The organism is Streptomyces sp. DH10, assembly GCF_029813805.1.
GTDB classification, from domain to species: Bacteria; Actinomycetota; Actinomycetes; order Streptomycetales; family Streptomycetaceae; genus Streptomyces; species Streptomyces coeruleofuscus.
The window spans coordinates 1-230686 of record NZ_JARVKU010000013.1; the positions used below are offsets into that span (position 1 = coordinate 1).

Annotated in this window: 197 protein-coding genes, 5 pseudogenes and 2 riboswitches (1 of these 204 cut by a window edge); of the genes and pseudogenes, 127 read left to right on the top strand and 75 right to left on the bottom strand. The window is 70.8% G+C overall.

Going from position 1 to position 230686, the window contains the following annotated elements; translation table 11 throughout:
- The 25 genes from QC385_RS25365 to QC385_RS25485 all read left to right on the top strand — a co-directional run.
- Positions 1-476 (top strand): DALR anticodon-binding domain-containing protein (locus tag QC385_RS25365; RefSeq protein WP_279543666.1); only part of this gene is annotated, 476 nt, incomplete at its 5' end.
- 16 nt (positions 477-492) lie between these two features.
- Complete coding sequence (gene lysA / locus QC385_RS25370; protein WP_279543667.1) at positions 493-1884, top strand: diaminopimelate decarboxylase; 1392 nt, start codon at positions 493-495, stop codon at positions 1882-1884.
- Positions 1885-2121: 237 nt separating this feature from the next.
- On the top strand, positions 2122-3414 hold the full coding sequence (locus tag QC385_RS25375; RefSeq protein WP_279543668.1) for a homoserine dehydrogenase: 1293 nt from the start codon (positions 2122-2124) through the stop codon (positions 3412-3414).
- Positions 3415-3420: 6 nt separating this feature from the next.
- On the top strand, positions 3421-4479 hold the full coding sequence (gene thrC, locus QC385_RS25380; protein ID WP_279543669.1) for a threonine synthase: 1059 nt from the start codon (positions 3421-3423) through the stop codon (positions 4477-4479).
- Between the two features lie 294 nt (positions 4480-4773).
- On the top strand, positions 4774-5703 hold the full coding sequence (gene thrB, locus QC385_RS25385) for a homoserine kinase (RefSeq protein ID WP_279543670.1): 930 nt from the start codon (positions 4774-4776) through the stop codon (positions 5701-5703).
- A gap of 402 nt (positions 5704-6105) precedes the next feature.
- A complete protein-coding gene (rho, locus tag QC385_RS25390; RefSeq protein ID WP_279543671.1) occupies positions 6106-8214 on the top strand; it encodes a transcription termination factor Rho in 2109 nt (702 codons plus the stop codon).
- A gap of 124 nt (positions 8215-8338) precedes the next feature.
- Positions 8339-10138, top strand: coding sequence for a trypsin-like serine protease (locus tag QC385_RS25395; RefSeq protein WP_279543873.1), 1800 nt, complete (start codon positions 8339-8341; stop codon positions 10136-10138).
- Between the two features lie 209 nt (positions 10139-10347).
- Positions 10348-11484 carry an LCP family protein gene (locus QC385_RS25400; protein WP_279543672.1) on the top strand — a complete coding sequence of 379 codons (1137 nt, stop codon included), beginning with the start codon at positions 10348-10350 and terminating at the stop codon, positions 11482-11484.
- Between the two features lie 197 nt (positions 11485-11681).
- The gene (rpmE, locus tag QC385_RS25405; RefSeq protein ID WP_010040182.1) at positions 11682-11903 is read left to right on the top strand and encodes a 50S ribosomal protein L31; all 222 of its coding nucleotides are present in this window, start codon (positions 11682-11684) and stop codon (positions 11901-11903) included.
- 106 nt (positions 11904-12009) lie between these two features.
- Positions 12010-13086: a peptide chain release factor 1 gene (gene prfA, locus QC385_RS25410; RefSeq protein WP_279543674.1), complete on the top strand. Its 1077-nt coding sequence runs from the start codon at positions 12010-12012 to the stop codon at positions 13084-13086.
- A 78-nt stretch (positions 13087-13164) separates the two neighbouring features.
- Positions 13165-14004, top strand: coding sequence for a peptide chain release factor N(5)-glutamine methyltransferase (gene prmC, locus QC385_RS25415; RefSeq protein WP_086852636.1), 840 nt, complete (start codon positions 13165-13167; stop codon positions 14002-14004).
- A 61-nt stretch (positions 14005-14065) separates the two neighbouring features.
- Complete coding sequence (locus QC385_RS25420) at positions 14066-14713, top strand: L-threonylcarbamoyladenylate synthase (RefSeq protein ID WP_150483046.1); 648 nt, start codon at positions 14066-14068, stop codon at positions 14711-14713.
- The gene (locus tag QC385_RS25425; protein ID WP_059417218.1) at positions 14710-15390 is read left to right on the top strand and encodes an arsenate reductase/protein-tyrosine-phosphatase family protein; all 681 of its coding nucleotides are present in this window, start codon (positions 14710-14712) and stop codon (positions 15388-15390) included. The genes QC385_RS25420 and QC385_RS25425 overlap by 4 nt, the downstream gene beginning before the upstream one ends.
- 71 nt (positions 15391-15461) lie before the next feature.
- Positions 15462-16700 carry a serine hydroxymethyltransferase gene (glyA, locus tag QC385_RS25430; protein WP_279543675.1) on the top strand — a complete coding sequence of 413 codons (1239 nt, stop codon included), beginning with the start codon at positions 15462-15464 and terminating at the stop codon, positions 16698-16700.
- Positions 16701-16829: 129 nt separating this feature from the next.
- On the top strand, positions 16830-18173 hold the full coding sequence (locus QC385_RS25435; RefSeq protein WP_279543676.1) for an MraY family glycosyltransferase: 1344 nt from the start codon (positions 16830-16832) through the stop codon (positions 18171-18173).
- A gap of 297 nt (positions 18174-18470) precedes the next feature.
- Positions 18471-18908 carry a hypothetical protein gene (locus tag QC385_RS25440; protein ID WP_279543677.1) on the top strand — a complete coding sequence of 146 codons (438 nt, stop codon included), beginning with the start codon at positions 18471-18473 and terminating at the stop codon, positions 18906-18908.
- A gap of 273 nt (positions 18909-19181) precedes the next feature.
- Complete coding sequence (gene atpB / locus QC385_RS25445) at positions 19182-19949, top strand: F0F1 ATP synthase subunit A (protein ID WP_279543874.1); 768 nt, start codon at positions 19182-19184, stop codon at positions 19947-19949.
- A gap of 78 nt (positions 19950-20027) precedes the next feature.
- Positions 20028-20264: a F0F1 ATP synthase subunit C gene (locus QC385_RS25450; RefSeq protein ID WP_279543678.1), complete on the top strand. Its 237-nt coding sequence runs from the start codon at positions 20028-20030 to the stop codon at positions 20262-20264.
- Between the two features lie 39 nt (positions 20265-20303).
- The gene (locus tag QC385_RS25455) at positions 20304-20852 is read left to right on the top strand and encodes a F0F1 ATP synthase subunit B (protein WP_059417214.1); all 549 of its coding nucleotides are present in this window, start codon (positions 20304-20306) and stop codon (positions 20850-20852) included.
- Positions 20849-21664, top strand: coding sequence for a F0F1 ATP synthase subunit delta (locus QC385_RS25460; protein ID WP_279543679.1), 816 nt, complete (start codon positions 20849-20851; stop codon positions 21662-21664). Before QC385_RS25455 ends, QC385_RS25460 begins: the two co-directional genes overlap by 4 nt.
- A gap of 126 nt (positions 21665-21790) precedes the next feature.
- Complete coding sequence (atpA, locus tag QC385_RS25465; protein ID WP_059417212.1) at positions 21791-23380, top strand: F0F1 ATP synthase subunit alpha; 1590 nt, start codon at positions 21791-21793, stop codon at positions 23378-23380.
- 21 nt (positions 23381-23401) lie between these two features.
- Positions 23402-24319 (top strand): F0F1 ATP synthase subunit gamma, encoded by a 918-nt coding sequence (locus tag QC385_RS25470; RefSeq protein ID WP_059417211.1) that lies wholly within the window; start codon positions 23402-23404, stop codon positions 24317-24319.
- The gene (gene atpD / locus QC385_RS25475; protein WP_279543680.1) at positions 24320-25756 is read left to right on the top strand and encodes a F0F1 ATP synthase subunit beta; all 1437 of its coding nucleotides are present in this window, start codon (positions 24320-24322) and stop codon (positions 25754-25756) included.
- Between the two features lie 132 nt (positions 25757-25888).
- Positions 25889-26266, top strand: coding sequence for a F0F1 ATP synthase subunit epsilon (locus tag QC385_RS25480; protein ID WP_053670581.1), 378 nt, complete (start codon positions 25889-25891; stop codon positions 26264-26266).
- Between the two features lie 130 nt (positions 26267-26396).
- Complete coding sequence (locus tag QC385_RS25485) at positions 26397-26843, top strand: DUF2550 domain-containing protein (protein WP_279543681.1); 447 nt, start codon at positions 26397-26399, stop codon at positions 26841-26843.
- A 70-nt stretch (positions 26844-26913) separates the two neighbouring features.
- Here the strand turns inward: QC385_RS25485 and QC385_RS25490 are convergent, their stop codons facing one another.
- The 3 genes from QC385_RS25490 to QC385_RS25500 form a co-directional block, all read right to left on the bottom strand.
- Positions 26914-28737: a glycoside hydrolase family 18 chitinase gene (locus QC385_RS25490; RefSeq protein WP_279543682.1), complete on the bottom strand. Its 1824-nt coding sequence runs from the start codon at positions 28735-28737 to the stop codon at positions 26914-26916.
- A gap of 133 nt (positions 28738-28870) precedes the next feature.
- A complete protein-coding gene (locus QC385_RS25495; RefSeq protein WP_279543683.1) occupies positions 28871-29512 on the bottom strand; it encodes a response regulator transcription factor in 642 nt (213 codons plus the stop codon).
- Complete coding sequence (locus QC385_RS25500) at positions 29509-30702, bottom strand: sensor histidine kinase (protein ID WP_279543684.1); 1194 nt, start codon at positions 30700-30702, stop codon at positions 29509-29511. The genes QC385_RS25495 and QC385_RS25500 overlap by 4 nt, the downstream gene beginning before the upstream one ends.
- Before the next feature lie 152 nt (positions 30703-30854).
- Here QC385_RS25500 and QC385_RS25505 point away from each other — a divergent pair, with 152 nt between their 5' ends.
- Together QC385_RS25505 and QC385_RS25510 are read left to right on the top strand one after the other, a co-directional pair.
- A complete protein-coding gene (locus QC385_RS25505) occupies positions 30855-31433 on the top strand; it encodes a hypothetical protein (protein WP_279543685.1) in 579 nt (192 codons plus the stop codon).
- Positions 31430-31618, top strand: coding sequence for a DUF5708 family protein (locus tag QC385_RS25510; RefSeq protein WP_279543686.1), 189 nt, complete (start codon positions 31430-31432; stop codon positions 31616-31618). Before QC385_RS25505 ends, QC385_RS25510 begins: the two co-directional genes overlap by 4 nt.
- 15 nt (positions 31619-31633) lie before the next feature.
- On the opposite strand, the gene QC385_RS25515 is transcribed toward QC385_RS25510, so the two are convergent.
- Genes QC385_RS25515 through QC385_RS25525 form a run of 3 tightly spaced genes read right to left on the bottom strand, consistent with a single transcriptional unit; the run spans position 31634 to position 33769 of the window.
- The gene (locus tag QC385_RS25515; RefSeq protein ID WP_279543687.1) at positions 31634-32206 is read right to left on the bottom strand and encodes a cob(I)yrinic acid a,c-diamide adenosyltransferase; all 573 of its coding nucleotides are present in this window, start codon (positions 32204-32206) and stop codon (positions 31634-31636) included.
- 13 nt (positions 32207-32219) lie between these two features.
- Positions 32220-32969 (bottom strand): ABC transporter permease, encoded by a 750-nt coding sequence (locus QC385_RS25520; RefSeq protein ID WP_279543688.1) that lies wholly within the window; start codon positions 32967-32969, stop codon positions 32220-32222.
- Positions 32970-32986: 17 nt separating this feature from the next.
- On the bottom strand, positions 32987-33769 hold the full coding sequence (locus QC385_RS25525; protein ID WP_279543689.1) for an ABC transporter ATP-binding protein: 783 nt from the start codon (positions 33767-33769) through the stop codon (positions 32987-32989).
- 80 nt (positions 33770-33849) lie between these two features.
- Between QC385_RS25525 and QC385_RS25530 the strand changes: the two genes are divergently transcribed.
- The 4 genes from QC385_RS25530 (at position 33850) to QC385_RS25545 (ending at position 38703) form a co-directional block, all read left to right on the top strand.
- Complete coding sequence (locus QC385_RS25530) at positions 33850-34491, top strand: TetR/AcrR family transcriptional regulator (protein ID WP_279543690.1); 642 nt, start codon at positions 33850-33852, stop codon at positions 34489-34491.
- 126 nt (positions 34492-34617) lie between these two features.
- Positions 34618-35466 carry a 3-hydroxybutyryl-CoA dehydrogenase gene (locus tag QC385_RS25535; RefSeq protein ID WP_086852600.1) on the top strand — a complete coding sequence of 283 codons (849 nt, stop codon included), beginning with the start codon at positions 34618-34620 and terminating at the stop codon, positions 35464-35466.
- 149 nt (positions 35467-35615) lie between these two features.
- Positions 35616-35939 carry an STAS domain-containing protein gene (locus QC385_RS25540; RefSeq protein ID WP_003993003.1) on the top strand — a complete coding sequence of 108 codons (324 nt, stop codon included), beginning with the start codon at positions 35616-35618 and terminating at the stop codon, positions 35937-35939.
- 268 nt (positions 35940-36207) lie between these two features.
- A complete protein-coding gene (locus QC385_RS25545; protein ID WP_279543691.1) occupies positions 36208-38703 on the top strand; it encodes an ATP-binding protein in 2496 nt (831 codons plus the stop codon).
- A gap of 70 nt (positions 38704-38773) precedes the next feature.
- Here the strand turns inward: QC385_RS25545 and nucS are convergent, their stop codons facing one another.
- Positions 38774-39445 (bottom strand): endonuclease NucS, encoded by a 672-nt coding sequence (gene nucS, locus QC385_RS25550; protein ID WP_059417197.1) that lies wholly within the window; start codon positions 39443-39445, stop codon positions 38774-38776.
- Positions 39446-39701: 256 nt separating this feature from the next.
- On the opposite strand from nucS, the gene QC385_RS25555 reads away from it, so the two are divergent.
- On the top strand, positions 39702-40094 hold the full coding sequence (locus QC385_RS25555; RefSeq protein WP_030246492.1) for an SCO5389 family protein: 393 nt from the start codon (positions 39702-39704) through the stop codon (positions 40092-40094).
- 83 nt (positions 40095-40177) lie between these two features.
- Here the strand turns inward: QC385_RS25555 and QC385_RS25560 are convergent, their stop codons facing one another.
- Positions 40178-41206, bottom strand: coding sequence for an LLM class flavin-dependent oxidoreductase (locus QC385_RS25560; protein WP_279543692.1), 1029 nt, complete (start codon positions 41204-41206; stop codon positions 40178-40180).
- 262 nt (positions 41207-41468) lie between these two features.
- Between QC385_RS25560 and QC385_RS25565 the strand changes: the two genes are divergently transcribed.
- Complete coding sequence (locus QC385_RS25565) at positions 41469-41801, top strand: ATP/GTP-binding protein (protein ID WP_279543693.1); 333 nt, start codon at positions 41469-41471, stop codon at positions 41799-41801.
- A 157-nt stretch (positions 41802-41958) separates the two neighbouring features.
- Here the strand turns inward: QC385_RS25565 and QC385_RS25570 are convergent, their stop codons facing one another.
- From QC385_RS25570 to mce, 7 genes are all read right to left on the bottom strand, one after another.
- Positions 41959-42840, bottom strand: coding sequence for an ABC transporter permease subunit (locus tag QC385_RS25570; protein ID WP_279543694.1), 882 nt, complete (start codon positions 42838-42840; stop codon positions 41959-41961).
- Positions 42837-44243, bottom strand: a complete 1407-nt coding sequence (locus tag QC385_RS25575) for an ABC transporter ATP-binding protein (protein ID WP_279543695.1) — start codon at positions 44241-44243, stop codon at positions 42837-42839. The genes QC385_RS25570 and QC385_RS25575 overlap by 4 nt, the downstream gene beginning before the upstream one ends.
- A gap of 131 nt (positions 44244-44374) precedes the next feature.
- Entirely contained in the window at positions 44375-45145 is a 771-nt protein-coding gene (locus tag QC385_RS25580) for an ABC transporter permease (protein ID WP_279543696.1), read from the bottom strand.
- Positions 45146-45147: 2 nt separating this feature from the next.
- Entirely contained in the window at positions 45148-46107 is a 960-nt protein-coding gene (locus QC385_RS25585) for an ABC transporter ATP-binding protein (protein ID WP_279543697.1), read from the bottom strand.
- A gap of 86 nt (positions 46108-46193) precedes the next feature.
- Complete coding sequence (locus QC385_RS25590; protein ID WP_059417189.1) at positions 46194-47129, bottom strand: cellulose-binding protein; 936 nt, start codon at positions 47127-47129, stop codon at positions 46194-46196.
- A gap of 183 nt (positions 47130-47312) precedes the next feature.
- Complete coding sequence (gene scy / locus QC385_RS25595; RefSeq protein WP_279543698.1) at positions 47313-51260, bottom strand: polarized growth protein Scy; 3948 nt, start codon at positions 51258-51260, stop codon at positions 47313-47315.
- Positions 51261-51492: 232 nt separating this feature from the next.
- Complete coding sequence (mce, locus tag QC385_RS25600) at positions 51493-51933, bottom strand: methylmalonyl-CoA epimerase (protein ID WP_059417187.1); 441 nt, start codon at positions 51931-51933, stop codon at positions 51493-51495.
- 148 nt (positions 51934-52081) lie between these two features.
- Here mce and QC385_RS25605 point away from each other — a divergent pair, with 148 nt between their 5' ends.
- Entirely contained in the window at positions 52082-53281 is a 1200-nt protein-coding gene (locus QC385_RS25605; RefSeq protein ID WP_279543699.1) for an acetyl-CoA C-acetyltransferase, read from the top strand.
- Positions 53282-53332: 51 nt separating this feature from the next.
- Positions 53333-54289, top strand: coding sequence for a methylmalonyl Co-A mutase-associated GTPase MeaB (gene meaB / locus QC385_RS25610; protein WP_086844639.1), 957 nt, complete (start codon positions 53333-53335; stop codon positions 54287-54289).
- A gap of 544 nt (positions 54290-54833) precedes the next feature.
- Here meaB and QC385_RS25615 read toward each other — a convergent pair.
- Positions 54834-55502 (bottom strand): PepSY domain-containing protein, encoded by a 669-nt coding sequence (locus tag QC385_RS25615; RefSeq protein ID WP_279543700.1) that lies wholly within the window; start codon positions 55500-55502, stop codon positions 54834-54836.
- Positions 55503-55618: 116 nt separating this feature from the next.
- Between QC385_RS25615 and QC385_RS25620 the strand changes: the two genes are divergently transcribed.
- Together QC385_RS25620 and QC385_RS25625 are read left to right on the top strand one after the other, a co-directional pair.
- Positions 55619-56287, top strand: a complete 669-nt coding sequence (locus QC385_RS25620; protein ID WP_086844643.1) for a response regulator — start codon at positions 55619-55621, stop codon at positions 56285-56287.
- Complete coding sequence (locus QC385_RS25625; RefSeq protein ID WP_279543701.1) at positions 56284-57687, top strand: sensor histidine kinase; 1404 nt, start codon at positions 56284-56286, stop codon at positions 57685-57687. Before QC385_RS25620 ends, QC385_RS25625 begins: the two co-directional genes overlap by 4 nt.
- A gap of 37 nt (positions 57688-57724) precedes the next feature.
- On the opposite strand, the gene QC385_RS25630 is transcribed toward QC385_RS25625, so the two are convergent.
- The 4 genes from QC385_RS25630 to QC385_RS25645 all read right to left on the bottom strand — a co-directional run bounded on the left by QC385_RS25630 (position 57725) and on the right by QC385_RS25645 (position 60399).
- Positions 57725-58201, bottom strand: a complete 477-nt coding sequence (locus tag QC385_RS25630; protein WP_086844647.1) for a MarR family winged helix-turn-helix transcriptional regulator — start codon at positions 58199-58201, stop codon at positions 57725-57727.
- A gap of 116 nt (positions 58202-58317) precedes the next feature.
- Positions 58318-59118, bottom strand: coding sequence for an AIM24 family protein (locus QC385_RS25635; RefSeq protein ID WP_279543706.1), 801 nt, complete (start codon positions 59116-59118; stop codon positions 58318-58320).
- Positions 59115-59765, bottom strand: a complete 651-nt coding sequence (locus QC385_RS25640) for an AIM24 family protein (RefSeq protein ID WP_279543707.1) — start codon at positions 59763-59765, stop codon at positions 59115-59117. Before QC385_RS25640 ends, QC385_RS25635 begins: the two co-directional genes overlap by 4 nt.
- 1 nt (position 59766) lies before the next feature.
- Entirely contained in the window at positions 59767-60399 is a 633-nt protein-coding gene (locus tag QC385_RS25645) for an AIM24 family protein (protein WP_279543875.1), read from the bottom strand.
- Positions 60400-60802: 403 nt separating this feature from the next.
- On the opposite strand from QC385_RS25645, the gene QC385_RS25650 reads away from it, so the two are divergent.
- The 9 genes from QC385_RS25650 to QC385_RS25690 all read left to right on the top strand — a co-directional run bounded on the left by QC385_RS25650 (position 60803) and on the right by QC385_RS25690 (position 66950).
- A complete protein-coding gene (locus QC385_RS25650; RefSeq protein WP_279543708.1) occupies positions 60803-61147 on the top strand; it encodes a DUF3817 domain-containing protein in 345 nt (114 codons plus the stop codon).
- Complete coding sequence (locus QC385_RS25655) at positions 61144-61437, top strand: MTH1187 family thiamine-binding protein (RefSeq protein WP_279543709.1); 294 nt, start codon at positions 61144-61146, stop codon at positions 61435-61437. Before QC385_RS25650 ends, QC385_RS25655 begins: the two co-directional genes overlap by 4 nt.
- A 214-nt stretch (positions 61438-61651) precedes the next feature.
- Positions 61652-62770, top strand: a complete 1119-nt coding sequence (locus QC385_RS25660; protein ID WP_279543710.1) for a SchA/CurD-like domain-containing protein — start codon at positions 61652-61654, stop codon at positions 62768-62770.
- 61 nt (positions 62771-62831) lie between these two features.
- Positions 62832-63296, top strand: a complete 465-nt coding sequence (locus tag QC385_RS25665; RefSeq protein ID WP_279543711.1) for a cupin domain-containing protein — start codon at positions 62832-62834, stop codon at positions 63294-63296.
- The gene (locus tag QC385_RS25670; RefSeq protein ID WP_279543712.1) at positions 63293-64561 is read left to right on the top strand and encodes a beta-ketoacyl-[acyl-carrier-protein] synthase family protein; all 1269 of its coding nucleotides are present in this window, start codon (positions 63293-63295) and stop codon (positions 64559-64561) included. The genes QC385_RS25665 and QC385_RS25670 overlap by 4 nt, the downstream gene beginning before the upstream one ends.
- Positions 64558-65808 carry a ketosynthase chain-length factor gene (locus tag QC385_RS25675; RefSeq protein WP_279543713.1) on the top strand — a complete coding sequence of 417 codons (1251 nt, stop codon included), beginning with the start codon at positions 64558-64560 and terminating at the stop codon, positions 65806-65808. The genes QC385_RS25670 and QC385_RS25675 overlap by 4 nt, the downstream gene beginning before the upstream one ends.
- Before the next feature lie 35 nt (positions 65809-65843).
- The gene (locus QC385_RS25680; protein WP_279543714.1) at positions 65844-66101 is read left to right on the top strand and encodes an acyl carrier protein; all 258 of its coding nucleotides are present in this window, start codon (positions 65844-65846) and stop codon (positions 66099-66101) included.
- A 1-nt stretch (position 66102) separates the two neighbouring features.
- Positions 66103-66582, top strand: coding sequence for an SRPBCC family protein (locus QC385_RS25685; protein WP_279543715.1), 480 nt, complete (start codon positions 66103-66105; stop codon positions 66580-66582).
- A 26-nt stretch (positions 66583-66608) separates the two neighbouring features.
- Positions 66609-66950, top strand: coding sequence for a TcmI family type II polyketide cyclase (locus QC385_RS25690; protein ID WP_086844669.1), 342 nt, complete (start codon positions 66609-66611; stop codon positions 66948-66950).
- A 73-nt stretch (positions 66951-67023) separates the two neighbouring features.
- Here the strand turns inward: QC385_RS25690 and QC385_RS25695 are convergent, their stop codons facing one another.
- The gene (locus QC385_RS25695; RefSeq protein WP_279543716.1) at positions 67024-68007 is read right to left on the bottom strand and encodes an amidohydrolase family protein; all 984 of its coding nucleotides are present in this window, start codon (positions 68005-68007) and stop codon (positions 67024-67026) included.
- Between the two features lie 35 nt (positions 68008-68042).
- Complete coding sequence (locus tag QC385_RS25700; protein ID WP_279543717.1) at positions 68043-69671, bottom strand: FAD-dependent oxidoreductase; 1629 nt, start codon at positions 69669-69671, stop codon at positions 68043-68045.
- Between the two features lie 245 nt (positions 69672-69916).
- On the opposite strand from QC385_RS25700, the gene QC385_RS25705 reads away from it, so the two are divergent.
- The 5 genes from QC385_RS25705 to QC385_RS25725 all read left to right on the top strand — a co-directional run bounded on the left by QC385_RS25705 (position 69917) and on the right by QC385_RS25725 (position 74223).
- Entirely contained in the window at positions 69917-71179 is a 1263-nt protein-coding gene (locus tag QC385_RS25705) for a cytochrome P450 family protein (RefSeq protein WP_279543718.1), read from the top strand.
- A gap of 32 nt (positions 71180-71211) precedes the next feature.
- On the top strand, positions 71212-71523 hold the full coding sequence (locus QC385_RS25710; protein WP_279543719.1) for an antibiotic biosynthesis monooxygenase family protein: 312 nt from the start codon (positions 71212-71214) through the stop codon (positions 71521-71523).
- Between the two features lie 32 nt (positions 71524-71555).
- The gene (locus QC385_RS25715; RefSeq protein WP_279543720.1) at positions 71556-72065 is read left to right on the top strand and encodes a MarR family winged helix-turn-helix transcriptional regulator; all 510 of its coding nucleotides are present in this window, start codon (positions 71556-71558) and stop codon (positions 72063-72065) included.
- Positions 72066-72108: 43 nt separating this feature from the next.
- Positions 72109-72447: a DUF3817 domain-containing protein gene (locus QC385_RS25720; protein WP_020276088.1), complete on the top strand. Its 339-nt coding sequence runs from the start codon at positions 72109-72111 to the stop codon at positions 72445-72447.
- Between the two features lie 75 nt (positions 72448-72522).
- Positions 72523-74223, top strand: coding sequence for an acyl-CoA mutase large subunit family protein (locus tag QC385_RS25725; protein WP_279543721.1), 1701 nt, complete (start codon positions 72523-72525; stop codon positions 74221-74223).
- Between the two features lie 328 nt (positions 74224-74551).
- Here the strand turns inward: QC385_RS25725 and QC385_RS25730 are convergent, their stop codons facing one another.
- Positions 74552-75187 carry a TetR/AcrR family transcriptional regulator gene (locus QC385_RS25730; RefSeq protein ID WP_279543722.1) on the bottom strand — a complete coding sequence of 212 codons (636 nt, stop codon included), beginning with the start codon at positions 75185-75187 and terminating at the stop codon, positions 74552-74554.
- Positions 75188-75419: 232 nt separating this feature from the next.
- On the opposite strand from QC385_RS25730, the gene QC385_RS25735 reads away from it, so the two are divergent.
- The 4 genes from QC385_RS25735 to QC385_RS25750 all read left to right on the top strand — a co-directional run bounded on the left by QC385_RS25735 (position 75420) and on the right by QC385_RS25750 (position 79803).
- Positions 75420-76397: a tetratricopeptide repeat protein gene (locus QC385_RS25735; RefSeq protein WP_279543723.1), complete on the top strand. Its 978-nt coding sequence runs from the start codon at positions 75420-75422 to the stop codon at positions 76395-76397.
- 622 nt (positions 76398-77019) lie between these two features.
- The gene (locus tag QC385_RS25740; RefSeq protein WP_150483089.1) at positions 77020-77664 is read left to right on the top strand and encodes a DUF6230 family protein; all 645 of its coding nucleotides are present in this window, start codon (positions 77020-77022) and stop codon (positions 77662-77664) included.
- A gap of 188 nt (positions 77665-77852) precedes the next feature.
- Entirely contained in the window at positions 77853-78437 is a 585-nt protein-coding gene (locus QC385_RS25745) for a DUF6114 domain-containing protein (protein WP_279543724.1), read from the top strand.
- Between the two features lie 91 nt (positions 78438-78528).
- Positions 78529-79803, top strand: a complete 1275-nt coding sequence (locus QC385_RS25750) for a hypothetical protein (RefSeq protein ID WP_279543876.1) — start codon at positions 78529-78531, stop codon at positions 79801-79803.
- A 121-nt stretch (positions 79804-79924) separates the two neighbouring features.
- Here QC385_RS25750 and pyk read toward each other — a convergent pair whose 3' ends face one another.
- From pyk to pta, 3 genes are all read right to left on the bottom strand, one after another.
- A complete protein-coding gene (gene pyk, locus QC385_RS25755) occupies positions 79925-81352 on the bottom strand; it encodes a pyruvate kinase (protein WP_279543725.1) in 1428 nt (475 codons plus the stop codon).
- A gap of 73 nt (positions 81353-81425) precedes the next feature.
- Complete coding sequence (locus tag QC385_RS25760; RefSeq protein ID WP_279543726.1) at positions 81426-82640, bottom strand: acetate kinase; 1215 nt, start codon at positions 82638-82640, stop codon at positions 81426-81428.
- Positions 82637-84739 (bottom strand): phosphate acetyltransferase, encoded by a 2103-nt coding sequence (gene pta / locus QC385_RS25765; protein ID WP_279543727.1) that lies wholly within the window; start codon positions 84737-84739, stop codon positions 82637-82639. Before pta ends, QC385_RS25760 begins: the two co-directional genes overlap by 4 nt.
- Before the next feature lie 235 nt (positions 84740-84974).
- On the opposite strand from pta, the gene QC385_RS25770 reads away from it, so the two are divergent.
- A complete protein-coding gene (locus QC385_RS25770; protein WP_086844696.1) occupies positions 84975-86000 on the top strand; it encodes an ATP-dependent 6-phosphofructokinase in 1026 nt (341 codons plus the stop codon).
- Between the two features lie 22 nt (positions 86001-86022).
- Here the strand turns inward: QC385_RS25770 and QC385_RS25775 are convergent, their stop codons facing one another.
- Positions 86023-86769, bottom strand: a complete 747-nt coding sequence (locus tag QC385_RS25775) for a helix-turn-helix domain-containing protein (protein ID WP_443032995.1) — start codon at positions 86767-86769, stop codon at positions 86023-86025.
- A 177-nt stretch (positions 86770-86946) separates the two neighbouring features.
- Between QC385_RS25775 and QC385_RS25780 the strand changes: the two genes are divergently transcribed.
- Entirely contained in the window at positions 86947-87396 is a 450-nt protein-coding gene (locus QC385_RS25780; RefSeq protein ID WP_193502911.1) for a PPOX class F420-dependent oxidoreductase, read from the top strand.
- A gap of 66 nt (positions 87397-87462) precedes the next feature.
- Here QC385_RS25780 and QC385_RS25785 read toward each other — a convergent pair whose 3' ends face one another.
- Positions 87463-87936 carry a hypothetical protein gene (locus tag QC385_RS25785; RefSeq protein WP_279543729.1) on the bottom strand — a complete coding sequence of 158 codons (474 nt, stop codon included), beginning with the start codon at positions 87934-87936 and terminating at the stop codon, positions 87463-87465.
- A gap of 70 nt (positions 87937-88006) precedes the next feature.
- Positions 88007-88795: an IclR family transcriptional regulator gene (locus tag QC385_RS25790; RefSeq protein ID WP_279543730.1), complete on the bottom strand. Its 789-nt coding sequence runs from the start codon at positions 88793-88795 to the stop codon at positions 88007-88009.
- A gap of 135 nt (positions 88796-88930) precedes the next feature.
- Here QC385_RS25790 and QC385_RS25795 point away from each other — a divergent pair, with 135 nt between their 5' ends.
- The gene (locus tag QC385_RS25795) at positions 88931-90268 is read left to right on the top strand and encodes a gluconate:H+ symporter (protein ID WP_279543731.1); all 1338 of its coding nucleotides are present in this window, start codon (positions 88931-88933) and stop codon (positions 90266-90268) included.
- 44 nt (positions 90269-90312) lie between these two features.
- The gene (locus tag QC385_RS25800; protein WP_279543732.1) at positions 90313-91650 is read left to right on the top strand and encodes an enolase C-terminal domain-like protein; all 1338 of its coding nucleotides are present in this window, start codon (positions 90313-90315) and stop codon (positions 91648-91650) included.
- A gap of 456 nt (positions 91651-92106) precedes the next feature.
- On the opposite strand, the gene QC385_RS25805 is transcribed toward QC385_RS25800, so the two are convergent.
- The 5 genes and pseudogenes from QC385_RS25805 to QC385_RS25825 form a co-directional block, all read right to left on the bottom strand.
- Positions 92107-92946 carry a carbohydrate ABC transporter permease gene (locus tag QC385_RS25805; RefSeq protein ID WP_279543733.1) on the bottom strand — a complete coding sequence of 280 codons (840 nt, stop codon included), beginning with the start codon at positions 92944-92946 and terminating at the stop codon, positions 92107-92109.
- Positions 92947-92951: 5 nt separating this feature from the next.
- Positions 92952-93868: pseudogene (locus QC385_RS25810) on the bottom strand (carbohydrate ABC transporter permease).
- Positions 93869-93884: 16 nt separating this feature from the next.
- Positions 93885-95249: an extracellular solute-binding protein gene (locus tag QC385_RS25815; protein ID WP_279543735.1), complete on the bottom strand. Its 1365-nt coding sequence runs from the start codon at positions 95247-95249 to the stop codon at positions 93885-93887.
- A 70-nt stretch (positions 95250-95319) separates the two neighbouring features.
- On the bottom strand, positions 95320-97239 hold the full coding sequence (locus QC385_RS25820; protein ID WP_279543736.1) for a tetratricopeptide repeat protein: 1920 nt from the start codon (positions 97237-97239) through the stop codon (positions 95320-95322).
- 103 nt (positions 97240-97342) lie between these two features.
- Positions 97343-98215: a 5'-methylthioadenosine/S-adenosylhomocysteine nucleosidase gene (locus QC385_RS25825; RefSeq protein ID WP_279543738.1), complete on the bottom strand. Its 873-nt coding sequence runs from the start codon at positions 98213-98215 to the stop codon at positions 97343-97345.
- A gap of 77 nt (positions 98216-98292) precedes the next feature.
- Between QC385_RS25825 and QC385_RS25830 the strand changes: the two genes are divergently transcribed.
- Positions 98293-98847: a hypothetical protein gene (locus QC385_RS25830; protein ID WP_279543739.1), complete on the top strand. Its 555-nt coding sequence runs from the start codon at positions 98293-98295 to the stop codon at positions 98845-98847.
- Between the two features lie 6 nt (positions 98848-98853).
- On the opposite strand, the gene QC385_RS25835 is transcribed toward QC385_RS25830, so the two are convergent.
- Both QC385_RS25835 and QC385_RS25840 read right to left on the bottom strand, forming a co-directional pair.
- Positions 98854-99558: a response regulator gene (locus QC385_RS25835; RefSeq protein ID WP_279543740.1), complete on the bottom strand. Its 705-nt coding sequence runs from the start codon at positions 99556-99558 to the stop codon at positions 98854-98856.
- A complete protein-coding gene (locus QC385_RS25840) occupies positions 99555-101243 on the bottom strand; it encodes a sensor histidine kinase (RefSeq protein WP_279543741.1) in 1689 nt (562 codons plus the stop codon). Before QC385_RS25840 ends, QC385_RS25835 begins: the two co-directional genes overlap by 4 nt.
- A gap of 177 nt (positions 101244-101420) precedes the next feature.
- Between QC385_RS25840 and QC385_RS25845 the strand changes: the two genes are divergently transcribed.
- Complete coding sequence (locus QC385_RS25845; RefSeq protein ID WP_279543742.1) at positions 101421-102815, top strand: cation:dicarboxylate symporter family transporter; 1395 nt, start codon at positions 101421-101423, stop codon at positions 102813-102815.
- Positions 102816-102931: 116 nt separating this feature from the next.
- Here the strand turns inward: QC385_RS25845 and QC385_RS25850 are convergent, their stop codons facing one another.
- Complete coding sequence (locus QC385_RS25850) at positions 102932-103549, bottom strand: TetR/AcrR family transcriptional regulator (protein WP_279543744.1); 618 nt, start codon at positions 103547-103549, stop codon at positions 102932-102934.
- A 109-nt stretch (positions 103550-103658) separates the two neighbouring features.
- Between QC385_RS25850 and QC385_RS25855 the strand changes: the two genes are divergently transcribed.
- Both QC385_RS25855 and QC385_RS25860 read left to right on the top strand, forming a co-directional pair.
- A complete protein-coding gene (locus tag QC385_RS25855; protein WP_279543745.1) occupies positions 103659-105323 on the top strand; it encodes a DHA2 family efflux MFS transporter permease subunit in 1665 nt (554 codons plus the stop codon).
- Positions 105324-105363: 40 nt separating this feature from the next.
- Complete coding sequence (locus QC385_RS25860; RefSeq protein ID WP_279543746.1) at positions 105364-106863, top strand: ATP-binding protein; 1500 nt, start codon at positions 105364-105366, stop codon at positions 106861-106863.
- Between the two features lie 6 nt (positions 106864-106869).
- On the opposite strand, the gene QC385_RS25865 is transcribed toward QC385_RS25860, so the two are convergent.
- Complete coding sequence (locus QC385_RS25865) at positions 106870-107760, bottom strand: aldo/keto reductase (protein WP_279543747.1); 891 nt, start codon at positions 107758-107760, stop codon at positions 106870-106872.
- Between the two features lies 1 nt (position 107761).
- Positions 107762-108676, bottom strand: a complete 915-nt coding sequence (locus QC385_RS25870) for an NAD-dependent epimerase/dehydratase family protein (RefSeq protein ID WP_279543748.1) — start codon at positions 108674-108676, stop codon at positions 107762-107764.
- A gap of 45 nt (positions 108677-108721) precedes the next feature.
- On the opposite strand from QC385_RS25870, the gene QC385_RS25875 reads away from it, so the two are divergent.
- The 4 genes from QC385_RS25875 to QC385_RS25890 all read left to right on the top strand — a co-directional run bounded on the left by QC385_RS25875 (position 108722) and on the right by QC385_RS25890 (position 112389).
- Positions 108722-109231: an Lrp/AsnC family transcriptional regulator gene (locus QC385_RS25875; protein WP_279543749.1), complete on the top strand. Its 510-nt coding sequence runs from the start codon at positions 108722-108724 to the stop codon at positions 109229-109231.
- A 29-nt stretch (positions 109232-109260) separates the two neighbouring features.
- Positions 109261-109674 (top strand): MerR family transcriptional regulator, encoded by a 414-nt coding sequence (locus QC385_RS25880; protein WP_279543750.1) that lies wholly within the window; start codon positions 109261-109263, stop codon positions 109672-109674.
- Positions 109671-109985 carry a thioredoxin family protein gene (locus QC385_RS25885; protein ID WP_279543877.1) on the top strand — a complete coding sequence of 105 codons (315 nt, stop codon included), beginning with the start codon at positions 109671-109673 and terminating at the stop codon, positions 109983-109985. Before QC385_RS25880 ends, QC385_RS25885 begins: the two co-directional genes overlap by 4 nt.
- Positions 109986-110157: 172 nt before the next feature.
- Complete coding sequence (locus QC385_RS25890; protein ID WP_279543878.1) at positions 110158-112389, top strand: HelD family protein; 2232 nt, start codon at positions 110158-110160, stop codon at positions 112387-112389.
- A gap of 18 nt (positions 112390-112407) precedes the next feature.
- Here the strand turns inward: QC385_RS25890 and QC385_RS25895 are convergent, their stop codons facing one another.
- The 7 genes from QC385_RS25895 to QC385_RS25925 all read right to left on the bottom strand — a co-directional run bounded on the left by QC385_RS25895 (position 112408) and on the right by QC385_RS25925 (position 123174).
- Positions 112408-112818, bottom strand: a complete 411-nt coding sequence (locus QC385_RS25895; protein WP_279543752.1) for a hypothetical protein — start codon at positions 112816-112818, stop codon at positions 112408-112410.
- A complete protein-coding gene (locus QC385_RS25900; RefSeq protein WP_279543753.1) occupies positions 112815-113285 on the bottom strand; it encodes a hypothetical protein in 471 nt (156 codons plus the stop codon). The genes QC385_RS25895 and QC385_RS25900 overlap by 4 nt, the downstream gene beginning before the upstream one ends.
- 125 nt (positions 113286-113410) lie before the next feature.
- A complete protein-coding gene (gene glgB, locus QC385_RS25905) occupies positions 113411-116269 on the bottom strand; it encodes a 1,4-alpha-glucan branching enzyme (protein ID WP_279543754.1) in 2859 nt (952 codons plus the stop codon).
- A 36-nt stretch (positions 116270-116305) separates the two neighbouring features.
- Positions 116306-117748, bottom strand: coding sequence for a maltokinase N-terminal cap-like domain-containing protein (locus QC385_RS25910; protein ID WP_279543755.1), 1443 nt, complete (start codon positions 117746-117748; stop codon positions 116306-116308).
- Between the two features lie 190 nt (positions 117749-117938).
- Positions 117939-119639 carry a maltose alpha-D-glucosyltransferase gene (treS, locus tag QC385_RS25915; RefSeq protein WP_279543756.1) on the bottom strand — a complete coding sequence of 567 codons (1701 nt, stop codon included), beginning with the start codon at positions 119637-119639 and terminating at the stop codon, positions 117939-117941.
- Entirely contained in the window at positions 119636-121756 is a 2121-nt protein-coding gene (locus tag QC385_RS25920; RefSeq protein ID WP_279543757.1) for an alpha-1,4-glucan--maltose-1-phosphate maltosyltransferase, read from the bottom strand. Before QC385_RS25920 ends, treS begins: the two co-directional genes overlap by 4 nt.
- 215 nt (positions 121757-121971) lie before the next feature.
- Positions 121972-123174 (bottom strand): S8 family peptidase, encoded by a 1203-nt coding sequence (locus tag QC385_RS25925; protein ID WP_279543758.1) that lies wholly within the window; start codon positions 123172-123174, stop codon positions 121972-121974.
- A 290-nt stretch (positions 123175-123464) separates the two neighbouring features.
- Here QC385_RS25925 and QC385_RS25930 point away from each other — a divergent pair, with 290 nt between their 5' ends.
- The gene (locus tag QC385_RS25930) at positions 123465-126083 is read left to right on the top strand and encodes a glycosyltransferase family 1 protein (RefSeq protein ID WP_279543759.1); all 2619 of its coding nucleotides are present in this window, start codon (positions 123465-123467) and stop codon (positions 126081-126083) included.
- A 275-nt stretch (positions 126084-126358) separates the two neighbouring features.
- On the opposite strand, the gene QC385_RS25935 is transcribed toward QC385_RS25930, so the two are convergent.
- The 7 genes from QC385_RS25935 to QC385_RS25965 form a co-directional block, all read right to left on the bottom strand.
- Entirely contained in the window at positions 126359-126880 is a 522-nt protein-coding gene (locus QC385_RS25935; protein WP_279543760.1) for a DUF1990 domain-containing protein, read from the bottom strand.
- Positions 126881-126948: 68 nt separating this feature from the next.
- Positions 126949-128595 carry a M4 family metallopeptidase gene (locus QC385_RS25940; protein ID WP_279543761.1) on the bottom strand — a complete coding sequence of 549 codons (1647 nt, stop codon included), beginning with the start codon at positions 128593-128595 and terminating at the stop codon, positions 126949-126951.
- A gap of 210 nt (positions 128596-128805) precedes the next feature.
- Positions 128806-130866 carry a M4 family metallopeptidase gene (locus QC385_RS25945; protein ID WP_279543762.1) on the bottom strand — a complete coding sequence of 687 codons (2061 nt, stop codon included), beginning with the start codon at positions 130864-130866 and terminating at the stop codon, positions 128806-128808.
- Positions 130867-131036: 170 nt separating this feature from the next.
- Positions 131037-132809: an ABC transporter ATP-binding protein gene (locus QC385_RS25950; protein ID WP_279543763.1), complete on the bottom strand. Its 1773-nt coding sequence runs from the start codon at positions 132807-132809 to the stop codon at positions 131037-131039.
- A complete protein-coding gene (locus QC385_RS25955; RefSeq protein WP_279543764.1) occupies positions 132806-134581 on the bottom strand; it encodes an ABC transporter ATP-binding protein in 1776 nt (591 codons plus the stop codon). Before QC385_RS25955 ends, QC385_RS25950 begins: the two co-directional genes overlap by 4 nt.
- A 32-nt stretch (positions 134582-134613) precedes the next feature.
- The gene (locus tag QC385_RS25960; RefSeq protein ID WP_279543765.1) at positions 134614-136509 is read right to left on the bottom strand and encodes an ABC transporter ATP-binding protein; all 1896 of its coding nucleotides are present in this window, start codon (positions 136507-136509) and stop codon (positions 134614-134616) included.
- Positions 136506-138335 carry an ABC transporter ATP-binding protein gene (locus QC385_RS25965; protein WP_279543766.1) on the bottom strand — a complete coding sequence of 610 codons (1830 nt, stop codon included), beginning with the start codon at positions 138333-138335 and terminating at the stop codon, positions 136506-136508. The genes QC385_RS25960 and QC385_RS25965 overlap by 4 nt, the downstream gene beginning before the upstream one ends.
- A gap of 183 nt (positions 138336-138518) precedes the next feature.
- On the opposite strand from QC385_RS25965, the pseudogene QC385_RS25970 reads away from it, so the two are divergent.
- Both QC385_RS25970 and QC385_RS25975 read left to right on the top strand, forming a co-directional pair.
- Positions 138519-138887, top strand: a pseudogene (locus tag QC385_RS25970) (ATP-binding cassette domain-containing protein); the annotation flags it as partial.
- 4 nt (positions 138888-138891) lie between these two features.
- A pseudogene (locus QC385_RS25975) lies at positions 138892-139131 on the top strand (response regulator transcription factor); the annotation flags it as partial.
- 22 nt (positions 139132-139153) lie between these two features.
- On the opposite strand, the gene QC385_RS25980 reads toward QC385_RS25975, so the two are convergent.
- On the bottom strand, positions 139154-140614 hold the full coding sequence (locus QC385_RS25980) for an MFS transporter (protein WP_279543768.1): 1461 nt from the start codon (positions 140612-140614) through the stop codon (positions 139154-139156).
- A 243-nt stretch (positions 140615-140857) separates the two neighbouring features.
- Here QC385_RS25980 and QC385_RS25985 point away from each other — a divergent pair, with 243 nt between their 5' ends.
- The gene (locus tag QC385_RS25985; protein ID WP_279543770.1) at positions 140858-141505 is read left to right on the top strand and encodes a TetR/AcrR family transcriptional regulator; all 648 of its coding nucleotides are present in this window, start codon (positions 140858-140860) and stop codon (positions 141503-141505) included.
- A 93-nt stretch (positions 141506-141598) separates the two neighbouring features.
- On the opposite strand, the gene glgX is transcribed toward QC385_RS25985, so the two are convergent.
- Positions 141599-143866 carry a glycogen debranching protein GlgX gene (glgX, locus tag QC385_RS25990; protein WP_279543772.1) on the bottom strand — a complete coding sequence of 756 codons (2268 nt, stop codon included), beginning with the start codon at positions 143864-143866 and terminating at the stop codon, positions 141599-141601.
- A 188-nt stretch (positions 143867-144054) separates the two neighbouring features.
- Between glgX and QC385_RS25995 the strand changes: the two genes are divergently transcribed.
- The 6 genes from QC385_RS25995 (at position 144055) to QC385_RS26020 (ending at position 150329) form a co-directional block, all read left to right on the top strand.
- Positions 144055-145299 carry a L,D-transpeptidase gene (locus QC385_RS25995; RefSeq protein WP_279543773.1) on the top strand — a complete coding sequence of 415 codons (1245 nt, stop codon included), beginning with the start codon at positions 144055-144057 and terminating at the stop codon, positions 145297-145299.
- Positions 145300-145455: 156 nt separating this feature from the next.
- On the top strand, positions 145456-146682 hold the full coding sequence (locus QC385_RS26000; protein ID WP_279543774.1) for a L,D-transpeptidase: 1227 nt from the start codon (positions 145456-145458) through the stop codon (positions 146680-146682).
- Positions 146683-146763: 81 nt separating this feature from the next.
- On the top strand, positions 146764-147531 hold the full coding sequence (locus QC385_RS26005; protein WP_279543775.1) for an enoyl-CoA hydratase/isomerase family protein: 768 nt from the start codon (positions 146764-146766) through the stop codon (positions 147529-147531).
- Positions 147532-147806: 275 nt separating this feature from the next.
- Positions 147807-148310, top strand: coding sequence for an ATP-binding protein (locus tag QC385_RS26010; RefSeq protein ID WP_279543776.1), 504 nt, complete (start codon positions 147807-147809; stop codon positions 148308-148310).
- 111 nt (positions 148311-148421) lie between these two features.
- On the top strand, positions 148422-149600 hold the full coding sequence (locus QC385_RS26015) for a YncE family protein (RefSeq protein ID WP_279543777.1): 1179 nt from the start codon (positions 148422-148424) through the stop codon (positions 149598-149600).
- A 93-nt stretch (positions 149601-149693) separates the two neighbouring features.
- Positions 149694-150329, top strand: a complete 636-nt coding sequence (locus QC385_RS26020; RefSeq protein ID WP_279543778.1) for an ADP-ribosyltransferase — start codon at positions 149694-149696, stop codon at positions 150327-150329.
- Here the strand turns inward: QC385_RS26020 and QC385_RS26025 are convergent.
- Entirely contained in the window at positions 150283-150954 is a 672-nt protein-coding gene (locus tag QC385_RS26025) for a GNAT family N-acetyltransferase (protein WP_279543779.1), read from the bottom strand. The genes QC385_RS26020 and QC385_RS26025 overlap by 47 nt on opposite strands.
- Positions 150955-151001: 47 nt before the next feature.
- On the opposite strand from QC385_RS26025, the gene QC385_RS26030 reads away from it, so the two are divergent.
- From QC385_RS26030 to QC385_RS26040, 3 genes are all read left to right on the top strand, one after another.
- Positions 151002-151916, top strand: a complete 915-nt coding sequence (locus QC385_RS26030) for a MerR family transcriptional regulator (protein WP_279543780.1) — start codon at positions 151002-151004, stop codon at positions 151914-151916.
- 48 nt (positions 151917-151964) lie between these two features.
- On the top strand, positions 151965-152177 hold the full coding sequence (locus tag QC385_RS26035; protein WP_059422708.1) for an EF-hand domain-containing protein: 213 nt from the start codon (positions 151965-151967) through the stop codon (positions 152175-152177).
- 168 nt (positions 152178-152345) lie between these two features.
- A complete protein-coding gene (locus tag QC385_RS26040) occupies positions 152346-153008 on the top strand; it encodes an NADPH-dependent F420 reductase (protein WP_443032998.1) in 663 nt (220 codons plus the stop codon).
- Between the two features lie 10 nt (positions 153009-153018).
- Here the strand turns inward: QC385_RS26040 and QC385_RS26045 are convergent, their stop codons facing one another.
- The 3 genes from QC385_RS26045 to QC385_RS26055 form a co-directional block, all read right to left on the bottom strand.
- Positions 153019-153576: a glycoside hydrolase family 25 protein gene (locus QC385_RS26045; protein ID WP_279543781.1), complete on the bottom strand. Its 558-nt coding sequence runs from the start codon at positions 153574-153576 to the stop codon at positions 153019-153021.
- Positions 153577-153660: 84 nt separating this feature from the next.
- Positions 153661-154920, bottom strand: a complete 1260-nt coding sequence (locus tag QC385_RS26050; RefSeq protein ID WP_279543782.1) for an McrC family protein — start codon at positions 154918-154920, stop codon at positions 153661-153663.
- Positions 154917-157109, bottom strand: coding sequence for an AAA family ATPase (locus QC385_RS26055; RefSeq protein WP_279543783.1), 2193 nt, complete (start codon positions 157107-157109; stop codon positions 154917-154919). The genes QC385_RS26050 and QC385_RS26055 overlap by 4 nt, the downstream gene beginning before the upstream one ends.
- Before the next feature lie 111 nt (positions 157110-157220).
- Between QC385_RS26055 and QC385_RS26060 the strand changes: the two genes are divergently transcribed.
- Positions 157221-158438 (top strand): ATP-grasp domain-containing protein, encoded by a 1218-nt coding sequence (locus tag QC385_RS26060; protein ID WP_279543784.1) that lies wholly within the window; start codon positions 157221-157223, stop codon positions 158436-158438.
- Between the two features lie 150 nt (positions 158439-158588).
- Here QC385_RS26060 and QC385_RS26065 read toward each other — a convergent pair whose 3' ends face one another.
- The 4 genes from QC385_RS26065 to gcvT all read right to left on the bottom strand — a co-directional run bounded on the left by QC385_RS26065 (position 158589) and on the right by gcvT (position 162920).
- Positions 158589-159956: an L-serine ammonia-lyase gene (locus QC385_RS26065; RefSeq protein ID WP_279543785.1), complete on the bottom strand. Its 1368-nt coding sequence runs from the start codon at positions 159954-159956 to the stop codon at positions 158589-158591.
- 83 nt (positions 159957-160039) lie between these two features.
- Positions 160040-161302: a serine hydroxymethyltransferase gene (gene glyA / locus QC385_RS26070; RefSeq protein WP_279543787.1), complete on the bottom strand. Its 1263-nt coding sequence runs from the start codon at positions 161300-161302 to the stop codon at positions 160040-160042.
- 14 nt (positions 161303-161316) lie between these two features.
- On the bottom strand, positions 161317-161694 hold the full coding sequence (gcvH, locus tag QC385_RS26075; protein WP_059422730.1) for a glycine cleavage system protein GcvH: 378 nt from the start codon (positions 161692-161694) through the stop codon (positions 161317-161319).
- A 104-nt stretch (positions 161695-161798) separates the two neighbouring features.
- On the bottom strand, positions 161799-162920 hold the full coding sequence (gene gcvT, locus QC385_RS26080; RefSeq protein ID WP_279543789.1) for a glycine cleavage system aminomethyltransferase GcvT: 1122 nt from the start codon (positions 162918-162920) through the stop codon (positions 161799-161801).
- 76 nt (positions 162921-162996) lie between these two features.
- Positions 162997-163098: riboswitch (glycine riboswitch) on the bottom strand.
- A riboswitch (glycine riboswitch) is annotated at positions 163099-163198 on the bottom strand.
- 181 nt (positions 163199-163379) lie between these two features.
- On the opposite strand from gcvT, the gene QC385_RS26085 reads away from it, so the two are divergent.
- The 9 genes from QC385_RS26085 (at position 163380) to QC385_RS26125 (ending at position 173219) form a co-directional block, all read left to right on the top strand.
- Positions 163380-164048 carry an AAA family ATPase gene (locus QC385_RS26085; RefSeq protein WP_279543790.1) on the top strand — a complete coding sequence of 223 codons (669 nt, stop codon included), beginning with the start codon at positions 163380-163382 and terminating at the stop codon, positions 164046-164048.
- Between the two features lie 66 nt (positions 164049-164114).
- Positions 164115-164909, top strand: a complete 795-nt coding sequence (locus QC385_RS26090; protein ID WP_279543791.1) for an enhanced serine sensitivity protein SseB — start codon at positions 164115-164117, stop codon at positions 164907-164909.
- A gap of 146 nt (positions 164910-165055) precedes the next feature.
- Entirely contained in the window at positions 165056-165856 is an 801-nt protein-coding gene (locus QC385_RS26095) for an enhanced serine sensitivity protein SseB C-terminal domain-containing protein (protein ID WP_279543792.1), read from the top strand.
- A 368-nt stretch (positions 165857-166224) separates the two neighbouring features.
- The gene (locus QC385_RS26100) at positions 166225-167223 is read left to right on the top strand and encodes an ABC transporter permease (RefSeq protein ID WP_279543793.1); all 999 of its coding nucleotides are present in this window, start codon (positions 166225-166227) and stop codon (positions 167221-167223) included.
- A gap of 68 nt (positions 167224-167291) precedes the next feature.
- Positions 167292-169046 (top strand): ABC transporter substrate-binding protein, encoded by a 1755-nt coding sequence (locus tag QC385_RS26105; RefSeq protein ID WP_279543794.1) that lies wholly within the window; start codon positions 167292-167294, stop codon positions 169044-169046.
- 81 nt (positions 169047-169127) lie between these two features.
- Positions 169128-170135 carry an ABC transporter permease gene (locus QC385_RS26110; protein WP_059422738.1) on the top strand — a complete coding sequence of 336 codons (1008 nt, stop codon included), beginning with the start codon at positions 169128-169130 and terminating at the stop codon, positions 170133-170135.
- On the top strand, positions 170132-171223 hold the full coding sequence (locus QC385_RS26115) for an ABC transporter ATP-binding protein (protein ID WP_279543795.1): 1092 nt from the start codon (positions 170132-170134) through the stop codon (positions 171221-171223). Before QC385_RS26110 ends, QC385_RS26115 begins: the two co-directional genes overlap by 4 nt.
- A complete protein-coding gene (locus QC385_RS26120) occupies positions 171220-172473 on the top strand; it encodes an ABC transporter ATP-binding protein (RefSeq protein ID WP_279543796.1) in 1254 nt (417 codons plus the stop codon). Before QC385_RS26115 ends, QC385_RS26120 begins: the two co-directional genes overlap by 4 nt.
- A 71-nt stretch (positions 172474-172544) precedes the next feature.
- Positions 172545-173219, top strand: coding sequence for a trimeric intracellular cation channel family protein (locus tag QC385_RS26125; RefSeq protein ID WP_279543797.1), 675 nt, complete (start codon positions 172545-172547; stop codon positions 173217-173219).
- On the opposite strand, the gene QC385_RS26130 is transcribed toward QC385_RS26125, so the two are convergent.
- A complete protein-coding gene (locus tag QC385_RS26130; protein WP_279543798.1) occupies positions 173110-174345 on the bottom strand; it encodes an alpha/beta hydrolase in 1236 nt (411 codons plus the stop codon). The two genes, QC385_RS26125 and QC385_RS26130, sit on opposite strands and share 110 nt — an antisense overlap.
- 135 nt (positions 174346-174480) lie before the next feature.
- Here QC385_RS26130 and QC385_RS26135 point away from each other — a divergent pair, with 135 nt between their 5' ends.
- Complete coding sequence (locus tag QC385_RS26135) at positions 174481-175341, top strand: thioesterase family protein (RefSeq protein ID WP_279543799.1); 861 nt, start codon at positions 174481-174483, stop codon at positions 175339-175341.
- Here the strand turns inward: QC385_RS26135 and QC385_RS26140 are convergent.
- Positions 175328-175912, bottom strand: a complete 585-nt coding sequence (locus tag QC385_RS26140) for a TIGR03086 family metal-binding protein (protein WP_279543800.1) — start codon at positions 175910-175912, stop codon at positions 175328-175330. The genes QC385_RS26135 and QC385_RS26140 overlap by 14 nt on opposite strands.
- 101 nt (positions 175913-176013) lie before the next feature.
- Between QC385_RS26140 and QC385_RS26145 the strand changes: the two are divergent.
- A pseudogene (locus QC385_RS26145) lies at positions 176014-176967 on the top strand (helix-turn-helix transcriptional regulator); the annotation flags it as partial.
- 49 nt (positions 176968-177016) lie between these two features.
- Here QC385_RS26145 and QC385_RS44115 read toward each other — a convergent pair.
- Positions 177017-177655, bottom strand: a complete 639-nt coding sequence (locus QC385_RS44115) for a TetR family transcriptional regulator (protein WP_336621331.1) — start codon at positions 177653-177655, stop codon at positions 177017-177019.
- A 116-nt stretch (positions 177656-177771) separates the two neighbouring features.
- Between QC385_RS44115 and QC385_RS26155 the strand changes: the two genes are divergently transcribed.
- The 3 genes from QC385_RS26155 (at position 177772) to QC385_RS26165 (ending at position 179580) form a co-directional block, all read left to right on the top strand.
- Positions 177772-177939 carry a hypothetical protein gene (locus QC385_RS26155; protein WP_150483164.1) on the top strand — a complete coding sequence of 56 codons (168 nt, stop codon included), beginning with the start codon at positions 177772-177774 and terminating at the stop codon, positions 177937-177939.
- Positions 177940-177992: 53 nt separating this feature from the next.
- Positions 177993-178259 (top strand): DUF4190 domain-containing protein, encoded by a 267-nt coding sequence (locus QC385_RS26160; protein ID WP_086848976.1) that lies wholly within the window; start codon positions 177993-177995, stop codon positions 178257-178259.
- 151 nt (positions 178260-178410) lie between these two features.
- Complete coding sequence (locus tag QC385_RS26165; protein ID WP_279543802.1) at positions 178411-179580, top strand: cysteine desulfurase family protein; 1170 nt, start codon at positions 178411-178413, stop codon at positions 179578-179580.
- A 28-nt stretch (positions 179581-179608) separates the two neighbouring features.
- On the opposite strand, the gene QC385_RS26170 is transcribed toward QC385_RS26165, so the two are convergent.
- A complete protein-coding gene (locus QC385_RS26170) occupies positions 179609-180274 on the bottom strand; it encodes an N-acetylmuramoyl-L-alanine amidase (RefSeq protein ID WP_279543803.1) in 666 nt (221 codons plus the stop codon).
- Positions 180275-180334: 60 nt separating this feature from the next.
- Between QC385_RS26170 and mnmA the strand changes: the two genes are divergently transcribed.
- The 5 genes from mnmA (at position 180335) to QC385_RS26195 (ending at position 187623) form a co-directional block, all read left to right on the top strand.
- A complete protein-coding gene (gene mnmA, locus QC385_RS26175; RefSeq protein WP_279543804.1) occupies positions 180335-181465 on the top strand; it encodes a tRNA 2-thiouridine(34) synthase MnmA in 1131 nt (376 codons plus the stop codon).
- 275 nt (positions 181466-181740) lie between these two features.
- Positions 181741-182883, top strand: a complete 1143-nt coding sequence (locus QC385_RS26180; protein ID WP_279543805.1) for an AAA family ATPase — start codon at positions 181741-181743, stop codon at positions 182881-182883.
- Between the two features lie 22 nt (positions 182884-182905).
- On the top strand, positions 182906-183673 hold the full coding sequence (locus tag QC385_RS26185) for an RloB family protein (protein WP_279543806.1): 768 nt from the start codon (positions 182906-182908) through the stop codon (positions 183671-183673).
- A gap of 118 nt (positions 183674-183791) precedes the next feature.
- On the top strand, positions 183792-186410 hold the full coding sequence (locus tag QC385_RS26190; protein ID WP_279543807.1) for a type I restriction-modification system subunit M: 2619 nt from the start codon (positions 183792-183794) through the stop codon (positions 186408-186410).
- Between the two features lie 13 nt (positions 186411-186423).
- On the top strand, positions 186424-187623 hold the full coding sequence (locus QC385_RS26195; protein ID WP_279543808.1) for a hypothetical protein: 1200 nt from the start codon (positions 186424-186426) through the stop codon (positions 187621-187623).
- Here the strand turns inward: QC385_RS26195 and QC385_RS26200 are convergent.
- Together QC385_RS26200 and QC385_RS26205 are read right to left on the bottom strand one after the other, a co-directional pair.
- Positions 187592-187789, bottom strand: a complete 198-nt coding sequence (locus QC385_RS26200; RefSeq protein WP_279543809.1) for a DUF397 domain-containing protein — start codon at positions 187787-187789, stop codon at positions 187592-187594. The two genes, QC385_RS26195 and QC385_RS26200, sit on opposite strands and share 32 nt — an antisense overlap.
- An 8-nt stretch (positions 187790-187797) precedes the next feature.
- Positions 187798-188646 carry a helix-turn-helix domain-containing protein gene (locus QC385_RS26205; RefSeq protein ID WP_279543810.1) on the bottom strand — a complete coding sequence of 283 codons (849 nt, stop codon included), beginning with the start codon at positions 188644-188646 and terminating at the stop codon, positions 187798-187800.
- A gap of 386 nt (positions 188647-189032) precedes the next feature.
- On the opposite strand from QC385_RS26205, the gene QC385_RS26210 reads away from it, so the two are divergent.
- From QC385_RS26210 to QC385_RS26225, 4 genes and pseudogenes are all read left to right on the top strand, one after another.
- Entirely contained in the window at positions 189033-189467 is a 435-nt protein-coding gene (locus tag QC385_RS26210; protein ID WP_279543811.1) for an ATP-binding protein, read from the top strand.
- Between the two features lie 101 nt (positions 189468-189568).
- Positions 189569-193222 (top strand): type I restriction endonuclease subunit R, encoded by a 3654-nt coding sequence (locus QC385_RS26215; protein WP_279543812.1) that lies wholly within the window; start codon positions 189569-189571, stop codon positions 193220-193222.
- Positions 193223-193284: 62 nt separating this feature from the next.
- Positions 193285-194037, top strand: coding sequence for a M48 family metallopeptidase (locus QC385_RS26220; protein ID WP_279543813.1), 753 nt, complete (start codon positions 193285-193287; stop codon positions 194035-194037).
- Positions 194038-194099: 62 nt separating this feature from the next.
- Positions 194100-194444, top strand: a pseudogene (locus tag QC385_RS26225) (aminomethyltransferase beta-barrel domain-containing protein); the annotation flags it as partial.
- Positions 194445-194512: 68 nt separating this feature from the next.
- Here QC385_RS26225 and QC385_RS26230 read toward each other — a convergent pair.
- Both QC385_RS26230 and QC385_RS26235 read right to left on the bottom strand, forming a co-directional pair.
- On the bottom strand, positions 194513-195295 hold the full coding sequence (locus QC385_RS26230) for an alpha/beta fold hydrolase (RefSeq protein ID WP_279543814.1): 783 nt from the start codon (positions 195293-195295) through the stop codon (positions 194513-194515).
- A 61-nt stretch (positions 195296-195356) separates the two neighbouring features.
- Entirely contained in the window at positions 195357-195680 is a 324-nt protein-coding gene (locus QC385_RS26235; RefSeq protein ID WP_279543815.1) for a DUF427 domain-containing protein, read from the bottom strand.
- Positions 195681-195761: 81 nt separating this feature from the next.
- Between QC385_RS26235 and QC385_RS26240 the strand changes: the two genes are divergently transcribed.
- From QC385_RS26240 to gatB, 10 genes are all read left to right on the top strand, one after another.
- A complete protein-coding gene (locus QC385_RS26240) occupies positions 195762-196565 on the top strand; it encodes a class I SAM-dependent methyltransferase (RefSeq protein ID WP_279543816.1) in 804 nt (267 codons plus the stop codon).
- Positions 196562-197101, top strand: a complete 540-nt coding sequence (locus tag QC385_RS26245; RefSeq protein WP_279543818.1) for a TIGR00730 family Rossman fold protein — start codon at positions 196562-196564, stop codon at positions 197099-197101. Before QC385_RS26240 ends, QC385_RS26245 begins: the two co-directional genes overlap by 4 nt.
- Positions 197102-197142: 41 nt before the next feature.
- Positions 197143-197841 (top strand): SDR family oxidoreductase, encoded by a 699-nt coding sequence (locus QC385_RS26250; RefSeq protein ID WP_279543820.1) that lies wholly within the window; start codon positions 197143-197145, stop codon positions 197839-197841.
- Between the two features lie 29 nt (positions 197842-197870).
- Positions 197871-198878 carry a methionine synthase gene (locus QC385_RS26255; RefSeq protein ID WP_279543821.1) on the top strand — a complete coding sequence of 336 codons (1008 nt, stop codon included), beginning with the start codon at positions 197871-197873 and terminating at the stop codon, positions 198876-198878.
- A gap of 15 nt (positions 198879-198893) precedes the next feature.
- Positions 198894-201089, top strand: coding sequence for an NAD-dependent DNA ligase LigA (gene ligA, locus QC385_RS26260; RefSeq protein ID WP_279543822.1), 2196 nt, complete (start codon positions 198894-198896; stop codon positions 201087-201089).
- 257 nt (positions 201090-201346) lie between these two features.
- Positions 201347-203644 (top strand): putative bifunctional diguanylate cyclase/phosphodiesterase, encoded by a 2298-nt coding sequence (locus QC385_RS26265; protein ID WP_279543823.1) that lies wholly within the window; start codon positions 201347-201349, stop codon positions 203642-203644.
- 361 nt (positions 203645-204005) lie between these two features.
- A complete protein-coding gene (gatC, locus tag QC385_RS26270) occupies positions 204006-204302 on the top strand; it encodes an Asp-tRNA(Asn)/Glu-tRNA(Gln) amidotransferase subunit GatC (protein ID WP_004925108.1) in 297 nt (98 codons plus the stop codon).
- Between the two features lie 6 nt (positions 204303-204308).
- The gene (gene gatA, locus QC385_RS26275) at positions 204309-205808 is read left to right on the top strand and encodes an Asp-tRNA(Asn)/Glu-tRNA(Gln) amidotransferase subunit GatA (RefSeq protein ID WP_279543824.1); all 1500 of its coding nucleotides are present in this window, start codon (positions 204309-204311) and stop codon (positions 205806-205808) included.
- Positions 205805-206044 (top strand): hypothetical protein, encoded by a 240-nt coding sequence (locus QC385_RS26280; RefSeq protein WP_086601598.1) that lies wholly within the window; start codon positions 205805-205807, stop codon positions 206042-206044. The genes gatA and QC385_RS26280 overlap by 4 nt, the downstream gene beginning before the upstream one ends.
- A gap of 15 nt (positions 206045-206059) precedes the next feature.
- Positions 206060-207574 carry an Asp-tRNA(Asn)/Glu-tRNA(Gln) amidotransferase subunit GatB gene (gene gatB / locus QC385_RS26285; RefSeq protein ID WP_279543825.1) on the top strand — a complete coding sequence of 505 codons (1515 nt, stop codon included), beginning with the start codon at positions 206060-206062 and terminating at the stop codon, positions 207572-207574.
- Positions 207575-207638: 64 nt separating this feature from the next.
- Here the strand turns inward: gatB and QC385_RS26290 are convergent, their stop codons facing one another.
- Positions 207639-208442: an SAM-dependent methyltransferase gene (locus tag QC385_RS26290; protein WP_279543826.1), complete on the bottom strand. Its 804-nt coding sequence runs from the start codon at positions 208440-208442 to the stop codon at positions 207639-207641.
- A 190-nt stretch (positions 208443-208632) separates the two neighbouring features.
- Between QC385_RS26290 and QC385_RS26295 the strand changes: the two genes are divergently transcribed.
- The 7 genes from QC385_RS26295 (at position 208633) to QC385_RS26325 (ending at position 216516) form a co-directional block, all read left to right on the top strand.
- Positions 208633-209076: a hypothetical protein gene (locus tag QC385_RS26295; RefSeq protein ID WP_279543827.1), complete on the top strand. Its 444-nt coding sequence runs from the start codon at positions 208633-208635 to the stop codon at positions 209074-209076.
- A gap of 158 nt (positions 209077-209234) precedes the next feature.
- A complete protein-coding gene (locus QC385_RS26300; RefSeq protein ID WP_279543828.1) occupies positions 209235-211481 on the top strand; it encodes an MMPL family transporter in 2247 nt (748 codons plus the stop codon).
- Positions 211459-212034, top strand: a complete 576-nt coding sequence (locus tag QC385_RS26305) for a GNAT family N-acetyltransferase (RefSeq protein WP_279543829.1) — start codon at positions 211459-211461, stop codon at positions 212032-212034. Before QC385_RS26300 ends, QC385_RS26305 begins: the two co-directional genes overlap by 23 nt.
- A 35-nt stretch (positions 212035-212069) precedes the next feature.
- Entirely contained in the window at positions 212070-212600 is a 531-nt protein-coding gene (locus QC385_RS26310) for a hypothetical protein (RefSeq protein ID WP_279543830.1), read from the top strand.
- Positions 212601-212798: 198 nt separating this feature from the next.
- A complete protein-coding gene (locus QC385_RS26315) occupies positions 212799-212984 on the top strand; it encodes a hypothetical protein (protein WP_279543831.1) in 186 nt (61 codons plus the stop codon).
- A 206-nt stretch (positions 212985-213190) separates the two neighbouring features.
- Complete coding sequence (locus QC385_RS26320) at positions 213191-216277, top strand: helix-turn-helix transcriptional regulator (protein WP_279543879.1); 3087 nt, start codon at positions 213191-213193, stop codon at positions 216275-216277.
- Positions 216278-216327: 50 nt separating this feature from the next.
- The gene (locus QC385_RS26325) at positions 216328-216516 is read left to right on the top strand and encodes a DUF6191 domain-containing protein (RefSeq protein ID WP_279543832.1); all 189 of its coding nucleotides are present in this window, start codon (positions 216328-216330) and stop codon (positions 216514-216516) included.
- Between the two features lie 7 nt (positions 216517-216523).
- Here the strand turns inward: QC385_RS26325 and QC385_RS26330 are convergent, their stop codons facing one another.
- Positions 216524-217696: a PQQ-dependent sugar dehydrogenase gene (locus QC385_RS26330; protein WP_279543833.1), complete on the bottom strand. Its 1173-nt coding sequence runs from the start codon at positions 217694-217696 to the stop codon at positions 216524-216526.
- Between the two features lie 671 nt (positions 217697-218367).
- Entirely contained in the window at positions 218368-219366 is a 999-nt protein-coding gene (locus tag QC385_RS26335) for an aldo/keto reductase (RefSeq protein ID WP_279543834.1), read from the bottom strand.
- 77 nt (positions 219367-219443) lie between these two features.
- Between QC385_RS26335 and QC385_RS26340 the strand changes: the two genes are divergently transcribed.
- The 6 genes from QC385_RS26340 to serA all read left to right on the top strand — a co-directional run bounded on the left by QC385_RS26340 (position 219444) and on the right by serA (position 229443).
- Positions 219444-220394, top strand: coding sequence for a 2-hydroxyacid dehydrogenase (locus QC385_RS26340; protein WP_279543835.1), 951 nt, complete (start codon positions 219444-219446; stop codon positions 220392-220394).
- 429 nt (positions 220395-220823) lie between these two features.
- Positions 220824-223841: a putative bifunctional diguanylate cyclase/phosphodiesterase gene (locus QC385_RS26345; RefSeq protein ID WP_279543836.1), complete on the top strand. Its 3018-nt coding sequence runs from the start codon at positions 220824-220826 to the stop codon at positions 223839-223841.
- Positions 223842-224072: 231 nt separating this feature from the next.
- Complete coding sequence (locus QC385_RS26350; RefSeq protein WP_279543837.1) at positions 224073-225920, top strand: acetolactate synthase large subunit; 1848 nt, start codon at positions 224073-224075, stop codon at positions 225918-225920.
- A gap of 21 nt (positions 225921-225941) precedes the next feature.
- A complete protein-coding gene (gene ilvN / locus QC385_RS26355; protein WP_279543838.1) occupies positions 225942-226466 on the top strand; it encodes an acetolactate synthase small subunit in 525 nt (174 codons plus the stop codon).
- Between the two features lie 121 nt (positions 226467-226587).
- Entirely contained in the window at positions 226588-227586 is a 999-nt protein-coding gene (gene ilvC / locus QC385_RS26360; protein ID WP_150483193.1) for a ketol-acid reductoisomerase, read from the top strand.
- A 267-nt stretch (positions 227587-227853) separates the two neighbouring features.
- Positions 227854-229443, top strand: a complete 1590-nt coding sequence (serA, locus tag QC385_RS26365) for a phosphoglycerate dehydrogenase (RefSeq protein WP_279543839.1) — start codon at positions 227854-227856, stop codon at positions 229441-229443.
- Positions 229444-229498: 55 nt separating this feature from the next.
- Here serA and QC385_RS26370 read toward each other — a convergent pair whose 3' ends face one another.
- Positions 229499-230686, bottom strand: partial view of an MFS transporter gene (locus QC385_RS26370; RefSeq protein ID WP_279543840.1) — the 3' portion only. It continues 354 nt past the right edge of the window; only the last 1188 of its 1542 coding nucleotides appear in the window; its start codon lies off the right edge, out of view; its stop codon occupies positions 229499-229501.

The following is a 230686-nucleotide window of genomic DNA, read 5'->3' on the forward strand; positions in this document are numbered from 1 at the left end:
CCCCCGCCGACCCCCTCCCCCTCGGCCGCGACTCCGCCCGCTGGGCCCTGCTGTTCCCGGCCGCCCACGACCGGCCCCGGATTCCCGGCGATCACCTGGCTCAGCGGGAGACCAACCCTCTCTTCCGCGTCCGGTACGCCCACGCCCGCACCCGGGCACTCCTGCGCAACGCCGCCGACCTGGGCTTCCACCCCGAGCCCGGCCCCGTGAGCGACGCGGAAGCACTGCTCGCCGTACTCGGCGACCATCCGCGCATCCTCGCCACCACCGCCACCCACCGCAGCCCCGACCGCCTGGCCCGGCACCTCGTCGCCGTCGCCGACGCCACGCTGCCGCTGCTCCCGGCCGTGCTGCCCCTGGGCGACGAGAAACCCTCGGCCGCCCACCGTGCCCGGCTCGCTCTCGCCGAAGCCGCCGGGGCGGTGCTGGCCGGTGGCCTGTCCCTGCTCGGCATCGACGCACCCGACCATCTCTGAGAGACGCATACCGATCATGAGCCGTTCCGCACACCCCGCCGGGCCCCGTCACGCCGACGTCCTCCCCGAGGGCCACTACTCGGCCCCGCCCGCCGACCTCAACGCCCTGGACCCGAAGGTCTGGGCCCAGACCGTGACGCGTGAGGAGCACGGGGTCGCCACTGTCGGAGGGATCTCCGTCACGCGGCTGGCCGAGGAGTTCGGCACCCCGGCCTACATCCTCGACGAGGCCGACTTCCGGTCACGCGCGCGTGCGTGGCGCACGGCGTTCGGGACCGACGCCGACGTCTACTACGCGGGCAAGGCGTTCCTCTGCCGTGCCGTCGTGCGCTGGCTGCACGAGGAAGGGCTGAACGTCGACGTCTGCTCCGGCGGCGAGCTGGCCACCGCCCTGTCCGCCGGCATGCCCGCCGACCGCATCGCCTTCCACGGCAACAACAAGTCCGTCGACGAGATCACCAGGGCCGTCGAGGTGGGTGTGGGCCACATCGTGCTCGACTCCTTCCAGGAGATCGTCCGGGTCGCCCACATCGCGGAGAGCCTCGGGAAGCGGCAGAAGGTCCTGATCCGGATCACCGTCGGCGTCGAGGCCCACACCCACGAGTTCATCGCCACGGCCCACGAGGACCAGAAGTTCGGCATTCCGCTGGCCGGCGGGCAGGCCGCCGAGGCCGTACGCCGTGCCCTCCAGCTCGACGGGCTCGAGCTCGTCGGCCTCCACAGCCACATCGGTTCGCAGATCTTCGACATGTCCGGGTTCGAGGTCGCCGCGCACCGGGTCGTCATGCTGCTCAAGGACGTCCGCGACGAGCACGGTGTCGAGCTGCCCGAGATCGACCTCGGCGGCGGGCTCGGGATCGCGTACACGAGTGACGACGACCCGCGCGAGCCGCACGAGATCGCCAAGGCGCTTCAAGAGATCGTCAGCCGTGAGTGCGAGGCCGCCAAGCTGCGCACGCCGCGCATCTCCGTCGAGCCGGGGCGCGCCATCGTCGGCCCGACCGCCTTCACGCTCTACGAGGTCGGCACCGTCAAGCCCCTCGACGGCCTGCGGACGTACGTCTCCGTCGACGGCGGCATGTCGGACAACATCCGTACCGCGCTGTACGACGCCGAGTACAGCGTCGCGCTGGTCTCCCGCACCTCCGACGCCGAGCCGATGCTCGCCCGGGTCGTCGGCAAGCACTGCGAGAGCGGGGACATCGTGGTCAAGGACGCGTTCCTGCCGGCCGACGTGGCACCGGGTGACCTCATCGCCGTACCGGCCACGGGTGCCTACTGCCGGTCCATGGCCAGCAACTACAACCATGTGCTGCGGCCGCCGGTCGTGAGCGTGCGCGATGGTGAGGCCCGGGTGATCGTCCGCCGTGAGACGGAGGAGGACCTGCTGCGTCTCGACGTCGGCTGAGCGAGAAAGAGAACGAGAACGAGAAGGCAGAGGCGGCGGCCGAGAAGCCGACGGCCGAAAGGCCGAAAACCCACAGGCCGAAGACCGACAAGCCGAACTCCACGGGGCGAAAGATCTCCTGTCTGCCGCCCCAGGGGAAATGAAATAGACATCTCACGATCCGGACCGGGGGCAGAAACTCCCGTCCGGTGAGTGAGACTGGTTCCACCGTAGACGGTAATGAGGAAACGAGGTCGGATGATGCGTACGCGTCCGCTGAAGGTGGCGCTGCTGGGCTGTGGAGTGGTCGGCTCAGAGGTGGCGCGCATCATGACGACGCACGCCGACGACCTCGCGGCCCGGATCGGGGCTCCCGTGGAGCTGGCCGGCGTGGCCGTGCGGCGGCCCGACCGGGTCAGGGAAGGCATCGACCAGGCCCTCGTCACCACCGACGCCACCGCCCTCGTCAAACGCGGCGACATCGACGTCGTGGTGGAGGTGATCGGCGGGATCGAGCCCGCGCGGACCCTCATCACCACCGCCTTCGAGCACGGCGCCTCCGTCGTCTCCGCCAACAAGGCGCTCCTCGCCCAGGACGGGGCGGCCCTGCACGCCGCCGCCGAGGAGCACGACAAGGACCTCTACTACGAGGCCGCCGTCGCCGGTGCCATCCCGCTGATCCGGCCGCTGCGCGAGTCCCTCGCCGGCGACAAGATCAACCGGGTGATGGGCATCGTCAACGGGACCACCAACTTCATCCTCGACAAGATGGACTCCACGGGCGCCGGGTACCAGGAGGCCCTCGACGAGGCCACCGCCCTGGGCTACGCCGAGGCCGACCCGACCGCCGACGTCGAGGGCTTCGACGCCGCCGCCAAGGCCGCCATCCTCGCCGGTATCGCCTTCCACACGCGCGTGCGCCTCGACGACGTCTACCGCGAGGGCATGACCGAGGTGACGGCGGCCGACTTCGCCTCCGCGAAGGAGATGGGCTGCACGATCAAGCTGCTCGCCATCTGCGAGCGGGCCGCGGACGGGGCGTCCGTCACCGCGCGCGTGCATCCCGCGATGATCCCGCTCAGTCACCCGCTGGCCTCCGTGCGCGGCGCCTACAACGCCGTGTTCGTCGAGTCCGACGCCGCCGGGCAGCTCATGTTCTACGGCCCCGGAGCGGGCGGTTCCCCCACGGCCTCCGCCGTGCTCGGCGACCTCGTCGCCGTCTGCCGCAACCGGCTCAGCGGCGCGACCGGACCGGGGGAGTCCGCCTACGCCGCCCTCACCGTGTCCCCGATGGGCGACGTCGTCACGCGCTACCACATCAGCCTGGACGTGGCTGACAAACCGGGTGTTCTCGCCCAGGTCGCGACCGTCTTCGCCGAGCACGGAGTCTCGATCGATACGGTTCGCCAATCGGGGAAGGACGGCGAGGCCTCCCTCGTCGTCGTCACGCACCGCGCGTCCGACGCCGCCCTCACCGGGACCGTCGAGGCGTTGCGCAAGCTCGACACCGTGCGTGGTGTCGCCAGCATCATGCGGGTTGAAGGAGAGTAACCAGCAATGACTCACCAGTGGCGCGGAATCATCGAGGAGTACCGGGACCGTCTGCCGGTATCCGACACCACGCCGGTCGTGACGCTCCGCGAGGGCGGCACGCCGCTCGTGCCCGCGCAGGTGCTCTCCGAGCGCACGGGCTGCGAGGTCCACCTCAAGGTGGAGGGCGCGAACCCGACCGGGTCCTTCAAGGACCGCGGTATGACCATGGCCATCACCCGGGCCAAGGAGGAGGGCGCGAAGGCCGTCATCTGTGCCTCCACCGGCAACACGTCGGCCTCCGCCGCCGCGTACGCCGTGCGGGCCGGGATGGTCTGTGCCGTCCTCGTGCCGCAGGGCAAGATCGCGCTCGGCAAGATGGGCCAGGCCCTCGTGCACGGCGCGAAGATCCTCCAGGTCGACGGCAACTTCGACGACTGCCTCACGCTCGCGCGCGGCCTGAGCGACAACTACCCCGTCGCTCTGGTCAATTCGGTCAATCCGGTGCGCATCGAGGGGCAGAAGACCGCGTCGTTCGAGATCGTGGACATGCTGGGCGACGCACCCGACATCCACGTCCTGCCGGTGGGCAACGCGGGCAACATCACGGCCTATTGGAAGGGCTACAAGGAGTACGCCGCCGACGGCGTCGCCTCCCGGGCGCCCCGCATGTGGGGTTTCCAGGCCTCGGGCAGTGCCCCGATCGTGCGCGGCGAGGTCGTCAAGGACCCGTCGACCATCGCCACCGCCATCCGCATCGGCAACCCGGCCTCGTGGCAGTACGCGCTCGCCGCGCGGGAGGAGTCGGGCGGCTTCATCGACGAGGTGACGGACCGTGAGATCCTGCGCGCCTACCGGCTGTTGGCCTCGCAGGAGGGTGTCTTCGTGGAGCCCGCGTCCGCCGCGTCCGTCGCCGGTCTGCTGAAGGCCGCCGAGCAGGGCAAGGTCGACCCGGGGCAGCGGATCGTGTGCACCGTCACGGGCAACGGACTGAAGGACCCCGACTGGGCCGTCGCGGGTGCCCCGCAGCCGGTCACCGTACCCGTCGACTCGGCGGCGGCCGCGGAGCGCCTCGGGCTGGTCTGACGTGCGCCGACGCTCCGAGCGCCGGTGTAACGCCCGACACGGTCCGGCGTAAGACGGCGCTTGACCGGGGAGGTTCCCTACGGGGGGTGCACAGGGGGCTTACGACACGCATCGTGCGCCTCCTGTGCGCCCTATGTCGCCACAGAACCTTCCTTCGATAGGCTGTACTGAACCCGCCCGCCGCATATGCCGCGGAGCCGCGCCGTCTCCGCGGCCCCCAGGGTTCTCGTACACCATCGAATGTCCGTCCCACGTCATTCGACAATCACGCAGCTCAAGGAGAGTCATCGAGCGATGGCCGGTCCAGCGTTCCGCGCCGCCGCCGTCCGGGTGCGCGTCCCCGCCACCAGCGCCAACCTCGGCCCGGGCTTCGACGCCCTCGGCCTCGCGCTGGGGTTGTACGACGACGTGGTCGTCCGGGTGGCCGACTCCGGGCTGCACATCGACATCGCGGGGGAGGGCAGCGAGACCCTCCCGCGCGACGAGCGGCACCTTCTCGTGCGTTCCCTGCGCACCGCCTTCGACCTGCTGGGCGGACAGCCGCGCGGCCTGGAGATCGTCTGCGCCAACCGCATTCCGCACGGCCGGGGCCTGGGCTCCTCCTCGGCCGCCATCTGCGCCGGCATCGTCGCCGCCCGGGCCGTGACCATAGGGGCCGAGGCCAAGCTCGACGACACCGCGCTGCTGGAGCTCGCCACCGAGATCGAGGGCCACCCCGACAACGTCGCCGCGTGTCTGCTGGGCGGCTTCACGCTGTCCTGGATGGAGGGCGGCGCGGCCCGGGCGATCAGGATGGAGCCCGCCGATTCCATCGTTCCGGTGGTTTTCGTGCCCGGAAAGCCGGTACTGACCGAAACCGCGCGCGGCCTGCTCCCGCGCTCCGTGCCGCACGTCGACGCCGCCACCAACGCGGGCCGGGCGGCCCTGCTCGTCGAGGCCATGACGCGGCGCCCCGAACTGCTGCTGCCCGCCACCGAGGACCGCCTCCACCAGGAGTACCGCGCCCCGGCCATGCCCGAGAGCGCGGCGCTGGTGGAGCGGCTGCGGGGCGAGGGCGTCCCCGCGGTGATCTCCGGCGCCGGCCCGACGGTCATGGCGCTGGCCGACCCGGGCACCGCCGACAAGGTCGAGGCCCTGGCGGGCGCGGACTGGGCCGCGAACCGGCTGAGCCTCGATCCGCAGGGCGCGATCGTGCTGCCGCTCGCGACCTCCACCGACATTTGAAAGCGCACGGTTGCCGGATTTCGAGAGGGGGAATGTTTGTTGGATCCGGTAGTGTTAACCTCAAGTCTGCACCCGACCCCACCATGGCGAGGTGCCTCGTGTCCCCGTCCGGGACAGACATTCTTCCGGGAGCCCCCCAAGCCGCACTGTGTTCCGTACGTCGGACCGTACGCCGTACACGGACACTGAGCGGGGCGCAGGGCATGCTCCGGAACCGGTGCGACCACGCCGCGTGACACTGACACTGGGTGCCACGGCATACGGAAGCGCCATCACCAGATTCCTCCGCCGCTGAGGCGGACCACCGCCCCGGCACGGTTCACACCACACGAACCGAAGCCGGACAGCACAACCGGTCGCCGAGCCAGACAGGCCGACGTCCGCTCCAGGGAAGGACCCTTCGTGAGCGACACCACCGATCTGATGGGCGCACGTGTCGAGGAGACCGCTGCCGCGCCCGCCACGGACGCCTCCGCGCCTGCCGCCGGTGCCGGCTCCCGGCGGCGCCGCGGTACCGGCCTCGAGGGCATGGTGCTGGCCGAGCTGCAACAGGTCGCATCCGGCCTCGGTATCAGGGGCACCGCGCGTATGCGCAAGAGCCAGCTGATCGAGGTCATCAAGGAGGCGCAGGCGTCCGGCGGCGCCGCTCCGGCCGCGAAGGCCGAGGCCCCCGCCGAGACCAAGCCGAAGCGCCGCGCCACCTCCCGGACCCGTACGGGGGACAACGCCGAGAAGGCGGAGAAGAAGGCGGACGCGAAGCAGGCTTCCGAGGCCCCCGCCCAGAAGGCCGACAAGGCCGAGAAGGCCGTGGCCCAGCAGCAGATCGAGATCCCCGGCCAGCCGGCTGGGGGCCCCTCCCGCGCGAGCGCAGCCGAGCGTGGGGGAGAAGCCGAGCGTGGGGGAGACGACGCGCCCTCCGAGCGCCGCCGTCGCCGGGCCACCGCCGACGCCGGTTCGCCGGCCGCCGCCGCTCCCGAGACGGTCGCCGCCGAGGCGAAGAACGAGTCCAGGGGCGAGTCGCAGGCGCAGCAGCAGTCCCAGAACGACGCCAAGTCCGACGGGGGCGAGGGCGGCGAGGGCCGCCGTCGCGACCGCCGTGACCGCGGCCGGGACCGGGACGGCGGCCGTGACGGTGGCCGTGACCGTGACGGTGGCCGTGATCGCGACCGCCGGGGCAACAAGGGCGACGACCAGCAGGGCGGCCAGCGCGGCCAGCAGAACCAGCAGGGCGGCGGCCGTCAGGACCGTGACCGCCAGCAGGACGACGACGACTTCGAGGGCGGCCGCCGTGGCCGTCGCGGGCGCTACCGCGACCGCCGTGGCCGTCGCGGGCGCGACGAGATCGCCTCCGAGCCGCAGATCGCCGAGGACGACGTCCTGATCCCCGTCGCGGGCATCCTGGACATCCTCGACAACTACGCCTTCATCCGCACGTCCGGCTACCTGCCCGGCCCGAACGACGTGTACGTCTCCCTCGCCCAGGTCCGCAAGAACGGCCTGCGCAAGGGCGACCACATCACCGGTGCGGTCCGCCAGCCGAAGGAGGGCGAGCGCCGCGAGAAGTTCAACGCGCTGGTGCGCCTGGACTCCGTCAACGGCATGGCGCCCGAACACGGCCGCGGCCGCCCGGAGTTCAACAAGCTGACGCCGCTGTACCCGCAGGACCGCCTCCGCCTGGAGACGGACCCGGGCGTGCTGACCACCCGCATCATCGACCTCGTGTCGCCGATCGGTAAGGGCCAGCGCGGTCTGATCGTGGCCCCGCCGAAGACCGGCAAGACCATGATCATGCAGGCGATCGCCAACGCGATCACGCACAACAACCCCGAGTGCCACCTGATGGTCGTCCTGGTCGACGAGCGTCCGGAAGAGGTCACCGACATGCAGCGGTCGGTCAAGGGCGAGGTCATCTCCTCGACCTTCGACCGCCCGGCCGAGGACCACACGACGGTCGCGGAGCTCGCCATCGAGCGTGCGAAGCGGCTGGTCGAGCTCGGTCACGACGTGGTCGTCCTGCTGGACTCCATCACGCGTCTGGGCCGTGCGTACAACCTCGCCGCCCCGGCCTCCGGCCGCATCCTGTCCGGTGGTGTCGACTCCACCGCGCTGTACCCGCCGAAGCGCTTCTTCGGTGCCGCGCGGAACATCGAGGACGGCGGTTCGCTGACCATCCTCGCCACCGCGCTGGTGGACACCGGGTCCCGCATGGACGAGGTGATCTTCGAGGAGTTCAAGGGCACGGGCAACGCCGAGCTCAAGCTCGACCGGAAGCTCGCCGACAAGCGCATCTTCCCGGCGGTGGACGTGGACGCGTCCGGCACCCGTAAGGAAGAGATCCTGCTCGCTCCCGACGAGCTCGGCATCGTCTGGAAGCTGCGCCGGGTGCTGCACGCCCTCGACCAGCAGCAGGCGGTCGAGCTGCTCCTCGACAAGATGAAGCAGACGAAGTCGAACGCCGAGTTCCTGATGCAGATCCAGAAGACCACTCCGACGCCGGGCAACGGCGACTGAGACAGGCACCGCGCAAGAGGGCCGCTCCCGGAAACGGGGGCGGCCCTTTGTGATGGTCGTGCGGGGGTTAGGATCACGCTCTTCGAACTTGTGATCCCGAGGGGGGACATACGTGGGTAGAACCATGCCCGGGGGCGGTCGGCACAGACGCCGGATACGCATCGCCGTTCCCGTCGCCGCGGCAGGCGTCGCCGCCGCCGTGGCCGCCGCGCTGCTGACGACGTCCGCCGGCGCGGCCACCGCACTGCCGCGGCCGACGATCGAGCCCGCCATCAGCTCACCGTCACTCGCCGAGCTGGAGAAGCGCGTCGCGGGCGCCATGGCCGGTGACGACACGGCGGGCAGGACGAGCAAGACGTCGCTGAGCGCGAGCACGAGCACCAGCCCGTCCACCATCGACCCGAAGGTCATCGGCGGCAACGAGACCACCATCACCTCGGCCCCGTGGATGACGCAGCTCCACTACTACGACGACCGGGGCACCTCCAGCACTGGCGACGACATCGGCTTCTTCTGCGGCGGCGCCGTGGTCGCGCCGACGAAGATCCTCACCGCCGCGCACTGCGTCAAGGGCTACGACTGGCACGCCAACGGCGCCATCGTCACCGGCACCTCCCAGCTGCCCTCGGCCGACGGCACCGACCTGCACGGCGGCACCGTCACCGGCGTCTGGCGGCAGTGGAACCACCCGTCGTACAACGCGACGACGATCGACAACGACATCGCGGTGCTCACCCTGCCCGTCCCGGTCAAGGCCACGCCGATCCGCATGACGACGTCCGGCGACACCACCTCGTACAAGGCCGGCACCAGCGCCAAGGTCTACGGCTGGGGCCGCACCAGCTCCACCAGCGACGCCATCTCCGAGACGCTGAAGACGGCCACGCTGCCCGTCCAGTCCGACACCACCTGCGCCGGGGCGTACGGCAGCGACTTCGTCAAGGGCCACATGGTCTGCGCGGGCAACCCCGCCACCGGAAGCGACGCCGGCACCACCAGTGCCTGCAACGGTGACTCCGGCGGCCCCCTGGTCGTGAACAACCGGATCGTCGGTGTCGTGTCCTGGGGCGTGACGGACTGCGTCGCGAAGGGCGCCTACAGCGTCTTCGCCAAGGTCAGCTCCTACGTCGGCGCGACCTACCCGCGCGTCGACGACACCAACGTCAGCGGCGACCACAAGGCCGACCTGTGGGTGCGCAACGCCTCCACCAAGACCGGCTACTCCAAGGACTCCAAGGGCACGTCGTTCGCCGCCCGTGAGTCCTGGGGCAACTGGGACGGCGTCAACGTCGTCCTCCAGAGCGATCTCGACCGGGACGGCTACCAGGACCTGGTCTACCGGCGCAGCAGCGACGGCGACCTCTTCTGGACCCACTACGTGATCTCCAGCGGCACCTGGTCCACCAAGCAGATCGCCGACAACTGGAAGACCCGCACCCGCATCATCACCCCCGGTGACGTCACCGGCGACTACCTGCCCGACCTGCTCTCGGTCGACTCGGCGGGCGTGATGTGGATCTACCCGGGCAAGGGCAACGGCACCTTCGCGCCCCGCGTGAAGGTCGGCTCCGGCTGGAACCAGTACAACTCCGTCCGCGGCAAGGGTGACTTCACCGGCGACGGCAAGACGGACCTGATCGCCCGCAGCAAGACGGGCGGCACGATCTACCTGTACAAGGGCACCGGCACGGCCGGCTCCGGCGCGTTCTCCGGCCGCGTCAAGGTGCGCACCTGGAGCAGCACGACGTACAACGCCTTCGACGCGACCGGCGACATCACCGGTGACGGCAAGGCCGACTTCCTGGCCCGTACGCCCGGCGGCACGCTCTACCTCTACAAGGGCACCGGCAAGGCCACCAGCGAGATCTTCGCCACAAGGATCTCTGTCGGTACCGATTTCAAGCAGTACGACATCTTCGGCTGAACCCGCAGGTGAGCGAGGTACCCCCTCGCTTAGCCGAACACGCACTGTGCCCACCGCCCCACGCGGTGGGCACAGTCCGTTGTGCAACCCTTTCCCGAGTTTCTCCGTCTGACCAGGCGGAGCGACGATGGTGCCAGGAGGACTCCCCGACCGAACACGCCTGGCACTGACCGCAGGGGGTAACCGACCGTAGACGAGCTGAGGAGCACATGTCTGCCGAGAGCACGCCGGGTCCGGGCATACCGGGCGATACCGGCACCACCGGGCCGCGCCACCGCGCCAAGGGGCGACGCCGCAAGCCCCCTAAGCGCCACACGGGGCTGCTGGTGACGGCCTGGACCGCCGCGGGCATCGTCGTTCTGGGCGGCGCCGGGGCGGGGTACCTGTACTTCAAGCTCAACGGCAACCTGAAGAGCGTCGACATCGACCAGGCCCTCGGCACCGACCGGCCCAAGAAGGCCGACAATGGCTCGGAGAACATCCTCGTCCTCGGCTCCGACACCCGTGCCGGCGGCAACAAGAAGCTCGGCGGCGGCACCGACGACGGCAGCGCCCGCTCCGACACGGCGATGATCGTGCACGTCTACAAGGGCCACAAGAAGGCCAGCGTGGTCTCCATCCCGCGGGACACCCTCATCGACCGGCCCGAGTGCACGGACACCAAGGGCGACGAGCACCCCGCCGCGAACAGCGTCATGTTCAACTCCGCGTACTCCACCGGCGGGGCCGCCTGCGCCGTGAAGACCGTCGAGTCGGTCACCGACCTGCGCATGGACCACTACCTGGAGGTCGACTTCGCCGGCTTCCAGAGGCTCATCGACGACCTCGGCGGTGTCGAGGTCACCACGACCAAGAGCATCGACGACCCCGACAGCCACCTGAAGCTGAAGGCCGGCACCCACAGACTCGACGGCGAGCAGGCCCTCGGCCTGGTCCGCACCCGCCACGGCGTCGGCGACGGCTCCGACCTGGGCCGCATCCAGCTCCAGCAGGCCTTCATCAAGGCCCTGGTCAACCAGATCAAGGACGTCGGCGTCTTCACGAACCCCAAGAAGCTGCTCGACCTCGCGGAGACCGCGACCAAGACGGTGACGACCGACTCCGACCTCGGCTCGGTCAACAAGCTCGCGTCCTTCGCGAGCGGCCTCCAGGGCATCACCCCGTCCAACATGCACATGGTCACCATGCCGGTCGCCTACGACCCGGCCGATCCCAACCGCGTCCTCCTCCAGGAGAAGAAGGCCGACCAGATCTGGAAGGCCCTGGAGAACGACAAGCCGATCCCGAAGAGCGCGACCGAGGGCACGGCGACAGGTGAGGCCAAGGGCGTCGTGAGCGGCTCCTGAGGGCCGTGGGCCCGTATCGATTCGCGGCTCCGCCGTGTGGGCGCAAACAACCCCGGCCGGCCCGCGGGGAACAAATATCGGCAACCCCCGGTTTTGGGGGATGGCACCAGTCCTGGCAGACTGGTACGTCGGCCCCGGTTCACGCTCCCGCATCCCGCGGCAGCGACCCGGCGCCCTCCCGAAACCTAGGAGACACCTTGAAGCGCGACATCCACCCCGCGTACGTCGAGACGCAGGTCAGCTGCACCTGCGGCGCGTCGTTCACCACCCGCAGCACCATCGAGTCCGGCGCGATCCGTGCCGACGTGTGCTCCGAGTGCCACCCGTTCTACACGGGCAAGCAGAAGATCCTCGACACCGGTGGCCGCGTGGCCCGCTTCGAGGCCCGCTTCGGCAAGGCCGCCGGCTCCAAGAAGTAGCGAGCCCCATTTCGCCGGTCCGCGGACGCGCCCCCTCACCGGGCGCTCCGGGACCGGCGTTTTTGGTCGTCCGCCCTTCACCCCCGCCAGTACACAGGAGCCCAAGATGTTCGAGGCCGTCGAGGATCTCGTCGCCGAGCACGCCGACCTGGAGAAGAAGCTCGCCGACCCGTCGGTCCACAACGACCAGGCCAACGCGCGCAAGCTGAACAAGCGTTACGCCGAGCTCACCCCGATCGTCGCCACGTACCGCTCCTGGACGCAGACGGGCGACGACATCGAGACCGCGCGCGAGTTCGCCGCCGACGACCCCGACTTCGTGGCCGAGGCCAAGGAGCTGGAACAGCGCCGCGAGGAGCTGACGGAGAAGCTGCGCCTGCTCCTCGTCCCGCGCGACCCCAGCGACGACAAGGACGTCATCCTCGAGATCAAGGCGGGCGCGGGCGGCGACGAGTCGGCCCTGTTCGCCGGCGACCTGCTGCGCATGTACCTGCGGTACGCCGAGCGGGTCGGCTGGAAGACCGAGATCATCGACGCCACCGAGTCCGAGCTCGGCGGCTACAAGGACGTCCAGGTGGCCGTGAAGACCAAGGGCGGCCAGGGCGCGACGGAGCCCGGACAGGGCGTGTGGGCCCGCCTGAAGTACGAGGGCGGCGTGCACCGCGTGCAGCGCGTGCCGGCCACCGAGTCCCAGGGCCGTATCCACACCTCCGCCGCCGGTGTCCTCGTCACGCCCGAGGCCGAGGAGGTCGACGTCGAGATCAACCCGAACGACCTCCGCATCGACGTCTACCGCTCCTCCGGCCCTGGCGGACAGTCCGTCAACACCACCGACTCCGCCGTGCGCATCACGCACGTCCCGACCGGAGTCGTCGCCTCCTGCCAGAACGAGAAGAGCCAGTTGCAGAACAAGGAGCAGGCACTGCGTATCCTGCGCTCCAGGCTGCTCGCCATCGCACAGGAGGAAGCGGAGAGGAACGCCGCGGACGCCCGCCGCAGCCAGGTCCGCACCGTCGACCGCTCCGAGAAGATCCGCACGTACAACTTCCCGGAGAACCGCCTCTCGGACCACCGCGTCGGCTTCAAGGCGTACAACCTGGACCAGGTCCTGGACGGCGACCTCGACGCGGTGATCCAGGCCTGCGTCGACGCGGACTCGGCGGCGAAGCTCGCGGCCGCGTAGGACACCCACAGGAGTACCGAGTACCGGAGGACTTGCGTGCAGCAGTCATTTGGGGGGCGACCCCCAAGCCCCCGCAGCGTGCTGCTCGCGGAGGTGGCCCAGGCCACCCAGCGGCTCGCCGACGCCGGCGTGCCCTCGCCGCGCACCGACGCGGAGGAACTCGCCGCGTTCGTGCACGGCGTCAAGCGCGGTGAGCTGCACTCCGTCAAGGACTCCGACTTCGACGCCCGCTACTGGGAGGTCATCGCCCGCCGCGAGGCCCGCGAGCCGCTCCAGCACATCACCGGGCGCGCCTACTTCCGGTACCTGGAACTCCAGGTCGGCCCCGGGGTGTTCGTGCCGCGGCCCGAGACGGAGTCCGTGGTCGGCTGGGCCATAGACGCGGTACGGGCCATGGACGTCGTCGAGCCGTGCATCGTCGACCTGTGCACCGGCTCCGGCGCCATCGCGCTCGCCCTCGCCCAGGAGGTGCCGCGCTCGCGCGTGCACGCCGTGGAGCTGTCCGAGGACGCCCTCAGGTGGACCCGCAAGAACGTGGAGGGGTCCAGGGTCGAGCTGCGCCAGGGAGACGCCCTGACGGCCTTCCCGGACCTCGACGGACAGGTCGACCTGGTCATCTCCAACCCGCCGTACATCCCGCTCACCGAGTGGGAGTACGTCGCCCCCGAGGCGCGGGACCACGACCCGGAACTGGCCCTGTTCTCCGGCGAGGACGGCCTCGACCTCATCCGCGGCCTGGAGCGCACCGCGCACCGGTTGCTGCGCCCCGGCGGTGTCGTGGTCGTGGAACACGCCGACACCCAGGGCGGCCAGGTGCCGTGGATCTTCGCCGAGGACCGGGGCTGGACCGACGCGGCCGACCATCCGGACCTGAACAACCGCCCGCGTTTCGCCACGGCCCGCAAGGCGCTGCCGTGAGCGGCCCGCAGTCTTCGCAGTCTTCATCCCAGCAGCACGTGTACGAGGAGGCCAGCTAAAGATGGCACGGCGATACGACACCAACGACGCGACCGACCGTGTGACCGGTCTGCGTGAGGCAGCGTCCGCCGTCCGCCGTGGCGAGCTCGTGGTACTGCCGACGGACACGGTGTACGGCATCGGCGCCGACGCGTTCTCCTCGGAGGCGGTCGCCGACCTGCTGGAGGCCAAGGGCCGGGGCCGCAACATGCCCACCCCCGTCCTCATCGGCTCCCCGAACACGCTGCACGGGCTCGTCACGGACTTCTCGGAGCTGGCCTGGGAGCTGGTCGACGCCTTCTGGCCCGGCGCGCTGACGCTCGTCGCCAAGCACCAGCCGTCCCTCCAGTGGGACCTGGGCGACACCCGTGGCACGGTCGCCGTGCGCATGCCGCTGCACCCCGTCGCCATCGAGCTGCTGACCGAGGTGGGCCCGATGGCCGTCTCCTCCGCCAACCTGACCGGGCATCCGGCGCCGGAGGACTGCGACGCCGCGCAGGAGATGCTCGGCGACTCCGTCTCCGTCTACCTGGACGGCGGCCCGACCCCCGGCAACGTCCCGTCGTCGATCGTCGACGTGACCCGTGAGGTGCCGCTGCTGCTGCGCGCCGGCGCGATCTCCGCGGAAGAGCTGCGGAAGGTCGTACCCGACCTCGAGGTGGCGAATTGACGGCCCCTGGAGCGGGGCGTGGCATAGGCAACGGGGAAAGCGCGGCGGAGATCACGACGACGTTCGTGGGGCTTCCGCGTGACAGCTTCCGCATCCTCCACGTCAGTACCGGCAACGTGTGCCGCTCGCCCATCACCGAGCGGCTGACCCGCCATTTCGTGCGGGAGCGGCTCGGGATCCTGGGCGGCGGGCTGATCGTGGAGAGCGCGGGCACCTGGGGCCACGAGGGCGCCCCCATGGAGGCCAACGCGGAGACCGTGCTGGCCGACTTCGGCGCGGACGCCTCCGGCTTCACCGGACGCGAGCTCCTCGACGAGCACGTGATCCGCGCCGACCTGGTGCTGACCGCCACCCGGGACCACCGGGCGCAGGTCATCTCCATGGGGCACTCGGCGGGCCTGCGGACCTTCACGCTCAAGGAGTTCACCCGCCTGGTGAAGGCCATCGACCCGGCGACCCTGCCGCCGCTGGAGGAGGGCGTGGTCACCCGCGCGCGTGCGCTGGTGCGCGCCGCGGCGGCTCTACGCGGGTGGCTGCTGGCGCCGAACGCCGAGGCGGACGAGGTCTACGACCCGTACGGGGCGCCCCTGACGTTCTTCCGGTCCATCGGGGACGAGATACACCAGGCACTCGATCCGGTCGTCACGGCCCTCACGGGCGTCCCCGCAAAGACGTAACGGCCGAGCGCACCGGGGGCCCCGGGCCTACATTGGACGTACGTCACCGTCGACGCCGCCCGGAGCCCACCATGACGGTCACCCCTGCCATCGAGGCCGACCTCCTGCGCCGCCAGGACCCCGAACTCGCCGACATCCTCCTCGGCGAGCGGGAGCGGCAGGCGACGACGCTCCAGCTGATCGCCGCCGAGAACTTCAGCTCGCCGGCCGTCCTGGCCACCCTCGGCTCGCCGCTCGCCAACAAGTACGCCGAGGGCTACCCGGGAGCGCGCCACCACGGCGGCTGCGAGATCGTCGACGTCGCCGAACGCGTCGCCGTGGACCGGGCCAGGGCGCTGTTCGGCGCCGAGCACGCCAACGTGCAGTCCCACTCCGGCTCTTCGGCCGTCCTGGCCGCCTACGCCGCCCTGCTGCGCCCCGGCGACACCGTCCTCGCCCTCGGCCTGCCGTACGGCGGCCACCTCACGCACGGCTCGCCCGCCAACTTCTCCGGCCGCTGGTTCGACTTCGTCGGCTACGGCGTGGAGGCCGAGTCCGGGCTGATCGACCACGACCAGGTGCGCACCCTGGCCCGCACGCGCCGGCCCAAGGCGATCGTGTGCGGCTCGATCGCCTACCCCCGGCACATCGACTACGCCTTCTTCCGGGAGGTCGCCGACGAGGTGGGCGCGTACCTCGTCGCGGACGCCGCGCATCCCATCGGCCTGGTCGCCGGGGGAGCGGCGCCGAACCCGGTGCCGTACGCGGACATCGTCTGTGCGACGACCCACAAGGTGCTGCGGGGCCCGCGCGGCGGCATGATCCTGTGCCGCGCGGAGCTGGCCGAGCGGGTGGACCGGGCCGTGTTCCCTTTCACACAGGGTGGTGCGCAGATGCACACCATCGCCGCCAAGGCGGTCGCGTTCGGGGAGGCGGCAACACCGGCGTTCTCCGTGTACGCCCATCAGGTGGTCGCCAATGCGAGGGTTCTCGCGGCCCGGCTGGCCGCCGAGGGCCTGGTCGTCACCACGGGCGGCACGGACACCCACCTGATCACCGCTGACCCGGCGCCGCTCGGCGTCGACGGCCGCACCGCCCGGGGCCGTCTCGCCGCGGCCGGCCTGGTCATGGACTGCTGCGCCCTGCCGCACGGCGACGCCCGGGGACTCAGGCTGGGCACGGCCGCCGTCACCACGCAGGGCATGGGCGAGGCGGAGATGGCGCGGATCGCCAAGCTGCTCGCGGGGGTGCTCAGGGGCGTGACGGAGACCGCGAGGGCCCGTGAAGAAGTGCGGGAGCTGGCCGGTGGATTTCCGCCGTATCCCCGCTGAGACGGGGTAAGCGCACCAGGGTGCACAGCTACTCGTGCAACCATCGTCGCTACCCGGAAGTCCCCACTCATATGCGCGCATCGCTAGGGTGTGGGGCTGTGATGGCCAGCGAGACCTGTGGGGAAGCCCGTGCGTGAATACCTGCTGACGCTCTGCATCACGGCCGCGGTGACGTATCTGCTGACAGGGCCGGTACGGAAGTTCGCGATCGTGGCCGGGGCGATGCCGGAGATCCGGGCACGTGACGTGCACCGGGAGCCCACTCCGCGGCTCGGCGGGATCGCGATGTTCTTCGGCCTGTGCGCGGGCCTGCTGGTCGCCGACCACCTGACCAACCTCAGCCAGGTCTTCGAGACGTCGAACGAACCCCGGGCGCTGCTGTCCGGGGCGGCGGTGATCTGGCTGATCGGGGTGCTGGACGACAAGTTCGAGATCGACGCCCTGATCAAGCTGGGCGGCCAGATGATCGCCGCGGGCGTCATGGTGGTGCAGGGTCTGACGATCCTGTGGCTGCCGATCCCGGGCATCGGTTCGGTCGCGCTGACCCAGTGGCAGGGCACCCTGCTGACGGTCGCGCTGGTCGTCATCACCATCAACGCGGTCAACTTCGTCGACGGCCTGGACGGTCTCGCGGCCGGCATGGTCTGCATCGCGGCCACCGCGTTCTTCCTGTACGCCTACCGGATCTGGTACTCGTACGGCATCGAGGCCGCCGCCCCCGCCACGCTCTTCTCGGCGATCCTGATGGGCATGTGCCTGGGCTTCCTGCCGCACAACATGCACCCGGCGCGGATCTTCATGGGTGACTCGGGCTCGATGCTGATCGGCCTGGTCCTGGCCGCCGGCGCGATCTCCGTCACGGGGCAGGTCGACCCGGACGCGCTCAACCTGTACGTCGGGTCGGAGAAGGAGGCCGTGCACCAGACGGTCCCCGTCTACATCCCGCTGCTGCTGCCGCTGACGATCATCGCGGTCCCGGCCGCCGACCTGATCCTGGCGATCGTGCGCCGCACCTGGCGCGGCCAGTCGCCGTTCGCGGCCGACCGCGGCCACCTGCACCACCGCCTGCTGGAGATCGGCCACTCGCACAGCCGCGCGGTGCTCATCATGTACTTCTGGTCGGCCCTGATCGCCTTCGGGGCGCTGGCCTACTCGGTCAACTCGGCGTCCATGTGGATCGTGCTCGGCATCGTCTTCCTCAGCGCGATCGGCCTGGCCCTGCTCCTGCTGCCGCGCTTCACGCCGCGCACCCCGCGCTGGATGGAGCGCTTCGTGCCGCCGCGCTACCGCCGCCGCGGCATCCCGGCCCTGGCACCCGAGGCCTCGACACCGGCCTCCGCCACGGACCAGCCGTCCTCGCTCGCGCCCGGAAACCGCACCCCGGTCGTGTCCGGCGTCTCAGGAGGCAACGGAGCGACCGCCCTCGGCGCCCGCTCGCGTCCGGCGGACCGGCGCAAAGCCGGGACAAGGTAAGAATCTGACTAGAGCATTGCCAAGTCGTGGGGTGTGATGGGGGTTCGAAGCACCCCAATACCAGACATGTCGGCGGTGTTCTCGCTCAGACGCGCACATTCACTCTCATGTGTGACCGTGCGCACACCTTCAGGTAAAGACTGCATCAAATAGTTTGTGATACGGTTCACGAGAACCCCCCGGATAGAGCCGAAGGACCGCAGTGCGACGGTCCATTGGTGTGAGGTCTCCACTCAGCCCGGGACTACGCTCGTCCATGACGACACCCCTGCCCCCTGCGAAAGCGGAGTTGCCGCCATGCCGTCCAATGACGCCCGGAACCTTCTGCAGTGCGCTGTGCCCACAGCGGCTGCCGGTGTGGTCGTGGTCGCCGTCAGCGGTGTGGTGGCCGGAGGCAAGGGAGCCATCGGGGCCGCCGTCGGTACGGTGCTGGCCATCCTCTTCATGGGGGTCGGCCTGTTCGTTCTCCAGTGGACGGCAAAAACGCTCCCGCAGTTGTTCCAGGCCATGGGGCTGATGCTCTATGTCGCCCAGCTGCTGCTTCTCCTGATCTTCGTCGCCCTCTTCAAGGACACCTCTCTCTTCAACGCGAAGGCGTTCGCCCTCGGGCTCGTCATCGCGACGGTCGTGTGGATGGCCGCGCAGGCTCGTGCGCACATGAAGGCCAAGATCTTCTACATCGATCCGGACTCCGGGAAGAGTGAGAAGCCCGAGAAGACCGGGTCGTCGTCGTGACGAGTAGGGGCGCGATAAAGAGCACTGGGAACTCCTGCTATCGTCCGGTGCCAACTGCGGCATCGCGGGCGCGGGCATCTGAGCTGACGCCTGCTCGAACGCGAGGCTCGATGCCCCTCAGCCGCCCTCACATCCGTAACACCAGTCCGGTGCCGATCCGCGGCTGCGCGCCGCGCCGACACAACGAGGTTGCCGTACCTATGCGTCACGCCGAAGGAGCCCGTGGTGAGTGCTGACCAGACCCAGCTCGCCTTTGACTGGAGCTGTCGGATCATGTCCGACGGGTGTGGTTTTCCGGCACCGGGCCTGCACTCGTTCCTCTTCAAGCCGATCGCCACGGTTGGAGGGTTCGAGTTCAACAAGGTGATGCTGCTTGCGATCATCACCACCATCCTCGTCATCGGCTTCTTCTATGCGGCCTTCGGCAAGGCGAAGGTGGTGCCCGGCAAGCTCCAGATGGTCGGTGAGGCCGGATACGACTTCGTCCGCCGCGGCATCGTCTACGAGACCCTCGGAAAGAAGGAGGGCGAGAAGTACGTCCCCTTGATGGTCTCGCTGTTCTTCTTCATCTGGATCATGAACATCTGGTCCGTGATCCCGCTGGCGCAGTTCCCGGTGTCGTCGGTCATCGCGTTCCCGGTAGCGCTGGCCGCCATCGTCTACATCCTCTGGGTCTCGCTGACCTTCAAGCGGCACGGCTTCGTCGGGTTCTTCAAGAACGTCACCGGCTACGACAAGTCGCTCGGCCCGGTGCTGCCGCTCGTGATGGTCATCGAGTTCTTCTCGAACCTGCTCGTCCGGCCTTTCACGCACGCCGTGCGACTGTTCGCGAACATGTTCGCCGGTCACCTGATGCTGGTCATGTTCACCGTCGCCTCGTGGTACCTGCTGAACAGCTGGATGATCCCGGCGGCCGGTGTCTCCTTCGTCATGACCATCGCCATGATCGGCTTCGAGCTTTTCGTGCAGGCCGTCCAGGCGTACGTCTTCGTACTCCTCGCCTGCACGTACATCCAGGGCGCTCTGGCCGAGCACCACTGAGCCCCTCCCGCCCCGCAAGTCCCAAGAACGTCCGGTGGCCAACCCCCGCCGGTCCGTGAAAGAGAAGGAAGATTCAGCATGGCTGCCACTGAGACCCTCGCCGCTGTCTCCGGTTCGCTCGGCTCCATCGGCTACGGCCTCTCCGCCATCGGCCCCGGCATCGGCGTCGGCATCATCTTCGGTAACGGCACCCAGGCCCTCGCCCGTCAGCCCGAGGCGGCCGGTCTGATCCGCGCCAACCAGATCCTGGGCTTCGCGTTCTGTGAGGCGCTCGCCCTCATCGGCATCGTTATGCCGTTCGTGTTCGGTCGGTAAGTCCCTACTCACCGACACGTTTCGACGAAAGGCACTGATGTGATCGCCAACCTGGTACAGCTGGCGGCCGAGGAGGAGCAGAACCCGCTCCTCCCGCCCGGCCCCGAGCTGCTCGTCGGCACCATCGCCTTCGCCATCGTGTTCTTCTTCTTCTGGAAGAAGCTGCTTCCGAACATCAACAAGGTTCTGGAGGAGCGCCGCGCGGCGATCGAAGGCGGTATCGAAGAGGCCGAGACCATGAAGGTCGAGGCCCAGAGCGTCCTTGAGCAGTACAAGGCACAGCTCGCCGAGGCCCGGCACGAGGCCGCGCGCCTGCGCCAGGAGGCGCAGGAGCAGGGTGCCGCCCTCATCGCCGAGATGCGGGCCGAGGGCCAGCGGCAGCGCGAGGAGATCGTCGCCGCCGGTCACGCCCAGATCGAGGCCGACCGCAAGGCCGCGTCGTCCGCGCTGCGTCAGGACGTCGGCAAGCTCGCCACCGACCTGGCCGGCAAGCTCGTCGGCGAGTCCCTCGAGGACCACGCCCGTCAGAGCCGCGTGATCGACCGGTTCCTCGACGACCTCGAGGAGAAGGCCGAGGCCGGCCGATGAACGGAGCGAGCCGCGAGGCCCTGGCAGCCGCACGAGAGCGTCTCGACGCGCTCACGGACTCCACGTCCGTGGACGCCGGCTCGCTCGCCGACGAGCTGGCCGCCGTCACCGCGCTGCTCGACCGCGAGGTGTCGCTGCGTCGGGTCCTCACCGACCCGGCGCAGGCCGGTGAGTCCAAGGCCGAACTGGCCCAGCGCCTGCTCGGCACCCAGGTCAGCGGCCCGGCCGCCGACCTGGTCGCCGGAATGGTGCGCTCCCGCTGGTCGCAGTCGCGCGACCTGGTGGACGCGCTGGAGGAGCTGGCCGACACCGCCGACCTCACCGCCGCGCAGAAGGCGGGCAAGCTCGACGACGTCGAGGACGAGCTGTTCCGCTTCGGGCGGATCGTCTCCGGCAACACCGAGCTGCGTGCCGCGCTGACCGACCGCAGGGCCACCACCTCGGCCAAGGGCGAGCTGCTGCGCGGCCTGCTCGGCGGCAGGGCGCAGGCGGCCACCGAGCGTCTGGTCACGCGCCTTGTGACCGCGCCGCGGGGACGTAGCCTGGAGTCGGGACTGGAGTCCCTGTCCAAGCTCGCCGCCGAGCGGCGGGACCGCATGGTGGCCATCGTCACCTCGGCGGTACCGCTGAGCGACCCGCAGAAGCAGCGCCTGGGCGCCGCCCTCGCGAAGCTCTACGGCCGCAAGATGCACCTCAACCTGGACGTGGACCCCGAGGTCCTCGGCGGAATCAGGGTGCAGGTCGGTGACGAGGTCATCAACGGCTCCCTCGCGGACCGCATCGAGGACGCCGGCCGTCGGCTCGCCGGCTGAGCAGCAACTCAATAGGCATTACGTACTTACGACGGCCCTGGTTGGGCCGTGCAGAAGAATCCTGGGGGTCGCCCCCAGACCCCCAAAGTGAAACTTCGGGCCCAACAAGGAGAGCAGGGAACCCAGATGGCGGAGCTCACGATCCGGCCGGAGGAGATCCGGGACGCGCTGGAGAACTTCGTCCAGGCGTACAAGCCGGACGCGGCCTCGCGCGAGGAGGTCGGTACGGTCACCTTCGCCGGCGACGGTATCGCGAAGGTCGAGGGTCTGCCCTCGGTCATGGCCAACGAGCTGCTGAAGTTCGAGGACGGCAGCCTCGGTCTCGCCCTCAACCTCGAGGAGCGCGAGATCGGCTGCGTCGTCCTCGGCGAGTTCAGCGGTATCGAGGAGGGTCAGCCGGTCTCCCGTACCGGTGAGGTTCTCTCCGTTGCGGTGGGCGAGGGCTACCTCGGCCGCGTGGTGGACCCCCTCGGCAACCCGATCGACGGCCTCGGCGAGATCGAGACCGACAGCCGTCGCGCCCTGGAGCTGCAGGCTCCGGGCGTCATGGTCCGTAAGTCGGTGCACGAGCCGATGGAGACGGGCTACAAGGCCGTCGACACGATGACCCCGATCGGCCGTGGCCAGCGCCAGCTGATCATCGGTGACCGCCAGACCGGCAAGACCGCCCTGGCCGTCGACACCATCATCAACCAGCGCGACAACTGGCGCACCGGCGACCCGAACAAGCAGGTCCGCTGCATCTACGTCGCCATCGGCCAGAAGGGCTCCACCATCGCCGGCGTGCGCGGCGCTCTGGAGGAGGCCGGCGCGCTGGAGTACACGACCATCGTCGCCGCCCCGGCGTCCGACCCGGCCGGCTTCAAGTACCTGGCGCCCTACACCGGTTCGGCCATCGGCCAGCACTGGATGTACCAGGGCAAGCACGTCCTGATCATCTTCGACGACCTGTCGAAGCAGGCCGACGCCTACCGCGCCGTGTCGCTGCTGCTGCGCCGCCCGCCGGGCCGTGAGGCCTACCCGGGTGACGTCTTCTACCTGCACTCCCGTCTGCTGGAGCGCTGCGCGAAGCTCTCCGACGAGATGGGTGCCGGCTCGATGACCGGTCTGCCGATCGTCGAGACGAAGGCCAACGACGTCTCGGCGTTCATCCCGACCAACGTCATCTCCATCACCGACGGCCAGTGCTTCCTGGAGTCGGACCTGTTCAACGCCGGTCAGCGCCCCGCGCTGAACGTCGGTATCTCGGTCTCCCGAGTCGGTGGTTCCGCCCAGCACAAGGCGATCCGCCAGGTCTCCGGCCGTCTGCGTGTGGACCTCGCCCAGTTCCGTGAGCTGGAGGCGTTCGCCGCCTTCGGTTCCGACCTGGACGCCGCGTCCAAGGCGCAGCTGGAGCGTGGTCAGCGCATGGTCGAGCTGCTGAAGCAGCCGCAGTACCAGCCGATGGCCACCGAGGACCAGGTCGTCTCCATCTGGGCCGGCACCACCGGCAAGATGGACGAGGTTCCGGTCGCCGACATCCGCCGCTTCGAGAAGGAGCTGCTGGAGTACCTGCACCGCAAGGAGCAGGGTCTGCTGACCTCCATCCGCGAGGGCGGGAAGATGTCGGACGACACGCTCCAGGCCATGGCCGACGCCATCGCGGAGTTCAAGAAGCAGTTCGAGACCTCCGACGGCAAGCTGCTCGGCGAGGACGCCCCGGCTGCCGGCAAGTGACGTAAGGAAGGGACCTGACTCATGGGAGCCCAGCTCCGGGTCTACAAGCGTCGCATCCGTTCCGTCACCGCGACCAAGAAGATCACGAAGGCGATGGAGATGATCGCCGCCTCGCGCGTCGTCAAGGCGCAGCGCAAGGTGGCGGCGTCCACGCCGTACGCGACCGAGCTCACCCGGGCGGTCGCGGCGGTCGCCACCGGATCGAACACCAAGCACCCGCTGACGACGGAGCCGGAGAACCCGACCCGCGCCGCGGTCCTGCTCCTCACGAGCGACCGCGGCCTGGCCGGCGCCTTCAACTCCAACGCCATCAAGGCCGCGGAGCGGCTCACGGCGAAGCTCGAAGGTGAGGGCAAGGAGGTCGTCAGCTACATCGTCGGCCGCCGTGGTCTCGCCCACTACAACTTCCGCGAACGCAAGGTCGCGGAGTCGTTCACGGGCTTCACCGACGAGCCGTCGTACGCGGACGCCAAGAAGGTCGCGGCCCCGCTGATCGAGGCCATCGAGACGGAGACGGCGGAAGGCGGCGTGGACGAGCTCCACATCGTCTACACCGAGTTCGTGTCGATGATGACGCAGACGGCCATCGAGGCCCGGCTGCTGCCGCTCAGCCTCGACGAGGTCGCGCAGGAGGCCAAGCCCAAGGGCGAGATCCTCCCGCTGTTCGACTTCGAGCCCTCGGCGGAGGACGTCCTGGACGCCCTGCTGCCGCGCTACGTGGAGAGCCGGATCTACAACGCGCTGCTCCAGTCGGCCGCCTCCAAGCACGCCGCCACGCGGCGCGCGATGAAGTCGGCCACCGACAACGCCGGAGAGCTCATCGAGACGCTCACCCGGCTTGCCAACCAGGCCCGCCAGGCCGAAATCACCCAGGAAATCAGCGAGATCGTCGGTGGCGCCAGTGCCCTGGCCGACGCGACCGCGGGGAGTGACCGATAAATGACCACCACTGTTGAGACCGCGACGGCTACGGGCCGCGTCGCCCGGGTCATCGGCCCGGTCGTCGACGTGGAGTTCCCCGTCGACGCGATGCCCGAGATCTACAACGCCCTGCACGTCGAGGTCTCCGACCCGGCGCTCGCGGGCGAGAAGAAGACGCTGACCCTGGAGGTCGCCCAGCACCTGGGTGACGGCCTGGTCCGCGCGATCTCCATGCAGCCCACCGACGGCCTGGTCCGCCAGGCTCCCGTCGTCGACACCGGCGCGGGCATCTCCGTCCCGGTCGGCGACTTCACCAAGGGCAAGGTGTTCAACACCCTCGGTGAGGTGCTGAACAGCGACGAGGCCTACGAGGGCGAGCGCTGGTCCATCCACCGCAAGGCCCCCGCGTTCGACCAGCTCGAGTCGAAGACCGAGATGTTCGAGACGGGCCTGAAGGTCGTCGACCTTCTCACCCCGTACGTCAAGGGCGGCAAGATCGGTCTGTTCGGTGGTGCCGGTGTCGGCAAGACCGTGCTGATCCAGGAAATGATCATGCGTGTCGCCAACCTCCACGAGGGCGTCTCCGTCTTCGCGGGCGTCGGCGAGCGCACCCGTGAGGGCAACGACCTCATCGCGGAGATGGAAGAGTCCGGCGTTCTGGACAAGACCGCCCTGGTCTTCGGCCAGATGGACGAGCCCCCGGGCACCCGTCTGCGCGTGGCCCTGGCCGGCCTGACGATGGCGGAGTACTTCCGTGACGTCCAGAAGCAGGACGTGCTGTTCTTCATCGACAACATCTTCCGCTTCACCCAGGCCGGTTCCGAGGTGTCGACCCTGCTCGGCCGTATGCCCTCCGCGGTGGGCTACCAGCCGAACCTGGCCGACGAGATGGGCGTCCTCCAGGAGCGCATCACCTCGACCCGTGGTCACTCGATCACCTCGATGCAGGCGATCTACGTCCCCGCGGACGACCTGACCGACCCGGCCCCGGCCACCACCTTCGCCCACCTCGACGCGACGACGGTTCTGTCCCGTCCGATCTCCGAGAAGGGCATCTACCCGGCCGTGGACCCGCTGGACTCCACGTCCCGGATCCTCGACCCGCGGTACATCTCGGCGGACCACTACAACGCCGCGATGCGCGTGAAGAACATCCTGCAGAAGTACAAGGACCTGCAGGACATCATCGCGATCCTCGGTATCGACGAGCTCGGCGAGGAGGACAAGCTCGTCGTCCACCGTGCCCGTCGCGTGGAGCGCTTCCTGTCCCAGAACACCCACGCCGCCAAGCAGTTCACCGGCGTGGACGGTTCGGACGTGCCGCTGGACGAGTCGATCGCCGCGTTCAACGCGATCTGCGACGGCGAGTACGACCACTTCCCGGAGCAGGCGTTCTTCATGTGCGGTGGTCTCGAGGACCTGAAGAAGAACGCGAAGGAGCTGGGCGTCTCCTGAGCCTCGCGCTCGACACATGAGCCTCGTGCTCATCACGGAGGGGGCGGGCGCGTCCCGCCCCCTCCGTCACGCCCACTAGACTTGTAACCAACACCCGGCACTCCCGCCGGGTGGTGACCCGAGGAGCCACCCTTGGCTGCTGAGCTGCACGTCGCGCTGGTCGCGGCCGACCGTGAGGTCTGGTCCGGCCAGGCCACCCTGGTCGTCGCGCGCACCACGTCCGGCGACATCGGCGTCATGCCCGGTCACCAGCCGCTGCTCGGTGTGCTGGAGTCGGGCCCGGTGACCATCCGTACGAGTGATGGCGGGACGGTCGTCGCCGCGGTCCACGGCGGTTTCATCTCGTTCGCGGACGACAAGCTGTCGCTGCTGGCCGAAGTCGCGGAGCTGTCGGACGAGATCGATGTCCAGCGCGCGGAGCAGGAGCTCGAGCGTGCGAAGGCGGAGGACGACGCGGAGGCCCAGCGCCGCGCGGACGTCCGTCTGCGTGCGGCCACGGCGGCGCGCTGAACCCGCCCGCCGTGTGATGACGTCACTCAGCCGCGGCTGGGTACCGGAGAGATCCGGACCCAGCCGCGGCTGAGGTGGATGTGGGTGTTTTTTACGTTCCGTTACCTAGGAGACGAGGAGGTCGGTGTCGATGGTCCTCGCTCTGACTGTGTGCGGAATTGTCGTGGCTCTCGTCGTGGTGGGACTGTTCGTCTTCGGTCTGCGCCGCCGGCTCATCCAGCGCTCGGGCGGCACCTTCGACGCCAGCCTGCGCTGGGACACCCCGGAGCAGAGCGACGTGGGCGGCAAGGGCTGGGCCTACGGGGTGGCCCGGTACAACGGTGACCGCGTCGAGTGGTTCCGTGTCTTCTCGTACTCCCCGCGCCCCCGCCGGATCCTGGAGCGGTCCGCGATCGAGGTGGCCGGCCGCCGGGTCCCGGAGGGCGAGGAGGAGCTGGCGCTCCTCTCCGACCACGTGATCCTCGCCTGTCTGCACCGGGGGACCCGGCTCGAGCTCGCCATGAGCGAGGACGCGCTGACCGGTTTCCTCGCGTGGCTCGAGGCGGCCCCGCCCGGACAGCGAGTGAATGTGGCGTAGCCACATTCACTCGCTGGGTGGGGGCCCCGGACGAAGTCTGGGGGAGCGTGAACGTCGCCCAGGTCGTCCGTCAGTCGAGCCCGTTGTCGATGGCGGTCACCAGCTCACCGTTGCCGGTGTCGCCGCTGAACTCCCAGAAGAAGGCGCCGCCCAGGCCCTGGTTCTCGGCCCAGGTCATCTTCCCGGCGATCGTCGCGGGAGTGTCGTACGACCACCAGTTGCTGCCGCAGTGCGCGTACGCGGTGCCCGCTATGGTGCCGGTGGCCGGGCAGGCGTTCTTGAGGACCTTGTAGTCCTCGATGCCGGCCTCGTACGTACCGGGAGCCGCGCCGGTCGCCGTGCCGCCGGGGGCGGACTGGGTGACGCCGGTCCAGCCGCGGCCGTAGAAGCCGATGCCGAGCAGGAGCTTGGCGGACGGGACGCCCTTCGCCTTCAGCTTGGCGATGGCGTCGGCCGAGTTGAAGCCCGCCTGCGGGATGCCGGGGTATGAGGTGAGCGGGGAGTGCGGGGCGGTCGGGCCGTCCTTGTCGAAGGCGCCGAAGTAGTCGTACGTCATCACGTTGTACCAGTCGAGGTGCTGCGCGGCGCCGCCGTAGTCGGCCGCGTCGATCTTGCCGCCGGAGGAGCCGTCGGCGGTGATGGCAGCGGTGACCAGGTAGTCCGGGCCGAACTCGGCACGCAGTGCCCGGGAGAGGTTCCTGAACGCCGCCGGACCTGAGGTGTCGCAGGTCAGGCCGCAGGCGTTCGGGTACTCCCAGTCGATGTCGATGCCGTCGAAGACGTCGGCCCAGCGCGGGTCCTCCACCACGGCCTTGCAGGACTTGGCGAAGGCGGCCGCGTTCTGCGCCGCCTGGCCGAAGCCGCCGGAGTAGGTCCAGCCGCCGAACGAGTACAGCACCTTGATGTGCGGGTACTTGGCCTTGAGCTGGCGGAGCTGGTTGAAGTTGCCGCGCAGCGGCTGGTCCCAGGTGTCGGCGGTGCCGCTGACGGACTGGTCGGCGGTGTAGGCCTTGTCGTAGGCGGCGTAGGTGTCGTCGACCGTGCACTGGCCGTTCTTGACGTTGCCGAAGGCGTAGTTGATGTGCGTGATCTTCGACGCCGAGCCCGAGGTCACCAGGTTCTTGACGTGGTAGTTGCGGCCGTAGACGCCCCACTCGGTGAAGTAGCCGAGCTTGATCTTGTCGCCGGTGGGCGGCTCGGTGGTGCCGCCGGTGGTGCGGACCTTCACCGCGCCGCTGACCGGGCCGGTCTGGTCGGCGGTGTCGCGGGCCCGGACCGAGTAGGAGTAGTCGGTGCCCTTGGTCAGGCCGGTGTCGGTGTACGACGTGGTCGTCACCGTGGCGACCTTGGTGCCGTCGCGCAGGACGTCGTAGTTCTTGACGCCCTTGTCGTCGGTGGCGGCGGACCAGGTCAGCTTCACCGAGGTGTCGGTGATGCCGGAGGCGGTGGGAGTGCCGGGGGCGCTCGGAGCGCTGTCGCCGGGTTCGGTGGTGCCGCCGTCGCAGCTGCCGCCGTTGAGCTCGCAGTTCGCGGGGGAGCCGGAGCCGGTGCCGTTGAAGCCGAAGGAGACGGAGGCGCCGGGGGCGAGGGTGCCGTTCCAGGACTTGTTCTTCGCGGTCCAGTGGGTGCCGGAGGAGGTGACGTCGGCGTCCCAGGCGGAGGTGACGGACGTGCCGGAGGGGAAGTCCCATTCGACGGTCCAGGAGCTGAGGGTCGTGGTGCCGGTGTTCTTCACCGTCCACTTGCCTTCGAAGCCGGAGCCCCAGTCCTGTGTCTTGGTGTAGCTCGCGGTGGCGGATGTCGCGGCCTGGGCCGGGCTCGCGAGGCCGACGAGACCGGCCAGCGGGAGCAACAGGGTCGCGAACCCTGCCGCGGCTCTGTGTCTGAAGCGCATGCTGCGCCTCCTCGATGGAGTTGTGGGGGCGTGACTGAGCCTCACGCCCACTCATGGTGCGGTGAGAATAGAAAGGTCTGGACCACCGGTCAATAGGTCTGGACCACGATGGCCGTAGTGATCTGCGGCCGGATCAGATCCCCAACTCCTGCGCCAGAACGGCCGCTTGCACCCGGCTGCGCAGCTCCAGCTTCCCCAGCAGGCGGCTGACGTGCGTCTTCACGGTCGCCTCGGCCATGTCGAGCCGCTCGGCGATGCCCGCGTTGGGCAGGCCTTCGCCCAGGCAGGACAGCACCTCGCGCTCACGCCGGGTCAGCCGGTCGAGGACTGCCGGGTCGGCCGCCGGCTCCCGTGCCGGTTTCGCGGCGAACTCCGCGATCAGCCGCCGGGTGACCGCCGGGGCGATCAGTCCCTCCCCGCGTGCGACCGTCCGGACGGCCTCCAGCAGGTCCTTCGCCTCGGTGTTCTTCAGCAGGAAGCCGGACGCGCCCGCCCGCAGCGCCCCGAAGACGTACTCGTCGAGGTCGAAGGTGGTCAGCACCAGCACGTCGGCGAGCCGTTCACCGACGACCTGCCGGGTCGCCGACACCCCGTCCAGGCGCGGCATCTGAATGTCCATCAACACCAGGTCGGGCCGCAGCTCGCGGGCCAGTGCCACCGCCTGTTCGCCGTCCGCCGCCTCGCCGACCACCTCGATGTCGGGCGCGCTGCGCAGGATGAGGACCAGGCCCGCGCGGACGGCGGACTGGTCCTCGGCGACCAGGACACGGATCATGCGGTGTCTCCTTCGGGGGTGTCGGGTACGGGGAGGGTGGCGCGTACGGCCCAGACCTTGCCGCCGGGTGAGTCCTCGGGGCCGGCTTCGAACGTGCCGTCCAGCAGGGCGGCGCGCTCGCGCATGCCGATGAGCCCCGCGCCCGAGCCGGGGGCACCCGGCTGGTCCCGGTCACCGTACGGGCTGGTCACCGAGACGGTCAGCCCGCCGTCCTGCCGGGCGAGGGCGACGGCGACCCGGCCGGGTCCGGCGTGCTTGAGGGCGTTGGTGAGGGACTCCTGCACGATGCGGTAGGCGGCGAGTTCGACGGGCGCGGGAACCGACCCGTGGGCGGCGTCGAGGGTGATGTCGAGGCCGTTGGCGCGCGCGTTGTCGACCAGGGGACCGAGCCCGTCGAGCGTGGGGGCGGCGACCGGCTCGGTGTCGCCGCTGGAGTCCCGGAGGATCCCGATGAGCCGCCGCATCTCCGCGAGCCCCTCCACGCTGTTCTCGCGGATGACCCTCAGTGCCTCCTGGGAGGTCTTCGGGTCCTGGAGGGAGAGGGCGGCGGTGGAGTGGATGGCGATCGCGGACAGGTGGTTGGCGACCATGTCGTGCAGTTCGCGGGCCATCCGGGCGCGCTCGGCGGTGACCGCCTGGGTGCGGTCCATCTCGGCGAGCAGCGCGGTCTGCTCGGCGCGCAGCCGGGCCGCCTCGGCGGCGTCGCGGTGGTTCCGGACGATCAGGCCGGTGGAGGCGGGAGCGAAGGCCACGAGCCCCGTGACCACACCGACCAGCAGTGCCTCGGGCTCGCGCCACAGGGCGAACGGCACCACGGCCCCGGCCAGCGAGAGCAGCCCGGTGATCCGCGGGATGCGGTGGGCCGAGGCGGGCGGGCCGTACAGGACGGCCGCGTACATGAGGTCGGTGTACATCAGGATCGTGACCAGGTTGCCCTGGGTGACGGTGTCCAGGACGAGCGCGGCCGTGCCGGTCAGCAGGGCCGCGCGCGGGGCGGTCCGGCGCAGCAGCTCGCAGCCGGCCATGACGAGCAGCGGCAGCAGGACCGGCCAGCGGCCCGGCAGCAGCACGTACGCCTCGGTGTGCGGACGGGTGGCCAGACCGACGCCCCACAGCAGCAGCCCGCCGAGCAGGCCGCCGAGCCCGACGTAGACGTCGAAACGGCGTGGGCGGGGGAGTCGTACGGCCATGCCACCATCCAACACGGCTGTCCCGCCGTGCGCGTGGACCCCGCGGAGGGTCCGTCGCTGCATCTTTCGATGTACCGCGGGTTCGTCAGTCGCGACGACGATTCCGGCCGCGCCGACCGGGAGCCTTGAAGGGTGACCGAGAGGAGCGAACCGTGATCGTCGCCTTGATCGCCGCCTGTGAGATCGGCTTCTGGGTGCTGCTGGCGGCCGGACTGGCCTTCCGCTACCTGCTGCGCATGCCGCGTACGGGACTGGCGCTGCTGCTGTGCGAGCCGCTGCTGGAGGTCGTCCTGCTGGTCGCCACCGCGCTGGACCTGAAGAACGGTGCCGAGCCGAACTGGACGCACGGACTGGCCGCCCTGTACATCGGCTACACCGTGGGGCACGGTCACCGCACCGTGAAGTGGCTCGACGGCCACGCGGCCCACCGCTTCGGCGGTGCCCCGCCGCCGCGGCGGCCCCCGCGCTACGGCATGGCACGGGCCCGTCACGAGGGCAAGGTCTGGACGGGCACGCTGGTGGGCGCGGCCGTCGCGACCGTGCTGCTCCAGGTCGCCATCTGGTACGTCGACGACCCGAGCCGCGTCACCTCCCTGGAGAGCTGGCGCTACGCGGCCTGGCGCGCGGCCGGCATCCACGGCCTGGTCGCCCTGAGCTACTGGATCTGGCCGCGGAAGCCTGCGGCGGGGGAGTCCGAGGTGACGTTGGAGAAGGAGAGGGTGCACCGATGAGCAAGGCGCGCGGAAACCTGGTGGAAGGTGCCGTCACCTTCGTGATCGGCCTGGGGCTGTGGCTGTTCGCCGGCGATGTGCAGATCCCCGTCTTCACCCTCACGAAAGTCGGCATCGTGATGATGTGCGTCGGCGGCGTGCTCGTCGCCGCCGGGCTGTTGCAGGGGGCGCGGCGCCGGACCTGAGCGCGGCCCCGAAGGTCAGCGCTCCCCGCCCGGCACCCACAGCACGTCCCCGACCTCCTTGTTCGCCGTCCTCGCGAGGATGAACAGGAGGTCGGAGAGGCGGTTGAGGTAGGTGGCCGTCAGGGGGTTCATGACCTCGCCGTGCACCTCCAGGGCCGCCCAGGTCGAGCGTTCCGCCCGGCGCACGACCGTGCACGCCTGGTGGAGGAGGGCCGCGCCGGGGGTGCCGCCGGGGAGGATGAAGGAGCGGAGCTTCTCCAGGCCCTCCAGGAAGTGGTCGCAGTCCGCCTCCAGCTTGTCGACGTAGGACTGCTCGACCCGCAGGGGCGGGAACTCCGGGTTCTCCACCACCGGCGTCGACAGGTCCGCGCCCACGTCGAACAGGTCGTTCTGCACGCGGGTGAGGACCTTGACGACCTCCTCGTCCAGGCCGCCCAGCGCGATCGCCGTGCCGATCACCGCGTTCGCCTCGTTGGCGTCGGCGTACGCGGCGATCCGCAGGTCGGTCTTGGCGACCCGGCTCATGTCGCCGAGGGCGGTCGTGCCCTGGTCGCCGGTCCTGGTGTAGATGCGCGTCAGATTGACCATGTGGCCAGCGTAGTTAGGCTCCGGCCGTTCGGAACACGCGTGTGCCCACTGTCACGGACAGGACCGCGAAGCCGACGGCCACCAGGACGCCGTACAGCATGTGGGCCGTGGCGTAGGAGCCGACGTAGGCGTCCCGGACGGCGTCGACCAGATAGCGGAACGGCATGAGGTGGGAGAGGACGTCCAGCCAGGCCGGTCCCAGGGTCATCGGCAGCATCAGGCCCGACAGGAGCATGGACGGCATGGTGAGCGCGTTGATCGCCGGGCCGAAGGTCTGCGGGGTGCTCAGCTTCATGGCCAGCGCGTACGAGAGCGAGGCCAGCGAGAGCGAGAGCAGGGCGACGAAGGCGAACCCGATCAGCACGCCGGGCAGCGGGGCCCGCAGGCCCACCGCCATCGCCGCCAGGACCAGCAGCACGGCCTGGAAGACGAACACCGTGGCGTCCCGCAGCACCCGGCCGAGCAGCAGGGCCAGCCGGCTGACGGGGGTGACACGCATGCGCTCGACCACCCCCTGGCCCTTCTCGAGAATGATCGAGAAGCCCGCGAACGACGCCCCGAACAGGCCGAGTTGCAGCAGCAGGCCGGGGACGAGCACCTGCCAGGAGCTGCCCTGCTCGCCGAGCGGCAGATCCGTCAGCAGGGGGCCGAAGAACAGCAGGTACAGCAGCGGCATCAGCACGCCGAACAGCAGCGCGAAACGGGAGCGCAGGGACTGGCGGAGATAGCGCCCGTAGACGAGCGCGGTGTCGTGCAACAGCATCGGGAGTCCTCTGCGTCCTAGACGGCGACGGGAGTCTGGTCGGCCGGCGCGGCACTGCGGCCGGTGATGGCGAGGAAGGTGTCCTGGAGCGAGGCGTCGAGGGAGCCGCCGTACCGGAGCTTCAGCGCGCTCGGGGTGCCCTCGGCGACGACCGTCCCGTGATCGACGACGACCAGCCGGTCGGAGAGGGCGTCGGCCTCGTCGAGGTAGTGCGTGGTCAGGAAGACGGTCGTGCCGTGCTCGTCGCGCAGCCGGCGCACCAGGTCCCACAGGTCGGCCCGGCTGCCCGGGTCGAGGCCGGTCGTCGGCTCGTCGAGGAACAGCACCTTCGGGCGGTGGGTCAGCGCCATCGCGATGTCCAGGCGGCGCCGCTGCCCGCCGGAGAGTGCGACGCACTTGCGGTCGAGCAGCTCGGTGAGGCCCAGGTCGCGGGCCAGCTCCTCGGCGCGCTCGGCGGCCCGTGTCTTGGTCAGCCGGTACAGACGCCCCTGCGTGACGAGCTCCTCCCGCACGCTGATCTGGGGGTCGACCCCGCCGGACTGCGCCACGTAGCCGCAGGCCCGCCGCACCCCGGCCGGGTCGGTCGCCAGGTCGCAGCCCGCCACCGTGGCGGCGCCGCCGGTCGGTTCCAGCAGGGTCGTCAGCATCCGCAGGGTGGTCGTCTTGCCGGCCCCGTTCGGGCCGAGGAAGCCGAGGATCTCGCCCTCTCGGACGGTCAGGTCGATGCCGCGCACGGCCCGGACCGGGCCGCGCTTGGTCTGGAAGGTACGCGCCAGGGCGGACGTACTGATGATTGCCATGCCCCACAGAAAAACAGAGGCTCTTAAATTTTGCAATCACTCCAACTTTTGTGAGTCACCAGGGAAGCTAGGATTCGGCCATGGCAGAGGGGCTCAGGGAGCGGAAGAAGCGCGAGACCAGGCAGCGCATCTCGGACATCGCCACCGGGCTGTTCCTGGAGCATGGGTTCGTGACCGTGACGATCGCGGACGTGGCGGAGGCGGCCGACGTCTCCGTGAACACCGTCTACAACTACTTCCCGGCCAAGGAGGACCTCTTCTTCGACCGCTCCCGGGGCGTCGTCGACCGGCTCTCCCGCTGGGTGCGCGGCCGGGACCCGGGGGAGTCGGCCGCCCGGGCGGTGCTGCGCGAGCTGCGCGCCGAGATCGAGGCCGTCTCGCCCCGGATGGGCCTCGTCGAGGGCTACGACCGTTTCATGCGCTGCATCGAGGAGGCGCCGCCGCTGCGCTCCCGGCTGTGGAGCATCCAGCAGGAGGTCCAGGACAACCTGGAGGCGACCCTCCGCGAGGAGACGGACGCCGGGGACGCCGACCCGCTGCCCAGGCTGATCGCCGGTCAGATCTGCTGGGTCCACGGCACGGCCTTCGTGGCGATCGGCCGTGAGATGGCCAAGGGGCGCAACCCGGACGAAGTGTCACGCGAGATGCTCGTCCTCCTCGACGACATCGAGGAGCTGTTGAGCGAGAAGGTGCTCAACTACGCCGTCCGGGGCGCGGGATGACCCCTGCCGGTGTGATGTCCGTCATGTGAGACGTGACGCGCATTACTTACTGGTCACACAGGCCCTCACGAACGCTAGTGTCCGCCGGAGAGGCAGACATAAACAGCGCGTCAGGGGAGTCGCACAGTGGCACGGAAGCTCGCCGTCATCGGAGCCGGCCTCATGGGATCCGGCATCGCCCAGGTCTCCGCACAGGCGGGCTGGGACGTCGTCCTGCGCGACGTCACCGACGAGGCGCTGAGGCGGGGCACCGACGGCATCAAGGCCTCGTACGACAAGTTCGTCGCCAAGGGCAAGCTGGAGGCGCACGACGCCGACGCCGCCCTCGCCCGCATCACCGCGACCACCGACCTGGACGCCGCGGCCGACGCGGACGTCGTCGTCGAGGCCGTGTTCGAGAAGCTCGAGGTCAAGCACGAGATCTTCCGCGCCCTCGACAAGCTCGTGAAGGACGAGGCCATCCTCGCCTCCAACACCTCCGCCATCCCGATCACCAAGATCGCGGCCGCGACGGAGCGCCCCGAGCGGGTCGTCGGCACGCACTTCTTCTCGCCGGTGCCGATGATGCAGCTGTGCGAACTCGTCCGCGGCTACAAGACCAGCGACGAAACCCTCGCCAAGGCCCGGGAGTTCGCCGAGTCGGTCGGCAAGACCTGCATCGTCGTCAACCGCGACGTCGCCGGCTTCGTGACGACCCGTCTCATCTGCGCCCTGGTCGTCGAGGCCGCGAAGCTCCAGGAGTCGGGCGTGGCGAGCGCCGAGGACATCGACCTGGCCTGCAAGCTGGGCTTCGGTCACGCCATGGGCCCGCTGGCGACGGCGGACCTGACGGGCGTCGACATCCTGCTGCACGCCACGAGCAACATCTACACCGAGTCCCAGGACGAGAAGTTCGCGCCGCCCGAGTCGATGCGCCGGATGGTTGACGCCGGTGACATCGGACGCAAGAGCGGGCAGGGCTTCTACAAGCACTGAAACCGCACATGCCCCGGGAGCATCACACCCCCGGGTGAATTCGGTATCGGTTCGCTTACAAGAAGCAACCTCTGCCCCCCTCACGCAGTCAGAGGTTGCATCACCGGCATCAGAACGCGGAGCACGAGACGCACGCACGGGGAGCGCATATGCACATCAGGGGCGACCACGCCGAGCTGGTCGTCGGGGGCCGCCTCGACGTCCGCAGCGCGGCGGACGCCCGTACGGTCCTGCACTCGGCCGTCGACGACGGAGTCGGCGACCTGGTGCTGGACCTGTCCGAACTGGACTCCTGGGACGCCACCGGACTCGGTGTGATCATGGGGGCTCACCGGCGGGCCGGCCGCTGCGGCCGGCGCCTGGTCCTGCGCGGCGTGCCGCCGCAGATGCAGCGCCTGCTGGTGGCCACCCGCCTGCACCGGATCCTGGCGATCGAGGGGGGCATCGGGGTGGAGACATTGCCTCGCGTGTGACGATCCGTGCGGGTGTGAACCGGGAGACCGGGGAGACCCGGACGGACGTTGTCGAATCGTGCGACGCGCACAATCCTCACGAGACCGTGACGTCTCGGACGGCGCGGTACCCCGGACTGTCGTAGATACTGTGCGAAGGTTTAGGGTTCGGCTGCCCGCTGCCTTGAAACCCTATCTGCGGGCCCGGACCAGAAGCGACAGCGCGGTGTGCAGCAAGGCCGGGAGGGGCTTTTCAGAGCACACACACGCTTTTGGGGGGCTTTGACCTATGGACCCGAACACCGGGGAACCCGAGGGGTATGGCCACGACGGCGACGAGCAGTCGCCGCGCCAGCGCCCGCCCAGGGAATCCCTCACACCCGACTTCAGCCAGCACGCGCCCGCGCTCGCCCGCACCGTGCAGCTGGTCTCCGGCGACTTCCTGCTGACCGTCAACCCGGTCGACGGCAGCGAGATAGAAGCCTGCCCGCCCGCCGAACGGCCCGCCCGGCCCGTGAAACTCACGACGGCGGAGCGCGCCGAGGCCGAGCGCGCGGCCCGGCCCCCCGTCCCGCCCGGCCCCGCGCAGCCCAGCCTGCCGCTGCTGGCCCGCCAGGACGAACGCGAGCGACTGGTGCGCCTGCTCGCCCGCGGCCGCTCGGTCCGCCTCACCGGCCCCGCCGGCTGCGGCCGCACCCGCCTCCTCGACCTGGTCTCCGAGGACTGCTCCGACCTCGCACCCGACGGCGTCGTCCGCCTGAACGGCTTCGGCCGCACCTCCGGCGACCTGCTGTACGACCTCTTCCACGCGGTCTACAACGCCCCCCTGCACCGCCCGGACCGGGACGGACTTCTCACCCACGTCCGTGAGATCGGCGCGGTCGTCGTCATCGACGACCTCGAGTTCGGCGGCGCCGGGCTCGACGAGCTGCTGGAGGCGACCCCCGAGTGCGCCTTCCTGCTCGGCGCCACCCCGGACGTGCCGGCGCCCTCCGCCGACGCCGCCGTCGAGGAGGTCTTCCTCGGCGGCCTGGAGCGCGCCGCCGGGCTCGACCTGCTGGAACACGCCGTCGGCCGGACCCTCACCGAGGAGGAGTCCAACTGGGCGGGCGACCTCTGGTTCGAGTCCGAGGGCCTGCCGCTGCGCTTCGTGCAGGCCGGCGCCCTGCTGCGGCAGCGCGACCGGCTGCGCGCCGGGACGAGCGCCGTCGACGCGTTCGGCGTCTTCGAGGACGCGCCCCCGGCCGACGCCTACGACGCCGCCGACGGGGACGACGTACCGCTGCCCTCGCTCGGCGAGGCCGCCGCGCCCGCGCCGCTGCTCGCCTCCCGGCTGAGCGCCTCCGCACGCGCCACCCTGCGGTTCGCCGTCGCCCTCGGCGGCGAGGTGCCGCACCAGGCGCATCTGCCCGCCCTGGTCGGCGACACCCACGCGGACGCCGCGCTCGGCGAACTGGCCTCCTGCGGCCTGGTCTCCCCGGTCGGCTCCCGCTACCGGCTCGCCGCCGGTGTCCTGGCCCAGCTGGAGGCCGCCGGATACGCCGACGAGGCCGAGGCGGGCGCCCGCAGCGCCGCCCAGCACTACTCCTGGTGGGCCGGGCACCCCTCGGTCACCCCCGAGCGCGTGTGCGCCGAGGCCGACGCGCTCCTGGCCGCCCTGGCCGTGCTCGGGCCGCTCACCAGCCCGCCCGCCGAGGGCGAGGAGAGCCCGGCCGTGCACCTGGCGCGCACCGCCGCGCCCGCGTTCGCCGCCGGACTGCACTGGAGCGCCTGGGAACGCGTCCTGCGCACCGGCGCCGAGGCGGCCCGGCTCGCCGGGGACGTCGCCGAAGAGGCGTACTTCCACCACGAGCTCGGCATCCTCGCCCTGTGCGGCGGACAGCTCGACCGGGCCCGCGCCGAACTGGAGGCCTCCATCGGCCTGCGTGGCGCCCTCTCCGACAAGCGCGGGACCGTCGCCGGCCGCCGCGCCCTCGCCCTGGTCGCCGACCGCTCGGGCACCCCGGTCGGACTCGGGCCGACCGCGGGGGAGGAGGTCCCCGACGCCCGGTACGAGGAGTCGGCGTCCCCGGCCGGCGGTGTTCCGGCGGCCTTCCCGACCCTTCAGCAGCCCCCCTCGCCGGCCCTGGTCACCCACCACAGCTCGCCCGCGCCCTCCCGCAAGGCCCGGGGCGGGCTCAAGGGCCTGGCCCGGCGCAACCTTGTGGCCTCCGGCGCCGGTGCCCTGCTCGTCGCCGTGCTCGGCACGGTGGTGACGCTCGGCGCCACCTCCGACAACGACCCGAACAACCCGCCGTCCGACCGGGTCGGCGTCAACCCCTCGGCCAGCCAGGACATCAACGACGGCAGCCTGGGCGCGGACCGGCCGGCGAACGACAGCGACGGTGACGGCGACACGGGTGCGGCGACGAGCCGCCCGACCGACCCGGGCCCGGACGGCACGCCGGGCACCTCGGACGATCCGACGCCGACCGGCGATCCCAGCGGTTCCCCGGCCCCGAGCGACTCCGGATCGACGTCGAAGCCGCCCACGACCTCGAAGCCGCCGACCACGTCGAAGCCGCCCACGACGTCCAAGCCGCCCACGACGTCGAAGCCGCCGACGACGTCGAAGCCGCCGACCTCACAACCGCCCACGTCCCAGCCACCGACCTCACAGCCGCCGACGTCCCAGCCTCCGACCTCGCAGCCGTCCACCTCGGACTCGGCCAGCGGCCCGGCGTCGAGCGCCCCCGCGAGCACCACCGCGAGCGCGCCGGAAAGCAGCCCGGACCCGGTGATCTGACAGCCCCGCACACAGCAGGGCCGGGTCCGTTCCACGGACCCGGCCCTCTTCGTCGTGTACGCGCGGTGTGTCAGAACAGCCGCAGCTTGTCGTCCTCGATGCCCCGCAGCGCGTCGTAGTCGAGGACCTGGCAGCCGATGCCGCGGTCGGTCGCGAGGACGCGGGCCTGGGGCTTGATCTCCTGCGCGGCGAAGATGCCGCGGACCGGGGCGAGATGGGGGTCGCGGTTCAGCAGCTCCAGATAGCGCGTCAGCTGCTCCACGCCGTCGATCTCACCGCGCCGCTTGATCTCCACCGCGACGGTCTTGCCGTCGGCGTCCCGGCACAGGATGTCGACCGGGCCGATGGCCGTCGGGTACTCGCGGCGGATCAGGGTGTAGCCGTCACCGAGTGTCTCGATGCGGTCGGCGAGCAGCTCCTGGAGGTGCGCTTCCACGCCGTCCTTGATCAGGCCGGGATCGACGCCCAGTTCGTGCGAGGAGTCGTGGAGGACTTCCTCCATCGTGATGATGAGCTTCTCGCCCGCCTTGTTGATGACGGTCCAGACGCCCTCATCCTCGCCGGTGCCCTCCTTCAGCGTGCAGGGCGGCGACATCCAGTTCAGGGGCTTGTAGGCCCGGTCGTCGGCGTGGATCGAGACGCTGCCGTCCGCCTTCACCAGGATCAGGCGCGGGGCCGAGGGAAGGTGGGCGGTGAGCCGCCCGGCGTAGTCCACGGAGCAGCGGGCAATGACGAGACGCATGGTCGGCAACGCTACTCGACAGGCGCCTGTCGACGCGATTCGCCCTGGAAAACACGTGTTCGGTATTGGCCGATTGTGTGCAGGGTGTGGTCATTGAGAGTGCCTCATCTGCGCATTCTCCTGGTGCCGTCACCGTCGGTTGCTTACGGTATGAACGGGAGGTCGCGATGCGTGTACGCAGCGTGTCCGGTATCGCGAACTCCCTTATCTGTCCGGCAACCTCTGCCCGCCGGGCGGGGGTGCGAGAGGAGAACTCATGTCGCTCGACGTCTCACCGGCCCTACTCGAACAGGCCGAGCGAGGCGAGGTCGACGAAGCGGAATTCGTCGACTGCGTCCGGACCTCCCTGCCCTACGCGTGGGAGATGATCAGCTCCCTGGTGGCACAGCTGAAGGTGGACGGCGGTGCGTTCGCCGACAACCAGACGCCTCCGCCGGACGAGCAGGCACGCGGTCAGTTGCTGCGTGCTCTTGCGAGTGACGCGATACGCGGCGCGCTGCAACGGCACTTCGGTGTACGCCTGGCCTTCCAGAACTGCCACCGGGTGGCGGTGTTCCCGCTTGACTCCTCGGTCGACGAGAAGCTGGGCCGCTTCACGTCGGTCCGCAGCCAGGTGCTCAACCAGTCACCCGAGTTCCGGGACTGCTGACGCGGCGCCGCTTGCTTGCCGCTCCGTACGCGGGAGGTGCAGTTCTGTACCGGAGCGGCAAGCCCCAGGAACCCACCGTGCCTTCAGGCGAGTTGGGGGAGCACCTCGGCCCCCAGCCGCCGTACGTTCTCCTCCGTCGCCGCCAGGTCCCCGGAGCCCTCGACGAGCAGGGCGAAACGGGAGATGCCGGTCCGCTCGCTGGTCGCCGCCAGCCGGTCGGCGCACAGCCGCGGGGTGCCCACCGGGTGCAGTCCGCAGAGCAGTTCGGTGTACGCCTGCGGGTCGCGCATCCGGCGCGTGCGCCCGTCGACCGTGACATGCGCCTCCAGGCCCTGCTTCAGCCAGCCCGGCATCGCCTTCATCAGCGTCTCGGCCGCGTCGGCCCGCCGGTCCGCGATCTGGCAGACGCCCGCCGACACATGGGACGCGCCCACGATCTCCTCGGCAGGCCGGCCGCACGCCCGCGCGTGCCGCCGCCACAGGGCGACCATCTCGGCCTTCTCCTCGTCCCCGACGTGCATCCCGAGCAGCATCGAAAGGCCGCGCTCGGCCGCCAGCCGCACACTCGCCGGCGAGGTGCAGGCCACGACGAGCTCGGGCCCCTCGATCTCGGTCAGGGCCTCCGACGGCCGGGGAACCACCGGGACTTCGCGGAAGCGGAAGCGCTCCCCGTCGGCCGCCACGGACGCGTCGCGCAGCCAGCGCACCAGGACGTCCAGGGACTCCGGGAACCCCTTCTCGTACGCCTCCAGGCCCGCACCGAACACCTCCAGGTCGACCCACGGGCCGCCGCGCCCGACGCCGAGCGTGAAACGGCCGCCGCTCGTGTGGTGCAGCAGCGCCGCCTGTTCACCGAGGGCCACGGGGTGGGTGGTGGGCAGGACGCTCACCGCCGTACCGACCCGGATCCGGCGGGTGCGGCCGAGCAGCAAAGCGGCCAGGGTGACGGCCGACGGGCACGTGCCGTACGGCACGAAGTGGTGCTCGGCCAGCCAGACCGTGTCGAGCCCGGCCTCCTCGGCGACCTCGGCCGAGCGGACCGCGCGGTGCAGCGCCTCTCCCTCTCCCTGACCGGGGAACTGGGCCGCCAACACGAAACTTCCAACGCGCATTGCTTTCCTGCTTCCTTGGCTCCGACACGGAGCTCCCCCACAGGGCATAACCGTCTGACACGTGCCGAGGACACGGCCGGTCGGGGCATTTTGCGGATTGTCTGCTGAATGGGCGTCCCGTGCGGAGTCCGGGGAGGGGCCCGGCGGGGGCGCGCCTTGCCCGGCGAGGGACTTGTGGCGATTGGATGGCGTACGTGTACCCCCGTCCGCGCCGCGTAGGCTTGGCACGCCACGTGTCCTGTATAGCCCCGAGAGGTGTCCCGTGTCCCCGCGTCGCAACCGACCCAAGGGCGCCGCTTCGTCCGGCCGGAGCGTCGAGGACGACCGCCCCGGCCGTTACGGCGGCTGGCAGTCCTCGGAGAACTGGCAGGGCGAGAACTGGAGCGTGCGGCACGTGGCCGGCGCCAGCGCGCAGGGCAAGTCGTACCGCTGCCCCGGCTGTGACCAGCTGATCCCGGACGGGGTGCCGCACGTGGTGGCCTGGTCCGAGCACACGGGCGTCGACGACCGCCGGCACTGGCACAAGGCCTGCTGGAACGCACGGGACCGCCGCACCCCGGGGGTGCGGCGGTCCCGTAACGCGCCGAGGTTCTAGGGCGTGTCCGCAAAGTCCCGTCGTCCGCCCGGAGGGCGGGCCTCGCGGCGTCCGGTGCGTGCTCTGGGGGCCCCCCGGCCGAAGGCTGGGGGATTGCCGGGCGTCGCGGGGCAGGCGGGACTTTGCGGACACGCCCTAGGCCGTTGACGGCCTGCGGCTACACGTCCCGCTTCTCCAGCAGAGCGAAGGCGGCGGCGAACGCGACGGCCGTCGCGCCGAGGAGGATCCACAGCGGGTCCCAGCCGGAGGGGCCGGACGAGCTGAGGGAGTTGGAGCCGGGGGTGGCGTAGAAGACGCTCAGCTGGCTCGGGATCGAGTACTCGAACAGCGCGTCGCGGACGCCCCGCAGCGACTCCGAGAACATGAACAGCGCGATCACCAGCGGGGCGAGCACGGCGCCGATCATGATGGTGATGGCGCCCGCCGAGTGCCGGATGATCGAGCCGATGGCGAGCGAGAGCAGGCCCAGCAGCGCGACGTACGCCGAGATGCCGACCGTGCCCCTCAGCCACTCCCCGCCGGACGGGTCCTTGGTGCCCTGCCCCTCCAGCATCGCCACGTGCAGGAAGGCGACGAGGGACGCGGACACCAGCGTCACCGCGAAGGCGACCAGGAAGAACACGATGCCCTTGGCCGCCAGCACCCGGCCCCGGCTCGGGCACGCGACCATCGTGGTGCGGACCATGCCCGTGCCGTACTCCGAGGCCGTGGTCATCACGCCCAGCGTGATGATGCACATGCTGCCGAGCAGCAGCCCGAAGAAGCCCAGGCCGAGCGGGCTCTCGCCGGACAGGGCCGGGTCGGAGCTCGCCACCACGAAGCCGGTCAGCGTGCCGATGCCGATGACGAGCAGGACGAACACGCCGAGCGTCCACATCGTGGAGCGCACCGACCTGATCTTCGTCCACTCGGAGGCGATGGCATGCCCGAGGTGCGTCCGCACGACCGGGATCGGCGAGGTGTAGCCGGGGTACGAAGAGCCGGGCGCCGCCTCCCAGGTGGGTGCGGCCGGCGGCATCTGGGGCTGGGGGCTGCTCATCGGGGGTCCTCGGGCTTGGTCAGGTCGGAGGTCGGGGCGGAGGCCGGCGCGGCGGGCGCCTGGGGGGCCGACGGCGCGCCCCCGCCCGACTGGGCAGCGGTCCCGGCGGGGGAGGCGGGGCCGCCCTGCGCCGCAGGCACTGCCGGGGCCTGAGGCGCCTGGCCCGCGGGCGTCTGCGGCGCCGGCGGCGCGCCCTGCGCGGGCGGCTGCGGCGGCCGGCCTGCCGGCTGGGCGTACGGGTTGGGCGTTCCCGCGCCGGCGGCGCCAGGGGTGATCGGAGCGGCTACGGGCGCTCCCTGGGCTCCCGGTGCGCCGTACGGGCCCGCCGGTGCCTGGCCCGGCGCGCCCTGCGGCGACATCGTGAACGGCTGCCCGCCCGGCTGGGGCGGCGGCGGGGCGTACCAGCCGGGCTGGCCCTGTCCGGGCACCGGCATCGGCGGCTGCGCCCCGGGCGGCAGCTGCTGCTGGAGCCCTTCCTTCTGGTCGATGGTCGAGCGGTAGTCGACGGCGCCCTGCGTCATCCGCATGTACGCCTCCTCCAGCGAGGCCTGGTGCGGCGACAGCTCCCACAGCCGGACGTCGTGGTCGTGCGCGATGTCGCTGATGCGGGGGAGTGGCAGCCCGGTCACGCGCAGCGCGCCGTCCTGCTCGGGCAGTACGTGCCCGCCCGACTCGGTGAGCGCGGCCGACAGCTTCTCGCGCTGCTGCGGCTCGGTGTCGGGCGTGCGCACGCGCGCGAAGTCCGCGGAGTTCGCGGAGATGAAGGCCGTGACGCTCATGTCGGCGAGCAGTTGCCCGCGCCCGATGACGATGAGGTGGTCGGCGGTGAGCGCCATCTCGCTCATCAGGTGGGAGGAGACGAAGACCGTACGGCCCTCCGCCGCGAGTGCCTTCATCAGGTTGCGCACCCAGAGGATGCCCTCGGGGTCGAGGCCGTTGACCGGCTCGTCGAACAGCAGCACCTGCGGGTCGCCGAGCAGCGCGGCGGCGATGCCGAGCCGCTGCCCCATGCCGAGGGAGAAGCCCTTGGACCGCTTCTTCGCCACGTCCTGGAGGCCGACGACCCCGAGCACCTCGTCCACCCGCTTGGCCGGGATGCCGGACAGCTGGGCCAGGCACAGCAGGTGGTTGCGGGCGGCCCGGCCACCGTGCACGGCCTTGGCGTCCAGGAGGGCACCGACCTGGCGGGGAGCGTTGGGCAGCTTGCGGTACGGGTGGCCGCTGATCGTCACATGCCCGGCCGTCGGGTTGTCCAGGCCGAGGATCATCCGCATCGTCGTCGACTTGCCCGAGCCGTTCGGCCCGAGGAAGCCGGTGACGGCCCCCGGCCGCACCTGGAAGGAAAGGTTGTACACAGCGGTCTTGTCGCCGTAGCGCTTGGTCAGGCCGACTGCTTCGATCATGCTCCGCACCCATCGCAAGGTTCAGGACAGCGGGGCACACGCCCCCGTAAGGGTTAGGAGGATATCGAGGCGCTGACGGTTCCGCCCAAATGAAAGTAAAGGGTGGAGCGCGACGCGCCCCGGCAGTCCTCCTAGGCGTCCCGTTTCTTCAGCAGCACATACCCGCCGACCAGTGCCGCCAGCACCCACAGCCCCATGATCCCGAGGCCGCCCCACGGACCGTACGGGGTGTCGTCGCCGATGGGCGTGACCACCTGCATGATCTTGCTGCCGGCCTGGTCGGGCAGAAACCGGCCCACCTTCTTCGTCGCGTCGACATTGCCCAGGATGTTGGAGATCAGGAAGAAGAACGGCATCAGGATGCCCAGCGACAGCATCGGCGAGCGCAGCATCGCGGCGACGCCCATGGAGAACATCGCGATCAGCGCCATGTAGAGGCCACCGCCGACCACCGCGCGCAGCACCCCGGGGTCGCCGATCTCCGCCCGGTGCTCGCCCAGCATCGCCTGCCCCAGGAAGAAGGCGGCGAAGCTGGTGACGAGGCCGACCAGGAGGGCGAGGGCACTGGCCACCGCGATCTTGCTGAACAGGAAGGAGCCGCGCTGCGGCACGGCGGCCAGCGAGGTGCGGATCATGCCGGTGCTGTACTCGTTCGACACCACCAGCACACCGAACACGATCATCGCGAGCTGCCCGAGGCTCATCCCCGCGAAGCTGATGAACGTCGGGTCGAATTCCGCCCGCTGCTGCGCGCCCATGGAGTCGAACTCGTTCTTGGACAGGGCCGAGATCAGCATCCCGAGGGCGACCGTCACGACCACCACCAGGGACAGGCTCCACACCGTGGACGCCACCGACCGGATCTTCGTCCACTCCGACCGTACGACCTGCGTCGTCGCCATGCTCAGCCCCTCTTCCAGCCGTCGCCCCACTGCTGCCCCGGTGGCTCGGGACTCGTCAGGCTGTGCGCGTGGTACTCCACCGACCCCGCGGTCAGCTGCATGAACGCCTCCTCCAGCGACGCCTGTTGGGGGCTCAGCTCGTGCAGCGTGATCCCGTGCTGCGCCGCCAGCTCGCCGACGTGCTCGGACTTGCCGCCGTCCACCTCCAGCACCCCGTCACCGCTCTCGACGGCCACCACCCCGGCCTGGTGCAGCACGTCGAGCAGCCGCTCGCGCTGCGGGCTGCGGACCCGGACGTACGAGCGTGAGTTGCGCGCGATGAAGTCGGCCATGGAGGTGTCCGCGAGCAGCCGCCCCTGCCCGATGACGACGAGGTGATCGGCGGTCAGCGCCATCTCGCTCATCAGATGGGAGGAGACGAACACCGTCCGGCCCTGTGCCGCCAGGGACTTCATCAGGGTGCGGATCCAGTGGATGCCCTCGGGGTCGAGGCCGTTGACCGGCTCGTCGAACATCAGGATCCGCGGATCGCCGAGCAGCGCGGCCGCGATGCCGAGCCGCTGCCCCATGCCCATCGAGAAGCCCTTGGTCTTCTTCTTCGCGACGGCCGTCAGCCCGACGGTGTCCAGCACCTCCCGCACCCGGCCGCGCGGAATGCCGTTGCTCTGCGCGAGGCACAGCAGATGGTTGTAGGCGGTGCGCCCGCCGTGCCAGGCCTTGGCCTCCAGCAGGGCGCCGATGTACGTCAGCGGATCCTTGAGCTGCTGGTAGTGCTTGCCGTCGATCCGGACGTCGCCCGCGGTCGGGTGGTCGAGACCCAGGATCATCCGCATGGTCGTGGACTTGCCCGCGCCGTTCGGCCCGAGGAAGCCGGTGACGATGCCCGGTCTGACGGTGAAAGACAGGTTGTTGACCGCCACCTTCTCGCCGTACCGCTTGGTCAGCCCCTCCAGCTCAATCATGCCCGCCACGCTAGAACGGGACAAAGCCCTCTGCCACCCGAGCGGCAGAGGGCTTTGCGGAGATTCAGACTCCGTATGCCCGGGTGTTACCGGGACTGCTGGGCCGGAACCCCGCGGGAGATCGGCTCGTCCTCGGCCGGCGTGCCGGCGGCGGCCACCGCGGCACCCGTGAGCGTGGCGAGCATCTCGCGGACGTTCGTCAGCTGGGCGTTGATGCTGTCGCGGCGGTTGGTGAGGGCCGCGAGCTCGCGCTCGGATTCCGAACGGATGCGGTCCGCCTTGGCGTTGGCGTCCGCCACGATGTCCTCGGCCTGACGCTGGGCCGTCTCCACCGTCTGGCGGGCGCGGCGCTCGGCGTCCGTGCGCAGCTTCTCCGCCTCCAGGCGGAGCTGCTCGGCGCGGTGCTCGATCTCGGCCAGGCGCTTCTCGGCCTTGGCCTGACGGGACGCCAGGTCGCGCTCGGACTGCTCGCGGCGCTTGGCGAGATTCGTCTCGAAGTCGGCGGCGGCCTGCGCGGCCTTGGCGCGGGTCTCCTCGAAGAGGGCGTCCGCCTCCTCACGCTTGGACTGCGCGTCCTTCTGCGCCTCGCTGCGCAGCTGGGCGGCGTCACTCTTGGCCTTCTCGACGATCCGCAGGCCCTCGTCCTCGGCCTTCGCCTTGCGCTCCGCCGAGTAGGACTCGGCGTCGTTGCGCACCTGCTGGGCCGCCGACTCGGCGAGTTCGCGGTGCTGCTCGGCCGCGCGGCGGGCCTCCTCGCGCAGGTCCTTCGCCTCTTCCTCGGCGAGGCGGAGGATCTTCTCGACACGCGCGCCGAGACCCGCGTACGACGGCTCGGCGTCGCTGATCTGGGCCTGGGCGTTCTGCGTCTCGAGGTGGAGCTCCTCGATGCGCTTTTCCAGAGCGGTGATGCGGGCGAGAGCGCTGTCACGGTCGGAGACGAGCTTGGAGATACGTTCGTCCACCTGAGCGCGGTCGTATCCACGCCGCACAAGCTCGAAGCCGTAGGGGGAAGTGTCGCTCATGGGGTTCCTGTCGAATGAGACCGGTGAGGTGATAGGTGGAATCCTAGGGGCCGAAACGGTGTGTCATCGAGCGGATGCGCGTTTGGTCTGCAAAATGAGACCCCTTTTGAGTGGCTAACCGCAGGACCGCTTGCCAAAGACTTGGTCAAAGGCTCCAGCACACACCGGTTTCGCCCCGGTTCGCTAGCTATCCGAGGACTTGCCACCCGAACGGGGTGCGCCGACTGTTGCGCCCGCCTTGACTCCGTTGTCCTTGGCCGGCGACGGGGCCTCGAAGGATTCCAACGCCTCCAGGACGTCCTGGACACGGGAGATCTCGGCGTTGATGTCCTCGCGGCGGCGGACCAGCACCTCCAGCTCGCGCTTGCCCTCCTCGACCGTGCGCTTGGCCTCGCGGATCGCCTCGGCCTTGAGCTCCTCGGCCTCCCGGACCAGCGTGGACTTCTTCTGCTCGGCCTCCTTGAGCAGCCCCTCCGCCTTCTTCACCGCGGCGATACGCACCTTGCCCGCCTCGGAGTTGGCCTCCGAGACGATCTCCTTGGCCTTCGCCTGCGCCTTCGCGAGCTGCTCCTCCGCGGCCTTGACGAGCGCGTCGCAGCGGTCACCCGCCGACTTCATCGTCTCGGCCGACTCCCGGCGGGCCCGCTCGTGCAGCTCCTCGATCTCCGCCGTGATGCGATCCCGCAGTTCCTCGGCCCGCTCCCTGATCTGCGTGGCGTCCCGGCGCGCGCCGACCAGCAGCTCGTCCGCGTCCGTACGGGCCTTCTCCACCAGCGAGTTGCCCTCGACCGTCGCCTCGGAAACGAGCCGGTCGGCCTCCTTGCGGGCCGCGCCCACCATCGTGTCGGCCTGCGACTCGGCCTCCGCGGTGGTCTTGTGCGCCTGCTGCTGCGCCTCGGTGAGGAGCTTGTCGGCCTCCGCCGTGGTCTCCGTGATGAGCTTGTCGACCTGCTCGGCCGCCTCGGAGCGCCGCTTGTTGGCGTCCTTGCGGGCCTCGTCCAGCGTGCGGTCGGCCTCCTCGCGCGCGGAGCTGACGAGCCGCTCCGCCTCCGCCTCGGCGGCCGCCTTGACGCGCTGTGCCTCGCCGCGGACCCGCTCGGCGTGCTGCTGCGCCGAGCCGACCGTCTCGGCGGCCTCGGCCCGCAGCCGCTCCGCCTCGGCGGTGGCCTCCCCGACCAGCTGGTCGGCCTTGGCGACCGACTCGGCCCGCACCCGCTCGGCCTCCGTGGCCGCCTCGGAACGCAGGCGCTCGGCCTCGGAGAGGGCTCCCGTACGGACCCGCTCGGCCTCGGCGACCGTCTCCATCCGCAGCCGGTCGGTCTCCTGGACCGTCTCGGTCGTGAGCCGCTCCGCCTCGTTGCGCGCCTCGGTGATGAGGGTGTCCGCCTGCGTCGCCGCGTCCGAGCGGATGCGGTTGGCGTCCTCGCGGGCGTCCGCCCGGGTACGCGAGGCGCTCTGCTCGGCCTCCGCGATGGCGTCCGACGCCTCCGTGCGCACCCGCTGGGCGTGCTCGGCGACGTCCGCGCGGATCCGCTCCGCCTCCGCGATCGCCTCGGACATCGTCCGCTCGGCGAGCGCCTTGGCGGCCTCGGACTCCTCGTGCGCCTCGCGCCGCAGCCGGCCGGCGTCCTCGCTCGCCCGGTCCCGCTCGGCGTAGGCGTCGGAGCGGACCCGGTCCGCCTCCTCCTGCGCCTCCCGCCGCGTACGGTCCGCCACGTGCTCGGCGGCGCTGCGCAGCCCGGCGATCTCGTCCTGCGCCTGCTCGTGCAGCCCCGCGACGGAGTCCCGGACCTGCTGCGCGTGCTGCTCGGCCGCCGACACCATCTCCGTGGCGCGGCGGTCGGCCTCCTCGACCAGCCGTACGGCCTCGGTCTGCGCCTCCTCCACGCGCTTGCGCGCGGAAGCCAGCAGCTCCTCGCTCTGCTCGCGGGCCCGCTCGCGCTCCTGGTCGGCCTCCTGCCGGGCGGAGCCGAGGAACTCCTCGGCCTCACGGCGGCGCCGGTTGGCCTCCTCCTGGGCGGCGGCCAGCGTCTCGGACGCCTCCGTGGCCAGCCGCTCGGCGGCGGCCTGCGCCTCCGCGCGCACCCGGTCGGCGCTCTCCTGCGCCTCCGACTTCAGCCGCTCGGCTTCGCTCGCGGCCTCCGAGCGCAGACGTACGGCGACGGCCTCGCCCTCGGCACGTGCGGCCGACGCGTCGGACGCGGCCTCGTCGCGCAGCCGCTCGGCCTCGGCCTCGGCCTGCTGCTGGAGCGTACGGATCCGCTCGGCGGCCTCGGCGCGCAGCCGCTCGTTCTCCTCGGCGGCCTCGCGGCGGATCCGCGCGGCCTCCTCCCGGGCGTCGGACAGCGCCTGCTCGGCGGCGGCGAGCCGCTCCTCCGCCTCCGTCTGGAGCCGCGTCAGCTCCTGCGCTGCTTCCGCGCGGCGGGCCTCTATGGCCCGCTCGGTCTCCTCGTGCAGCTCCCGCGCCACACGCTCGGCGTCCGCCTTGAGGGCCTCGGCCTGCTCGACGACCTCCTCGCGGTGCCGCTCGGCCTCCTGCCGGGTGCGCTGAAGGGTCTCCTCGGCCTGGCGGCGCAGGGTCGTCGCCCGCTCGATGGCCTCCGTACGGACCTTCTCGCTGTCCGTCTGGGCCGTCGTCCGCAGCTCGTCCGCGTCCGCCTTCGCCTTGGCGAGCAGTTCCTCGGCGGACCTCGCCGCCTCCTCGATCTGCGCCACGGCCTCCCTGCGGGCCTCGGCGCGGATCTTCTCGCCCTCGTCGACCGCGTCGGCCCTCAGCTGCTCGGCCTCGCCGCGCAGCCGGCGGGCCTCCTCCTGGAGCTCGACCGTCTTGGCGCGGTACTCCTTGGTGTCGTCCTTCGCCGCGCCCTTGAGCTCCTCGGCGATGTCGTGTGCCTCGGCGCGCAGCCGGTCCGCCTCGGCCTCGGCCTCCCTGCGGATCCGCTCGGCCTCCTCGGCCGCGGCCCTGGTGGTCTTCTTGGCGTCCTCCGACGCCTTGTTGAGCACCTCCTCGGCGGTCTTGGCCGCCTTGGACAGCTGGGTCGCCGTCTCCTCGGCCGTGAGCGTGCGGGCCTTCTCGGAGGCCTCCGCGACGATCTTCTCCGCCTCGGCGCGGGCGTCCGCGACGAGCTGCTCGGCCTCGGACTTGGTGTTCTCGGCCTCCTTCGTGGCCTCCTCGACCAGCCGGGCGACCTGCTCCTTGGCGGTGCGCGTGCGCGTCTCGTTGGCGGACTCCGCGCTGGCCAGGGCCTTGGCGGCGGCCTCCTTGGCCTCCGTGACCAGCTTCTCCGAGTCGGCCTGCGCCTTGCGCAGCGCCTCCTCGGCCTCGGCCATCCGCTGCTCGGCGGCCTTGCTCAGCTCCTGGGCCCGGCGGCGCTCGGACTCCGACTCCGAGGCCGTGGACGTCCGCAGCTGCTCGGCGTGGTCGGTGGCCTCCTGGGCCTGCGTCGAGGCGGCGTTGAGCAGCCGCTCGGCGTCCGTGCGGGCACGCCGCAGGATCTGCTCGGCCTCCGCGCGGGCCTCCTCGGCCGCACCCGTCAGCCGCTGCCGGGCCTCGGTCGTCAGCCGCTCGGCCTCCGAGCGGGCGGTCGCGAGGGCCTGCTCGGCCTCGGCGCGGGACTCCTCCAGCAGCCGGCGGGCCTGCTGCTCGGTGCGTGCCCGCAGTTGCTCCGCCCACGCCACGTTCTCGTTGACGTGCGACTCGACCGTCTGGCGGCGCTCGGCCAGCTCCTGGTCCAGCTGCTGGCGCCGGGTCACCGCCTCCTGGTGCAGCTCCGCCTGGAGCCGAGCCGCCTGCTCGGCGTGCTCCTGGAGGATCCGCTGGGTCTGGGCCCGGGCCTCGCTCAGCTCGCGATCGGCGTCCGCGCGGATCTGGTCGGCCTGCATCTGCGCGTTGCGCAGCAACTGCTCGGCCTGCCAGCCGATGTCGCCGCCGTCGAAGGAGGGCCGGGACATGATGGTGCGCCGCGCCTCGTGCAGCTTGGCGCGCAGCACCTCGACCTGGTAGCCGAGGTCCTCGGCGTGCTGGATCGCCTTTTCCCGCTCGGTCTTCAGCCGCTTCATCTCGGCTTCGAACCGAGAGAGGTGGTCGACGTCAGCCGCCGGCTCTCGCTCCTGGCTCTCGTAGCCCCGCACTGCGCGGTCCCATCCGTCCCCTGGTCGCAACTCTCTCCAAACGAGCTCCGTCCATCCGCCGAACGGGGCCCCCGGGGAATGGTGTCAGATCATCGGCGGAGCAGAGGCTGCTGCCCCGACGCTCGTCCCCCGAAACCCGGACCCCGGTGGTCCTGCCGTCGCACGGCGGGACCGCGGTCACCCTGGCTGAGCGGCGACCGCCCCCAACCCTACCGGCCCCTATGTACGAGGGTCAGTGCTCAGGTGACTCAACGGCCGCCGAAGTGACCAGTTCTGTCAGTACGCCATGGCAGTCCTTAGGGTGCAGGAAGGTGATCCGTGACCCCATGGAGCCGCGTCGCGGCTCTTCGTAGAGCACGCGTACGCCCTTGTCCTTGATGTCCGCGGCCTCGGCGTCCACGTCCGCCGTGCCGAAGGCGATGTGGTGGACGCCCTCCCCGTTCTTCGCCAGCCACTTCGCGACGGTGGAGTCCTCGCGGGTCGGCTCCAGGAGCTGGAGGTACGAGGCGCCGCCGTCGGACGTATCGTTGATCTTGAGCATGGCCTCGCGCACGCCCTGCTCCTCGTTGACCTCGGAGTGGAACACCTCGAAGCCGTAGGTGGCACGGTAGAACTCGACGGTCTTGTCGAGGTCGAAACAGGCGATCCCGATGTGGTCGATTCGCGTCAGCATGGATTCAGTGCAGCGCTCCGGAGGTGGTTACGCAACGTGCGCGCGATCACACCGACAGCCCGATGACGGGGTGGCGTACCGGTCAGTACATTCGAAGTAAACCCTCGTTCACTCCTCGGCTGTGCAGCCGGTAAGGGGATCGCAGCTCATGTCTTCTGCTACGACCAGCTCGGTGATCGTCTCGGGGGCGCGTACGCCCATGGGGCGGTTGCTCGGTTCACTGAAGTCCTTCTCCGGAGCCGACCTCGGCGGCTTCGCGATCAAGGCCGCCCTCGACCGTGCGGGGATCGGTGGCGACCAGGTGCAGTACGTGATCATGGGTCAGGTGCTCCAGGCCGGGGCGGGGCAGATCCCGGCGCGCCAGGCCGCCGTGAAGGCGGGCATCCCCATGAACGTGCCGGCGCTGACCATCAACAAGGTGTGTCTGTCGGGCCTCGACGCCATCGCGCTCGCCGACCAGCTGATCCGCGCGGGTGAGTTCGACGTGGTCGTCGCCGGCGGCCAGGAGTCCATGACCAACGCCCCGCACCTGCTGCCGAAGTCCCGCGAGGGCTTCAAGTACGGCGCCGTCGAGATGCTCGACGCCATGGCCCACGACGGGCTGACCGACTCCTTCGACGGCGTCGCCATGGGCGAGTCGACGGAGAAGCACAACACGCGCCTGGGCATCGGCCGCGCCGAGCAGGACGAGATCGCCGCGCTGTCGCACCAGCGGGCCGCCGCCGCGCAGAAGAACGGCCTGTTCGAGGCCGAGATCACGCCGGTGGAGATCCCGCAGCGCAAGGGCGACCCGGTGCTGTGCAGCAAGGACGAGGGGATCCGGGGCGACACCACCGCGGAGTCCCTCGGGAAGCTGCGTCCCGCCTTCGCCAAGGACGGCACGATCACGGCCGGTTCGGCGTCGCAGATCTCCGACGGTGCCGCCGCCGTCGTGGTGATGAGCAAGGCCAAGGCGCAGGAGCTCGGCCTGGAGTGGATCGCCGAGATCGGTGCGCACGGGAACGTGGCCGGGCCGGACAACTCGCTCCAGTCCCAGCCCTCCAACGCGATCCTGCACGCGCTCAAGAAGGAGGGGCTGGAGGTCTCGGACCTCGACCTCATCGAGATCAACGAGGCGTTCGCGGCGGTCGCCGTGCAGTCGATGAAGGACCTCGGGGTGTCCACCGAAAAGGTGAATGTCAACGGCGGTGCCATTGCCCTGGGTCACCCGATCGGGATGTCCGGTGCGCGGCTCGTGCTGCACCTCGCGCTGGAGCTGAAGCGGCGCGGCGGTGGCGTGGGCGCGGCCGCGCTGTGCGGTGGCGGTGGTCAGGGTGACGCGCTGATCGTGCGGGTACCGAAGGCCTGAGCAACCGGTTCCTCCGGCCTTCCGCATCTGAACGATCTGAACGGAGCTGTGATGCAGGACGTCTCCACGCTGGTCGCCCAGGCCAGGGAGGGCCGGCCGCGGGCCGTGGCCCGGCTGATCTCCCTGGTGGAGGGGGCGTCCCCGCAGCTCAGGGAGGTCATGGCGGCGCTCGCGCCGTTGGCGGGCAACGCGTACGTGGTCGGGCTGACCGGGTCGCCCGGGGTCGGCAAGTCCACGTCGACGTCGGCGCTGGTGACCGCGTACCGCAAGCAGGACAAGCGGGTCGGCGTGCTGGCCGTCGACCCGTCGTCCCCGTTCTCCGGCGGTGCGCTGCTCGGGGACCGGGTGCGGATGTCGGAGCACGCGTCGGACCCGGGCGTGTACATCCGGTCCATGGCGACGCGCGGCCATCTGGGCGGCCTCGCGTGGGCCGCGCCGCAGGCCATCCGGGTGCTGGACGCGGCGGGGTGCGACGTGATCATCGTCGAGACGGTGGGCGTCGGGCAGTCCGAGGTGGAGATCGCCTCGCAGGCGGACACGTCCGTGGTGCTGCTCGCGCCGGGGATGGGCGACGGGATCCAGGCGGCCAAGGCCGGGATCCTGGAGATCGGTGACGTGTACGTCGTGAACAAGGCCGACCGGGACGGAGCGGACGCGACCGCTCGCGAGCTGAACCACATGCTGGGGCTGGGAGAGGCCCGGCGCCCCGGGGACTGGCGCCCGCCCATCGTCAAGACGGTCGCCGCGCGCGGGGAGGGCATGGACGAGGTCGTCGAGGCCCTGGAGAAGCACCGGGCCTGGATGGAGGAGCGGGGAGTGCTCGCGGAGCGGCGCATGGCCCGTGCGGCACGGGAGGTCGAGACGATCGCGGTGACGGCGCTGCGGGAGCGGATCGGGGACCTGCACGGGGACCGGCGGCTGGGTGCGCTCGCGGAGCGGATCGTGGCGGGGGAGCTGGATCCGTACCGGGCGGCTGATGAGCTGGTGGCCGGGTTGACGGAGGGCTGAGCGGCGCGGTGCGGGTGCCTCCGGCGGTGGGGCGGGGTGCCTGGGGCGGCCTGTGCGGGTGCCTCCGGCGGTGGGGCGGGGTGCCTGCGGCGGCCTGTGCGGGTGCCTCCGGCGGTGGGGCGGGGTGCCTGCGGCGGCCTGTGCGGCTTTGGTGGGGGCTTGTGTCGCGCCTGCTCGCCGGTTGTGTGTCGGGGCCGCGTCGGGGGGTGTCCGTCCTCGGAACGGCGCGATGGGGTCGGATACCGGCTGACTGCCCGTTGACGCGCCAACCGCTGCGGGCGGACACCCCCCGACACGGCCCCTTCCGTGCGTGCGCGGGTGCGGGCGCGTCTCGGCCTGGGGCCCGGCCTCCCGCTCAGCTGCCGCGGGCCGCCGGTCCCGCCTAGCTGCGGGCAGTCTCGCCGGTCAGGGCGGCACGGGTGGGTGCAGCGGCACCCCGCTCCGCCGGGTTGCGGACCCACCCGGCCTCAGCACCGGTGCCGAGCACCTCGACGCCCCGGCGTCAGCAGCGACACCGGGGCGGCAGGAAAGCGGCTGGACCTGATCAGTCCTGGTCGTCGGAGTCGTCGTCCTGGTCGTCCGAGCGGTCCGCCGTGACCTTGCCCGTGCCGAGGTCGATCTTCCAGTCCTGCTCGGCGCCGCCGGACTTGTGCGTCTCGGCCTCCCAGGACTTGTTCTTGCCGTCCTCGTCGAGGTCGACCGACGTCACCGTGCCCTTGCCGGCGGCGGCCTTCGCGGCCTTCGCGGCCTCCTCGGCCGTCACGGAAGAGCCCTTCAGGGCCGCCCGCACCTGCGCCGTGTCGTCCTCGTCGTCGGCCTGCGAGCCGAGGACCTTGCCGTTGGACGGGTCGACACGGACGCTGTGCCAGCCGTTGTCGCCGGAGAGGACGTCGACCTTCCAGATCACCTTGGCGCTGTCGTCCTCGTCGTCCAGCTCCGCGGACACGGCCGTGCCGGGCGTGTGCTTCAGCGCGGAGGCGATGGCCTCGGACGCCGTCACGTCGGCGGAAGCGGCCCGCGCGGCGTCGTCGTCGCGGTCGTCCTGCGCGTCCGCGCCGTCCTGGTCGTCGCGGCCGTCGTCGTCCGACAGCCGGGTGTTCGCCGCCTGCCGCGCCGAGCCCTGGTCGTCTCCCGTGGTCGCGAGAGCCGTGGCCGTACCGCCTCCGATCAGAGCGGCAGCGGTCACAGCGGCGATCACGATGTTGCGCTTCATGCGGATTCCTCCCGAGTCGTTTCGTTTTCGACGTGTTCCAATCTGGCTGACCGACGCTGAGAGGAACCTGAAGACCCCTGAAGGGATCTTCAGCTTGGCTTTGCCACTCTTTACGCATGCGCCTGTTGATCGTGGAGGACGAGAAGCGGCTGGCCCTGTCGCTCGCCAGGGGCCTGACGGCCGAGGGGTACGCCGTGGACGTCGTCCACGACGGACGGGAGGGCCTGCACCAGGCGTCGGAGGGCACGTACGACCTGGTGATCCTCGACATCATGCTGCCCGGGCTCAACGGCTACCGGGTCTGCGCCGCCCTGCGCGCCGCCGGGCACGAGGTGCCGATCCTGATGCTCACCGCCAAGGACGGTGAGTACGACGAGGCCGAGGGGCTCGACACCGGCGCGGACGACTACCTGACCAAGCCCTTCTCGTACGTCGTGCTCGTCGCCCGGGTCAAGGCGCTGCTGCGGCGGCGCGGGGTGGGCGCCGGTGCCTCGCCCGTGCATGTGCACGGGGATCTGAAGGTGGACACCGCGGCTCGGCGGGTGTTCCTGGGGGAGGACGAGGTCGCCCTGACCGCCAAGGAGTTCTCCGTGCTGGAGCACCTCGTGCTGCGGGCCGGGGAGGTCGTGTCCAAGTCCGACATCCTCGAACACGTGTGGGACTTCGCGTACGACGGGGATCCCAACATCGTCGAGGTGTACGTCAGCACCTTGCGGCGGAAGCTGCGGGCGGGACTGATCCGGACCGTGCGCGGCGCCGGGTACCGGCTGGAGACGTCGCCATGAGGCGGCTGTTCGGGTCCGTCCGGGCGCGGGCCACGCTGGGAGCCACGCTCGTGGTCGCGGTGGCGCTCGTCGCGGCCGGGGCCGCCGTCCTGCTGTCCTTGAAGTCCAACCTGATGGGTGAGGCCGGCACCCGGGCGGAGCGCTCCGCCCGGGTGATCGCCTCCCAGCTCGCCGCCGGGACGCCGTACGACAAGCTGTCCGGGCTGGACGGCGACGACGGGCCGGTCCAGGTCCTCGCCGCGAAGAAGCGGCTGGTGAGGGCCAGCGAGGATCTGGAGAAGATCAGCGGTACCGACTCCGACCGGGTGAAGCCGCAGTCGCCGGTGGCGCCCGGCGGGGACGACGACTCCGACGACCACGAAGAGGACCTCGAACCAGGGGAGATCGCCGGGGAGAGCACCTTCAAGAACGGGTCCGCGACGATCGACGGCGACACGGAGGACTACCGGTTCGCCGCCATCGAGGTCGAGACCCATGACCGGGGGCGTCTGAAGGTCTACGCCGGTGCCCCGCTGGCCGCCGAGCACGGGGCCGTGCAGACGGCGCTGACGGTGATGCTGATCGGGTTCCCGCTGCTGCTCGGCGTCGTCGCGGGGGTGACCTGGCTGGTCACCCGGCGGGCGCTGCGGCCGGTGGAGGGCATCCGCAGCGAGATGGCCGCGATCACCGCCTCCCAGGACCTCGCGCGCCGTGTCCCGGAGCCGCAGACGCACGACGAGGTCGCCCGGCTCGCCCGGACGACGAACGAGACGCTCGCGGCCCTGGAGACCTCCGTGGAGCGGCAGCGGCGCTTCGTCGCCGACGCCTCCCACGAGCTACGGAGCCCGATCGCCTCGCTGCGCACGCAGTTGGAGGTGGCCGCCGCGCATCCCGAGCTGCTGGACCTCGACGGGGCCGTGGAGGACACCGTACGGCTCCAGCGGCTCGCCGCCGACCTGCTGCTGCTCGCCCGGCTGGACGCGGGGGAGCGGCCCCACGACGCGAAGGTCGACCTCGCCGGGCTGGCCCGGGAGGCGGCCGAGGGGCGGACGGGTGTGACGGTGGACGCGGAGCCGGTGAACGTGGCCGGATCGCGCGGGCAGCTGGGCCGCGTACTGGCCAATCTGCTCGACAACGCCCAGCGGCACGCCCGGTCGGCCGTCGTCGTGACCGTGCGGCGGGAGGGTGACCTGGCCCTGGTCGGGGTGGCGGACGACGGGGACGGCGTGCCCCAGTCCGACCGGGAGCGGATCTTCGAGCGGTTCGTACGGCTGGACGCCGCCCGCAGCCGTGACGACGGCGGTGCCGGGCTGGGCCTCGCCATCGCCCGGGACGTCGCCGTACGGCACGGCGGCACGCTCACGGCCGGCCAGGGGCCCGCAGGCGGAGCCCTGTTCGAACTCCGCCTGCCGCTCGCCTAGCCGGAACGGACGGGATGTGCGATCCGGGGTACGGCCGCTACGGGCGTCCGCGCTGGCCGCGCAGGTGCTCCGCGATGGGCTTGAGGCCCTTGTCGAGCTCCGTCAGGGCCTCGGGCGACAGCAGGTCGATGAAGTGCCTCCGCACGGACGCCACATGGTGGGGCGCGACCTTCTGCATCGTCGCCATGCCGTGCTCGGTGAGGACCGCGTAGAGCCCCCGGCGGTCGGACTCGCAGTTCTCGCGCCGGACCAGGTTCGCGTTCTCCATGCGCGTGATCTGGTGCGAGAGGCGGCTCTTGGACTGGAGGGTGGCGGAGGCGAGGTCGCTCATCCGCATCCGCTGGTCCTCCGACTCGGAGAGATTCACCAGGATCTCGTAGTCGTTCATTGTCAGGCCGAACGGCTGCAGGTCCTTTTCGAGCTGGTACGTCAACAGCCTGTTGACCTCCAGGTGGGTGCGCCAAGCGCACTGCTCCGCATCGGTCAGCCAGCGGGTGGCCGTCTCGGTCTCCATGAATGAAGTCTACCTAAAAGGTTGAAAGGCGAACTAGTGAGGGTTTTCGTGTGACGGAGCGCACCCGCCGAACATCGGTGCGCAGACGTTCGATGTCACACTCCGCAGACTACCGCTCACAGCCCGAAGCGACGCTGGAGGTCCCCCAGCTGTCCGGGAAGACGCGGTACGCCGGACTGGCCTGCCTGGGGGCTGTGAGCCCCGCCGCCGGGCACGCCGGCCTGGTGCGGAACGGCCCCCGTGGCGTGCTCGGCCATGAGGGTCTCGGAGGACTGGAGCAGGACCGTGCCGGCCCCGACGAACTCGAACTGGTGCTCCTCCCCGGAAACCCCGCCGAGGCCCGTCAGCGCACGTAGACCGCCCATTACGCCGGTCATGTATCCGTGGTCGTAGTGGTGGCACGGCGAGGGGCAGTCGGCCCATCCGACCAGGGCCTGGGGGTCGACCCGGACGGGGGGTTCCATGAACACCACGGGGCCGTTCGACGCGGCCACGAACTTTCCGGTTCCGATGAGGGTCAGGAAACCCGGCACGATTGATTGCTTCAGCGACAGAGTTGGCTGAAAAGCGAGGAGGTTGCCCGAGCGAATGGTCAGGTTGCCGTTCTCGAGGTCGTACGAGTTCACGTCGAAGGCCCGGTCGGCGAGGAGCATCTTGCCCGAGCCCTCCGCCACGACCCAGTCGCTCGCGTGCAGTGGCGAATGGAAGGAAGTACGGACGAGACGGTCCAGCCGGCCGTGCCCGACACCGTTGAAGTCGATCGAGCCGTAGTAGGCGATCATCTTCCCCTTCTGGAGGAACCACTGGCTCCCCTTGAGCTCCACGCAGAAGGTGTAGGGATTGACGTTGTCGTCGGGCGGCAGCGTCGCCGGGTCGAAGACCGCGGGGCCGGCGCCCGGGGTTCCGTAGGTGCTCACAGCTTCTCCTCCGACGCCTGGACGTACACCGCACCGCTGCCGCTGAGCTCCAGCTGGAACGCCTCGCCCGAGCCGCGGCCCACCATGTCCCGCCAGCCCAGGGCGGTGGACAGCTTGTTGCGGACGTCGCCGTGGTGGGCGACGTAGGCCTGCGGGTCCACGTGCACCGGCCGCTGGGGCGTGACCGGGATCTCGATCACTCCGCCATGGGCCATGACCGCGACGGCCCCGTGCCCCTTGAGCGTGGTCGTGAACAGCCCCTGGCCGCTGACCTGGCCGCGCACCATGCCCATGACGCCGCCCTGCGAGCCCAGGAACATCGTGCCCTGCTGGAGCGTGCCCTCGAAGGCCAGGAGGCGGTCCGCCTCGACGTACAGCGTGTCGCCGGCGAGCTGGATCACCTGGACGTGGTGCCCGCCGTGCCCGAAGAGGACGGTGCCGCTGCCCTCGACCGTCATCAGGGGCGTGTCCTCGTCGGCGACCCGGCGGCCGATCATCGACACGAGCCCGCCCTGGCCGCCGGCCGTGTTGGGCGTGAAGGACACCTCGCCCCGGTACGCGAGCATCGCGCCGCGCTGGCTGAACAGCCGCTGGCCCGGCGCGACGGTCGCCTCGACCATCTTCGCGTTGATCTCCCGGAAGGCCATGTCACACGTCTCCCGCGATCGTGTTCCGCTCGCTCGGCTGCACGTACACCAGCCCGTCCCCCTCGAACCGCATCTGGAAGGCCTCGCCGCCGCCCTCCCCGAGCAGCGTGCGGAACGTCACACCGGACTGGAAGGACTGCCGGAGATTCCCCTGGTGCGCCACGTACGCCCCCGGGTCGACGGTCAGCGGGTACTGCGGGCTGACGCGCAGCACCACCGCCGGGCCGTCCGACATGATCGCCGCCTGGCCGTGGCCCTCGATGGTCGTCGTGAACAGCCCGTTGCCCTGCGAGGCGCCGCGCAGGCCGGTGAACTCCGTCCCCGTGCGCAGCCCGCCGTCGGTCGCGAGCAGGTTGCTCGACTCCACGTAGAGCTTGTCGCCCTGGACGGTGACCAGGTTGATCTCGGAGGCGCGGTCCGCGAACCAGCAGGTCCCCCGCCCCTTCACCTCCATCAAGGTCATCTGCTCACCGGTCAGCCGCCGGGTCACCATGCCTCGTATGCCCTCGCCGCCGCCGCTGAGCTTCTTGAAGGCCATTTCGCCGTCGTACGCCACCATGGAGCCGTTCTTCGCCTTCACGGCGTCTCCGGTCATGTCGACGGCGAGCACCTTGCTGCTCTGAAGTCGGAACATCGCCACGAAGGTGAAGGTAGCCGCAGGTGGGGCGATACGGACAGGGCCTGTGGGTGGAGAACGACCCTGACCGCACCCCTAGGGGGGGGTCCGCAAAGTCCCGCCTGCCTCGCGACGCCCGGCACGCCCTCTCGCCGCACCGTGCGAACACCCGCGTACAACCAGTACGCGGGCGTCCGCCCGGCACTCCCCCAGCCTTCGGCCGGGGGGGGACCCCCAGAGCACGCACCGGACGCCGCGAGGCCCGCCCTCCGGGCGGACGACGGGGCTTTACGGACACCCCCTAGGGGCCGGGCCCCGCAGCCGTTTGCCACAATGGGCCGGACGCTTGTGCGTGCGTTCACAAACCGTCAGACCGTACAGACCGTTCAGACCGCCGCGTCTTTCCCACCGAAGGTGACCCGTGGACCTCAAGACCGCCACCGCCCTCCGCCGCCTCCGCCTGGTCTCGGCCCCCGAGGCGATCTCCTTCCTCCTCCTGCTGGTCTGCTCGGTGCTGAAGCGGACCACGGACTTCAACGCCGTGCCGGTGATGGGCATGGTGCACGGAGTCCTGTTCATCCTGTACGTGATCTTCTGGGCCGACGCGTGGAACCGGACGAAGTGGCCGGTGAAGACCGGCGCGCTGTACTTCGTGCTGTCGGTGCTGCCGGCCGGCGGGTTCTTCGCCGAGCGCAAGCTGCGGCGTGAGACCGAGGACGCGGTCATCGCGTCCCGGGCGCGCCAGGAAGGGGCGGTGAAGGCGTGATCGTCGCCTTTTCCGTGACGCCCCTGGGGGTCGGCGAGGACGTGGGGGAGTACGTCGCCGACGCCGTCCGTGTGGTGCGCGCGTCGGGCCTGCCCCACCGGACCGACGCGATGTTCACCTCGATCGAGGGCGAGTGGGACGAGGTCATGGACGTCGTCAAGCGCGCCGTCGCCGCGGTCGAGCAGCGGGCTCCGCGTGTGTCCCTGGTCCTCAAGGCGGACATCCGTCCCAGCGTGACGGACGGACTGACCTCCAAGGTGGAGACGGTGGAGCGGCATCTCGCCGAGTAGACCGTAAGGACCACAGCCCCGGCTCTTCACGGGCCGGGGCTTCTTCGTGTCCTGGCGAGGCACAAACGTGCCCTGCGCACCAGGCAGTTCCCTCTGATGACTCGTGCGGCTCGCGGAGTCCGACGCACCGACCCACGATGAGGGCTCAGGGCCGACCGCCGTCCCGCTGCCGGACACGGCGGCCGCCGTCCGCCCAGCGAAGGAAGGGCCTGCCGTGAACACTTCGACGTATACGTCCCAGTCGGCGTTCGACGGCTCGAGGCTGCGCGTCATCCTGCTCGTCGATCTCCACGAAGGCGCCCAGCAGCGGTTCCTCGACGCGTACGAGCACATGCGCAGCCGGGTCGCGTCGGTTCCCGGTCACCTCGGTGACCAGCTGTGCCAGTCCGTGGAGAACCCGTCCCAGTGGCTCATCACCAGCGAATGGGCCACTGCGCCGCCGTATCTCGCCTGGGTGAACAGCGAAGAGCACCTGGAGACCGTCAGGCCCATGCAGGACTGCGTCCGGGACATCCGGTCGATGCGTTACAGCATCGTCCGTGAGACCGGGCGTGCGCTCCCGCCCACCGCCGGGACCGCCGACGGGGTCCAGGCGCCGGTGCGGATGGGTGACGGAGTGACGCGCCATGCGCTGACGTTCACCGTCAAGCCCGGCTCCGAGTCGAAGGTCGCGGACATCCTGGCCGGCTACGCGCCACCCCAGGCCCGCGCCGACGACTCCACACGACTGCGCCGCACGACGCTGTTCATGCACGGCAACCGAGTCGTACGCACCGTCGAGGTGGAGGGCGATCTGCAGACGGCGCTGCGCCACGTCTCGCGTCAGCCGGAGGTGCGGGCCGTCGAGGAAGCCCTCAATCCGCACCTCGAACAGAGCAGGGATCTGGCCGATCCCGCGTCGGCACGGGCCTTCTTCATCCGCGCGGCCATGCCGGCCGTACACCACGTGGCGCGTGGCGGACCGGAGCCGGACGGTCTGCGGCGTCACGCCCTGTACTACCCGGCCCGTGAGGGCTGCGGGATGGCGCTGGCACGACTGCTCGCCCAGCAGGACGAGGCCGCCGCGGCCGACCCCGCCGGGCCCGTGCACCGCAGCACCGTCTTCCACCGGGACGACCTGGTCGTCCGTCTCATCGACACGCGGGATCCCGAGACCGATCCGGTCAGGGCGCTCGGCCTGCACGGCAGGAGGAAGGCCGCCGTCATGGCCCGCCTGCTCGACGGCGCCGCACTCGGCGTAGAAGGGCCGCTCTCGGGCGACCGGGACGCCACCCGCCTCCTGGCGCACACCGACATGACGCTGATCACCGATCGCAGGGCTGCCCAGTCCTGACAGTCCGTGGACGACACCCGCCCGTGGACGAACACCCCACAGACCGACCTGGAGACGGACCATGTACAAGACGCGCCCGCGCATCGTGGACCTCAGCGAGACCGAGCCCAACCGCAAGCGTGGCGGCGACCTGCGCACCCTGCTCACGCCCCTCACGGTGGGCTCCACGAGCGGGTTCATGGGCCTGGCCATCATGCAGCCGGGGGAACGCATCAGCGAGCACTACCACCCGTACTCGGAGGAGTTCGTCTACGTCGTCCAGGGCGAGCTGGAAGTCGACCTGGACGATGTGACGCACCCGATCCGCGCCGACCAGGGCCTCATGGTCCCCATCGGCATGCGGCACCGCTTCCGCAACGTCGGTGACGTCGAAGCCCGGATGGTCTTCCATCTGGGCCCGCTGGCTCCGAAGCCGAGCATGGGCCACGTCGACACGGAGGCCGTGGAGGGGGACGCGAGCGGCGAGGCGTACCCGGCCGTGCACGGGGACGGCGCGCAGCCCGAACGCCGCGGGGTGCCCTCGTGACCCGGCGGGTGGCGGTCACCGGCATCGGCGTCGTCGCCCCGGGCGGCATCGGGGTGCCGGCCTTCTGGGACCTCCTCTCAGGCGGCCGTACCGCGACGCGCGGCATCACCCTGTTCGATCCCGAGGGGCTGCGTTCACGTATCGCGGCCGAGTGCGACTTCGACCCGCTCGCGCAGGGGCTCGATCAGGGCGTGGCCGAACGCGCCGACCGGTACATACAGTTCGCCCTCGTCGCCGCCGCAGAGGCGGTGGCCGACTGCGGCATCGACTTCGGCGCCGAGAACCCGTGGCGCGTGGCCGTCTCGCTCGGCAGCGCCGTGGGCGGCACGACTCGCCTGGAGCACGACTACGTCCTGGTCAGCGAGCGAGGGCAACGCTGGGACGTCGACCACCGTGCCGCTGGTCCCCAGCTGCACAGGGCGTTCTCGCCCAGCACCCTGGCGTCCGACGTCGCCGAGCACTTCGGCGCCCAGGGGCCGGTGCAGACCGTGTCGACCGGCTGCACCTCCGGACTCGACGCGGTGGGCTACGGCTTCCACACGATCGAGGACGGCCGCGCCGACATCTGCATCGCCGGAGCGTCCGACTCCCCGATCTCCCCGATCACCATGGCCTGCTTCGACGCCATCAGGGCGACCTCCCCGAACAACGACGACCCCGCGCACGCCTCCCGGCCCTTCGACGCCCACCGCGACGGATTCGTCATGGGAGAGGGCTCCGCCGTGCTCGTCCTGGAGGAGCTCGAACACGCCCGTGCCCGCGGCGCGCACGTCTACTGCGAGATCGGCGGCTACGCCACCTTCGGCAACGCGTACCACATGACCGGGCTGACCAGCGAGGGCCTGGAGATGGCCAGGGCCATCGACACCGCGCTCGGACAGGCCCGTCTGGATCCCTCACTCATCGACTACGTGAACGCGCACGGCTCGGGCACCCGCCAGAACGACCGTCACGAGACCGCCGCGGTCAAGCGGTCCCTGGGCGCCCACGCCTACGACACGCCCATGAGTTCGATCAAGTCCATGGTGGGCCACTCGCTCGGTGCGATCGGCGCGATCGAGGTCGTCGCCTGCGTGCTGGCCCTGGCCCACCAGGTGGTCCCGCCGACGGCGAACTACGAGACCCCGGACCCCGAGTGCGACCTGGACTACGTACCGCGCACCGCGCGCCCGCGCAAGCTCGCCAACGTGCTGTCCGTGGGCAGCGGCTTCGGCGGGTTCCAGTCCGCGGTGCTTCTGACGGGGCCGGCCGGGAGGAAACGATGAGCGCTCAGCCGAACCGCCGCACCGCCATCACGGGGATCGGTGTGGTCGCGCCCAACGGACTGCACACGGAGACCTACTGGAAGTCCGTCAAGGAGGGCCTGTCCGTACTCGACCGGATCACCCGGGAAGGGTGCGGGCACCTTCCGCTCCGCGTCGCCGGCGAGGTCAGGGGATTCGACCCCTCGGCACTCATCGAGGAGACCTTCCTCGTCCAGACCGACCGGTTCAGCCACTTCGCGATGGCCGCCGCCGGTGCGGCCCTGAAGGACGCGGGACTGAGCGATGCGGCCACCGACTCCCCGTACTCCGTCGGTGTGGTCACCGCCGCCGGATCCGGTGGCGGTGAATTCGGCCAGCGGGAGCTGCAGAAGCTGTGGGGACAGGGGTCCCGGTTCGTCGGTCCCTACCAGTCCATCGCCTGGTTCTACGCGGCCAGCACGGGCCAGATCTCCATTCGCAGCGGCTTCAAGGGCCCCTGCGGGGTGGTCGCGAGCGACGAGGCCGGCGGCCTGGACGCCGTCGCGCACGCGGCCCGGACCGTGGGGCGGGGGACCGACGTGGTCGTGGCCGGGGCGGCCGAAGCGCCGCTCGCTCCGTACTCGATGGTCTGCCAGCTCGGGTACCCGGAGCTCAGCACGGTCGAGGACCCGGCACGGGCCTACCGGCCCTTCACCTCCGCGGCCTGCGGCTTCGTCCCGGCCGAAGGGGGTGCCGTGCTGGTCGTCGAGGACCTGGACCGCGCACGCCGGCGTGACGCGGACGTCCGCGCCACCGTGGCGGGCCATGCGGCCACGTTCACCGGCGCCTCGCGCTGGGACCGCTCACGGGAGGGACTCGCCCACGCCATCCGCGGTGCCCTCGACGAGGCCGGCTGCGCACCGGAGGAGATCGGCGTGGTCTTCGCCGACGCGCTGGGCGTCCCGGAGGCGGACCGCGCCGAGGCCCTCGCCCTCGCCGACGCCCTCGGCCCGCACGGCACCCGCGTACCCGTCACGGCCCCCAAGACGGGCATCGGGCGGTCCTACTGCGGGGCACCCCTGCTGGACGTCGCCGCCGCGGTGATGGCCATGGAGGAAGGGCTGATCCCGCCCACGCCCAACGTCTTCGACATCTGCCACGACATCGACCTGGTGACGTCGACGGCGCGCCCGGCCGAGCTGAGCACGGCCCTGGTCCTCAGCCGTGGACTCATGGGCTCCAACGCGGCGCTGGTACTGCGCCGCGACCCGGGACCGGCCGCCCGGTGAAGCCCACCGCATCCGTACGACAAAGGAGAACGCGCATGAGCAGTGAAGTGACCCTCGAAGAGCTGGCCGCACTGATGAAGAAGGCCGCCGGTGTCACCGTCGACCCGCACGACCTCGAAGCCCGGGTGGACACCCCCTTCGCCGAGTTCGGGCTGGACTCGCTCGGCCTCCTCGGCATCGTGGGCGAGCTGGAGAACCGGCACGCACGGGCGCTGCCCACCGACGCGGAGAAGTGCAAGAGCCCCCGCGACTTCCTCGACTTCGTCAACAGCACGCTCACGGCAGGAGCCTGACATGGCAGGGCACACCGAGAACGAGATCACCATCGCCGCACCCCTCGACCTCGTCTGGGACATGACCAACGACGTCGAGAGATGGCCGCAGCTGTTCAGCGAGTACGCGGACGCCGAGGTGCTGACCCGACAGGGCGACACGGTGACCTTCCGCCTGACCATGCACCCCGACGAGAACGGCAAGGTGTGGAGCTGGGTGTCGGAACGGACCACCGACCGCGACAAGCTCACCGTCACGGCACGCCGGGTCGAACCCGGTCCGTTCGAGTACATGAACATCCGGTGGGAATACGAAGAGACCCCCGACGGCACCCGGATGCGCTGGACCCAGGACTTCGCCATGAGGCCGGACGCGCCGGTCGACGACGCCGGGATGACGGACATCATCAACCGCAACTCGCCCGTCCAGATGGCCCTCATCCGCGACCGCATCGAGCAGGCCGCCGACGAGCGGCGGACCTCCCCCGTCACGCCCGCCTGAACGGCGCCGCCGCGTAAGGAGACTCCATGCACCACGCCCTGATCGTCGCCCGGATGGCGCCGCACTCGGCTCCGGACATCGCCGAGGTCTTCGCGGCCTCCGACCGCGGCGACCTGCCCCGCCTCGTCGGGGTGACCCAGCGTTCCCTCTTCCAGTTCGGCGATGTGTACATGCACTTCATCGAGGCCGAGCAGGACCCGGGCCCTGCCATCGCGCGCGTGGCCGGGCACCCCGAGTTCCGCGACATCAGCAGCAAGCTCGAGGCGTATGTCAGTCCGTACGACCCGCAGACCTGGCGCGGCCCGAAGGACGCGATGGCTCAGTGCTTCTACCACTGGGAGAGAGACACGGCCCCGGTCACCCGGTGAAGCCGACGAGAGAAGAAGGCCGCCGCCCGCGAGGGCGGCGGCCTTCTTCTCGTGCGTGCGGCCAGGCCGAAAGCTAGGAGGAGCGGGCCAGTACCGGCAGCAGACGCAGGGCGTTCTCCCGGTTGATGCCCCTGAGCTGCTCCGGTGAGACGAACGGATCGGCGTCCAGGGCGGGTACCGCGATGTCGGCGACGACCTGTGCGGGGGTGGGCGGCCAGTCCGTGCCGAAAAGGATCCGGCTGGGATCCACCGTGGCCAGCAGCGTGGGCGTGGCGGAGGGAGACATGGGGCCGGCGGTGTCGAAGTAGAACCGGTGCAGGTAGTCACGGACCCTGCCCGGCTCGATCCCGGGGGTGAGGTGCCCGCCGAACAGTTCGAGCCGAGTGGCCATGTACGGCAGGAAGCCTCCTCCATGGGGGAGGACGAAGCTGAGATTCGGATAGCGGTCCAGGATGCCGTTCCGGATCAGGTTGATCGCCGCGCGCGTGGTGTCCATGAGGAAGTCGCACACGAAGGGCGGCATCCCCGGCAGTCCGGGACCGCCGTCCTTTCCGGCCGGCACTTCCATGGGGTGCGTGCTGATGACGGCGGACCGGTCGTTCAGTTCCTGCAGGAGGCGGTCGTGGGTGGCGTCACCGAGGTAGACACCGTCCATGCTCGTTCTCGTGCTCACTCCGACGGCCCCGAGTTCGTCGAGTCCGTAACGGAGGCTCCACTGCGAGAGTTCCAGGTCGTCCAGGAACACGGGAGTGAAGAAGGCGAAGCGCGCGGGACGGTTCTCGACGACGTCGGCCGCCGCACGCAGGGCGATCCGTGCGCTCTCCTGGCGCTCCGCGCGCTCGCGGAACCGTCCGAGCATCGCGACGGTCATGACGGCGGTGCTGATGCCCGTCTTGTCCATGACCTCCAGAGCCGCGTCCAGGTCCCAGCGTGTCCACCAGGGCAGCCGCTCGCGGTTGACGACACCGCGCTCTTCCGCCCAGTCCAGCCAGGCCGGCGCGGTGAAATGGTGGTGGACGTCCACTCGGCCCGCGACGGGGCCGTCTTCGAATGTCATCGGCATGTCCTCGGCGTGGTCGTTTCGGTGGGTGTTCAGCCGCGGCAGAGCACGGTCCGCAGCACGTCCGTCAGCACACGACCGGCGGACGGCGGGTGGGTGGGCGCGCGCCATGCGACGAAACCGTCCGGGCGTACGAGGACGGCACCGTCGTCGGCGGTGCCGTGCAGCGCCGCCCAGTCGGCATCCGGCTCGGGCACAAGGTCGTGATCCGGGCCGTCTCCCACGAGATACACCTCGACCGGAACGCCCAGGCTCTCGCCGGCCTGCTCCGCGGCGCGGCGCCACCGGTGGCCTTCGGCCCCGGCGAGCACGACGAAGGAACGCTCGTACAGATCGAGAGTGGAGATCCTGGCGCCTGCTCTGCGGACCCACATGTGGGGTGCGCGGCTCCCCGGTTCTCCGTCGATCAGGAAGGTCTCCGGGACGACCTGCCGCTCAGGGGAGGCGCCCACCACGGCGTCCGAGGCGTACCGGTAGCAGAGCGCGACCGTCATGAGGTCCGCCGCGTCGTTGTTGCGTCGCGCTGCCGGGCCGAATGCGGGGTGCTGCTCATCGGCGGCCTGCCGGGAGGCCCGGGTGCTCGTCGTGACGGCGACAGGCCGTCGTTCGCGCTCGTAGGTGTCGAGCAGCGGCAGGCCGGCCCAGCCGCGGAGTACCGCGGCGAGTTTCCAGGCGAGGTTGTGGGCGTCCTGGATTCCGGTGTTGGAGCCGAACGCCCCGTTGGGCGGCATTTCATGCGCCGCGTCACCGGCGAGAAAGACCCGGCCCTGTCCGTAGCTGTCCGCGACCCGTTCGGAGGCGTGCCAGGGCGCCTTTCCCGTGATCTCGACATCAATGTCCGGAACACCGACGGCCGCGCGAATATGTGCCGCGCAGCGTTCGTCTCCGAAGTCCTCCAGGGTTTCGCCCCGATCGAAGGACCAAGGGATATGAATGACCCACTGTTCCTCGTTGTCCACGGGCAGCAGGGCGCCTTCCCCCTGTGGATCGGTGGTGTAGCAGACAATGAAGCGCTTCGGCCCGACGTAATCCTTGAGGGCCTTGCTCCGGAACGTGACACTGACGTTGTGGAACAGGGCACCGGGTCCGGACTGGCCGATTCCCAGGCGTTTGCGCACGGGGCTTCTCGGGCCATCGGCGGCCACCAGGAAATCGGCTTTCACGGTACGGGTCTCACCGGTGTCCCGGCGCATCACCTGCGCCAGGACTCCCTCTGCGTCCTGCGTGAAGGAAAGCAGCTCCGTACCGAAGCGGATGTCTCCGCCCCGGCGGGCGCGGTCCAGCAGGACCGGCTCCAGATCGTTCTGGCTGCACAGGCACCAGTTCGAGGAGCTGATCCGGGAGATGTCCATGCCTGCGGCGATGTCCTGAACGATCCAGCGGCGCCGGTTCCCGACGAGGGTGTCCACCTGGAGAACGCCGTCGTTCCCGGCGAGAGCCATGGCGGCCTCCCGCACGCCCTGCTCGAGTCCGGCGGTCCGGAAGATCTCCATGGTGCGCACGTTGTTCCCGCGACCACGTGGGTGCGTCGATGTCTCGGCATGCCGCTCCACCAGCATGTGCTCGATTCCGAGACGCCCCAGGAACACGGAGGTGGAAAGACCCACCAGGGATCCGCCTACGATGAGAACTGGTACAGATTCCACTCCGCGTCCGCTCACTGGTTTTCCTCGTCATCCGGCGACTGCACAGCCCGGGAACGGAGCCCGGGAACGGTGGACTGCCCGTCCATAATGTCTGCGCGCGCGATCCGGGGCGCCCCGGGATACGCCGGCCGGGTAACCGGAGCAATTCTGCACACCGCATTGCGGCGCTCGAGCTCATATGGCCCAGCAGCGTTTGCGACAGAGTGCCGACCGGGAAATCGTGTCACCGACCGACGAACTCTCAACCCCCGGGACCAGCCATGACGCAAGCGTTCGCATCCGAGGAAATGTCGTCGTCAGAAGAGGCCGCTGCCGCGGCCTCGGCCTGCAGCCGGGAGTTTCGCGCCAACCCGCATCCCGCCTACGCCACGCTCAGGGCGACAGCACCCGTGTGCCCGCTGAAGCCCCCTCACGGGGTCGACACGTATCTCATCACCCGGTACGACGACGCCCGTGCCGCCTTGGCCGATCCTCGGCTGAGCAAGGACATGTACGGCGCCATCGACGCCTATCACCGGATCTTCGGCGACTCGTCGATCGCCCTGGACGACAACATGCTCTTCTCGGACCCTCCGAAGCACACCAGGCTCCGCAGGATCGTCGGCAACACCTTCACCCCCAAAAGGGTGGAAGCGCTGCGCCCGAAGGTCCAGAAGATCACCGACGAACTGCTGGACCGCTGCCCGGCATCGGAGCCCGTGGACCTCCTCCCGGAGTTCTGCTTCCCGCTGCCGCTGCACGTGATCTGTGAGCTGCTCGGCGTCCCGGAGAACGAACGCAAGCAAGCCCAGGAATGGTCCGCCACCGTCGCTCAGACCGGTTTCGGGCCGGAGGCGAGAAAGGCGCTGGAACGGGCCGAGGGCAATCTGCGCGACTATCTGGTGGACCTGATCGCGCGGAAGCGGAAGGAGCCGGACGGAGCTCTGCTCAGCGCACTCGTCACGGCGCAGGACGAGGACGGCGCGCTCACCGACCACGAACTCGTCTCCACCGCGTGGGTGCTGCTCTTCGCGGGCCACAAGTCGACCGCGTACCAGATCGGCAACGCCGTCTACCACCTGCTCAGCCGGCCGGAGCAGAAGCGGCTGGCGTTCCGGGACCCGAAGGCGACGGCCGCCGCCGTCGAGGAGATCTTCCGGTTCGAGACCTCCGTGGAGAACTCGACGTTCCGCTACGCGACGGAAGACATCAAGATGCGCGACACACTCATCCCCAAGGGTGCGCTCGTGCAGATCTCGCTCACGGCGGCCAACCGGGACCCCGAGATGTTCCCCGACCCGGACCGCATGGACGTCGAGCGCCCGAACGTCCAGGCGACGCACCTCGCATTCGGCCTCGGCCCGCACTACTGCATCGGCGCGCCTCTGGCACGTCTGGAGATGCAGATCGCCCTCGGCACGCTCTTCGGGCGCCACCCCGGCGTGGCCCTGGTCGGGGAGCCGGAGGACGTGCGCTGGCTGACCGTGCCGTTCCCCGCCTTCCGCGGGGTCGCGGAGCTCCCCGTCGTTCTCGACCCGTCGTGACGGGGGAAGTCACGGCACCGGCGCGGGTGCGAGTGGTTCGCCTGCTGCGCGTCCGGGAGGGAAGGGAAGCGGATTTCGTGGATGCCTACGAAGGCGTACGCGACGGCGCCAAGCGGTTTCCCGGACATCTGCGCGAACAGCTCTGCCGCTCCGTCGACGATCCCGGTCGATGGCTGCTCACCAGTGAGTGGGAAAGCCTCGACGCCATCAAGCGGTGGCGCACCGCCCCTGATCACACCGCTCTGGTCGGGCCGATGAACGCCTGTCTGCATGACGACCGGTGGACCGGGGTCTTCGAGATCGTGCCCGAGGGCGCTGGTGACCGAAGGCCGAGACAGGGCTGACCACCATGTGACCGGCCGGTAAGGTCTGGTACGTGCCGAAGCCGCTCAGTCTCTCCTTCGATCCGATCGCGCGCGCCGACGAACGCTGGAAGCAGCGCTGGGGAAACGTGCCGTCCATGGCCGCGATCACCTCGATCATGCGCGCCCAGCAGATCCTCCTCGCCGAGGTCGACGCGGTGGTCAAGCCGTACGGGCTGACGTTCGCGCGCTACGAGGCGCTGGTGCTGCTCACCTTCTCCAAGTCGGGCGAGCTGCCGATGTCCAAGATCGGCGAGCGGCTCATGGTGCATCCCACGTCCGTGACGAACACCGTGGACCGGCTCGTGAAGTCGGGCCTCGTCGGCAAGCGGCCCAACCCCAACGACGGGCGCGGCACCCTCGCCAGCATCACCGACAAGGGCCGCGAGGTGGTCGAGGCGGCCACCCGCGACCTGATGGCGATGGACTTCGGGCTCGGGGTGTACGACGCGGAGGAGTGCGCCGAGATCTTCGCGATGCTGCGGCCGCTGCGGATCGCCGCGGGGGACTTCCAGGAGGGGTGACCCGGGCCAAGATCTCCCGGAACGGGTCGTTACGCTCGACGGCATGAAAAAGAGCGTGCTGACCCGCTATCGCGTGATGGCCTACGTCACCGGCGTACTGCTGGTCCTGCTGACCTTCGGCATGATCGGCAAGTACGTGCTCGACCTGAACGGCGCGGCCGACTTCACGCGCGTCGTCAGCATCGCGCACGGCTGGCTCTACGTCGTGTACCTGATCTTCGCCTTCGACCTGGGCTCCAAGGCGAAGTGGCCGGTGGGCAAGCAGATCTGGGTGCTGCTCGCCGGGACCATCCCGACGGCCGCGTTCTTCGTGGAGCGCAAGATCAGCCACGAGCTCGAGGCCAGGGTCGCGGAGGACTCGCCCGCGACCGCCAAGGCGTAGCCGCGCCGCCGTACGGACGAACGTACGGCGGTCCGCCATCGACATTTACTTGGACGTCCTAGTAAATTCGATGGTATGGACGCTGACGCCATCGAGGAAGGCCGCCGCCGCTGGCAGGCCCGGTACGACGCGGCGCGCAAGCGCGACGCCGACTTCACCACGCTCTCCGGCGATCCCGTGGAGCCGGTGTACGGGCCCCGGCCCGGCGACAGGTACGAGGGGTTCGAGCGGATCGGCTGGCCGGGGGAGTACCCCTTCACCCGCGGCCTGTACGCGACCGGCTACCGGGGGCGTACGTGGACCATCCGGCAGTTCGCCGGGTTCGGCAACGCCGAGCAGACCAATGAGCGCTACAAGACGATCCTCCGCAACGGCGGAGGCGGGCTCTCGGTCGCCTTCGACATGCCGACGCTCATGGGCCGCGACTCCGACGACCCGCGCTCGCTGGGCGAGGTCGGGCACTGCGGTGTCGCGATCGACTCGGCGGCCGACATGGAGGTCCTGTTCGAGGACATCCCGCTGGGCGACGTGACGACGTCCATGACCATCAGCGGTCCGGCCGTGCCCGTCTTCTGCATGTACCTGGTCGCCGCCGAACGGCAGGGCGTCGACCCGTCCGTCCTGAACGGCACGCTCCAGACGGACATCTTCAAGGAGTACATCGCCCAGAAGGAGTGGCTCTTCCAGCCGGAGCCGCATCTGCGGCTCATCGGCGACCTGATGGAGCACTGCGCGGCCGGCATCCCCGCGTACAAGCCGCTGTCCGTCTCCGGCTACCACATCCGCGAGGCCGGTTCGACGGCCGCGCAGGAGCTGGCGTACACGCTGGCGGACGGCTTCGGGTACGTGGAGCTGGGGCTGTCGCGCGGGCTGGACGTCGACGTCTTCGCCCCCGGCCTGTCCTTCTTCTTCGACGCGCACGTCGACTTCTTCGAGGAGATCGCGAAGTTCCGGGCCGCCCGGCGGATCTGGGCCCGCTGGGTGCGGGACGTGTACGGCGCGCAGTCGGAGAAGGCCCAGTGGCTGCGCTTCCACACGCAGACGGCGGGCGTCTCCCTCACCGCGCAGCAGCCGTACAACAACGTCGTACGGACGGCCGTGGAGGCGCTGGCGGCCGTGCTCGGCGGGACGAACTCGCTGCACACCAACGCCCTCGACGAGACCCTCGCGCTGCCGAGCGAGCAGGCGGCGGAGATCGCCCTGCGCACCCAGCAGGTGCTGATGGAGGAGACCGGCGTCGCCAACGTGGCCGACCCGCTGGGCGGTTCCTGGTACGTCGAGCAGCTGACGGACCGGATCGAGGCCGACGCCGAGAAGATCTTCGAGCGGATAAGGGAGCGGGGGCTGCGGGCACACCCCGACGGGCAGCACCCGATCGGGCCGATCACCTCCGGGATCCTGCGGGGCATCGAGGACGGCTGGTTCACCGGGGAGATCGCGGAGTCGGCGTTCCGGTACCAGCAGGCGCTGGAGAAGGGCGACAAGAAGGTCGTCGGGGTGAACGTCCACACCGGGTCGGTGACCGGGGACCTGGAGATCCTGCGGGTCAGCCACGAGGTGGAGCGGGAGCAGGTCCGGGTGCTCGGGGAGCGGAAGGCCCGGCGGGACGACGCGCGGGTCCGTGCGGCGCTCGACGGCATGGTCGCCGCGGCGCGGTCGGACGCGAACATGATCGAGCCGATGCTGGAGGCGGTACGCGCCGAGGCGACGCTCGGCGAGATCTGCGGGGTGCTGCGGGACGAGTGGGGGGTGTACACGGAGCCCGCCGGCTTCTGAGTGTTCCGGCGAGGAAGAGCCGGCGGTGCCGGCCGATCCCTCGCGCACCGAGGAGCGGGCCGGGCGGCTCGCCGAGCTGCTCACCGAACGCGCCCGGCGGGACCCCGACTTCGCCGCCGTGCCGGGAATCTGGCGGCGGCGGGCGGACGCGCAGGGCGCGTCGCGGACGGACATGGAGGTCGCGGCACGGACGGACGCGGAGGTCGCGGCACGGACGGACGCGGAGATCGCGGCACGGACGGACGCGGAGATCGCGTCGCGGACGGACACGGAGGTCGCGTCACTGTGCCGGGGACGTGTGGCGCGGCGGGCGGCGGACGGGCCTGGCTCAGCCGGCGGACGTGTGCACGGCTTCCGCCGCCAGTCCCCGGAGCAGCACCAGGGTGAAGCCGCGTACCCACGCCTCGTCGACCGGCTTCCCGCTCACCAGCGTGCGGTGGACCACCGCCCCCGCGACCATGTCGAAGACCAGGTCTGCCGTGCGGGACGCCGTGTCGGGGTCCGGTTCGGGTGGGAGTTCGCCGCGTGCCTGGGCTCGGGATCTGCCCTCCAGGACGAGGCGTTTCTGGCGGTCGACCACCGATGCGCGGATGCGTTCGCGCAGGGCGTCGTCGCGGGTGGCCTCCGCCACCACCGCCATCAGGCCGCTCTTGGCCTCCGGGCGGGCCAGGATCGCGGCGAACTGGAGGACGACGCCCTCGATGTCCGCGGCCAGTGAGCCGCTGTCCGGGAGTTCCAGCTCGTCGAAGAGCTCCGCGACCGCGTCGACGACCAGTTCGTTCTTGCCGGCCCAGCGGCGATAGAGGGTCGTTTTCGCAACCCCGGCGCGTGTCGCGACGTCTCCCAGGGTGAGCTTGGACCAGCCCAGTTCCACGAGAGCCTCGCGGGTCGCGGCCAGGATCGCGGCGTCCGCCGTGGCGCTGCGCGGGCGCCCGGTGCGGCTGGCGGGGCTGCGGCTCTGCATGTCCCGACCATAAACCGGCGGTTCCCGTGCGGCCGTGAGGGAGATCACCGGGGGGTGGTGTCCCGGCGGTTCCGTGTGGCATTACGCTACGTCTCGTAGCGAAAGCCCGTGAGGGACGTACACGGGCCGCGGCGACACGGCGTGGGGTGGGGACCCGGCGCCAAGGGCACCCGACCGGCCCGGCTTTCAGACCGTTTTCACACGCGCGCGCAGTACGGGGGAGGATAGACGCATGCAGCCACGGAACATGTCCATGAGCGGAGTCGTCGACCTCGCCGCGGTGAAGGCGGCCCAAGAGGCCAAGGCGAAGGCGGAGCAGACGCGTGCGCAAGCCGCCCGGGAGGGCGGCACGGGGGCGATCTCCCCGGCCGATCTCGTCATCGACGTCGACGAGGCGGGGTTCGAGAGGGACGTCCTCCAGCGGTCCGCCGAGGTGCCCGTCGTCATCGACTTCTGGGCCGAGTGGTGTCAGCCCTGCAAGCAGCTGAGCCCGGTCTTGGAGCGGCTGGCCGTCGAGTACAACGGCCGCTTCCTGCTCGCCAAGATCGACGTCGACGCCAACCAGATGCTGATGCAGCAGTTCGGCATCCAGGGGATCCCCGCGGTGTTCGCGGTCGTCGCGGGGCAGGCGCTGCCGCTCTTCCAGGGGGCCGCGGGCGAGGCGCAGATCCGGCAGACGCTGGACCAGTTGGTGCAGGTCGCCGAGCAGCGCTTCGGTCTGACCGGCCTCGCCGTCGACCCCGAAGCCGAGCCGGGCGGCGCCGCCCAGCCGGCTCCCGAGCGGCCGGCCGGCCCGTACGACGCGCTCCTCGAAGCCGCCGTGCAGGCGCTGGACTCGGGCGACCTGAATGGTGCCGTCCAGGCCTACAAGAACGTGCTCAGCGAGGATCCGGGTAACGAGGAGGCCAAACTGGGCCTCGCCCAGGCCGAGTTGCTCCAGCGCGTGCAGGGTGTCGACCCGCAGCAGGTGCGCAGGGAAGCGGCCGAGAAGCCGGCCGACGTGCAGGCGCAGATCGCCGCCGCCGACCTGGATCTGGTGGGCGGCCATGTGGAGGACGCCTTCGGCCGGCTCATCGAGACGGTGGCGCGTACGGTGGGTGACGACCGGGACACCGTAAGGATGCGGCTGCTGGAGCTGTTCGAGGTGGTCGGACCCGAGGATCCGCGTGTGATCGCGGCCCGCAGGGCTCTGGCCCGGGCCCTGTTCTGACCAGTCGTTAAACACGCGGGCCCGTGATGCCCGCGTGAAGGATTTGCCGAAAGACGGTCACCGCGGCCGCGCTTTGCCAAAACTTGGTAAACGCGGCCGCTGTTACTGCGAGTAAGTCACAGACGTTGATCTGTCGGTTTCTGTCCATCGATCAACAGCTTTGTACCGCCGTTCGGGAGCACCCTGTGTCGTCACCCGAGACCGGGCGGTCGTTGTTCGGTTATCCCGCCGTTACTAGCCAGTAACGATCCCCCTTGTGCGGGCGGCGAGAATGCACCACGATCGGCCACGCTCGGTCCATTCCCGTACCCCGGCAGCCGGTTGGGTCGCGGGACATCGTGGGTCCCCACCGGGCAGAGCCGGCGGCAGTGGCGCCGGCTCTTGGACAGGGGGGTCTTCGCCGACTCGGCGAAGCCTGTCCAGCAGGGTTGTGCGTGATGCGTGTCAGGCGCGACCAGTGGTTGTCGCTCGGGGGTGATCGCCGGTGATTCGGGCGCGAGTTGCGCCGCCGAGTGCAGGCGCTCTCCTTCCCGAGGACGTAGCACTTCTCCCATCCCTGCACGGCTGAGCCGCGATTCGGGGCGAGCCAGGTCAGGAGATGTACGTCCGAGAAGGAGGAAATATGGAGTCCCAGGTGCGTGGCGGGACAAGATGGAAGCGGTTCGCTGTGGTCATGGTGCCCAGCGTCGCCGCTGCGGCATGTGTGGGTGTCGGGCTGGCGCAGGGTGCGCTGGCCGCGTCGTTCAGCGTCTCCGGTCAGCAGTTCAAGGTGAAGGCCTCTCACCTGCACGGTGAGGGTTTCGCTCAGTACGGCGGAATCGACACCGTCTACACGAAGACCGACGGCAAGGAACAGACGCAGGTTCCCGTCGCGATCTCGTCGTTCGACGACGCGACGATCACCAAGATGTGCCAGTCGGTGGCAACACCCATCCCCCTCATAGGCAAGACGGTCTACCTCCGTCTTGAGGCGGGGAACGACCCCGATAAGCCGGTCACGGCCAAGAACCTCTACATCGACGTCGCCCAGCTCGACGCCGATGCGAAGTTCCGCAACATCGACATCGGTGTCGCGGTCAAGGGCAAGACCCGCGGCCCCGACGTGAAGCAGGGCGAGAACGTACTGCCGGGCGGCTTCGCCCAGCAGGCCGAGTCGGCCGACCTCACCAACGTCAAGCAGACGGCATGGGCCACCACGGCCGGCACGTTCACGCTCAACGGCCTGTCGATGAAGCTCGGCACCAGCGACAAGATGGAGTGCTTCTGACGGCCTCCGTGTCACGGGCACCGCGGGGTGGCTGAGCCGCCCCGAAGGGGCGGGGAGCCATGGTTTCCCGCCCCGCGGGCCCGGCCCGGCCGTCCGCCGGGCACCTTCACAGACTTACGACTTCCGGCTACTGAACGCCTACTTCCGAGCCGGTACGTACCTCCACCGGACCGAGGGAGCTGTTTTCCATGAGTGCCGAGACTCCGGTCCAGAGCGCCGGGACCTTCACCCGGCTGCGTCGGCGATTCCGTGACTGGCGGGGCAGCCGGCCGTTCTGGGCAGGGCTGTTCACCATCCTCGGCGGGGTGCCGATCGCCTACTTCCCCTACGCCACCCTCAAGCTGGGGACCATGTCGCTCACCATGGCGACCACCGCGGGTGCCGGCTCCCTCATCATCGGGGTCCTGCTGATCACGCTGGGTCTGACCATGTGGTTCCAGCAGGCGACGCGGGTCTTCGCCGGTGTCGCGGCGATCATCCTCGCCCTGGTGTCGCTGGTGGTGTCCAACATCGGCGGCTTCATCATCGGCTTCCTGTTCGCGCTGTTCGGTGGTGCGCTCGCGGTCTCCTGGGCGCCCGGCAACGCGGAGGGCGTCGAGGGGGGACGGCACAAGCCCGGTCGCGGACCGGCCGGCGAAGGTGCCGTGGAACCCACGCCCCAAGGCGCCGGCGATGAGCCGGTCCCGCCGCAGACGCCGTACGAGACCGACGACGGTGGTCCGGCGGACGGCGTCCGGTCCGAGGCCCGTAACGGGGGGTACCGTGTCGGCTGACGCCCGCGACCAGTTGCCCGAGACCCCGGTTCGGGCGAGAACGGGGCCTCGTCACGCGGCCCCCAAGAAGCCGCTGTTCACCCGGTTCCAGATGCCCGCCGGCAAGGCGATAGCCATGGCGGCGATGCCCACGGCGGTCCTCATGGGCATGGGATTCACCCCGACGCTCGCCCTCGCCGACGACCAGCCGTCGACCTCGAACAGCCTGAAGGCCGACGAGTACAAGGACTGCGTCGCGGCGCTGGAGGGCGACAAGGACAAGGACAAGGACGGCGCCTCCCCCTCGCCCTCGGCGAGCGGTGGCGAGGAGGACGGCAAGAAGGACGAGAACACGTCCGAGCCGACTCCCTCGGCGCCCGCGGGCGGCTCGGACGCGGACAAGGACCCCGCGGACTCGTCCGGTTCGTCGGATTCAGGTTCCGACGACACGGGCGGCAAGACCGAGCCCACGCCGACCCCTTCGCCCTCCTCGGGCACCTCGGGCGAGGACGACGCGGCATCGCCGAGCCCGTCGCCGTCCCCGAGCGACCGCAACGTGCTGGAGGACATCGGCGACGCGATCGGCGGCATCTTCGACGGCGGCAAGTCCACCGCGAGCCCGAGTCCCACGCCGTCCGCGTCCGCCTCGCCGTCCGGGGACACGGACGAGCCCGTGGACACGAGCAAGTCCCCGGACGCCGGCGAGGACGCCCCGTCCGACACCGTCAAGGAGACCACCGACAAGGTCACCGACACGGCGAAGGACACCGTGAAGGACACGGCCGGCACGGCGTCGAAGGCGGCCGAGGACACCACCGGGGCCGTCGAGAAGGCGGCCGAGGCGGCCGAGGACGCGGCAGGGAAGGCCACCGCCTCCCCCAGCCCGTCCGCGAGCCCCTCCGTGGACCCCGAGGACTGCCCGGCCGCCACGGACGCCGAGGGCGGCATCGACAACGAGATCCTCGTGCCCGACGACCCCTGGTACCTGGAGGCCAGCTCGCTGACGCTGGACGGTGCCGACTACCAGGGCATCGTGGAGGTGAAAACCGCGAGCGGTGCCACCAAGAAGGTCCTGAAGTACGTCGTCAACAAGCAGACGATCATCGGGGACCTGCACCAGCTCGTCAAGGACAAGCAGTCCGGCAAGACCCACCATGTCCAGGCGGCGAAGGGCTCGGAGTCCACCATCACCGGCGGCAAGACGGTGATGTACACGGAGAAGATCTCGGGCAACCTGCTCGGGCTGGTCCCGGTCACGTTCGACCCGGAGCACCCGCCGCCCCTGAACATCCCGTGGATCTACTTCACCAACGCGAAGGTCACCCAGGCCGGCCAGTTCGGCGGCACGCTGACGGTGCCGGGGCTGAGTCAGTACGTCACGGACTGAGGGGCGTAACCAACCGAGCACCCCTCCAAGCCCGTTCGGGAGCCGCACACACGCTGAGGGCGCCCCCTGTCACAGGGGGCGCCCTCAGCGGCGTACAGAGGCCTTCCCGGGCCTCCTCGGATCAGCTCTTGGCGCCGCCCAGGTGGTGGACGCGCACCATGTTGGTGGTGCCGGGGACACCGGGGGGCGAGCCGGCGGTGATGACCACGATGTCGCCCTCGTTGAAGCGGTTCAACTTCACCATCTCCTGGTCCACGAGGTCGACCATCTCGTCGGTGCTGTTCACGAACGGCACGACGTGCGGCTCCACGCCCCAGCTGAGGGCGAGCTGGTTGCGGGTGGACTCGTCCGTGGTGAACGCGATGATCGGCTGGACGGCGCGGTAGCGGCACAGCCGGCGGGCGGTGTCGCCGGACTGGGTGAAGGCCACCAGGCCGCGGCCGCCGAGGAAGTCGGCGATCTCGCAGGCGGCGCGGGCGACCGAACCGCCCTGCGTGCGCGGCTTCTTGCCCGGGACCAGCGGCTGGAGGCCCTTGGACATCAGCTCCTGCTCGGCCGCGGTGACGATCTTCGACATCGTCTTGACGGTCTCGATCGGGTACGCGCCCACCGAGGACTCCGCCGACAGCATGACCGCGTCGGCGCCGTCCAGGATCGCGTTGGCCACGTCGGAGGCCTCGGCGCGGGTCGGACGGGAGTTGGTGATCATCGACTCCATCATCTGGGTCGCCACGATCACCGGCTTGGCGTTGCGCCGGCACAGCTCGATCAGGCGCTTCTGCACCATGGGGACCTTCTCGAGCGGGTACTCGACGGCGAGGTCACCGCGGGCGACCATCACGCCGTCGAACGCCATCACGACGTCCTCCATGTTCTGCACCGCCTGCGGCTTCTCCACCTTGGCGATGACCGGGACGCGGCGGCCCTCCTCGTCCATGATGCGGTGCACGTCCTGGACGTCCTTGGCGTCCCGGACGAAGGACAGCGCGACCAGGTCGCAGCCCATGCGCAGCGCGAAGCGGAGGTCGTCGATGTCCTTCTCGGACAGCGCGGGCACGTTGACGGCCGCGCCGGGCAGGTTGATGCCCTTGTGGTCGGAGATGACGCCGCCCTCGATGACGATCGTCTTCACCCGGTGGCCCTCGACCTCGGTGACCTTCAGCTCGACGTTGCCGTCGTTGATGAGGACCTGGTCGCCCTTGGTCACGTCGCCGGGCAGGCCCTTGTAGGTCGTCCCGCAGATCGTCTTGTCGCCCGGGACGTCCTCCGTGGTGATGGTGAACTCGTCACCCCGGACCAGCTCCACGGGACCCTCGGCGAAGGTCTCCAGACGGATCTTGGGGCCCTGGAGGTCGGCGAGGACCCCGATGGCCCGGCCGGTCTCCTTGGCGGCGGCACGGACCCGGTCGTACCGGCCCTGGTGCTCGGCGTGCGAGCCGTGGCTGAAGTTGAAGCGGGCCACGTTCATGCCGGCCTCGATCAGCGCGACAAGCTGCTCGTGGGAGTCGACCGCGGGGCCGAGAGTACAGACGATTTTCGAACGGCGCATGGGGCGATCCTATCGGTTTGTTTCGCAACGGAATATTCCGTCTGGCGGAAAATACAAAAGGGCGGGATGCCGCTCAGGTGTGATTCCCCGGACCAATTACCAGCGCGTAGGTCTGTGTCGCGATCTCCAATTCCTCGTCAGTGGGCACCACCGCCACCGCGACCCGGGCGCCCTCGGGCGAGATCAGCCGCGCCTCGTCGCCGCGTACGGCGTTGCGCTCGCCGTCCACCGCCAGGCCCAGCTCCTCCAGGCCCGCCAGGGCGGCCTCCCGCACGGGCGCCGCGTTCTCGCCGACGCCGGCGGTGAAGGCCACCGCGTCCACCCGTCCGAGTACGGCGTAATAGGCGCCGATGTACTTCTTCAGGCGGTGAATGTAGATGTCGAACGCCAGCTCCGCCTGCTCGTCGCCCTCGTCGACGCGGCGGCGGATCTCCCTCATGTCGTTGTCACCGCACAGTCCGATCAGACCGCTCTTCTTGTTGAGAAGAGTGTCGATCTCGTCGGCGGACATTCCACCAACACGCATCAAATGGAAGATGACGGCCGGGTCCATGTCTCCCGAGCGCGTACCCATCACGAGCCCCTCCAAAGGCGTCAGTCCCATGGAGGTGTCCACGCACCGACCGCCCCTGACCGCCGAGGCCGATGCCCCGTTGCCCAGGTGCAGCACGATCACGTTCGTCTCGGCGGGGTCCTTGCCGAGCAGCTCGGCCGTCGCACGGGAGACGTAGGCGTGCGAGGTGCCGTGGAAGCCGTAGCGCCGGATGCGGTGCTCGTCGGCCGTATTCACGTCGATCGCGTAGCGGGCGGCCGACTCCGGCATCGTGGTGTGGAAGGCGGTGTCGAAGACCGCGACCTGCGGCAGGTCCGGTCGCAGGGCCTGCGCCGTGCGGATGCCGGTGAGGTTGGCCGGGTTGTGCAGCGGGGCGACCGGGATGAGCCGCTCGATCTCGGCGAGCACGGCGTCGTCGATCACGGTCGGCTCGGTGAAGGACTTGCCACCGTGCACCACCCGGTGCCCGATCGCGGCCAGTTCGGGCGAGTCCAGGCCGAGGCCGTCCTTGGCGAGCTCCTCGGCGACGGCCTTCAGGGCGGCGTCGTGGTCGGCGATCGCCCCGCCGCGCTCCCGGCTCTCGCCGCCGGCCGGGGTGTGCTTCAGGCGCGAGCTCTGCTCGCCGATGCGCTCGACCAGGCCCACCGCCAGCCGGCTGTCGTCGCGCATGTCGAGCAGCTGGTACTTCACCGACGAGGAGCCGGAGTTGAGGACGAGGACGCGGGTGGGGCTCACTGGGCGGTCGCCTTCTCGCTCGGGGACGGGGCGGGGGACTGGGCCTGGATCGCCGTGATGGCGACCGTGTTGACGATGTCCTGGACGAGGGCGCCCCGGGACAGGTCGTTGACCGGCTTGCGCAGGCCCTGGAGAACCGGGCCGACGGCGATGGCGCCGGCCGAGCGCTGCACGGCCTTGTAGGTGTTGTTGCCGGTGTTCAGGTCGGGGAAGATCAGCACGCTCGCCTGCCCGGCCACCTCGGAGCCGGGCAGCTTGGTCGCCGCGACCGACGGCTCCACGGCGGCGTCGTACTGGATCGGGCCCTCGATCTTCAGGTCGGGCCGGCGCGTGCGGACCATCTCGGTGGCCTCGCGCACCTTGTCGACGTCGGCGCCGGAGCCGGACGTGCCCGTGGAGTACGACAGCATGGCGATCCGCGGCTCCACGCCGAACTGCGCGGCCGTGCTCGCCGACTGGATGGCGATGTCGGAGAGCTGCTGGGCGTTCGGGTCCGGGTTGACCGCGCAGTCGCCGTAGACGAGGACCTTGTCGGCCAGGCACATGAAGAACACCGACGAGACGATGTCGGCGTCCGGCTTCGTCTTGATGATCTCGAAGGCCGGGCGGATGGTCGCGGCCGTGGAGTGCACCGAGCCGGACACCATGCCGTCGGCGAGGCCCTCCTGGACCATCAGCGTGCCGAAGTAGTTCACGTCCGAGACGACGTCGTACGCCAGCTCCACGGTGACGCCCCGGTGGGCGCGCAGGGCCGCGTACTTCTCGGCGAAGGCGTCGCGCAGGTCGGAGGTGGCCGGGTCGATCAGCTGGGACTCGCCGAGGTCGATGCCGAGGTCGGCGGCCTTCTTGCGGATCTGGTCGACGGGGCCGAGCAGGGTCAGCTCGCACACGCCCCGGCGCAGCAGCACCTCGGCGGCGTGCAGCACGCGCTCCTCGGTGCCCTCGGGCAGCACCACGCGGCGCAGGTCCGAGCGGGCCTGCTCCAGCAGCTTGTGCTCGAACATCATCGGCGTGACGCGGTCGCTGCTCGGGGCGGAGACGCGGCGGGCGAGGTCGGCGGTGTCGGCGTACCGCTCGAACAGGCCGAGCGCCCGCTCCGCCTTGCGCGGGGTGGCCGCGTTCAGCTTGCCCTCCAGGGAGAACAGCTGCTCGGCGGTGGGGAAGCTGGTGCCGGCCACCGACAGCACCGGGGTGCCGGGCGCGAGCCGGTCGGCGAGCGTGAGGATGTCGGTGCCGGGCACCTCGTCCAGGGTGAGCAGCACGCCCGCTATCGGCGGGGTGCCGGCGCTGTGCGCGGCGAGCGCGCCGACGACCAGGTCGGCCCGGTCGCCCGGGGTGACGACGAGGCAGCCCGGGGTCAGGGCGCCCAGGAAGTTCGGCAGCATCGCGCCGCCGAAGATGAAGCCGAGCACGTCCCGGGCCAGCCCCGAGTCGTCGCCGAGCACCACCTTCGCGCCCAGCGTGTGGCCGATCTGCGAGACGGTCGGGGCGGACAGCGCGGGCTCGTCGGGCAGGACGTAACAGGGCACGGGGAGCCGGGAGTCGAGCTGGCCGGCTATCTCGTCGCGGTCCTCGCGGGCCACCCGGTTGGTGACCATGGCCAGGACGTCGCAGCCCAGCGTGTCGTAGGCGCGGTAGGCGTTGCGCGTCTCGGCGAGCACCGACTCGACGGTCTGCTTGCGGCCGCCCACGACCGGGATCACGGACGCGCCGAACTCGTTCGCCAGCCGGGCGTTGAGCGACAGCTCGTCCGGGAGCTGGGTGCCGGCGTAGTCGGTGCCGAGCACCAGGACCACGTCGAAGTCGCGGGCGACCAGGTGGAAGCGGTCGACGAGCGTGGACACCAGCTCGTCCGTGCCGGCCTCGGCCTGGAGGGCGGACGCCTCGTGGTAGTCCATGCCGTAGACGGTCGCCGGGTCCTGGGTGAGCCGGTAGCGGGCGCGCAGCAGCTCGAAGAGGCGGTCGGGCCCGTCGTGGACGAGGGGACGGAAGACGCCCACCCGGTCCACCTGCCGGGTGAGGAGCTCCATGACCCCCAGTTCGACGACCTGGCGGCCGTCGCCGCGGTCGATGCCGGTCACGTACACGCTGCGGGTCACGCGCGCTCTCCGTTTCGTCTCGAATGGGGGTACACATCAAGCGGTACACATCAAGCCAATGGCTATCCAGCCACGGGCACAAAAATCGCCCACCGAGGTGAGCAGAACCCTCTTGACAATACCTCCGCCGATGGATAAGGCGCCCGTCAGCCTCGATGTGCGACGCCGGGCTGGGGAGCGTGAAACAATCGGCAGAGGCTCACCGGTATCAACAGCGAGCAGGAGACACAGCACGATGCGTATCGGAGTTCTCACCGCAGGCGGCGACTGCCCCGGCCTGAACGCCGTGATCCGGTCGGTCGTGCACCGGGCGGTCGACAACTACGGCGACGAGGTCATCGGCTTCGAGGACGGTTACTCGGGCCTGCTGGACGGCCGCTACCGCACCCTCGACCTGAACGCGGTCAGCGGCATCCTGGCCCGCGGCGGCACGATCCTGGGGTCGTCCCGGCTGGAGCGCGACCGTCTCCGTGAGGCCTGCGAGAACGCCTCCGACATGATCCACGAGTTCGGTATCGACGCGCTGATCCCGATCGGCGGCGAGGGCACGCTGACGGCGGCCCGCATGCTGTCCGACGCGGGTCTGCCGGTCGTGGGCGTCCCGAAGACGATCGACAACGACATCTCGTCGACCGACCGCACCTTCGGCTTCGACACGGCGGTCGGCGTCGCCACCGAGGCGATGGACCGCCTGAAGACCACTGCCGAGTCCCACCAGCGGGTGATGGTCGTGGAGGTCATGGGACGCCACGCGGGCTGGATCGCGCTGGAGTCCGGCATGGCGGCCGGTGCGCACGGGATCTGTCTGCCGGAGCGGCCGTTCGACCCCGCCGACCTCGTGAAGATGGTCGAGGAGCGCTTCGCCCGCGGCAAGAAGTTCGCGGTCGTCTGCGTCGCCGAGGGCGCCCACCCCGCCGACGGCACCATGGACTACGGCAAGGGCGCCATAGACAAGTTCGGCCACGAGCGCTTCCAGGGCATCGGCACGGCACTCGCCCACGAGCTGGAGCGACGGCTCGGCAAGGAGGCCAAGCCGGTCATTCTCGGCCACGTCCAGCGCGGCGGCTCACCCACCGCGTACGACCGCGTGCTCGCCACGCGGTTCGGCTGGCACGCGGTGGAGGCCGCGCACCAGGGCGAGTTCGGCAGGATGACCGCGCTGCGCGGGACGGACATCGTGATGGTGCCGCTCGCGGAGGCCGTGACCGAGCTGAAGACGGTGCCCAAGGACCGGATGGACGAGGCCGAGTCGGTGTTCTAGGGCGGCCGGGCTTGGGCAGGTCCTAGGCCGGGCTCTCCTGGATCCTCGTCCAGAAGTGCTCGACGATCCGGTCGAGGAAGTCGCGGGCGGTGTCGCCGGCTTCGCCGGTGCCGCCGCCCCAGCTCAGGGTGGCGGCCATGTGCCCCTGGTAGTCCTGGTGCAGGCCCTGGAGGGCGTTCTCCAGGAACTGCCGGTCCAGGGGCACGACCTTGGCCACCGGGCGTACGTAGGCCTGCCAGCGGGTGGTGACGGCGTTGCGCAGCAGTTCGCCGAGCTTGGCGTCGCGGCCCGTGACGGTGACGAAGTCGGACAGCCGGAGGCCGAGCAGATCGGCGAGAGCGGCGGACTGACGGTCGGTGCCGCGCCAGGTGTCGGTCTCCTCCATCCGCAGATAGGCGTGGAGTTCGTGCCCCACGGCGCGGGCCACGTCCTCGGGGGCGAAACCGCGGGCGATGCGGTGCTCGCGCAGGGTGCGGGGTCTGCCGATGAGTTCGCCGGGCGAGCACCACAGCACTCCCGCGAGCGCGGTGAGTTCGGAGCCGGAGGGGGCGGCGACCCCGCGTTCCCAGGCCATGACGTGGTCCGGGGTGACGTGGGGGTGCCCGTACGAGACGCGCATGTCGTGGGCGACGTGCTCGGGCGTCATGCCGAGGGCCGCGCGCAGGCGGCGGGCGGCGGGGGCGTTGAAGGGCGGGGGCGTCGGTTTGGCGGGCAGGGGCTGGGGGGTGGGCTGGCTCGGGCGGGCTGAAGGTCGGCGCACGGGCCACAAGCTAGGGGTGCGGGGCTGCGGTGACTACGGTCTGTTCGGCCAGGATCACGGATTGTAGGAAGCTACGGCTACCGGCGGGTTCGACCGGGGCCGAAGATCGTCTGTCGGCCGGGGCGGAGGTGCGGCGAGGATGGCGCCGGGCCTGGTGATCTCGGGCCCGGAAAGGTGGTCGCTCAGGTGAACGGCAAGCTCAATGGGCATATTCGCGAGCGTCTTCTCGCGACGAACTTCTGGCACCTCGCGACGGTGGGTGCGGACGGAGCGCCCCAGGTGTCGCCCATGTGGGCGGACATCGAAGGGGAGTACGTCATGGTCAACACCTCCATCGGGCGGGTCAAGGAGGAGAATCTGCGGCGCAATCCGTACGTTTCGCTGTCCCACCACGACCCCTCCAACCCGTACGACCGGGCGGAGATCCGGGGGAAGGTCGTCCGGTTCGTGGAGGGCGAGGAGGCGGAGCGGGCGATGGACCGGCTCGCGCGGAAGTACCTCGGGGAGGACCGCTATCCGTGGCTGCTGCCCGGGGAGCGCCGGGTGATGCTGCTGATCGAGCCGACGCGGGTGCGGAGGCTGGAGGGCGTGGAGCCGTTCCGGGCCGGGGTCCTGCCGGACGGGGCGGCCGGCTGAGAGGTGGCGGGCGCGGTTCGACGGGGCGGCCGCGCCGGGGATCTCTTGCGCGCATGAGGCGGCGCGTCACTGCTCGTCGAGGGATGCCTCCCGGGCGAGGAACTCCTCGAACGCCGCCTTCTGCTTCGGGTCCATGAAGCCTTGGCGGACATCGCGGGCCTTTTCCCGGAGCCAGTGCGCCTCGTCGGGGTCCAGGAGCTCGGCGACCACCACGCCTTCGCGGGCGACCGCCGTGCGCCCTGTCGCGCGACGGCGGAAGAGCGTGAACGCGCCGAACTCCGCCGGGTGGGCCGGTTCCGGCTCCCCTGCCACAGCCCCGTTGCCGTCCCCGGCGTCATTCTTCGGGTAGGCGGTGGGCGCCCAGTGCTCCCAGAGCGCCAGCGTGGCCGCGGGCACCAGCACCGCGCGTTCCGCCTCCTCGCGCCCCTCCCACATGAACGTGACGGTGACGGGCTCACCGACCGCCTCGGCCAACCCGAGCACCCTCTCCACCTCGTCGTTGACCGGGTGACCCACCACCACATCGATCTCAATGCCCATGCCGCCTGAGGCTACTGGCCGTTTCCGGCGGTGGGCCTGCCCTCCGGGGGACGGGACCTGCGGACACCCCCTAGCGCCAGTCGGGTGCGCCCGGTGTCGGTGGTAGGTGGGATTCGATCCTTGCCCGGATGTCCCGCATCACTGCGACGATGCGGGCCTCGTGGTCCGGGGTCAGCCGGGCCACCGGGACCGAGCAGCTGATGGCGTCGACGGCCGGGGTGCCGTAGCGCAGGGCGAAGCCGAAGCCGGTGATGCCGGGGACCGTCTCCTCGCGGTCGATGGAGTAGCCGCGCTCGCGCACCCGGGCCAGGTCGGCGAGGAGGGCCGTCCGGTCGGTGTGGGTGTTCTTCGTGAGCGCGGGCAACGGCCAGTCGGTGAGCGGGAGTTCGTCGTCGGCGCGTTCCGCGAGGAGTGCCTTGCCGAGCGCGCCGGCGTGGGCCGGGACGCGACGGCCGACCCGGCTGATGGTGCGCAGGTACTCGTGGGACTCGCGGGTGGCGAGGTAGACGACGTCCCGGCCGTCGAGCCGGGCCAGGTGGATCGTCTCGCCGAGCGTGTCCGACGCCTCGTCGAGGTACGGGCGGACGGCCCGGACATGCCGGTCCCCGTCCAGGTAGCCGGTGCCGGTGAGCAGCGCGCGGATCCCGATGCCGTAGAGGGAGCCGGTGGCGTCCGTGCGGACCCAGCCGGCGTCGACGAGGGTCTGGAGCAGCTGGTACATGCTGCTGCGCGGCACGCCCAGGTCCTCCGCGAGCTGATCGAGGCGTGAGGGCTGCTCCCCCCGCTCGGCGAGCAGTTCCAGCAGCGCGACGGTCCGGGCCGCCGACTTCACGCCGCGGACGCCTCTGCTCTCCTGCATGCGGCTCATCGTAGGTCCGCATGAATCCGTGATCGCCAGGCCATTGACCCGGCACGTTCACCCACTTAGCCTCCATCTGCATACGTAGACGCCGTCTGCATATAGGGATGGACACCGGTTCAAAGGGGAACTGCCTTGCCTCTGCTCGTAGTCGGGATCAGCGTTCTGGTTCTGCTCCTCCTCATGACCAGGCTGAGACTGAACGGCTTCGCGGCCCTGCTGCTCGTGGCGGTCGGGGTCGCACTGGTCCAGGGGATTCCGGTGGCGACCATCCCGGACGTCCTCTCCGAGGGCATCGGGGACCAGATCGGCGACACCATGCTGACCATCGGGCTCGGCGCCATGGTCGGCCGTGTGATGGGGGACGCGGGCGCCGCGCAGCGGATAGCCGGCAAGCTCCTCGACGCCTTCGGACCGCGGTGGGTCCAGGTCGCCATGGTGGTCACGTCCATGCTGATCGGCGTGACCATGTTCTACGAGGTCGCGTTCGTCATCATCGTGCCCATCGCGTTCACCCTGGTCAGGGTCACCGGCGCGAAGCTGCTGTGGGTCGGCCTGCCGATGTCCATCGCCCTGTCCACCATGCACAGCTTCCTCCCGCCGCACCCCGGCCCCACCGCCGTCGCCGCGACCTTCCACGCCTCCGTCGGACTGACGCTGTTCTACGGCCTGTTCGTCGCCGTGCCCGCCGGGGCGCTCATCGCCCTGACCTGGCCGCGTCTTCCGTTCGTCGCGCGGATGACCCCCGCCATCCCCAAGGGCCTGGTCAGCGAGCGCGAGTTCACCGACGAGGAGATGCCGGGCCTCGGCTGGTCGCTGTTCGTGGCGATGTTCCCGGTGGTGCTGATCGTGGCCGCCGCCGTGACCGACATGGCCGCCGGCGGCGAGAGCCCGTTGTTGCACTTCGTCGCCTTCGTCGGCTCGGCGCCGATCGCCCTGCTGCTGACCCTGTGCCTGGCGGTGTGGGTGTTCGGACCGCGGATCGGGCGCAGCCTGAGCGACGTCGGCGCCTCCTGCGGCTCGGCGGCCCAGGCGATGGCGATGATCCTGCTGGTGATCGGCGCGGGCGGGGCCTTCAAGAACGTCCTCGTCGAAGGCGGGATCTCCGACTACATCAAGGACGTCACCGACGGCTGGTCCGTCTCGCCGATCGTCCTCGCCTGGCTCGTCGCCGTCATCCTCCGTATCGCGCTCGGCTCGGCCACGGTCGCCGTCGTCACGGCCTCAGGCGTGGCGCTGCCGCTGCTGGCGGGCAGCGGGGTGCACCCGGAGGTCATGGTGCTGGCCGTCGCCTGCGGCTCCATCGCCTTCTCCCACGTCAACGACCCCGGGTTCTGGCTGTTCAAGGAGTACTTCAACCTCTCCGTCATCGAGGCGATCAAGGTCCGTACGTCCTATACGACCGTGCTCGCCGTGCTCGGCCTGGGCGGCGTACTGGCGGTCGAGTGGGTCCTCGACACCCTCAGTCTCTGAACCATTTCGATTCAGCCTTCAGAAGCCTTCAGAAGGGGCCCCCGATGAGCATCGGACCGCAGCCGACCGTCACGGCGTTCGCCGTCTACCCCGTCGCCGGGCGGGACAGCATGGAGCTGAACCTCTCCGGCGCGCACGGCCCGTACTTCACCCGCAACGTCGTCGTTCTCACCGACTCCGAGGGGCGGACCGGGCTGGGGGAGGTGCCGGGCGGAGAGAAGATCACGCAGACGCTGCGGGACGCCGAGCCGCTGGTCGTGGGGGCGAAGGTGGGCGACTACAAGCGGGTGCTGCGCGAGATCGGCGACCGGTTCGCCGACCGGGACGCCGGGGGGCGCGGTGCCCAGACCTTCGACCTGCGGACCACCGTCCACACCGTGACCGCGGTCGAGTCGGCGCTGCTCGACCTTCTCGGGCAGCATCTGGACGTACCCGTGGCGGCGCTGCTGGGCGACGGGCAGCAGCGGGACTCCGTGCGGGTGCTGGGGTACCTCTTCTACGTCGGTGACCCGGACCGGACGGATCTGGAGTACGTCCGGGAGCCCGGCTCGTCCGTGGAGTGGTATCGGGTGCGGCACGAGGAGGCGCTGTCGCCGGAGGCGATCGTGCGGCAGGCGGAGGCGGCCTACGACCTCTACGGGTTCCGTGACTTCAAGCTCAAGGGGGGCGTGCTGGAGGGGGCCGAGGAGGTCGCGGCCGTGCGCGCGCTCAAGCGGCGGTTTCCGGAGGCCCGGATCACCCTCGACCCGAACGGCGCTTGGTCCCTGCGCGAGGCGGTCGAGCTGTGCCGGCCGCTGGTCGGCACGCTCGCGTACGCCGAGGATCCCTGCGGGGCGGAAGATGGTTACTCCGGGCGGGAGATCCTCGCGGAGTTCCGCCGGGCCACGGGGCTGCCCACCGCGACGAACATGATCGCGACCGACTGGCGTCAGATGGCCCATGCGCTGGCTCTCCAGTCGGTCTCCATTCCGCTGGCCGACCCGCACTTCTGGACCATGCAGGGGTCGGTGCGCGTGGCGCAGTTGTGCAACGCGATGGGGCTGACCTGGGGGTGTCACTCCAACAACCACTTCGACATCTCCCTGGCGATGGTGACGCACTGCGGGGCCGCGGCGCCGGGGGAGTACAACGCGCTGGACACGCATTGGATTTGGCAGGAGGGACTGGAGCGGCTGACCGTCGAGCCGCCCCGCATCGTGGGCGGGGAGATCGCCGTCCCGGACGCGCCCGGGCTGGGTGTCGGGCTCGACATGGACCGGCTGCTGGCGGCGCACGAGCTGTACCGGGAGAAAGCGCTGGGGGCGCGGGACGACGCGGTGGCGATGCGGTATCTGGTGCCTGGCTGGGAGTTCGACGGCAGGCGGCCGTGTCTTGTGCGGTGAGCCTCCGGCGGTTGGGCGGGGGTGCCTGCGGGTGCCTCCGGCGGTTGGGCGGGGGGCCTGCGGCGGCCTGTGCGGCTTTGGTGGGGGCTTGTGTCGCGCCTGCTCGCCGGTTGTGTGTCGGGGCCGCGCCGGGGGGTGTCCGTCCTCGGAACGGCGCGATGGGGTCGGACGCCGACTCGCTGTCCGTTGACGCGCCAACCGCTGCGGGCGGACACCCCCCGACACGTCCCCTTCAGTGCGTGCGCGGGTGCGGGCGCGTGGCGGTCTGGGGCGCGGCAACCCGCTCAGCTGCCGCAGGCCGCCGGGCTCCGGGCCGCTGGACCTGCCTAGCTGCGGGCAATCGTGCCTCCCCCAGTGCCTTAAGGGCCTGGGAGGTGCCCCCAGGGCGGCACGGGTGGGCGCGGCGGCACCCTGTTCCGCCGGCTGCGGGCCCAACCGGCCTGGCGACAACGTCGGTCAGCCCTTGACCGCTCCGCCCAGTGCGAAGCCCCCTCCCAGGCGTCGGGCGATCAGGATGTACAGAAGGACCACCGGGGTCGAGTAGACGATCGAGAACGCCGCCAGCTGCCCGTACGCCACCATCCCCCGGTTGCCGAAGAAGTCGTTGATGCTGACGGAGGCCGGCAGCTGGTCGGGTGTCAGCAGGAGCATGAAGGGGACGAAGAAGTTGCCCCACATCATGACGAAGGAGAAGACCGTCACGACGGCCACGCCCGGGCCCATCAGGGGCAGCACGATCCGGATCAGGGACTGGAGGGACGACGCCCCGTCGGTCCAGGCCGCCTCTTCCAGTTCCTTCGGTACGCCGTCCATGAAGTTCTTCGTCAGCCAGATGGCGAAGGGCAGTTGGGACGCGGCGAAGAAGAAGATCGTGCCCTGCATGGTGTCGATCAGGTCCACCCGGACGAAGAGCGCGTAGACCGGGACCATGATCGCCGTGATCGGCAGGCTCGTCGCGAAGAGGATGGTCAGCAGGAACGGGCGGTTGAAGCGGGAGCGGAAGCGGGAGAGCGGGTAGGCCGCCAGGATCGCGCAGACCACCGTCAGCAGCGTCGCGCCGCCGCACAGGATCAGGCTGTTGAGCAGGGGCGTGAAGGTGATCTCGGGGGTCAGGATCGCGTCGAAGTTGTCCAGGGTGAGGCCGTCGGGTGGCTTGACGCGGAGGTCGGCGCGGGGGTCCAGGGAGGACAGGATCACCCAGGCGAGGGGGAGTACGAAAGCCGCCGCGACGACCAGGAGGCCCGCGTCCGCCGCCAGGCGGCGGGTCGTGCGGCGGGAGGCGAGTGTGACTGCCATGCGGGTCAGACCTCCGTCCGCAGCAGGCGCAGGTAGACGAGGGAGAAGAGCGAGCCGACCAGGAGGAGGAGCAGGGCCACCGCCGTGCCGTAGCCGATCAGGCTGTTCTGGAAGGCCTGTTCGTACATGAAGAGGGGCAGTGTCTGGCTTTTGCCGCCAGGACCGCCTCTCGTCATCACCCAGATCAGGCCGAAGACCGAGAGCGTCTGAAGGGTGTTGAGCATGAGGTTCGTGCCGATGGAGCGGCGGATCATGGGCAGGGTGATGTGCCACATGCGGCGCCAGCCGCCCGCCCCGTCGACCTCGGCGGCCTCGGTGATCTCCTTGGGGATCTCGTTCAGCGCGGCCGAGTAGACCAGCATCGAGAGGCCGTGCCCCTCCAGACGTTGGCGAAGGACACCGCCAGGATCGGGAGGGTGAACAGCCAGTTCTGGGAGGGCAGGTGGAGCCAGTCCAGGATGGCGTTCAGGGTGCCCTCGCGGCGGAAGAAGGCGTAGAGGAGGAACCCTGCCACCACCTCCGGCAGCACCCAGGCGGTGACCACGATGCCGCCGGTGAGCGTGCGGACCGGTTTCGACGCGCGCCGCATCAACGCCGCCAGGGCGAGGCCGAGCGTGTTCTGCCCGATGAGGGACGACAGGACCGTGAACACCAGGGTCAGCCATACGGCGTTGCGGAACGCCTCGTCCCGGAAGGCCCGGGTGAAGTTCTCGAAGCCGACGAACGAGTCCTGGGCCTGGCCGGTGAGCTGGAGGTCGGTGAAGGCGATGTAGACGCAGTAGGCGATCGGGCCGGCGAGGAAGAGGAGCAGGAGGACGACGGCGGGGGTGAGGGGGAGGGCCCGGACCAGCGCGCCCGGCCGGCGGGGAGCCGTGCGGCCGGGCGTCTTTCCGAGGTCGGTGTGCGGTGCCGCGGTGGTCATCGGGGCGTACCGTCGCCTATCGCTCGACGACCTGGTTGTCCGTGGCGTCCTTCAGGGCGTCCACGTAGTCGCCCGTCGCCTCGTCGACCGACATGTCGCCCGTCGTCACGCCCTCCATGGCCTCCTGGATGGCCGTCGAGACCTTCGGGTAGGCCGGGTAGGCGGGGCGGTAGTGGGTGTGCCGCACCAGGTCGGTGAAGAACTTGGTGCCGGGCTGGGCGGTGGCGTACCCGGGGTCCTTCGCCACGTCCTCGCGGACCGCGATGCCGGAGTTGGCGACGTACCACTTCCGGGCGTTGGTCTTGGTCTGCATCGTCTTGATGAACTCGAAGGCCAGGTCCGGGTTGCCGGCCTTGGCAGGGATCGACCAGGTCCAGCCGCCGGACATGCTCACCTTGCCGGGCGCCTGGCCGTGCTGCGTGGGCATGGCGGCCAGGCCGAGCTTCTCCGACCACTCGGGCCACTCGTGGCCGCTGCCGGGCAGCCAGTCCTGCGGCAGCCAGGAGCCGTCGAGGGCGATGCCGAGCCTGCCCTTCGGGAGCCACTCGCCGCGGACCCGGGTCATGACGTTCGGGTCGAGCGCGTCGGAGACGTCCGGGCCCAGCTTCTCCTTGTAGACCGTCTCGACGAAGGCGAGGGCGTCCTCGAAGCCCTGGCCGCCGGCGATCCACTTCTTGTTCGCCTTGTCGTAGAGGGGGTCCGTGCGGCCGTCGTTCGTGCCGTAGAGCAGCATCTCGAAGGTCTGCATGGTGGCGGCCTCGCCGACCGGCTTGCCCGTGTAGACGTTGAGCGGGATGACGCCCGGGACCTTCCGTTTGATGGTGCGGGCCGCGGTCAGGACGTCCTTCCAGGTCTTCGGCTGCCAGTCGGCGGGCAGGCCGGCCTTGGCGAAGACGCCCTTGTCGAACCAGAGTCCGCGGGTGTCGGTGCCGTCGGGGACGCCGTAGGTCTTGCCGTCCTCGCCCCTGGCCGCCGTCTTCGCCGTGTCGATGAACCGGTTCCAGTCCGGCCACTTGGCGAGGTAGGGGTCGAGGGGCTTGAGATAGCCGCTGGTGATGTCCGAGTTGATGAGGAAGGTGTCCTCGTAGACCAGGTCGGGGGCGGTCTTGGGGGAGCGGAGCATCTGCTGGAGCTTGGTGTAGTACTCCGAGTCCGGGGCCTTGATCGGGACGAGCTCGACCTTCTTGCCGGGGTGGGCCTTCTCGAACTGCTTCTTGATGTCCGCGAGGTAGGTGTCCATCACCTTGATGGAGTTGTCCGTGGACTGTTTGAAGGAGACCTTCACGGTGTCGGGGTCGCTGCCGGAGCTGCTGCCGCAGGCAGTGAGCGTGGCTGCGACGAAGACGGCAGGGAGTAAGGCGGCGGTGGGGCGCACGGGCATGACCTCCTGCGGGCTCACTTCGTTGTGGCGCGGGGATGGCTGCCCGGTGAACGTAGGTTGAGTGGTCTAGTCAGGTCAATGCGTCTGCGGCGGATTGGGCTTCGGCTGCTTCTTCGGTGGCGTCGGCACGAGCGAAGGCTTTGGCGGCGTCGAGCCAGGCCGTCCGGGCTTCGACGGGATGGTCGGCGGCCTCATGAGCGCGAGCGAGGGCCCAGAGGGCCGTGCCTTCGTGGTACCAGGCACCGAACTCACGGTGTCTCACCCGGGAGTTGCCGTAGGCGTCCATGGCTTCCGGCAAACGGCCCGCGTCCATCAGAGCGTTGCCGAGGTTGTGCCACGCCATACCTGCGCGGTTGCGGTCCTCGACGGCTTCATACAGGTCGCGGGCGTGGGTGTAGGCATCAATGGCCTCCTCCACTCTGCCCGCTTCGTGCAGCGCGATGCCGAGATGGTTCCATGCGTTGCCCTCGTTACGACGGTCCCCGGCCGCCCGGCGCAGATCCCGGTCCCGGATGTTCGCGTCGATGGCCTCCTCAAGACGACCCGCGTCGGTCAGGGCAAGCCCAAGGCCACCCCACGCGTTGGCCACACGCCTGTCGTCTCCCACGGCCTGGAGCAGAGCGAGACAGTGTCTGTGTGCGGCGATGGCCTCTTCCGGCTTGTCGACCTCACGCAGTGCCATGGCCAGTCTGTCCCAGGCATCGATCTCACCGACGAGGTCTCCCGCACGGTGGGCGGCTTCCTGAGCGATGCGCGCGAGACCGGACCATTCATCGTAGTAGCGCCGCCAGTCGAAGTACCTAGTCAGGCGTACGGTCAACTTCACCGCGAGGCTCGCGTGCCGCCCCTCGCGTGCCCACTGTGCCGCCCCCACCAGGCCTGTCCGTTCCCCGTCGAGCCATGCCAGTGCCTCCGCCACGTCCGCGAACCGCTCCGGTTCCGGCATGCCCGGCAGCCAGTTCAGCCGGTCGTCCGCCGCAGTCGTCCACCGGTGGTAGAACTCCAGCATCCGCTCCCGCGCGGCCTCCCCCTCCGCCCGCAGATCCGCATCCCCCGCCACCACGCTCGCCCCGAAGGCCCGCACCAGGTCGTGCAACCGCCACCGCACATCTCCACCGGTCGGCACCGGTGTCACAAGGTGCGAGGTGGCAAGCTCCTCCAGCAGACCGGCCGTCTGAACGAGCCCGAGGCCGGCCAACGCCCCGGCCGCCTCACCACTGACCTCGGCCGTGGGAGCGAGGCACACCAACCGCAGCAACCTCGCCGGCTCCGGCGCCAGTTGTCCGTACGCCACCTCGAAGACGGGCCGGACCCCCAAAGCCCCCGCCCGATCCTCGGCCTCCCGCAACTCGCCCACGAGCGAGGCGATGCTCCGGTACCGGCGTTTGCGCAGCATGCCGACAGCGATCCGCAACGCAAGCGGATGGAGACCGCACAGGATGACAAGCTCGGCAACGGCATCCGGCTCACGGGCGGCCCGGTCGTCACTCCCGTCGCTCAACCGCAACGACCGGTCGATCAGCTCGGCCGCCGCCTCCGGCTTGAGCACGTCGAGGTCGAACAGCCGCGCGTCCAGGTCGGTCAGCCGATCCCGAGACGTGATCAGCACCCGGTGGTGATCCGTCCCGGGCACGAGCGGGGAGACCTGCTCCGGATCCGACGCGTTGTCGAGGATCAGCAGCATCGACCGGCGCTCCTCGGCCAGCAGCCGCCGATACAGCGCGTACTGAGCGTTCGCCGTCTGCGGCAGATCCGAGCTCCGCACCCCCATCCCGTCCAACAGCGTGAGCAGCGCCTGATCAGCCGTCACGGGGTCCTTGTCGTATCCCCGGAAGTCGACGAACAACGTGCCACCGGGAAACCACCCCTCCGCGACCGCCCGGTGCGCCGCGTACAACGCCAACGCGGTCTTCCCGATGCCCCCCAGCCCGGACACCGCGCAGATCACCACCGGCAGGTCGGAACCCGCCGACGGGTCCAGCACCGGCATCAGCCGGGCCAGGTCCTCGTCCCGTCCCGTGAACCCCGCGGGTACTCCCGGGAGCGCGGCCGTCGCCACCGGCACCGGACCATGTACGTGTCCCGGCCCCGAGCTACTGCCGTTCCCCGTCCCGTCGCCCCACCTGCTTGGCGATGACGGGCCCGTGGAAGGTGCTCCCCCGGAAGTCGAGGTGGTCCCCTCCGTACGCCGGCCCGCGATGGGGACCCTCCTCAGGGTCGTCGGAGCCGCCGGAAACCGACGCCCGCCCCCCGACCGGCCGCAGCTCCCGCAGTACCGCCACCACCGCCGCGGCCGCACTCGCCGCGGCCCTCGGCTGCCGGCCCTCCGCGTCCACGCGGGACTTGTCCCCGTCAGCCCGATCGCTGATCCCCCGGATCACCAGCGCATCCCCACCGGCGAGATGCACCGCACTCACGACCCCCGAGCCCTCCATCTCAATGGCGGCCGCGTCGTTGTAATGCCTCCGCAGATGCTCGGCCAGCCCGGACTCCACAGCCGCCAGTACCACATCCCCCGCCGCGACCGGCTTCAGATGCGCCCGCGGATCGTCCCGCAAGGCGTCCCGCGCCGCCGCGGCCAACCGGTGCGAGGCCCGCCACGCTTCCGGCCGTACGAGGAAGCCCTCCGGTGTCTCCTTTCCGCCGTGGACCGCGTACACCTTGGTCGCCACCACCACGTCACCCAGCGCGATGTCGCTCTTCAACCCCCCGGCGACTCCCACGAAGAAGACGGCCTCGGGCTCCAGCCACGACATCACACGCTCGGTCAGCGCCGCGGCCGTCAGGTTCCCCTCGCCCATCTCCACCAGTGCCACCGACCACGGCGTACCGGGCAACCGCCCCACCTCCGCCCGGGTTCCCCGGCGATGCTCCCGCTTCCGCAGGTCCGTGAGGTGAGCCCGTACGGCCGCGTACTCCAGTGACAACGCGGTCAGCACCGCGACTGTGGGTTTTGTGTCAGGCACCCCTTTAAAGTACGTCCAAGTGACCTGCACCACGCCTGTATTGGCACCGAACGAGGAGCGCCCGGGGGGACGAGGAAGTGTCAGACCGAGACGACATCACCGTCGGCCAACTACTCCTCGCCGAGTATCAGAGCGTGAAGGACGAGCAGAAGGCGCGGATCGGCTTCCGCGACAACCTGCTGTACGTCACCCTCGGGGTCGTCGCCGCCGTCATCGCGGCCACGGCCCAGGCCAAGCAGCCCTCGATGCTGCTGGCGTTGCCGCCGGTGGGCGTCGTCCTGGGGTGGACCTACCTCGTCAACGACGAGAAGATCTCGGCGATCGGCTACTACGTCCGGGACGATCTGGGCCCCCGGTTGGCTGAACTCGCCGCGCACGGTGGTGGCTTCGCGACCTTCGGATGGGAGGCGTACCACCGGAGTGACACCCGACGCCGGTCCCGCAAGGCGATTCAGACCGTGGTCGACCTGACGGCATTCTGTGCGATACCGCTGGCGGCGCTGGTCGTCTTCTGGGCGAGCGGGGACGCAGGCGGGTTGCTCGTCGTGCTGTCGGTGCTGGAGGCGCTTGCCGTGGCGGGGCTCGGAGTGCAGGTCGTGATGTACACGAGGTCTGCGCGCACGCGCCGCTGACGCTCCCTACTTGTGTTCGCTCCGCACCCACCGATAGACCAGCTCCGGCCTCCCCACCTGCCCGTAAACCGGCTTCCGCTCGGCGCTCGTCGCGTCCACCAGGTGTTCCAGGTAACGGCGGGCCGTGATGCGGGAGATGCCCACGGTCTCCGCCACACCGGCGGCCGTGAGGCCCTCCGCGCTGTCGCGCAGGGCCACCGTCACCCGCTCCAGCGTCGGCGCGCTCAGCCCCTTCGGCAGGGCGGCCGGGCCCGGGGCGCGCAGGGCCGCCAGCGCCCGGTCCACCTCGTCCTGCCCGCTCGCCTCGCCGACCGCCGCGTGGAACTCGGCGTACCGCACGAGGCGGTCCCGCAGGGTCGCGAAGGTGAACGGCTTCAGGACGTACTGCACGACTCCGAGCGAGACACCCTCGCGCACGACCGCCAGATCGCGCGCCGACGTCACCGCGATCACGTCCGCGTGGTGCCCGGCCGTCCGGAGCGACCGTGCCAGTTGCAGTCCGTGGACGTCCGGCAGGTGCAGGTCGAGCAGGAGCAGGTCGACGGGCGTGCGCTCCAGGGCCCGGCGCGCCTCCGCGCCCGTGTGCGCCTTGCCCACGGCGACGAAACCCGGGACCCGGCCGACGTACATCACGTGCGCGTCCGCGGCGACCGGGTCGTCCTCCACGACCAGGACGCGGATGTCCCTCTCGGGGGTGGTGTCGCTCGTCATGCGTAGCCTCCAGCGCCTCTGGACACCGAGGTCCTGGATGTCACGCCCTCGGCCACCGCCCCCGACTCCCGCAGCGGCAGCCGTACCTCGAACTGTGCCCCGCCCCCGTCGGCCTCCGACACCGACAGCGTGCCCTCGTGCCGCTGCACCGCCTGACGTACCAGGGCCAGCCCCAGGCCCCGGCCGCCCGGACCCGCCGGCTTGGTCGAGAAGCCCCGCTGGAAGACGGCCTCGGCGTGCTCAGGGTCCACGCCCGGGCCGGTGTCCGAGACCCTCAGGACCAGCTCCGGGGCGTCATCGAGGGCCTCGGGGTCCTCGGTCTCCTGGGTGTACGCCGCCACCGTCACCCGTGCCCGCACGCTGCCCTGTGCCGCGTCCACGGCGTTGTCGATCAGATTGCCCAGGATGGTCACCAGGTCCCGCGACGGGAGGGACTCCGGCAGCAGGCCGTCGTCCAGGCTGCTGTCCTCCGACACCATCAGCTCCACGCCCCGCTCGTTCGCCTGGGCCGTCTTGCCCAGCAGCAGCGCCGCCAGCACCGGCTCGCTCACCGCCGCCACGACCTGGTCGGTCAACGCCTGCGCCAGCTCCAGCTCGGCCGTCGCGAACTCCACCGCCTCCTCCGCCCGGCCCAGCTCGATCAGCGAGACGACCGTGTGGAGCCGGTTCGCCGCCTCGTGCGCCTGGGAGCGCAGCGCCTGCGTGAAGCCCCGCTCGGAGTCCAACTCGCCCATCAGGGACTGGAGTTCGGTGACATCGCGCAGGGTGACGACCGTACCGCGCCGCTCTCCGCCCGACACCGGCGAGGTGTTGATCACCAGTACCCGCGACGCCGTCAGATGCACCTCGTCCACCCGCGGCTCCGAGGCCAGCAGCGCGCCCGTCAGCGGGGCGGGCAGCCCCAGCTCCGCCACCGACCTGCCCACCACGTCCCCTGCCACGCCGAGCAACTCGCGCCCCCCGTCGTTGATCAGCGCCACACGGTACTGCCCGTCCAGCATCAGCAGCCCTTCGCGCACGGCGTGCAGGGCGGCCTGGTGGTAGTCGTGCATCCGGCTGAGCTGGGCCGCGTTCATGCCGTGGGTGTGGCGGCGCAGCCGGGCGTTGATGACGTAGGTGCCGACGGCGCCCAGGACCAGCGCGCCGGCCGCGACGCCGAGCAGGGCCGTCAGCTGGTCCTGTACCCGCTGGGTGATCTCCTCGACCCGGATACCCGCGCTGACCAGGCCCACGATCTCCTTGCCGTCCTGGATCGGGGTGACCGCGCGGACCGAGGGGCCGAGCGTGCCGGTGTAGGTCTCGTCGAAGGTCTCGCCCTTCAGGGCCTTCGCGGTGTGGCCCCGGAAGGGCTGGCCGATCTGGTCCGGGTCGGGGTGCGTCCAGCGGATGCCCCGCGGGTTCATGATCGTTATGAAGTCGACCTCGGTGTCCCGCATGACCTTCAGCGCGTACGGCTGGAGCTCGGCGGTCGGGTCGGAGGTGCGGGCCGCCTCCAGCACGGAAGGGGAGTCGGCGACGGAGCGCGCCACCGCCCTGGCCTGGCGCCGCGCCGCCTCTTCGGCCTGGCTGCGGTCGCTGATGTAAGTGAACAGCGCGTATCCGGCCACGACGACCGCTATCAGGACGGCCTGCATGGCGAAGAGCTGGCCCGCCAGACTGCGGGGACCGGGTACGGAGAAGCGCATGCCGTCAGTCTGCACCGTGGCTGATTGTGAACTAAATGAACGGAAGGGTGACCGCGCTCACAGAGCAGGACATAGTCACGGCATTCCCCAATACGCATCTCCGGGAGCCCCCGCTCCCTCTTCCCGGACGTGAGCCGCACGCCGGTGATGCCGACGACGTCGTCAAGGAGGGCCGCCGTGACCAGCGCAGCCGATACGGCACCTGCCGCACCAAAAGCCAAGCGGGACCGCACGCACTATCTCTACATCGCGGTGATCATCGCAGTCGCAGCCGGTATCGCGGTGGGACTGGCCGCACCCGACTTCGCGGTCGGGCTGAAGCCCATCGGCACCGGCTTCGTGGCCCTGATCAAGATGATGATCTCGCCGATCATCTTCTGCACGATCGTGCTGGGCATCGGCTCGGTCCGGAAGGCCGCCAAGGTCGGTGCCGTCGGCGGTATCGCCCTGGGCTACTTCATGGTGATGTCGCTGGTCGCGCTGGGCATCGGCCTGGTCGTCGGCAACATCCTGGAGCCGGGCACCGGCCTCGCGGTGACCGACGCGGTCAAGGACGCCGGTCACGCCCAGATCGACCCCGAGGCCGGCAAGAGCACCACCGAGTTCCTGCTCGGCATCATCCCGACCACGATGGTGTCCGCCTTCACCTCGGAGTCGGTCCTGCAGACCCTGCTGATCGCCCTGCTGGCCGGCTTCGCGCTGCAGGCCATGGGTTCGGCCGGCGAGCCGATCCTGCGTGGTATCGGGCACATCCAGCGGCTCGTCTTCCGCGTCCTCGCCATGGTGATGTGGGCCGCCCCGATCGGTGCCTTCGGTGCCATCGCCGCCGTCACCGGCTCCGCCGGCCTGGACGCGCTCAAGAGCCTCGCCGTGCTGATGCTCGGCTTCTACGTCACCTGCTTCCTCTTCGTCTTCATCGTGCTCGGCATCCTGCTGCGCGTGATCTCCGGCCTGAACATCCTCACGCTGTTCAAGTACCTGGGCCGTGAGTTCCTGCTGATCCTGTCCACCTCCTCCTCCGAGTCCGCGCTGCCGCGGCTCATCGCGAAGATGGAGCACCTGGGCGTCAGCAAGCCGGTGGTCGGCATCACGGTCCCGACCGGCTACTCCTTCAACCTCGACGGCACCATGATCTACATGACCATGGCGTCCCTGTTCATCGCCGACGCGATGGGCACGCCGATGTCGATCGGCGAGCAGATCCCGCTGCTGCTCTTCCTGCTGGTCGCCTCCAAGGGCGCCGCCGGTGTCACCGGCGCGGGCCTCGCGACGCTGGCCGGCGGTCTCCAGTCGCACAAGCCGGCCCTGGTGGACGGCATCGGTCTCATCGTCGGCATCGACCGCTTCATGAGCGAGGCCCGTGCGCTGACCAACTTCGCCGGCAACGCCGTGGCCACCGTGCTGATCGGTACCTGGACGAAGGAGATCGACAAGGACCGCGTGAACCAGGTCCTCGCCGGTCAGCTGCCCTTCGACGAGGAGACGCTGCTGGACGACGGCCACGGCGGACCGGCCGAGGACCACGTCGAGGTGCCCGAGCAGGGCGGCGAGAAGGAGCTGGCGAAGGCCTGACGGCCCCGCGCCGCGCCCCGCGAGACTCCGGGCGGCTGAGTGTCCCCCCGTCGCTCAGCCGCCCGGTTCGTACGCAGAGAAGACCGTACGCAGAGAAGACCAGTACGCAGACAAGATCAATCGTTCAGCTTCGCCACCAGCTCGGTGGCCTTGGAGGCGGGCACGCCCGCCGCGGTCAGCACCGTGACCGCGGCGCAGCGGCCCGCCTCTCGCGCTGCCACGAGTCCGTCGTTCACCGCCTCCATCAGCGCGACCAGAATCTGCTCGTGCACGTAGGCCAGGGCCGGTGCGGGCAGCGGTGAGCTGAAGACGCCCTCGTCGAGGCCGCGCCGGAGCACCTCGGTGGCGGCCTCCCGGACCGGGGTGAGCCGCTCCCTGATGCCCTGCATGGTGACCGTGCGCTGGGCGAGCGCGATCAGCAGCCGGTAGCGGTCGGCGAGCTCCCACACCGCCAGCACCGAGCGGGCCACGGACTCCGCCGGGTCCTGCACGCCCTCGCGGCCCGCCGCGTGCGCGGCCGACAGGGCCTGGACCGCCTCGTCGACGAGCGTGCTGATCAGCGCCTCGCGGCTCGGGAAGTGCCCGTACACCGTCCGCCGTACGACGCCCGCGGCGCGTGCGATCTGGTCCATGGACGCGTCGGGGTCGCGCAGCAGCTCGCCGAGGGCGACGTCGAGGATGCGGCGCCGGTTGGCGTCGGCGCGGCTGGTGGTGCCCGTGGTCATGGACGCCATTGTGCCCCTTCCCTCATCGATTTGCACAGCAGTGTGCAACGACGTACATTGCACAGCGTTGTGCAAATGCACACCCCTGTGCAAGTCAGTGAGGAAGGCGACCCCTGCCATGCGACTCGTCATGACCGAACCGGCCGAGAGGATGGACCGCCCCTACGCCCGGCGCTGGTGGGCGCTCCTCGTGCTCTGCCTGAGCCTGCTGATCATCGTGATGGCGAACACCGCCCTCACCGTCGCCGCGCCCGACATGACCGAGGACCTCGGCCTGTCCAGCGCCGACCTCCAGTGGGTGATCGACGGCTACACCGTCCCGTACGCCGCGCTGATGCTGCTGCTCGGCGCGATAGGCGACAAGTACAGCCGCCGGGGCGCGCTCGTCCTCGGGCTGGTCGTGTTCGCCGGCGGTGCGGTCTCCGGCTACCTCGCCGGAAGTGCCGACGCGGTGATCGCGGCGCGTGCCGTGATGGGCGCCGGCGCCGCGATGATCATGCCCGCCACGCTGTCCCTGCTCGCGGCGACCTTCCCGCGCGCCGAACGCGCCAAGGCCATCACCCTGTGGACCGCCACGGCCGGACTCGCCATCGCGGCCGGTCCGCTCGTCGCCGGGGCGCTGCTGGAGCACCACGGCTGGTCGTCGACGTTCCTCATCAACGTGCCCGTCGCCGCCCTGGCCATCGTCGGCGCGCTCGTCCTCGTGCCGCCGTCCAAGGCCGGCCACCACGGGCGCATCGACTACGGCGGCGGACTGCTGTCGGTGGTGTGGATCGGCGCACTCGTCTACATGATCATCGAAGGTCCGCACTTCGGCTGGGGCGCCAAGGCGGTCACGGCGGCGGTCGTCGCGGTCGTCGCGCTCGTGGCCTTCGTGCTCTGGGAGCTGCGCCACCCGCGTCCCGTCCTCGACGTGCGCCGCTTCACCGACCGCGGCTTCGCGGGCTCCAACCTCGCCGTCGCCCTGTTCTTCCTGGCCGTCTTCGGCGCCTTCTACTACCTGACCCAGCACCTCCAGTTCGTCCTCGGCTACGACGCCCTGGACACGGGCCTGCGCATGCTCCCGCTGGCCGGTGCCGTCTTCGTGGGCTCCGCGCTCACCGGCTACCTCACCCCGCGGGTCGGCATGAAGTGGACCGTCACGGCCGGCATGGTCGGCGGTACGGCGGCCCTCGCCCTGCTCACCCAGGTCGACTCCGGGTCGTCGTACGGCGACTTCGTCGCGCCCCTGATCGTGCTCGGCCTCGCGATCGGGCTGGCGCTGTCGCCCTGCACGGACGCGATCATGGGGGCGTTCCCGGAGTCCGAGCTGGGCGTGGGCGGCGCGGTGAACGACACGTCGCTGGAGCTCGGCGGCTCGCTCGGCATCGCCATCCTCGGCTCGCTGCTGGCGACGTCGTACTCCGGGCACCTCTCGGACGCGACGGCCGGCAGCCGGCTCCCCGGCTCCTCCCTGGAGACGGCCCAGGACTCCGTCGGAGCCGGGTACGCCGTGGCGCAGGGCATGGGGGACCGGGCCCGGCAGCTTACCGAGCAGGCGGCGCACACGAGCGACCCGCAGCAGGCGGAGCGGCTGCGGGCGCAGGCCGGACAACTGGCCGACGGGGCCCGGCAGATGGCCGACGCGGTGGGGTCCTCCTTCGCGGACGCGGTCGCGCACACCAGTTTGATCGGGGCCGTGATCCTGGGTGTCGGTACGGTGGTCGTGGCCGTGTTGCTGCCGCGCAAGGGGAAGCCCGCGGACGAAGGCGCCGAGGACAGGGAGTTGGAGTCCGTCGGTTAGTCCCGCGCCCCGAGAAGAGGCCTGACCTACGGAGGGACGCATGGGGGAAGCGGGCGAGGTCGAGATCCTGAGCTCGAACGAGTACCGGGCCCGGTACGGGGCGCAGCGGGAAGCGTCTCCGTTGTCCATGGAGCAGGTCGGTGAGCTGTTCCAGGAGTTCCTGATGGCGGTGGCCCGGCCCGGGCGGCAGGACCGCGACGGCGCTCGTGATCTGTCCGGACGGCTCCGGGAGCATCTGGGTGCCCACGCCGGGGAGCGGCCCGTGGTCAAGGTGGCCTATCCCCCCTACGACCTGCCCAACGTGCATCTCGCGCTGGAGCGCTGGTTCGCGGGGGAGGGGCGGTCGTTCGAGCTCATCGGCATGCGCGGGGCGCAGCACCACGGTGACCTCACGCTCGGCGACATACTCGAAGCGGCCGACCGGTACGGCCGCTTCACCGTCGGGGCCGTCGACTACGCCCAGCTGCCGGTCTCGCCCGACGCCGAACTCGCCTGCGTCTCCTGCGGCTTCTACCTCGGGGCCGAGGGCGAGGAGCGGTTCGCCGTGCTGCTGCGCGGGCCGCAGGACGAGTACGGCCGCAACAAGGTGGAGATCGAGGTGCTGGCCGGGGATAAGGAGTTCGCCGACCGGCTGCTCGCCGAGATCGACGTGCTCGTGCGCGAGCTCAACATCTTCCGGGGGCAGATCCTGTCCTTCGAGGGCTCGGAGTTCGGCACCGGCCTCGGACCGTTCCGCTTCCACCCCAGGCCCGGACTCACCCGGGACGACATCGTGCTGCCCGACGGGCTGCTGGAGCGGGTGGAGCGGCAGGTCGTGGGCGTGGCCCGGCGCCGGGAGCAACTGCGCGCGGCCGGCCAGCACCTGCGCCGGGGACTGCTGCTGTACGGCCCGCCCGGCACCGGCAAGACCCACACCATCCGCTACCTCCTGTCCCACCTGCCCGAGTTCACGGTCGTCGTCCTGTCCGGGACGAGCATCGAGGCCATCGGCCCGGCCTGCGCCCTGGCCCGGATGCTCCAGCCCGCGCTGGTCGTCCTGGAGGACTGCGACCTGATCGCCGAGGCCCGCGACTACGGCGGTGGCGAGCAGCCGCTGCTCTTCCAGATCCTGAACGAGATGGACGGCCTCGGCGACGACACCGACGTCGCCTTCCTGCTCACCACCAACCGCGCCGACCTGCTGGAACCGGCCCTCGCCCAGCGGCCCGGGCGCGTCGACCTCGCCGTGGAGATCCCGCTGCCGGACGCGGACGGCCGTGCCCGTCTGCTCGGCCTGTACGGTTCCGGCCTCGGCCTGGACCAGGACATCACCGACGAGGTGGTGGCCCGCACGGAGGGCACGACGGCATCCTTCACCAAGGAGCTCGTCCGCCGGTCCGTGCTGATCGCCGCCGAGCGCGAGTCGCCCCGCACCGAGGCACGGGACGTCCGCGCCGCCCTCGACGAACTCCTCTCCGACCGCGACCGGCTGACCCGGCGACTGCTGGGGGTGCGGGGCGCCGAGGACGAGGAGGAAGGGCTGGACGACCCCTTCGAGTGACCGGCCTCAGCGCCCGGCGGCCTCGTCCAGGCGTGCCCGTTCCTCCGGGCTGAGCCGCAGGTCCGCCGCGGCCGCCGAGTCCCTGGCCGTCTCCGGCCGGCTCGCCCCCGGGATCGGCACGACGGCGGGGGACCGCGCCAGCAGCCAGGCCAGGCCGACCTGCTGGGGGCTGACACCGCGGTCCGCCGCGACCTCGTGGAAGGCGGCCAGGCGGTCCCTGCCCTCGGTGCGCGACGGCCCGTCCAGGGAACTGCGGGCCAGCCCGCCCAGCGGGCTCCACGGCAGGAACGCCAGCCCCAGTTCCGCGCACAGCCGCAGCTCCGGCTCGCTGTCCCGGACGGCGGGGGAGTACCGGTTCTGCACCGACACCAGCTTCTCGCCGAGGATCTCCCGCGCCCGGCGGATCTGGTCCGCGTCCGTGTTGGACACCCCGGCCAGCCGGATCGTGCCCGCGTCGAGCAGCTCGCGCAGGGCGCCGGCCGACTCCTCGAAGGGCACGTCGGGGTCCGGTTTGTGGAGCTGGTAGAGGCCGATCGCCTCCACACCGAGGCGCTTGCGGGAGGCCTCGGCGGCGGCCTTGAGGTGGCGCGGGGAGCCGTTCACCGTCCAGTCGCCGCCGGCCGGGCGGCCACGCCCGCCCTTCGTCGCCACCAGCACGCCGGAGGTGTCACCGCCGTACGTGGCCAGCGCGCGGGCCACCAGACGTTCGTTGTGGCCGGGCTCCGCGCCCGGCAGATGGTACGAGTCGGCCGTGTCGAGGAGGGTCACGCCCGCGTCGAGCGCGGCGTGCACGGTGGCCAGCGCCCGCTCCTCGTCCGGCCGGCCCTCGATGGACAGCGGCATCGCGCCGAGCCCGATCGCGCTCACCCGCAGCCCGCCCAGTGTCCTGTACCGCATGTCAGTCGCCCTTCCCGAGCGTCTCGGCGACGGCACGCGGCAGCCACTGCCGGGCGTCGCCGAAGGTGAAGCCGAGCCGGGCGGCCCGGCCGTTGTCCATGCCGTAGGACCGGCGGAAGGAGAACGGCGAGACCTCGCCGACCTCGACGGGCCGGAACACGGCCCGGCCGCCCGGAACGCGCGCGGCCACCGCCTCGCACAACTCCTCGGTGGTCAGCGTCCCGTGCGAGGCGGCGTTCACCGGCCCCGTGAAGTCCTCGCCCGCCGCCCAGGCGAGGAACCGTCCGATCTCCTCGACGTGGACGTAGGTGGCGGGCCGGTTCACCACCGGCACGGCGATCGGCTCGCCCGTGCGCATCCGCTCGGCGTAGTGGGCCAGCCGCCCGGTGAAGTCGTCGGCCCCGCCCAGCACATGGGCCACCCGCACCGCCGCATACGGGAACGCCGGGCCGCCGGCCGCGAGGACCGCCTCGGCCTGCCGCTTGCCCTCGCCGTAGTTCGCCTCCAGGAACGCCGGGTCGTCCCAGGGCAGCCCGAGATCCACGGTGACCGTGGCCGGGTCGACGGCCTCCTCGCGCACGAGGGCGGGGGAGTCCTCGTACTCGTACACCTCGACCGTGGAGGTCATCACATAGCGGCGGGTACGGCCGGAGAAGACGCGGCGGGCCAGTGCCGCCTGGCGGGGTGTGTAGCAGACCTGGTCGACGACGACGTCGAAGACGCGCGAGCCGAGCGCGCCGGTCAGGGACCGCTCGTCGTCCCGGTCGGCGACCACGTGCTCCACTCCCGCGGGCGGCGGGGAAGACCCCCGGTTCAACACGGTGACGCGGTGCCCGTCGGCGAGCAGCCGTGCGAGCAGACGCTTTCCGGCGTACCGGTTCCCGCCGATGACCAGGACTTCCAGGGCCTTTTCCATGACCATAATTCTCCTGGCGCACAGTCATGCCTTGAAGGGGGAACCATGGGAGTTCAGGCCGCAACGCCGAAAGAACCACGGCATCCGCGCACCGCCGCCGACGAAACCTCGGTGGGCTTCGACGCGCTGGACCGGCAGATCCTCCAGCTGCTCCAGACCGACGGCCGGATCAAGCTCAGCGAGCTGGGCCGACGGGTCCGGCTCAGCCCGGCGGCGGTCACCGAGCGCGTGCGACGACTGGAGGCGGCGGGCGTCATCAGCGGCTACGGCGCCCATGTCGTACCGGCCAGGCTCGGCTACGGCATCCAGGCGTTCATCCGGGTCGACCCGCACGGCGGCTACAACCTCAAGCACCCCAGGACCCTGGAGCTGATCGAGCGGCCCGAGATCACCGAGGTGCACCACGTGGTCGGGGAGGACTGCTGGATCCTCAAGGCCGCCGTCCGGGACACCGTCCACCTGGAGGAGGTGCTGGAGGCGGTCTCCGCGCTCGGCCGCACGACGACGTCGATCGTGCTGACCTCTCCGGTGGAGCGGAAACCGCTGTTGCCTTGACGTCGGCGTCAAGGACTACGTTCGACGGCATGCGAATCGGCGAGCTGGCCGCACGGGCCGGGACCACGACGCGGACGCTGCGGTACTACGAGTCGCGGGGGCTGCTGCCCGCGCGGCGTGAGGGCAACGGGTACCGGACGTACGACGAGTGCGATCTGAGGCTGCTGGAGCAGATCAGGACGTTGCAGGACTTCGGGTTCGACCTGGAGGAGACGCGGCCCTTCGTGGAGTGTCTGCGGGCCGGGCACCCCGAGGGCGACACATGTCCGGCCTCGCTCGCGGTCTACCGGCGCAAGCTGGACGAACTCGACTCCCTGATCGGCCAGCTGACGGCCGTGCGGGAGACGGTCGCCCGGCAGCTGGCGCGCGCCGAGCTGGCCGCCGAGGCGGAGGCTCCGGGAGGCCCGGAGCCGCGGTGCGAGCTGGGGAGGCACACGTGGTGATCGACGTGACGGACGCGGACTTCGAGGCGGAGGTGATCGGCGCGGACCTGCCGGTGCTGGTGGAGTTCACCGCCGACTGGTGTCCGCCGTGCCGGCAGATGGGGCCGGTGCTGAAGGCCCTCGCCGCGGAGGAGGGCGAGCGGCTGAAGGTGGTGCAGCTCGATGTGGACTCCAACCCGGAGACCACGAACGCCTACAAGGTGCTGTCGATGCCGACGTTCATGGTGTTCCGCGGCGGTGAGCCGGTGAAGGCGATGGTGGGCGCGCGGGCCAAGCGGCGGCTGCTGGAGGAACTGGCCGACGTGCTGTAGGCGACGCGCCCGGAAACGAGGAAATCCCCCGAGCAATTGCGCCCGGGGGATTTCCTTGCGTATATTTGTCTGTTCGTGACTTCAAGTCGATTGAAGCCACAGTTAAGTTCAGTGAGCACAGTATATCCGGGCGGGAGCGGAATTGTCAAACACCGAATTTCCGGACGATGAATTGCGGCACGAGCAGGAATTCATCGACGGGTTGTACGCGCGCGTGGACGCGCTGCGCGGCGACGCCGAGACCTCCGTCACGGACGCGCTCGCGCAGGGCAACACCCCCATGCAGGCAAGACTCGAGCGGGACATCCTCGTCGCCGAGCGCTCCGGGCTGCTCGCCGCGCTGAACGCGGTGGACGGCTCCCTGTGCTTCGGCCGGATCGACCTCACCTCGGGTGTCACCCACCACATCGGCCGCATCGGCCTGCGCAGGGACGACGCCGAACGCACACCGGTCCTGATCGACTGGCGTGCCGACGTCGCCCGCCCCTTCTACCTGGCCACCGGCCACACCCCGATGGGGCTGAGGCGCCGGCGGCACATCGCCACCGACGGCCGCCGGGTCACCCACCTGCACGACGAGATCCTCGACCTCGGCGACGACACCCGCACCGGCCACGAGGACCCGACGGGCGACGCCGTGCTGCTCGCCGCGCTCAACTCCGCGCGCACCGGCCGGATGAGCGACATCGTGCAGACCATCCAGGCCGACCAGGACCGCATCATCCGCGCCCCGCACCGCGGCGTGCTCGTGGTGGAGGGCGGCCCGGGCACCGGCAAGACGGCCGTCGCCCTGCACCGCGCCGCGTATCTGCTGTACGAGCACCGGGAACTGCTCGCCAAGCGGGCGGTGCTGATCGTCGGCCCCAACCCGGCGTTCCTCGGTTACATCGGCGAGGTGCTGCCCTCCCTCGGCGAGACCGGCGTGCTCCTCGCGACCGTCGGCGAGCTGTACCCCGGGGTGAAGGCGACCGCCACCGACACGCCGGAGGCCGCCGCCGTGAAGGGCCGCGCGGAGATGGCCGACGTCCTCGCCGAGGTCGTGCGCAGCCGGCAGGCGCTGCCCGACCCGGTGATCACGATCGAGCACGAGCGCGAGGTGCTCATGCTCGACGACGGCCTCGTCGGCGTCGCCCGCGAGCGCACCCGCGCCGCGAAGCTGCCGCACAACGCGTCCCGCGAGCACTTCGAGGGGCACATCCTCAACACCCTCACCGAGCTGTACGCCGAGCGGATCGGCACCGACCCCTTCGACGGGTCCAGCCTGCTCGACCCCAGCGACATCACCCAGATCCGCGACGACCTCGCCGAGAACCCCGAGGTCTGGGCGGCCATCGACCAGCTGTGGCCGCTGCTGACCCCGCAGCGGCTCGTCGCCGACTTCCTCGCCGCGCCCGAGGAGTTCCTGCCCGCCGAGGACGCCGCCGCCGTACGCCGCCCGGTGACCCGGCGCTGGACCGTCGCGGACGTGCCGCTGCTCGACGAGGCCGCCGAACTCCTCGGCGAGGACGACCGGCTGGCCCGGGAGCGCGCGCAGCGCGAGCGGGAACGGCAGATCGCCTACGCGCAGGGCGTGCTGGACGTGTCGTACGCGTCCCGGACGTACGAGTTCGAGGACAAGGAGGAGGACGACCCCGAGTCCTCCGAGGTGCTGTCCGCGCACGACATCATCGACGCCGAGCGGTTCGCCGAACGGCACGAGGAGGACGACCACCGCAGCGCCGCAGAGCGCGCCGCCGCCGACCGCACCTGGGCGTTCGGGCACATCATCGTGGACGAGGCCCAGGAACTGTCGCCGATGGCGTGGCGGCTGCTGATGCGGCGCAGCCCCACCCGCTCGATGACCCTCGTCGGCGACCCCGCGCAGACCGCGGAGGCGGCCGGTGTCGGCTCCTGGGCGGGCATCCTCGCCCCGTACGTCGAGGACCGCTGGGAGCACACCCGGCTGGGCGTCAACTACCGCACCCCGGCCGAGATCATGGACGTCGCCGCGGCCGTGGTCCGCGCGGAGCAGCCGGACTTCGAGCCGCCGAGCTCGGTCCGCTCCACGGGCGTGCGCCCCTGGGCGCGGGCCACCGACGACCTCCCGGGCGCCGTCGCCAAGGCGGTCGGGGAGCTCACCCCCGACGAGGGGCGGCTCGCGGTGATCGCGCCGCGCGACCTCCACCGCGGCCTCGCGGCCCGGCTGGAGGGCGTGACGGCGGGCACCGAACCCGACCTCACCCGGTCGGTCGTGCTCCTCGACCCGCGCCAGGCCAAGGGCCTGGAGTTCGACTCCGTCCTCGTGGTCGAGCCCGGCCGGTACGGCACGAGCGACCTGTACGTGGCCCTGACCCGTGCCACCCAGCGACTGGGGGTGCTGCACACCGGGGAGCTGCCCGAGTCCCTGTCGGAGGCGTTCGCGTAAACCCCTGGCGGAACGCGCCTACCGCAGCAGGGACTTCGGATCCCGCAGGGCGTGCCACAGTCCGGCCGCGAGGGGGACGACCGTCAGGGCGAAGAAGACCCAGAACAGGAACTCGGCCCCGGGGGCGAGGTCGTAGACGGTGCCGTCCTCCCACGCGCAGTAGGCGCGCGGCGGAAACGGCGTGGAGACGCCCGACACCCGGCCGCTGCCGATGACGCCCTCCTGATACGGCTCCCTGGGACAGGGAGCCGTATCGGGGAACAGCACGTAGTCGTCCGCGGCCATGATGTACATCCACGTGACGGCGCCGAGCGGAACCGCCCAGAACACCGAGGTCCGCACCCACAGCGGCAGCAGCGGATGCGCCAGCAGCCCGCGCAGCGCGACCCAGCCGATCACGAGTCCGGTGAAGACCGGGAGCAGCGTCATGGAGTCGCCGCGGCCTTCCGGGCACGGAACTCCGTCGCGTATCCGGCGCCGATGGCGAGCAGGGCGGCGGAGAGGGCGAGGAACGCGCTCGACCAGTTCATCCACACGTAGGAGGAGTCACTCGCGTAGACGGAACCGTCGTCGCGGACGCAGTCGAAGCGCAGTGGCAGGTACGAGGACCGGTGGTGGGTCAGGCCCTGGATGGTGGCCGGATCGAAACCGTCGCGGCAGGCCGGGGCCGGCACCGAGTTCGCCCCGTCGTTGAAGGCTGACTCCGACGCCAGCACGGTGAAGAAGCCCAGGCAGTACACGGCCGCGGCCGCCCACGCGGCCGTCGCCGCCGCCCGGCGCATCAGATGCACGGGCCACGGCTCGGGCCGCCCGGGGAACGCCATCGCGGCGGTCCCCGCGGCGGCGATCAACGCGGCGAGGGCGCAGGCCGCCGAGACACCGAGACCCACCAGCACGGGCCTCAGCCCCTTCCGGGCCGGCGGGTGAGTGGGGTGGCACGCATGCCGCCACCCCACCAGGCCCGGACCGGACGGGCTGTGACGGAAGCCATACCTCCCGTAACAGCAACGTCACAGGCCGCCTACGCCGGGCGCAGCCACACCGTCGACAGCGGCGGCAGGGTCAGCCGGATGCTCGCCGGGCGGCCGTGCCACGGCTGGGCCTCCGGCTTGACCGGGTCGGGGTTGGTGACGTCGCTGCCGCCGTAGGCGGCGGCGTCGGTGTTGACGGCCTCGTGCCAGGCGGGGACGTCCTCGGGCACGCCCAGGCGGTAGTCGGGGCGGACGACCGGCGCGAAGTTGGACACCGACAGCAGCGGGTTGCCCTCCGGGTCCAGCCTCAGGAACGCCAGGACGTTGTCGTCGGCGGCGTCCCCGACCACCCATTCGAAACCGGCCGGGTCCGTGTCGAGCCGCCACAGCGCCGGTGTCGCGCGGTAGACGGTGTTGAGGTCGCGGACCAGGTCGCGCACGCCCCGGTGCTCGGCCTCGGCCCCGTAGCCCGGATCGAGGAGCCACCAGTCCGGGCCGTGCGCCTCGGACCACTCGGCGCCCTGGGCGAACTCCTGCCCCATGAACAGCAACTGCTTGCCGGGGTGGGCCCACATGAAGCCCAGGTACGCCCGGTGGTTGGCGCGCTGCTGCCACCAGTCGCCCGGCATCTTCGACACCAGGGAACGCTTGCCGTGCACGACCTCGTCGTGGGAGATGGGCAGGACGTAGTTCTCGCTGTACGCGTACACCATCGAGAACGTCATCTCGTGGTGGTGGTGCTTGCGGTACACCGGCTCGTGGCTCATGTACTGGAGCGAGTCGTGCATCCAGCCCATGTTCCACTTCAGCCCGAACCCGAGCCCGCCGAAGCCGCTCGGGCCCTTGTGGTGGGTGGCCCGGGTGACGCCGTCCCAGGCGGTCGACTCCTCGGCGATCGTGACCACGCCGGGCACCCTGCGGTAGAGCGTCGCGTTCATCTCCTGGAGGAACGCCACCGCGTCCAGGTTCTCCCGGCCGCCGTGCTCGTTGGGCGTCCACTGGCCGGGCTCGCGCGAGTAGTCGAGGTAGAGCATCGACGCCACCGCGTCCACGCGCAGCCCGTCGATGTGGAACTCCTCGCACCAGTACAGGGCGTTCGCGACGAGGAAGTTGCGCACCTCGTTGCGCCCGTAGTCGAACTCCAGCGTGCCCCAGTCGGGATGCGCGGCCCGCAGCGGATCCGCGTGCTCGTACAGGGGCCGGCCGTCGAACTCGGCCAGCGCCCAGTCGTCACGCGGGAAGTGCGCCGGCACCCAGTCCATCAGCACACCGATCCCGGCCCGGTGCAGCGAGTCCACCAGGTACCGGAAGTCGTCGGGCGTGCCCAGCCGCGCGGTCGGCGCGAAGAAGCCGGTGACCTGGTAGCCCCAGGAGCCGCCGAACGGATGCTCGGCGACCGGCATCAGCTCCACGTGCGTGAAGCCCAGGTTCTTCACGTACCCCGGGAGCTGCTCGGCCAGTTGACGGTACGTCAGTCCCGGCCGCCAGGACGGCAGGTGCATCTCGTACACCGAGAACGGCGCCTCGTGCGCCGGTGCTTCCGCGCGCCGGGACAGCCACTCGGCGTCGCTCCACTCGTACCCCGAGGACGTGATGACCGACGAGGTCGCGGGCGGCACCTCCGTGCGGCGGGCCATCGGGTCGGCGCGCATCGTCTTCGAGCCGTCGGGGCGGGTGATCTCGAACTTGTACAGCTCGCCCTCACCGATGTCCGGCAGGAACAGTTCCCACACGCCCGACGAGCCCAGCGACCGCATGACGTGGCCGGTGCCGTCCCAGAAGTTGAAGGTGCCGGCCACGCGCACGCCGAGCGCGTTCGGCGCCCACACCGAGAACCGGGTGCCGGTCACGCCCTGGTGGGTCATCGGGTGCGCGCCCAGCGCCGTCCACAGCTCCTCGTGCCGGCCCTCGCCGATCAGGTGCAGGTCGAGGTCGCCCAGCGTGGGCAGGAAACGGTAGGCGTCCTCGGTGTCCAGGACCGTCCCCTCGTACTCCACGAGCAGCCGGTACTCCGGAACCTCCCGCAGTGGCAGCAGACCGGAGAAGAATCCGTCCCCGTCGTTCTGCAACTCCGTGCGCACCTCGCCGGCGACGACGGTCACCGACAGGGCGTACGGCCGGAACACCCGGAACGCGATCCCGCCGGGCACGGGGTGTGCGCCGAGCACGGAGTGCGGGTTGTGATGAGTGCCGTTGAGCAGCCGGTCCCGGTCCGCCGAGCCGACGGCGGGGGAGACGGCGAGCTCCATCTCCGGCGGGACGGTCTGGGCCTGGGCTGCGGTGCTGTTCCCGGCGGTGTTGTCCCCGGCGGTGGCCTTCTTGGTGGTGGCCTTCTTGGCGGGAGCCTTCTTGGTGGTGGCTTTCTTCGCGGGGGGCTTGGCTGCGGTGGCCTTGGTGCCGGTGGTCTTGGCGGCGGTGGTCTTGGTCGCTGCCGCCTTTGTCGCCGTGGCCTTCTTGGCGACGGCCTTCTTGGTTGTCGCCTTCTTGGCAACCGCCTTCGTGGCCGTCGCCTTGGTGGCGGTGGCCTTCTTGGCCGTGGCCTTCTTCGCGGTCGTCTTCTCGGTCGTGGCCTTCGTCGCCGCCACCTTCTCGGCTGTCGCCTTCGCCGCGGTGGCCTTCTCAGGAGCCGCCTTCTTCGCGACGGCCTTCTTCTCGACGGCCTTCTTGGCGGTCGTCTTCGCCGGGGCCGCCTTCTTGGCCGTGGCCTTCGTCGCGGGTGACCGCGTGGCGGCCGTCTTCTTGACGGCGGCCTTCTTCGCGGGGGCCGTCGCCTTCTTGGCCGCCGCCTGTTTCGGCACCGCCGTCTTCTTCGCGGCACTCTTCTTCTGGGCGGCCGTGGGCTGCTCGGGGATCTTCTCCCCGGCCGTCCCCTTGGGACGGGAACCGCTGGACTCAGGGCGGGGGGTCACGGGCGGATCCTCCAGGACGCAGGTGGGTCAGTCAGGTCAGGTCAGGTGGCCGGACGAGGAGAGCCGGTCTATGGCGGCCAGGGGCACCGGCAGCCAGTCTGGGCGGTGCCGGGCCTCGTACACCACCTCGTAGATCGCCTTGTCCGTCTCGTAGGCACGCAGCAGCACCGGGTCGGTGCGCGGATCGAGGCCGGAGGCCTCCGCGTACCCGGAGCAGTAGGCGGACCGGCAGGTCTCGGCCCAGTCCGGCTGCGGCGGATCCGCCGAGCGGGCCGCGTAGTCGAAGGAGCGCAGCATGCCGGCGACGTCCCGCACCGCCGGCTGCGGCATGCGCCGCTCGGCCAGCGGCCGGGCCGGCTCGCCCTCGAAGTCGATCAGCTTCCACTCGCCGGCCGGCGAGCGCAGGCACTGCCCGAGGTGCAGATCGCCGTGCACGCGCTGCGCGGTCCAGGTGCGGCCCTCGGCGGCCAGATCCCCCAGTGCCGTGAACGCCGACCGCAGTCCGCCGGCGTACGGCCGCAGCGCGGGCACCGCCTGGACGGCCGCCTCCAGCCGCTCGATCATGCCGTCCACCATGAGCTGGAGCTGCATGTGACCGAGCGTGACCGTCGGCAGCGCCCGGGCCAGCGCGGTGTGCACCTCGGCGGTGGCCCGCCCCAGCGCCCGCGCCTCGGCGCCGAAGTCCTCGCCCTTGGCCAGCTCGCGCAGCGCCAGCTCCCAGCCGTCGGAGGCGCCCTGCACGAACGGCTGGAGCACGCCCAGCACGTACGGCTGGCCGGCCAGGTCGGCCGGACCTCCCGAGATCACCGGGTCCGCCGTGGGGTCGACGTCCGCGACCATCCAGGCCGTCGGCGCGGGTACCCGGGGGCAGCCCTCGCGCGCCAGCGCCAGCGGCAGCTCCAGGTCCGGGTTGACCCCGGGCACGATCCGGCGCAACAGCTTCAGGATGAACGTATCTCCGTAGACGATCGACGAGTTGGACTGTTCCGCGGTCACCACGCGCGGTACCAGACCGGAGCGGATGTCCTGGTCGAGGTCCCGCTCGAAGCGGAGCCCGCCGATCCTGGCCTGGGTGCGCAGCGCCTCCAGGAGCAGCTCGGCGGGCCTGGCGTCGTGCAGGGCGTCGTAGGCCGTCCGGCCGGCCAGCGGCCCCGTCGACAGGTGTCCGATCAGCGCGGGCGCCAGCCGAGGCGGCAGCGCCTCGCGCACGCCTATCAGCAGCTGGTAGCAGTCGCCGGGATGGCCGGGCGCGCCATGGGACGGCACGAGCGGCTGGTGGGCGCGGACGAGCAGGTGGTACAGGCCGAGCTTGCCCGTGGCCGGGAGCAGCTCGGTGGCATCGACCAGCGTGAACCCGGTGACCGGACGCCCCTTGCCCGCGAACCAGCGCTGTCGCGGCAGCCACTCCCGCAGCAGCGGATCGAGGGAGGCAAGGAGGCCGGGCGGGGTGGTGACGGTGCGTGTGACGGCTTCCGACATGGCGTCGCGTCCTTTCACCCATGGTTGGTGCGCCTCCGGGGCCTTCAGCAGGTGCCGGCGGCGCCCTTCCGGCTCACGCGGGTGGGCGGGGTGTTACTGATGCGTGCCCCGGGCGGGGCGGGAGAAACGCCCCGCCACGGGGGTTTGCGTCCCGCCCCGCAATTCAGGCCGTCTCAGGCCGTCTCAGGCCTCACAGGGCGTCCCTGCGGAGCCGGAACCAGTAGAAACCGTGACCCGCCAGCGTCAGCAGATACGGCAGCTCGCCGATCGCCGGGAAACGGACCCCGCCGAACAGCTCCACCGGGTGCCGCCCCTCGAAGGCGCTCAGATCCAGCTCCGTGGGCTGCGCGAAACGCGAGAAGTTGTTCACGCACAGCACCAGGTCGTCCTCGTACTCCCGCAGGAACGCCAGCACCGCCGGGTTCGTCGACGGCAGCTCGGTGTACGAACCGAGGCCGAAGGCCGGGTTCTGCTTGCGGATCTCGATCATGCGGCGGGTCCAGTGCAGCAGCGACGACGGCGAGGCCATGGACGCCTCGACGCTCGTCACCTGGTAGCCGTAGACCGGGTCCATGATCGTGGGCAGGAACAGCCGTCCCGGATCGCAGGAGGAGAACCCCGCGTTGCGGTCCGGGGTCCACTGCATCGGCGTGCGCACCGCGTCGCGGTCGCCGAGCCAGATGTTGTCGCCCATGCCGATCTCGTCGCCGTAGTACAGGATCGGCGAGCCCGGCAGCGACAGCAGCAGGGCCGTGAACAGCTCGATCTGGTTGCGGTCGTTGTCCAGCAGCGGGGCGAGCCGGCGCCGGATCCCGATGTTGGCGCGCATCCGTGGGTCCTTGGCGTACTCGGCCCACATGTAGTCGCGCTCTTCGTCGGTGACCATCTCGAGCGTGAGCTCGTCGTGGTTGCGCAGGAAGATGCCCCACTGGCAGCCCGAGGGGATGGCCGGGGTCTTGGCCAGGATTTCCGAGACCGGGTAGCGGGATTCGCGCCGCACGGCCATGAAGATGCGCGGCATGACCGGGAAGTGGAAGGCCATGTGGCACTCGTCGCCGCCGGCCGCGTAGTCGCCGAAGTAGTCGACGACGTCCTCGGGCCACTGGTTGGCCTCCGCCAGCAGCACCGTGTCCGGGTACTGCGCGTCGATCTCCTTGCGCACCCGCTTCAGGAAGTCGTGCGTGGCCGGGAGGTTCTCGCAGTTGGTGCCCTCCTCCTGGTACAGGTACGGCACCGCGTCCAGCCGGAAGCCGTCGATGCCCAGGTCCAGCCAGAACTTCAGCGCGGAGATCATCTCCTCCTGCACGGCCGGGTTCTCGTAGTTGAGGTCCGGCTGGTGCGAGAAGAAACGGTGCCAGTAGTACTGCTTGCGGACCGGGTCGTAGGTCCAGTTCGAGGCCTCGGTGTCGACGAAGATGATCCGCGCGTCCTGGAACTGCTTGTCGTCGTCCGCCCACACGTAGTAGTCGCCGTACGGGCCGTCGGGATCCTTGCGGGACTCCTGGAACCACGGGTGCTGGTCGCTGGTGTGATTCATGACGAAGTCGATGATCACGCGCATGCCGCGCTGGTGGGCGGCGTCGACGAACTCCACGAAGTCGGCCAGGTCACCGAACTCCGGCAGCACGGCGGTGTAGTCCGAGACGTCATAGCCGCCGTCCCGGAGCGGGGACTTGAAGAACGGCGGCAGCCACAGGCAGTCGACGCCGAGCCACTGGAGGTAGTCGAGCTTCGCGGTCAGGCCCTTCAGGTCCCCGACACCGTCACCGTTGCTGTCCTGGAACGAGCGGACGAGTACCTCGTAGAAGACGGCGCGCTTGAACCACTCCGGGTCCCGGTCCCTGGCAGGAGTGTCCTCGAAGGTGTCCTGAACGGGTTCGTTGACGATCATGTTGTGGGTGACCCTCCGATCTGCGGGGTGGACGGTCGCAGAACCGAGAAGACATGCGCGGGCCTACGGCCCGGTTCGAGGCGCACGTAGTTGGCCCTGCCCCAGTGATAGGTCTCGCCGGTGAGCTCGTCGCGCACCGGCACCGACTCGTGCCAGTCCCGGCCGAGTTGCGGCATGTCCAACGAGACCGTGGCCTCCTGGGTGTGGTGGGGGTCGAGGTTGGCGACCACCAGAACCGTGTTCGAACCCTTCCGCTTCGAGTAGACGATCACCGCCTCCTGGTCCGCGTGGTGGAAGTGGAGGTCGCGCAACTGCTGGAGCGCCGGGTTCTCCCGGCGGATGGTGTTGAGCCTGGTGAGCAGCGGGGTGATGGTGCGTCCCTCGCGTTCGGCGGCTTCCCAGTCGCGGTGCCTGAGCTGGTACTTCTCCGAGTCGAGGTACTCCTCGCCGCCCTCCTTGAGCGGGGTGTTCTCGCACAGTTCGTAGCCGGAGTAGATGCCCCAGGTGGGCGAGAGGGTCGCGGCGAGGACGGCCCGGACCTCGAAGGCGGGGCGGCCGCCGTGCTGGAGGTAGGCGTGCAGGATGTCGGGGGTGTTGGCGAAGAAGTTCGGCCGCATGTAGGAGGCGGCCTGGCCCGACAGCTCCGTGAGGTACTCGGTCAGCTCTTCCTTGGTGTTGCGCCAGGTGAAGTACGTGTAGGACTGCTGGAAGCCGATCTGCGCGAGCGTGTGCATCATCGCGGGGCGGGTGAACGCCTCCGCCAGGAAGATCACGTCGGGGTCGGTGCGGTTGATGTCCGCGATGACCCGCTCCCAGAAGACGACCGGCTTGGTGTGCGGGTTGTCCACCCGGAAGATCCGCACCCCGCAGCCCATCCAGTGCCGCAGCACCCGGCACGTCTCGGCGATCAGGCCGTCCATGTCGGCGTCGAAGGCGATGGGATAGATGTCCTGGTACTTCTTCGGCGGGTTCTCCGCGTAGGCGATCGAGCCGTCGGGGCGGTGGTGGAACCACTCGGGATGCTTCTGCACCCAGGGGTGGTCGGGGGAGCACTGCAACGCGAAGTCCAGCGCGATCTCCATGCCCAGCTCGCGGGCCTGCCCGACGAACCAGGTGAAGTCCTCCAGGGTGCCCAGATCGGGGTGGACGGCGTCGTGGCCGCCCTCCGGCGAGCCGATCGCCCAGGGCACGCCGACGTCGTCGGGGCCCGGCGAGAGGGTGTTGTTCCTGCCCTTGCGGAAGGTGGTGCCGATGGGGTGGATCGGGGGCAGGTAGACCACGTCGAAGCCCATCGCCGCGATCGCCGGCAGCCGGCGGGCGGCGGTGCGGAAGGTGCCGTGCGGCTGCTGCCGGGTGCCCTCCGAGCGTGGGAAGAACTCGTACCAGGAGCCGTACAGGGCCCGCTCCCGCTCCACGAGCAGGGGCAGCGGCTCGGAGGTGGTGACCAGGTCCCGCAGCGGATGCCGGGCCAGCACCTCGTCCACCTCAGGCGTCAGCGCCGCCGCCAGCCGCGCCGCCGCCGGGCGGTGCTCGTCCCGCAGGGATTCGACGGCCGCGAGGATCACGGCACGCCGGCCCTCCTCCTCGGGCACACCGGCGGCCGCCCTCTCGTACAGGCGTGCGCCCTCCTCCAGGACGGTGTCCGTGTCCATGCCCGCCGGAATCTTGATCCGCGCGTGATGGCGCCAGGTGCTGACCGGATCGCCCCAGGCCTCCACGGTGAACGTCCACAGGCCGGGCTCGCCGGCCGTGACCTCGGCCCCCCACCGGTCCGTCCCGGGGGCCAGCTCCCGCATCGGCGTCCACGGGCCGGGGCGGCCCTCGGGATCCTTCAGGACGACATTGGCGGCGACCGCGTCGTGCCCCTCCCGGAACACGGTCGCCGAGATCTCGAAGGTCTCACCGGTCACGGCCTTGGCCGGCCTGCGCCCGCGCTGGACGACCGGGCGGACATCGAGAACGGGTATGCGCCCGACGGCGGTCGCCTCGCTCACTGGGGGTGGTTCCGGGACGTGCGGACCGGCGTCGGCCGGGCGCGCGGGACGTGGCTCACCGCCGGGCGCGCGCGCCCCGGTGCGGCGGGTGGGGGATGGTGACGAATGGTGCTTGGCGGGCATGACCGCTCCTGTCCGCGTCAACGTGGGTAGGCGGATGTCTGTGGGGAGGTGGGTCCTGCATGGTGCTCCTGAGAGGGGTACCCGGAGGAGCCTTCCCACCCTATTCGGGTGAGCAATCCGGCACTTTGTTAACTACTCACGCGTATGTCGACACACAAGACCGGCCTCGTCCGCGGCGGACGAGGCCGGCCCCTGCGCGTGGCTGCTCCTTCGCCCTAGGTGTGCGGCACCCGCAGTAACTTGTCCGGCGAACCGGGACCCCGGCCGGAGATCTTCCCGGTCGCCGCTCCGCCGGTCAGGGCCCTCCCGACCTGGGCCGGAGCCGCCCTCGGGTGGTCGGCCAGATACAGCGCGGCGGCGCCCGCGGCATGTGGCGCCGCCATCGAGGTACCCGAGAACACGGCCCGCGCCGTGTCGGTCGCCGCGGACGCGGAGGTGATGTGCACGCCCGGAGCGAAGAGATCGAGGGCCGGACCGTGGTTGGAGAAGGCCGGTTTTGCATCCCTCCGGTCGGTCGCGCCGACCGTGACCGCCTGCTTGACGCGTCCCGGGGAGTACAGGCCCGCCTGCCTGCCGTCGTTGCCCGCGGCGACCGTGTAGGTGACGCCGGAGGCGATGGAGGCGCGGACGGCGGTGTCCAGCCGGTCGTTGCGCGGGCCGCCCAGGCTGAGGTTGGCGACGGCGGGTTTCTTCGCGTGCCGGGTGACCCAGTCGATCCCGGCGATCACCCGGGCCGTGGTCCCCGCCCCCGCGGCGTCGAGGACGCGTACGGAGACGACGCGGGCCTTCTTGGCGACACCGTGGGTCCTCCCGGCGACCGTGCCGGCGACGTGCGTGCCGTGGCCGTTGGCGTCGGAGGCGACCTCGTCGTTCCCGACGAAGTCCCAGCCGTGGCCCGCCCGGCCGCCGAAGTCCCGGTGCGTGGTCCGGACGCCGGTGTCGATCACGTACACGGTCACCCCGGCCCCCGCCGACCCGGGCCAGGTGTAGCTCCGGTCCAGCGGCAGTCCCGGCTGGTCGATCCGGTCCAGCCCCCAGGAGGGCGGCTCGTGCCGGGTGCGGTCCAGCCGGACGCGGGTGTCCTGGACGACCGAGGCGACCCGGGGGTCGGCGGCGAGCCGCCCGGCCCGTCTCTCGTCGGTCCTGATCGCGTAGCCGTTCAGGACGGTGCCGTAGATGTGGCTGATCCTCACCCCGTACGTCCCGGCGAGGGCCCGTCCGGCAGCCGACGGAGCCCGTGTGCCCTCCTTCAGTGTCACCAGGTAACTTCCGTGCACGGAGCCGGGTTGTCCGGCGCCGAGTATCCGCCCCTCCGGTGCGGCGTGCGCGGGCAGGGTGATGGCCGAAAACGCCGCGGCACAGATCGCCGCCGCCAGGCCGCCCGTCCAGCGCAGACGCCGTGCGCGCGTCCGTGCCATGGTCCGAGTTCCCCTCCTCGATTCGGCGTACGGCTGCCGCGCGGTACCGCGTGCGGCAGGCGCGGGCCGGTACGCCAGGGGCAGCCTCTCGTGGCGTGTGAAGCGCCACAAGGACGCCTATGGGGGCGGAATCGGCCATATCCGCGGATGGGGCGGTTCCGGACGATCGGGGATTGGGTGGCGGAGCTTCACCGGAGGCGGCACCGGCGCCGGTACTGTCGTAGGTGACGTCGATGAAGCCCTGTGTCAGAACCCTGCGTCATCCTGCGAACGCGCCGAGGTGGAACCCCGTGAAGGCGATCCGTCGATTCACCGTCCGACCCGTTCTCCCCGAACCCCTCCGGCCGCTCAGTGATCTGGCCCGCAACCTGCGCTGGTCGTGGCACGCGGAGACCCGTGACCTGTTCCAGTCCGTCGACCCCGAGCGCTGGGCCGCCTCGGGCGGCGACCCGGTCCGGCTGCTGGGCAGCGTGCCGCCCGCACGGCTCGCGGACCTGGCCTCGGACCGCCGCTTCCTGCGCCGCCTCGCCGCGGTCGCGGGCGATCTGAACGACTACATGACCGGCGAGCGCTGGTACCAGGCCCAGCCCGACGAACTCCCCGCCGCGATCGCCTACTTCTCACCCGAGTTCGGCATCACGGCCGCCCTGCCGCAGTACTCCGGCGGCCTCGGCATCCTGGCCGGCGACCACCTGAAGGCGGCCAGCGACCTCGGCGTCCCGCTGATCGGCGTCGGCCTGCTCTACCGGCACGGCTACTTCCGCCAGACCCTGTCCCGGGACGGCTGGCAGCAGGAGCACTACCCCGTCCTCGACCCCAACGAGCTGCCCGTGGTCCTCCTGGAGGAGGCCGACGGCACCCCCGCCCAGGTCGCCCTCGCCCTGCCCGGCGGCAAGCAGCTCCACGCCCGGATCTGGCTGGCGCAGGTCGGCCGGGTCCCGCTGCTGATGCTGGACTCGGACGTCGAGGAGAACGACCTCGGCGAGCGTGGCGTCACCGACCGGCTCTACGGCGGCGGCAGCGAGCACCGGCTGCTCCAGGAGATGCTGCTCGGCATAGGAGGGGTCCGGGCGGTGCGCACGTACTGCCGGCTCACCGGTCACCCCGAGCCGGAGGTCTTCCACACGAACGAGGGGCACGCCGGGTTCCTCGGTCTGGAGCGGATCGCCGAGCTCTGCGCCGAGGGCCTGGACTTCGACTCGGCGCTGGAGGCGGTCCGCGCCGGGACCGTCTTCACCACCCACACCCCCGTCCCGGCCGGCATCGACCGCTTCGACCGCGAACTGGTCGCCCGCCACTTCGGCCCCGACGCCGAGCTGCCCCGCATCGACGTCGAGCGCGTCCTCAGGCTCGGCATGGAGACCTATCCCGGCGGGGAGCCCAACCTGTTCAACATGGCCGTGATGGGCCTGCGCCTCGCCCAGCGCGCCAACGGCGTCTCCCTGCTGCACGGCAACGTCAGCCGCGAGATGTTCTCGGGTCTGTGGCCCGGGTTCGACGCCGACGAGGTGCCGATCACCTCCGTGACGAACGGTGTGCACGCGCCCACCTGGGTCGCCCCGGAGGTGTTCCGGCTCGGCGCCCGGCAGATCGGCGTCCACCGCGCCGAGGACGCGCTGACCGTCGGCGGCTCGGACCGCTGGGACGCGGTGGCGGACATCCCCGACCAGGAGATCTGGGAGCTGCGGCGGGGGCTGCGCGAGCAGCTCGTGACGGAGGTGCGGGAGCGGCTGCGGGCCTCCTGGCGGCAGCGCGGGGCCGGCACGGCCGAGCTGGGCTGGATCGACGGCGTGCTCGACCCGGACGTCCTCACCATCGGCTTCGCGCGGCGCGTCCCGTTGTACAAGCGCCTGACGCTGATGCTGCGCGACCGTGACCGGCTGATGGACCTGCTGCTGCATCCCGAGCGGCCGATCCAGATCGTCGTGGCGGGCAAGGCGCACCCCGCGGACGACGGCGGGAAGCGGCTGGTGCAGGAGCTGGTGCGGTTCGCGGACGATCCGCGGGTACGGCACCGGATCGTGTTCCTGCCGGACTACGGCATGGGCATGGCGCAGAAGCTGTACCCGGGGTGCGACATCTGGCTGAACAACCCTCTTCGCCCGCTGGAGGCCTGCGGCACGTCCGGGATGAAGGCGGCGCTCAACGGCTGTCTCAACCTGTCCGTCCTGGACGGCTGGTGGGACGAGTGGTTCCAGCCCGACTTCGGCTGGGCCGTCCCCACGGCCGACGGTTTGGGGACCGACCCGGACCACCGCGACGACATAGAGGCCGCGGCGCTGTACGACCTGCTGGAGCAGCGGGTGACGCCGAGCTTCTACGAGCGCGGGCGGAGCGGGCTGCCCGACCGGTGGATCGAGATGGTCCGCCAGACGCTGAGCCTGCTCGGGCCGAAGGTGCTGGCCGGGCGGATGGTCCGCGAGTACGTCGAGCGGCTCTACTCACCGGCGGCGCTCGCCCACCGGTCCATGGTTCCGGACGCGGCGCGGGAGCTCGCCGAGTGGAAGGGCCGGGTGCGGACGGCGTGGCCGGGCGTCACCGTCGACCATGTGGAGACGTCCGCGGCTGCTGCGCTGGCGGAGCTGGGGACGACGCTGGGGCTTCGCGTGCGGGTGGGGCTCGGGGATCTCGGGCCTGATGACGTGGAGGTGCAGGCCGTTTCGGGGCGGGTGGACGAGGAGGACCATATCGCCGACGCGGCGGTCGTCCCGCTGAAGCCGGTGGGGTCTCCCGACCGGGACGGGCGCTGGGTTTACGAGGGGCCCTTGTCCTTGGACCGCACCGGGCCTTTCGGGTATACGGTGCGGATCCTTCCCGCGCATCGGCTGTTGGCTTCGAGTGCGGAGTTGGGGCTGGTGGCCGGGCCGAGCGAGGAGCTTGTGGAGGCTGCGGGGTTGTTGATGCGTTGAGTGTCGTCCGCGGGTGCGTGGGGGCTGGTCGCGCCCGCGCGGCGGAGCCGCAAATCGATACAGCCCCGCGCCCCTAGGGCGTGTCCGCAAAGTCCCGCCTGCCCCGCGACGCCCAGCACGCCCTCTCGCCGCACCGGGCGAACACCCACGTACAACCAGTACGCGGGCGTCCGCCCGGCACTCCCCCAGCCTTCGGCCGGGGGGACCCCCAGAGCACGCACCGGACGCCGCGAGGCCCGCCCTCCGGGCGGACGACGGGACTTTGCGGACACGACCTAGGCCTCCGCACCACCCTGCGTGGCAAGGTTCCGTAGGACGTTGCCGCACCTGCGTGCGTACGCGTGCTGGAACCCCCTGGTCGCCGGCCCGCCCGCCTTCGCGTACCACTTGGCCGCGCGGCTGAAGGCGTTCACGGTCAGCCAGACCGTGCCGTCGCCCGTGCGGTCGACCACGAAGGACTCCTCGCCGCACTCCGGGTGGCCGGGCAACGTGCCGTAGGCCCAGCCGGCGCGGCGGGGTTCCTCGACCGTCCACACCACACGGCAGGGAGCCTTGATCATGCCGGCGAGGGTCACGGTGACGTCGACGCCGGGGGCGGCCCGGTCCGCGCCGGCGTCGATGCCGACGCCCAGGACCCGGTGCATCTCCCAGGTGAGCACCGCCTCCGAGGCCCGGCGGAAGACCTCCTCGCCTTCCCCGAGGCGGGTGCGCACGTTCATGGGGTGGAAGCCCGGCGGGCAGAAGCCCTCGTCACGGGTGGCGCCGACGTCGGCGTAGGTGAAGTCTTCCGAAGACATGGTCACCAAGAGTAGGGCGGTACCCGGATGTGCCTTCGCTCCGGGTACCGCCCTCGGCCGTGCTTCGGTCAGCCCACGTTGACGGCGGACCAGGCGGACGCGACCGCCTTGTACTCGGCGCTGCTCGCGCCGTACAGCGCCGAGGCCGCGTTCAGGGTCGCCGTGCGGGCGCCCGCGTACTTGGTCGTCGACGTCATGTACGTCGTCAGCGCCTTGTACCAGATCTGGAGCGCCTTGGTGCGGCCGATGCCGGTGACCGTGGAGCCGTTGGACGTCGGCGAGTTGTAGGTCACGCCGTTGATGGTCTTCGCGCCGCTGCCCTCGGACAGCAGGTAGAAGAAGTGGTTGGCGGGACCGGAGGAGTAGTGGACGTCCAGGCCGCCCAGGCTGGACGACCAGGCGTCGGCGGAGTCGCCGTCCTTGCTGGGCTTGTCCATGTAGCGCAGCGGGGAGCCGTCGCCGTTGATGTCGATCTCCTCGCCGATGAGGTAGTCACCGGCGTCGGAGGAGTTGTTGGCGAAGAACTCCGCGCCCGCGCCGAAGATGTCGCTCGTCGCCTCGTTCAGACCGCCGGACTCGCCGCTGTAGTTGAGGCCGGCGGTGGCCGACGTCAGGCCGTGGCTCATCTCGTGCGCGGCCACGTCGAGCGAGGTCAGCGGGTGGGTGTTGCCCGAGCCGTCGCCGTACGTCATGCAGAAGCAGCCGTCCGACCAGAAGGCGTTGACGTAGTTGTTGCCGTAGTGGACGCGCGAGTAGGCCGCCTTGCCGTCGTTGCGGATGCCGCTGCGGCCGAAGGTGTTCTTGTAGAAGTCCCAGGTCACCTGGGCGCCGTAGTGGGCGTCGGCGGCGGCGGTCTCCAGGTTGGAGGGGTTGCCGGTGCCCCAGACGTCGTCGGAGCCGGAGAAGAGGGTGCCCGTGCCGGAGGTGCCGCGGTTGAGGTTGTACGTCTTGTTGCCGCCGCGCGTGCCGTCCGTCAGGGTGTACGACGACCCGGACTTCGTGGTGCCGATGGTGACCTTGCCGCTGTAGGTCGTGTTGCCGGTGCCGGTCTCGATGCCCTGGTACTCGTAGAGCTTCTTGCCGGTGGCGGCGTCCGTGATGACGTGCAGTTCGTTCGGGGTGCCGTCCTCCTGGAGACCGCCGACGACCGTCTCGTAGGCGAGGGTGGGCTTGCCGGCGGCCGCCCAGATCACCTTGCGGGGCGTGGAGTTCGCCTCGGTCTTCTCCGAGCCGGCCGCCTTGGCGAGCGTCACGGCCTGCTTCTCGGCCTTGGCGGCGGGGACCGCCGGCTTGAGCGAGGCGACCTTGAGCGCGGCCTTCGTCGCTCTGGTGACGCCCTTGGTCTCGCCCGACTTCGACTCGTGCACGACGAGGTCGCCGCCGAGGACCGGCAGGCCCGCGTAGGTGCGCTCGTAGCGGGTGTGGACGGTGCCGTCGGCGTCCTTCACGACGTCCTTGACGACCAGCTTCTCCTGGGCGCCGAGGCCTATCTCGTCGGCGGTCCCGGTGGCGTCCGCCTGCTGCTCCTTGATGAGGGCGGCGCGGGCGGGCGCGGTGAGGAGGACGGGGGCGGCGGCGAGCGTCGGCTTGCTCGCGGAGTCGGCGGCGACGCTGCTGCCGGAGGTCAGACCGGTGGTGAGCAGGGCGCCGGCGGCGACGGCGGTGGCGATGGCCAGCGTGGTGCGCTTGTGACGCGCGTAGAGAGGGGAGGTCACACGAGCTCCTAGATGTGGGGGAAGTGCTGCGGTGCTGTGCGGCGGGTGGGGGAAGAGTGGCACTTGGGACGCGTACATGTCAGGAGCACCACGTGATGTTGGCCGGAAAACGACGGCGACGTGTCGCACCGGAGACATGAAGTGGGCGCCGCCCCGGGGGAGTCGAACCCACCGGGGCGGCGCCCTGTCCTGTACGGACCGCGCACGGGCCTACGGGAAGGTGAGCTTCCAGCTGTTGATGTATCCGGTGTCACGGGCCGCGTTGTCCTGGACCCGCAGCTGCCAGACGCCGTTGGCGGCCTCGGAGGAGGCGTTCACCGTGTAGGTGGTGGCGATGTTGTCCGCGCTGCCGCCGGTGCCGTAGCCCTTCAGCGTGTACGCCGTGCCGTCGGGGGCGACGAGCTGCACCTGGAGGTCACCGATGTAGGTGTGGACGATGTCCACGGCGACCTGGAGGTTGGACGGCGCGTTGCCCGTCCGGCCGGAGACGGTGACCGGCGACGTGACCGCCGCGCCCCGGTCCGGGATCGCCACGTCGGCGGTGTTCTCGAAGGACGTACCTCCGCCGCCTCCGCCGCCGGAGCGGGCGCCGACGTTCACGCCCGCCCACGCGTCCTGGACCGCCTTGTACTCGGCGCTGTCGGTGCCGTACAGCTCACCGGTCGCCGCGAGGGTGCCGGTGCGGGCGCCCGCGTAGTTGGTGGTCGAGGTGAACTTGGTGGTCAGGGCGCGGAACCAGATCTTCTCCGCCTTGTCCCGGCCGATGCCGGTGACCGGAAGGCCGTCCGAGGTGGGCGAGTCGTAGCTGACGCCGTTGATGGTCTTGGTGCCGCTGCCCTCGCTCAGCAGGTAGAAGAAGTGGTTCGCCGGGCCCGAGGAGTAGTGCACGTCGATCGAGCCGATGCCCGAGTACCAGGCGTCCTTGGACGAGCCGTCCTTGCTGGGCTTGTCCATATAGCGCAGCGGCGTGCCGTCGCCGTTGATGTCGATCTCCTCGCCGATGAGGTAGTCACCGACGTCGGAGGAGTTCTTGGCGAAGAACTCGACGGTCGCGCCGAAGATGTCGCTGGTCGCCTCGTTCAGACCGCCGGACTCGCCGCTGTAGTTGAGGCCCGCGGTGTTCGAGGTGAGCCCATGGGTCATCTCGTGCGCGGCCACGTCGATCGACGTCAGCGGGTTCGCGTTGCCCGAGCCGTCGCCGTACGTCATGCAGAAGCAGCTGTCCGACCAGAACGCGTTGACGTAGTTGTTGCCGTAGTGGACCCGCGAGTACGCGCCCACTCCGTCGCCGCGGATGCCGCTGCGGCCGTGCACGTTCTTGTAGTAGTCCCACGTCAGTGCGGCGCCGTAGTGCGCGTCGGCGGCGGCCGACTCCAGGTTGGAGGGGCTGCCGTTGCCCCAGACGTCGTCGGCGCCGGAGAAGAGGGTGCCGGTGCCGGAGGTGCCGCGGTTGAGGTTGTACGTCTTGTGGTTGCCGCGGGCGCCGTCGGTGAGGTTGTACGCCGAACCCGACTGCGTGGTCGTGAGGTCGACCGTGCCGGAGTACACCGTGTTGCCGGTGCCGTTCTCGATGGCCTCCCACTCGTACAGCTTCTCGCCGGTGGTGGCGTCGGTGACGACGTGCAGTTCCTGCGGAGTGCCGTCGTGCTGGAAGCCGCCGACGACCGTCTCGTACGCCACGACCGGCTTGCCGTTCGCGGCCCAGATCACCTTGCGGGGCTCCCGGTTGACGGCCGGGTTCCTGGCGTCCTCGGCCTTGCCCGCGGCCAGGGCCTGCTGCCGGGCCCTCGCGGCGGACACCGCGGTCATCGTCGTGGCCGGCTTGATCGCGGCGCGGGTGGCCTTCACGACGGCGGCGGTGTCGTCCGTCTTCGTGCTCTCCACGACGAGGTCGCCGCCGAGGACCGGCAGGCCGTCGTAGGTGCGCTCGTAGCGCGTGTGCAGGGTGCCGTCGCGGTCCTTGAGGACGTCGCGGACGACCAGCTTCTCCTTGGTGCCGAGGCCCAGGTCCTTCGCCGTCCCGGCCTTGTCCGCGTCGGCCTCGCGGATCAGGGCGGCGCGCTGGGCGGGGGAGAGCCGGACCGACTCCGAGCCGGGGTTCGCCTTGCTCGCGGCCGACGGTGCCTTCTCCGGTGCCGCGGTGGCGGTGCCGCTCTGCACGGCGGCGGCGATCAGCGCGGCGACGCCGGCGAGGGCCACGGCCGCGGTGCGGCGGGGGGTGTGGGGAGTGCGTCTGTGGGAGGTGCTTCTTCGCGAGGAACTGCTTCTCAACACTGGCTCCTTCTGCGGGACCGGGGGTCGCCCGGCCTGGGGAGGTGGAGGTGTTGCCGTGGGGTTGCCGTGGAGCAGTCGTGGGAAGCGTGGCAGGGGAGCGCGCTTTCTGTCAGGGGCGCGTCAACACTATGGCCGGAATCGGTTCGTTGACCGGAAGTTCATGTTCGCTATGCGGACGGTTCGCGGGCGTCGGGCAGGTCCCCGTGCCAGGAGTGCCACAGCGCCGCGTAGGCCCCGTCGGCCGCCACCAGCTCGTCGTGCGTGCCGAGTTCGGTGAGCCGGCCGTCCTCCATCACGGCCACCCGGTCGGCGTCGTGCGCGGTGTGCAGCCGGTGGGCGACGGCGATGACGGTGCGCCCCTCCAGCACGGCGGCCAGGGCACGCTCGGTGTGCCGGGCGGTCGTCGGGTCGAGCAGCGCGGTCGCCTCGTCGAGGATCAGCGTGTGCGGGTCCGCCAGCACCACGCGGGCCAGGGCGAGTTGCTGTGCCTGTGAGCCGTCGGTGCGGTGACCGCCCTGGCCAAGGCGGGTCTCCAGGCCTTCCGGCAGCTCCCGCACCCACGCGTCGGCGCCGACCACCGACAGCGCCTTCCACAACTCCTCGTCCCCGGCGGACGGTTCGGCGATCCGCAGATTGTCGCGGACCGTGCCGAGGAACACATGGTGTTCCTGGGTGACCAGGACGACCTGGCGGCGCAGCCGCTCCGGTCCGAGCCCGACGACGGGCACGCCGCCGACCGTCACCGAGCCGGCCGTCGGCGCGTCGATGCCCGCCATCAGCCGGCTCAGCGTGGTCTTGCCGGCGCCCGACGGCCCGACCATGGCCAGCCGCTCCCCGGGCGTCACCGTCAGGTCGACGCCGCGCAGCACCTCCACACCCCCGTCGTAGGCGTAGCGCACGCCGGTGACGTCGATACGGTCGCCGTCCGGATCGGGACCCTCGCCCTCACCGGCCGCCCGCGGGGCCCGGGCCAGCCCCTCCACCCGGGCGAAGGAGGCGCCGCTGCTCTGGAGTTGCTCGACCCGCACCAGGATCTCGTCCAGCGGCCCGCTCAACTGGTGCAGATACAGGGCCGCCGCCACGACCGCCCCGAGGCTCATCGAGTCCGAGGTGTGCAGCGCCCCGCCGATCACCAGCACGCCGGCGACCGGGAGGACGTACGACACCTCCACCGCCGGGAAGAACACCGTGCGCAGGAACAGCGTGTGGAAGCGCGTACGGCGGGACGTCTCCAGCGCGTCCCGGCTCGCGGCGGTGCGCTGCTCGCGGAGCCGGAACGCCTCCACCGTGCGCGCTCCGGCCGCGGTCGCCGCGAGGATCTCCGCGACGTCCGAGGTGGCGGCGCCCTCGGCGAGATACCCGTCCCGGGCCCGCCGCAGGTACCAGCGCAACGCCAGCCAGATCGGCGTCAGGCCGAGCACGCCGACGGCACCGAGCAGCGGGTCCAGCAGGAACACCGCGCCGACCAGGAACAGGCACTGCACGAGGTTGATGAGCAGTTCCGGACCGGCGTCCCGCAGCGTGTTGCCCACGGTCGTGACGTCCGAGGTGCCGCGGGCCGTCAGGTCGCCGGTGCCGGCGCGTTCCACGACCGAGGCGGGCAGGTCGAGGGCACGGTCCACGAACCGTTCCCGTACGCGCGCGAGGGTGCGTTCGCCGAAGCGGTGGCCCACGTATCGGGCCCAGCGGGCGAGGAACAACTGGGCGAGGGCGCAGACCAGGAGCACGAGGGCCAGCCGGTCCACGGCCGCCACGCCCTGCCCGGCGCGGACGTCGTCGATCATCCGGCCCAGCAGCCAGGGCCCTGCCAGACCGGCCAGGGCGGCGAGGGCGTTGAGGCCGAGGACGGTGGTGAAGGCCCGGGTGTCGGCCCGTACGAGGTCGAGTAACGCCCGTCGGACGTCCGCCCGTTCGGCCACGGGCAGGTGTGCGCGGCTCATCGGACGGCCTCCTCGTTGTCCCTGGCCACGAGGGCGCGGTAGCCGGGGGTGGTGTCGAGCAGTTCGTGGTGGCCGCCCGAGGCCGCGACCTTGCCGTCGACCAGGTAGTGGACGGTGTCGGCGCGGTCCAGGACGAGGGGGGAGGTGGTGGTCACGACCGTGGTGCGGCCGTGCCGGGCTTCTCTGAGGCGGCCGGCGACGGTGGCTTCGGTGTGGGCGTCGAGGGCGGAGGTGGGCTCGACGGCGAGGAGGATCTCCGGGTCGGCGAGGAGGGCTCTGGCCAGGCGGATGCGCTGGCGTTGGCCGCCGGAGAGGTTGCGGGCCTGGGCGGCCATGTGGGTGTTCAGGCCGTCGGGGAGTGCTTGGACGATGTCATCGGCTGCGGCGGTGTGGAGCGCCGTCTGAGTTGCCGTGTGGTGTGGTGTGGCGTCTGCGGGTGCGTTGTGGCTTGTCGCGCCCGGCGGCGGAGCCGCAGATCGGCACTGCCCCGCGCCCCTTAAGGGTCCGATCATGTCCTGGAGGGTTCCTGCGAACAGGTCGGACTCGTGGTCGGCCAGCAGGATGTGTTCCCGGATCTGGGGGAGCGCGATGTCGTCCAGGCGTGTCCCGCCCCATGTCGCGTCCGAAGGGGTGTACCGGGCGAGGCGGTCCAGGATCGCCGTGGCGTCGGCCGGGTGTTCCGCGACCAGGGCCGTCAGGCGGCCGGGGAGGACGCGCACGCCGGACTCGGGGTCGTACAGGGCCGACGGTTCGGACGGGGCGTCCCGGGTGCCGGTGTCCGGCATCGGCTCCAGGCGCACGAACCGTACGACGCGACGCGCGCACACCAGGCCGCGGCTGATCTGGTAGCCGCACTCCACCCAGAAGGACACCGGGCCCACCAGCACCGCGACGTAGCCGTAGACCGACACCAACTGGCCCACGGTGATGTCCCCCTGGGCGGCCAGGCGGGCCGCCAGCCAGGTCACCACGGCGAGGAACAGCGTCGGCAGCCCGATGCCGAGGGCCTGGACCCAGCTGGTCACCGCGCCGACCCGGTACCCCTGCTCGCGCAGCCGCCGCGAGTCGTGGCGGAAGGCGTCCGCGACCAGCGTCTTGCCGCCCAGCCCGGCGAGGACCCGCAGACCGCCCGCCAGGTCGCCGATCCGCGCGGTGAGCACGCCCTGCCGCTCGCGGTACTCCGTCTCGGAACCCTGTAGCCGCCCGAGCAGCGGGCCGACGAGCAGGACGATCAGCGGGATGCCGAGCAGGACGACCCCGGCGATGAGCGGCGAGACCGAGACCAGCAGGACCGCGACCGCCAGATAGGCCACGACCGCGCCGACGCCGGGGCCGACCACCGTCAGCGACTGGCTGATCGTCTGTACGTCGCCCACACCGATCGTGACGACCTCCCCGGCTCCCATCTGCCGCGGCAGCCAGGCGCCGAGCCGCACCGCCTGGCCGACGACGACCTTCACCGTGCGGAAGTTGGCGTCCATGCGGACGCGGGTCATGGTGCGGTGGCGCATGATGCTCAGCCAGGAGTTGAACGCCCCGACCGTGAACAGCGCGCCGCTCCAGAGCGCCAGCGCGCCCATGTCGCCGGGTTCCAGACCGTCGTCGATCGCCCGGGACATCAGATACGGCGTCGCCGCCAGCAGCACCATCCACACGCTGCCGAACGTCGCCCCGGCCGCACACCGCCAGGGCTGCCGGGCGACCAGCCACCACAGGTAACGGCCGCCGCTCCGGGAGTCGGGTGTGCCGGGGTCCTCGTACGCGTCGATCATCCGCCCGCCTCCGCCGCCCTTCCGCCGCCGTCCTACGCCAGGCTGTCCCGCCAGGCCCGGTGCAGATCCGCGAACCTGCCCGTGCCCGCGACGAGTTCGGCCGGTTCGCCGTCCTCGACGATCTTCCCGTGTTCCATCACCAGGACACGGTCCGCGATCTCGACGGTCGACAGCCGGTGCGCGATGACCACGGCCGTACGGCCCTTCAGCACCGTCGCCATCGCCCGCTGCACCGCACGCTCGCCCGGGATGTCCAGCGAGCTGGTCGCCTCGTCGAGGATCAGCACCGCCGGGTCGGCCAGCAACGCCCGTGCGAACGCGACCAGTTGTCGCTGACCGGCCGAGATGCGGCCGCCCCGCTTGCGTACGTCGGTGTCGTAGCCGTCGGGCAGGGAGCTGATGAAGTCGTGCGCGCCGATCTCCTTCGCCGCCCGCTCGATCTCCTCGCGCGTGGCGTCCGGGCGGCCGATCGCGATGTTCTCCGCGACCGTGCCGGAGAACAGGAACGCCTCCTGCGTCACCATGACCACCCCGCGCCGCAGTTCGGGCACGGCGAGATCGCGCAGGTCGACGCCGTCCAGCAGCACCCGGCCGTCGGAGGGGTCGTAGAACCGGGCCAGCAACTTCGCCAGCGTCGACTTGCCGGCGCCCGTGGAGCCGACGACCGCGACCGTCTGCCCGGCCGGGACCGTCAGGTCGAAGCGGGGCAGCACCTCTCCGCCGGTGCGGTAGCCGAAGCGGACGCCGTCGAAGACGACCTCGCGGCCCGGCTGTTGGCTCTCCAGCGCGGGAAGCTGCCGTGGAGTCGGCGGCTCGGGCACGGAGGGCGTCTGTGCGAGCAGCCCGGCGATCTTCTCCAGCGAGGCCGCCGCCGACTGGTAGGAGTTGAGGAACATCCCGAGCCGGTCGATCGGGTCGTACAGCCGCCGCAGGTACAGCACGGCCGCCGCCAGCACACCGAGGGCCAGGGTGCCGTCCGCGACCCGGTAGGCGCCCCACAGCACGATCGCGGCGACCGCCGTGTTGGCGACCAGCCGTGAACCGGTGACATACCGGGCCATCTCCAGCAGCGCGTCGCCGTTGGTGCGCTCGTGCCGCTGGTTGAGCGCGCCGAAGTCCGCGTCGTTGACGGCCTCGCGGCGGAAGGCGCGCACCGGGCGGATGCCGTTCATGGTCTCGACGAACTTGACGATGACGGCGGCGATGGCGGTCGACCTCGCCCGGTACACCCGCCCGGCGCGCCGCTGGTACAGCCGCACCAGGGCGTAGAGCGGCACCAGGGACGCCACCGCCACGCCCCCGAGGCCCAGGTCGAGCCAGAGCAGCATCGCCGAGATGTAGACGAAGGACAGGATGACCGTGACGAGTTCCTGAAGGCCCTCGTCCAGCAGCTCGCGCAGCGACTCCACGTCCGTGGTGGAGCGGGAGATGAGCCGGCCCGAGGTGTAGCGCTCGTGGAAGTCGACGCTCAGCGTCTGCGCGTGACGGAAGATCCGGCCGCGCAGGTCGAGCAGGACGTCCTGGCTGACGCGGGCCGCGGCGGCGACGAACGCGAACTGGAGCCCGCCCGCGGCCAGCGCGCACGCCAGGTAGCCGACGGCCACCGCGATCAGCGGCCCGTGGTCCTGCGCCCGGAACGCCGGCACCGCACGGTCGATGGCGTACGCCACGAGCAGCGGGCCCGCCTGCACGACCGCCTGCTGGAGCAGCAGCAGGAGCGACGTGACCGTGACGCGGGCCTTCATGGGCGCGAGCAGGGAGCGCAGCAGGGCGGCGGTGGCGCCCGGGGGTGTGGGCAGGGCGTCCCGGTCGAAGGGGTCGCCGGTGGCGGGGGTCCGAGCGTCGGGTTTCCCGGTGTCGGGTTTCTCGGCCTCGGGCTTTTCGTCGTCGGGTGTTCCGTCGGCCGGTGCGGTGGTGGCCGCCGTCATCGTGCGTCCTCCTGTTCGCCGGACTGTTCGCCGGACAGCTCGCCCGGCTGCTCCCCTGACTGTTCGCCGGACATCAAGTGCGCGTACTCGGCGTTCGTGCGCAGCAGTTCGTGGTGGGTGCCGACCGCGGTGATCCGGCCGCCGGACAGCAGCGCGACGCGGTCGGCGAGCAGCACGGTGGACGGGCGGTGCGCCACGATCAGGGCGGTGGTGTCCGCGAGGACCTGTCGCAGGGCGGCCTCGACGGCGGCCTCGGTGTGCACGTCCAGGGCCGACAGCGGGTCGTCCAGGACGAGGAACTCCGGCTGTCCGACGACGGCTCTGGCCAGGGCCAGGCGCTGCCGCTGCCCGCCCGAGAGGCTGAGGCCCTGCTCGCCCACCTGGGTGTCCGTCCCCTGCGGCAGCGCGTGCACGAAGTCGGCCTGGGCGACGGCCAGGGCGCGCTCCAGCTCCGCCGGGCCGGCCGTGTCGCCGGCCCCCATGAGAACGTTGTCGCCGACCGCGGCCGAGAACAGCGTGGGCTCCTCGAAGGCGACCGCCACCTTGGCGCGCAGCGCCTGTCTGGACAGGGTCGTGACGTCGACGCCGTCGAGGGTGATGCGGCCCGAGGTCACCTCGTAGAAGCGGGGGATGAGCGCCGTGAGGGTGGTCTTGCCGCTGCCGGTCGCTCCGACCAGGGCCATGGATTCGCCGGGGCGCACGTGGAGGTCCACCTTGTCCAGGACGGGCGGGGAGCCGGGCGGGGCGTCCGGGTAGCGGAAGGTCACGTCGTGGAAGCGGAGGCCGGACCCCGTCGCGGCCGGTGACGCCGGGCCACCGGGAACCCCCCGCTCCTCGACGTCCTCGTCCATCACCTCGAAGTACCGTTCCGTCGCCGTCGCCGCCTCCTGGCTCATCGCCAGCAGGAACCCGATCGACTCCACCGGCCACCGCAGCGCCAGCGCCGTGGATAGGAACGCCACCAGCGTCCCCGCCGACAACCCCCCGTCGGCCACCTGCACGACCCCGACCACCAGCGCCGCCCCGATCGCGACCTCCGGCAGCGTCACGATGACGCCCCAGATCGTCGCCAGCAGCCGTGCCTTGCGCAGCTCCGTGCCGCGCAGCGTCCCCGACAGCTCCCGGAACGCACGGGCCTGGCTCCGGTGCCGGCCGAAGCCCTTGATGATGCGGATGCCGAGCACGCTCTCCTCGACGACCGTCGTCAGGTCGCCGACCTGGTCCTGGGCGAGCCGGGCCACCTTGGCGTACCGCTTCTCGAAGATCACGCAGGTGACCATCACGGGCACGGCGGGCCCGAGGATCACCAGCCCCAGGGTCCAGTCCTGGAGCAGCATGATGACCACGCCGACGAGTATCGTCACGCCGTTGACCAGCAGGAACGTCAGCGGGAAGGCGAGGAACATGCGCAGCAGCATCAGGTCCGTCGTCCCCCGGGACAGCAACTGCCCCGAGGCCCACCGGTCGTGGAAGGCCACCGGCAGCCGCTGGAGGTGCCGGTACAGATCCGCCCGCATGGACGCCTCGACGCGGGAGAGCGGCCGCGCCACCAGCCACCGCCGCAGTCCGAACAGCAGGGCCTCGGCGAGGCCGAGCAGCAGCAGGTACAGCGCGCCGAGCCAGACCCCGCCCGGGTCCCGGTCCGCGATGGGCCCGTCCACCATCCACTTCAGGACGAGCGGGATCACCAGGGCCACGCAGGAGGCGAGTACCGCCACGAACGCGGCGGTGAACAGCCGCACCCGCACGGGCCGCACGTACGGCCACAGGCGCAGCAGCGTACGCACGGCGGAACGGTCCTGGGCGGGGGCGGGTGTCGTGGCCATCAGCAGCGAGCCTACGGATCGCCACTGACACTGCCCACCGGGTTTCCGCCGTACCCTGGCCGGCCGCCGGTCCTGCGACCTGCGCGTTCGAGGGGTCGTACGGTGACATCAACCGATCGGATGATGCCCGTTCGAGCGCGACGGCCGATGCGCCGGTACGCACCGCGCCGCGATCCTCGTCCCATGCCGACCGCACCTGTCATCGAAGTCACCGACTTGCGCAAGAGCTACGCCGGACGGCCCGCCGTCCACGGTGTCTCCTTCGCCGTGGAGGAGGGGGAGATCTTCGGGATCCTCGGGCCGAACGGCGCCGGAAGACCACAACCGTGGAGTGCGTGGAGGGCCTGCGGGTGCCCGACTCCGGCCGGGTCCGCGTCACGGGCCTCGACCCCGTCACCGAGCACGAGGCCACCCGCCGTGTGCTCGGCGCGCAGCTCCGGGAGAGCGAGTTGCAGGCCAAGCCCACCGTCCGCGAGGCACTGGAGCTGTACAGCGCCTTCTGTCCGAGCCCGCTCGGCTGGCGGCCACCTCGCCGAACGCCTCGGCCTCACGGCCGAGTTCCCGCCTGGTCTCCGCGGTCCGGACTCCCAGGTCCCCCGGCAACGAGCCGCTCTCCGCGCGCGAACGCGAGGTGCCGGCCCTGGTCGCCAGAGGCACGTCCAACCGCGAGATCGCCCGCGAACTGTTCATCAGCGAGGCGACCGTGAAGACCCACCTCACCCACCTCTACGCCAAGCTCGGCGTCAAGGACCGCGCGGCGGCGGTGGCGGTGGCGTACGACCGGGGGATCCTCGGCCAGCCCGGGGAGCGGAAGGGGTTCACACTTCCTGAGCGGCGCAGGACTGGTCCAGGTCACGGTCACGGACCATGGTGAAGATGGCGATCGCCCCGGCGAGGGCCACGCAGGCCAGCACCACGAAGACGACGCCCCAGCCGTGCTGGAGACCCTGGACCGCCCGGTCCACCAGGTCCTGACCGCCGCTCGCGCGTACCGAACCCAGCCGGCCCTGGACCACGTCGTCGGCCATCTCGCCGTCGCCCGCGGACAGTTGCCGGCGGGTCGAGGTGAGCAGCAGCCCGCCCACACACGCCACGCCGATCGTCTCCCCGGCGACCCGGAGGGTGTTGAACATGCCCGACGCCATACCGCTGCGCTCGGCCGGCACCACGCTGACCGCCGCGTTGTCCATGACGCCGAAGGCCAGACCGATACCGACACCGGCCAGCAGCAGCGCCGCGTACAGCCCGGTACGGGACGACACCGGGTCGGTGAACGTCATCAGCGACAGCGCGACGGCCAGCACCGCCGGTCCGAGGGCCAGCAGCATCCGCACGGACAGCAACCTCACCAGCGTGCCGGTGAACAGCGGCAGGACGAAGACCGGCAGCGTCAGCGGCAGCAGCATCGCTCCGGACATCGTCGATCCCGCGCCGCCCGCGCCCTGGAAGTAGGGCGGCAGGTAGACGAGCAGGGCCGCGAAAGCGAAGACGATGCTCACCGGCTGCCAGATGATGGCGACGAACGTGGGGCGCCGCAGCAGGCTCAGGTCGAACATCGGCTCCGCGACGCGCAGTTCGACCGCGACGAACAGGGCGAGGAACAGCGCCGCACCCGCGAAGGAGCCGAGCGTGACGACTCCGCCCCATCCCTGTGAGGGCCCCTCGACGAAGCCGAGGGCGAGCAGCATGAGGGCCAGGGTGAAGGTCAGCACGCCGGGCAGGTCGATGCGCCGCGCACCGGGATTCCTCGACTCGGGCAGCGTGCGGGCCAGGACGAGCACGACAGCGCCGAGCAGGACGTTGACCAGGAACACGGCGTGCCAGGACGCGACGCCCACCAGCAGGCCGGACACGAACGGGCCCATCGCCAGGCCGAACCCGATCGAGGCGCCGAAGATGCCGAAGGCCCTGGCCCGGGCGGCCCCGCTGACCGTGGGGGCGAGCAGCGCGGACCCACTGGTCAGCACCGCTGCCGCGCCCATGCCCTGGACGAAGCGCGCCAGGTCCACGAGCAGGATGGCGGGAGCGGTGCCGGCGACGAGCGAGGCCAGCGCGAAGACGGCCGTGCCGCTGCGGAACAGGCGGCGGCGCCCGAAGAGGTCGGCCGCGGAACCGGCCGCGAGCATGAAGGCGGTGAACGCCACGTTGTAGGCGTTCAGCACCCATTGGGTGGAGGCGGCCGAGGCGTTCAGGGCGCCCGACATGTCGGCGAGGGCGACTCCCGGCCCCGTGACGGAGATGGGCAGCATCACGGCGGCCAGGGCGATGGCCACCAGCACACGCGTGCTCCGGTCGGTCCCGGGAGCGGTTTCGGCAGCGATGGTCCTGGGTGGTGACAGCTCGGAATCAGCGGGCGACTGGGACATCGGGACGTGTCGATCCTGTTCTCGCGTCGGGGGCGCGGTCATGGCTCAGGGAACCTGTGTGACGGTCTATCTATGGACTGTAGTCCATGTTTTTACGGTGGTATATTTTTTCCTGCCGGGGGAGCCCGCACAGTGACGTGAGAAGGCGAGGAAGCCATGGCCTCTGAACCTGCCCGCCCCCTCGGGCGCAGAGAGCGCAGCAAGCAGCGGGTGCGGGACAGCATCTACGCCTCCGCCCTGACCCTCTTCGCGGAGCAGGGTTACGAGCGCACCACGATCGATCAGATCGCCGAGCACGCCGACGTGGCCCGGGGCACCTTCTTCAACTACTTCCAGCGCAAGGAAGACCTGGTCACCGCCTGGGCCGAGGCCCGGAAGCGGCGCCTGGAGCTGTGCATGGAAGAGTCGATGAAGTCCCGGAACGACGATGTGACGGTGCATCTGGAGAGGTGCATGGCGGCACTGGCGGAGTTCAACGAGTCCGAGCGCGAGATCACCGCCACGATGCTCCAGGCCTGGGTGAAGGCCGGCCGGCCGCTCCTCGAGGAGCCCTACGCGGGCCAGGTGTTCGCCGACATCATCGAAGCCGGCCGCCGGCGCGGGGAGATCGCCTCCGACATCGATCCGATGAGGGTCGGCAACATCCTCCGTGACTCCTACCTGGGCCTGCTCTACCGCTGGTCCCAGAACCCGGGAGGGCGCGCACCGCTCCACATGGACCTGCGCGAGGTCCTCAGGGTCGTCCTCACAGGCGTCCTGACGCACTCCGAGCACGGGCGCGGCACTCTGGCGTCGCAGGCGTAGAAACCCCGCATCCGAGCCGACGGCCCGGACCGGCCCGCCGGTCTCCGGGCGGGCGGGGCGGCACTGCGCCGCCCCGCCCGGCGAAACGATGCCTCAGCCCGCGACCCGCAGCAGCAGCACCGCCCGCGCCGGCATCGTGATCTCCGTCCCCGCCGGGTGCTCCACCCCCGGCGCCTCCCCCTGCTCCTCCAGGCTCGTGTCGACGACGACCTCGTACCGCTCCGCCCAGGGCGGCCCCGGCAGCACGAAGCTCACCGGCCCCTCGCCCGCGTGCAGGACGGCCAGGAAGCTGGCGTCGAGGATCTGGTCGCCGCGCTCGTCCCGGCCCGGGATGTCCCGGCCGGAGAGGTACATGCCCAGGGTCGCGGCGGGCGCGTACCAGTCCTGCTCCGTCATCTCGGTGCCCCGGGACGTGAACCAGGCCAGATCGCGCAGGCCGTCCGCGGTCTGGGCCCGGCCCGAGAAGAACGCCCGGCGCCGGAGCACCGGGTGCCGGTGGCGCAGCTCGATCAGCCGCGAGGTCAGCTCGGACAGCGCCTTCCAGCCCGGGTCCCGAAGCAGGCCCCAGTCCACCCAGCCGATCTCGTTGTCCTGACAGTAGGCGTTGTTGTTGCCGCCCTGCGTACGGCCCAGCTCATCGCCCGCGAGCAGCATCGGCACACCCGTGGACAGCAGCAGCGTGGTCAGCAGGTTCCTGAGCTGGCGCCGCCTGAGCGCCCGTACGGCCTCGTCGTCCGTCTCGCCCTCGGCGCCGCAGTTCCAGGACCGGTTGTCGTCCGTGCCGTCGCGGTTGCCCTCGCCGTTGGCCTCGTTGTGCTTGCGCTCGTAACTCACCAGGTCGCGCAGGGTGAAACCGTCGTGCGCGGTGATGAAGTTGACGGACGCGTACGGCCTGCGCCCGCCCCAGGCGTACAGGTCGCTGGAGCCCGACAGGCGGTAGCCCATCTCCCGTACGTCCGGCAGCGCGTGCCGCCAGAAGTCCCGCACGGCGTTGCGGTACCGGTCGTTCCACTCCGTCCACAGCGGCGGGAACGCCCCCACCTGGTAGCCGCCCGACCCCACGTCCCACGGCTCGGCGATCAGCTTCACCCGGCGCAGCACCGGGTCCTGGGCGATGACCGCCAGGAACGGGGAGAGCATGTCGACGTCGTGCATGGAGCGGGCCAGCGCCGCCGCCAGGTCGAAGCGGAAGCCGTCCACGCCCATCTCCGTCACCCAGTAGCGCAGGGAGTCGGTGATGAGCCGCAGCACATGGGGCTGGACCACGTGCAGGGTGTTGCCGCAGCCGGTGTAGTCGGCGTAGCGGCGGGGGTCGTCCTGGAGGCGGTAGTAGCCGCGGTTGTCGATGCCCTTCAGCGACAGCGTCGGCCCCAGCTCGCCCGCCTCCGCCGTGTGGTTGTAGACCACGTCGAGGATGACCTCGATCCCGGCCGCGTGCAGGGCGCGCACCATGCGCTTGAACTCGCCGACCTGCTGGCCCGTCGTCCCGGAGGCCGCGTAGGCCGCGTGCGGGGCGAAGTAGCCGATGGAGTTGTAGCCCCAGTAGTTCCTGAGGCCTCTGCGCAGCAGATGGTCCTCGTGCGCGAACTGGTGCACCGGCAGCAGCTCCACCGCCGTCACGCCCAGCTTCACCAGGTGCTCGATCGCCGCCGGGTGCGCGAGGCCGGCGTAGGTGCCGCGCAGCTCCTCGGGGATGCCCGGGTGCAGCTTGGTGAAGCCCTTGACGTGCAGCTCGTAGATGACCGAGTCCGCCCACGGCGTCTTCGGGCGGCGGTCGTCCGCCCAGTCGTCGTCATCGTGGACGACCACGCCCTTGGGGACGTACGGCGCCGAGTCGCGGTCGTCGCGCACGGTGTCGGCGACGTGCTGCTGCGGCCAGTCGCGGACGTGCCCGTACACCTCCGGGGGCAGGATGCCGTAGTCGTTTCCCGGACCCGCGTCGACCGCCCGTGCGTACGGGTCGAGGAGCAGCTTCGCCGGGTTCCAGCGGGCGCCGGTCCACGGGTCCCAGCGGCCGTGCACCCGGTAGCCGTAGCGCTGCCCGGGCAGCACCCCCGGGACGAAGCCGTGCCAGATCTCGTGGGTCAGCTCGGCGAGCCGCACCCGCGACTGGTTGCCCGCCTCGTCGAAGAGGCACAGCTCGACCCCTTCGGCCCCGCCCGCCCACAGGGCGAAGTTGGTCCCGGCCACCCCATCCGGGCCGACCCGGAACCGGGCGCCGAGCGGCGTCGGCGCGCCCGGCCGGGCGGCCACCGTGGGCGGCGGCGCGGCCCGCCGTGCGCCGTTCACGGCGGCGGCCTGGCGCCCGTTCCCGGTGGCCTGATGGCCGGCCACCGCCTCCTGCTCGGCTGCGCTGGACACCTGTCAGCCTCCCGCGGCTCGTGGAACGACGGGGGACAGGGGGGTGCGGTCCTGTGCTCCGGCCCGGGTCGCGGCTCCCCTGCGCGTCGTCCTCCCCACTGTTCTGCCCAGAGCGTGGGTCGCACTCACGTTTCCCCGGGGGCGGGCATGGTCGTTTCCCGGGGCCGCGGCCGGTCGTTGGGCACCTCGTGAGGCACGTACAAGGGCGCGCGCGGCGCGCGAGGGCCGCGCTGGCCGCCGTAGTGACATGGGCAGGGCTCCTGACCGGGGCCACCGGCTGTACCTCGGACGACGCGGGCGGGCTAGCCGGGGCGTTCGGCGCGCCCCCGGCGCCCGACGACGTCATCCGGGTCTCGCCCGACGACGGCAGCAGGGGTGTGCGCCCCGGGAAGAAGCTGCGGGTGCACGTGCCCGACGGCAGGCTGGAGTCGGTGAAGGTCGTCCGGTCGCAGGACGCGCAGGAGTCCCCGGTGCCCGGGCAGCTCTCCGCCGACGGACTGACGTGGGAACCCGACGACGAGCGGCTCGCGCTGGCCGCCAGGTACATGGTCGACGCGGTGGCCGTGGACGGCGACGGCCGCCGCTCCGCCCGGCACACCACCTTCACCACGTACGTCCCGGAGGAACGCTTCATCGGCTACGTCAGCCCGGAGAACCGGGCCACGGTCGGCACCGGCATGATCGTCTCACTGGAGTTCAACCGGAAGATCGCCAACCGCGCCGCCGTCGAGCGCGCGGTGCGGGTCACCGCCCGCCCGGCCGTCGAGATCCGCCCCCACTGGTTCGGCCGGACCCGCCTCGACTTCCGCCCCGAGCACTACTGGAAACCCGGCACCCAGGTCACCGTCGCCCTGCGCCTGCGGGACGTCAAGGGGGCGCCCGGGGTCTACGGCCTCCAGCACAAGACGTTCTCCTTCACCGTCGGCCGCAGCCAGGTCTCCGTGGTCGACGCCGCCCGGCACACCATGGAGGTGCGGCGCGACGGCGAGCCGCTCGCCACCGTGCCGATCACGGCCGGCGCCCCGAAGACCACCACGTACAACGGCAAGATGGTGGTGACCGAGATGCTCGACGTCACCCGGATGAACGGCGCCACGGTCGGCTTCAAGAGGCGCGACGGCAAGGGCGAGTACGACATCCCGGACGTCCCGCACGCCATGCGCCTGACCGACTCCGGCACCTTCCTGCACGGCAACTACTGGGCGCACCGCTCCGTCTTCGGACGCACCAACGTCAGCCACGGCTGCGTCGGACTGCGGGACGTGAAGGGCGGTGGCTCGGACACCCCGGCCGGCTGGTTCTTCGACCGCAGCCTCATCGGGGACGTCGTCGAGGTCGTCCACAGCAACGACAAAAAGGTCGCTCCCGACAACGGGCTCGGAGGCTGGAATATGGGCTGGAATGCATGGAAGGCGGGCAGTGCGGTGAAGTAGCAGGACAGGGGGGTGGGTTGGCCGGCGTTCCGTTGGGACCGAACAGTGACAATCGGCGGCCGCCGGTGCCGTCCGACCTGTGGTTACTATTCGCCGGTGCGCGGGGGACACGCGCAGGGGTGCGGGCCTGGCCAGGCCCGGGGAGGGGAGAACAACTTGAACGGGCGACCGATATCGGGGGCGTCGGTTGGCGGCAGGCACGGACTGCTCGCGCTGATACTGGGCGTGCTGCTGCTCGCCGTCACGGCGTGCGGCGGCGGCGGGACCGGCTCCGGTTCCGGTGCGGGCGCCGGCAAGGGCGCGGACGCCGCGCAGAGCAAGCAGTCCGAGGCCGTCGTCGGCATCACCCCCAAGGACGGCGCCAAGTCCGTCGACACCAGCGGGACACTGAAGGTGACCGCCGCCAAGGGCAAGCTGACCGAGGTCGAGGTCAAGGACGCCAAGGGCAAGAAGGTCGACGGCGAGATATCCGGGGACGGCGCCACCTGGACGCCGTCCACCCACCTGGCCGCCGCCACCAAGTACACGGTCCACGCGGTCGCCAAGGACTCCGAGGGCCGCACGGCCGCGGAGGACGCGGACTTCACGACCCTGACGCCGAAGAACACCTTCATCGGCACCTTCACCCCCGAGGACGGCTCCAAGGTCGGCGTGGGCATGCCGTTCTCCATCCGCTTCAGCCGGGGCATCACCAACCCGGACGACGTCGAGAAGGCCATCCGCATCAAGACGGAACCGGCCGTGGACGTCGAGGGCCACTGGTTCGGCAACGACCGTCTCGACTTCCGCCCCGAGAAGTACTGGAAGCCCGGCACCAAGGTGACCGTCGACCTCGGCCTCGACGGCGTCGAAGGCCGCCCCGGCGTCTACGGCGAGCAGGACAAGAAGGTCGAGTTCACCATCGGCCGCAACCAGGTCTCGGTCGTCGACGCCAAGAAGCTCACGATGAAGGTCATGCGCGACGGCAAGGTCTTCAAGACCATCCCGGTCACCACCGGCAAGCCCGGCATGGAGACCTGGAACGGCCAGATGGTCATCAGCGAGATGCTGACGGTGACCCGGATGAACGGCGAGACCGTCGGCTACGGCGGCGAGTACGACATCAAGGACGTCCCGCACGCCGTGCGGCTCACCACCTCCGGCACCTTCCTGCACGGCAACTACTGGGCGGGCGGCGCCTTCGGCAACTACAACGCCAGCCACGGCTGCATCGGCCTGCGCGACGTGCGCGGCGGCTGGGACAAGAAGGTGCCGGCCGCGTGGTTCTTCAACCACTCGATGGTCGGCGACGTGGTGATCGTCAAGAACTCCGAGGACCGCATCGTCGACCCGGACAACGGGCTCAACGGCTGGAACATGTCGTGGGAGAAGTGGAAGAAGTAACTCTTCACCGCTGACAAGAGGGCCCCGGTGTGACGGACCGCACCGGGGCCTTCGCCGTTAGTGGGCGTTAACCTGCTGCGTATGACCGTCTCTCTCGAAGTCGCTGAAGGCGTCGGCACGCTCCGTCTCGACCGCCCGCCCATGAACGCGCTGGACATCGCCACGCAGGACCGGCTGAAGGAACTGGCCGAGGAGGCCGGTCGCCGCGACGACGTGCGGGCCGTGGTGGTCTACGGCGGCGAGAAGGTGTTCGCGGCCGGCGCGGACATCAAGGAGATGCAGGCGATGGACCACACCGCGATGGTCCTGCGCGCCCGCGCCCTCCAGGACTCCTTCACGGCGGTGGCCCGGATCCCCAAGCCGGTCGTCGCGGCCGTGACCGGCTACGCGCTCGGCGGCGGCTGTGAGCTCGCGCTGTGCGCGGACTTCCGCATCGCCGGCGAGAACGCCAAGCTCGGCCAGCCGGAGATCCTGCTCGGCCTGATCCCCGGCGCGGGCGGCACCCAGCGCCTGGCCCGCCTGGTCGGCCCTTCCAAGGCCAAGGACCTGATCTTCACCGGCCGGATGGTGAAGGCCGACGAGGCGAAGGAGATCGGGCTGGTGGACCGGGTCGTGCCCGCCGACGAGGTGTACGCGCAGGCGCACGCCTGGGCGGCGAAGCTGGCACAGGGCCCGGCCCTCGCGCTGCGCGCCGCCAAGGAGTCGATCGACGCGGGCCTGGAGACGGACCTCGACACGGGCCTGGCGATCGAACGGAACTGGTTCGCGGGCCTGTTCGCCACGGAGGACCGTGAGCGCGGCATGCGCAGCTTCGTGGAGGAGGGGCCGGGCAAGGCCAAGTTCCTCTGAAGTACCCCTCCCAGGGCTTGCCATTGACGCGGCGTCTGATTCGGGTCCCTCGATGGGGCGGTTCGCGGCAGGCTCGAGGCACTCTTGAGCGTGTCCGGTCCGGGGAGTCCGCCGCTTGCCCCGAAGTGGGCCGTCGTCGCAGGTCGGACGGGCTGCGGACGATTCCGAAGCGCCGCTGGCACATGCCGTCGGCTCGCCGGTCCGCATCTCGTTCCCGGGGGCGTATTCCCCCGGAACGGCCCCCAAGGGCGCCCCGGGCGGCCATGATGGGGGGCATGGCGGGGCTGGAGGGTATGGAACAGCCGCGGGGACACGCACATGCGGCCGCGGCGCGCTGGTCGCCGACCGTCGAGGACGAACACGCGCTGAAAGCGCTGGAGTTGTACGGCAACCCGACGGAGGCGGAGGTACTACTGCCGTCCCGCCCCGAGTCCGCGGCCACCGCCAGACGGCTGACCCAGGTCGTCGTCCTGCGCCAGTGGGGACTCACCCCCAAGACCACCGAGGACGCGGTCCTGCTCGTCTCCGAGCTGGTGGGCAACGCCGTCCGCCACACCGGCGCCCGCGTCTTCGGGCTGCGCCTGCACCGGCGCCGCGGCTGGATCCGCGTCGAGGTCCGTGACCCGTCCCGGGGGCTGCCCTGTCTGATGCCGGTCCAGGCGATGGACATCAGCGGCCGGGGCCTGTTCCTCGTCGACAAGCTGGCCGACCGCTGGGGGGTCGATCTGCTGCCCCGCGGGAAGACCACGTGGTTCGAGATGCGGGTCACCGACCGCTGAGGACCGCCTCCGGCAAGCGGGCCCGACGAGGCGTATGACCTGCGACAGCTCGCCTGGCCGCCGATCGGGCGAATCACCGGTTTCCCCGCGAAGCGGACCTTGAATGGTGCGATGCACCGCCACCTTGTCAGAAGCGCCCTCGTCGTGGGCGCCGCCCTCGCCTGCCTCGCCGCCTGCGGCACGCAGGGCGGGGAACGGACCAGCGAGGCACGCGGCACCAAGGCCGCCGTGCCCGCGCCGCGCGAGAAGAAGCCCGTTCAGGGGCTGCCCGGGATGCCGCCCGTCCTGGACCCCGAGGACGTGTACGCGGCCGACCGCCCGAACAAACTGTCGCCCGTGGTCAAGGACTTCCCGTCCCGGGTCTACGTCCCCAACACCGAGTCCGACACCGTCTCCGTCATCGATCCGAAGACGTACGAGATCATCGAGACGATCCCCGTGGGCCGGCAGCCCCAGCACGTCGTCCCCTCCTGGGACCTGAAGACGCTCTGGGTCAACAACAACCGCGGCCACACCCTCACCCCGATCGACCCGAAGACCGGCAAGGCGGGCAAGGAGGTCGAGGTCCACGACCCGTACAACCTCTACTTCACACCGCACGGCAAGTACGCCGTCGTCATGGCGTCCCTCGACCGCGAACTGGTCTTCCGCGACCCGCACACCATGGAGGTCAAGAAGACGGTCCCGGTCTCCTGCTACGGCGTCAACCACGCCGACTTCTCCCTCGACGGCCGCTACTTCATCGTCTCCTGCGAGTTCAGCGGCGAACTGCTCAAGGTCGACACCGAGAAGATGAAGGTCGTCGGACAGCAGCGGCTGCCGTTCGAGGGCGCCATGCCGCAGGACGTGAAGGTCTCGCCCGACGGCAAGAAGTTCTACATCGCCGACATGATGGCCCACGGCATGTGGGTCCTGGACGGCGACAAGTTCACCGAGCCCGCCCTGATGCCCACCGGCAAGGGCTGCCACGGCCTGTACGTCAGCCGCGACTCCCGCGAGATGTACGTGTCCAACCGCGGCGAGGGCACGATCTCCGTCTTCGACTTCACGCAGGGCAAGCTGACCAAGAAGTGGCGGCTGCCCGACGGCGGCAGCCCCGACATGGGCGGTGTCTCCGCCGACGGCAAGGTGCTGTGGCTGTCCGGCCGCTACGACGCCGAGGTGTACGCCATCGACACCCGCACCGGCACCCAGCTCGCCCGCATCCCCGTCGGCAGCGGCCCGCACGGCCTCGCCGTCTACCCCCAGCCCGGCCGCTACTCGCTCGGCCACACGGGCATCTTCCGGTGAGAGCCATCCGCCGTCCACCGAGGGGCAGTTGACACGCCCCTGATCGGGTGAGGGTCCCCGGCCCGGCGCCGTGGACCCGCGATCGTGCTCCTCATGATCACCACCAGTCTGCGGCGGCGCACCGCTGCCGCCGCCCTCTCCCTCGCGGCCGTCCTCACGACCACGGCCGCCACGCCCGGCCAGGCCACCGCGGCCCCCGCGGCTTCCGTGACGGCGGCCGCCAAGCCCGCCGCCCCCGGACCGGCCGCCTGTCCCGTCCAGTTCGACGACAAGGTCAAGGCCGCCGCCGACCGCCGGGTCCAGGTCGACCGCATCACCCCCGACCCGTCCTGGCGCACCAGCTGCGGCACCCTCTACCGCGCCGACGGCCGCGGCCCGTCCGTGGTCTTCGAGGAGGGCTTCCTGCCCCGGGACGTCGTCAACGGCCAGTACGACCTGGAGAAGTACGTCCTGGTCAACCAGCCGTCCCCGTATGTGTCCACCACGTACGACCACGACCTGTTCAAGAAGTGGAAGTCCGCCTTCAACTACTACGTCGACGCGCCGGGCGGAGTCGACGTCAACAAGACCATCGGCGACACCCACAAGTGGGCCGACCAGCAGGAGGTCGCCTTTCCCGGCGGCATCGCCCGCGAGTACATCGTCGGCGTCTGCCCGGTCGACAAGCAGACCAGGACCGAGATCATGAGCGAGTGCGAGAGCAACCCGCACTACGAGCCCTGGCACTGAGCAGCACCTCCGAGGCCACGGGCCGGTAACCGGCCGCCTGGAACGCCCGCAGACTGCGGGCGTTCCCCGCCGCCACCTGAGCCCACACCGGCGCGCCCTGGGCCAGGTGCCGCCCCGCCGCCGCCAGCCGGCGCCCCAGCCCCCGGTGCCGTGCCCCCTCGTCCACCTCCACCGCGACCTCCCATCGCCCGGCCACGCCACGGCCCAGCACGAGCACCCCGCCGTCCGCCGCCCACACCCGCACGTCGTCACGCCGCCGGCGTGCGGACGCCACCCGCGGATGGCCGGGATCGTCGATCTCCGCCAGCGCGAGCGCAGGCTCCCCGGGCAGCGCCGCACCGGTCAGCAGCACGTCGACCGTGTCCGACGCACGGCCCGTCCGGTCCATCAGAGCAGCCAGGAAGCGGACGTTCATCGTCGCCGCGAGCCGGTCGCAGTCGGTCCCGGCCAGCGTCCGGCGCACCCAGTCCGGATCCTCGTCCGTGAAGACGACCGAGTGGGCAGTGAAGGCGATGACCCCGGCGTCCCGCGCGGAGGGCTGGCTCACGATCGTCGTCCCGCCGTCCGCCGGCGGGAAGACACCCCGCTCCGCCGCGTCGAGAATGTCCCGCAGAGTTTCCGCCACCGAACCTCCTTGAGTCTCCACCCACTGGAACCCCCAGACTCCCAGACGTGATCGACGACGGCACCGGACTGCTCACCATCGGCGAACTGGCCCGGGTCACCGGACTGACCGTGCGCACCATCCGGTACTGGTCCGACGAGGGCGCACTGCCCCCGGTGGCCCGGTCCGCGGGCGGTTACCGGCTGTACGACGACGCGTCCGTGGCACGCCTGGAGCTGATCCGGACCCTGCGCGAACTCGGCCTCGGGCTGGCGGACGTCCGCCGGGTGCTGGCGGGTGAGACGACGGTCGCGCAGGTCGCGGCCGCGCACGTGGTCGCGCTGGACGCGCGGATCCGGTCGCTCAAGGTGACCCGTGCGGTGCTGTCGACGGTCGCGAAGCGGGGTTCCGACGCGGAGGAGACGACACTCATGAACAGACTGGCACGGCTGTCGGCAGCGGAACGGCGGCGCATCCTGGAGGAGTTCGTCGACGAGATCTTCCACGGGCTGGACACGGCGGACCCGGTGATCCGTGAACGCATGCGGAACACCGCCGCCGACCTGCCCGAGGAACCGACACCCGAGCAGGTGGACGCCTGGCTGGAGCTGGCCGAGATGCTCCAGGACCCGGACTTCAGGACCGAGATGCGCAAGGCCGCCGAGTTCAACGCGGCCGACCACGGTCATGACACGCCCGCCGGGGCGTCCCTGTGGTTCTCCCGGCGGCTCGTACAACTGGGAGCCCGGGCCCGTGAGCGCGGCATCGCGCCCGACTCCCCGGAGGCCGCTCAGGTGCTGCGCGAGCTGCTGGGCGATGCCGACCCCGCCACCGTGCTGGAGCGGTTGCGCTCGCACGCCACCAACCGGGTCGGCCGTTACCGCGAGTTGCTGGCCGTCGTGAAGGGAACCGGGCCCGACGCGGCGTACCGCGAGGAGTTCGCGTGGGTGGTCGCCGCACTGGAGGCGCATACGGGCAGCTAATCTGACCTGCGTCAGCAAGACGCGGAACACGAGAGTAGGGGCGGATCGGTGGCGGACATCGAGGAAGCACGCAAGCAGTTCGAACAGATCGACACGGATGGTGACGGCTTCATCACCGCTGCCGAGTTCAAGTCCGCCCTGGCCCGGTCCGGCGACTGGAACGTCACCGAGTCGGTCGCCGAGGTCGTCATCAAGACCCGCGACCTCGACGGCGACAAGAAGCTGAGCTTCGACGAGTTCTGGGGCTACCTGAACAAGTGACGCCGGCGCTCCGGCGCTGCGAGGAGTGGGGCCCGGTCCGTCCGCGGACGACCGGGCCCCTCGTCATACCCGCCGGAATAGCCCACCCGCCCCGGCGGTTGACCCCGATCACGAAGGCCCGCGAGGAGGCCCAGGCGTCACCGATCCCCGGAAGGGCGAGGCGAGGACATGAAGATCGGCATCATCGGAGCGGGCAACATCGGAGGCAATCTGACCCGGCGGCTCACCGCCCTCGGTCACGACGTGTACGTGGCCAACTCCCGCGGCCCGCACACGCTCACGGCCCTCGCGGAGGAGACCGGCGCGACCCCCGTGACGGTCGAGGAGGCACCGCGGGGCGCCGAGATCGTCGTCGTCACCATCCCGCTGAAGGCGGTCCCCGACCTGCCGTCGGGCCTGTTCGACGAGGCGGCCGACGGCGTCGCGGTCATCGACACCGGCAACTACTACCCCCGCCAGCGGGACGGCAGGATCGCCGCGATCGAGGACGAGGGCCTGACCGAGAGCCGCTGGACGGAACGCCACATCGGCCACCCCGTCATCAAGGCCTTCAACGGCACGTACGCCCAGGACATCCTGGACCGCCCGCTCCCGGCCGGCGATCCGAGCCGCATCGCCCTCCCGGTGGCCGGCGACGACGAGGCGGCCAAGCGCAAGGTGCGGGACCTGATCGACGAACTCGGCTTCGACACCGTCGACGCGGGCGGCATCGACGACTCCTGGCGCCAGCAGCCCGACACTCCGGTCTACGGCCTGCGCGGTGGCGTCGAGGCGGCCAGGAAGGCCCTGGCGGAGGCGTCCCCGGAACGCAAGCCGGAGTTCAGCGGCTGAACCCTGGTACTCAGGCGTCCTCCGCCCACTTCCGCAGCGCCGCCTTGCTCCCGAAGTCGGCCACGTTCTTGTCCAGCGGATCGTCGGTGTACTGGTGGAAGCGCCACCTGGCCTTGATGCGGGGCTTGCCCGCGGCGACGTAGTCGGCTATCCACAGTCCGTCGCCCGCGTAGGACGTCGTGTCGTGGGTGAGCCAGAAGTTCCGGTTGCAGTAGAGCACCACCTGGTTGTTCGGCCGGAGGTCCTTCAGCTTCCGGATGAACAGGTCCTTCTGCGCGTTGCTCGCGTGCGTCCCGTTGCTGGTCGTCTCCCAGTCGACGGCGAGGATGTCGCCCGGCCGGTCCGGGGCCTTGGAGACGAAGTACTCGGCCTGGGCTGTGAGGTTGCCGGGCCACAGGAAGTGGTAGAAGCCGACGACCAGCCCGGCGTCGCGGGCCCGCTTCGTCTGGGCGGCCAGTCTGGGGTTGACGTAGGAACGCCCCTCGGTCGCCTTGACGAAGACGAAGGACAGGCCGTCGGTGTCGTAGGAGGAGGACTGGTAGGCGCTCACGTCTATGCCGCGCAGCATGGGGGCTCCCTGAAGTTCCGGTGGGGGAGGGAGGGTTGGTGCCCACCACCATGGCACGGGCTGCCGTGGACTGACGTGGAAATGTCAACTTGGGCGGGCCGTGGGGTGGGTGCGGGCCGTCGTGGCGGTGATCCGGTCGGCCAACTTTGCGACGGACGCGAGCAGTTCGGCCGGCGGGCGGGCGAGGTCCAGGGGGTGGGCCGTGACCGTGATGCCGGAGCGGCGGATGACGTGGTCGGCCGGGCCGTCCTGGGAGGTGGCGGCGTACACGAGGTGGCCGCGCGGCAGGCCGAGCGCGGTGCAGTAGCCGAGCAGCTGGCCGAGGTGGTCGGTGGAGGGCGCGGGCCTGTCGAGGAAGACGTACTTCGCGTCGACGACGGAGACGGGGCGGCCCGCCCGGTACAGCACGATGTCCGGACGCAGCCGCACCCTGCGGGCCTCGTCCAGCCGGTGGTGTCCCTCCTGCCCGGCGCACCGGATCCCCTGGCGGGCGAGGACGTCGCCGAGCGCCACGGTGAGGAACCGTTCGAAGACGTCCGGCATGTCGAGCAGGAAGCCGTCCGCCGCGGTGGGTGTCCCGCCGGCCGGCTGGACGGAGCGGGCGGACAGCACCAGTTCGGCCAGCCGCAGTACCCGCGTGTAGCGGGAGTTGAGGCGGTTCGGCGTCCAGCGGGGCAGGGGCGCGCCGGGGTGGAGGGGGCGGACGCCCGTGAGGTGGCCGGCGAGGTGGCGCAGGGTCAGTGCCGTGCGCCGGGGGACTCCGGGGAGCCGGGCGGCCAGGTTCAGGGCCGTGAGCAGGACGCGGTTCTCGGCGATGTCCGGAGTGTGGTCGTCGTAGCGCACGGCGACCGGCAGCGGCAGGCCGACGCGGCGCAGCTGGTCCGCCGTGCGGATCCGGCCGCGGATCAGGGGCAGGTCCTCCTCGACCGTGCGGTAGCCGTGCAGCACTCCCGCGTCGAGCGTGCGGCGGGCGGTGCGGGCGAGCAGGTCGGCGACGGCGGGCAGCAGTTCGTCCGACTCGGCCGCGGTGACCGGCTCGGGCCGCCAGGGGTCGCCGGGGGAGTAGGAGAGCAGGAACATCAGGTCGCGGACCGGGAGTTTGGGAAGCAGGCGCAGCTGGACGGCTCCGCCGGTCGGCGTGCGCAGCCGCACCAGGCCGACCTTCTGGTTTCCCCTCAGACGCCAGCGTCCGCCCGCCGCCGGGGTGAGCCGGACCAGCTCCGGCACGGAGAGCAGACCGGCGATCTGGTCTCCGGTCAGCTCCCGCACGGTGCCGGGGCCGGTTTCCCGCACGGTGAGGTCGAGGCCGGTCGGGCCCGGGTCGGCGGGGCGGGGGGCGGTCACGCCTCCTCCGGGTCCTGCCCGAGCGCCGCCCGCAGGGCGGGCAGGCCGTACTCCTCCTCCACGTCGACACCGGTGCCGTAGAGCTGGTCTTCCAGCAGGGGCAGGATCTGGGTGCGCCAGACGAGGTCGAGTCCCTCCGGCCGGGCCGCGGCGGGCTTCATCAGGTACGACGGCCCGATCGCCCGGTCGGCGTCGCCGAGCCGGGCGTTGAGCTCGTCCAGCAGCCGGGCCGCGGTGTCCGGCAGTCCGCGCTCACGCAGCCAGCGGTCCAGCAGGCCCTGGACCGGCGGCTTCTCGGGGGAGAGGCGGCGGAAGGCGAAGCGCCGCCGCATCGCCGCGTCGACCAGGGCGATCGAGCGGTCTGCGGTGTTCATCGTGCCGATGAGGAACAGGTTGTCCGGCAGGGTGAAGGGGGCGTGCGGGCTGTACTGGGTGGTGACGGGCTCCTCGCGGTACTCCAGCAGGAAGTACAGCTCGCCGAAGACCTTCGCCAGGTTGGCCCGGTTGATCTCGTCGACGATCAGCACGTAGGGGTTGGCCGGGTCCTTCGCGGCGCGCTCGGCGAGCAGCCGGAACGGCCCGGGCACGACGTCGAACACGACCGAGCCGCCCTCGCCCCGGACAGGACGGAAGCCCTCGAAGAAGTCCTCGTACGTGTACGAGGGGTGGAACTGCACGAGCTCCACCCGGTCGGGGCCGGCGAGGTGCCGGGCGAGGGCGCGGGCGAGGTAGGTCTTCCCGGTGCCGGGCGGGCCGTGGAAGACGAGCTGTCCCTGCTCCTGGAGTTGTTCGGCCGTCTCCCGCAGCCACGCCGGCGGCATCAGCAGCCGCGCGGCCAGCTCCTCGGTGACCGGCGGCAGTTCCAGCGCCTTGGTGACGTCGACGTCGACGAGCTCCTCGGCGACCACGTCCTCCAGCCCCGCCCGCTCGGCGAGTTCGGCCGCGACGCTGCTGATGTCGTAGACCGTCGGCGGCAGGGGCAGCCGGGCCTGCACGCGCTCGGGCAGCTCCGCGCGGACGAGCGGCCGCTCGGCGGTGGCCCAGCGCACCGGCCGGCGCCGGGCGTTGTCCGGGCCCTCCGAGGCGTCGTACGCCGCCGGGCCCTGGACGGTGCCGACGTGCACCTCGTCCGGGGTGACGGTGACGACCAGGTCGCCCGGCTGCATGAGGGTGAGGAAGGCGTGCAGCTGGTACGCGGCCTGCCCGCGCAACTGGGCGCTGGCCTCCGGCATCGCCTCGGCGACGGCCCGCTGCACGTCCTGTTTGGCGGAGCCGGCGGGGACCTCCGGGACCTCCCGCCAGGACATCGAGCAGTAGCCGCGCCGCAGCCAGTCCGGGATGAAGTTGCGCCTGTCCACGTTGTATCCGCGCACCAGCCAGCCGCGCTGCTCGTGCTCGACGGCGCCCCTGCGCCACCTGCCCACCCACGGCTCGTCGTAGAAGTCGACCGCTTCCCCGGTCTGTTCCTCCAGCGTCCGGCACAGCTCCAGCAGGTCGCGGTCGTCGTCCCCGGTGGGCTCGGGGAGCTCGTCCGCGAAGGCCTTGACGATCTCCTGCTTGTGGTAGGCGCTGGCGATCGGCTGGTACGTCTCCGGGAAGAGCAGGTACAGCAGGACGTGGATCTGCGCCCGGCCCTTCTTGTGCCCGACGGACCGCTGGACGTCCAGGCACTCCTCGCGGAAGCGCCAGGGGTCGTCCAGCAGCGCCTCCCGCTCGGTTTCGGGGAGTGCGGCGAGCCGCTCCACCAGCAGGACCAGGATCTGGAACTGCGCCCACCGGTAGTTCAGGAAGCCCTGGCCGCCGTGCAGGAAGCCCTTCAGGCCCGGCTCCAGATCCGCCGGGACGGCCACCGGGCGATCGGCCCAGGACAGCACCTCGCCCAGGATCTGGCGCTTCTTGGCCAGCCCGATCTGCTCGGGCACCAGCGGTGCCATGTTCACGAACAGCAACTCGGCGGCGAGGACCACCGTCGCGTCCGGGGCGCCGTCGAGCTGGCGCCGCAGTTTGACCAGGAAGGTGTCCGAGGACTCGTCCGGCTGGTCCACGAACCGGACCCGCAGATCGGAGGCCGTCGCCCCGCTCCAGGCCGGCAACTCCCGCGCGAACGCGGACGTCCCGCTCAGCAGTCCCTCACGGAAGACCCGCCGCACCGCCGCCACGGCATCGGTGCTTTCCGGCCGCCTCGCCATTCCGCCCCACCCCCTGGTGCTCGAAGGGCCCAGACTAGGCGGACAGCGGCGCGGAGGCCTCCAAGGGAGGCGCAAGGGCCACGACGGCGAACGAGAACGGTGTCCGACCAGATGACGACAGCACACACCCCTGCGGTGACCCCGACGGCAGCGGACGACGGCGGCGAGGCCGGGAGCGGCACCGTGCTCTACCTCGGCCTGCGGCGCTCGCCCCTGGAATGGCGCGCCGAACTCGGCGCCGCCGCCGCACGGGGACTGAGCGTCCACGTCGCGTCCGACGCCGACCTCTCCCACACCGGGCTGCCCGGCCACCGGCTCGGCTCCTTCGACCGCGGCTCCTCGCTCGCGGAGCAGGCCGCCGAGGCATCCCCGGACCAGGCCCCCGTCGCTGTCGTCTGCTGGGGCGACAAGTACGTCGGCCTCACCGCGCTGCTCGCCGACCGGTTCGGGGTGCGCGGCATCGGTACCGACGCCGCGGCCGTCACCACCGACAAGGCCGCGCAGCGCCGGGCCATGGAGCCGTACGGGCTCAACCCGCCCTGGCGGGCGGGGCGGACGCTCGACGACCTGCGGGCCGTCATGTCGGAGCTCGGCACCGCGGGCCGGCCCCTGGTGTTCAAGCCCGCCCACTGCTCCGGCGGCCGCGGCATGGTGCTGGTCACCCAGGACACCGGCCTGGACGAGGTGTTCGCGCTCACGGCAGCCAACTACTCCAGGACCGGCGACTTCCTCGTCGAGGAGTACGTCGACGGCTCCGAGCACTCCGTCTCGGGTGTCGTCGCCGACGGCACGGTGCGGATCCTCGGCGTCACCGACAAGAGCGTCGACGGGCCCTTGTCCCCGTCGTGGGCCACGGCTGTCCCTTCCGCCCTGACGGACACGCAGGTCAAGGACCTGATGCGGGTCGCCGAGCAGGCCGTGCTCGCCGTCGGCCTCGGGACCGGGGGGTTCCACGTCGACCTGCGGTTCGGCTCCGCGGGCCCCGTCGTCCTGGAGGTCGGCGGACGGCTCGGCGGCGACTTGATCAACTCCCACCTCATCCCGTACGCGCACCAGGGGGCCGTCCGGCCGTACGAGGCGCTGCTCGCCCTGCTCACCGACGGAGAGCTGCCCGGCGAGACCCCCGAGCCCAGCCGCGGCGCGGCCATGGTGCTGCTGCCCAAGGACGGGCGCCCGGCGGACGAGGTGGCCATGGCCGCGCTCGCCCGCCCGCGGGTCGTCCTCGCCGAGGACTGGCCCGGCACGGACACCGTCGTGGCGGTCGTCGTCACCGAGGACCCGGCCGACCTGCCCGCGGCCGTCGCGGAGATCCGCGAGGCGGCCAGGTGACCGCAGAGCCCGCGCCCGCGCGCCTTCGACGAGCTGACGCGCCTCACCGGCAGGGGCGGCGACAGCGCCTTCCGCCGGGACTGCCGCGACCGCCAGGACTGCCGGGACCGCCGCGACCGTGGCGGCCGCCGCCCGGCGCCGCCCGGGCTGTCAGCACTCGATGATGTTGACGGCCAGCCCGCCCCGCGCCGTCTCCTTGTACTTCACCGACATGTCCGCGCCGGTGTCCTTCATCGTCTTGATGACCTTGTCCAGGGACACCTTGTGGGAGCCGTCGCCGCGCATCGCCATGCGCGCGGCCGTGACGGCCTTCACCGCGGCCATGCCGTTGCGCTCGATGCACGGGATCTGCACCAGGCCGCCCACGGGATCGCAGGTCAGGCCGAGGTTGTGCTCCATGCCGATCTCGGCGGCGTTCTCGACCTGCTCCGGGGAGCCGCCCAGCACTTCGGCCAGGGCGCCCGCCGCCATCGAGCAGGCCGAGCCGACCTCGCCCTGGCAGCCGACCTCGGCGCCGGAGATGGACGCGTTCTCCTTGAACAGCATGCCGATCGCGCCCGCGGCGAGCAGGAAGCGGACCACGCCCTCCTCGTCGGCGCCGGGCACGAAGTTCATGTAGTAGTGCAGGACCGCCGGGATGATGCCGGCCGCGCCGTTCGTCGGTGCGGTGACGACCCGGCCACCGGCCGCGTTCTCCTCGTTGACCGCCATCGCGTAGAGCGTGATCCACTCCATGGCGAGGGCCTTCGGGTCGCCCTCGGAGCGCAGCTTGCGGGCGGTGTTCGCGGCCCGGCGGCGCACCTTCAGACCGCCCGGCAGGATGCCCTCGCGGGACATGCCGCGCGCCACGCACGCCTCCATCACCCGCCAGATCTCCAGCAGGCCGGCGCGGATCTCCTCCTCGGTGCGCCAGGCCCGCTCGTTCTCCAGCATCAGCGCGGAGATCGACAGGCCCGTCTCCCCGGCGATGCGCAGCAGCTCGTCGCCCGTGCGGAAGGGGTACTTCAGCACGGTGTCGTCGAGCTTGATGCGGTCCGCGCCGACCGCCTCCTCGTCGACGACGAAGCCGCCGCCGACCGAGTAGTACGTCCTCGACATCAGCTCCGCGCCCGAGGCGTCGTACGCCCACAGGGTCATGCCGTTCGCGTGGTACGGCAGCGCCTTGCGGCGGTGCAGGACCATGTCGTCGTCGTAGGAGAACGCGATCTCCTGCTCGCCCAGCAGCTGGAGCCGGCCGCCGGTCCTGATCGCCTCCACCCGTGCGTCGGCCGTCTCCACGTCCACCGTGCGCGGCGAGTCGCCCTCCAGGCCGAGCAGCACCGCCTTGGGCGTGCCGTGGCCGTGGCCGGTGGCGCCGAGCGAGCCGTAGAGCTCCGCGCGGACCTTCGCGGTCGGGGCCAGCAGCTCCTCGTTGCGCAGCCGTCGCGCGAACATCCGGGCCGCGCGCATGGGGCCGACCGTGTGGGAGCTGGACGGGCCGATGCCGATCGAGAACAGGTCGAAGACCGAGATGGCCACGGGAACTCCTGACTACGGGGGTGGTGCAGAGGGGGTGGGCGCCGCGCCGCTCGTGGCCGCACGGCGCCCGAAAGGTTTCTTCGTTATGTGTTCAGACCCGGGTACAGCGGGTGCTTGTCGGCCAGGGCCTTCACCCGGGCCTTGAGGGCCTCCACGTCGTACGACGGCTTCAGCGCCTCGGCGATGACGTCCGCGACCTCCGCGAAGTCCTCCGCCCCGAACCCGCGCGTGGCCAGGGCCGGCGTGCCGATCCGCAGACCGGACGTCACCATCGGCGGACGCGGGTCGTTCGGGATCGCGTTCCGGTTGACCGTGATGCCCACCTCGTGGAGGCGGTCCTCGGCCTGCTGTCCGTCCAGCTCCGAGTGGCGCAGGTCGACCAGGACCAGGTGCACGTCCGTGCCGCCGGACAGGACGTCCACGCCCACGGCCCGGACGTCGTCCTTCACCAGACGCTCGGCCAGGATGCGGGCACCCTCCAGCGTACGGCGCTGGCGCTCCTTGAAGTCCTCCGAGGCCGCGACCTTGAAGGAGACCGCCTTGGCCGCGATCACATGCTCCAGCGGACCACCCTGCTGACCGGGGAAGACGGCGGAGTTGATCTTCTTGGCCAGTTCGGCCGTGGAGAGGATCACACCGCCGCGCGGGCCGCCCAGCGTCTTGTGGGTGGTCGTGGTCACCACATGCGCGTGCGGTACCGGGTTCGGGTGCAGCCCCGCCGCCACGAGCCCGGCGAAGTGGGCCATGTCGACCATCAGGTACGCGCCGACCTCGTCCGCGATCCGGCGGAAGGCGGCGAAGTCCAGCTGCCGCGGGTAGGCCGACCAGCCCGCGACGATCAGCTTCGGCTTGGACTCCTTGGCCAGCCGCTCGACCTCGGCCATGTCGACCCGGCCGTCGTCGCCGACGTGGTAGGCGACGACGTCGTAGAGCTTGCCGGAGAAGTTGATCTTCATGCCGTGGGTCAGGTGCCCGCCGTGCGCGAGGTTCAGACCCATGATGGTGTCGCCCGGCTTGAGCAGCGCGAACATCGCGGCGGCGTTGGCCTGGGCGCCCGAGTGCGGCTGCACGTTGGCGTGCTCGGCGCCGAACAGCTCCTTGACCCGGTCGATCGCGATCTGCTCGACCACGTCGACGTGCTCGCAGCCGCCGTAGTAGCGGCGGCCCGGGTAGCCCTCGGCGTACTTGTTGGTGAGGACCGAGCCCTGCGCCTCCATGACCGCGACCGGCGCGAAGTTCTCCGAGGCGATCATCTCGAGGGTGGACTGCTGCCGGTGCAGCTCCGCGTCGACCGCGGCGGCCACGGCCGGGTCGAGCTCGTGCAGGGGTGTGTTCAGGACGGACATACGGCTACGCCTCCTCAGCCGGCGGAGAAAGCGGTGTACTCGTCGGCGGAGAGCAGGTCGCCCGGCTCGTCCGTGACCCGCACCTTGAACAGCCAGCCGCCCTCGAAAGGGGCCGAGTTCACCAGCGACGGGTCGTTCACGACGTCCTCGTTGACCTCGGTGACCTCGCCGGAGACGGGGGAGTAGAGGTCGGACACCGACTTGGTCGACTCCAGCTCGCCGCAGGTCTCGCCCGCGGACACGGAGTCACCGACCTCGGGGAGCTGGACGAAGACCACGTCGCCGAGCGCGTTGGCCGCGTGCTCCGTGATGCCGACCGTCGCGACGCCGTCCTCGGCGGCCGACAGCCACTCGTGCTCCTTGCTGTAACGCAGCTGCTGGGGGTTGCTCATGGCCTGGATTCTCCTGTACGCGCGGGAGTGCTGTTGACGGGGGGACTGCTGGTGAGCTGGAACGACGGACCGCGGGGACGCCTGCCGCGGTCCCCGGCCAGTGTCTACTTCTGCCGCTTGTAGAACGGCAGCGCCACGACCTCGTACGGCTCGTGACTGCCCCGGATGTCCACGCCCACGCCGGGCGTGCCGGGCGCGGCGTGCGCGGCGTCGACGTACGCCATCGCGATCGGCTTGCCGAGCGTGGGGGAGGGGGCGCCGGAGGTGACCTCGCCGACCGCCTCGCCGCCGGCCACGACCGCGTACCCGGCGCGCGGGACGCGGCGGCCCTCGGCGACGAGCCCGACCAGCACGCGCGGCGGGTTCTGCTCGGCGCGGGCGGCGGCCTCGACCAGGGCCTCGCGCCCCACGAAGTCGCCCTCCTTCTCGAACTTCACCACGCGGCCGAGACCGGCGTCGAAAGGCGTCAGGGAGGTGCTCAGCTCGTGCCCGTACAGCGGCATGCCCGCCTCCAGGCGCAGCGTGTCGCGGCAGGACAGCCCGCAGGGGACCAGTCCGGCGCCCTCGCCCGCCTTGGTCAGGGCCTGCCACAGCTCGACCGCGTGCTCCGGCTTCACGAACAGCTCGAAGCCGTCCTCGCCGGTGTAGCCGGTGCGGGCGATCAGGGCCGGGACGCCCGCGACCGTGCCCGGCAGACCGGCGTAGTACTTCAGGCCGTCGAGGTCGGCGTCGGTGAGGGACTTCAGGATCCCCGGCGACTCCGGACCCTGCACGGCGATCAGCGCGTAGGCGTCCCGGTCGTCGCGCACCTCGGCGTCGAAGCCCGCGGAACGTTCCGCCAGGGCGTCCAGCACGACCTGGGCGTTGGAGGCGTTGGCGACGACCATGAACTCGGTCTCGCCCAGCCGGTAGACGATCAGGTCGTCGAGGATGCCGCCGTCGGCCCGGCAGATCATGGTGTAGCGGGCGCGGCCGGGCTTGACGCCGCCGATGTTGCCCACCAGGGCGTAGTCGAGGAGGGCGGCGGCCTGCGGACCGGTGACGGTGATCTCCCCCATGTGGGAGAGGTCGAACAGCCCGGCCTTCGTGCGCACGGCGTTGTGCTCGTCGCGCTCGGAGCCGTAGCGCAGGGGCATGTCCCAGCCGGCGAAGTCGGTCATCGTCGCGCCGAGCGAACGATGCAGGGCATCGAGCGCGGTGTGGCGGAGTTCTCCTGTACTGCTCATCGGTCGGTCGTCTCCCAAGGGCAATGGGGGTACCTCCCGCGCGAGCTCGTTCGAGCGTGGGGGAGGGCGAGGTCGTTCCTCCCCATCTGTCATCGGAACCTGAGAGGTTCGCCATGAAGGACATGGCTTGCACCTTGGGTGGGACCGCCGAGGACGGCGGCCCGCTTTTCAGATGTGCCTCGCCCGCGCGGTAACGGGGCCTGAGAGATTCAAGGGAGGGACTTGCTCCTTCGGCGCCCCAGCGTCAGCGGTGCTGGGAACTCTCCCGCGCGGATTCAAACGGCCGGTATGCAGTTGGCGCGCACATCATTGCACGCATCGTCGCGGGGTGGCAGGGGCACACCCTGTAGCAGGCCTGTTGCAGGAAGAGGACTAAAAAGAGAGACATCGGGCATTACCTTCTCTTTACACTCAGCGGGGATGGGACTCCGTACCTGGCCCCAGGGGAGGACGATCACGGTGAACAGGACCACCGCGTACGCCACGACATCGGGCGTCGCGCTGCCCGACCAGCCGGCCGGTCCGGCACGGGCGGCCTGCGGCCCGCTGCCGGTGCCGGTCGTCCGCGATCTGCGCGAGCGCGCCGGCCACAGCCCGCACGCGCTGCTCTTCGGCCCCCGCGACCTCGTCGTGGTCACGGGCCTGCCCGGCAGCGGCAAGTCCACACTGATGCGGCGCACCGTGCCCGGCCGGCGCATCGACTCCCAGGACACCCGAGACCGCTGGGACGGCAGCATGCCGCGCTTCCTGCCGTACGCGGTCTACCGCCCGCTCGTCCGCCTGGCCCACTACGCCGGGCTGCGCCGCGCCCTGCGCACCGGCGAGGGCGTCGTCGTGCACGACTGCGGCACCCAGGCCTGGGTCCGCCGCTGGCTGGCCCGCGAGGCCCGCCGCCGGGGCGGCACCCTGCATCTGCTCATGCTCGCCGTCACCCCGGAGGAGGCCCTGGCCGGCCAGCGCGACCGCGGCCGCGGTGTCTCGCGGTACGCGTTCCTGCGCCACCGCGCGGCGACCACCCGCCTGCTGCACGCCGTGGAGCGGGGCGAACTGCCCGCGGGCTGCGGCTCGGCGATCCTCGTGGACCGGGACGCGGCGGACACCCTGCGCCGGATCGGGTTCACCGGCTGACCGCGGGCGGCCCGCGAGACGCTAGCCTTTGAGCCACAGCAGTGGTTCCAGGCAGGCGGTAGGCAGATGGACTTCCCGGCGGACTTCTCCGCGGACTTCCCGGCGCACACGCAGACCCACCCGCACGGCGGATGGCCAGGCAACGAACTGGAGGAGGTGCTCTCGGCCTCCCTCGGCGCCGGGCCGTCGGCCGGCGGGCGGATCGTCGAGGTGCTCGGCCGGAGTTTCGTCTGGGTCCCCCTGCCGAGCGGCGGCGGCCCGCAGAGCGGCCCCCTGGACCTGCCCGGCATCGAGATCGAGGGCCAGGCATACGTACCGGTGTTCAGCTCCGAGGAGCAGTTCCGCCAGGTCGTCGGCTCCCACATGTCGTACACCATCGCGCCCGCCGTGGAGTTCGCCCGCGGCCTGCCCCCGCACGCCGGGATAGTCGTCAACCCGGGCGGCGTGGTCGGCATACCGCTCCCGCCGCCCGCCGTGGCCGAGCTCTGCCGGGCCGGCCGGACGCCCCTGGACGGCCCCGCGAGCGGCGGCCGCGTCCGCCTCTTCGAGCCCGACTGGCAGGACGACCCGGTGGACTTCCTCGCCGCCGCCTCCGCCGAGTTCGAGGCGATCGGCGTCGTCGTCACCGCCCGCCGCTGCCTCGCCGCGATCGAGACCGCCGACCCGGTGATGTTCGTGGGCGTCGAACTCTCCCAGTGGGAAGGCGACCTGCGGGCCCTCCCCCTGGACGCCCTGTCCCGGGCCGTGACCAGGTCCCCGGCCCCGTGGCCGGTCAACCTGATCCTCCTGGACGTGGCGGAGGACCCGGTGGGTCACTGGATGCGGGAGCGGGTGCGCCCCTTCTTCCAAGGGGTTCACTAGCAGATCTTTCACAGGGCTCACCGGCGAACGCTCACAGGAGTGAGGCCCGCGGCCGGACCCGCACCAGCCGGACGAGGCAAGTCCCGAGTCGGCGGGCGGGCTTAAGCTAGGTCACGGTCGAGGCGTTGTACGAAGGGGCGGTAAAGGTGAGCGCGAGCGGCACGGCCGCGGCCGGACAGGTCGAGCACATGCTGCGCCAGGTCACGCCCGGGCGTTACGACGCCTACGAGGCACTCCTGCGCGCGCTCGCGACCCCGCACTCCGGACAGATCTGGATGCTCCTCTGGCACGGCCAGGCGGGCTCCCCCGACGCCCAGTACGGGAACATGGAGGTCGACGGCTACGGCTACGCCCCGTGTGTGACCTCCGCCCAGGAGCTCTCGGCCAGCGGCTGGAACCGTTCTTACGAGGTGGTCGACGGAGTCGACGTCGCCCGCGCCCTCTACCCCGACCACTACGGCCTGTGGCTCAACCCGCACGCCCCCGGCGGCGGCGTCGGCATCCCCTGGCTCGACCTGCGCCGGATCGCCACGGGCCTGGACCGCCAGCCCGCCGGCCCGCTGCGGCTGTCCGAACCGGCCATCGAGATCCCGCAGTTCTACGCCCTGCTCGCGCAGAACGCCCACCGCACCCCGGCCGTCCGCTCACTGCGCCGGGCCTGGGTGCAGCCCGCGCTGGGCGCGCCGTATCTGGCCATCGGACTGGACGTGTACGACACCTCCCCGCCGGCCGTGGATTCCGTGCGCGCGATGATGCAGCAGTCCCTCGGTGCCGTACCGGACGGGCTGCCCGTCTCCACCGTCGCCATGTCCGACGAACACGACCCGGTCGCCATGTGGCTGCGCGCGAGCGCCCGCCCCTTCTACGACCGCGAGGCCCACGCCACGGCCCCCGTCCAGGCCCCGGCCTCCGGCTACGGCTTCCCCCCGGCGCAGGGCAGGTACTGACCGGCCCGCACCGGCCGTTGCCGCACCGGCCGTCGCCGCGCCGGTGCCAGGTGCTTTGCGTGCAATGCGCAGGTTTCAACGCCATATCGTCCGGACCACGTGCCCGCGTGTCCGGATAACGGAATCCCCCAGTCGGCATCACGGTTGCGCATACTTTCTCCACCAGGCCTGGCGTGTGATCGTGAGCGCGTTGAAGACTCGCCTCTCAGGCGCGAGGCCGTCGATCCTGTGAGCGATACCAAAGCGAAGGATCGGCCTGACGGTGGCCGTACCATCTGCGGACGCCACGCCATAGCCAAAGTGGATCAAGCCCCCGACAACGGTGGGCAAGGGGCCGGTGACCACCGGCGAGAAGGGGCAGGGCACTTGTGACGGCACCGATCGAGACCACCGGATCGCAGGCCGAGGCCCAGCCGGAGGCCGTGCTGGCGGGTGTGAAGTCCCAGAACATCGAGGGCCGGTCTCTCGGGCAGATCGCCTGGACCCGCTTCAAGCGCGACAAGGTGGCGGTGGCGGGCGGCGTCGTGGTCGTGCTGCTCATCCTGACGGCCGCCCTGTCCCGCCCGCTGCAGTCGCTGCTGGGCCTCGACCCCAACGCCTTCCACCAGGACCTCATCGACCCCAACACCACGCTCCCCAAGGGCGACTTCGGCGGCATGAGCTGGGACCACCCGCTCGGTGTGGAGCCGAAGTTCGGGCGCGACATCCTCGCCCGCATCCTTGAGGGCTCCTGGGTCTCCCTCGTCGTCGCCTTCGGAGCGACGGTGCTGTCCAATGTGATCGGCACCGTGCTCGGCCTGATCGCGGGCTACTACGGCGGGCGCGTCGACGCGGTCATCAGCCGGATGATGGACACCTTCCTGGCCTTCCCGCTGCTGCTCTTCGCCATCGCCATCTCGGCGACGCTCCAGGGCGGCGCCTTCGGGCTCGAGGGCCTCCCGCTGCACATCCTCGTGCTGATCTTCGTCATCGGCTTCTTCAACTGGCCCTACATGGGCCGCATCGTCCGCGGTCAGACGCTGGCGCTGCGCGAGCGGGAGTTCGTCGACGCCTCCCGGGGGATGGGCGCTTCCGGGCCGTACATCCTGTTCAAGGAGCTGCTGCCGAACCTGGTCGCGCCGATCATCGTCTACTCGACGCTGCTCATCCCGACCAACATCCTCTTCGAGGCCTCCCTCAGCTTCCTCGGCGTGGGCATCCAGCCGCCGCAGGCGTCGTGGGGCGGCATGCTCAACCAGGCCGTGGACTTCTTCGAGGTCGATCCGCAGTACATGCTCGTCCCCGGTCTCGCCATCTTCATCACCGTACTGGCCTTCAACCTCCTCGGTGACGGCCTCCGGGACGCTCTCGACCCCCGCAGCCGCTGACGTCTGCGGTCGCGGCCGGTGCCGCGTCCAGCCCAAGTGTTCAACTTCAGAAGGGGAATCCGACCATCATGCGAAGGTCAGCAATTGCCGTCGCCGCGGCCATCAGCAGTGCCAGCCTCGTGCTGGCGGGCTGCAGCAAGGCCGACGACAACGGCGACGACGGCGGCAGCAAGGCCACCGCCGACGCCGCCACGAAGTCGGTCGTGAACACCTCGACGGAGAAGGGCGGCACGGTCACCTACGCGATGTCCGACGTCCCGGACTCGTTCGACCCGGGCAACACGTACTACGCGTACATGTACAACTTCAGCCGTCTCTACGCGCGTCCGCTGCTCACCTTCAAGCCGGCTCCCGGCGAGAAGGGCAACGAGATCGTGCCGGACCTCGCGGAGTCCAAGGGCAAGTCGTCCGACGGCGGCAAGACCTGGACGTACAAGCTCCGTCAGGGCGTGAAGTACGAGGACGGCACCGAGGTCACCTCGGCGGACGTCAAGTACGCGGTGGAGCGCTCGAACTTCGCCCGTGACGTGCTCTCCCTCGGCCCGAACTACTTCGCCCAGTTCCTGGACGGCGGCGACAAGTACAAGGGCCCGTACAAGGACAAGAGCGGCAAGGGCCTGGCGTCGATCGAGACGCCGGACAAGCACACGATCACCTTCAAGCTCAAGCAGCCGTTCACGGACTTCGACTACCTGGTCACCGCCCCGCAGACGGCTCCGGTGCCGAAGGCCAAGGACACCGGCGTCGACTACACCAAGAAGATCGTCTCCTCCGGCTCGTACAAGTTCCAGAGCTACCAGGAGGGCAAGTCGGTCACCCTGGTGCGCAACCCCGAGTGGGACGCCAAGACCGACCCGCTGCGCAAGCAGTACCCGGACAAGATCGTGGTCAACCTGAAGGTCAACCAGGCCACCATCGACAAGGACCTGATGGCCGGCACCACCACCGTCGACCTCGCGGGCCGCGGCGTGGACACGCAGACCCAGGCCCAGCTGCTCAACAACAAGGACAAGAAGGCCAACACCGACAACACCTACGGTGGCCGTCTCGTCTACGCGGCGCTCAACACCACGGTCAAGCCGTTCGACAACGTCGAGTGCCGCAAGGCCGTGCAGTACGCCATCGACAAGGTGGCCGTGCAGACCGCCCAGGGCGGCCCGGTCCGCGGTGACATCGCCTCCACGGTCCTGCCGCCGGACGTGATCGGCTACCAGAAGTTCGACTCCTACCCCACCCAGGGCAACAAGGGTGACGCCACCAAGGCCAAGGGGCACCTGAAGGCCTGTGGCCAGGAGAAGGGCTTCAAGACCTACATCTCCGCGCGCAGCGACCGTCAGCAGGAGGTCGACGCGGCCACGGCGATCATCGACTCGCTGAAGAAGATCGGCATCAACGCCGAGATGAAGCAGTACCCGTCCGGCAAGTACTTCACGGACTACGCCGGTGTCCCCGCCTTCGCCAAGAAGCAGAACATCGGCATCATGATGATGCAGTGGGGCGCCGACTGGCCGACCGGCTACGGCTTCCTGAACCAGATCCTCAACGGCAAGGCCATCAGCACCTCCGGCAACACGAACCTCTCGTCGTTCGACAACGCCGAGGTCAACAAGCTGCTCGACGAGTCCATCCAGAACCCCGACGAGTCGGCGCGCAACGCCGCCTACGCCGAGATCGACAAGAAGACGATGGACGAGGCCGTCATCGTGCCGCTGACCTACTTCAAGGTCCTGCTGTACCGCTCGCCGAACGCCACCAACGTGGTCTCCTCGGCCGCCTGGAGCGGTCAGTACGACGTCCTCAACCTCGGTACGACGAAGAAGTAGCGCGAAGAGCAGCCCTGGAAGGCAGGTGAAGGCATTGGCGCCCGTGGGGCTCACCCCCCGCGGGCGCCGGCGCCGGTCCCCGTGATCTCGTACATCATCCGCCGGGCGATCGCGGCAGTGATCCTGCTGCTGGTCGTCACCGCGGTCACCTTCGGCATCTTCTTCCTGCTGCCGAGACTGGCCGGGCAGAGTCCCGACCAGCTGGCCGCCCAGTACATCGGAAAGAACCCTTCGCCCGAGGACATCCTGGCGGTCAAGCAGAACCTCGGGCTCGACAAGCCGGTCTACGAGCAGTACTGGGAGTTCATCAAGGGGATCGTCTCCGGCGCCACCTACAACCTCGGCCCGACCACGGCCAAGTGTGAAATGCCGTGCTTCGGCTACTCCTTCAAGAACCACATCGAGGTCTGGCCGCAGCTCGTGGACCGGCTTCCGGTGACCATCTCCCTGGCCGCGGGCGCCGCCGTGCTGTGGCTGCTGTCGGGTGTCGCCGCCGGTGTGATCTCCGCGCTCAAGCCGGGCTCGTTCTTCGACCGCGCCGCGATGGGCGTGGCGCTCGCCGGTGTGTCGCTCCCCATGTTCTTCACCGGCCAGCTGGCCCTGCTCGTCTTCAGCTATCAGCTGGACATCTTCGGGCGGACCTATGTGCCGTTCACCGAAAACCCTTCCCAGTGGGCCAACACGCTGTTCCTGCCGTGGTGTTCGCTGGCCCTGCTGTACTCCGCCATCTACGCACGGCTCACCCGGTCCGGCATGCTCGAAACCATGAACGAGGACTTCATCCGCACCGCACGGGCCAAGGGCCTGAAGGAGCGCAAGGTCGTCGTCAAGCACGGCCTGCGGGCGGCGCTCACGCCGATCGTGACGGTCTTCGGCATGGACATCGGCCTGCTGCTCGGCGGCGCGGTGATCACCGAGTCGGTGTTCTCCCTGCCCGGCATCGGCCAGTACGCCGTTCAGGCCATCACCGACAACGACCTGCCGCCGATCCTGGGCGTCACCCTGCTGGCGGCCTTCTTCGTCGTGCTCTGCAACCTGGTGGTGGACGTGCTGTACGCCACCGTCGACCCGCGGGTGAGGCTCTCGTGACCGAACTGACCAAGACCGGGGCCGCCGTGGGCGAGCCGACGCCCAGCGGGGAGCCCCGGGCGTTCCTCGATGTGCGCGACCTCAAGGTGCACTTCCCGACCGACGACGGCCTGGTCAAGTCCGTCGACGGGCTCTCCTTCCAGCTGGAGAAGGGCCAGACCCTCGGCATAGTGGGCGAGTCCGGCTCCGGCAAGTCGGTGACCTCGCTGGCCATCATGGGCCTGCACCGCCTCGGCAACCGCGGCAAGAACGTGCGGATGTCCGGCGAGATCTGGCTCGACGGCAAGGAACTCGTCTCGGCGAGCCCCGACGAGGTGCGCCGGCTGCGCGGCCATGACATGGCGATGATCTTCCAGGACCCGCTGTCCGCGATGCACCCGTACTACACGGTCGGCAACCAGATCGTCGAGGCGTACCGGGTCCACCACGACGTCAACAAGAAGACCGCCCGCAGGCGCGCCGTCGAACTCCTCGACCGGGTCGGCATCCCCGAGCCCGACAAGCGCGTCAACAGCTACCCGCACGAGTTCTCCGGCGGTATGCGCCAGCGCGCCATGATCGCCATGGCGCTGGTCAACAACCCCGAGCTGCTGATCGCGGACGAGCCGACCACCGCGCTCGACGTGACCGTGCAGGCGCAGATCCTCGACCTGATCCGGGACCTGCAGAAGGAGTTCGGCTCCGCGGTCATCATCATCACGCACGACCTCGGCGTGGTCGCCGAGATCGCCGACGACATCCTCGTGATGTACGGCGGGCGCTGCGTGGAACGCGGACCGGTCGACACGATCTTCTACGAGCCGCAGCATCCCTACACCTGGGGCCTGCTCGGCTCGATGCCGCGGATCGACCGTGAGCAGACCGACCGGCTCATCCCGGTCAAGGGTCAGCCGCCCAGCCTCATCAACGTCCCCTCGGGGTGCGCGTTCAACCCGCGCTGTCCGTATGCGGACGTCCCCAAGGGCGGGATCACCCGCACCGAGCGGCCCGAGCTGCGCGAGGTGGGCGGCAGGCACTTCACCGCCTGCCACCTGCCGCAGGAGGACCGCACCCGGATCTGGAACGAAGAGATTGCGCCGAAGCTGTGAGCGAGACCGATACCCGGGCAGGGACGACGGCCGTGACCGACGACGATGACAAACCGCTGCTCAAGGTCGAGGGACTGGTCAAGCACTTCCCCATCAAGAAGGGCCTGCTTCAGCGGCAGGTCGGGGCGGTCAAGGCCGTGGACGGCATCGACTTCGAGGTGCGCCGCGGGGAGACCCTCGGCGTCGTCGGCGAGTCCGGTTGCGGCAAGTCGACCATGGGCCGTCTCATCACCCGGCTGCTCGAACCCAGCGGCGGGAAGATCGAGTTCGACGGTACTGACATCACGCACCTCGGCACGGGCGGCATGCGCCCGCTCCGCCGCGACGTGCAGATGATCTTCCAGGACCCGTACGGTTCGCTGAACCCCCGGCACACCATCGGCACCATCGTCTCGGCGCCGTTCAGGCTCCAGGGCGTGGAGCCCGAGGGCGGCGTCAAGCAGGAGGTCCAGCGCCTCCTGGAGCTGGTGGGCCTGAGCCCCGAGCACTACAACCGCTACCCGCACGAGTTCTCCGGCGGCCAGCGGCAGCGCATCGGTATCGCCCGGGCCCTGGCCCTGAAGCCGCGGATGGTCGTGGCCGACGAGCCGGTCTCCGCGCTCGACGTGTCGATCCAGGCGCAGGTCGTGAACCTGATGGACGACCTCCAGGACGAGCTCGGCCTGACGTACGTGATCATCGCGCACGACCTGTCGGTCGTCCGGCACGTCTCGGACCGGATCGCGGTGATGTACCTCGGCAAGATCGTCGAACTGGCCGACCGCGACTCGCTGTACGCCAGTCCGATGCACCCGTACACCAAGGCCCTGCTGTCGGCGGTGCCGATCCCGGATCCGCGGCGCAGGGCGGCCAAGAGCGAGCGCATCCTGCTCAGGGGCGACGTGCCCTCGCCGATCGCCCCGCCGAGCGGGTGCCGCTTCCACACCCGGTGCTGGAAGGCCACGCAGATCTGCAAGAGCACCGAGCCGCCGCTGATCGAGCTGCGGCCCGGGCAGCGCGTCGCCTGCCACCACCCGGAGAACTTCGAGGACCAGGCCCCGCAGGACACCGTTCTGCTGTCCGCCGCGAAGGAGGCGGCGGCACTGGTCGCCGACGAGGTGCTGGCCGAGTCGGCACAGACGTCGGCGGCGGTGGCGGAGGTGGCGGCGAAGAAGGGGCCGCAGTCCACCACGAAGGGTGCCGAGACGGAGTCGGAGGCCTCCGCGGAGGAAGCGGCGGATTCTGCCTCCAAGGAGCCCGGGGACAAGTGACCCAGCCCCTGCCGGAGCGCCTCTGCCTTGACACTTAAGGCCGAGGCGCTCCGGCAGGTAAGAATGTTCGGGTGCTCCAGCAACTGTTCAGCCCCTCCGTCCAGCACACGCTCGACCTGATCGGCATCTTCGTCTTCGCGATCTCCGGCGCCCTGCTGGCCGTGCGCAAGAACTTCGACGTGTTCGGCATCGCCGTGCTCGCCGAGGTCACCGCGCTGGGCGGCGGGCTCTTCCGTGACCTGGTCATCGGGGCCGTGCCGCCCGCCGCCTTCACGGACCTGGGGTACTTCCTCACGCCGCTGCTCGCCACGCTCCTCGTCTTCTTCCTGCACCCACAGGTGGAGCGGATCCAGGTCGCCGTGAACGTCTTCGACGCGGCCGGCCTCGGCCTGTTCTGCGTCGCCGGCACGATCAAGGCGTACGAGTACGGGCTCGGCCTGACCGCCTCCGCCGGTCTGGGGCTGACCACCGCGGTGGGCGGCGGTGTGCTGCGGGACGTCCTCGCCAACGAGGTGCCCTCGCTGCTGCGCTGGGACCGCGACCTGTACGCGGTCCCGGCGATCGTCGGCGCCGCGCTGGTCGCCCTGTGCATCCGCTACGACGTCCTGAACCCGCTCACCAGCGGCCTCGCGGTGGTCACCGCCTTCGTACTGCGCCTGCTCGCGATGCGGTTCCACTGGCGAGCTCCGCGGGCCTGGCACCGGCGGTCGACGGTGAGCGAGGAGGAGCAGCCCGTCCTGCCGTGACCCGGCCGCGGCCGGTCACCTCCGTCAGCCAGCGGAACGCCGGGACCACCTGCGGCCGCCACAGCGCCATGGTGTGACCGCCCGCGCTCCTCGGGATGTACACGACGTGCACGGTCGTCGGTGCCTTCGCTGTCTGTTCCAGGGCGAGGGCCGCCTCGTAGCCGTCGTGCGGCTGGCCGGAGAGGTAGAGCGAGACGCGCGGCGGGACGGGCGCCCCGCGCAGCAGCAGGCAGGGGTTGTTCTCGGCCCGGAGGGCGGGGTTCTGCGCGGCGAGCGAGGCGCGTTCGCCGATCGGGTCGTTGTAACCGGACAGGCTGACGGCGGCCCGGTAGCGGTCGGGGTGGGCGACGGCGAGCTTGGCCGCGCAGTGCGCCCCGGCCGAGTAGCCGGCCACCGCCCAGCCTTGCGGGGCGGACTCGGCACGGAAGTTGGCCATGACCATCATCGGCACGTCGACGCTCAGCCAGGTGTCGGCGTTGACCGTGCCCGGGATGTTGGCGCAGCCCGTGTCCACCCCGGCCAGCAGATTGGTGCGCGGCGCGACGAGGATGAACGGGGCGACCTGCCCGTCCCGCATCAGCGGCTCCAGCTGCTCGTGCGCGTGCAGCGAGCCGAACCAGGCCTTCGCCGAGCCGGGGTAGCCGGGCAGCAGCTCCACGACCGGGAACCTGTGGTGCCGGTAGGCCGGTTCGTCGTACTGCGGCGGGAGCCAGACGTAGACCTCGGCGTTCACACCCGACACCCGGCCCGTGAGCTGGGTGACGCGCACCCCGCCGGCCGCGCCCATGCCGGACCCGGTGGCCGGCCGGAACGTCTGGTGCACCTTCGGCAGCCGCTTCAGGGCGATGCCTCCGGTGCCGTCCGCGCCCAGGTCGGCCGCCTGCTGCACGTGGTCGCCGGTGCCGAGCAGGTCGGCCCAGTTGTCGTACAGGTTGTTGGCGTTGTTGACCAGCGTGAAGACCAGCGCCACAGCGGTTCCCTGGGCGAACAGCAGCATCAGCGCGCGCGTCGCGGTGCGCAGGGCGCGGGGGCCGCGCAGGCGCGACCACAGGGCCAGCGGCAGCGCCGGCGCGACGACCGACAGCGCGATCAGCGTGTAGAGGAACGGAGTCCCGGTGAGGCTCATGTCCCGTCAGAGGGCCGGACCGGCCTCCGGGTTTACGGACGAGTACGGACACTTACCGAGAAATTGCCTGCGCCTCACCCAAGACCGAGCCGACCAAAGCTACCGCTTAGTAGTTAGTTCTTGTACTGTTCAGCCATGTCAGAAGCAGCCACCGCACCGGCCGTCCGGGCCACGATCGGCGACAGCGAGTTCGACCGCGACACCGCGCTCACCCGACGCGCGCCCGGCGTCTACGACATCGACCTCTCCGCCGGCTGGACGATCATCAGCGCCGTCAACGGCGGCTATCTGCTGGCCGTCCTGGGTCGCGCGCTCGCGGACACCCTGCCGCACGCCGACCCCTTCACCATCTCGGCGCACTACCTGACCGCGTCGCAGCCCGGCCCGGCGGTCGTCCGCACGGACACCGTCCGCACCGGCCGGACCCTGTCGACCGGCCAGGCCTCCCTCTTCCAGTACGACGAGACGGGCCGCGAGGTGGAACGCATCCGCGTCCTCGCCTCCTACGGCGACCTGGACGCCCTGCCCGACGACGTCCGTACGACGGCCAGGCCGCCCGCGATCCCGCCGCTGGAGCACTGCTTCGGCCCGGAGGACGGACCCGCCCCCGTCGACGGCAGCTCGGCGATCGCCGACCGTCTGATGCTCAAGCTCGACCCGTCGACCCTGGGCTGGGCCCTCGGGCAGCCCTCCGGAAAGGGCGAGATGCGGGCCTGGTTCGGGCTCGCGGACGGCCGCGACCACGACCCGCTCTCCCTGCTGCTGGCGGTGGACGCCCTGCCGCCCACCGCCTTCGAGCTCGGGCTGAAGGGCTGGGTGCCCACCGTCGAGCTGACCGTGCACGTCCGCTGCCGCCCGGCGCCGGGCCCGCTGCGCGTGTCGATCACCACGCGCAACCTCGCCGGCGGCTTCCTCGAGGAGGACGCCGAGGTCTGGGACAGCGCCGACCGGCTGGTGGCGCAGTCCCGTCAGCTCGCCCGGGTCAGGCTCGGCTGAGCGGCTCGCGCCCCAGCCAGGCCGCCAGCCTGCCGTAGGCGTCGGCACCCTCGGGGACCGGCCGGGCCGTGGCGAACGGCGTGTTCTCGTCCCGCTGTTCGTCCGGCAGCATGCGCTGGGCGACGGTCAGCGCGAACTCGGCGAGCTGCGGGTCCAGTTCGCGCGGGTACCCCAGGGCCTCGGACAGGTCCCAGGTGTGGGTCACCGTCTCCAGGACGTAGGCCGACAGGGCGGCCCGGCCGGGCATCTCGCCGAACGGCAGGCGCATCACCGCGTCCAGCCGGTCGTCGCCCGCCCAGGCCTTGACGGCCCGGATCCGGGCCTCGTCGTACGCGGCCGTCCAGCCGTCGTCCGGCACGCCCTCGGCGAACGGCCGAACGGCGCTCGCGTCACCGCCCTCGGCGACGACGGCCACCCGGTGGGTCGCGCCGGTGAGATGGCTCAGCAGGGTGCGCACGTCGAACTCGGTACACGGGGTGGGACCGTCGAGCTGCTCCGCGCGCACGGACCGGACGAGCTCGGCGGCCTGCTCCGCGGCGCGGCCGAACAGCGGACGGGGGTCGTTGGTCATGAAACTCCTCCTGGGTGTGTGGACAGGAGGAGCATGGCCGGAAAACCTGACAGACGCCGTCAACATTTGCCCGGGCCCTCGCCCGCCGCGATGCTGATGCCGTGAAGTCCGACCGTCTGCTGTCGATCCTGCTGCTCCTCCAGACCCGCGGCCGGGTCCCCGCGCGCGAACTCGCCGAGCGGCTGGAGGTGTCGGTCCGCACCGTCTACCGCGACGTCGAGGCCCTGTCGGCCGCCGGTGTCCCCGTCTACGCCGAACGCGGCCGGCACGGCGGCATCGAACTGCTCGCCGGTTTCCGCACGGACGTCACGGGTCTGACCGCCGACGAGTCCCGCGCGCTGTTCGTCCTGGCCGCGCAGGGCGCGCACGCCGCCCTCGGCCTGGACGCGGCGTTCGGATCCGCCCTGCGCAAGGTGATGGCCGCGCTGCCGGCTCCGCACCGCCCGGCCGCCGAGACGGCCTCCCGCCGCATCCTCGTCGACGCCACCCGCTGGCGCGGCGGGCCGCAGCAGGCCGTCGACCTGGAGGTGCTGCGCGACGCGGTCTTCGCCGACCGCAGGCTGAGGCTGCGCTACCGGCACAGCGGAGAGCGCCAGGTGCGCACGTACACCGTCGACCCGTACGGCCTCGTCGCCAAGGCGGGCGTCTGGTACCTGGTCGCCGACCGGCGGGCCGAACCCCGGCTCTTCCGGGCGGACCGGGTGCGCTCCGCCCGGCTCCTCGACGATCCCGTACGGCGCCGCCCGGGCGTCGAACTCGCCGACGCCTGGGAGGGCCTGCGGCGCCAGGTCGAGGAACGGCCCGGCGGGTTGGACGTCACCGTCCGGGTGCGGCGGAACCGGCTCGACATGTTCCTGCGGCTGACGGCCTTCCTGCCGGCCGAGCTCCTCGACGACGACGGTGAGAGCGACTGGGCGACCGTGCGGCTGACGTACGGATTCCTCCCCGAGACCCGCCAACTGCTCGTGTTCGCCGACCAGGTGGAGGTCCTCTCGCCCCCTCGGGTGCGCGAGGAACTGGCCCGGGCGGCCGCTTCCGTCACGGAGCTGTACGGGGGCTCCGGTGCGGGGCTGCAAGACCCCGTCGTCCCTGCCGTGCGGTCGGTCAGTCCAGCCAGTGATGGCGGCCCAGGCCGATCAGCCGCATCTGCCGGGTCGCCATCTGCGAAACGTGCCGGGTCCGCTCCTCGCGCTCCCGCTCCGGCCCCTCCAGTGCCTCCAGGAAGAGCGACGCGGTGATCAGCATCTGGTCGACGTAGAGATGCGCGAGCATCAGCAGGTCGTCCTCGGTCCAGCCCGCGGAGACCGGGTCCTTGGCCAGTTCGTCCTTGACCTCCTGGGCGAACCGGGCCAGTTGCTCCCGTATGGCCTCCCGTACCGGCTGGACTCCGCCATGTCGCTCACGGGCGATGAACCGGACGTGTGCGGGGTACCCGTCGACGTGACGGGCGATCAGCTCGATGGTGCGCGTGATGCGTTCCTCGCTGTCACCCGTCGTGGACACCGTCGTCCGGATCATCGGGTGCAGGCTGCCCAGCGCCTCCTCGACCAGGGCCACGCCCAGGTCCGCCGTGGAGCGGAAGTGGCGGTAGAAGGCCGTCGGGGCGACACCGACGGCGCGGGTGACCTCGCGCAGCCCGAGGCTGCTCAGACTCTGCTCCTCCAGCAGCCCGAGGGCCGCGTCCAGGAGCGCCTGCCGGGTCTTCTGCTTCTGGGCCTGCCGGATGCCGAGGGTGTGACTCATACCATGCAGTTAACAACTGTTCTCTGTAATTGGAAAGTCATGAGGCGCGCTAGACTGGGAAGTCAGTGAACAAGTGTAACTACAAGCGTTCACCGAAACTCAGGGGGTTGTTTCCCGTGCTGTTCATCGTCGCCGCGCTCCTGCTGCTGGGTGCCGTGCTGGGCACCGTGGCCCACGCGCCGCTCGGCTTCTCCGTCGCGGCGGGTGCCGTCATCGCCGTCTGGCTCGGCATCTTCGCGCTCCGCGAGCGGCACGGCCGGCGGCGCCACACCCAGGCGCACTGACCGCCGTACGCGCTCGCCGACCGCAACCGACCCGACACCGGGAGTCGATCACCATGCAGCTCACCGCTCCGGCCAGGCGCCGCACCGGTATCCGCGACACCGACGGCATGGCCGTCGCGTCCTTCGTGCTGGGCCTGCTCGGCCTCCTCGTCCTGAACGTCTTCCTCGGCCCGATCGCCATAGTGCTGGCGAGCCTTGCCCTGTGGCGCGGCACCCAGCGCCGCGGCCGCGCGTTCCTGGGCCTGGGCCTCGGCGTCGCCGACCTGGTGGTCCTGGTGGCGTTCATGCAGGCGGACAGCACGATCTCGTGGAGCTTCTGAGGCGTCGTCGGACAGTCTCCGCCGACACCCCGCGGCCGGCCCGGGGGACGACGGGTCGCTGCCGCGCGGGGAAAGCGGTTCACTTCCCATCCGGCTTCGGCCAACCTTGATCTGAGGACAGCCGAGGGAGAGCCGTAGAATCGGGCTCACCATGGCTTACCTCGACCACGCCGCGACCACGCCGATGCTCCCGGAGGCGGCAGAGGCGCTCACCGCCCACCTGGGTGCCACCGGCAACGCGTCCTCCCTCCACGCATCCGGCCGGCAGGCCCGCCGCACCGTCGAGGAGGCCCGCGAGACCCTCGCCGAAGCCCTCGGCGCCCGCCCCAGCGAGGTCGTCTTCACCTCGGGCGGCACGGAGGCCGACAACCTCGCCGTCAAGGGCCTTTACTGGTCACGCCGAGACGCCGACCCGGCCCGCACCCGTGTTCTCGCCAGTCCCGTCGAGCACCACGCCGTCCTCGACGCCGTGCACTGGCTCGGCGAACACGAGGGCGCCACCATCGAGTACCTGCCGGTCGACGCCCACGGCCGCGTCCACCCGGACGCCCTGCGCGAGGCGATCGCCCGCGACCCCGGCAACGTGGCCCTCGCCACCGTCATGTGGGCGAACAACGAGATCGGGACGATCCTGCCGATCCGTGAACTCGCCGACGTGGCCGCCGAGTTCGGTGTCCCCCTGCACTCGGACGCCGTCCAGGCCTTCGGCCAGATCCCCGTGGACTTCGCCGCCTCCGGCCTCGCCGCGATGGCGGTGTCGGGCCACAAGATCGGCGGCCCGTACGGCATCGGCGCTCTCATCCTCGGCCGCGAGCACACCCCCGTACCCGTCCTGCACGGCGGCGGCCAGGAACGCCACGTCCGCTCCGGCACCCTCGACGTGCCCGCCATCGCCTCCTTCGCGGTCGCCGGGCGGCTGGCCGCAGAGCAGCGCGAGTGGTTCGTGCGCGAGATCGGTGCTCTGCGCGACGCCCTCGTCACCGCCGTCCGCACGGCGGTGCCCGACGCCATCCTCGGCGGCGACCCGGACCCGGCGGGACGCCTCCCGGCCAACGCGCACTTCACGTTCCCCGGCTGCGAGGGCGACTCGCTGCTGCTCCTGCTCGACGCCCAGGGCATCGAGTGCTCCACGGGCTCCGCCTGCACGGCCGGTGTCGCCCAGCCCAGCCACGTCCTCCTCGCCACCGGCACCGACCCCGACCTGGCCCGCGGCACCCTCCGCTTCTCCCTCGGCCACACCTCCACGGAGGCCGACGTCGAGGCCCTGGCGAAGGCCATCGGCCCGGCAGTCGAGCGGGCGCGTGCGGCAGGGCTGACGTAGTCCCGCCGTCTCCGCCCCGCTCGACCGGTCAGGCCGGCGCCGTCCGCGCCTCGCGCACCAGCCGCATGTACCTGTCCCAGTCCCAGTGCGGCCCCGGATCCGTGTGGTCCGTGCCCGGGACCTCCACGTGGCCGATGATGTGCTCGCGGTCGACGGGTATGCCGTAGCGCGCGCATATCCGGGCCGTGAGGCGGGCCGAGGCCTCGTACATCTCGTCCGTGAAGTCCTGCGGGCGGTCCACGAAACCGGCGTGCTCGATGCCGACACTGCGCTCGTTGTAGTCGCGGTTGCCCGCGTGGTACGCCACGTCCAGCTCGCGGATCATCTGGGCGATGTGCCCGTCCTTGCGGACGATGTAGTGCGACGCCGCTCCGTGTGACGGGTTCTGGAAGGCCTTCACCGCGCTGTCGAAGCCGCCCTGGGTGACGTGGATGACGACCATGTCTATGCCGTAGTCGTCGGGCCGGTCCGCACGGCGCCAGTTCGCGTCCGACGCGGCCACCCAGCGCGCGCCCGCGTAGTCGACCTCGCCCTCCTTGCGCGGCTTCTCGACGCCGGGCACGCGCCACCACAGACGCGCCAGCTCGTCCCGGGCCAGCACGGCGGAGCCCGCCGCGGCCACCGTGCCACCGATCAGCAGCGCGCGACGGCCGACCTTCCGGTCGCCGTCCTTCGAAGCCTTCCGCTGTCCCATGTGATCGCCAACGGATACCCGGCGGCCTTGGTTCCCGCGCCCCCTTACCCTGGAAGGGTTATGACTCACACCCCGCAGCGCTCCCGTCCCCTCCGCGTCCTGGCCGCCATGTCCGGCGGAGTCGACTCCGCCGTCGCCGCCGCCCGCGCGGCCGAGGCGGGCCACGACGTGACCGGCGTCCACCTCGCGCTCTCCGCCAACCCCCAATCCTTCCGCACCGGGGCGCGGGGCTGCTGCACCATCGAGGACTCGCGCGACGCCCGCCGCGCCGCGGACGTCATCGGCATCCCGTTCTACGTGTGGGACCTCGCCGACCGCTTCCGCGAGGACGTCGTCGAGGACTTCGTCGCCGAGTACGAGGCCGGCCGCACCCCCAACCCCTGCCTGCGCTGCAACGAGAAGATCAAGTTCGCGGCGCTGCTGGACAAGGCGCTGGCGCTGGGCTTCGACGCGGTCTGCACGGGCCACTACGCGCAGGTCGTCACCCTGCCCGACGGCACCCGCGAGCTGCATCGCGCCTCCGACATGGCCAAGGACCAGTCGTACGTCCTCGGCGTCCTGGACGACAAGCAGCTCGCCCACGCGATGTTCCCGCTCGGCGACACGGTCACCACCAAGGACGAGATCCGCGCGGAGGCCGAGCGCAGGGGCCTGGCGGTGGCCAAGAAGCCCGACTCGCACGACATCTGCTTCATCGCCGACGGCGACACGCAGGGCTTCCTGGCGAACCGGCTCGGCAGGTCCGAGGGCGACATCGTCGACGAGTCCGGCAACCGGCTCGGCACGCACGAGGGCGCCTACGGCTTCACCATCGGCCAGCGCAAGGGCCTGCGCATCGGCACCCCGGCGCCCGACGGCAAGCCGCGCTACGTCCTGGACATCTCCCCGGTCACCAACACGGTCACGGTCGGCCCGGCCGACGCGCTGGACGTCAGCGCCCTGACCGCGATCAAGCCGCGCTGGTGCGGCGTCGCCCCCACCGGCCCGGGCACCTACACGGCCCAGCTCCGCGCCCACGGCGGCGAGACCGAGGTCACGGCGGAGCTGGTCGGTGACACTCTGCACGCGTCGTTCACGGAGCCCGTGCGCGGGGTCGCTCCCGGGCAGGCGATCGTGCTTTATGACGGCACCCGGGTGGTCGGCTCCGCCACCATCGCCACCACGGCTCGCCGGGAAGGTGCCACAGCCTGATCATTGAGGGCTCGCAGGAGCTGGCACGGTCCGACCACCCGGCATAGGCTGGCCGTCGCGGAAGGCCCGCACAGTGTGAGCCGGCGGCGGGACCTCCCCGCCCCTTCGGGAGGTGGACGGTGCTTCTGCGCTTTCGAGTGGCGAATCACCGCTCGATCCGGGACGAGGCCGAGCTGACACTTGTCGCTGCGGCAGGCAGTGATGACAGTTCCGACAGCATTGCGCGGGACAGCGGGATCGCCCAGGACGGTGGCGGGCACGTGCAGGTGCTACCCGTGGCCGGGATCTTCGGTGCGAACGCTTCCGGCAAGAGCAACCTGCTCAGCGCGTTCCACGCCATGCGGGAGGCGGTACGCACCTCCTTCGCGGACTGGGCCAAGTATCCCGGGGTGCCTCACCGGCAGCCCTTCAAGTTGGACGCTGCCAGCGCCGAGGAGACCACCCTCTTCGAGGTCGACCTGGTCCTTGGCGCCCGCACCCCCGTCCGCTACACGTACGGCTTCGAACTCTCTGACGACCGGGTCGAGGCCGAATGGCTGCACGCCTACCCGGGCGGCATCCGGCAGGTCTGGTTCGACAGGGAGGCGGACCGCCCGGCGGAGGACGGCGATGAGTACCTCTTCGAGAGCCCGGCCTTCACCGGCCGGCGCGACGACCTGGTCGCGCTCACCCGGCCGAACGCCCTCTTCCTCTCCACCGCGGCCACCCTCAACGACCCTCAACTGTCCGCCCTGCACCGCTGGTTCCTGAACAACCTGTGGCTGATGACCCCGGGTGAGGACATCAGGCACCGTGCCGACTGGACCAAGCGCCGCCTCACCGAACTCCACGACGACACCGGCTACCGCGAACGACTCGTCCAGCTCCTGGCCGCCGCCGACCTGGGCGTCACCGGCTTCGATCTCGATCCGGACACCGGCGCGGTCTCTCTTCGGCACCGGACGGAGGGGGCGGAAGCCGTTCCCCTCGACTTCCTCACCGAGGAAAGCTTCGGTACGCACGCGTGGTTCGCTTTCCTCGGCCCGATGCTCGCGGTCCTCGACAACGGGACGACGCTGCTGGTCGACGAGCTCGACTCCAGTCTCCACCCCACGCTGGCCGCCGAGGTCGTCCGCCTCTTCCAGGACCGTAAGGCCAACGCCAAGGGTGCCCAGCTGATCTTCACCACCCACGACGCCACGCTGCTCGGCAACGCCGTGCTGGACCGTCCGCTCAGCCGCGACCAGGTATGGCTCACCGCGAAGACGAAGTCCGGCGCGACCGAGCTGTATCCGCTGGTCGCCGCCCACCCGGAGGCGGGCGAGGACCTGGAGCGGGGCTATCTGCGTGGCCGGTACGGAGGGGTGCCCCGGGTGACCCCGGGCGAGATCGCCCGCGAGGTGTCCTGGCTGGAGGAGAAGGCGGCAGCGACGGCGTGAGCGAGCGGGGTGGGCACGGAGCATGAGCAGCAGGCGCAGGTCGAAGAAGGACGCGGCGAGCACGGTGATGCCGCCGCAGGCGCCTCCTTCGCAGTACTCGCGTCGCGAGCGGGTGCTGTACGTGGGATGCGAAGGCGAGGTGACCGAGTACGACTACCTGCGATACCTCAACAAGGAGTACGGGAGTGGGGACAGCAAGACCGGCCGACCACCCTTCACCATCAAGCCGGTCCGCAAGGCCGACGGCCTGATCCCGTCCCGAGCCGTCAAGGCGGTCGTCGACGCGGCCCAGGGGGAGGACGAGACCTGGGTGCTCTTCGACCGGGACAGCCACCACGACATCCCCGAGGCCTTCGAGGCCGCAGCGGCCTCGGACACCGAGGTCTGCTTCTCCCACCCCTCCTTCGAACTGTGGTTGCTGCTCCACTTCCAGCCGTTCGGCGGCGCCCAGGGCGCGGCGAAGAACACGTACGTCCTGGAGAAGCTGCGCAAGGCCGACGCCGCGTACAAGCGGTTCGACAAGCCGGACAAGAGTCTGGGTGATGCCCGTACCAAGGCGCTGAAGGACAAGGAGGCAACGGCGGTGCAGCACGCGCGAGCCCTGGTCGGTCAGTGTGAGCACGGTTCGTGCAAGCCCGCCAACGCCACGTTCGAGGCTCCGAAGTACGGTCGCTCGGCGAAGGAGCGGGCCGCCCGCTCGGGGCACGCCAAGAACTGCGAGGTCCTCAGCCGCGACCCGTCCACGGACGTGTGGCGACTCCTGGTCAGTCTGGGCATCGTCGAGGTCTGATCGGCGGCCGCGCCGCTCGGTGTACAGCGGCGAATGTCCGGTTCCGCACGGGTTACCTCCTGCACCGGCGGGCCGTCTAATCTTCCGTAGCACCTCCAATTCCGTACGAAGGATCCGCGTGGCCAGAATCACCCTGCCCGAGCTCGAACGCCATCTCTTCTCGGCCGCCGACATCCTGCGCGGCCGGATGGACGCCTCCGAGTACCGCGATTTCATCTTCGGGATGCTCTTCCTGAAGCGGGCCTCGGACGAGTTCGAGCCGGAGTGGAAGCGGGTGTACGAGGAGCGGCGCGCGCAGACCGGCGGCGACCAGGCGAAGGCATTGGCCAAGGCGAACAACCCGGCCGCCTACCCCCGCGTCTTCTACGTGCCGCCGCGGGCCCGCTGGTGGCGTGGACCGCATCACGACCCGGAGAAGCCGCAGAGCCCCGCGCCCGGCATCATGGCCTTGACCGAGAAGGTCGGCCAGGGCCTCGATGAGGCCTTGGTGGCGCTGCAGGAGGGCAACGACCTGCTCGCGGGCATCGCCTCGCACATCAGCTTCAACGAGGTGGTCGGTACCAAGCCGCGCTTCACCGATCCCGAACTCCGTTCCCTGATCCGGCACTTCAGCCTCTACCGACTGCGCAACGAGGACTTCGAGTTCCCCGACATGCTGGGCGCGGCGTACGAGTATCTGCTCGGCCGGTTCGCGGACTCGGCCGGCCAGCGCGGCGGCGAGTTCTACACGCCGCGTTCGGTGGTACGGATGATGGTGCGCCTGGTCGACCCGCAGCCTGGTGAGTCGGTCTACGACCCGTGCGCGGGCTCCGGCGGCATGCTGATCGCGGCCCGCGAGCACGTCGAGGAACACGGCGGCAACCCGGAGGAACTGTCGGTCAACGGGCAGGACAAGAACGGCCCGTCCTGGTCCATGGCCAGCATGAACATGGTCCTGCACGGCATCCACACCTTCGACCTCCAGCATGGTGACACCCTCGCCGAGCCGCTCCACCTCGACGAGAACGGGCGGCTGCGCAAGTTCTCGGCGATCTTGTCGAACCCTCCGTTCTCGCTTCCGTACGACGAGGACGCCGTCGCCAAGGCCGACGAGGACCACGGCGAGCGAATGCGCTGGGGCTGGACGCCTGGGAGCGGCAAGAAGGCCGACCTGATGTTCGTCCAGCACATGGTGTCGGTTCTGGAGGAGGACGGGGGACGAGCGGCCGTCGTCATGCCGTACGGGGTGCTCTTCCGGGGTGGCAAGGAACGCGAGATCCGCATCGGGATGCTGGAGGACGACTGCGTCGAGGCCGTTATCGGCCTCGGCCCGAACCTGTTCTACGGCGCGGGCGTCCCGGCCTGCATCCTGATCCTGCGGCCCCGGCACGGGAAGACCGACCCGAAGCGCCTGAAGAAGGTCCTCTTCATCAACGCCGACCGGGACTTCACGCCCGGCCGCAACCAGAACGAACTCGGCCCCGAACACGTCGAGAAGATCGTGACGGTCTTCCGCGAATGGCGCCTCATCGACGGCTACTCGCGCGAGGTCCATCGCGACACGCTCCTCGCGCCCGACGCCAAGGGCATCCCCGAGGCAAACTTCAACATCCGCCGGTGGGTGGACAACTCACCGCCCGCGGAGCCGCAGGACGTACGAGCGCATCTGTACGGGGGTGTGCCCGTCGCCGAGGTCGCGGCCAAGGAGAAGCTGTTCAAGGCGTACGGAGTCGACGCCGGTTCGCTGTTCGCGCGCCGGGACGGTGCCGCGGATACGGATACGGGCTCGGGTGACTACTACGACTTCCTGCCGGAGGGCGCGGAGGCGACGGCCGCACGTATTCCGCGACTGACCTACGCGCGGGAGTCGGAGCTGCGCGAGACGTACGATGAGTGGTGGTCGAAGAGCTCCGGTCTCTTCGCGCAGCTCGCGGCGGACCGGAAGCTGATGGACCTGCGCAGCCGCCTTCTCGACGGGTTCACGGCCGCGGTCGGCGGAGCCGGGGTCCTCGACGACTTCACGACCGCCGGCATCATCGCCGCGTGGTGGACGGAGAACCGCTACGACATGAAGGCCCTCGCGGCGGGCGGCTTCGAGCGGGTCCTGGAAGGCTGGGTCGACTCCGTCGAGGCGATCGTCGACCCGGCGGTCCCGGGTGGCGCGGAGGACGCGAAGCGCTCGTCGGTCTCTCCGGCCGAGCGCCGCAGGGCCCTTGACCAGCCGGTGGTACGGGAGTTGATCCCGGAATTCCTGGAGCTGGTCAAGGCGGCGGACGTGGCGGTCGCGGAGGCGGAGGCCGCGGCGAAGACAGCGGCTGAGGCGAGGTCGGCGGTGGCGGATGCGGGTACGGACACGGACGACGAGTCCGACTCCGCGTCCGGTGAACCGGGGGAGCCGGTTGGGCCGGAGCAACTCGCAGTTCTAGACAAGGCGTTGACGGCGGCCAAGAAGGCCCTGACGGCGGCGCGCAAGAAGCGCAAGGCGTTGGATGACCGTTTCCTGCCGGAGCTCGAGAAGGCGGCCGAGCGGAAGCTGTCCGAACAGGGCGGTCCAGAGGAGGTTGTCCTCGCTGTCCTGCGACGCGACCTGTCCGACCGCCTGAACGCGGCGTTGGCGGCGGGCCGCCGCGAGATCGTTGCTTCCTTCCGACGCTGGGCCGAGAAGTACGAGGTGTCGCTGACGGACCTGGAGGACGCCAGCGGCGACGCGGCGAAGGGGCTTGCGGAGTGGTTGGGGGCGCTGGGTTATGGACGTTGATTTTCGATCCACGGTGGCACTCAAGGATGTGCTGCGAAAGGTCGAGACCGGATGGAGTCCGGTCTGCGACTCGGCGCGACCGGCCATGGACGAGTGGGGTGTTCTGAAGCTCAGCGCGGTCACTTCGGGGAAGTTTGTTGCCTCGGAGGCGAAGCGACTTCCCAGCGAGGTCCTGCCGAGGATCGCCTTTGAAGTACGGCCCGGCGATGTCCTCATGTCCCGGGCCAACGGGGTCAAGGCGCTCGTGGGTGTCGCCTGCACGGTGAATCGCGTGCGCCCGAGGCTGCTTTTGCCGGACTTGGTGTTCCGGCTGGTTGCTGATCCTGACGTGCTGGACCCCGGGTTCTTGGGAGTCGTGCTGACCTCAGCTGCTGTGCGGCGGCAGATTGAGGCGGCCATGCGCGGGACCAGCGGCCAGTACAAGGTGTCGCAGGCCGACGTACGAGCCCTGGAGATTCCGCGGCTGCCGCTGCCCGAACAACGCGACGTTGTCGCCGCGAACGAGGCGTTCGAGCGGCGGATTGGGGCGTTGGAGCGGGAGCTGGGCAAGCTCAGGACCGTCGAGAATGCCGTTGTGGCTGGGGCGATGACCGAGTCTGGAGGCCGTATTGAGCTTGGTCGATGGCTGAGTTCCATCGAGGCGGGCAAGAGTCCCATGGCTGAGGACACGCCTGCGGGCGACGGCGAGTGGGGCGTCTTGAAGGTGAGCGCCGTGCAACCGGGATGGTTCAAGGCTATTGAGAACAAGGTCGTCCGCGAGGCGGAGTTCATCAACGCGCGGTACCGGGTTCGTGCCGGAGACCTTCTCATGACGCGTGCCAACACTGAGGAACTCGTCGGACTTGCCTGTGTGGTTCGGGAACGTGCCGAACGTCTGATGTTGAGTGACAAGACGTTGCGACTCGTGCCCGACACGGGCGTGGCCGAAGCGGAGTTCATCGAACTCGCGCTGCTCAGCCCCTCGGTACGCAGTCAGGTGCGGTCGCGAGCCACCGGTACGAGTGCCAGCATGAAGAACATTGGCCAGAGCGCGGTGCGTCAGCTAATGGTCCCGGACGTTCCGAAGGACGTGCAGCGGAAGGTGGTCGCTGCGGTTTCTGCCAGCCGGAAGCGCAGTCAGGGTATTCAGCGGCAGATTGCCAAGCTCAGGCAGGTTCAGCGGGGCGTGATCGAAGACCTCCTCAGCGGCCGGTCCCGAGTGAACCGGACCTGAGGCTCTCGATCAGCGCACCGAATGACGCCGAGCCCGTGACGAACACGGTCGCCGGGCGTTTGCTGTCCCGCACGGCGATTCCGTCCCGTGACGTGGCGATCTCGACGCACGCGTTTCCGGCCGCCTCGGAGTAGGAGGACTTGGTCCATCTCAGTTCGGGCAGCACGGCACCTTCTAGAGTTCTCCAACGATTTCGAGGATCCGGGCCCTCGACTCCTCCGGATTCAACGCCACCTGTTCGACGAAGTCCAGCCGTCGCCGGAAGTTGGCCAGTTGGGTGGGGCTGTCGAAGAACACCGCGCCGGTGGGGGAGTCCACCTCGACGGTGTCGAGGTGAGAGTCGGAGGCCGACACGTACATCATGGTGTCCCCGGCCATCGGAAACCCTTCTGTGGCCAGCGGGATGACGAGCAGAGTTACGTTGGGGCGTTCACTTTCGGCCAACAGCCAGTTGAGCTGGGCTTTGGCTGTCTGGCGTCCGCCGATCTGGAACCGGAGCGCGGCTTCATGGATCAGTCCCGTGTAGGGGACGGCCCTCTCCTCGACCACTCGGTGGCGTGACAGGCGGTGTGCTACGCGCAGTTCCACCTCCAGGCGTGGCAGTGCGGGAACGTACAAGTCGAACAGCGCACGCGCGTGCTCCTCGGTTTGAAACACGCCAGGGATGTGCGCCATCTGGAGTGTGCGCAGGCTGGAGGCATAGTGCTCCAGTTCGGACACGTCGAGAAAGTCCGGCGGGATCTTGCCGCGGTACTCGTCCCACCAGCCACGTGTCCGCCCGCCGGTCATAGCGGCGAGGGCGTCGACGAGGCTGGCGTTGTCGCATTCGTAAATGCTGGCCAGGCGTCGGAGCCGAGGCTCGCTGATGCCGAATCGCCCTGCCTCCACGTTGGAGATGGTGGTCCGGTCTGTGCCAAGCAGTTCGGCCGCCCGCGGGGCGGACATCCCGGCGGCTTCGCGCAGCCGGCGCAGTTCCGCACCGAACCGGCGCTGCCGGACGGACGGCGTCGGTCGTGGTGCCATCTAGCCTCCCTGAGTTCGCGGCCAGTGTGCCGACGGAGATCCAGCCCGTCTACGAGTTTCGGTGATTCAACCCGTTGGGGTGGTAGTGGTCTCACCCGTTGTACTTTCGGCGCCACTCTTGGTGAACTGTCGTCAGCTGAACCGCCGCCCGGCGGAAGCGCACCGGCCCCCTGCCCTCCGGAAGGCAGGGTCCCGGCACTGCCACCGCCGTCCGGCAGTTCGCAAACAGGCGCCCCAAAGAACCCGTTCCGCACCACGGAGGTAAACCCTCGTGAGCAGCAACGAACAGAGCACTGAACCGAGCAACGAATCGGCCCACCCCGTCAGTCAGTTACGGCGTCAGCTACGGCGACCACCCCGCCCCGATCCCGTTCACCGCCCCCTGGGTGTACGAGATCCACCTCCCCTGTGACCCACGCGGTCCCCGGATCGTCCGGGGCACCCTCCGTGCCGTACTCCACGCGCACGGGATCGGTGAACTCGCAGACCGAGTAGAGCTGTTGACCTGCGAGCTCGCCACCAACTCGGTGCGGCACACCAAGGGTCCGGTCATCGTCCGGATGCACTGGCTGTGCCCCGCGCTGCGCGTGAGCGTGTGGGACGCGAGTCCGGATCTGCCTCCGTTCGCGCCGGGCGCGGCGATGCCTGATCCCACAGCCCTCTGCGGCCGCGGGCTGCCGATCATCGAGAGTCTCGCCGACCGGTGGGGCGGCTGTGGGTCCGTCGACGGGCCGAACGGCGGACCGGGCGGCAAGACCATCTGGTTCGAGCTCGCCCTCGGGGATGATTTCCGGCCACCCTCCCCGGTGCTTGCCGCCTGATCCGCGCGCACCCCGCGCCACGCTCTCCGGCCGCCGATAGAGTTTCGATCACCTGTCCTGTACCGGAGGGCGGGGATCGAGGCCGGCCGGGGAGGACAGGCGTGGCGGAGCAGCCGGAGTACGTCAGGACCGAGCGGCCGCTGATCGAGCAGCTGACGGCGATGGGCTGGACCCATCTCCGGGGCGGCCCGACCGCCGGACCCGCCACCGCGCCGCGCGCCTCGGACCGTAAGAGCTTCGAGACCGTCGTGTACGCGGACCGGTTCAAGGCCGCCGTGGCCAGGATCAACCCGAGGCCGTCGGACGGGAAACCCTGGCTGAGCGACGCACAGCTCGACCACCTCCTCGCCCTGGTCCAGGGCACCGCGCCGGGGCAGGGCCCGAAGGAACGCGGCGTCGCCGGAAACCTGGAGGTGACCGACCTCCTCCGCAAGGGCCGCAACGCCCGCACCCTGCCGGGCTGGACGAAGGGCGATCCCGAACACGTACGACTCGTCGACTGGGACGGCGAGTTCGGGAAGCACCCGGACACTCCCGGCGGCGGCAATGATCTGCTCGTCGTCTCCCAGTTCCGGGTCGAACGGAAGGACGCCGCCCCCGTCACGCCCGACCTCGTGCTGTTCGTGAACGGGCTGCCGTGGGTGGTGATCGAGTGCAAGGCGCCCGTGGTGTCCGGCCCTCAGGGAGACGTGCGGGCCGCCCTGGACGACGCCGTCGACCAGGTTCTCCGGTGCGCGGGCGTCAACTCCCCGACCGCCGTACCCGAGTTCGTCCGCTTCGCGCAGGTCCTGGTCGGCACCGACCGCGACCACGCCGAGACCGGCACGGTCACCGCCGAACCCCGGCACTTCGCCCCCTGGCGCACGGTCGCGCCCGTGAGCGAGGACCGCGTACGCGAGGAGGTGCGCAAGCCCTCGTCGGCAGCCCTCACCGACCAGGAGATCCTCGTCGCCGGGATGCTGCGCCCTTCCCATCTTCTCGACCTGGTACGGGACTTCACCACCCGGCTCGGCAGCGGTCACCGTACGGTCAAACTGGTCGGCCGCCACCAGCAGTTCAAGGCGGTGAAGGCGCTCACGCGGAAGCTGGAGGAGCGGGACCGGAAGGCGGCGGCCGGCGTGGCCGTCAGCCACCGGGGCGGTATCGTCTGGCACACCCAGGGCTCCGGCAAGAGCCTGACCATGGCGTTTTTGGTCCGGCACCTGCGCAGCCGTCCCGCTTTAAAGTCGCACAAGGTGGTCGTGGTCACCGACCGCATCGACCTGGAGAAGCAGATCCGGGCAAGCCTCGCCGCCACCGAGGAGAAGGTGCATCGTGCGCCGAGCGTCAAGCGGGCCAGAAAGTACCTGGAGGTGGACGTCGGGGACGTAGTCCTCGTCACCCTGCAGAAGGCGCAGCGCGACGACACCGCCTACGACGGCCGCGAGGAGTCACTGCCCGACGCCGCCCCCGCCGCCGACGACGACGCTGCCGAGGACGAGGGGTACGTGCAGAACCGGGTGGCCAATCCGCACCACCACGTCGTCGTCCTGATCGACGAGGCCCACCGGGGCCAGGACAAGTGGCAGCACGCCCGCTGGCGGGCCATGCTCCCGCGCGCCGCCTTCATCGGCTTCACCGGCACTCCGGTGATCGACCGCAACCGCAGACGCAGCGAGGAGATCTTCGGCCAGTACGCCGACACGTACACCCTGCGCGACGCCGAACTCGACCGGTCCGTCATGCCCGTTCGCTACGAGGCGTACGCCGTACCGCTCGACGTCATCGAACAGGCCGCCCTCGACGCCCGGTTCGACGAGAAGGTGCCGTCCGATCCGGAGCTCCGGGCCAAGGTGCTGCGCAAGTTCGGCCGACGCAAGGAGATCCTTGAAGCCCCTTCGGTGATCGAGGCCAAGGCCGAGCACATGCTCGGCCACTGGGCCCGCACCGCGTTGCCCGACCGCTTCGGAGCGCAGATCGCCACCGTCTCCAGGCTCGCCGCCGTCCGCTACCACACCGCGCTGCTCGCCGCCCGCGACCGGCTCGTCGCCCGCCTCGACGCGCTCGACCCGGCCTTGATCGCCGACCCCATGGCCGCGCTCGAAGCCGACGACGAGGAGCGGGCGCTCCTCATGCTCCTGCCGGATCGCGAGGTACTGCGAACGCTCGACGCGGCCGTGGTCATCTCCCCGGCCAGGCAGGGCGGCAGCGACCCGGAGGCATGGCGGCCGTGGATCACCAAGAGCCACCAGGACGCGCACATCGAACGCTTCAAGAAGGGGCTGCCTCCGCGCGACATCACCGCCGACCCGGCATGGAACGTCAGGACGCACGGGCTGCAGCCGTCCGGCGTCGGCACCCCGGCGAGCGGCGGCCAGGTGTGGAACGTCGATCTCGACCTGCCCGCGGACAGCGGATCGCCCGCACCGCCGGACACGGAGGGCAGCGCGCAGCCGGAGACCATGGCTTTCCTGGTGGTCCAGTCGATGCTGCTCACCGGCTTCGACGCGCCCGTCGAGCAGGTCCTCTACCTGGACTGCAAGCTGTCCGGCGCGGGACTGCTGCAGGCCGTGGCCCGCACCAACCGGCCCTACCCGGCCAAGAAGTGGGGCCAGGTCGTCGACTACGTCGGCATCGGCCCCGAACTGGCCCGCTCGCTCGCGTCCTACGACCAGGAGCACCTGCGGCACGTCCTCGGCTACCGAAACGTATCCGTGGACCACCTCCAGCCGGACTACGAGGGACCGCAGCCGGACGGCCGCAGCCCGGACCGGGACGGACTGCTGTTGCGGTCCGACGCCGCCGCCAAGGCCCTCCTGGAAGACCTCGGGGCGAAGGTCACCCGCTTCCTGGCCGGGCAGAACGTCACCGACCCCGGCGACGAGTCCCAGTGGGAGGAGTTTCTCGGCGAACGCCTCGACGACCCGCTGCGGCGCGGCGAGTTCGACGAACGCGTCCGTGACTTCCTGACGGCGCTCAACGCGGTCCTGCCGGATCCGGAGGCACTGAAGTACCGTTCCCTGGCAGGACAGTTGGGCACGCTGCAGTACATGGCCAGACGCCGCTACCTCGACGGCCGTGAACAGTTCAGCCCGCGCCGCTACGGGGCCAAGGTGCGCCGGCTGATCTCGCAGCACATCGAGACCACTGGTATCCGGCAGCGGATCCCGCCCGTCGAACTCACCGACCCGGAGTTCATGGAACGGGTCGACGCGAATGCCGACCCCCGGGCGCGCTGCTCGTACATGACGGGCTCGCTGAAGCTGCGCATCAGCGCGAAGATCGGCGGCGACCGGGCGGGCTACCAGCGGTTCAGCGTCCGGCTCGAAGAGATCGTCGCGCGGATGCGGGACGACTTCGAGCAGGCTGCCGCCGACCTGAAGCGTCTGGTCGGGGATGTGGCCGCGGCGGAGCAGGAGCCGGAGAGCGACGACGGTCTCGACTCCCGGACTGAACGGCTGGTCCTCGGACTGCTCCAGCAGCACGCCGAAGAAGCCGGGCGGGAACCTTGGCCGCCGGGCACCGATCTGATCCGGGCGGCCCGAGGCCTGACCATGGAGATGTCGGTGCTCGTCCGGCGTCCGCAGATACACACACAGGTCGCCGCCCGCAACCGCATGCGCAGCGAACTCTGCGAGCACCTGGAGATCTGGCTCGCCATGGACTGGGACGACATCGGCGACCTTGCGAGCCATCTGACGGAGCTGGCCGTGGAGAGGTATGAGTACTTCCTCGGATACCAGCCGCGCGACGAGGCGGACGGCGGGGACACCTGAATCGGTGACCGCTGGTGCCTGCCAGGCAGGGTGATGTCGTTGCCGGATGGTAGGAAGAGCGGGTGCGTACCGTCGTCGAACAGGCCATCGCCGATCTCCCCGTGCCCACGGGGTGGCGGTGGGATGTCGTCGTGCGGCCACGGCGCCGCACCCTCGGCATCGAGATCGCCGAGGACGGCCGGGTGCTCTTCGCGATTCCCGCAGGCGCAGATCCGAAAGAGATCGCTGACGCGGTGCGCGGCCGGATGCCGCGTCTCGCCGCCGAGGTCCGCCGCCGTCAGGACCTGCGGGCTGCCGAACCCGTCAGGGACCTGATCGGCGGCGAGGGCTTCGCCTACCTGGGCCGCCGGTACCGGCTCAAGCTCACTCCCGACGACGGCAGCAGTCACGTACGACTGCGACAGGGATGGCTGGAGCTGCCCCGATCGCGGTCGGCCGCCGCTGATGCGGGGCCCCTTGTTGAGTGGTACAGCAGCCGCGGGGAGCGCTGGCTCGCTGCCCGGCTGCAGCCGCTGGCGTCACTGGCCGGAGTGCGTGATCCGGCAGGCATCGAGGTTCGGGACCTCGGCCGTCGCTGGGGTGCCTGCTCTCCTGAGGGCGCGATCACCGTGCACTGGGCGGTGATACAGCTGCCGGTCGTCCTGGTGGACCTCGTCCTGATCCATGAGCTCTGCCACCTCAAGTACCCCGGCCACGGAGCGGCTTTCCGACGGGCCGTCCGGCTCGCGCTACCCGACGCAGACGTGCGCGAACGGCAGTTCGCGCAGGAGGAGCCGCGACTGTGGCGCGGAGCTGTCTCCTCGCCAAGGCACTAGCCGGCGCTCGGGCATCGATGCGGTCTGCACGGGAAGCTGCGGGCAACTGATCCTCAATGAGGGCGCCCGACGGCAAGCCGCGCTACGTCCTGGACATCTCCCCGGTCACCAACACGGTCACGGTCGGCCCGGCCGACGCGCTGGACGTCAGCGCCCTGACCGCGATCAAGCCGCGCTGGTGCGGCGTCGCCCCCACCGGCCCGGGCACCTACACGGCCCAGCTCCGCGCCCACGGCGGCGAGACCGAGGTCACCGCCGAGCTGGTCGACGGCAGGCTGGAGGTCTCGTTCGCGGAGCCGGTCCGCGGCGTCGCCCCCGGCCAGGCGATCGTCCTGTACGACGGCACACGCGTGGTGGGCTCCGCGACGATCGCGTCGACCAGGCGGGCGACGGCGGGCGTGGCCTGACCTCTCGGGCGTCCGGGGGCAGGCGGGTTCCACGCGCGCGTGCCCCCGCCCCTCCCGGCCCCGTGTGTTCAGCCCCGCGTGAAGAACTCCAGCAGCACCGGTGCCAGCACGTTCGGCTCCACCATGTGCGTCTGGCCCTGGAGCGTGCGGTACGACCCGTCGGGGACACAGTCCGCGATCGCCCGGGCCGCCTCCCGGAGCCAGGCCGGGCTCGCGTCGCCCGCGACCGCCAGGACGGGGACGCCGACCGACGCCAGCCGGTCCCTCGGCACCCGGCCGTCGCGCATGACGGCGTCGTCGTAGGCGAGGCTCGGGGCCATCGCCTCCATGGCGGCCCACATGGGGGACTGGCGGGCGCCCTGGATCACCCCTTCGGCCAGGCCGGTCAGCCGCAGGAACAGCTCGACCGCGTCCCCGCGCCGCCCCTCGCCGAGCGCCTCCGTCAGACGCCCGGTGTACTCCGCGCGCTCCCTGGCGCCCTCCTCGGACATCGCGAACGGTGTCTCGTAGACCGCGACGCGCCGCACCGGCAGGCCGCTCGCCGCCGCCTCCAGCGCCAGTGCCCCGCCCGACGAGATGCCGTACAGGAACGCCTCGCCGCCCACCGCCTCGATCACCGCCGCCAGGTCCTCGACCTCGCGCTCCACGGTGTACGGCGCCGTGTCCCCGCTGGCACCGCGACCCCGGCGGTCGTACACGACGGCCTGGAAACGCTCCGAGAGCGACACGGCGAGCGGCGCCAGCGTGCCGCCCGTCGACATCGCGCCGCTCACCAGGACGACCGCGGGGCCCCGGCCGGTGCTCTCGTAGGCGATACGGGTGCCGTCACGCGAAAGGATCTTCTTGTCCATGCCGATGCAGACTGCCGCACGGCACGGTGTTCATCGATGAGGCGGGCCGCGCGTCAGCCGATCACATCACTTCCACCTCGTAGAAGCACAGGTGGTCCTTGATCTCCGCGACGTCCGGCTTGGGCTCCGGATACGCCCAGACGAGGTCCTCGGCGTCCGGCAGCGACCAGTAGGAGGCGGTGCCCTTGAACGGGCAGTACGTGCGCGTGCCGGACGCTGTCAGCAGGTCGAGGCGCACGTCCTCGGCCGGGATGTAGTAGCGCTCGGGGCAGCCCGTCTCGCGCAGGACCAGCGGCCGGTCGCTCTCCGCCAGGACCTGCCCGGCGTGCACCACGCGCACGGGCCGGTCACTCTTCTCGATGGTGATGCGATGCCCGGTGGTCACGATCGCCCTCCTTGGGTAGCCGACTCCTCCGATACAGCGCAGGCTGAAGCGGAGTTCTTCCCTCGCCGCAGGAGGCCACCCATGCGAGCCACAGAACCGGCCAGGAACCGCAGCGCCCTGGCCCACCAGGTCCGGTACGCCCTGCGCCACCCGGAGCGCGTGCCCGCGCACGCCCGGCGCGCGGTGCGGGACGCCTGGCTGCGGCTGCGGTACCGCGACCACATCGCCTACTACCGCGCCGTGATGGCCTCCGACGCGTCGCGCAGCGCGGAGGCGGCGGTGGGGCACAACCCCTCACGCGAGGCGTGGGAGCGGATCGGGCGCATGCAGTTCGACTACCTCGTCGGACACGGCCTCCAGCCGCACCACCGCATGCTGGAGATCGGCTGCGGCAACCTGCGCGCCGGGCGCCTGTTCATCGACTACCTCGACGCCGGGCACTACTACGGCATCGACATCTCGCCGCACATCCTGCTCGCCGCCCAGGACACCCTCGTGGCCGGGAAACTCCAGCCCAAGCTGCCCTACCTGGCGCTCGCCGACGATCTCACCTTCGCCTTCCTGCCCGACGCGCACTTCGACGTCGTCCACGCGCACAGCGTCTTCTCGCACTCGCCGCTGCACGTCATCGAGGAGTGCTTCGCCCACGTCGGCCGGATCCTCGCGCCCGGCGGGTTCTTCGACTTCACCTTCGACCGCACCGACGGCGAGGAGCACCAGGTGCTGCACGAGGACTTCTACTACCGGACGGCGACGCTTACCGGACTCGCCGCCAAGTACGGCCTGGACGCCCGGTTCATGGACGACTGGGAACAACTCCCGCACCGGCAGTCCAAAATGCGGCTCGCCATGACGCCGGACCGGGCCCGTACGGTGGGCCCATGAACATCTGTGTCTTCCTGTCCGCCGCCGATCTCGACGAGCGCTACACCCGTCCCGCGCGGGAGTTCGCCAAGCTGCTGGCCAAGGGCGGCCACACCCTCGTGTGGGGCGGTTCCGACGTCGGCCTCATGAAGGTCGTCGCCGACGGGGTGCAGGAGGCGGGCGGCCGGCTCGTCGGCGTCTCCGTGCGGTTCCTCTCCGCCAAGGCCCGCCCCGGTGTCGACGAGATGGTCGTCGCCCGCGACCTCGCCGAGCGCAAGAGGCTGCTCCTGGAGAAGGCCGACGCCGTGGTGATCATGGTCGGCGGCACCGGCACGCTCGACGAGGCGACGGAGATCCTGGAACTGAAGAAGCACGGCCACACGGACAAGCCCGTGGTCCTGCTCAACACCGCGGGCTTCTACGACGGCCTGAAGGAACAGTTCCGCCGCATGGAGGACGAGGGCTTCCTGCCCCGCCCGCTCACCGACCTGGTGTTCTTCGCGGAGGAGCCGGTGGGGGCGATGGCGTACCTGGAGGAGAGCCGGGGCCTGGCCTGACGCCGGGCCGGCGCCCTGCGTGATCCTCGCGTGATGCGAGCATGGCGGACATGGCTACTCATGTGATCACCGGAGCCGGCTCCGGCATCGGCGCCGCCGTGGCCCGCCGTCTGCACGCGCGCGGGGACGACCTCGTCCTGCACGCGCGCGACGCGGGCCGCGCGAAGGAACTGGCGGCCGAGTTCCCCGGGGCGAAGACCCTGGTCGGCGACCTGGCCGACCCCGACAAGCTCTCCTGGGCCTTCTCCCACCAGTCGCTGCCCGACCGCGTGGACTCGCTGCTGCACATCGCCGGGGTCGTCGACCTCGGCCCGGTCGGCGAGCTCACCCCGAAGACCTGGCGCCACCAGCTCAACGTCAACCTCGTCGCCCCGGCCGAGCTGACCCGCCACTTCCTGCCCCAGCTGCGCGCCGCCCGGGGCCACGTGGTCTTCGTGAACTCCGGCGCCGGCCTGAACGCCCACGCCGGCTGGTCCGCGTACGCCGCCTCCAAGCACGGCCTGAAGGCCCTCGCCGACTCCCTCCGCCACGAGGAGCACGGCAATGGCGTCCGCGTCACCTCGGTCTACCCCGGCCGCACTGCCAGTCCCATGCAGGCCAAGGTCCACCAGCAGGAGGGCAAGGAGTACGACGCGTCGAAGTGGATCGACCCCGAGTCGGTCGCCACGACGATCCTGATGGCCCTGGACCTGCCGAGGGACGCCGAGGTCAACGACCTCACGGTACGACCGGGGAACTGACCGGCCGGACCGCTGCGTAGGCTGCTGCGGTGAGCGAAAACAGCCAGTTCAGGTTCGGTGCCGCCACCGGTGTCGGCTCCATGCCCGGGGGCGACGCCCGGGAAGCCGTCAAAACGGCCACCGGAACCTTCGAGGACTTTCCCTTCCTGCCCGAACTGCCCGCCCGCGGACCCGGCGCGGACATGATCGGCCGGACCGCAGGCATGCTCGTCGAGCTGTACGCGCGCGTGGAGCCCAGCGGCTGGCGGCTCGGCGACCGCCCGGGACGGGACACCAAACGGGCCCGCTCCTGGCTCCGCGAGGACCTCGACACGCTGGAGGAATTCACGCAGGAGTATGCCGGGCAGCTGAAAGTCCAGGTCGTGGGGCCCTGGACCCTCGCCGCCAACCTGGAGCTGCGCAACGGCGAGGCCGCCCTCTCCGACCCCGGAGCCTGCCGCGACCTCGCCGCCTCCCTCGCCGAGGGACTCCGTCTGCACCTCGCCGAGGTCCAGCGGCGGGTCCCCGGCGCGCAGCTCGTCCTCCAGCTCGACGAGCCGTCCCTCACCGCCGTCCTGCGCGGCCAGGTGAAGACCGCCAGCGGCTACCGCACCCACCGCGCCCCCGACCGGCAGGTCGTCGAGGCCACCCTCCGCGACCTCGTCGCGGTGCACGCGGGCGGCCCGGTCGTCGTCCACTCCTGCGCACCTGACGTCCCGTTCGCCCTGCTGCGCCGGGCGGGTGCGGCGGCCGTCTCGTTCGACTTCTCCCTGCTCACCGAGCGTGACGACGAGGTGATCGGCGAGGCGGTGGAGGGCGGCACCCGGCTCTTCACCGGTGTCGTGCCGTCCGCGGAGGGCCCATTGTCAGACCCTGCCGGTAGCGTCATGGGTGTCAGGACGTTGTGGCGCAGGCTGGGGCTGTCACCGGGGCTTCTCACGGAGGCGGTCACGCTCACGCCGGCGTGCGGACTCGCGGGGGCTTCCCCGGGATACGCGCGCGCGGCTCTCGCCCACTGCGCCCGGGCGGCGAGATCCCTCGCGGACAACCCAGAGTAACGGGAGGACGACACGGTGGCCGGCGACAAGCAAGCGGAGACGACGACGGTGCCCGCCGAGGCACGGGAGAAGCACGCGCGCCTCGCGGAGCAGATCGAAGAGCACCGCTTCCGCTACTACGTGAAGGACGCTCCCGTCGTCAGCGACGCGGAGTTCGACCAGCTGCTGCGTTCCCTGGAGGCACTGGAGGAGGAGTTCCCGGAGCTGCGCACCCCGGACTCGCCGACCCAGAAGGTCGCCGGTTCGTACGAGACGGAGTTCACGTCGGTCCAGCACCGCCAGCGCATGCTCTCCCTCGACAACACCTTCAACGACGAGGCGATGGCCGCCTGGACGGAGCGCATCGCCAGGGAACTGGGCGAGCAGGACTACCACTTCCTGTGCGAGCTCAAGGTCGACGGCCTCGCCGTGAACCTCACCTACGAGCACGGCCGCCTCACCCGCGCCGCCACCCGCGGCGACGGCCGCACCGGCGAGGACATCACGCCCAACGTGCGCACGATCGCGGAGATCCCCGAGCGCCTCAAGGGCGACTCCGTCCCCGACCTCGTGGAGATCCGCGGCGAGGTCTACTTCCCGATGGAGAAGTTCCAGGAGCTCAACGCCCGCCTCGTCGAGGCCGGTGACAAGCCCTTCGCCAACCCGCGCAACGCGGCGGCCGGTTCACTGCGCCAGAAGGACCCGCGCGTCACGGCCACCCGCCCGCTGCACATGGTGGTCCACGGCATCGGCGCCCTGGAGGGCTTCACCGGCCTGACCCGCCTCTCCCAGGCCTACGACCTGCTGAAGACCTGGGGTCTGCCCACCTCCCGGCACAACAAGGTGGTCGACGGCCTCGACGGCGTACGGGAGTTCATCGCCTACTTCGGCGAGAACCGCCACTCCGTGGAGCACGAGATCGACGGCGTGGTCGTCAAGCTCGACGAGATCCCGCTCCAGGGCCGCCTCGGCTCCACCTCGCGCGCCCCGCGCTGGGCGATCGCGTACAAGTACGCGCCGGAGGAGGTCAACACCAAGCTCGTCAACATCCGCGTGGGCGTGGGCCGTACGGGCCGGGTCACGCCGTACGCCCAGGTCGAGCCGGTCACGGTCGCGGGCTCCGAGGTCGAGTTCGCCACGCTGCACAACCAGGACGTGGTCAAGGCCAAGGGCGTCCTCATCGGTGACACGGTGGTGCTGCGCAAGGCCGGTGACGTCATCCCGGAGATCCTCGGACCGGTCGCCGACCTGCGTGACGGCAGCGAGCGCGAGTTCGTGATGCCGGCCGAGTGCCCCGAGTGCGGGACGGCCCTCAGGCCGATGAAGGAGGGCGACGTCGACCTGCGCTGCCCGAACGCCCGCACCTGCCCGGCCCAGTTGCGCGAGCGCCTGTTCTACCTCGCGGGCCGCAAGGCGCTGGACATCGAGCACTTCGGCTACGTCGCCGCCGCCGCGCTCACCAAGCCACTGGAGCCCGAGGACCCGCCGCTGGTGGACGAGGGCGACCTGTTCGACCTCACCGTCGAACAGCTGCTGCCCATCAAGGCGTACGTCCTCGACCCGGACAGCGGTCTGCCCAAGCGCGACCCGAAGACCGGCGAGGAGAAGGTCGCCACGATCTTCGCCAACCAGGAGGGCCAGCCCCGCAAGAACGCGCTCGCCATGCTGGAGAACATCGCTGCGGCCAAGCAGCGTCCCCTCGCCCGGATCATCACCAGCCTGTCGATCCGTCACGTCGGACCGGTCGCCGCCGAGGCGCTGGCCCGCGAGTTCCGCTCGATCGAGCGCATCGACCAGGCCACGGAGGAGGAGCTGGCGGTCACCGAGGGGGTCGGCCCGACCATCGCCGCCTCCCTCAAGCAGTGGTTCGCCGAGGACTGGCACCGCGAGATCATCCGAAAGTGGAAGGCCGCCGGCGTCCGCATGGAGGAGGAGAGCACCGGCGAGGACGAAGGGCCGCGCCCGCTCGAAGGGCTCACGGTCGTCGTCACGGGCACGCTCGAACACTTCACACGGGACGGCGCCAAGGAGGCCTTGCAGAGCCGCGGAGCGAAGGTGACCGGCTCGGTTTCGAAGAAGACGTCATTCGTCGTCGTGGGTGACAGTCCTGGATCGAAGTACGACAAGGCGATGCAGCTGAAGGTCCCGGTCCTGAACGAGGAGGGTTTCGGGGTCCTGCTGGAGCAAGGACCGGACGCGGCGGCGGAAGTCGCCCTTTCGGCCGAGGAGTAGCGGTTGAAGGCCACCCGTTCGGCGCATACCAGATGCATACGGGTGGCCGGGGCGCATTCGGGCAACCGTCGGCGACCGCCGCCCGTGGAAGCCTTCTGCGGCCTACTGTTGAGATGTGCGCCTGCCGTGCCCAGCTGCGGTCAGGGCATCTTCGTGCTCGCGGAGCACGGGGAAGGGTTTTCCAACGCGGGCCGCCCAAGGGTTGTCGGGCACCGGGCCGCGGGGCGTGGGCACCGCCGGCTGTGAGAGGGACGGGAATGGAACCGACCGAGAGCGCCGTGCCGGGCTCACGGCTGCGCCTGAGCCGCATGGCGGTCGTATGGCGTGCAGTCCGTGGGACGGGTCGGCCTGCGGGGCGTCCGGGCGCGCAAGTGCGCGCCGTCGGACAGTACACCGCGGACGGGCGCGCCTCCGGGGGGCGCGCCGCGGCGGACGGCCGCGGCGCAGCACAGCCGGTCACCGACCACACATCCCGCCTCACCGGCGAGGACGCGGACACGGAACGGCACCTGTCCTGGCCCGCGCTGCCCGCGGCGGTCGTGGCGGCGGCCGGGTTCGTCCTGGGCGCCGGCTTCTACCGCGCCTTCACCGGCGGCCACGCGCTCTTTCCCTCCGGCACGGCCGGCTGGGCGCTGGCCGTGCTGACCGGCATCATCGTCGGCCACCTCGTCATGCTGGGCCGCTCCCGCTGGTGGGGCGGCACCGGCTCGGGCGCCGCCCTCACGCTCGCCGTGCTGCTGCTGTACGGCTGGGTACCGGCCGGCATGGTCAGCCTCACGGTCGTCGTGCTGGTCGGCATAGCCCGCCGCAACCGCTGGCGCCAGGGCATCCTGCACGGGGCGGTCGACCTCCTCGGCATCGGTGCCGGCGCCCTGGTGCTGGGCGTCTTCGGATCCGTACCGTCCGTCGAGTCCCCCTCGGATCCGGACAGTTGGACGCTCTACACCGCGCCCGAGGTGGTCCTGGTCGCCGTCTCGTACCTGGCGGTCACCCGCGTCCTGCTCTGGTACCTGCACGCTCCGCGCCCCGGCCTGCCCACCGTCGCCCGCACCGCCCTGGTCAGACAGGGCCTGGTCGCCATCGCGCTGCTGGGGATCGCGCCGCTGGTCTGCGTGGTGGCCGTGGCCAAGCCGATCCTGCTGCCGCTGTTCTCCATCCCCCTCATCGCCCTGGACTCCACCCTCTGGATAGCGCGGGCCCGGGCCGAGGAGCAGCTGCGCGACCCGCTGACCGGGCTGCCCAACCGCCAGTGGCTGCTGGAGCGCATCTGGACCGCGCTGGACGACGCCGAGCGGATCGACGCGCGCGCCGCCCTGATGCTGATCGACCTCGACCGTTTCCGGTCGGTCAACGACACGCTCGGTCATCTGGCCGGTGACCGGCTGCTCCTCCAGATCGCCGACCGGCTGCGGGTGGCGCTGCCGCGCGGGGCGGAGGCCGCCCGGCTCGGCGGGGACGAGTTCGCCGTCTTACTGCCGGTCGCCGACTCCACGACGTCCGCGACGAGGGTGGCCCGCAACCTGGTCGCCGCGCTCAGCTCCCCGCTCGACCTCGACGGCCTCACCCTCGTCCTGGAGGCCAGCGCCGGGGTCGCCGTCTTCCCCGACCACGCCCTCGACGCCGAAGGGCTGCTGCGGCGCGCGGACGTGGCGATGTACCAGGCGAAGCGGGACCGTACGGGCGTGGAGGTCTACGAGTCCAAGCGTGACTCGAACACCCCTGACCGGCTCGGTCTGCTGGGAGACCTCCGCCGGGCGCTGGACGCCCACGAGGTCGAGCTGCACTACCAGCCCAAGGTCCGCTTCGACGGACAGGTCGCGGGTCTGGAGGCCCTGGTCCGCTGGGTGCACCCCGAGCGGGGCAAGGTCCCGCCGGACGAGTTCATAGCGATCGCCGAGTCCTCGGGCCTGATGCCCCACCTCACCGAGTACGTCCTGGAGACCGCGCTCGCCCAGGTCGCGCGGTGGCGGGCCCAGGGGCTCTTCGTCCCGGTCGCGGTCAACGTCTCCCCGCGTGACGTCCACACCCCCGGCTTCGCCGGCTCCGTCGCCGCGCGGCTGGCCCGGCACGGCGTCCCGGCGGGAGCGCTCCAACTGGAGATCACGGAACACGTCCTGCTGGAGGACCCGGGGCGCGCCGCCGACACGCTCAACGCACTGACGGGGCACGGCGTGAAGATGTCCCTGGACGACTTCGGCACGGGCTACTCGTCGCTGGTGCACCTGCGCAAGCTCCCGGTCAGCGAACTGAAGATCGACCGTTCCTTCGTCGCCCGGCTCGCCGTCGACAACGAGGACGCGGAGATCGTGCGCTGCACGGTCGACCTCGCGCACTCCCTCGGTCTGCTCGTCGTCGCCGAGGGTGTCGAGGACGACGAGACCTGGGAGCGCCTGCGCGACCTCGGCTGCGATGCCGTCCAGGGCTGGCTGGTCGCCGCCGCGATGCCCCCCGAGGAGACCACGGCCTGGCTCCGCGCCCGGGGCTCCCGCGGCTGGCAGCGCCCCCGGGCCGCCCTCCCGGCGGCGACGGCGGACGACTCGGGCCGCATCGCCTAGGGGTGTCCGCAAAGTCCCGCCTGCCTCGCGACGCCCGGCACGCTCCCCCACTGCCTCAAGGGCGTGGGAGGTGCCCCCACTCGCCGCACCGGACGAACACCCGCGTACAACCAGTACGCGGGCGTCCGCCCGGCACTCTCCCAGCCTTCGGCCAGGGGACCCCCCCCAGAGCACGCACCGGACGCCGCGAGGCCCGCGCTCCGGGCGGACGACGGGACTTTGCGGACACCCCTAGACCGGGAGCCCGAAGCGCCCCGGCGGGGCCAGGCAGCGGGCGCAGGGCAAACCGTTTCACTGGCACAGCCGCCCGCCCCATAGGATTGGCCCCAAACCACTCACACTCACCCCAGAGGATCGCTGCATGCCTGGCATCACGCGCGAGGAGGTCGCCCACCTCGCCCGGCTGGCGCGTCTGGAGCTGAAGCCCGAAGAGCTCGACCACTTCGCGGGACAGCTGGACGACATCATCGGCGCGGTGGCCCGCGTCAGCGAGGTCGCCGACCAAGACGTACCGCCGACCTCGCACCCGCTCCCGCTGACGAACGTCATGCGCCCGGACGAGGTCCGTCCCTCGCTCACCCCCGAGCAGGCGCTCTCCGGAGCCCCTGCCCAGGAGCAGCAGCGTTTCAAGGTGCCGCAGATCCTGGGGGAGGAGTAACCCGCCATGACGGACAGCCCCATCATCAAGCTCACGGCCGCCGAGACCGCCGCGAAGATCGCCTCCGGCGAACTCACGGCCGTCGAGGTCACCGAGGCCCACCTGGCCCGGATCGAGGCCGTCGACGAGAAGGTGCACGCCTTCCTGCACGTCGACCGCGAGGGCGCGCTCGCCCAGGCCCGTGCCGTCGACGAGAAGCGGGCCAAGGGGGAGAAGCTCGGTCCGCTGGCCGGCGTTCCCCTGGCGCTCAAGGACATCTTCACCACCGAGGGGGTTCCGACCACCGTCGGTTCGAAGATCCTCGAAGGCTGGATCCCGCCGTACGACGCGACCGTCACCAAGCGGCTCAAGGCCGCCGACGTGGTGATCCTCGGCAAGACCAACATGGACGAGTTCGCCATGGGGTCCTCCACCGAGAACAGCGCCTACGGGCCGACCGGCAACCCCTGGGACCTGACCAAGATCCCCGGTGGCTCGGGCGGCGGTTCGTCCGCCGCGCTCGCCTCCTACCAGGCCCCGCTCGCCATCGGCACCGACACCGGCGGCTCCATCCGCCAGCCCGCCGCCGTCACCGGCACGGTCGGCGTGAAGCCGACCTACGGCGGGGTGTCGCGGTACGGCATGGTCGCCTTCTCCTCCTCCCTCGACCAGGGCGGCCCCTGCGCCCGCACGGTCCTGGACGCGGCCCTGCTGCACGAGGTGATCGCCGGCCACGACCCGATGGACTCCACCTCGATCGACGCCCCGGTCCCGCCGGTCGTCGAGGCCGCCCGCAACGGCAGCGTCGAGGGCATGCGCGTCGGCGTCGTCAAGCAGTTCCGCGGCGAGGGCTACCAGGCCGGTGTCATCCAGCGGTTCGACGAGTCCGTCACGCTGCTGAAGGAACTCGGCGCCGAGATCGTCGAGCTGGACTGCCCGTCCTTCGACCTGGCGCTGTCGGCGTACTACCTGATCGCGCCGTCCGAGTGCTCCTCCAACCTCGCCCGCTTCGACGGCCTGCGCTACGGCCTGCGCGCCGGCGACGACGGCACGCACTCCGCCGAGGAGGTCACCTCCCTGACCCGCGAGGCCGGCTTCGGCCCCGAGGTCAAGCGCCGCATCATGCTCGGCACGTACGCGCTCAGCTCCGGCTACTACGACGCGTACTACGGCAGCGCCCAGAAGGTCCGCACGCTCATCAAGCAGGACTTCGACAAGGCGTTCGAGCAGGTCGACGTGATCGTCTCCCCGACGACCCCGACCACCGCGTTCCCGATCGGCGAGCGTGCCGACGACCCGATGGCGATGTACCTCGCCGACCTGTGCACCATCCCGACCAACCTGGCGGGCAACGCGGCCATGTCGCTGCCGTGCGGCCTCGCCCCGGAGGACAACCTCCCGGTCGGACTGCAGATCATCGCCCCGGTCATGAAGGACGACCGCCTCTACAAGGTCGGCGCCGCCGTCGAGGCCGCCTTCGTGGAAAAGTGGGGCCACCCGCTGATCGAGGAGGCTCCGTCGCTGTGAGCGCACTGTCCAAGGCCAAGGGCTTCAAGAGCTCCAAGTCCGGTCTGTACATCTCGATGGCCACGTCGGCCTTCGGCGCCGTGGGTGTCTACAAGCAGATCAAGAAGGCCCGCGGAGACAACGACACGCTGCGGCTGCTCGACGCCGTCGTGACCGGTGCCGCGGTCGTCACCAACCTGGCCATTCTCTACCGCGAGCTGAAGCGGCTGGGCGACGACGACGTCCTGCTGGGCTGAGAGGGAAGTTTCACCGTGACCACCACGACAGACCTGGTGTCGTACGAGGAAGCACTCGCCTCGTACGACCCCGTCATGGGCCTCGAGGTCCATGTCGAACTCGGCACCAAGACCAAGATGTTCTGCGGCTGTTCGACCGCCCTCGGGCAGGACTCCAACGCGCAGACCTGTCCCGTCTGCCTCGGCCTGCCCGGCGCGCTCCCGGTCGTCAACGCGACCGGCGTCGAGTCCGCGATCAAGATCGGCCTCGCGCTGAACTGCGAGATCGCCGAATGGTGCCGTTTCGCCCGGAAGAACTACTTCTATCCGGACATGCCGAAGAACTTCCAGACCTCCCAGTACGACGAGCCGATCGCCTTCAACGGCTACCTCGACGTGCAGCTGGAGGACGGCGAGACCTTCCGCGTGGAGATCGAGCGCGCCCACATGGAGGAGGACACCGGCAAGTCCACGCACGTGGGCGGCGCGACGGGCCGTATCCACGGCGCCTCGCACTCGCTCCTGGACTACAACCGCGCCGGCATCCCGCTCATCGAGATCGTCACCAAGCCGATCGAGGGTGCGGGCGAGCGCGCCCCCGAGGTGGCGAAGGCGTACGTCCGTGAGCTGCGCGAGGTCATCAGGGCGCTCGGCGTCTCCGAGGCCCGCATGGAGATGGGCCAGATGCGCTGCGACGTGAACCTGTCGCTGCGCCCGAACGGCACCGAGAAGTTCGGCACGCGGTCCGAGACGAAGAACGTCAACTCGCTGCGGTCCGTGGAGCGCGCGGCCCGCTTCGAGATCCAGCGGCACGCGGCCGTGCTGAGCGGCGGCGGGACGATCGTCCAGGAGACCCGGCACTTCCACGAGGACACGGGGTCGACGACCTCGGGCCGTGTGAAGGAGGAGGCCGAGGACTACCGGTACTTCCCGGAGCCCGACCTCGTCCCGGTGGCCCCGTCCCGCGAGTGGGTCGAGGAGATCCGGGCCGGGCTGCCGGAGCTGCCGCTGGTCCGCCGCAACCGGCTGCGCGAGGAGTGGGGCGTCTCGGCCACCGACATGCAGGCGATCCTCAACGCCGGTGCGCTGGAGCCCATCGTCGCCACCATCGAGGCCGGGGCCGACGCCGCCTCCGCCCGCAAGTGGTGGATGGGCGAGCTGGCCCGCAGCGCCAACGAGTCGGGCAAGGCGCTCGACGAGCTGGCGATCACGCCGCAGCAGGTCGCCCGCGTCACCGAGCTGGTCGCGAAGGGTGACCTGAACGACAAGCTGGCCCGTCAGGTCATCGAAGGCGTCCTCGCGGGCGAAGGCACCCCGGACGAGGTCGTCGACAAGCGCGGTTTGAAGGTCGTCTCCGACGAGGGCGCGCTCACCGCCGCCGTCGACGAGGCCATCGCCGGCAACCCGGCCATCGCGGACAAGATCCGCGGCGGCAAGGTGGCGGCGGCCGGCGCGCTGGTCGGCGCGGTCATGAAGGCGACCCGGGGGCAGGCCGACGCGGCCCGCGTCAAGGAGCTGATCCTTCAGAAGCTGGGCGTCAGCGAGGGCTGAGCCCTTCCGCGGACCCGGCAGAGGGGGGATGCGCCGAACCCGGTGCATCCCCCCTCTCGGTCATCTACGGGCGACGCCCCACGACCCGGACGAAGCCCAGCGTGCGGCCCTGGTCGAGGCGCAGCATCTCGGCGCACTGTCCGGCCATCCGGACGTGCCACTCGTCCATGTGCTCCTCGGCCACGACCTCGCACCACCGCAGCCAGTCGCGCCAGCCGTCCTGAAGCCAGTCGGCCGTCTCGACCTCCACGGCCCCGCTGCGGGTCCACTGGCGCCGCCACCAGGCGGCCGAGTGGAAGCACCAGAAATCCGGCTCCCAGTACGGCTTGAGGTGCTCCGGCGGCTCGACGCCGTCGATCTCCTCGCGCAGCGCCGGTACGACGACCCCGACCCGCCCGCCCGGCTTCAGCAGCCGGGTCAGCCGGGGCAGATACAGGTCGTCGGTGCCGAAGTACTGGTACGCGTCGATGGAGACGATCGCGTCGAAGCCGCCCTCGCCGAACGGCAGGTCGTGCGCCTCGGCGTAGACGGGCAGGACGCGGTCCGCGACGCCGGCCTCGGCGATACGGGCCGCGTTCTCACCGGGCTTGACCCACAGGTCGGCGGCGGTGACCTGGACGTCGTACTCCTTGGCGAGGAAGACCGACGTCATGGCGCGGCCGCAGCCCAGGTCGAGTACGCGGGAGCCGGGGCTCAGGGTGTCGAGCCCCAGGGCCGGGGCCAGCCACTCCAGCAGCCACAGCGCGTGCGGGCCCATCTGGTTCTCGATGGTCCAGCGGGCGTCGTAGCGGTTGCTGCGCGGGTAGCGGGGGTGGCTGACGCGGTCAGTGAGGGGGTCGTTCGAGGTCCGGGAAGTGATGTCCGGCATCGGTGAACGGGCTCCTTGAGTCCTTGAGGAAGAAAGGGGATGCGTCGGAGCTCGGTCGGACCGTCAAACAATGCACCTGCTTCGGCCGGGCGGCGGGGTGCCGCGGGCGTACCTCGGACCAGCGGACGCTAACAGCCGGTCCGTCGGCCCCGCACTCGGGTTTCCCATCCGACGCGCTACCGTCTCGGCCATGAGTGGACGCGCTGATTCCGACACCGATCCTGAGATAACGGACCCGGGGGCAGCCGCCGCGCAGGACACCGAGCCGGATGCCGTGCCGGACGACGAGCCGATCGACGCCGACGAGCCGGTCGACGCCGACGAGCCGGACGGCACCGATGAGCCGGACGACGATGCCGGGCCGGACGACGAAGCCGAGGATGCGGTGGAAGACGCGCGGCGGGCCCGCTGGACGGCCGCCGGTACCGGCACCGTTCTGGCCCTGGCGGGTCTGGCCGCGGCACTGCTGCGCCTCACCCGCTCCGCACCCGCACTCGTCCCGGCGGCGTACGCCGGCGGAGCGGCCGTCTGTGCGGGCGCCGCCGTCCTGGGCTCCCGGGGCCGCACCCGGCGGGCGCTGTGGCTGCTGATCGCGGGCGCGATGGTGATGGCGCTGGGAGACCAGTTCGACTGACACCTTCCGCTGTGAATAAGCCCACGAAACCGACAAATGATCTCGTAGGGCTGTAAGAGTGATCCCGCATTGCTCATGCGTTCTTTGCGGGCTGTTCAGTTCATGGACGACTGCTCCCGATCAAAGATCCACAAAAAGTCACCCTGGGAGCACGTTTCGTGGCAGCCCTCGCACGCTGGTGTGTCCGACGCCGTCTGGTCACCGTTCTGCTCTGGCTCCTCGCCTTCGCGGGGGTGGTCGCGGGCGCCGCGGCCGCCGGATCCGCGTACTCGAACGACTACCAGGTCCCCGGCACCGAGTCGGGCCGCGCCACCCAGCTGCTGCACGAGGGCTTCCCGCGGCTCGGCGGCGACAGCGACACCGTCGTCTGGCACACCACGTCCGGCAGCGTCCGCGCCGCCGACGTCGAGCAGACGATGACCCGCGCCCTGGAACGCGTCGAGAACCTGCCCGGCGTGGCGTCCGTGACCAGCCCCTACGACGGGCCGGGCACGGGACGCGTCAGCCCGGACGGCCGTACGGCGTACGCCACGGTCACCTTCGACGACCAGGCACAGGACGTCAGCCGGTCCGAGGCGCAGGCCGTCGTCGACACCGCGAAGAGCGCGGAGACCGACGGGCTCCAGGTGGAGCTGGGCGGCAGCGCCGTCGCGCTCACCGAGTCCTCCGGCGGGCACGTCGCCGAGGTCGTCGGGGTGGTCGTCGCCGCGGTCGTGCTGTTCCTCGCCTTCGGCTCGCTCGCCGCGTCACTGCTGCCGATCGCCACCGCCCTGGTCGGCGTCGGCACCGCCTACGCCGGGATCGTGCTGCTCGGGCACGTGATGACCGTCGCCGACTTCGCGCCCATGCTCGGCATGCTGATCGGGCTCGGCGTCGGCATCGACTACGCGCTGTTCATCGTGACGAGACACCGGCGCGGACTGAAACGCGGGCTGTCCGTCACGGAGGCGGCCACCAACGCCGTCGCGACCACGGGCCGGGCGGTCGTCTTCGCGGGTGCCACCGTTTGCATCGCCCTGCTCGGGATGCTGATCCTGCGGCTGAGCTTCCTCAACGGCGTCGCCATCGCCGCCAGCCTGACCGTGATCCTCACCGTCGCGGCCTCCGTGACGCTGCTGCCCGCGCTGCTGTCCCTCATCGGCATGCGGGCGCTCAGCCGCCGCGAGCGCCGCCGCCTGGCGGAGCACGGGCCCGAGCCCGAGCTGCCCACGGGCTTCGCCGCCCGCTGGTCGGCGTTCGTGGAGCGCCACCCCAAGGTGCTCGGAGCGGTCGCGCTGGTGGTCATGGCCGTCCTCGCGCTGCCCACCTTCTCCCTGCACCTGGGCACCTCCGACCAGGGCAACGACCCGAAGACGTCCACCACCCGCCAGGCCTACGACCTCCTCGCCGACAGCTTCGGCCCCGGCGTCAACGGCCCGCTCACCCTCGTCACGAAGGTCGACGGAGCCGACGACAAGCTCGCCCTGGACAACCTCGACGGCACGCTCCGGGTCACCGAGGGCGTCGCCTCGGTGACCCCGGTGACGTTCGGCTCCGGCGGCCACACCGCGTACCTGACCGTCGTACCGGAGTCCTCGCCGCAGTCGAAGCAGACCAGCGACCTCGTCGACCGGCTGCGCGGCGAGGTGCTGCCCCGCGCCGAGGCGGGCACCTCGCTCGACACGCAGGTCGGCGGCATGACGGCCGGTTACGACGACTTCGCCGACGTCATCGTCTCCAAGCTGCCCGTCTTCATCGGGGTCGTGATCGGCCTGGGCTGTCTGCTGCTCCTGCTCGCCTTCCGGTCGATCGGCATCCCGCTGAAGGCCGCCGCGATGAACGTCGCCGCCGTCGCCTCCGCCTTCGGGGTGGTCGTCGCGATGTTCCAGTGGGGCTGGGGCAGCGAACTGCTCGGCCTCGGCAGCGCGGGGCCCATCGAGCCCTTCCTGCCCGTGATCATGGTGTCGGTGCTCTTCGGCCTGTCCATGGACTACCAGGTGTTCCTGGTGAGCCGGATGTACGAGGAGTGGCTGGAGACCGGCGACAACCGGCGTGCCGTCCGGGTCGGCCTCGCCGAGACCAGCCGGGTGATCAACTCGGCAGCGGTGATCATGATCTCCGTCTTCCTCGCCTTCGTCCTCAGCGGCGACCGTGTGATCGCCATGTTCGGCATCGCCCTGGCCGCCGCCGTCGCCCTGGACGCCTTCGTCCTGCGGACGCTCCTCGTCCCCGCGCTCATGCACATGCTCGGCGGCGCCAACTGGTGGCTGCCCCGCTGGCTCGACAAGCGCCTGCCGCGGATCAGCATCGAACCGCCCGAGGCCCGGGCCGCCCATGAGAGGCTGGCCGCCGCGACGGACGCCGAGGTGGCGGACGTCCTGGCGGAGGAGGAGCGGCAGCGGGATGTACGCGATATCCCTGGGTGACGACGGCGCGGAACTGCGGCCCCTGGAGCCCTGGCACGCGGAGGAGTTCTTCGCGCACCTGGAGCGTGGCAGGGAGTTCATCGGGCGGTTCATCAACTTCGGGTCGCAGGAGACGGACGTGGAGTCCGCGCGGGCCCTGCTCCAGCGGTACGCCGAGATGCGCGCCGCCGACACCCGCTCGCTGCACGGGCTGTGGCTGAACGGCAAGCTCGTGGGCGGCGTGCTGTTCCTGAACTTCGACGCCGCGAGCGGCAACTGCGAGGTCGGCTGCTGGCTGGAGCCCGCCGGGACCGGGCGTGGTCTGGTCACCCGGGCCATGCGCGTCCTCATCGACTGGGCGGTCGAGGAGCGCGGCATTCACCGGATCGAGTGGGTCGCCGCCTCCGGCAACCAGCCGAGCCTGAACGTGGCCCGGCGCCTCGGCATGACCCGCGACGGTGTGCGTCGCGAGGCCCACCCCTATGGTGGCGTACGGCACGACCTCGAAGTCTGGTCGGTGCTGGCACCCGAGTGGCGCGCGGAACGCGCGCGGGCCGCTCACGACGATCATTAAGAGACTTCTCAGACAGCGACCCTACGGTGCGAGACATGGCAACGAACGCAGTGGACGAGACCGAGGCCACCGAGGCCACGACCGACGAGAAGGCGGTGGACACCACCAAGTCCGACGAGGTGACCAAGACCGAGGTCCCGGCCGAGGCCGCCGAGACCAAGGAGGAGGGACCCTTCGGCGTCGGCCAGGGCGCTGCCGCCGTGGTCTCCGCGGCGCTGGGCGTCGTCTCGCTCACCGGCAGCTGGCTCGGCACGGTGGCCGCCGCACGCCAGAACCTCATCGGTCAGCTGGAGACGGCGCAGAACGCGGACGTGGCCAAGCAGATCCAGGCGGTCTACGGCGACGCCTGGCAGACCACGGCCCTGTGGGGCGGCTTCTTCGCGCTGGTCGCGCTGGTCGTCGGCGTCGTGACGCTCGCCCGGCCGGCGTTCGGCACGCCCGGCAGGATCCAGGCCCCCTGGATCAAGTCGGTCGCCTGGGCGGGTGTCGCGCTCGGCGTGATCGGCCTGTTCCTGGCCGTCCTCAAGTACACCGGCATCCTGCTCGGACTGCCGTCGGCGAGCTGAGTCACCGCTGGTCCTGAGGGGTCTTAGGGAATCCGTGAGCACCTTACGGAGGCCCTGAGGCCCCTCAGCCGTGTCTAAGGCCCCGACCGCCCCCGAAGATGCGGAACTCTCCCGATGTGGCAGCCCCGCCTGGGAGACGAAGGTGGAGGCATCGCAGAAAGCGAAGCCCCCGCACCCGACTCCCACGAAGGACACACCATGTACGAGTACGAGTTCCAGCAGCTGCGCACCACCGACCTCATCCGCCGCGCCGACCACGAGCGCCAGGTCCGCGAGGCCGCCCGTGCCCGCCGCGCCGGCCGCCGCGAAACCGCGGAAAGCTCCGCCGAGCACGAGAGCCATAGCCGCCGCTTCCGCAGGCCACGGTCCGCCCGGACGGCGTGAACACGGGGCCGGGCCGGGCCGGCGGCGCGACCGTCCGTACGGCAGCGGCTGTCGATGTGGCGGCCGTCCGTACGGCAGCGGCTGTCGACGTGGCGGCCATCGGTACGGCAGTGGCTGTCGGTGTGGCGGCCGTCCGTCCGGGAGCGGCCGCCGGTGCCGTGGCCCGCGGTGGCAAAACCGGTGCCGTGCCGCCGGACCCGCGTGCGATGCTCGGGTCCGTGGAGACCAGGTCCGTCAGCCCCGTGTTCGTCGGCCGGGCCGCCGAGTTGAGCATGCTCGACGAGGTGCTCGCCGGTGCCGCCGCGGGCGACCCGCAGGCGTTGCTCATCGGCGGCGAGGCCGGAGTCGGCAAGACCCGCCTCGTCGAGGAGTTCGCCGGCGCGGCCCGCAGGCGGGGCGCGGTCGTCGCCCTCGGCGGCTGCGTCGAGATCGGCGCCGACGGGCTGCCGTTCGCGCCGTTCTCCACCGCCCTGCGCGCCCTGCGCCGCGAGCTGCCCGGAGAGCTCGCCGCCGCGGCCGCCGGGCAGGAGGAGGAACTGGCCCGGCTGCTCCCCGAGATCGGCACGGCCGCGGCCCGTGAGGCGGCCCGGCACGACGAGGACGGCATGGCCCGCCTCTTCGAGCTCACCGCACGCCTGCTGGAGCGCGTCACCGCCGAGCACACCGTCGTCCTCGCCCTGGAGGACCTGCACTGGTCCGACGCCTCCACCCGGCACCTGCTCACCTACCTCTTGCGCACCCTGCGCACCGGCCGCCTAGTCGTCCTCGCCACCTACCGCTCCGACGACATCCACCGCCGTCACCCGCTCAGGCCCCTGCTCGCCGAACTCGACCGGCTCCGCACCATCCGCCGCCTCGAACTCGCCCGCTTCAACCGCGAGGAGGTGTGCCGCCAGGTCGCCGGCATCCTCGCCCAGGAACCCGACCCGGACCAGATCGACGCGATCTTCGAACGCTCCGACGGCAACGCCTTCTTCGTCGAGGAACTCGCCGTCGCCGCCCAGGAGGGCTGCCGCACGGGCCTGACCGACTCCCTGCGCGACCTGCTGCTCGTCCGGGTGGAAGGGCTGCCGGAGACCGCACAGCAGGTCGCCCGGATCGTCGCCGAGGGCGGCTCCACCGTCGAGTACCGGCTGCTGGCGTCCGTCGCCCGGCTCACCGAGGACGACCTCATCGAGGCGCTGCGGGCCGCCGTGAACGCCGGCATCCTCACCCCCGCGCCCGCCGGCGACGGCTACCGCTTCCGCCACTCCCTGGTCCGCGAGGCCGTCAGCGACGACCTGCTCCCGGGCGAACGCTCCCGCCTCAACCGCCGCTACGCCGAAGCCCTGGAGACCGACCCCACCCTCGTCCCCGCCGACCAGCGCGCGACCCGCCTGGCCAGCTACTGGTACCACGCCCACGACGCGGCCAAGGCCCTGCCCGCCGTCCTCGACGCCTCCGTCGAGGCCCGCGACCGCCACGCCTACGCGGAGCAACTCCGGCTGCTCGAACGGGCGATGGAACTGTGGGACACCGCCCCCGAAGCCGTACGCCGGACGCTGCGCCCCGTCGACTACGCCGAGGCCTACCTTCCCCCACTGCCCGAACGGCGTGAGGGGACCTCCGCCGGCGGCGACCCGGAGGCCCGCGCCCTGCGCCACCTCGACCTGCTGGCCGAGGCGGCAGTCGCCGGACGGCTCTGCGGGGAGCGCGAACGCGCCCTGAAGATCACCAAGCGGGCGCTGCGCCTCCTGGAAGAGGAGGACGATCCCCTGCGCGCCGCCTGGTTCTGGATCCAGCGCTCCCGGCTGGTGCAGCGGCTCGCCCGCGGTGACGGCTGGAAGGAGATCGCCACCGCGCAGGAACTGGTCCGCGGTCTGCCGCCGTCCGAGGTGCACGCCGAGGTGCTCGCCACGGTCGCCCACTGGTCGATGCTCCACCAGCCGGGCCCGCAGGCACTGACGGCCGCCGAGCGGGCGGTGGAGTACGCGCGCATGGTGGGCGCCGAGGACATCGAGGCCAACGCCCGGCTCACCCTCGGCGCGCTCATGATCGACGCCGGGCAGATCGAGGCCGGGCTGGCCCATATGTACGACGTCAGGGACGAGGTCGAGGCCCGGGGGCTCGCGGCCGTCGTGGGCCGCAGCCATGTGAATCTGCCCTCCGCCCTGGAGGGCATCGGACGCTCCGGGGATTCCGTGGACGTCCTTCACGAGGGCCTGCGCCTCACCGGCAGGATGGGCCTGCGGGACTCCGAGGGCTGGATCTGGGGCAACCTCGCCGAGTCGCTCATCTCCCTGGGCCGCTGGGACGAGGCGGCCGAGGCGGCCGTCAACGCCCAGCGGCACGGGCAGACGGCAGCGCCGTACGGGTCCGGGGCCAACAGCCTGGCGTTCCTCGCGCTCGCCCGCGGCCGGGTGCCCGAGGCGGCCCGTCATCTCGCCGAGGGCCGCGCCTCCTACGGCCCGCACGACCCCATGCCGCAGCACGACCTCCCGATCTCCTGCCTCACCGTCGCCGTCGCCGTCGCCGAGGGCCGCCTCCCCGACGCCCGCGCCGAACTGGCCCGCACCCTGGAGTCCGGCTTCCCGCCCGGCACCCAGCGCTACGCCTGGCCGCTGCTGCTCGAGGCCGCCACGGCCGAGGCCGACGCACGGGCGCTGCCGACCGCACGGGACGGCCGTGCGGAGGTCCTGGGGAGCATCTTCGAAGCCGCCAAACGCCTCACCACCAACGCCCCCGTCTGGCTCGCCCACGAGAAGTGGGTCCGCGCCGAACTCCACCGCGCCGAGAGCCGGAGCACCCCGGACCTCTGGTCGGAGGTGGTCACCGCCTTCGAACCCCTGGAGCGGCCCTACGACCTCGCCCGCGTCCGGTACCGCCTGGCCGAGTCACTGCTGACGGGCGGCGGCGAGACCGACGAGCGCGACCGTGCCACGGAACTGCTCCGCCTCGTCCATACCGTCGCCCGCCACCTCGGTGCCCGGCCGCTCGCCGACGCCGCCACGGCTCTCGCCCAGCGCGCCCGCCTGCCGCTCACGCCCGCCGCGGAACCGGCCCCCGCCCCCGCGGACCCCGCCGAGGCCCTGGGCCTCACCAGCAGGGAACGGGATGTGCTGCGCCTGGTCGCCGCCGGCCACACCAACCGCCGGATAGCCGAGGAACTGTTCATCTCCCCGAAGACCGCGAGCGTCCACGTCTCCAACATCCTGGCGAAACTCGGCGTCTCGGGGCGCGGTGAGGCGGCGGCGGTGGCGCACCGGCTGGAACTGTTCACGGCCGAATCCATCACGCCCGGCCCCGCGAGCTGAGGTATACGCTGTAAAGGACGTCGGGGGAGACGCGGCCCAGGGAGGCTCCGTTGTTCAACATGTTCGAGGAACTGTTCTCACCGGGCCGCAAACACACCCGCGACGAGCAGAACCGCCTGGAACTGACCCGCGAGGACGTCGGGGACGGAGATCCCGGACGCGGGCCGATAGACCTGTCGTCCGGGAAGGTCGTCGTACACCCGCCGCAGGAGCCGGAGGCCGAAGACCCCGAGGAGTGAGCCGGGGCTACGTCACCCGCAGTTCCAGGATCCGGTCGTCGCCGTCATCCGGGCTGCCCCGGCCGTCCGTGTTGCTGGTCACGAGCCACAGGCGGTCGCCGCCCGCCGGGACCACAGTGCGCAGCCGGCCGTACTCGTCGTCCAGGAAGGCCTGCGGCTCGGCCGATGCCTCCGTGCCGTTCAGCGGGATGCGCCACAGCCGCTTGCCGCGCAGGCCGGCCATCCAGACCGACCCCTCGGCGTAGGCGATGCCGCTGGGCGAGGCCTCGGCCGTGGTCCACTGGTCGATCGGGTTGTGGAACCCGGAGTCGCCGGACCGGCCTTCCGCCTCCGGCCAGCCGTAGTTGTCGCCCGGCTTGATCGCGTTGAGCTCGTCCCAGGTGTCCTGGCCGAACTCCGAGGCGAACAGGCGCTGCTTGCCGTCCCAGGCGAGGCCCTGCACATTGCGGTGGCCGTACGAGTACACGGGGGAATCGGGGAAGGGGTTGCCCGGTGCCGGTTCGCCCTCCGGGGTCAGGCGCAGGATCTTGCCGCCCAGGGACTCCTTGTCCTGGGACAGGCCCGTGTCTCCGCTCTCGCCCGTGCCGACGTACAGCATCTTGTCCGGGCCGAACTCGATCCGGCCGCCGTTGTGGACGAAGCCCTTGGGGATGCCCCTGAAGACCGTGTCGGGAGCGCCGAGTTGCTCGCCGGAGGGCTTTTTCTCGTCGTACAGCATGCGGACGATGCGGTTGTCGGAGGCCGAGGTGAAGTACGCGTAGACCATGTGGTCCGAGGCGTAGTCGGGGGACAGGGCGATGCCGAGCAGGCCGCCCTCGCCGGCGGCCGATACGCCCGGCACCTCGCCCAGCTCGGTCTTCTTTCCGGTCTTCTCGTCGACCCGGACGATCGTCCCGTCGTCCCGGGAGGAGACGAGCAGGCCGCCGCCGGGAAGCGGGGCGAGGCCCCAGGGGGAGTCCAGGCCCTCGGCGATGGTGCGGACCACCTTCACCGAGCCCTTGGCGGGCGGCGCCTCCTCGGCGGCCTGCCCCGCCGGTGCGGACGACTCCGGTGCCGTACGGCTCGGGGAGGCGCTCCCGTCCGTGCCGGACGATCCTCCGCCGTCGGAGGAACAGCCGGCCGTCAGCAGGAGCGCGGCGGCGGCCAGCACGGCCGGCACGGCTCGACGTTGCACGATCATGGTCCCTTCGAGCGGCGGCGGGTTCTACCTGTCATACACCTCCCGAGCCTCCGAAGTTCCCGATCACCCAACCCGGTCCATGAACGCGGGCACCCTCAGGGCTTTTGCCCGGATCCCTCCGGGGGGCGGGGCATCCCCCCGGCAGGATCGCCGTAGCCCGGCGGGGCAAGTCCTCTTCGGCAGCGCGGAGACCGCCGGTGGCCGAACCGCCGCGTGTGACTGCGGACCGGGCCCGGCTCAGTCCCACGCGACTTTCCCTTAACCCCTCGGCGCGATGGGGCACGCCCGCCCGCTTCGCGGGCCGCCGTCGGGCGGCGCTGTGCGCTTCGGGCAGCAGGGGCCCCGCTGCGGTGCCACTGCGGCGGCGGGGAGACCGCCGGTGGCCGAGTCGCCGCGCGTGGCCGCGGGCCGGGTCCGAATCAGTCCCGCGGGCCGTGCGTCGGCGACAGTTCCGCCACCCTTAGGGCTTTGCCTGAATTCCTCGGCGCGACGGGGCACCCCGTTCCCTTCGCGGGCCGCCGCCGGGCGGCGCTGTGAGCTTCGGGCAGCCGGGGCGCCGCCACGGCGTTGGCCTCCGACGGCCGGGAGGCCGCTGCGGTGCCGGTTCTTCGGCGGCGCGAGGGGCGCTTCGTGGCCGAGGCGCCGCGTGGGGCCGCGGCCCGGGGGCCGGGTCAGTCCCACGACCCCTGGGCGGGCGGCAGTGCCGCCACCTCTCGCAGGTCCTCGGCCGTCAGGCGCAGGGTCGCCGCCGCCGCGTTCTCCGTGACCCAGCGCTCCTGCTTCGTGCCGGGGACCGGGACCACGTGCGGGCCCTGGGCGAGGACCCAGGCGAGGGCGACCTGGGCGGGCGTGACGTGCTCGCCGTGGCGGCGGGCCACTCGGCGCAGGCCCGCGACGATCGGCTGGTTCGCGGCCATCATCTCGGCCGTGAAGCGGGGGTGCCGGGCCCGGATGTCGTCGGCCTCGAAGCCCGCGCCGGGCCGCAGCCGGCCGGTCAGGAAGCCGTTGCCGAGCGGCATCGCCGCCAGGAAGCCGATGCCCCGCGTCCGGCACCACGGCAGCAGCGTCTCCAGAGCCTCCGGCGACCACACCGACAGCTCCGCCTCCACCGCGCTCACGGGGAACACCTGTTGCACCCGTTCCAACTGCCGGATCGTCGCGTCGTGCAGCCGGGCCCCGGAGCGGCGGCCCGCCCGCGCGCCCACCGCGCACAGGCCCAACGCCCTCACCTTCCCGGCCTGGACCAGCTCCGCCATCGCGCCCCACGTCTCCTCGACGGGGACCTCCGGGTCGGCCCGGTGCAGCTGGTAGAGGTCTATGACGTCCGTCTGGAGACGTCGCAGCGACGCGTCGCAGGCTCGTCTCACATATCCCGGGCGGCCGTTGGCAACGATGTGCTGGTCGCCCACGAGCAGACCGACCTTCGTCGACACGAAGGCGTCCGACCGCCTCTCCTTCAACGCCCGCCCCAACAGCAGCTCGTTGGTGAAGGGGCCGTACATGTCGGCCGTGTCCAGCAGGGACGCACCCAGGTCGAGCGCCCGGTGCACCGCCCTGAGCGACTCGTCGCCACGCTGCCGCGACGCGCTGTACGCCCAGCTCATCGGCATGCACCCGAGTCCGACGGCCCCCACCGCGAGCGCCGCCGCGCCGATCGTCCTGCGCTCCACCTGGTCGTGACCCTCCCTGTTCCGGCCACCCCAACCTAACCTCTGCCGTCGCACCCTCCTGACATAGCCTCCAGAGCATGACTGCTGACGTGTGGCTGCCCATCCCGCCGGACGAGATCGAGGGACTCCCCGAGGGCCCCGCCTACCGCTTCTGGAACGGAGAGGAGGACTTCCCCGCGGACCCGGCGGACTGCGTCTTCTACGTCGTCCCCTACATGAAGCCCAGCCCGTTGTGCGTGCGTCCCATGCCGGGGATGAGCCGGCTCCAGGTCGTGCAGACCCTCTCCGCCGGCATCGACCACGTGGAGCCCGGGCTGCGGCAGCTGCCGGCGGGCGTCCGGCTGTGCAACGCGCGCGGGGTGCACGAGGCCAGCACCGGAGAGCTCACCCTCACGCTGATCCTGGCCTCGCTGCGCGGTGTCCCCGACTTCGTCCGCGCGCAGGACCGGGGGGAGTGGCTCGCCGGGTTCCGGCCCGCGCTCGCCGACAAGAACGTCCTCATCGTCGGGTACGGATCGATCGGCGCGGCCATCGAGGACCGGCTCGTTCCGTTCGAGGTGGCGCGGGTGGCGCGCGTCGCGCGCTCCGAGCGCACCACGGCGCGCGGGCCGGTGCATCCGCTCACCGAACTCCCCGCGCTGCTGCCGGAAGCGGACGTCGTCATCCTGTCCACGCCACTCACCGAAACCACCCGTGGCCTGGCCGGGGCCGACTTCCTGTCCCGGATGAAGGACGGCGCGCTCCTCGTCAACGTCGCCCGCGGCCCCGTCGTCGACACCAAGGCGCTGCTCGCCGAGCTGGAGAGCGGCCGCATCACCGCCGCCCTCGACGTCACCGAGCCCGAGCCCCTGCCGCGCGAACACCCCCTGTGGCGTGCGCCGGGGGTACTCATCAGCCCTCATGTCGGCGGGCCCACCTCCGCGTTCCTGCCGCGCGCCAAGCGGCTCCTGGCGGACCAGTTGAACCGTTATGTGAACCGGGAGCCGCTGCGCAACGTGATCCTTACGACGGGTGCACCAACCGGCTGATCCGAACTTCGGGTACTGTCCGCAATCCTTCGGGCGCGGTGGGTACTCATATATCTGGTGATCGTCACGGAGCGTAGAGAACCTATGTCCCTGAGTGACGAGACTGGTGTATCGTCCCGACAGGGGCTGCGCCGGGGACAGTTCGGCGCCGGGGACGGACACTTCAGGACTGTGAGGGGGGCGACAGGCGATGCACGGCCTTTGGACGAGCGATCCGACGGGGCGGGGCTGCCGGCGGCGACCCTGGCGGACGGCCGCGAGCAGACGACGCGGCCACCACGCCGATCACGGCGGGCAGCACACCCACCACAGCGACCACCACACCGACCACAGCCATCACCACCGCGGGGCAGGCAGCCGCGGAAGGCATGCCCCGCCGGTGCGCCGGGGCCCGCGGCACCCGGGAGCGGCACGGACCGGGAGGGTCCGGTGAGCGCGCCGCCGACCCCCACACCCACGCTCGACGGAGCGCTGCGGGCACAGCCTCCGTCTCCCGGGGCGCTGCTGCCCCGCATGCCGGCCCCCGGCCCCCGGCCGGGCCTGGCCCTCCAACTCGTCCTCGCCCTGGTCTGCGCGGGATACGCCGTCGGTTCCGCGTTCGGCTGGGGTTCGTACGAAGCGGCCCTGATCATGGGCGACTTCGGGCTGAGCGCCGCGGCGGCCACCGCCGCCGTGTCGTGCTTCCTCTACGCCCGCAGCCGCTGCACCCGCTTCCGGCCCGCCTGGCTGCTCTTCGGCCTCTCCTCGGCCATGGCGTCCATGGGCAACCTCGTCTGGGGGTGGTACGAGGTCGTCCTCGGACAGCCCGTGCCCAGTCCCAGCTACGCCGACCTGTTCTTCCTCTGCTTCGCGCCACCCGCGATCGTCGGGCTGCTCGTGCTCGCCAAGCGGCCGGTCACCAAGGCCGGCTGGGTCTGCCTCGGCCTCGACGCCTGGCTGATCGGCGGCTCGCTGCTCACCCTGGCCTGGAGCCTCGCCCTCGCCCAGGCCGCGAAGTCGGAAGGGCCGAGCGTGGCACACACCGCTCTGTCGCTGGCCTACCCGTTGCTCGACATCGCGCTGATCAGCATGGTGTTCGCGCTGCACTTCCGGCGCTCGGCGGTGAGCCGCACAGCGATCAACACCGCGATCAGCGGCCTGGCGCTGACCCTGATGTGCGACGCCCTGTTCACCTCGCCACTGATGCACGACAGCTACCGCTCCGGCCATCTCCTCGACGCCGGCTGGTTCGCCGGCTCGCTGCTCCTGGCGTACGCCCCGTGGGCCGCGCCCCGCACGCCGGACACCGACCGGTACGGCCCGGACCGGCAGAGCACGGCGAGGTACACGCGCGTGGTGCACGAGCACGTGCCCGGTCAGCGCAGCGGCCCGCACCATCATGCGCCCCTTCCCGGAGGCGAGCTCGGCCGGTATCCGGCCGCCCGGCCCATCGCCGGCTCGCTCGCCGCCCTCACGCCGTATCTCGCGGCGGCCGTGTGCACCCTGGGCATCCTCTACAACGTCCTCAACGGCCGCAGCGTCGACCGCGTGGTCCTGCTCACCGGTGGCACGGTCGTGCTCGCCCTCGTGGTGCGCCAGGGCATCATGCTGCTCGACAACATCACCCTCACCCAGGAACTGGCGCAGAAGGAGAACCACTTCCGCTCCCTGGTGCAGGGCTCCAGCGACGTCATCATGATCGCCGCACCCAGCGGCATCCTGAGGTACGTCTCCCCGGCCGCCGCCGGTGTGTACGGCCGCCCGGCGGAGGAGCTGGTGGGTACGGAACTGGCCGGTCTCATCCACCCGGAGGATCTGGGCTGCGTCGTGCACGAAGTGCGGCGTTTCCTCGCCGCCAACCCGGTCGAGGAACCAACTACGCGCATCGAGTGCCGCTTCCGGTCCGGTGACGGAGGCTGGCTGAACGTCGAGTCGACCGTCAACCGCCATCACGGCGGCCTCATCTTCAACAGCAGGGACGTGACGGAAAGGGTCCGGCTCCAGGCCCAGTTGCAGCACAACGCCGAGCACGACCCGCTCACGGACCTGCCCAACCGCGCCCTGTTCACCAAGCGCGTCCAGCACGCCCTCTCGGGCCGCCGTGCCTCCGACCGGGGCGTGGCCCTGCGGAACACGGCCGTGCTGTTCATCGACCTCGACGGCTTCAAGGCCGTCAACGACACCATCGGGCACCAGGCCGGGGACGAGCTGCTCATCCAGGCCGCCCGCCGGCTCCAGGACTCCGTCCGGCAGGGCGACACCGCCTCCCGGCTGGGCGGGGACGAGTTCGCGGCCCTGATCGTCGGGGACAACACCCGCGACCGCGAGGCCCGGCAGCGGCACATACTGGAGCTCGCCGACCGTCTCAGGACGACGCTGTCCCAGCCGTACGTCATCGACGGCAACGATGTCCGTGTCAACGCCTCCATCGGCGTGGCCTTCGCCGAGCCGGGCCTGGGCGCGGGCGAGCTGCTGCGCAACGCCGACCTGGCCATGTACCGGGCCAAGGCCGGCGGCAAGGGCCGGGTCGAGCTGTACAAGCCGCAGATGCAGCAGGACGTCGTACGCAAGGCGGAGCTGGCCACGCGCCTGCGGTCCGCGCTGCACGACGGCGAGTTCACCCTGCTTCACCAGCCGGTGGTGTCCCTGGAGGACGGCCGGATCGCATCGGTGTCCGCGCAGGCGCGCTGGCGCTCCTCCCAGGGGGTGCTGTTCACCCCCGCGGAGTTCCTGCGGGTGGCCGAGGACAGCGACAAGACCGCCGAGCTGGGCCGGTGGATGATCGAGGAGGCCGTCGAGCAGGCCGCGGAGCGGCACACGACCGGGCTGGCCGCGCCGGTCGTCGTCCGGATGAGCGCCCGCCGGCTGCTGGACAAGTCGATGCCGCCCGGCACGATCGAGGCGCTGCTCACCCGGCACGGGCTGCCGTCCGGGTCGCTGGTCGTCGAGTTGTCCGACGCCGACGCCAGGGCCGGCCTGGACGAGCTGGAGCGGCGGCTGGGTGCCCTCAGGCGGGCCGGTGTCCGGATCGCGCTCGACGGGTTCGGCAGCGGCTACGGGGCAATCACGGCCCTCAGGCGGCTGCCCGTCGACATCCTCAAGCTCGACCGCAGTCTGGTCGACGGCGTCGTCGAGTCCGCCCGTCTGCACAAGATCACCAGTGGGCTGCTGCGCATCGCCGGCGACCTCGGGCTGAAGTCCGTGGCCGACGGGGTGGATCTGCCCGAGCAGGTCGCCGCCCTGCGGGCGATGGGCTGTACGCACGGTCAGGGCATGGCGTTCTCCGGGCCGCTCGACGAGTACCGGCTGCGCCGGGCGCTCGCTTCCGGCCACTATCCGGTGCCGCACGGACCGGCCGAACCGGCGTTCGCGGGTGCCCCGCGGGTGTACAGCTCGGGTGTGTCCGCCGTCATCGGAGGCGGTACGGCCCTCCGCTCACATAATGAGACTCCCGTCCCACCCACTTGACAGTGAGTGCGTGCCGGGGAGAGGGTCTGTGCCATGCGCACCCGAATTCTCGTACTTGGAAAGCGCGTCGGCTGACGCTGAGCCTCGACCGCTCAGCGAACCCACCCGGCGCGCTCCCCTCGCTTGCCTTATGGCACGAGGGGTTTTTTGTTGCACGGGCGCCTTCCGTGCAGCAGCCGAAAACCGCACAAACTTCGCAAAAAACCCTCAGCATCTGAGAAGAGAATGCCGATGACCGAGCAGGCCACCGGGGCCCATCACCCGCAGCCCCGGCCCCGATCCGGAGGACAGCACTCCGCCCCCGAGCAGGTGACGGGCGCGCAGTCCCTCATCCGCTCCCTCGAGGAGGTCGGCGCCGACACGGTATTCGGCATTCCCGGTGGTTGCATCCTTCCGGCGTACGACCCGCTGATGGACTCCACCCGCGTGCGTCACGTCCTAGTGCGCCACGAGCAGGGCGCCGGTCACGCGGCCGAGGGGTACGCGCTGGCCACCGGCAAGGTCGGCGTCTGCATGGCGACCTCGGGCCCCGGCGCGACCAACCTCGTCACGCCGATCGCCGACGCGCACATGGACTCGGTGCCGATGGTCGCGATCACCGGACAGGTGGCCTCCAAGGCGATCGGCACGGACGCCTTCCAGGAGGCGGACATCGTCGGCATCACCATGCCGATCACCAAGCACAACTTCCTCGTCACCAAGGCCGATGACATCCCGCGGGTGATCGCGCAGGCCTTCCACATCGCCTCCACCGGCCGTCCCGGCCCGGTCCTGGTCGACATCGCCAAGGACGCCCTCCAGGCGAAGACGACCTTCTCCTGGCCGCCGGCCATGGACCTGCCCGGCTACCGCCCGGTGACCAAGCCGCACGCCAAGCAGATCCGCGAGGCCGCCAAGCTGATCACCCAGGCCCGCCGGCCCGTGCTGTACGTCGGCGGCGGCGTGATCAAGGCCAAGGCCACCGCCGAGCTGAAGGTCCTCGCCGAGCTCACCGGCGCGCCCGTCACCACCACCCTGATGGCGCTCGGCTCGTTCCCCGACAACCACCCGCAGCACCTGGGCATGCCCGGCATGCACGGCTCGGTGGCCGCTGTCACCGCCCTGCAGAAGGCCGACCTGATCGTCGCCCTCGGCGCCCGCTTCGACGACCGCGTCACCGGCAAGCTGGACAGCTTCGCCCCGCACGCCAAGATCGTCCACGCCGACATCGACCCGGCCGAGATCGGCAAGAACCGCGCCGCCGACGTGCCGATCGTCGGTGACGCCCGCGAGGTCATCGCCGACCTGGTCCAGGCCGTGCAGAAGGAGCACAGCGAGGGCCACCAGGGCGACTACAGCGCCTGGTGGAACGACCTGAACCGCTGGCGCGAGACCTACCCGCTCGGCTACGACCAGCCCGGCGACGGCTCGCTCTCCCCGCAGCAGGTCATCGAGCGCATCGGACAGCTCGCCCCCGAGGGCACGATCTTCACGGCGGGTGTCGGCCAGCACCAGATGTGGGCCGCGCACTACATCGAGTACGACAAGCCCGGGACCTGGCTGAACTCGGGCGGCGCCGGGACGATGGGCTACGCGGTCCCGGCCGCCATGGGCGCCAAGGCCGGCGCGCCGGACAAGGCGGTCTGGGCGATCGACGGCGACGGCTGCTTCCAGATGACCAACCAGGAGCTCGCCACCTGCGCCCTGAACAACATCCCGATCAAGGTCGCCGTCATCAACAACGGCGCCCTCGGGATGGTCCGCCAGTGGCAGACCCTCTTCTACAACCAGCGGTACTCCAACACCGTGCTGCACTCCGGCCCGGACGACGTCAACCCGCAGGCCCGCGGCACCCGCGTCCCCGACTTCGTGAAGCTGTCGGAGGCGATGGGCTGCTACGCCATCCGCTGCGAGAACCCGGACGACCTCGACAAGGTGATCGAGGAGGCGAACTCGATCAACGACCGCCCGGTCGTCGTCGACTTCATCGTCCACGAGGACGCGATGGTGTGGCCGATGGTCGCCGCCGGCACCTCCAACGACGAGATCATGGCCGCCCGGGACGTTCGCCCCGACTTCGGCGACAACGAAGACGACTGAGCGAGAGAGACCGAAGAGATCATGTCCAAGCACACGCTCTCCGTCCTGGTGGAGAACACCCCCGGCATCCTCGCCCGGATCGCCGCGCTGTTCTCCCGCCGCGGCTTCAACATCGACTCGCTCGCCGTCGGTGTCACCGAGCACCCCGACATCTCCCGGATCACCATCGTCGTGGGGGTCGAGGACCTGCCGCTGGAGCAGGTGACCAAGCAGCTCAACAAGCTCGTCAACGTGCTCAAGATCGTCGAACTGGAGCCGTCGCAGGCGGTGCAGCGCGAACTCGTCCTGGTGAAGGTGCGGGCCGACAACGAGACGCGCTCCCAGATCGTCGAGATCGTCCAGCTGTTCCGCGCCAAGACCGTCGACGTCTCCCCGGAGGCCGTCACCATCGAGGCCACCGGCTCCGGCGAGAAGCTGACCGCGATGCTCAAGATGCTGGAGCCGTACGGCATCAAGGAACTCGTCCAGTCCGGCACGATCGCGATCGGCCGCGGTGGGCGTTCCATCACGGACCGGTCGCTGCGCGCCCTGGACCGGTCGGCGTAAGAACGGAAACGGGCGGTCGGCGCGCCGCCGGCCGCCCGTATTCCGAGACCCTCAAGCTTCCCTTCCGCCCCCCGTCATACGGTGGGACGCAACACCTGCACTCCCGAGGAGAGAACCCAAAGTGGCCGAGCTGTTCTACGACGCCGACGCCGACCTGTCCATCATCCAGGGCCGCAAGGTCGCGGTCATCGGTTACGGCAGCCAGGGCCACGCCCACGCGCTGTCGCTCCGTGACTCGGGTGTCGACGTGCGCGTCGGTCTGCACGAGGGCTCCAAGTCCAAGGCCAAGGCCGAGGAGCAGGGCCTGCGCGTGGTGACGCCGTCGGAGGCCGCCGCCGAGGCCGACGTCATCATGATCCTCGTCCCGGACCCGATCCAGGCCCAGGTCTACGAGGAGCACATCGCCCCGAACCTGAACGACGGCGACGCCCTGTTCTTCGGCCACGGCCTGAACATCCGCTACGGCTTCATCAAGCCCCCGGCCGGCGTGGACGTCTGCATGGTCGCCCCGAAGGGCCCGGGCCACCTGGTCCGCCGCCAGTACGAGGAGGGCCGCGGCGTTCCCTGCATCGCCGCCGTCGAGCAGGACGCCACGGGCAACGCCTTCGCGCTGGCCCTGTCGTACGCCAAGGGCATCGGCGGCACCCGCGCCGGCGTCATCAAGACGACCTTCACCGAGGAGACCGAGACCGACCTCTTCGGTGAGCAGGTCGTCCTCTGCGGTGGTACGGCCGCGCTGGTCAAGGCGGGCTTCGAGACGCTGACGGAGGCCGGCTACCAGCCGGAGATCGCCTACTTCGAGTGCCTGCACGAGCTGAAGCTGATCGTGGACCTCATGTACGAGGGCGGCCTGGAGAAGATGCGCTGGTCGATCTCCGAGACCGCCGAGTGGGGCGACTACGTCACCGGCCCGCGCATCATCACGGACGCCACCAAGGCCGAGATGAAGAAGGTGCTCGCCGAGATCCAGGACGGCACCTTCGCCCAGACCTGGATGGACGAGTACCACGGCGGTCTGAAGAAGTACAACGAGTACAAGACGCAGGACTCCGAGCACCTGCTGGAGACCACCGGCAAGGAGCTGCGCAAGCTCATGAGCTGGGTCGACGAGGAGGCGTAAGCCTCACGGCCAGGGGGCCGGAGCGAGCTGCTCCGGCCCCTTCGGCCAACCCGGGGTAACGTCGGAGGTACGGCGTTGTCCATCCCGTCCGGCCACGGACGGGTGATCCTTCCGCAGCGGCGTAAGACGACGCCCTCGGCGCCACTAGACTGCTGCACTACATACGCGTCAGGCCCACAGCGTCGTGCGTCTTCCACGCGGCTAGCCCCTCCACCGCCTGCGGCCGTCGGGACGGCCGTCCGCAGCATTGGACTTGTGAGGACTCACGTGAGCTCGAAACCAGTCGTACTCATCGCTGAAGAGCTGTCGCCCGCCACCGTCGACGCGCTGGGCCCGGATTTCGAGATCCGGCAGTGCAACGGCGCGGACCGGGCCGAGCTGCTCCCGGCCATCGCCGAGGTGGACGCGATCCTGATCCGTTCGGCCACCAAGGTCGACGCCGAGGCGATCGCCGCCGCGAAAAAGCTCAAGGTCGTCGCGCGAGCCGGCGTCGGCCTGGACAACGTGGACGTCTCCGCCGCCACCAAGGCCGGCGTGATGGTCGTCAACGCCCCCACCTCGAACATCGTGACCGCCGCCGAGCTCGCCTGCGGTCTCCTCCTCGCCACCGCCCGCAACATCCCGCAGGCCAACGCCGCGCTGAAGAACGGCGAGTGGAAGCGCAGCAAGTACACGGGTGTGGAGCTGGCCGAGAAGACCCTCGGCGTCGTCGGCCTCGGCCGCATCGGCGCGCTCGTCGCGCAGCGCATGTCCGCCTTCGGCATGAAGGTCGTCGCCTACGACCCCTACGTGCAGCCCGCGCGCGCCGCGCAGATGGGCGTGAAGGTGCTGTCGCTGGACGAGCTGCTCGAGGTCTCCGACTTCATCACCGTCCACCTCCCGAAGACCCCCGAGACCCTCGGCCTGATCGGCGACGAGGCGCTGCGCAAGGTCAAGCCGAGCGTGCGCATCGTCAACGCCGCGCGCGGCGGGATCGTCGACGAGGAGGCGCTGTACTCCGCCCTCAAGGAGGGCCGGGTCGCCGGTGCCGGTCTCGACGTGTACGCCAAGGAGCCGTGCACCGACTCGCCGCTCTTCGAGTTCGACCAGGTCGTCGCCACCCCGCACCTCGGTGCCTCCACCGACGAGGCGCAGGAGAAGGCCGGCATCGCCGTCGCCCGCTCCGTGCGTCTCGCGCTCGCCGGTGAGCTCGTGCCGGACGCGGTGAACGTCCAGGGCGGGGTCATCGCCGAGGACGTCAAGCCCGGTCTGCCGCTCGCCGAGCGCCTGGGCCGGATCTTCACCGCGCTCGCCGGTGAGGTCGCGGTCCGCCTCGACGTCGAGGTGTACGGCGAGATCACCCAGCACGACGTGAAGGTGCTGGAGCTGTCCGCCCTCAAGGGTGTCTTCGAGGACGTCGTCGACGAGACGGTGTCCTACGTCAACGCCCCGCTGTTCGCCCAGGAGCGCGGCGTCGAGGTGCGGCTGACCACCAGCTCGGAGGCGACCGAGCATCGCAACGTCGTCACCGTGCGCGGCACCCTCGCCGACGGCGAGGAGGTGTCGGTCTCCGGCACGCTGGCCGGCCCCAAGCACCTCCAGAAGATCGTCGCCGTCGGCGACTACGACGTCGACCTCGCGCTCGCCGACCACATGGTGGTGCTGCGGTACGAGGACCGGCCGGGTGTCGTCGGCACGGTCGGCCGCATCCTCGGCGAGGCGGGCATCAACATCGCCGGCATGCAGGTGTCGCGGGCCGTGGCCGGTGGCGAGGCGCTGGCGGTGCTGACCGTGGACGACACGGTGACCTCCGGGGTGCTGGCCGAGGTAGCGGCGGAGATCGGTGCGACCTCGGCTCGTTCGGTGAACCTGGCCTGATCCTCCCCGGGGGTCGCCGTCCCCGGACCCCCGTTCGCCCTGAACGGACTCGTCCTCAAACGCCGGACGGGCTGAGTCGATCAGCCCGTCCGGCTTTGTCGTGCGCGGGCACCCGCCGCAGCATGACCGCCGCCAGTACGGCCGCGCCCAGCAGCGTCACCGCCCCGGCCAGGGCGGCGCCCCGCATTCCGCTGGTGAAGGCCTCCCGTGCCGCCGCGGCCAGGACGTCCCCCGCGCGTCCCGGCAGCTGCTCGGCCACGGCCAGTGCGGCGCCCAGGGTCTCGTGGGCGGGGGCCGGTGCCGAGGCGGGGATCTCGTGGCGGTAGACCGCCGTACCGATCGACCCCAGGACCGCCATCCCCAGGGCTCCGCCGAACTCCGCGCCGGTCTCCATCAGGGAGGAGGCGGTCGCGGCCCGGTCCACCGGGGCGGCGCCCATCGCGAGGTCCATGATCTGGGTCGTCGCCATGACGACCCCGCAGGCCAGGACCCCGCACGCGGCCAGCACCAGCCACATCGACTCCGTACCGGCGACGGCCAGCAGGCCGTAACCGCTCGCGGAGACCGTGAAGCCCGCCGCGACGACGGTGGCGCGGGCGACGCCCTTGTGGACCAGCCAGGCCGCCAGCGGGGCCGCCATGCCGATCGGCACCGACGGCAGCAGGGCCCACAGCGCGGCCTCCATCGCGCTCTTGCCGAGCACCGACTGGATGTACTGCGTGGTGAAGAACGCCGAGCCCATCATCCCGAACAGGGCGAGCAGGTTCAGGACGACGGCGGGCCCGAAGCCCCGGCCGCGGAACAGCGCGGGCGGGATCATGGGCGAGGCCGACGTGCGCTGGCGGTGGACGAACAGGGCGGCGAAGAGCAGGCCGACGGTGATCGAGACGACGTACCGGACGTTCCAGCCGTCCGACGTGATCTCCTTCAGGCCGTAGATCACCGGGAGCACGGCCGCCATCGACAGCGGAACGCTCAGCCGGTCGAAGCGGCCCGGGGCGGGGTTCCTCGACTCGGGGAGCAGGACCGGGCCGAGGACCAGCAGCAGCGCCATCGCCGGCAGGTTGACCAGGAAGACCGAGCCCCACCAGAAGTACTCGACGAGCACGCCGCTCATCACCGAGCCGAGCGCGACGCCGCCCGTCATCACACCGGACCACAGGGCGATCGCCTTCGCGCGCTGCGCGGGGTCGGTGAACATCGTGCGGACCAGCGCCAGCGTCGACGGCATCAGGGTGGCGCC

What these genes read in the sequence shown, in the direction of transcription:
- lysA (WP_279543667.1), top strand. Translation starts at nt 493, where the DNA reads ATGAGCCGTTCCGCACACCCCGCCGGGCCCCGTCACGCCGACGTCCTC.
- QC385_RS25375 (WP_279543668.1), top strand. Translation starts at nt 2,122, where the DNA reads ATGATGCGTACGCGTCCGCTGAAGGTGGCGCTGCTGGGCTGTGGAGTG.
- thrC (WP_279543669.1), top strand. Translation starts at nt 3,421, where the DNA reads ATGACTCACCAGTGGCGCGGAATCATCGAGGAGTACCGGGACCGTCTG.
- thrB (WP_279543670.1), top strand. Translation starts at nt 4,774, where the DNA reads ATGGCCGGTCCAGCGTTCCGCGCCGCCGCCGTCCGGGTGCGCGTCCCC.
- QC385_RS25395 (WP_279543873.1), top strand. Translation starts at nt 8,339, where the DNA reads ATGCCCGGGGGCGGTCGGCACAGACGCCGGATACGCATCGCCGTTCCC.
- QC385_RS25400 (WP_279543672.1), top strand. Translation starts at nt 10,348, where the DNA reads ATGTCTGCCGAGAGCACGCCGGGTCCGGGCATACCGGGCGATACCGGC.
- prfA (WP_279543674.1), top strand. Translation starts at nt 12,010, where the DNA reads ATGTTCGAGGCCGTCGAGGATCTCGTCGCCGAGCACGCCGACCTGGAG.
- QC385_RS25420 (WP_150483046.1), top strand. Translation starts at nt 14,066, where the DNA reads ATGGCACGGCGATACGACACCAACGACGCGACCGACCGTGTGACCGGT.
- glyA (WP_279543675.1), top strand. Translation starts at nt 15,462, where the DNA reads ATGACGGTCACCCCTGCCATCGAGGCCGACCTCCTGCGCCGCCAGGAC.
- QC385_RS25440 (WP_279543677.1), top strand. Translation starts at nt 18,471, where the DNA reads ATGCCGTCCAATGACGCCCGGAACCTTCTGCAGTGCGCTGTGCCCACA.
- atpB (WP_279543874.1), top strand. Translation starts at nt 19,182, where the DNA reads ATGTCCGACGGGTGTGGTTTTCCGGCACCGGGCCTGCACTCGTTCCTC.
- QC385_RS25450 (WP_279543678.1), top strand. Translation starts at nt 20,028, where the DNA reads ATGGCTGCCACTGAGACCCTCGCCGCTGTCTCCGGTTCGCTCGGCTCC.
- QC385_RS25460 (WP_279543679.1), top strand. Translation starts at nt 20,849, where the DNA reads ATGAACGGAGCGAGCCGCGAGGCCCTGGCAGCCGCACGAGAGCGTCTC.
- atpA (WP_059417212.1), top strand. Translation starts at nt 21,791, where the DNA reads ATGGCGGAGCTCACGATCCGGCCGGAGGAGATCCGGGACGCGCTGGAG.
- QC385_RS25470 (WP_059417211.1), top strand. Translation starts at nt 23,402, where the DNA reads ATGGGAGCCCAGCTCCGGGTCTACAAGCGTCGCATCCGTTCCGTCACC.
- atpD (WP_279543680.1), top strand. Translation starts at nt 24,320, where the DNA reads ATGACCACCACTGTTGAGACCGCGACGGCTACGGGCCGCGTCGCCCGG.
- QC385_RS25485 (WP_279543681.1), top strand. Translation starts at nt 26,397, where the DNA reads ATGGTCCTCGCTCTGACTGTGTGCGGAATTGTCGTGGCTCTCGTCGTG.
- QC385_RS25490 (WP_279543682.1), bottom strand. Translation starts at nt 28,737, where the DNA reads ATGCGCTTCAGACACAGAGCCGCGGCAGGGTTCGCGACCCTGTTGCTC.
- QC385_RS25495 (WP_279543683.1), bottom strand. Translation starts at nt 29,512, where the DNA reads ATGATCCGTGTCCTGGTCGCCGAGGACCAGTCCGCCGTCCGCGCGGGC.
- QC385_RS25500 (WP_279543684.1), bottom strand. Translation starts at nt 30,702, where the DNA reads ATGGCCGTACGACTCCCCCGCCCACGCCGTTTCGACGTCTACGTCGGG.
- QC385_RS25510 (WP_279543686.1), top strand. Translation starts at nt 31,430, where the DNA reads ATGAGCAAGGCGCGCGGAAACCTGGTGGAAGGTGCCGTCACCTTCGTG.
- QC385_RS25515 (WP_279543687.1), bottom strand. Translation starts at nt 32,206, where the DNA reads ATGGTCAATCTGACGCGCATCTACACCAGGACCGGCGACCAGGGCACG.
- QC385_RS25520 (WP_279543688.1), bottom strand. Translation starts at nt 32,969, where the DNA reads ATGCTGTTGCACGACACCGCGCTCGTCTACGGGCGCTATCTCCGCCAG.
- QC385_RS25525 (WP_279543689.1), bottom strand. Translation starts at nt 33,769, where the DNA reads ATGGCAATCATCAGTACGTCCGCCCTGGCGCGTACCTTCCAGACCAAG.
- QC385_RS25530 (WP_279543690.1), top strand. Translation starts at nt 33,850, where the DNA reads ATGGCAGAGGGGCTCAGGGAGCGGAAGAAGCGCGAGACCAGGCAGCGC.
- QC385_RS25540 (WP_003993003.1), top strand. Translation starts at nt 35,616, where the DNA reads ATGCACATCAGGGGCGACCACGCCGAGCTGGTCGTCGGGGGCCGCCTC.
- QC385_RS25545 (WP_279543691.1), top strand. Translation starts at nt 36,208, where the DNA reads ATGGACCCGAACACCGGGGAACCCGAGGGGTATGGCCACGACGGCGAC.
- nucS (WP_059417197.1), bottom strand. Translation starts at nt 39,445, where the DNA reads ATGCGTCTCGTCATTGCCCGCTGCTCCGTGGACTACGCCGGGCGGCTC.
- QC385_RS25555 (WP_030246492.1), top strand. Translation starts at nt 39,702, where the DNA reads ATGTCGCTCGACGTCTCACCGGCCCTACTCGAACAGGCCGAGCGAGGC.
- QC385_RS25560 (WP_279543692.1), bottom strand. Translation starts at nt 41,206, where the DNA reads ATGCGCGTTGGAAGTTTCGTGTTGGCGGCCCAGTTCCCCGGTCAGGGA.
- QC385_RS25570 (WP_279543694.1), bottom strand. Translation starts at nt 42,840, where the DNA reads ATGAGCAGCCCCCAGCCCCAGATGCCGCCGGCCGCACCCACCTGGGAG.
- QC385_RS25575 (WP_279543695.1), bottom strand. Translation starts at nt 44,243, where the DNA reads ATGATCGAAGCAGTCGGCCTGACCAAGCGCTACGGCGACAAGACCGCT.
- QC385_RS25580 (WP_279543696.1), bottom strand. Translation starts at nt 45,145, where the DNA reads ATGGCGACGACGCAGGTCGTACGGTCGGAGTGGACGAAGATCCGGTCG.
- QC385_RS25585 (WP_279543697.1), bottom strand. Translation starts at nt 46,107, where the DNA reads ATGATTGAGCTGGAGGGGCTGACCAAGCGGTACGGCGAGAAGGTGGCG.
- QC385_RS25590 (WP_059417189.1), bottom strand. Translation starts at nt 47,129, where the DNA reads ATGAGCGACACTTCCCCCTACGGCTTCGAGCTTGTGCGGCGTGGATAC.
- mce (WP_059417187.1), bottom strand. Translation starts at nt 51,933, where the DNA reads ATGCTGACGCGAATCGACCACATCGGGATCGCCTGTTTCGACCTCGAC.
- QC385_RS25605 (WP_279543699.1), top strand. Translation starts at nt 52,082, where the DNA reads ATGTCTTCTGCTACGACCAGCTCGGTGATCGTCTCGGGGGCGCGTACG.
- meaB (WP_086844639.1), top strand. Translation starts at nt 53,333, where the DNA reads ATGCAGGACGTCTCCACGCTGGTCGCCCAGGCCAGGGAGGGCCGGCCG.
- QC385_RS25615 (WP_279543700.1), bottom strand. Translation starts at nt 55,502, where the DNA reads ATGAAGCGCAACATCGTGATCGCCGCTGTGACCGCTGCCGCTCTGATC.
- QC385_RS25620 (WP_086844643.1), top strand. Translation starts at nt 55,619, where the DNA reads ATGCGCCTGTTGATCGTGGAGGACGAGAAGCGGCTGGCCCTGTCGCTC.
- QC385_RS25625 (WP_279543701.1), top strand. Translation starts at nt 56,284, where the DNA reads ATGAGGCGGCTGTTCGGGTCCGTCCGGGCGCGGGCCACGCTGGGAGCC.
- QC385_RS25630 (WP_086844647.1), bottom strand. Translation starts at nt 58,201, where the DNA reads ATGGAGACCGAGACGGCCACCCGCTGGCTGACCGATGCGGAGCAGTGC.
- QC385_RS25640 (WP_279543707.1), bottom strand. Translation starts at nt 59,765, where the DNA reads ATGGCCTTCCGGGAGATCAACGCGAAGATGGTCGAGGCGACCGTCGCG.
- QC385_RS25645 (WP_279543875.1), bottom strand. Translation starts at nt 60,399, where the DNA reads ATGTTCCGACTTCAGAGCAGCAAGGTGCTCGCCGTCGACATGACCGGA.
- QC385_RS25665 (WP_279543711.1), top strand. Translation starts at nt 62,832, where the DNA reads ATGTACAAGACGCGCCCGCGCATCGTGGACCTCAGCGAGACCGAGCCC.
- QC385_RS25675 (WP_279543713.1), top strand. Translation starts at nt 64,558, where the DNA reads ATGAGCGCTCAGCCGAACCGCCGCACCGCCATCACGGGGATCGGTGTG.
- QC385_RS25680 (WP_279543714.1), top strand. Translation starts at nt 65,844, where the DNA reads ATGAGCAGTGAAGTGACCCTCGAAGAGCTGGCCGCACTGATGAAGAAG.
- QC385_RS25685 (WP_279543715.1), top strand. Translation starts at nt 66,103, where the DNA reads ATGGCAGGGCACACCGAGAACGAGATCACCATCGCCGCACCCCTCGAC.
- QC385_RS25690 (WP_086844669.1), top strand. Translation starts at nt 66,609, where the DNA reads ATGCACCACGCCCTGATCGTCGCCCGGATGGCGCCGCACTCGGCTCCG.
- QC385_RS25695 (WP_279543716.1), bottom strand. Translation starts at nt 68,007, where the DNA reads ATGACATTCGAAGACGGCCCCGTCGCGGGCCGAGTGGACGTCCACCAC.
- QC385_RS25705 (WP_279543718.1), top strand. Translation starts at nt 69,917, where the DNA reads ATGACGCAAGCGTTCGCATCCGAGGAAATGTCGTCGTCAGAAGAGGCC.
- QC385_RS25720 (WP_020276088.1), top strand. Translation starts at nt 72,109, where the DNA reads ATGAAAAAGAGCGTGCTGACCCGCTATCGCGTGATGGCCTACGTCACC.
- QC385_RS25725 (WP_279543721.1), top strand. Translation starts at nt 72,523, where the DNA reads ATGGACGCTGACGCCATCGAGGAAGGCCGCCGCCGCTGGCAGGCCCGG.
- QC385_RS25730 (WP_279543722.1), bottom strand. Translation starts at nt 75,187, where the DNA reads ATGCAGAGCCGCAGCCCCGCCAGCCGCACCGGGCGCCCGCGCAGCGCC.
- QC385_RS25735 (WP_279543723.1), top strand. Translation starts at nt 75,420, where the DNA reads ATGCAGCCACGGAACATGTCCATGAGCGGAGTCGTCGACCTCGCCGCG.
- QC385_RS25740 (WP_150483089.1), top strand. Translation starts at nt 77,020, where the DNA reads ATGGAGTCCCAGGTGCGTGGCGGGACAAGATGGAAGCGGTTCGCTGTG.
- QC385_RS25745 (WP_279543724.1), top strand. Translation starts at nt 77,853, where the DNA reads ATGAGTGCCGAGACTCCGGTCCAGAGCGCCGGGACCTTCACCCGGCTG.
- QC385_RS25750 (WP_279543876.1), top strand. Translation starts at nt 78,529, where the DNA reads ATGCCCGCCGGCAAGGCGATAGCCATGGCGGCGATGCCCACGGCGGTC.
- pyk (WP_279543725.1), bottom strand. Translation starts at nt 81,352, where the DNA reads ATGCGCCGTTCGAAAATCGTCTGTACTCTCGGCCCCGCGGTCGACTCC.
- QC385_RS25770 (WP_086844696.1), top strand. Translation starts at nt 84,975, where the DNA reads ATGCGTATCGGAGTTCTCACCGCAGGCGGCGACTGCCCCGGCCTGAAC.
- QC385_RS25785 (WP_279543729.1), bottom strand. Translation starts at nt 87,936, where the DNA reads ATGGGCATTGAGATCGATGTGGTGGTGGGTCACCCGGTCAACGACGAG.
- QC385_RS25790 (WP_279543730.1), bottom strand. Translation starts at nt 88,795, where the DNA reads ATGCAGGAGAGCAGAGGCGTCCGCGGCGTGAAGTCGGCGGCCCGGACC.
- QC385_RS25800 (WP_279543732.1), top strand. Translation starts at nt 90,313, where the DNA reads ATGAGCATCGGACCGCAGCCGACCGTCACGGCGTTCGCCGTCTACCCC.
- QC385_RS25805 (WP_279543733.1), bottom strand. Translation starts at nt 92,946, where the DNA reads ATGGCAGTCACACTCGCCTCCCGCCGCACGACCCGCCGCCTGGCGGCG.
- QC385_RS25815 (WP_279543735.1), bottom strand. Translation starts at nt 95,249, where the DNA reads ATGCCCGTGCGCCCCACCGCCGCCTTACTCCCTGCCGTCTTCGTCGCA.
- QC385_RS25820 (WP_279543736.1), bottom strand. Translation starts at nt 97,239, where the DNA reads ATGCCGGTGCTGGACCCGTCGGCGGGTTCCGACCTGCCGGTGGTGATC.
- QC385_RS25835 (WP_279543740.1), bottom strand. Translation starts at nt 99,558, where the DNA reads ATGACGAGCGACACCACCCCCGAGAGGGACATCCGCGTCCTGGTCGTG.
- QC385_RS25840 (WP_279543741.1), bottom strand. Translation starts at nt 101,243, where the DNA reads ATGCGCTTCTCCGTACCCGGTCCCCGCAGTCTGGCGGGCCAGCTCTTC.
- QC385_RS25850 (WP_279543744.1), bottom strand. Translation starts at nt 103,549, where the DNA reads ATGGCGTCCATGACCACGGGCACCACCAGCCGCGCCGACGCCAACCGG.
- QC385_RS25855 (WP_279543745.1), top strand. Translation starts at nt 103,659, where the DNA reads ATGCGACTCGTCATGACCGAACCGGCCGAGAGGATGGACCGCCCCTAC.
- QC385_RS25860 (WP_279543746.1), top strand. Translation starts at nt 105,364, where the DNA reads ATGGGGGAAGCGGGCGAGGTCGAGATCCTGAGCTCGAACGAGTACCGG.
- QC385_RS25865 (WP_279543747.1), bottom strand. Translation starts at nt 107,760, where the DNA reads ATGCGGTACAGGACACTGGGCGGGCTGCGGGTGAGCGCGATCGGGCTC.
- QC385_RS25870 (WP_279543748.1), bottom strand. Translation starts at nt 108,676, where the DNA reads ATGGAAAAGGCCCTGGAAGTCCTGGTCATCGGCGGGAACCGGTACGCC.
- QC385_RS25875 (WP_279543749.1), top strand. Translation starts at nt 108,722, where the DNA reads ATGGGAGTTCAGGCCGCAACGCCGAAAGAACCACGGCATCCGCGCACC.
- QC385_RS25880 (WP_279543750.1), top strand. Translation starts at nt 109,261, where the DNA reads ATGCGAATCGGCGAGCTGGCCGCACGGGCCGGGACCACGACGCGGACG.
- QC385_RS25895 (WP_279543752.1), bottom strand. Translation starts at nt 112,818, where the DNA reads ATGACGCTGCTCCCGGTCTTCACCGGACTCGTGATCGGCTGGGTCGCG.
- QC385_RS25910 (WP_279543755.1), bottom strand. Translation starts at nt 117,748, where the DNA reads ATGTCGGAAGCCGTCACACGCACCGTCACCACCCCGCCCGGCCTCCTT.
- treS (WP_279543756.1), bottom strand. Translation starts at nt 119,639, where the DNA reads ATGATCGTCAACGAACCCGTTCAGGACACCTTCGAGGACACTCCTGCC.
- QC385_RS25920 (WP_279543757.1), bottom strand. Translation starts at nt 121,756, where the DNA reads ATGCCCGCCAAGCACCATTCGTCACCATCCCCCACCCGCCGCACCGGG.
- QC385_RS25925 (WP_279543758.1), bottom strand. Translation starts at nt 123,174, where the DNA reads ATGGCACGGACGCGCGCACGGCGTCTGCGCTGGACGGGCGGCCTGGCG.
- QC385_RS25935 (WP_279543760.1), bottom strand. Translation starts at nt 126,880, where the DNA reads ATGTCTTCGGAAGACTTCACCTACGCCGACGTCGGCGCCACCCGTGAC.
- QC385_RS25950 (WP_279543763.1), bottom strand. Translation starts at nt 132,809, where the DNA reads ATGAGCCGCGCACACCTGCCCGTGGCCGAACGGGCGGACGTCCGACGG.
- QC385_RS25955 (WP_279543764.1), bottom strand. Translation starts at nt 134,581, where the DNA reads ATGATCGACGCGTACGAGGACCCCGGCACACCCGACTCCCGGAGCGGC.
- QC385_RS25960 (WP_279543765.1), bottom strand. Translation starts at nt 136,509, where the DNA reads ATGACGGCGGCCACCACCGCACCGGCCGACGGAACACCCGACGACGAA.
- QC385_RS25965 (WP_279543766.1), bottom strand. Translation starts at nt 138,335, where the DNA reads ATGGCCACGACACCCGCCCCCGCCCAGGACCGTTCCGCCGTGCGTACG.
- QC385_RS25985 (WP_279543770.1), top strand. Translation starts at nt 140,858, where the DNA reads ATGGCCTCTGAACCTGCCCGCCCCCTCGGGCGCAGAGAGCGCAGCAAG.
- QC385_RS26005 (WP_279543775.1), top strand. Translation starts at nt 146,764, where the DNA reads ATGACCGTCTCTCTCGAAGTCGCTGAAGGCGTCGGCACGCTCCGTCTC.
- QC385_RS26010 (WP_279543776.1), top strand. Translation starts at nt 147,807, where the DNA reads ATGGCGGGGCTGGAGGGTATGGAACAGCCGCGGGGACACGCACATGCG.
- QC385_RS26015 (WP_279543777.1), top strand. Translation starts at nt 148,422, where the DNA reads ATGCACCGCCACCTTGTCAGAAGCGCCCTCGTCGTGGGCGCCGCCCTC.
- QC385_RS26020 (WP_279543778.1), top strand. Translation starts at nt 149,694, where the DNA reads ATGATCACCACCAGTCTGCGGCGGCGCACCGCTGCCGCCGCCCTCTCC.
- QC385_RS26040 (WP_443032998.1), top strand. Translation starts at nt 152,346, where the DNA reads ATGAAGATCGGCATCATCGGAGCGGGCAACATCGGAGGCAATCTGACC.
- QC385_RS26045 (WP_279543781.1), bottom strand. Translation starts at nt 153,576, where the DNA reads ATGCTGCGCGGCATAGACGTGAGCGCCTACCAGTCCTCCTCCTACGAC.
- QC385_RS26055 (WP_279543783.1), bottom strand. Translation starts at nt 157,109, where the DNA reads ATGGCGAGGCGGCCGGAAAGCACCGATGCCGTGGCGGCGGTGCGGCGG.
- QC385_RS26060 (WP_279543784.1), top strand. Translation starts at nt 157,221, where the DNA reads ATGACGACAGCACACACCCCTGCGGTGACCCCGACGGCAGCGGACGAC.
- glyA (WP_279543787.1), bottom strand. Translation starts at nt 161,302, where the DNA reads ATGTCCGTCCTGAACACACCCCTGCACGAGCTCGACCCGGCCGTGGCC.
- gcvH (WP_059422730.1), bottom strand. Translation starts at nt 161,694, where the DNA reads ATGAGCAACCCCCAGCAGCTGCGTTACAGCAAGGAGCACGAGTGGCTG.
- gcvT (WP_279543789.1), bottom strand. Translation starts at nt 162,920, where the DNA reads ATGAGCAGTACAGGAGAACTCCGCCACACCGCGCTCGATGCCCTGCAT.
- QC385_RS26090 (WP_279543791.1), top strand. Translation starts at nt 164,115, where the DNA reads ATGGACTTCCCGGCGGACTTCTCCGCGGACTTCCCGGCGCACACGCAG.
- QC385_RS26105 (WP_279543794.1), top strand. Translation starts at nt 167,292, where the DNA reads ATGCGAAGGTCAGCAATTGCCGTCGCCGCGGCCATCAGCAGTGCCAGC.
- QC385_RS26130 (WP_279543798.1), bottom strand. Translation starts at nt 174,345, where the DNA reads ATGAGCCTCACCGGGACTCCGTTCCTCTACACGCTGATCGCGCTGTCG.
- QC385_RS26135 (WP_279543799.1), top strand. Translation starts at nt 174,481, where the DNA reads ATGTCAGAAGCAGCCACCGCACCGGCCGTCCGGGCCACGATCGGCGAC.
- QC385_RS26140 (WP_279543800.1), bottom strand. Translation starts at nt 175,912, where the DNA reads ATGACCAACGACCCCCGTCCGCTGTTCGGCCGCGCCGCGGAGCAGGCC.
- QC385_RS44115 (WP_336621331.1), bottom strand. Translation starts at nt 177,655, where the DNA reads ATGAGTCACACCCTCGGCATCCGGCAGGCCCAGAAGCAGAAGACCCGG.
- QC385_RS26160 (WP_086848976.1), top strand. Translation starts at nt 177,993, where the DNA reads ATGCAGCTCACCGCTCCGGCCAGGCGCCGCACCGGTATCCGCGACACC.
- QC385_RS26165 (WP_279543802.1), top strand. Translation starts at nt 178,411, where the DNA reads ATGGCTTACCTCGACCACGCCGCGACCACGCCGATGCTCCCGGAGGCG.
- QC385_RS26170 (WP_279543803.1), bottom strand. Translation starts at nt 180,274, where the DNA reads ATGGGACAGCGGAAGGCTTCGAAGGACGGCGACCGGAAGGTCGGCCGT.
- mnmA (WP_279543804.1), top strand. Translation starts at nt 180,335, where the DNA reads ATGACTCACACCCCGCAGCGCTCCCGTCCCCTCCGCGTCCTGGCCGCC.
- QC385_RS26185 (WP_279543806.1), top strand. Translation starts at nt 182,906, where the DNA reads ATGAGCAGCAGGCGCAGGTCGAAGAAGGACGCGGCGAGCACGGTGATG.
- QC385_RS26205 (WP_279543810.1), bottom strand. Translation starts at nt 188,646, where the DNA reads ATGGCACCACGACCGACGCCGTCCGTCCGGCAGCGCCGGTTCGGTGCG.
- QC385_RS26230 (WP_279543814.1), bottom strand. Translation starts at nt 195,295, where the DNA reads ATGGACAAGAAGATCCTTTCGCGTGACGGCACCCGTATCGCCTACGAG.
- QC385_RS26240 (WP_279543816.1), top strand. Translation starts at nt 195,762, where the DNA reads ATGCGAGCCACAGAACCGGCCAGGAACCGCAGCGCCCTGGCCCACCAG.
- QC385_RS26245 (WP_279543818.1), top strand. Translation starts at nt 196,562, where the DNA reads ATGAACATCTGTGTCTTCCTGTCCGCCGCCGATCTCGACGAGCGCTAC.
- QC385_RS26250 (WP_279543820.1), top strand. Translation starts at nt 197,143, where the DNA reads ATGGCGGACATGGCTACTCATGTGATCACCGGAGCCGGCTCCGGCATC.
- QC385_RS26265 (WP_279543823.1), top strand. Translation starts at nt 201,347, where the DNA reads ATGGAACCGACCGAGAGCGCCGTGCCGGGCTCACGGCTGCGCCTGAGC.
- gatC (WP_004925108.1), top strand. Translation starts at nt 204,006, where the DNA reads ATGCCTGGCATCACGCGCGAGGAGGTCGCCCACCTCGCCCGGCTGGCG.
- gatA (WP_279543824.1), top strand. Translation starts at nt 204,309, where the DNA reads ATGACGGACAGCCCCATCATCAAGCTCACGGCCGCCGAGACCGCCGCG.
- QC385_RS26290 (WP_279543826.1), bottom strand. Translation starts at nt 208,442, where the DNA reads ATGCCGGACATCACTTCCCGGACCTCGAACGACCCCCTCACTGACCGC.
- QC385_RS26295 (WP_279543827.1), top strand. Translation starts at nt 208,633, where the DNA reads ATGAGTGGACGCGCTGATTCCGACACCGATCCTGAGATAACGGACCCG.
- QC385_RS26305 (WP_279543829.1), top strand. Translation starts at nt 211,459, where the DNA reads ATGTACGCGATATCCCTGGGTGACGACGGCGCGGAACTGCGGCCCCTG.
- QC385_RS26310 (WP_279543830.1), top strand. Translation starts at nt 212,070, where the DNA reads ATGGCAACGAACGCAGTGGACGAGACCGAGGCCACCGAGGCCACGACC.
- QC385_RS26315 (WP_279543831.1), top strand. Translation starts at nt 212,799, where the DNA reads ATGTACGAGTACGAGTTCCAGCAGCTGCGCACCACCGACCTCATCCGC.
- QC385_RS26320 (WP_279543879.1), top strand. Translation starts at nt 213,191, where the DNA reads ATGCTCGGGTCCGTGGAGACCAGGTCCGTCAGCCCCGTGTTCGTCGGC.
- QC385_RS26330 (WP_279543833.1), bottom strand. Translation starts at nt 217,696, where the DNA reads ATGATCGTGCAACGTCGAGCCGTGCCGGCCGTGCTGGCCGCCGCCGCG.
- QC385_RS26340 (WP_279543835.1), top strand. Translation starts at nt 219,444, where the DNA reads ATGACTGCTGACGTGTGGCTGCCCATCCCGCCGGACGAGATCGAGGGA.
- QC385_RS26350 (WP_279543837.1), top strand. Translation starts at nt 224,073, where the DNA reads ATGACCGAGCAGGCCACCGGGGCCCATCACCCGCAGCCCCGGCCCCGA.
- ilvN (WP_279543838.1), top strand. Translation starts at nt 225,942, where the DNA reads ATGTCCAAGCACACGCTCTCCGTCCTGGTGGAGAACACCCCCGGCATC.